At 27.9% G+C, this 202,734-nt stretch carries 209 protein-coding genes, 8 tRNA genes, 2 pseudogenes, 1 riboswitch and 4 other annotated features (1 of these 224 cut by a window edge); of the genes and pseudogenes, 30 read left to right on the forward strand and 189 right to left on the reverse strand.

The window, feature by feature from the left end:
- From NGI68_RS07835 to NGI68_RS07865, 7 genes are all read right to left on the reverse strand, one after another.
- On the reverse strand, positions 1 to 862 hold the start of the coding sequence (locus tag NGI68_RS07835; protein ID WP_251860926.1) for a polysaccharide biosynthesis protein. Its footprint begins 995 nt before the window's first position; the window shows 862 of its 1,857 coding nt (coding positions 1–862); its start codon is at positions 860 to 862; its stop codon lies off the left edge, out of view.
- Between the two features lie 194 nt (positions 863 to 1,056).
- Entirely contained in the window at positions 1,057 to 4,062 is a 3,006-nt protein-coding gene (locus tag NGI68_RS07840) for an N-acetylmuramoyl-L-alanine amidase (RefSeq protein WP_251860927.1), read from the reverse strand.
- Between the two features lie 194 nt (positions 4,063 to 4,256).
- Complete coding sequence (galU, locus tag NGI68_RS07845; RefSeq protein WP_251860928.1) at positions 4,257 to 5,153, reverse strand: UTP--glucose-1-phosphate uridylyltransferase GalU; 897 nt, start codon at positions 5,151 to 5,153, stop codon at positions 4,257 to 4,259.
- A 39-nt stretch (positions 5,154 to 5,192) separates the two neighbouring features.
- Positions 5,193 to 6,269 carry a tetratricopeptide repeat protein gene (locus NGI68_RS07850; protein WP_251860929.1) on the reverse strand — a complete coding sequence of 359 codons (1,077 nt, stop codon included), beginning with the start codon at positions 6,267 to 6,269 and terminating at the stop codon, positions 5,193 to 5,195.
- A 155-nt stretch (positions 6,270 to 6,424) separates the two neighbouring features.
- Positions 6,425 to 8,152 carry a phospho-sugar mutase gene (locus NGI68_RS07855; protein WP_251860930.1) on the reverse strand — a complete coding sequence of 576 codons (1,728 nt, stop codon included), beginning with the start codon at positions 8,150 to 8,152 and terminating at the stop codon, positions 6,425 to 6,427.
- Positions 8,153 to 8,438: 286 nt separating this feature from the next.
- Positions 8,439 to 8,564: a hypothetical protein gene (locus NGI68_RS07860; RefSeq protein ID WP_353505367.1), complete on the reverse strand. Its 126-nt coding sequence runs from the start codon at positions 8,562 to 8,564 to the stop codon at positions 8,439 to 8,441.
- Complete coding sequence (locus NGI68_RS07865) at positions 8,561 to 8,974, reverse strand: 50S ribosomal protein L25 (protein WP_251860931.1); 414 nt, start codon at positions 8,972 to 8,974, stop codon at positions 8,561 to 8,563. Before NGI68_RS07865 ends, NGI68_RS07860 begins: the two co-directional genes overlap by 4 nt.
- A 202-nt stretch (positions 8,975 to 9,176) precedes the next feature.
- Between NGI68_RS07865 and NGI68_RS07870 the strand changes: the two genes are divergently transcribed.
- Positions 9,177 to 10,637 carry an aminotransferase class I/II-fold pyridoxal phosphate-dependent enzyme gene (locus NGI68_RS07870; protein ID WP_251860932.1) on the forward strand — a complete coding sequence of 487 codons (1,461 nt, stop codon included), beginning with the start codon at positions 9,177 to 9,179 and terminating at the stop codon, positions 10,635 to 10,637.
- Positions 10,638 to 10,724: 87 nt separating this feature from the next.
- Here the strand turns inward: NGI68_RS07870 and NGI68_RS07875 are convergent, their stop codons facing one another.
- The 19 genes from NGI68_RS07875 to ytxC all read right to left on the reverse strand — a co-directional run bounded on the left by NGI68_RS07875 (position 10,725) and on the right by ytxC (position 34,036).
- Entirely contained in the window at positions 10,725 to 10,997 is a 273-nt protein-coding gene (locus tag NGI68_RS07875; RefSeq protein ID WP_251860933.1) for a hypothetical protein, read from the reverse strand.
- 218 nt (positions 10,998 to 11,215) lie between these two features.
- Positions 11,216 to 12,118, reverse strand: a complete 903-nt coding sequence (locus NGI68_RS07880) for a phosphate butyryltransferase (RefSeq protein WP_251860934.1) — start codon at positions 12,116 to 12,118, stop codon at positions 11,216 to 11,218.
- Between the two features lie 269 nt (positions 12,119 to 12,387).
- Complete coding sequence (locus NGI68_RS07885; RefSeq protein WP_251860935.1) at positions 12,388 to 13,401, reverse strand: alpha-hydroxy-acid oxidizing protein; 1,014 nt, start codon at positions 13,399 to 13,401, stop codon at positions 12,388 to 12,390.
- Positions 13,402 to 13,743: 342 nt separating this feature from the next.
- Positions 13,744 to 13,980, reverse strand: coding sequence for a hypothetical protein (locus NGI68_RS07890; protein ID WP_251860936.1), 237 nt, complete (start codon positions 13,978 to 13,980; stop codon positions 13,744 to 13,746).
- 2 nt (positions 13,981 to 13,982) lie between these two features.
- On the reverse strand, positions 13,983 to 15,815 hold the full coding sequence (locus NGI68_RS07895; RefSeq protein ID WP_251860937.1) for an LTA synthase family protein: 1,833 nt from the start codon (positions 15,813 to 15,815) through the stop codon (positions 13,983 to 13,985).
- A 425-nt stretch (positions 15,816 to 16,240) separates the two neighbouring features.
- Positions 16,241 to 16,699, reverse strand: coding sequence for a 2-thiouracil desulfurase family protein (locus NGI68_RS07900; RefSeq protein ID WP_251860938.1), 459 nt, complete (start codon positions 16,697 to 16,699; stop codon positions 16,241 to 16,243).
- Positions 16,700 to 16,830: 131 nt separating this feature from the next.
- On the reverse strand, positions 16,831 to 19,197 hold the full coding sequence (locus NGI68_RS07905) for an endonuclease MutS2 (RefSeq protein ID WP_251860939.1): 2,367 nt from the start codon (positions 19,195 to 19,197) through the stop codon (positions 16,831 to 16,833).
- A gap of 101 nt (positions 19,198 to 19,298) precedes the next feature.
- On the reverse strand, positions 19,299 to 21,665 hold the full coding sequence (locus NGI68_RS07910; protein ID WP_251860940.1) for a U32 family peptidase: 2,367 nt from the start codon (positions 21,663 to 21,665) through the stop codon (positions 19,299 to 19,301).
- Positions 21,666 to 21,905: 240 nt separating this feature from the next.
- On the reverse strand, positions 21,906 to 22,499 hold the full coding sequence (locus tag NGI68_RS07915; protein WP_251860941.1) for a cell division protein ZapA: 594 nt from the start codon (positions 22,497 to 22,499) through the stop codon (positions 21,906 to 21,908).
- 205 nt (positions 22,500 to 22,704) lie between these two features.
- Entirely contained in the window at positions 22,705 to 25,089 is a 2,385-nt protein-coding gene (gene pheT / locus NGI68_RS07920) for a phenylalanine--tRNA ligase subunit beta (protein ID WP_251860942.1), read from the reverse strand.
- Positions 25,090 to 25,142: 53 nt separating this feature from the next.
- On the reverse strand, positions 25,143 to 26,162 hold the full coding sequence (gene pheS / locus NGI68_RS07925; protein WP_251861122.1) for a phenylalanine--tRNA ligase subunit alpha: 1,020 nt from the start codon (positions 26,160 to 26,162) through the stop codon (positions 25,143 to 25,145).
- Positions 26,163 to 26,228: 66 nt separating this feature from the next.
- Positions 26,229 to 26,449: a binding site (T-box leader), on the reverse strand.
- 58 nt (positions 26,450 to 26,507) lie between these two features.
- Complete coding sequence (locus NGI68_RS07930; protein WP_251860943.1) at positions 26,508 to 27,287, reverse strand: TrmH family RNA methyltransferase; 780 nt, start codon at positions 27,285 to 27,287, stop codon at positions 26,508 to 26,510.
- Positions 27,288 to 27,336: 49 nt separating this feature from the next.
- The gene (locus NGI68_RS07935; RefSeq protein ID WP_251860944.1) at positions 27,337 to 27,999 is read right to left on the reverse strand and encodes a potassium channel family protein; all 663 of its coding nucleotides are present in this window, start codon (positions 27,997 to 27,999) and stop codon (positions 27,337 to 27,339) included.
- A gap of 10 nt (positions 28,000 to 28,009) precedes the next feature.
- A complete protein-coding gene (locus tag NGI68_RS07940) occupies positions 28,010 to 29,353 on the reverse strand; it encodes a TrkH family potassium uptake protein (protein ID WP_251860945.1) in 1,344 nt (447 codons plus the stop codon).
- A 121-nt stretch (positions 29,354 to 29,474) separates the two neighbouring features.
- Positions 29,475 to 29,834: a 50S ribosomal protein L20 gene (gene rplT, locus NGI68_RS07945; protein ID WP_251860946.1), complete on the reverse strand. Its 360-nt coding sequence runs from the start codon at positions 29,832 to 29,834 to the stop codon at positions 29,475 to 29,477.
- Positions 29,835 to 29,863: 29 nt separating this feature from the next.
- Complete coding sequence (gene rpmI, locus NGI68_RS07950) at positions 29,864 to 30,061, reverse strand: 50S ribosomal protein L35 (RefSeq protein ID WP_003357520.1); 198 nt, start codon at positions 30,059 to 30,061, stop codon at positions 29,864 to 29,866.
- Between the two features lie 18 nt (positions 30,062 to 30,079).
- Positions 30,080 to 30,604, reverse strand: a complete 525-nt coding sequence (gene infC / locus NGI68_RS07955) for a translation initiation factor IF-3 (protein ID WP_251860947.1) — start codon at positions 30,602 to 30,604, stop codon at positions 30,080 to 30,082.
- Positions 30,605 to 30,645: 41 nt separating this feature from the next.
- Positions 30,646 to 30,765 (reverse strand) — a sequence feature (ribosomal protein L20 leader region).
- 118 nt (positions 30,766 to 30,883) lie between these two features.
- Positions 30,884 to 32,791: a threonine--tRNA ligase gene (gene thrS / locus NGI68_RS07960; protein WP_251860948.1), complete on the reverse strand. Its 1,908-nt coding sequence runs from the start codon at positions 32,789 to 32,791 to the stop codon at positions 30,884 to 30,886.
- Positions 32,792 to 32,841: 50 nt separating this feature from the next.
- Positions 32,842 to 33,059: a binding site (T-box leader), on the reverse strand.
- Positions 33,060 to 33,136: 77 nt separating this feature from the next.
- Positions 33,137 to 34,036 (reverse strand): putative sporulation protein YtxC, encoded by a 900-nt coding sequence (gene ytxC / locus NGI68_RS07965; protein WP_251860949.1) that lies wholly within the window; start codon positions 34,034 to 34,036, stop codon positions 33,137 to 33,139.
- A 155-nt stretch (positions 34,037 to 34,191) separates the two neighbouring features.
- Between ytxC and NGI68_RS07970 the strand changes: the two genes are divergently transcribed.
- A complete protein-coding gene (locus NGI68_RS07970; protein ID WP_251860950.1) occupies positions 34,192 to 34,899 on the forward strand; it encodes a DUF6873 family GME fold protein in 708 nt (235 codons plus the stop codon).
- A 276-nt stretch (positions 34,900 to 35,175) separates the two neighbouring features.
- Here the strand turns inward: NGI68_RS07970 and NGI68_RS07975 are convergent, their stop codons facing one another.
- From NGI68_RS07975 to NGI68_RS08045, 15 genes are all read right to left on the reverse strand, one after another.
- The gene (locus NGI68_RS07975; RefSeq protein ID WP_251860951.1) at positions 35,176 to 36,744 is read right to left on the reverse strand and encodes a putative ABC exporter domain-containing protein; all 1,569 of its coding nucleotides are present in this window, start codon (positions 36,742 to 36,744) and stop codon (positions 35,176 to 35,178) included.
- A 1-nt stretch (position 36,745) separates the two neighbouring features.
- Positions 36,746 to 37,441: an ABC transporter ATP-binding protein gene (locus NGI68_RS07980; protein ID WP_251860952.1), complete on the reverse strand. Its 696-nt coding sequence runs from the start codon at positions 37,439 to 37,441 to the stop codon at positions 36,746 to 36,748.
- A 291-nt stretch (positions 37,442 to 37,732) separates the two neighbouring features.
- Positions 37,733 to 37,806 (reverse strand) — tRNA-Cys (locus NGI68_RS07985).
- A gap of 8 nt (positions 37,807 to 37,814) precedes the next feature.
- Positions 37,815 to 37,889 (reverse strand) — tRNA-Gly (locus NGI68_RS07990).
- 4 nt (positions 37,890 to 37,893) lie between these two features.
- Positions 37,894 to 37,969 (reverse strand) — tRNA-Phe (locus tag NGI68_RS07995).
- 3 nt (positions 37,970 to 37,972) lie between these two features.
- Positions 37,973 to 38,049, reverse strand: a tRNA-Asp gene (locus tag NGI68_RS08000).
- Between the two features lie 5 nt (positions 38,050 to 38,054).
- Positions 38,055 to 38,130 (reverse strand) — tRNA-Val (locus tag NGI68_RS08005).
- A gap of 59 nt (positions 38,131 to 38,189) precedes the next feature.
- Complete coding sequence (hslO, locus tag NGI68_RS08010) at positions 38,190 to 39,080, reverse strand: Hsp33 family molecular chaperone HslO (RefSeq protein ID WP_251860953.1); 891 nt, start codon at positions 39,078 to 39,080, stop codon at positions 38,190 to 38,192.
- Between the two features lie 36 nt (positions 39,081 to 39,116).
- A complete protein-coding gene (locus tag NGI68_RS08015; RefSeq protein WP_251860954.1) occupies positions 39,117 to 39,857 on the reverse strand; it encodes a class I SAM-dependent DNA methyltransferase in 741 nt (246 codons plus the stop codon).
- 87 nt (positions 39,858 to 39,944) lie between these two features.
- Positions 39,945 to 40,217 (reverse strand): alpha/beta-type small acid-soluble spore protein, encoded by a 273-nt coding sequence (locus NGI68_RS08020; protein ID WP_251860955.1) that lies wholly within the window; start codon positions 40,215 to 40,217, stop codon positions 39,945 to 39,947.
- A 192-nt stretch (positions 40,218 to 40,409) separates the two neighbouring features.
- Positions 40,410 to 41,369 (reverse strand): ABC transporter ATP-binding protein, encoded by a 960-nt coding sequence (locus tag NGI68_RS08025; protein WP_251860956.1) that lies wholly within the window; start codon positions 41,367 to 41,369, stop codon positions 40,410 to 40,412.
- Positions 41,369 to 42,388 carry an ABC transporter ATP-binding protein gene (locus tag NGI68_RS08030; RefSeq protein WP_251860957.1) on the reverse strand — a complete coding sequence of 340 codons (1,020 nt, stop codon included), beginning with the start codon at positions 42,386 to 42,388 and terminating at the stop codon, positions 41,369 to 41,371. Before NGI68_RS08030 ends, NGI68_RS08025 begins: the two co-directional genes overlap by 1 nt.
- A gap of 13 nt (positions 42,389 to 42,401) precedes the next feature.
- Entirely contained in the window at positions 42,402 to 43,319 is a 918-nt protein-coding gene (locus NGI68_RS08035) for an ABC transporter permease (protein ID WP_251860958.1), read from the reverse strand.
- Between the two features lie 15 nt (positions 43,320 to 43,334).
- On the reverse strand, positions 43,335 to 44,264 hold the full coding sequence (locus tag NGI68_RS08040) for an ABC transporter permease (RefSeq protein WP_251861123.1): 930 nt from the start codon (positions 44,262 to 44,264) through the stop codon (positions 43,335 to 43,337).
- Between the two features lie 79 nt (positions 44,265 to 44,343).
- On the reverse strand, positions 44,344 to 46,026 hold the full coding sequence (locus NGI68_RS08045) for a peptide ABC transporter substrate-binding protein (protein ID WP_251860959.1): 1,683 nt from the start codon (positions 46,024 to 46,026) through the stop codon (positions 44,344 to 44,346).
- Between the two features lie 482 nt (positions 46,027 to 46,508).
- Between NGI68_RS08045 and NGI68_RS08050 the strand changes: the two genes are divergently transcribed.
- The 3 genes from NGI68_RS08050 to dapB all read left to right on the forward strand — a co-directional run bounded on the left by NGI68_RS08050 (position 46,509) and on the right by dapB (position 49,246).
- Positions 46,509 to 47,501, forward strand: a complete 993-nt coding sequence (locus NGI68_RS08050; protein ID WP_251860960.1) for an aspartate-semialdehyde dehydrogenase — start codon at positions 46,509 to 46,511, stop codon at positions 47,499 to 47,501.
- Positions 47,502 to 47,523: 22 nt separating this feature from the next.
- Positions 47,524 to 48,402, forward strand: a complete 879-nt coding sequence (dapA, locus tag NGI68_RS08055; protein ID WP_251860961.1) for a 4-hydroxy-tetrahydrodipicolinate synthase — start codon at positions 47,524 to 47,526, stop codon at positions 48,400 to 48,402.
- 88 nt (positions 48,403 to 48,490) lie between these two features.
- The gene (dapB, locus tag NGI68_RS08060; RefSeq protein ID WP_251860962.1) at positions 48,491 to 49,246 is read left to right on the forward strand and encodes a 4-hydroxy-tetrahydrodipicolinate reductase; all 756 of its coding nucleotides are present in this window, start codon (positions 48,491 to 48,493) and stop codon (positions 49,244 to 49,246) included.
- Positions 49,247 to 49,305: 59 nt separating this feature from the next.
- Here the strand turns inward: dapB and NGI68_RS08065 are convergent, their stop codons facing one another.
- A complete protein-coding gene (locus tag NGI68_RS08065) occupies positions 49,306 to 50,475 on the reverse strand; it encodes a pyridoxal phosphate-dependent aminotransferase (protein ID WP_251860963.1) in 1,170 nt (389 codons plus the stop codon).
- A 123-nt stretch (positions 50,476 to 50,598) separates the two neighbouring features.
- Here NGI68_RS08065 and dapD point away from each other — a divergent pair, with 123 nt between their 5' ends.
- Entirely contained in the window at positions 50,599 to 51,309 is a 711-nt protein-coding gene (gene dapD, locus NGI68_RS08070; RefSeq protein ID WP_251860964.1) for a 2,3,4,5-tetrahydropyridine-2,6-dicarboxylate N-acetyltransferase, read from the forward strand.
- A 57-nt stretch (positions 51,310 to 51,366) separates the two neighbouring features.
- Here dapD and NGI68_RS08075 read toward each other — a convergent pair whose 3' ends face one another.
- The 3 genes from NGI68_RS08075 to pdaB all read right to left on the reverse strand — a co-directional run bounded on the left by NGI68_RS08075 (position 51,367) and on the right by pdaB (position 53,593).
- Positions 51,367 to 52,068, reverse strand: a complete 702-nt coding sequence (locus NGI68_RS08075; RefSeq protein WP_251861124.1) for a single-stranded DNA-binding protein — start codon at positions 52,066 to 52,068, stop codon at positions 51,367 to 51,369.
- Positions 52,069 to 52,145: 77 nt separating this feature from the next.
- The gene (locus NGI68_RS08080; RefSeq protein WP_251860965.1) at positions 52,146 to 52,643 is read right to left on the reverse strand and encodes a hypothetical protein; all 498 of its coding nucleotides are present in this window, start codon (positions 52,641 to 52,643) and stop codon (positions 52,146 to 52,148) included.
- A gap of 197 nt (positions 52,644 to 52,840) precedes the next feature.
- Positions 52,841 to 53,593 (reverse strand): polysaccharide deacetylase family sporulation protein PdaB, encoded by a 753-nt coding sequence (gene pdaB / locus NGI68_RS08085; RefSeq protein ID WP_251860966.1) that lies wholly within the window; start codon positions 53,591 to 53,593, stop codon positions 52,841 to 52,843.
- Between the two features lie 162 nt (positions 53,594 to 53,755).
- Between pdaB and NGI68_RS08090 the strand changes: the two genes are divergently transcribed.
- A complete protein-coding gene (locus NGI68_RS08090) occupies positions 53,756 to 54,280 on the forward strand; it encodes a DUF4364 family protein (protein WP_251860967.1) in 525 nt (174 codons plus the stop codon).
- 2 nt (positions 54,281 to 54,282) lie between these two features.
- Here the strand turns inward: NGI68_RS08090 and NGI68_RS08095 are convergent, their stop codons facing one another.
- A complete protein-coding gene (locus NGI68_RS08095) occupies positions 54,283 to 55,167 on the reverse strand; it encodes a YncE family protein (RefSeq protein ID WP_251860968.1) in 885 nt (294 codons plus the stop codon).
- A gap of 139 nt (positions 55,168 to 55,306) precedes the next feature.
- Here NGI68_RS08095 and NGI68_RS08100 point away from each other — a divergent pair, with 139 nt between their 5' ends.
- On the forward strand, positions 55,307 to 55,552 hold the full coding sequence (locus NGI68_RS08100; RefSeq protein WP_251860969.1) for a TIGR03905 family TSCPD domain-containing protein: 246 nt from the start codon (positions 55,307 to 55,309) through the stop codon (positions 55,550 to 55,552).
- Positions 55,553 to 55,576: 24 nt separating this feature from the next.
- Here the strand turns inward: NGI68_RS08100 and NGI68_RS08105 are convergent, their stop codons facing one another.
- The 12 genes and pseudogenes from NGI68_RS08105 to NGI68_RS08155 all read right to left on the reverse strand — a co-directional run bounded on the left by NGI68_RS08105 (position 55,577) and on the right by NGI68_RS08155 (position 72,634).
- Positions 55,577 to 56,866, reverse strand: coding sequence for a bifunctional folylpolyglutamate synthase/dihydrofolate synthase (locus NGI68_RS08105; RefSeq protein WP_251860970.1), 1,290 nt, complete (start codon positions 56,864 to 56,866; stop codon positions 55,577 to 55,579).
- A 276-nt stretch (positions 56,867 to 57,142) separates the two neighbouring features.
- A complete protein-coding gene (locus NGI68_RS08110) occupies positions 57,143 to 59,788 on the reverse strand; it encodes a valine--tRNA ligase (RefSeq protein ID WP_251860971.1) in 2,646 nt (881 codons plus the stop codon).
- 20 nt (positions 59,789 to 59,808) lie between these two features.
- Positions 59,809 to 59,880: pseudogene (locus NGI68_RS17075) on the reverse strand (GNAT family N-acetyltransferase); the annotation flags it as partial.
- 32 nt (positions 59,881 to 59,912) lie between these two features.
- Positions 59,913 to 60,129 (reverse strand) — a binding site (T-box leader).
- A gap of 335 nt (positions 60,130 to 60,464) precedes the next feature.
- Entirely contained in the window at positions 60,465 to 61,682 is a 1,218-nt protein-coding gene (locus NGI68_RS08115) for an IS701 family transposase (protein WP_251860972.1), read from the reverse strand.
- Between the two features lie 122 nt (positions 61,683 to 61,804).
- The gene (locus NGI68_RS08120; protein WP_251860973.1) at positions 61,805 to 62,560 is read right to left on the reverse strand and encodes an ABC transporter ATP-binding protein; all 756 of its coding nucleotides are present in this window, start codon (positions 62,558 to 62,560) and stop codon (positions 61,805 to 61,807) included.
- 3 nt (positions 62,561 to 62,563) lie between these two features.
- Entirely contained in the window at positions 62,564 to 65,059 is a 2,496-nt protein-coding gene (locus tag NGI68_RS08125) for an ABC transporter permease family protein (RefSeq protein WP_251860974.1), read from the reverse strand.
- Between the two features lie 1,060 nt (positions 65,060 to 66,119).
- On the reverse strand, positions 66,120 to 66,281 hold the full coding sequence (locus NGI68_RS08130; protein WP_251860975.1) for a hypothetical protein: 162 nt from the start codon (positions 66,279 to 66,281) through the stop codon (positions 66,120 to 66,122).
- 105 nt (positions 66,282 to 66,386) lie between these two features.
- The gene (locus NGI68_RS08135; protein ID WP_251860976.1) at positions 66,387 to 66,623 is read right to left on the reverse strand and encodes a peptide maturation system acyl carrier-related protein; all 237 of its coding nucleotides are present in this window, start codon (positions 66,621 to 66,623) and stop codon (positions 66,387 to 66,389) included.
- A gap of 15 nt (positions 66,624 to 66,638) precedes the next feature.
- Positions 66,639 to 67,718: a TIGR04066 family peptide maturation system protein gene (locus NGI68_RS08140; RefSeq protein WP_251860977.1), complete on the reverse strand. Its 1,080-nt coding sequence runs from the start codon at positions 67,716 to 67,718 to the stop codon at positions 66,639 to 66,641.
- Positions 67,711 to 69,159 carry a Cys-rich peptide radical SAM maturase CcpM gene (gene ccpM / locus NGI68_RS08145; RefSeq protein WP_251860978.1) on the reverse strand — a complete coding sequence of 483 codons (1,449 nt, stop codon included), beginning with the start codon at positions 69,157 to 69,159 and terminating at the stop codon, positions 67,711 to 67,713. Before ccpM ends, NGI68_RS08140 begins: the two co-directional genes overlap by 8 nt.
- A gap of 25 nt (positions 69,160 to 69,184) precedes the next feature.
- Entirely contained in the window at positions 69,185 to 70,858 is a 1,674-nt protein-coding gene (locus NGI68_RS08150; protein ID WP_251860979.1) for an ABC transporter ATP-binding protein, read from the reverse strand.
- 1,092 nt (positions 70,859 to 71,950) lie between these two features.
- Positions 71,951 to 72,634, reverse strand: coding sequence for a LytR/AlgR family response regulator transcription factor (locus NGI68_RS08155; protein WP_251860980.1), 684 nt, complete (start codon positions 72,632 to 72,634; stop codon positions 71,951 to 71,953).
- Between the two features lie 221 nt (positions 72,635 to 72,855).
- On the opposite strand from NGI68_RS08155, the gene NGI68_RS08160 reads away from it, so the two are divergent.
- Complete coding sequence (locus NGI68_RS08160) at positions 72,856 to 73,884, forward strand: ABC transporter substrate-binding protein (protein ID WP_251860981.1); 1,029 nt, start codon at positions 72,856 to 72,858, stop codon at positions 73,882 to 73,884.
- Between the two features lie 124 nt (positions 73,885 to 74,008).
- Here the strand turns inward: NGI68_RS08160 and NGI68_RS08165 are convergent, their stop codons facing one another.
- Positions 74,009 to 78,304, reverse strand: a complete 4,296-nt coding sequence (locus tag NGI68_RS08165; RefSeq protein WP_251860982.1) for a 2-hydroxyacyl-CoA dehydratase — start codon at positions 78,302 to 78,304, stop codon at positions 74,009 to 74,011.
- Between the two features lie 432 nt (positions 78,305 to 78,736).
- On the opposite strand from NGI68_RS08165, the gene NGI68_RS08170 reads away from it, so the two are divergent.
- From NGI68_RS08170 to NGI68_RS08180, 3 genes are all read left to right on the forward strand, one after another.
- Positions 78,737 to 79,498, forward strand: a complete 762-nt coding sequence (locus NGI68_RS08170; protein WP_251860983.1) for an ABC transporter ATP-binding protein — start codon at positions 78,737 to 78,739, stop codon at positions 79,496 to 79,498.
- The gene (locus NGI68_RS08175; protein WP_251860984.1) at positions 79,495 to 80,298 is read left to right on the forward strand and encodes an ABC transporter permease; all 804 of its coding nucleotides are present in this window, start codon (positions 79,495 to 79,497) and stop codon (positions 80,296 to 80,298) included. The genes NGI68_RS08170 and NGI68_RS08175 overlap by 4 nt, the downstream gene beginning before the upstream one ends.
- 140 nt (positions 80,299 to 80,438) lie before the next feature.
- Positions 80,439 to 80,786 (forward strand): tetratricopeptide repeat protein, encoded by a 348-nt coding sequence (locus NGI68_RS08180; protein WP_251860985.1) that lies wholly within the window; start codon positions 80,439 to 80,441, stop codon positions 80,784 to 80,786.
- Positions 80,787 to 80,937: 151 nt separating this feature from the next.
- On the opposite strand, the gene NGI68_RS08185 is transcribed toward NGI68_RS08180, so the two are convergent.
- Genes NGI68_RS08185 through NGI68_RS08195 form a run of 3 tightly spaced genes read right to left on the reverse strand, consistent with a single transcriptional unit; the run spans position 80,938 to position 84,359 of the window.
- Entirely contained in the window at positions 80,938 to 82,128 is a 1,191-nt protein-coding gene (locus NGI68_RS08185) for a transglutaminase-like domain-containing protein (RefSeq protein ID WP_251860986.1), read from the reverse strand.
- Positions 82,129 to 82,172: 44 nt separating this feature from the next.
- The gene (recX, locus tag NGI68_RS08190) at positions 82,173 to 83,108 is read right to left on the reverse strand and encodes a recombination regulator RecX (RefSeq protein WP_251860987.1); all 936 of its coding nucleotides are present in this window, start codon (positions 83,106 to 83,108) and stop codon (positions 82,173 to 82,175) included.
- A gap of 21 nt (positions 83,109 to 83,129) precedes the next feature.
- Positions 83,130 to 84,359: a M16 family metallopeptidase gene (locus tag NGI68_RS08195; protein WP_251860988.1), complete on the reverse strand. Its 1,230-nt coding sequence runs from the start codon at positions 84,357 to 84,359 to the stop codon at positions 83,130 to 83,132.
- A 200-nt stretch (positions 84,360 to 84,559) separates the two neighbouring features.
- Here NGI68_RS08195 and NGI68_RS08200 point away from each other — a divergent pair, with 200 nt between their 5' ends.
- Positions 84,560 to 85,063 (forward strand): QueT transporter family protein, encoded by a 504-nt coding sequence (locus tag NGI68_RS08200; protein ID WP_251860989.1) that lies wholly within the window; start codon positions 84,560 to 84,562, stop codon positions 85,061 to 85,063.
- Between the two features lie 30 nt (positions 85,064 to 85,093).
- Positions 85,094 to 85,681 (forward strand): flavin reductase family protein, encoded by a 588-nt coding sequence (locus NGI68_RS08205; RefSeq protein WP_251860990.1) that lies wholly within the window; start codon positions 85,094 to 85,096, stop codon positions 85,679 to 85,681.
- Between the two features lie 400 nt (positions 85,682 to 86,081).
- Here NGI68_RS08205 and NGI68_RS08210 read toward each other — a convergent pair whose 3' ends face one another.
- From NGI68_RS08210 to NGI68_RS08255, 10 genes are all read right to left on the reverse strand, one after another.
- Positions 86,082 to 86,957, reverse strand: a complete 876-nt coding sequence (locus NGI68_RS08210; RefSeq protein ID WP_251860991.1) for a sulfite exporter TauE/SafE family protein — start codon at positions 86,955 to 86,957, stop codon at positions 86,082 to 86,084.
- A gap of 30 nt (positions 86,958 to 86,987) precedes the next feature.
- Positions 86,988 to 87,266, reverse strand: coding sequence for a pyrimidine/purine nucleoside phosphorylase (gene ppnP / locus NGI68_RS08215; protein ID WP_251860992.1), 279 nt, complete (start codon positions 87,264 to 87,266; stop codon positions 86,988 to 86,990).
- Positions 87,267 to 87,393: 127 nt separating this feature from the next.
- Positions 87,394 to 88,200: a pyrroline-5-carboxylate reductase gene (gene proC, locus NGI68_RS08220; RefSeq protein WP_251860993.1), complete on the reverse strand. Its 807-nt coding sequence runs from the start codon at positions 88,198 to 88,200 to the stop codon at positions 87,394 to 87,396.
- A 109-nt stretch (positions 88,201 to 88,309) separates the two neighbouring features.
- Entirely contained in the window at positions 88,310 to 90,673 is a 2,364-nt protein-coding gene (hypD, locus tag NGI68_RS08225) for a trans-4-hydroxy-L-proline dehydratase (protein WP_251860994.1), read from the reverse strand.
- Positions 90,674 to 90,679: 6 nt separating this feature from the next.
- Positions 90,680 to 91,582 carry a trans-4-hydroxy-L-proline dehydratase activase gene (locus NGI68_RS08230; RefSeq protein ID WP_251860995.1) on the reverse strand — a complete coding sequence of 301 codons (903 nt, stop codon included), beginning with the start codon at positions 91,580 to 91,582 and terminating at the stop codon, positions 90,680 to 90,682.
- A 39-nt stretch (positions 91,583 to 91,621) separates the two neighbouring features.
- Complete coding sequence (locus NGI68_RS08235; RefSeq protein WP_251860996.1) at positions 91,622 to 92,200, reverse strand: helix-turn-helix domain-containing protein; 579 nt, start codon at positions 92,198 to 92,200, stop codon at positions 91,622 to 91,624.
- Between the two features lie 577 nt (positions 92,201 to 92,777).
- Entirely contained in the window at positions 92,778 to 93,506 is a 729-nt protein-coding gene (locus tag NGI68_RS08240; RefSeq protein ID WP_251860997.1) for a BRCT domain-containing protein, read from the reverse strand.
- Between the two features lie 34 nt (positions 93,507 to 93,540).
- Positions 93,541 to 93,882: a hypothetical protein gene (locus NGI68_RS08245; RefSeq protein WP_251860998.1), complete on the reverse strand. Its 342-nt coding sequence runs from the start codon at positions 93,880 to 93,882 to the stop codon at positions 93,541 to 93,543.
- Between the two features lie 11 nt (positions 93,883 to 93,893).
- Positions 93,894 to 95,630 carry a vWA domain-containing protein gene (locus NGI68_RS08250; RefSeq protein WP_251860999.1) on the reverse strand — a complete coding sequence of 579 codons (1,737 nt, stop codon included), beginning with the start codon at positions 95,628 to 95,630 and terminating at the stop codon, positions 93,894 to 93,896.
- Positions 95,631 to 95,652: 22 nt separating this feature from the next.
- Positions 95,653 to 96,996: an AAA family ATPase gene (locus NGI68_RS08255; protein WP_251861000.1), complete on the reverse strand. Its 1,344-nt coding sequence runs from the start codon at positions 96,994 to 96,996 to the stop codon at positions 95,653 to 95,655.
- Between the two features lie 592 nt (positions 96,997 to 97,588).
- Between NGI68_RS08255 and NGI68_RS08260 the strand changes: the two genes are divergently transcribed.
- A complete protein-coding gene (locus tag NGI68_RS08260) occupies positions 97,589 to 98,662 on the forward strand; it encodes a putative NPN-dependent ornithine cyclodeaminase (RefSeq protein ID WP_251860315.1) in 1,074 nt (357 codons plus the stop codon).
- A gap of 70 nt (positions 98,663 to 98,732) precedes the next feature.
- On the forward strand, positions 98,733 to 99,818 hold the full coding sequence (locus NGI68_RS08265; RefSeq protein ID WP_251860314.1) for a putative NPN-dependent ornithine cyclodeaminase: 1,086 nt from the start codon (positions 98,733 to 98,735) through the stop codon (positions 99,816 to 99,818).
- A gap of 108 nt (positions 99,819 to 99,926) precedes the next feature.
- Here the strand turns inward: NGI68_RS08265 and NGI68_RS08270 are convergent, their stop codons facing one another.
- Positions 99,927 to 100,115, reverse strand: a complete 189-nt coding sequence (locus NGI68_RS08270; RefSeq protein WP_251861001.1) for a ferredoxin — start codon at positions 100,113 to 100,115, stop codon at positions 99,927 to 99,929.
- 202 nt (positions 100,116 to 100,317) lie between these two features.
- Between NGI68_RS08270 and NGI68_RS08275 the strand changes: the two genes are divergently transcribed.
- Genes NGI68_RS08275 through NGI68_RS08285 form a run of 3 tightly spaced genes read left to right on the forward strand, consistent with a single transcriptional unit; the run spans position 100,318 to position 103,266 of the window.
- A complete protein-coding gene (locus NGI68_RS08275; RefSeq protein ID WP_251861002.1) occupies positions 100,318 to 101,211 on the forward strand; it encodes an acyl-CoA dehydratase activase-related protein in 894 nt (297 codons plus the stop codon).
- 2 nt (positions 101,212 to 101,213) lie between these two features.
- Complete coding sequence (locus tag NGI68_RS08280; protein WP_251861003.1) at positions 101,214 to 102,311, forward strand: 2-hydroxyglutaryl-CoA dehydratase; 1,098 nt, start codon at positions 101,214 to 101,216, stop codon at positions 102,309 to 102,311.
- Positions 102,292 to 103,266, forward strand: coding sequence for an acyl-CoA dehydratase activase (locus NGI68_RS08285; protein ID WP_251861004.1), 975 nt, complete (start codon positions 102,292 to 102,294; stop codon positions 103,264 to 103,266). The genes NGI68_RS08280 and NGI68_RS08285 overlap by 20 nt, the downstream gene beginning before the upstream one ends.
- A 107-nt stretch (positions 103,267 to 103,373) precedes the next feature.
- Here NGI68_RS08285 and NGI68_RS08290 read toward each other — a convergent pair whose 3' ends face one another.
- The 11 genes from NGI68_RS08290 to NGI68_RS08340 all read right to left on the reverse strand — a co-directional run bounded on the left by NGI68_RS08290 (position 103,374) and on the right by NGI68_RS08340 (position 114,870).
- Positions 103,374 to 104,990 (reverse strand): sigma-54 interaction domain-containing protein, encoded by a 1,617-nt coding sequence (locus NGI68_RS08290; RefSeq protein WP_251861005.1) that lies wholly within the window; start codon positions 104,988 to 104,990, stop codon positions 103,374 to 103,376.
- Between the two features lie 244 nt (positions 104,991 to 105,234).
- A complete protein-coding gene (locus tag NGI68_RS08295; protein ID WP_251861006.1) occupies positions 105,235 to 106,236 on the reverse strand; it encodes an electron transfer flavoprotein subunit alpha/FixB family protein in 1,002 nt (333 codons plus the stop codon).
- 15 nt (positions 106,237 to 106,251) lie between these two features.
- Entirely contained in the window at positions 106,252 to 107,031 is a 780-nt protein-coding gene (locus NGI68_RS08300; RefSeq protein ID WP_251861007.1) for an electron transfer flavoprotein subunit beta/FixA family protein, read from the reverse strand.
- Between the two features lie 12 nt (positions 107,032 to 107,043).
- Positions 107,044 to 108,183, reverse strand: a complete 1,140-nt coding sequence (locus NGI68_RS08305) for an acyl-CoA dehydrogenase (protein ID WP_251861008.1) — start codon at positions 108,181 to 108,183, stop codon at positions 107,044 to 107,046.
- A 200-nt stretch (positions 108,184 to 108,383) separates the two neighbouring features.
- Positions 108,384 to 109,562 carry an acetyl-CoA C-acetyltransferase gene (locus NGI68_RS08310; RefSeq protein ID WP_251861009.1) on the reverse strand — a complete coding sequence of 393 codons (1,179 nt, stop codon included), beginning with the start codon at positions 109,560 to 109,562 and terminating at the stop codon, positions 108,384 to 108,386.
- A gap of 21 nt (positions 109,563 to 109,583) precedes the next feature.
- Complete coding sequence (locus NGI68_RS08315; RefSeq protein ID WP_251861010.1) at positions 109,584 to 110,417, reverse strand: 3-hydroxybutyryl-CoA dehydrogenase; 834 nt, start codon at positions 110,415 to 110,417, stop codon at positions 109,584 to 109,586.
- Between the two features lie 34 nt (positions 110,418 to 110,451).
- Positions 110,452 to 111,234: a short-chain-enoyl-CoA hydratase gene (locus NGI68_RS08320; RefSeq protein ID WP_251861011.1), complete on the reverse strand. Its 783-nt coding sequence runs from the start codon at positions 111,232 to 111,234 to the stop codon at positions 110,452 to 110,454.
- Positions 111,235 to 111,647: 413 nt separating this feature from the next.
- The gene (locus NGI68_RS08325; RefSeq protein WP_251861012.1) at positions 111,648 to 111,866 is read right to left on the reverse strand and encodes a hypothetical protein; all 219 of its coding nucleotides are present in this window, start codon (positions 111,864 to 111,866) and stop codon (positions 111,648 to 111,650) included.
- A 44-nt stretch (positions 111,867 to 111,910) separates the two neighbouring features.
- Entirely contained in the window at positions 111,911 to 113,008 is a 1,098-nt protein-coding gene (locus NGI68_RS08330; protein ID WP_251861013.1) for a GIY-YIG nuclease family protein, read from the reverse strand.
- A gap of 194 nt (positions 113,009 to 113,202) precedes the next feature.
- The gene (locus NGI68_RS08335) at positions 113,203 to 114,495 is read right to left on the reverse strand and encodes an NCS2 family permease (RefSeq protein WP_251861014.1); all 1,293 of its coding nucleotides are present in this window, start codon (positions 114,493 to 114,495) and stop codon (positions 113,203 to 113,205) included.
- A gap of 222 nt (positions 114,496 to 114,717) precedes the next feature.
- Positions 114,718 to 114,870, reverse strand: coding sequence for a small, acid-soluble spore protein, alpha/beta type (locus NGI68_RS08340; protein ID WP_078025114.1), 153 nt, complete (start codon positions 114,868 to 114,870; stop codon positions 114,718 to 114,720).
- 249 nt (positions 114,871 to 115,119) lie between these two features.
- On the opposite strand from NGI68_RS08340, the gene NGI68_RS08345 reads away from it, so the two are divergent.
- Complete coding sequence (locus NGI68_RS08345; protein ID WP_251861015.1) at positions 115,120 to 115,305, forward strand: hypothetical protein; 186 nt, start codon at positions 115,120 to 115,122, stop codon at positions 115,303 to 115,305.
- A gap of 169 nt (positions 115,306 to 115,474) precedes the next feature.
- Here NGI68_RS08345 and lgt read toward each other — a convergent pair whose 3' ends face one another.
- The 3 genes from lgt to NGI68_RS08360 form a co-directional block, all read right to left on the reverse strand.
- Positions 115,475 to 116,236, reverse strand: a complete 762-nt coding sequence (lgt, locus tag NGI68_RS08350) for a prolipoprotein diacylglyceryl transferase (protein ID WP_251861016.1) — start codon at positions 116,234 to 116,236, stop codon at positions 115,475 to 115,477.
- 368 nt (positions 116,237 to 116,604) lie between these two features.
- Positions 116,605 to 117,093: a metallophosphoesterase gene (locus NGI68_RS08355; RefSeq protein ID WP_502799377.1), complete on the reverse strand. Its 489-nt coding sequence runs from the start codon at positions 117,091 to 117,093 to the stop codon at positions 116,605 to 116,607.
- A gap of 18 nt (positions 117,094 to 117,111) precedes the next feature.
- Positions 117,112 to 117,477, reverse strand: a complete 366-nt coding sequence (locus NGI68_RS08360) for a hypothetical protein (protein WP_251861018.1) — start codon at positions 117,475 to 117,477, stop codon at positions 117,112 to 117,114.
- 129 nt (positions 117,478 to 117,606) lie between these two features.
- Between NGI68_RS08360 and NGI68_RS08365 the strand changes: the two genes are divergently transcribed.
- Positions 117,607 to 118,362, forward strand: a complete 756-nt coding sequence (locus NGI68_RS08365) for a glycerophosphodiester phosphodiesterase (RefSeq protein ID WP_251861019.1) — start codon at positions 117,607 to 117,609, stop codon at positions 118,360 to 118,362.
- Between the two features lie 49 nt (positions 118,363 to 118,411).
- On the opposite strand, the pseudogene NGI68_RS08370 reads toward NGI68_RS08365, so the two are convergent.
- The 6 genes and pseudogenes from NGI68_RS08370 to NGI68_RS08390 form a co-directional block, all read right to left on the reverse strand.
- Positions 118,412 to 118,474 (reverse strand): annotated as a pseudogene (locus NGI68_RS08370) (NADH peroxidase); the annotation flags it as partial.
- 62 nt (positions 118,475 to 118,536) lie between these two features.
- Complete coding sequence (locus NGI68_RS08375) at positions 118,537 to 118,761, reverse strand: hypothetical protein (protein ID WP_251861020.1); 225 nt, start codon at positions 118,759 to 118,761, stop codon at positions 118,537 to 118,539.
- A gap of 333 nt (positions 118,762 to 119,094) precedes the next feature.
- A complete protein-coding gene (locus tag NGI68_RS08380) occupies positions 119,095 to 119,421 on the reverse strand; it encodes a hypothetical protein (RefSeq protein WP_251861021.1) in 327 nt (108 codons plus the stop codon).
- On the reverse strand, positions 119,408 to 120,280 hold the full coding sequence (locus NGI68_RS08385; RefSeq protein WP_251861022.1) for a ParM/StbA family protein: 873 nt from the start codon (positions 120,278 to 120,280) through the stop codon (positions 119,408 to 119,410). Before NGI68_RS08385 ends, NGI68_RS08380 begins: the two co-directional genes overlap by 14 nt.
- A gap of 12 nt (positions 120,281 to 120,292) precedes the next feature.
- Positions 120,293 to 120,415, reverse strand: coding sequence for a hypothetical protein (locus NGI68_RS16940; RefSeq protein WP_286010097.1), 123 nt, complete (start codon positions 120,413 to 120,415; stop codon positions 120,293 to 120,295).
- A 4-nt stretch (positions 120,416 to 120,419) separates the two neighbouring features.
- Entirely contained in the window at positions 120,420 to 121,145 is a 726-nt protein-coding gene (locus NGI68_RS08390; RefSeq protein ID WP_251861023.1) for a hypothetical protein, read from the reverse strand.
- A 149-nt stretch (positions 121,146 to 121,294) separates the two neighbouring features.
- On the opposite strand from NGI68_RS08390, the gene NGI68_RS08395 reads away from it, so the two are divergent.
- The 5 genes from NGI68_RS08395 to NGI68_RS08415 all read left to right on the forward strand — a co-directional run bounded on the left by NGI68_RS08395 (position 121,295) and on the right by NGI68_RS08415 (position 123,483).
- Positions 121,295 to 121,462: a ribbon-helix-helix domain-containing protein gene (locus NGI68_RS08395; protein WP_251861024.1), complete on the forward strand. Its 168-nt coding sequence runs from the start codon at positions 121,295 to 121,297 to the stop codon at positions 121,460 to 121,462.
- Positions 121,463 to 121,791: 329 nt separating this feature from the next.
- Entirely contained in the window at positions 121,792 to 122,166 is a 375-nt protein-coding gene (locus tag NGI68_RS08400) for a hypothetical protein (protein ID WP_251861025.1), read from the forward strand.
- 132 nt (positions 122,167 to 122,298) lie between these two features.
- A complete protein-coding gene (locus NGI68_RS08405; RefSeq protein WP_251861026.1) occupies positions 122,299 to 122,454 on the forward strand; it encodes a hypothetical protein in 156 nt (51 codons plus the stop codon).
- A gap of 65 nt (positions 122,455 to 122,519) precedes the next feature.
- Positions 122,520 to 122,828: a hypothetical protein gene (locus tag NGI68_RS08410; protein WP_251861027.1), complete on the forward strand. Its 309-nt coding sequence runs from the start codon at positions 122,520 to 122,522 to the stop codon at positions 122,826 to 122,828.
- 220 nt (positions 122,829 to 123,048) lie between these two features.
- Positions 123,049 to 123,483: a hypothetical protein gene (locus NGI68_RS08415; protein ID WP_251861028.1), complete on the forward strand. Its 435-nt coding sequence runs from the start codon at positions 123,049 to 123,051 to the stop codon at positions 123,481 to 123,483.
- A gap of 49 nt (positions 123,484 to 123,532) precedes the next feature.
- On the opposite strand, the gene NGI68_RS08420 is transcribed toward NGI68_RS08415, so the two are convergent.
- The 52 genes from NGI68_RS08420 to NGI68_RS08675 all read right to left on the reverse strand — a co-directional run bounded on the left by NGI68_RS08420 (position 123,533) and on the right by NGI68_RS08675 (position 158,314).
- Positions 123,533 to 124,447, reverse strand: coding sequence for an N-acetylmuramoyl-L-alanine amidase (locus tag NGI68_RS08420; RefSeq protein WP_251861029.1), 915 nt, complete (start codon positions 124,445 to 124,447; stop codon positions 123,533 to 123,535).
- Between the two features lie 19 nt (positions 124,448 to 124,466).
- Positions 124,467 to 125,222, reverse strand: coding sequence for a DNA adenine methylase (locus tag NGI68_RS08425; protein ID WP_251861030.1), 756 nt, complete (start codon positions 125,220 to 125,222; stop codon positions 124,467 to 124,469).
- A 28-nt stretch (positions 125,223 to 125,250) separates the two neighbouring features.
- Positions 125,251 to 125,439 (reverse strand): hypothetical protein, encoded by a 189-nt coding sequence (locus NGI68_RS08430; protein ID WP_251861031.1) that lies wholly within the window; start codon positions 125,437 to 125,439, stop codon positions 125,251 to 125,253.
- Between the two features lie 16 nt (positions 125,440 to 125,455).
- Positions 125,456 to 125,680, reverse strand: a complete 225-nt coding sequence (locus NGI68_RS08435; RefSeq protein ID WP_251861032.1) for a hemolysin XhlA family protein — start codon at positions 125,678 to 125,680, stop codon at positions 125,456 to 125,458.
- A gap of 64 nt (positions 125,681 to 125,744) precedes the next feature.
- Positions 125,745 to 126,041 carry a hypothetical protein gene (locus NGI68_RS08440; RefSeq protein WP_251861033.1) on the reverse strand — a complete coding sequence of 99 codons (297 nt, stop codon included), beginning with the start codon at positions 126,039 to 126,041 and terminating at the stop codon, positions 125,745 to 125,747.
- Between the two features lie 14 nt (positions 126,042 to 126,055).
- Positions 126,056 to 127,621: a hypothetical protein gene (locus NGI68_RS08445; protein ID WP_251861034.1), complete on the reverse strand. Its 1,566-nt coding sequence runs from the start codon at positions 127,619 to 127,621 to the stop codon at positions 126,056 to 126,058.
- A 2-nt stretch (positions 127,622 to 127,623) separates the two neighbouring features.
- Entirely contained in the window at positions 127,624 to 127,824 is a 201-nt protein-coding gene (locus NGI68_RS08450; RefSeq protein WP_251861035.1) for a hypothetical protein, read from the reverse strand.
- The gene (locus tag NGI68_RS08455) at positions 127,825 to 130,344 is read right to left on the reverse strand and encodes a phage tail spike protein (protein WP_251861036.1); all 2,520 of its coding nucleotides are present in this window, start codon (positions 130,342 to 130,344) and stop codon (positions 127,825 to 127,827) included.
- The gene (locus tag NGI68_RS08460) at positions 130,341 to 130,781 is read right to left on the reverse strand and encodes a hypothetical protein (RefSeq protein WP_251861037.1); all 441 of its coding nucleotides are present in this window, start codon (positions 130,779 to 130,781) and stop codon (positions 130,341 to 130,343) included. The genes NGI68_RS08455 and NGI68_RS08460 overlap by 4 nt, the downstream gene beginning before the upstream one ends.
- On the reverse strand, positions 130,781 to 131,572 hold the full coding sequence (locus tag NGI68_RS08465; protein ID WP_251861038.1) for a distal tail protein Dit: 792 nt from the start codon (positions 131,570 to 131,572) through the stop codon (positions 130,781 to 130,783). The genes NGI68_RS08460 and NGI68_RS08465 overlap by 1 nt, the downstream gene beginning before the upstream one ends.
- Complete coding sequence (locus NGI68_RS08470; protein ID WP_251861039.1) at positions 131,572 to 134,400, reverse strand: phage tail tape measure protein; 2,829 nt, start codon at positions 134,398 to 134,400, stop codon at positions 131,572 to 131,574. The genes NGI68_RS08465 and NGI68_RS08470 overlap by 1 nt, the downstream gene beginning before the upstream one ends.
- A gap of 51 nt (positions 134,401 to 134,451) precedes the next feature.
- Positions 134,452 to 134,598, reverse strand: a complete 147-nt coding sequence (locus tag NGI68_RS08475; RefSeq protein ID WP_251861040.1) for a Com family DNA-binding transcriptional regulator — start codon at positions 134,596 to 134,598, stop codon at positions 134,452 to 134,454.
- Between the two features lie 72 nt (positions 134,599 to 134,670).
- Positions 134,671 to 135,300 (reverse strand): hypothetical protein, encoded by a 630-nt coding sequence (locus NGI68_RS08480; RefSeq protein WP_251861041.1) that lies wholly within the window; start codon positions 135,298 to 135,300, stop codon positions 134,671 to 134,673.
- Between the two features lie 56 nt (positions 135,301 to 135,356).
- Positions 135,357 to 135,950 (reverse strand): bacteriophage Gp15 family protein, encoded by a 594-nt coding sequence (locus tag NGI68_RS08485; protein ID WP_251861042.1) that lies wholly within the window; start codon positions 135,948 to 135,950, stop codon positions 135,357 to 135,359.
- The gene (locus NGI68_RS08490; RefSeq protein WP_251861043.1) at positions 135,950 to 136,294 is read right to left on the reverse strand and encodes a DUF6673 family protein; all 345 of its coding nucleotides are present in this window, start codon (positions 136,292 to 136,294) and stop codon (positions 135,950 to 135,952) included. Before NGI68_RS08490 ends, NGI68_RS08485 begins: the two co-directional genes overlap by 1 nt.
- Positions 136,284 to 136,784 (reverse strand): hypothetical protein, encoded by a 501-nt coding sequence (locus NGI68_RS08495; protein WP_251861044.1) that lies wholly within the window; start codon positions 136,782 to 136,784, stop codon positions 136,284 to 136,286. The genes NGI68_RS08490 and NGI68_RS08495 overlap by 11 nt, the downstream gene beginning before the upstream one ends.
- Positions 136,785 to 137,210: a chloramphenicol resistance protein gene (locus NGI68_RS08500; protein ID WP_251861045.1), complete on the reverse strand. Its 426-nt coding sequence runs from the start codon at positions 137,208 to 137,210 to the stop codon at positions 136,785 to 136,787. It lies immediately after the preceding gene.
- Positions 137,207 to 137,551, reverse strand: a complete 345-nt coding sequence (locus tag NGI68_RS08505) for a minor capsid protein (RefSeq protein WP_251861046.1) — start codon at positions 137,549 to 137,551, stop codon at positions 137,207 to 137,209. Before NGI68_RS08505 ends, NGI68_RS08500 begins: the two co-directional genes overlap by 4 nt.
- Positions 137,551 to 137,961 (reverse strand): DUF6751 family protein, encoded by a 411-nt coding sequence (locus tag NGI68_RS08510; RefSeq protein ID WP_251861047.1) that lies wholly within the window; start codon positions 137,959 to 137,961, stop codon positions 137,551 to 137,553. Before NGI68_RS08510 ends, NGI68_RS08505 begins: the two co-directional genes overlap by 1 nt.
- Position 137,962: 1 nt before the next feature.
- Positions 137,963 to 138,223 carry a hypothetical protein gene (locus NGI68_RS08515; RefSeq protein ID WP_251861048.1) on the reverse strand — a complete coding sequence of 87 codons (261 nt, stop codon included), beginning with the start codon at positions 138,221 to 138,223 and terminating at the stop codon, positions 137,963 to 137,965.
- A 9-nt stretch (positions 138,224 to 138,232) separates the two neighbouring features.
- Positions 138,233 to 138,403, reverse strand: coding sequence for a hypothetical protein (locus NGI68_RS08520; RefSeq protein WP_003495399.1), 171 nt, complete (start codon positions 138,401 to 138,403; stop codon positions 138,233 to 138,235).
- A 45-nt stretch (positions 138,404 to 138,448) separates the two neighbouring features.
- Entirely contained in the window at positions 138,449 to 139,339 is an 891-nt protein-coding gene (locus tag NGI68_RS08525; RefSeq protein WP_251861049.1) for a phage major capsid protein, read from the reverse strand.
- A gap of 17 nt (positions 139,340 to 139,356) precedes the next feature.
- Positions 139,357 to 139,950 (reverse strand): DUF4355 domain-containing protein, encoded by a 594-nt coding sequence (locus NGI68_RS08530; protein ID WP_251861050.1) that lies wholly within the window; start codon positions 139,948 to 139,950, stop codon positions 139,357 to 139,359.
- Positions 139,951 to 140,039: 89 nt separating this feature from the next.
- Positions 140,040 to 140,303 (reverse strand): DUF6275 family protein, encoded by a 264-nt coding sequence (locus NGI68_RS08535; RefSeq protein WP_039261243.1) that lies wholly within the window; start codon positions 140,301 to 140,303, stop codon positions 140,040 to 140,042.
- 14 nt (positions 140,304 to 140,317) lie between these two features.
- Positions 140,318 to 140,620 carry a hypothetical protein gene (locus NGI68_RS08540; RefSeq protein ID WP_251861051.1) on the reverse strand — a complete coding sequence of 101 codons (303 nt, stop codon included), beginning with the start codon at positions 140,618 to 140,620 and terminating at the stop codon, positions 140,318 to 140,320.
- A gap of 71 nt (positions 140,621 to 140,691) precedes the next feature.
- Positions 140,692 to 140,874, reverse strand: coding sequence for a hypothetical protein (locus NGI68_RS08545; protein WP_039261245.1), 183 nt, complete (start codon positions 140,872 to 140,874; stop codon positions 140,692 to 140,694).
- A 34-nt stretch (positions 140,875 to 140,908) separates the two neighbouring features.
- Positions 140,909 to 141,640, reverse strand: coding sequence for a minor capsid protein (locus tag NGI68_RS08550; RefSeq protein ID WP_251861052.1), 732 nt, complete (start codon positions 141,638 to 141,640; stop codon positions 140,909 to 140,911).
- Positions 141,630 to 142,907, reverse strand: coding sequence for a phage portal protein (locus tag NGI68_RS08555; RefSeq protein WP_251861053.1), 1,278 nt, complete (start codon positions 142,905 to 142,907; stop codon positions 141,630 to 141,632). Before NGI68_RS08555 ends, NGI68_RS08550 begins: the two co-directional genes overlap by 11 nt.
- Before the next feature lie 3 nt (positions 142,908 to 142,910).
- Positions 142,911 to 144,644 carry a hypothetical protein gene (locus NGI68_RS08560; RefSeq protein ID WP_251861054.1) on the reverse strand — a complete coding sequence of 578 codons (1,734 nt, stop codon included), beginning with the start codon at positions 144,642 to 144,644 and terminating at the stop codon, positions 142,911 to 142,913.
- Between the two features lie 45 nt (positions 144,645 to 144,689).
- The gene (locus NGI68_RS08565; RefSeq protein WP_251861055.1) at positions 144,690 to 145,307 is read right to left on the reverse strand and encodes a recombinase family protein; all 618 of its coding nucleotides are present in this window, start codon (positions 145,305 to 145,307) and stop codon (positions 144,690 to 144,692) included.
- 237 nt (positions 145,308 to 145,544) lie between these two features.
- Positions 145,545 to 145,961, reverse strand: a complete 417-nt coding sequence (locus tag NGI68_RS08570; RefSeq protein ID WP_251861056.1) for a helix-turn-helix domain-containing protein — start codon at positions 145,959 to 145,961, stop codon at positions 145,545 to 145,547.
- A gap of 165 nt (positions 145,962 to 146,126) precedes the next feature.
- On the reverse strand, positions 146,127 to 146,570 hold the full coding sequence (locus NGI68_RS08575) for a DUF722 domain-containing protein (protein WP_251861057.1): 444 nt from the start codon (positions 146,568 to 146,570) through the stop codon (positions 146,127 to 146,129).
- A 12-nt stretch (positions 146,571 to 146,582) separates the two neighbouring features.
- Positions 146,583 to 147,353 carry an antA/AntB antirepressor family protein gene (locus tag NGI68_RS08580; RefSeq protein WP_251861058.1) on the reverse strand — a complete coding sequence of 257 codons (771 nt, stop codon included), beginning with the start codon at positions 147,351 to 147,353 and terminating at the stop codon, positions 146,583 to 146,585.
- A gap of 310 nt (positions 147,354 to 147,663) precedes the next feature.
- Positions 147,664 to 150,255, reverse strand: a complete 2,592-nt coding sequence (locus NGI68_RS08585; RefSeq protein ID WP_251861059.1) for a CHC2 zinc finger domain-containing protein — start codon at positions 150,253 to 150,255, stop codon at positions 147,664 to 147,666.
- Positions 150,256 to 150,284: 29 nt separating this feature from the next.
- Positions 150,285 to 150,869 (reverse strand): ERCC4 domain-containing protein, encoded by a 585-nt coding sequence (locus tag NGI68_RS08590; RefSeq protein ID WP_251861060.1) that lies wholly within the window; start codon positions 150,867 to 150,869, stop codon positions 150,285 to 150,287.
- Between the two features lie 49 nt (positions 150,870 to 150,918).
- Complete coding sequence (locus NGI68_RS08595; protein ID WP_251861061.1) at positions 150,919 to 151,065, reverse strand: hypothetical protein; 147 nt, start codon at positions 151,063 to 151,065, stop codon at positions 150,919 to 150,921.
- Between the two features lie 17 nt (positions 151,066 to 151,082).
- Positions 151,083 to 151,244 carry a hypothetical protein gene (locus NGI68_RS08600; RefSeq protein WP_251861062.1) on the reverse strand — a complete coding sequence of 54 codons (162 nt, stop codon included), beginning with the start codon at positions 151,242 to 151,244 and terminating at the stop codon, positions 151,083 to 151,085.
- An 11-nt stretch (positions 151,245 to 151,255) separates the two neighbouring features.
- Complete coding sequence (locus NGI68_RS08605; protein ID WP_251861063.1) at positions 151,256 to 151,795, reverse strand: hypothetical protein; 540 nt, start codon at positions 151,793 to 151,795, stop codon at positions 151,256 to 151,258.
- Positions 151,796 to 151,834: 39 nt separating this feature from the next.
- Positions 151,835 to 151,987 (reverse strand): hypothetical protein, encoded by a 153-nt coding sequence (locus NGI68_RS08610; RefSeq protein WP_251861064.1) that lies wholly within the window; start codon positions 151,985 to 151,987, stop codon positions 151,835 to 151,837.
- A gap of 35 nt (positions 151,988 to 152,022) precedes the next feature.
- The gene (locus NGI68_RS08615; protein WP_251861065.1) at positions 152,023 to 152,181 is read right to left on the reverse strand and encodes a hypothetical protein; all 159 of its coding nucleotides are present in this window, start codon (positions 152,179 to 152,181) and stop codon (positions 152,023 to 152,025) included.
- Positions 152,182 to 152,223: 42 nt separating this feature from the next.
- Positions 152,224 to 152,385, reverse strand: coding sequence for a hypothetical protein (locus NGI68_RS08620; RefSeq protein WP_251861066.1), 162 nt, complete (start codon positions 152,383 to 152,385; stop codon positions 152,224 to 152,226).
- A complete protein-coding gene (locus NGI68_RS08625; protein WP_251861067.1) occupies positions 152,378 to 152,557 on the reverse strand; it encodes a hypothetical protein in 180 nt (59 codons plus the stop codon). Before NGI68_RS08625 ends, NGI68_RS08620 begins: the two co-directional genes overlap by 8 nt.
- A gap of 26 nt (positions 152,558 to 152,583) precedes the next feature.
- Positions 152,584 to 152,796: a hypothetical protein gene (locus tag NGI68_RS08630; protein ID WP_251861068.1), complete on the reverse strand. Its 213-nt coding sequence runs from the start codon at positions 152,794 to 152,796 to the stop codon at positions 152,584 to 152,586.
- A gap of 44 nt (positions 152,797 to 152,840) precedes the next feature.
- Positions 152,841 to 153,044: a hypothetical protein gene (locus NGI68_RS08635; RefSeq protein WP_251861069.1), complete on the reverse strand. Its 204-nt coding sequence runs from the start codon at positions 153,042 to 153,044 to the stop codon at positions 152,841 to 152,843.
- Positions 153,045 to 153,230: 186 nt separating this feature from the next.
- Positions 153,231 to 153,404, reverse strand: a complete 174-nt coding sequence (locus tag NGI68_RS08640) for a hypothetical protein (RefSeq protein WP_251861070.1) — start codon at positions 153,402 to 153,404, stop codon at positions 153,231 to 153,233.
- Positions 153,405 to 153,464: 60 nt separating this feature from the next.
- The gene (locus tag NGI68_RS08645; protein WP_251861071.1) at positions 153,465 to 153,872 is read right to left on the reverse strand and encodes a single-stranded DNA-binding protein; all 408 of its coding nucleotides are present in this window, start codon (positions 153,870 to 153,872) and stop codon (positions 153,465 to 153,467) included.
- A 3-nt stretch (positions 153,873 to 153,875) separates the two neighbouring features.
- A complete protein-coding gene (locus tag NGI68_RS08650; protein ID WP_251861072.1) occupies positions 153,876 to 154,502 on the reverse strand; it encodes an HD domain-containing protein in 627 nt (208 codons plus the stop codon).
- 13 nt (positions 154,503 to 154,515) lie between these two features.
- Positions 154,516 to 155,229 carry an MBL fold metallo-hydrolase gene (locus NGI68_RS08655; protein ID WP_251861073.1) on the reverse strand — a complete coding sequence of 238 codons (714 nt, stop codon included), beginning with the start codon at positions 155,227 to 155,229 and terminating at the stop codon, positions 154,516 to 154,518.
- Positions 155,229 to 155,975 (reverse strand): phage recombination protein Bet, encoded by a 747-nt coding sequence (gene bet, locus NGI68_RS08660; RefSeq protein ID WP_251861074.1) that lies wholly within the window; start codon positions 155,973 to 155,975, stop codon positions 155,229 to 155,231. The genes NGI68_RS08655 and bet overlap by 1 nt, the downstream gene beginning before the upstream one ends.
- Position 155,976: 1 nt before the next feature.
- Entirely contained in the window at positions 155,977 to 157,911 is a 1,935-nt protein-coding gene (locus NGI68_RS08665; RefSeq protein ID WP_251861075.1) for an AAA family ATPase, read from the reverse strand.
- Between the two features lie 23 nt (positions 157,912 to 157,934).
- Entirely contained in the window at positions 157,935 to 158,150 is a 216-nt protein-coding gene (locus NGI68_RS08670; protein ID WP_251861076.1) for a helix-turn-helix domain-containing protein, read from the reverse strand.
- Positions 158,151 to 158,161: 11 nt separating this feature from the next.
- A complete protein-coding gene (locus NGI68_RS08675) occupies positions 158,162 to 158,314 on the reverse strand; it encodes a helix-turn-helix domain-containing protein (RefSeq protein WP_251861077.1) in 153 nt (50 codons plus the stop codon).
- Between the two features lie 168 nt (positions 158,315 to 158,482).
- Here NGI68_RS08675 and NGI68_RS08680 point away from each other — a divergent pair, with 168 nt between their 5' ends.
- Together NGI68_RS08680 and NGI68_RS08685 are read left to right on the forward strand one after the other, a co-directional pair.
- On the forward strand, positions 158,483 to 159,022 hold the full coding sequence (locus tag NGI68_RS08680; RefSeq protein ID WP_251861078.1) for a helix-turn-helix domain-containing protein: 540 nt from the start codon (positions 158,483 to 158,485) through the stop codon (positions 159,020 to 159,022).
- The gene (locus tag NGI68_RS08685; protein WP_251861079.1) at positions 159,022 to 160,176 is read left to right on the forward strand and encodes a site-specific integrase; all 1,155 of its coding nucleotides are present in this window, start codon (positions 159,022 to 159,024) and stop codon (positions 160,174 to 160,176) included. The genes NGI68_RS08680 and NGI68_RS08685 overlap by 1 nt, the downstream gene beginning before the upstream one ends.
- Before the next feature lie 205 nt (positions 160,177 to 160,381).
- Here the strand turns inward: NGI68_RS08685 and NGI68_RS08690 are convergent, their stop codons facing one another.
- The 6 genes from NGI68_RS08690 to NGI68_RS08715 form a co-directional block, all read right to left on the reverse strand.
- A complete protein-coding gene (locus tag NGI68_RS08690; protein WP_251861080.1) occupies positions 160,382 to 160,927 on the reverse strand; it encodes an NADH peroxidase in 546 nt (181 codons plus the stop codon).
- Positions 160,928 to 161,618: 691 nt separating this feature from the next.
- The gene (gene pflA, locus NGI68_RS08695) at positions 161,619 to 162,314 is read right to left on the reverse strand and encodes a pyruvate formate-lyase-activating protein (RefSeq protein WP_251861081.1); all 696 of its coding nucleotides are present in this window, start codon (positions 162,312 to 162,314) and stop codon (positions 161,619 to 161,621) included.
- Positions 162,315 to 162,492: 178 nt separating this feature from the next.
- Positions 162,493 to 164,721 (reverse strand): formate C-acetyltransferase, encoded by a 2,229-nt coding sequence (gene pflB, locus NGI68_RS08700; protein ID WP_251861082.1) that lies wholly within the window; start codon positions 164,719 to 164,721, stop codon positions 162,493 to 162,495.
- A 283-nt stretch (positions 164,722 to 165,004) separates the two neighbouring features.
- Positions 165,005 to 165,095: riboswitch (ZMP/ZTP riboswitch) on the reverse strand.
- A gap of 103 nt (positions 165,096 to 165,198) precedes the next feature.
- Entirely contained in the window at positions 165,199 to 165,450 is a 252-nt protein-coding gene (locus NGI68_RS08705; RefSeq protein ID WP_251861083.1) for a hypothetical protein, read from the reverse strand.
- Between the two features lie 212 nt (positions 165,451 to 165,662).
- Positions 165,663 to 166,229 carry a 50S ribosomal protein L25 gene (locus NGI68_RS08710; RefSeq protein ID WP_251861084.1) on the reverse strand — a complete coding sequence of 189 codons (567 nt, stop codon included), beginning with the start codon at positions 166,227 to 166,229 and terminating at the stop codon, positions 165,663 to 165,665.
- 165 nt (positions 166,230 to 166,394) lie between these two features.
- Complete coding sequence (locus NGI68_RS08715; RefSeq protein WP_251861085.1) at positions 166,395 to 167,009, reverse strand: hypothetical protein; 615 nt, start codon at positions 167,007 to 167,009, stop codon at positions 166,395 to 166,397.
- A gap of 225 nt (positions 167,010 to 167,234) precedes the next feature.
- Here NGI68_RS08715 and perR point away from each other — a divergent pair, with 225 nt between their 5' ends.
- Positions 167,235 to 167,657, forward strand: coding sequence for a transcriptional regulator PerR (perR, locus tag NGI68_RS08720; RefSeq protein ID WP_251861086.1), 423 nt, complete (start codon positions 167,235 to 167,237; stop codon positions 167,655 to 167,657).
- Positions 167,658 to 167,732: 75 nt separating this feature from the next.
- Here the strand turns inward: perR and NGI68_RS08725 are convergent, their stop codons facing one another.
- Complete coding sequence (locus NGI68_RS08725) at positions 167,733 to 168,974, reverse strand: ABC transporter substrate-binding protein (protein WP_353505365.1); 1,242 nt, start codon at positions 168,972 to 168,974, stop codon at positions 167,733 to 167,735.
- A gap of 100 nt (positions 168,975 to 169,074) precedes the next feature.
- On the opposite strand from NGI68_RS08725, the gene NGI68_RS08730 reads away from it, so the two are divergent.
- The gene (locus NGI68_RS08730; RefSeq protein ID WP_251861088.1) at positions 169,075 to 170,010 is read left to right on the forward strand and encodes a hypothetical protein; all 936 of its coding nucleotides are present in this window, start codon (positions 169,075 to 169,077) and stop codon (positions 170,008 to 170,010) included.
- 288 nt (positions 170,011 to 170,298) lie between these two features.
- Here NGI68_RS08730 and NGI68_RS08735 read toward each other — a convergent pair whose 3' ends face one another.
- The 37 genes from NGI68_RS08735 to NGI68_RS08915 all read right to left on the reverse strand — a co-directional run bounded on the left by NGI68_RS08735 (position 170,299) and on the right by NGI68_RS08915 (position 202,717).
- Positions 170,299 to 171,516 carry an IS701 family transposase gene (locus tag NGI68_RS08735; protein ID WP_251859462.1) on the reverse strand — a complete coding sequence of 406 codons (1,218 nt, stop codon included), beginning with the start codon at positions 171,514 to 171,516 and terminating at the stop codon, positions 170,299 to 170,301.
- A 122-nt stretch (positions 171,517 to 171,638) separates the two neighbouring features.
- Positions 171,639 to 172,595, reverse strand: coding sequence for a helix-turn-helix transcriptional regulator (locus NGI68_RS08740; protein ID WP_251861089.1), 957 nt, complete (start codon positions 172,593 to 172,595; stop codon positions 171,639 to 171,641).
- Positions 172,596 to 172,798: 203 nt separating this feature from the next.
- Positions 172,799 to 173,233 (reverse strand): hypothetical protein, encoded by a 435-nt coding sequence (locus tag NGI68_RS08745; protein ID WP_251861090.1) that lies wholly within the window; start codon positions 173,231 to 173,233, stop codon positions 172,799 to 172,801.
- Positions 173,234 to 173,293: 60 nt separating this feature from the next.
- A complete protein-coding gene (locus NGI68_RS08750) occupies positions 173,294 to 173,536 on the reverse strand; it encodes a hypothetical protein (protein WP_251861091.1) in 243 nt (80 codons plus the stop codon).
- A gap of 41 nt (positions 173,537 to 173,577) precedes the next feature.
- On the reverse strand, positions 173,578 to 174,045 hold the full coding sequence (locus NGI68_RS08755; RefSeq protein WP_251861092.1) for a hypothetical protein: 468 nt from the start codon (positions 174,043 to 174,045) through the stop codon (positions 173,578 to 173,580).
- Positions 174,046 to 174,273: 228 nt separating this feature from the next.
- Complete coding sequence (locus NGI68_RS08760; protein ID WP_251861093.1) at positions 174,274 to 174,996, reverse strand: CPBP family intramembrane glutamic endopeptidase; 723 nt, start codon at positions 174,994 to 174,996, stop codon at positions 174,274 to 174,276.
- Between the two features lie 22 nt (positions 174,997 to 175,018).
- Positions 175,019 to 175,597 (reverse strand): ribosome biogenesis GTP-binding protein YihA/YsxC, encoded by a 579-nt coding sequence (yihA, locus tag NGI68_RS08765; protein WP_251861125.1) that lies wholly within the window; start codon positions 175,595 to 175,597, stop codon positions 175,019 to 175,021.
- A gap of 23 nt (positions 175,598 to 175,620) precedes the next feature.
- Entirely contained in the window at positions 175,621 to 177,939 is a 2,319-nt protein-coding gene (gene lon, locus NGI68_RS08770) for an endopeptidase La (protein ID WP_251861094.1), read from the reverse strand.
- A 126-nt stretch (positions 177,940 to 178,065) separates the two neighbouring features.
- Positions 178,066 to 179,745, reverse strand: a complete 1,680-nt coding sequence (gene lonB, locus NGI68_RS08775; RefSeq protein ID WP_251861095.1) for an ATP-dependent protease LonB — start codon at positions 179,743 to 179,745, stop codon at positions 178,066 to 178,068.
- Between the two features lie 130 nt (positions 179,746 to 179,875).
- Positions 179,876 to 181,165, reverse strand: coding sequence for an ATP-dependent Clp protease ATP-binding subunit ClpX (clpX, locus tag NGI68_RS08780; RefSeq protein WP_251861096.1), 1,290 nt, complete (start codon positions 181,163 to 181,165; stop codon positions 179,876 to 179,878).
- A 19-nt stretch (positions 181,166 to 181,184) separates the two neighbouring features.
- On the reverse strand, positions 181,185 to 181,769 hold the full coding sequence (gene clpP, locus NGI68_RS08785; RefSeq protein ID WP_251861097.1) for an ATP-dependent Clp endopeptidase proteolytic subunit ClpP: 585 nt from the start codon (positions 181,767 to 181,769) through the stop codon (positions 181,185 to 181,187).
- Positions 181,770 to 181,894: 125 nt separating this feature from the next.
- Positions 181,895 to 183,187 carry a trigger factor gene (tig, locus tag NGI68_RS08790; protein WP_251861098.1) on the reverse strand — a complete coding sequence of 431 codons (1,293 nt, stop codon included), beginning with the start codon at positions 183,185 to 183,187 and terminating at the stop codon, positions 181,895 to 181,897.
- 174 nt (positions 183,188 to 183,361) lie between these two features.
- Complete coding sequence (locus tag NGI68_RS08795) at positions 183,362 to 184,150, reverse strand: sugar phosphate isomerase/epimerase family protein (protein WP_251861099.1); 789 nt, start codon at positions 184,148 to 184,150, stop codon at positions 183,362 to 183,364.
- A 102-nt stretch (positions 184,151 to 184,252) separates the two neighbouring features.
- On the reverse strand, positions 184,253 to 185,068 hold the full coding sequence (locus NGI68_RS08800) for a tRNA (guanine-N1)-methyltransferase (protein WP_251861100.1): 816 nt from the start codon (positions 185,066 to 185,068) through the stop codon (positions 184,253 to 184,255).
- A 250-nt stretch (positions 185,069 to 185,318) separates the two neighbouring features.
- Entirely contained in the window at positions 185,319 to 185,894 is a 576-nt protein-coding gene (gene pyrE, locus NGI68_RS08805; RefSeq protein WP_251861101.1) for an orotate phosphoribosyltransferase, read from the reverse strand.
- A gap of 33 nt (positions 185,895 to 185,927) precedes the next feature.
- Positions 185,928 to 186,824, reverse strand: a complete 897-nt coding sequence (locus tag NGI68_RS08810; RefSeq protein WP_251861102.1) for a dihydroorotate dehydrogenase — start codon at positions 186,822 to 186,824, stop codon at positions 185,928 to 185,930.
- Positions 186,824 to 187,579: a dihydroorotate dehydrogenase electron transfer subunit gene (locus tag NGI68_RS08815; protein WP_251861103.1), complete on the reverse strand. Its 756-nt coding sequence runs from the start codon at positions 187,577 to 187,579 to the stop codon at positions 186,824 to 186,826. The genes NGI68_RS08810 and NGI68_RS08815 overlap by 1 nt, the downstream gene beginning before the upstream one ends.
- Before the next feature lie 130 nt (positions 187,580 to 187,709).
- Positions 187,710 to 188,561 carry an orotidine-5'-phosphate decarboxylase gene (gene pyrF, locus NGI68_RS08820; protein ID WP_251861104.1) on the reverse strand — a complete coding sequence of 284 codons (852 nt, stop codon included), beginning with the start codon at positions 188,559 to 188,561 and terminating at the stop codon, positions 187,710 to 187,712.
- Between the two features lie 23 nt (positions 188,562 to 188,584).
- A complete protein-coding gene (locus NGI68_RS08825) occupies positions 188,585 to 189,775 on the reverse strand; it encodes a dihydroorotase (protein ID WP_251861105.1) in 1,191 nt (396 codons plus the stop codon).
- Between the two features lie 21 nt (positions 189,776 to 189,796).
- A complete protein-coding gene (locus NGI68_RS08830; RefSeq protein WP_251861106.1) occupies positions 189,797 to 190,237 on the reverse strand; it encodes an aspartate carbamoyltransferase regulatory subunit in 441 nt (146 codons plus the stop codon).
- A gap of 1 nt (position 190,238) precedes the next feature.
- Positions 190,239 to 191,162 (reverse strand): aspartate carbamoyltransferase, encoded by a 924-nt coding sequence (gene pyrB / locus NGI68_RS08835; RefSeq protein ID WP_251861107.1) that lies wholly within the window; start codon positions 191,160 to 191,162, stop codon positions 190,239 to 190,241.
- A 252-nt stretch (positions 191,163 to 191,414) separates the two neighbouring features.
- On the reverse strand, positions 191,415 to 192,173 hold the full coding sequence (locus NGI68_RS08840) for an acyl-CoA dehydratase activase (protein WP_251861108.1): 759 nt from the start codon (positions 192,171 to 192,173) through the stop codon (positions 191,415 to 191,417).
- Positions 192,174 to 192,195: 22 nt separating this feature from the next.
- Complete coding sequence (locus NGI68_RS08845) at positions 192,196 to 192,447, reverse strand: putative Se/S carrier protein (protein WP_251861109.1); 252 nt, start codon at positions 192,445 to 192,447, stop codon at positions 192,196 to 192,198.
- A gap of 325 nt (positions 192,448 to 192,772) precedes the next feature.
- Entirely contained in the window at positions 192,773 to 194,032 is a 1,260-nt protein-coding gene (locus NGI68_RS08850; RefSeq protein WP_251861110.1) for a double-cubane-cluster-containing anaerobic reductase, read from the reverse strand.
- 158 nt (positions 194,033 to 194,190) lie between these two features.
- Positions 194,191 to 194,523 carry a DsrE-related protein SaoD gene (gene saoD, locus NGI68_RS08855; RefSeq protein WP_251861111.1) on the reverse strand — a complete coding sequence of 111 codons (333 nt, stop codon included), beginning with the start codon at positions 194,521 to 194,523 and terminating at the stop codon, positions 194,191 to 194,193.
- Between the two features lie 36 nt (positions 194,524 to 194,559).
- Positions 194,560 to 195,318, reverse strand: a complete 759-nt coding sequence (gene saoA / locus NGI68_RS08860) for an ABC transporter ATP-binding protein SaoA (protein ID WP_251861112.1) — start codon at positions 195,316 to 195,318, stop codon at positions 194,560 to 194,562.
- Complete coding sequence (gene saoP / locus NGI68_RS08865) at positions 195,318 to 196,136, reverse strand: ABC transporter permease subunit SaoP (RefSeq protein WP_251861113.1); 819 nt, start codon at positions 196,134 to 196,136, stop codon at positions 195,318 to 195,320. Before saoP ends, saoA begins: the two co-directional genes overlap by 1 nt.
- Positions 196,097 to 196,891, reverse strand: coding sequence for an ABC transporter substrate-binding (seleno)protein SaoB (gene saoB / locus NGI68_RS08870; protein ID WP_251861114.1), 795 nt, complete (start codon positions 196,889 to 196,891; stop codon positions 196,097 to 196,099). The genes saoP and saoB overlap by 40 nt, the downstream gene beginning before the upstream one ends.
- Before the next feature lie 13 nt (positions 196,892 to 196,904).
- Positions 196,905 to 197,612 (reverse strand): MerB-like organometallic lyase SaoL, encoded by a 708-nt coding sequence (saoL, locus tag NGI68_RS08875; RefSeq protein ID WP_251861115.1) that lies wholly within the window; start codon positions 197,610 to 197,612, stop codon positions 196,905 to 196,907.
- A 27-nt stretch (positions 197,613 to 197,639) separates the two neighbouring features.
- Entirely contained in the window at positions 197,640 to 198,731 is a 1,092-nt protein-coding gene (saoX, locus tag NGI68_RS08880; protein ID WP_251861116.1) for an ABC transporter substrate-binding subunit SaoX, read from the reverse strand.
- Positions 198,732 to 198,747: 16 nt separating this feature from the next.
- Positions 198,748 to 199,212, reverse strand: a complete 465-nt coding sequence (gene saoC / locus NGI68_RS08885; protein ID WP_251861117.1) for a Cys-Cys-COOH (seleno)protein SaoC — start codon at positions 199,210 to 199,212, stop codon at positions 198,748 to 198,750.
- A 15-nt stretch (positions 199,213 to 199,227) separates the two neighbouring features.
- A complete protein-coding gene (saoE, locus tag NGI68_RS08890; protein ID WP_251861118.1) occupies positions 199,228 to 200,319 on the reverse strand; it encodes an efflux transporter SaoE in 1,092 nt (363 codons plus the stop codon).
- The gene (gene saoT / locus NGI68_RS08895; RefSeq protein WP_251861119.1) at positions 200,319 to 200,579 is read right to left on the reverse strand and encodes a thioredoxin-like (seleno)protein SaoT; all 261 of its coding nucleotides are present in this window, start codon (positions 200,577 to 200,579) and stop codon (positions 200,319 to 200,321) included. The genes saoE and saoT overlap by 1 nt, the downstream gene beginning before the upstream one ends.
- Positions 200,580 to 200,734: 155 nt before the next feature.
- A complete protein-coding gene (locus tag NGI68_RS08900; protein WP_251861120.1) occupies positions 200,735 to 201,997 on the reverse strand; it encodes a dicarboxylate/amino acid:cation symporter in 1,263 nt (420 codons plus the stop codon).
- Between the two features lie 439 nt (positions 201,998 to 202,436).
- Positions 202,437 to 202,513, reverse strand: a tRNA-Arg gene (locus NGI68_RS08905).
- Positions 202,514 to 202,538: 25 nt separating this feature from the next.
- Positions 202,539 to 202,612 (reverse strand) — tRNA-Gly (locus tag NGI68_RS08910).
- A 29-nt stretch (positions 202,613 to 202,641) separates the two neighbouring features.
- A tRNA-Pro gene (locus NGI68_RS08915) sits at positions 202,642 to 202,717 on the reverse strand.
- Positions 202,718 to 202,734 lie beyond the last annotated feature (17 nt).

A 202,734-nucleotide genomic window follows, 5' to 3' on the forward strand; every position in this document is an offset into this window, starting at 1 on the left:
TATATTTATTTATTCCACTATTGTCTAGTTTAACTTCCTCTCTTCCAAGCAAATCCTCAATGCTTACATCTCTTAATTTACTCATATTAAATTTACCTTGTATTATTTTATCCATACTTGGTAAAGTTTTTAATTTGCAACTAGTTTCTTTACAGATAGATACTATATCACTTTTAATTGGAGGTGATGCAGACGGAATAGCTAATATTATTTCATCTATTTTCTTATTATTAACAATACTTATAATACTTTCTCTTCCACCTAAAACGGGTATACCATTTATTCTTTTGCCCATTTTTTCCATATCATCATCTATAAGTCCCATAACATTATAATTTAATTCTTTATTTCTCTTTATTTCTTTTATAATAAGAGCTGCCGCATCTCCTGCCCCTATTATGAGCAGTTTCTTCTCTTTAGAGTCACAATTATACTTACCTTTATTGCCTTCTTTATCCTCTATAACCCTATATATAAATCTTGTGCCACCTAAACATACTATGGATAATATCCAAAATATTATATGTACAGTAAATGGGAATCTATAATAATTACTTTCAAAAATTTTATAATTTACAAAAAAGCTATAAATTACAAATATAATATTAGATATAGAAACTGAATAGACTATAGACATAAGCTCCTCTACAGAAGCATACTTCCATATGCTACTATACAGATTAAATATTTTATTAAAAAATAACGTTATTATTATAACTGGGATTACTGATAATTTAAAAAACACCATATATTTTTTAAATTCTGAAGCCATACCAAAATCAAATCTAAGTAAAATTGCTAAATATAATGATAAAATTATTAATAATATATCATAAAAAATCATCTTTTTATCCTTTTTCACACAATCACTTCCTTACTAAACATAAACTCTACTTATTAATTTTACATCATTGATAAAATTATTCAACAATTTTTTGCAATATCTTTATTTTATCACATATACAATAAATAAAAAATATAGCTTTAATTTTATAAATAATACAGATAAAAACCGTTAATACAATATTATATCAACGGTTTTCATTAATTTTTATATTACATACTAAACAATTTTGTTACTGCATTGTAAAGTTTTTGAGCTATTTGATTTTGATAAGAATCACTATTCAATTTTCTAACCTCTGCATCATTAGATACAAATCCACATTCTACAAGTACAGAAGGCATCTTGGTGTTTTTTGTAACATATAGATTATGATCCTTTATTCCTCTATTTGTTGACCCTAAAGAAGATAATTCATTGACTATAAGTTGTGATAATACTTTACTCTTTAATGCTGCATCACAAGGAGTTCTATCATAATATGTATAGCCATATTCGCTTTGTTCTTCGTATACTCCTGAATTATCTAACCCTGGTCTATAACTACTATAGTGTCCTCCATGACCTTGAGCCGATGGTGACGCTGAATCAGCATGTATACTTAAGAATAAATCTGCATTTATTGAATTAGCTACATTCACCCTATCCTCTAAATTCTGTGCTACTGATGGATAATTATAAAGATCTATTTTATCTCTAGTATATATAACATTATATCCTTGAGCCTTAAGCATATTACCAAGCTTTAAAGTAATCTTTTGAACTATATCTGCTTCATGTATATTTCCAGTTGCTCTAGAAGATACTGCTCCTGAATCTTTACCGCCATGACCTGCATCTAAAACTATAGTTTTTATTAACTCATCCACACATTTAAAATTAATAGTTTTATAATCATCATATTTTCCTAACCCTTGCTGATTAGCTATTTTACCTTCTGTTCCATATCTTTTAACCCAAACAGATACTCTATATTCACCTGGTTTATATTTAAAATTTGGAGTTACATTATGTACTATATCTCCTTTTATGGGTTCGCCATAATTCTGAATCACCTCCCATTTATTGGTACCAACATAGTTAATTAATACCTTATATTGAACTAAAGATCCATCACTTGCAGAAATAAAATAATTTTGCATATTAGAAGTATTTAGTATTGATTTTTGTAGATTCAAGGATGATATCTTCAAAGGCTGATAAACATTAAAACTAATTGTAGCATAATTATCATACTTTCCCAATCCTTCTGCGTTAGTTATCTTACCTTCTGTACCAGCTTTCTTTATCCATACAGATATTCTATAAGTACCTTTTGAATAATTAATATTGGGATTTATTATATATTCTTCATTTCCATTAATAACTTGTCCATAATCTTTTATCACTTTCCATTGTGTTGATCTTGGTTCTTGCATAAGCACCTTGTATTGAACTTTATTGGTTGTATTACTTATAGCCCTTATTTCTTGTTTCTGTGAAGTTTCAATAAAATCATTTTTTTTCTTAATACAAGTTATTTTTAAATCTTTTACATTAACATAAGTAGTTGAATATGCATCATAACTTCCTAAATCTGTTTTTATATTCCCTTCTGTTCCTTTCTTTCTTACCCATACAGATATTCTATATTTACCTTCTGGATACTTTTTATTTAAGATTATTGTTTTTTCACTATCTCCTCTACACACATTTTGTGAATAATCTGCAGCTACTTCCCATATTCCTTTATCTTCTAGATATATATATGCCTTATATTCAACATCTCCATTATAATTACTTTTTACTTTTAAACTTATATTTTCTCCATCTAATATAGTATTATTAACTGGATTTAAGTAAGTTATTTTTATTTTTTCTGTATTTATATCTACATTAACATAAGTAGTCGAATATGCATCATAACTTCCTAAATCTGTTTTTATATTCCCTTCTGTTCCTTTCTTTCTTACCCATACAGATATTCTATATTTACCTTCTGGATACTTTTTATTTAAGATTATTGTTTTCTCACTATCTCCTCTACACACATTTTGTGAATAATCTGCAGCTACTTCCCATATTCCTTTATCTTCTAGATATATATATGCCTTATATTCAACATCTCCATTATAATTACTTTTTACTTTTAAACTTATATTTTCTCCATCTAATATAGTATTATTAACTGGATTTAAGTAAGTTATTTTTATTTTTTCTGTATTTTTTTCTACATTAACATAAGTAGTCGAATATGCATCATAACTTCCTAAATCTGTTTTTATATTCCCTTCTGTTCCTTTCTTTCTTACCCATACAGATATTCTATATTTACCTTCTGGATACTTTTTATTTAAGATTATTGTTTTCTCACTATCTCCTCTACACACATTTTGTGAATAATCTGCAGCTACTTCCCATATTCCTTTATCTTCTAGATATATATATGCCTTATATTCAACATCTCCATTATAATTACTTTTTACTTTTAAACTTATATTTTCTCCATCTAATATAGTATCATTAACTGGATTTAAGTAAGTTATTTTAGGATTTGTAATATCTCCTGACGTTTCTGGATAATCAACTATTTTTTTTGCCACTTCCATCATAGCAATTATACTTTTACCATAGTTTCTATCTGCAGCCCAACCTTTGTCTGGATGTTGAGGATTTTCTCCAATACCTAACCACTCAACATAAGGACTTATGCCTCTTTCAACATATGTAAATCTAGGATCTACGCATGGGTTCTTTAACGCTTCAGTACTACAATATGCTTTTAAATGTTGTATAACCGCTCTTACTCCAGTTCTTACATCGTTAAAATGAGCTCCTTGTACTCCTCCGCCTGTGGCACCAATACCTGCAAAATTATTTTGTTTTTCCTTTACATCTCCTGTAAATTTTAAAAAGTTTGTTTCCTTCATCATTTGTATAAAAGCCACATCTGCCCTTATTCCTTCTGTAGCGGCTTCCTGCCAGACTATAGAAATAAAATCTTTTACAGATTGATCACTTTTTAGGCTATTTTTAGTCTTAAAATAATTAAATGCCTGTTGTTGTGTTAATTTAGCTTGTCCCATTATTTTTGTAGTTCCACTTGCTTGTACTTTAATTGGTAATAAAGTTGCACCAATAAAAAATAACATGATAAAATTTATAATTATTTTTTTTACCCCACTATATGCCATATTATTCCTCCTTTCCTTATAATAGAATTTTTGACTTTTATTCATAAATTCACCTCCTTTGTGAATTATTATATCATAGCTTTCAATATTATAGTCTTTTCAACATAAAAAGTTTATTAATTAGATACAATTATTGATTTATTATATTGTTTAAAACAAATATAACATTAAATTTATTATCGTACTATGTAGAATATATTTTATATAGTAAATAAAGAAGATGGCTTTTAGCCACCTTCTTATATTTCTTTAAATAATTCATTAAATTCCTTATTATTTTTTAATTTCTGTAAATACTCAACAAAATTTGTATTTAGCCCTTCTCTCCTTAGTGCATATTCTACAGTTGCTTCTAAAAATCCCAATTTATCACCAACATCATATCTTCTACCTTGAAAATTATAAGCATACATTGCTTCTTTATTAATTAAGGTTTTTAATGCATCTGTAAGCTGTATTTCTCCACCTTTCCCTGGTTTTGTATTCTCTAATATATTAAATATAGCAGGACTTATAATATATCTTCCTAATATAGCCATATTAGATGGTGCTTCTTCTTTAGGTGGTTTTTCTACTAAATCTTTTATTTTGTATACTCTATCTTCTATAAACATTCCTTTTACAATACCATATTTATCTACATCTTGTTCCGGTACTTCTTGGACACCAACTATTGTTGTTTGATATTCATTATAGCATTTTATAAGTTGTTTTAAACATGGTTCTTTACTATAAACCACATCGTCTCCAAGCATTACTGCAAAGGGTTCATTCCCAACAAAAGTTTTGGCACAACTTATGGCATGCCCTAATCCTTTAGGTTCCTTTTGTCTTATATAATATATTTCAGCCATATTAGATATATCCTTAACCATAGAAAGCATTTCAGATCTATCTTTTTCTTCTAATTCTTTTTCTAATTCTACAGACTTATCAAAATGATCCTCTATAGCTCTTTTATTTCTGCCTGTTATTATTAATATTTGCTCTATACCTGATTTTACAGCTTCCTCTATTATATATTGTATAGTTGGTTTATCAACTATTGGTAGCATTTCTTTTGGTTGAGCTTTAGTTGCAGGTAAAAATCTTGTTCCCAACCCTGCTGCAGGAATTATAGCCTTTTTAACTTTCATATGTATTCCCCTTTCTTTAAATAAATATAGTATTAAAACTTATTCATGTTTTGATAAATATTTTTCGATATCTTTTAGTATTTCATCTTCTGGATCAATCTTCTTAGCAATATCTATATGATTTTGAGCTTGCTTTAGATCTCCTTTATTTAAATAACACATTATAAGATTAGTACATATTTCTATAGATTTTTCCACCTCAAAAGCTTTTCTTAAATATTTTATAGCAACATCATAATTTTCTAAAGCCGCATAATTTATTGCCAATTCATTTACTGCATCAATTAACCCATTATCTATTTCTAATGCCTTATTTAAATAGTATATAGCCTTATCATAATTTTCCATCATCCTATAAGCTACAGCTATATAGTAATATATTGTAGGATTATCCTCTAGCTTATTCATAATTGGTATTAATTTTTTTAAGGCTTCCTTAGGATCTTTACCTACTAATTCTTTTCCTTCTTCAAAATCTAATATATCCTTTAATGAATTTTTATACTCTATAACATCTGTAGTTTGCTCTCCACCCATTGATATATATTTATCTAATGCATTCCATGCTAGTTTAAAATCATTATCTTCTTTTCTTATTATAGACTCATATAAATATGGCTTTTCATAATTTTTTATTTTTTTAGCTTTTTCTATGATATTAAGTTCTTCTTCTTTATACATTTTATCTTTTTGTCTTAAATTTTCTAATATTAATATTAACTTATTATAGATATCTTTACTTTCTTCTAATAATAATAAACCTTTTAATAATATATAAGCATCCTCATAATTTTCTCTCTTTACTTCTTCAAATATTCTCCCCTTAATATATTCCTGACTTTTGGGTATATTATCCAACATATCTTTATATTCACTATTAAATCTGAAGTTTTTATCTGACCCTAATACATAAAACATTCCCTCTACAAAAAATATAATAGGTATATTATCAAGATTATCACCTTGTTTTATTTCTTCTATTAAATTTTTAGATTTCAAAGGTACATATATATTTTGATCCACATGTACTTTAAATACTTCTAATATCTTTTCTTTTTTTATTTCTAAAAACAACATTTTAGATAGCTTTTCAGCAAAATATGATTTTATTTCCATCTATATCACCTACATCACATATATTATATTCATATTAATTCTATAATAATATACATAATTAAACAATGAAAATACGAAAATATTTAAATAATACATAACTAATGCATAGATTAATCTAAAAGATAATCTATGCATTAGTTTAAATAAATTTAATTTTAAAATTTCTTTATTATATTTACTATATTTTCTTGTAGATTTCTTATCTTATTATGGGCTCCTTCACGTGTATCATCCACCGATGATAAATATATTTTTATTTTAGGTTCTGTTCCCGAAGGTCTAACTACAAAACTAGTATTATTATTTAAACAAAATTTCAAAACATTTGATTTAGGAAGTTTAATAGTATATTCTTTATTTTTATCAATATTTATCTTTATACCCTTTTTATAATCTTCTTTTATCAATATTTTTTCGTTAAACATATTCTTATAATGGTATGTTCTTAAATAATCCATTATATTTTCTATCTTATGTTTCCCTTCTTCACCTATGAACTCCATAGATACTAATTTTTCTTTATAATATCCATATTTATCATATAAATCTTTCAAAACCTCAACTAAATTTTTATTTTGTGACTTATAATATAAAGCCATTTCACATATCAGTACAGAACTTATTATTCCATCCTTATCTCTAACAAAATCTCCAAATAAGTATCCATAACTTTCCTCAAATCCAAATATAAATTTATTTTGTCCAGTTTTATTAAATTCTTCTATTTTTTCTCCTATATATTTAAATCCTGTTAGAACTTCTTGTACACTTACATTATAATCTTCACATATATTTTTTACCATATCTGTAGTAACTATAGTTTTTAAAATCACTGAGTTGGCCGGTATTCTTCCTGTTTCTTTTAATGAACTTAATATATAATTCGTAAGAATTATTCCTAATTCGTTTCCATTTAAAGCTATATATTTTCCAATATAATCTCTAACCATTACCCCCACTCTATCACAATCAGGATCTGTAGCTATTATTATATCTGGCTTTAAACTTTTAGCTTGCTTTAAAGCAGAATCAAAGGCTCTCTTATCTTCTGGATTAGGATATTTTACCGTTGGGAAATTTCCATCTGGTTTTTCTTGATCTTTAACTACAAAAACATTATCATATCCAACTTCACATAAAGCTCTTCTAACAGGAACATTACCGGTTCCATGTAATGGCGTATATAATATTTTAAGGTCATCAGCATGTTTTTCTATAATATTACTTCTTAAAGTTAATGTCTTTACATTATAAAAATATTTATTTAATAGATCTATAGGAACATATTTATAAAAATTCTCTCTCTTTGCATCCCCTATATTCATATATTGTATGGTAGACAAATCTTTAACTTCATCTATATATGTGGATATATTTTTTGCTTCCTCATCTGTTATTTGATTCCCACTATGATTATACACTTTATATCCATTATACTCTTTACTATTGTGTGATGCTGTTATAACTATTCCTGCTTTACATTTTAATTCTCTAACTGCATACGATAATATGGGAGTACACATTATGTCACTAAAAATATACACTTTAATTCCATTTGAACATAATACTTCACTAGCTTTTTGGGCAAAGTCTAAAGAACCATTTCTGGAATCATAAGCTATTGCAACAGCTATAGATTGTTCTTTAAACTCATTAACTAAATACTTTGCCAATCCTTCTGTAGCCTTAGCTATAGTATAATTATTTATTCTATTTGTTCCCAATCCAACTATTCCCCTAATACCACCCGTTCCAAAACTTAAACTTTTATAAAACCTATCCTTTATCTCTTCATCATTGTCTATATCTTTTAGTTCTTCTTTCTCTTCTTCTTTTAACACTGAAGAACATAACCATGACTTGTAAATATCCTTATAACTCATTTACTACCTCCAATAAAATTACATACTACATTATATTGAAAAACATCAACAATTGTACTACTTCATAAAAAATCATATTTAAAAATAAAATTTTTATGAGGTGAATTATGTAATTGTAAGCACGCTAACTACATAATATAAATCACAGTGGTATATGCATTAATTGGAAGTAATGATTCTAAAGTAAAATTTTTATTTAAAAAATTATTATAATAAAACTTAATTTTAAAATACTTTTATAATAGTTATTATATAATCTTTATCCCCTAATCTTTTCTTATTTTTATTATCCAAAAAATATTGAGGCTATAGTACTATCCAAGCTATCCATAAATGTTATATCTTCTCCTAGTTCTAAATCTGATATTCTAAGGGTCTTCCCAATATCATGTTTAGATAAATCTATTTTTATATTATTAGGAAGTTTTTTTCTCTACATCTTACTTTGACACTATTCTTTTCTTTTTGTATAATCCCACCTTTTTTCATAATTAATTCATCACCTGAAAAAAGTATAGGCACTTCTACATTAATTAAATTAGAGGTATTTGTAATCTTTTTCAAATCTATATGTATCACATTCTTTTTTACTGGATCTCTTTGAACTTCTTTCATAAGAACTTTATAATCTTGCTCCTCACAATTTACATCTATTACTCCATGTTGACCTACATCTGAAATAATGCTGTTTAATTCTATTTGTCCAACTTGAAACATCACATTATTTAAATTTCTGCCATATATTACACCTGACACCTTACCTTCTTTCCTTATTTTATTAGTATCATTACTTTGTCTTTTTTGTATAAATAATTCTTCCATATTCATCCTTCCACCTCTCATATTATTTAAAACCGCCTATGTATTTATACAATGAAAAAAGCATATAATAAATTTTATATACCTGTTGCATTTGAATAGCATTTAACTTATAATAGTATTGTTTTAAGTAAAGAATCCACGGGAACCATTGAGCTTTCATAGTTTCACGGGAGTATTATTATGAAAGAAGGTGCATATTACAGTGTATAAATTAAATCAAAATGAAACCCCAGTTTTTGACGCTTTAATGGAGTATGTTAATAGAAATACAATTCCTTTTCATGTTCCTGGTCACAAAAAAGGGGAAGGAATGGATAAAGAATTTAAAAATTTTATAGGAGAAAATCCTTTTAAAATTGATGTAACTGTCTTTAAATTAGTTGATAGTTTACATCATCCCACTGGTGCTATTAAAAAAGCACAAGAATTAGCAGCTGATGCTTATGGAGCAGATGCAGCATTCTTTTCAATCCATGGTACTTCAGGTGCCATACAAGCCATGATTTTATCTACAGTTGGTGATGGAGATAAAATTATAATTCCAAGAAACGTTCATAAATCTGTTACTGCAGGTATTATATTAAGTGGGTCAGTACCTGTCTATATGCAACCTGAGCTAGATAAAAAAGTAGGAATAGCTCACAATGTTACACCTGAAACTGTTGAAGAAACTTTAAAAGAAAACCCTGATGCAAAAGCAGTTTTAATCATAAATCCTACTTATTACGGAGTATCTACAGATATAAAAAAAATTGCAGAAATTGTTCACAACTATAATATTCCTTTAATTGTGGATGAAGCTCATGGTCCACACCTTGGTTTTAATGATAGATTACCTATATCCGCTATGAAAGCTGGAGCTGATATGTGTGCTCAAAGTACTCACAAGATAATAGGTGCTTTAACTCAGTGTTCATTACTTCAAGTGAAATCCAAAAGAATAGACATAAATAGAGTTCAGCAAGTACTAAGTTTACTTCAAACTACATCTCCCTCTTATATATTGATGGCTTCTTTAGATTGTTCTAGAAGACAAATAGCCCTAAATGGTAAAGAACTTTTAGATAAAGCTATAGATCTAGCAACATATGCCAGAGATGAAATTAATAAAATTCCTGGTTTTTATTGTTTTGGGAAAGAATTATTAGGAAAGCCTGGAGTATATGCTTTGGATCCTACTAAGATTACTATTAATTGTAGAGATTTGGGTATTACTGGTTATGATTTAGATATGCTATTATGTGAAAAATATCATATTCAAGTTGAATTATCTGACTTATATAATGTACTTGCTGTGGGTTCATTTGGAGATACTAAAGAATCTATAAACTCCCTAATAAATTCATTAAAAGAAATTAGCCAAGAATATTATGGCAAAGGCACAAAACAAAATAGTTTTATAGATGTTCCTGAAATACCAGAGAACACAGCAGCTCCAAGAAAAGCATTTAATGGTATTAAAGAGTGTGTTCTTTTAAAAGACAGTGTTGGGAAAGTAAGTGGTGAATTTTTAATGGCTTACCCTCCAGGAATTCCAGTATTATGTCCAGGAGAAATAATAACTCAAGAAATTGTGGATTATGTAGAGAGATTAAAAGAAACAGGATTGTATGTCCAAGGTACAGAAGATCCTGAAGTTGAATATATAAAAATCGTAAGATAAAATGGACAAAACCTCAGATTAAAATTAATCTGAGGTTTTTATATTGTAAACTTTGCATTATAATTATATTCTATTAATGTCTGTTTTTTAAAATTGTGAATAAACATAAGTATATTCGCTGGAAAAAACAATACTTATTATTAATATAGCAAATAATATTATAAAGTGAAATATAGAATTAAAAATAATACTACTTCTTATAATGATAGGTTTTTTATTTTCTTTTAATTGGTCAAAAAAATAACAAGCTAATGCATCTGATTTCTGCTTTAGCTCTTTATAAGTCAATTTATCATGTCCATAAATTTGAGCAACTCTATCCGTTTCTGCATAACTGTCTATTCTCGACAAAAAATCCATAGTTAAAATCCTCCTTCAGCTTCTATATTAACATTTTACTTTTTACATTATTTATGTCAAATATACAAGCATTATTTCTTATACACATATTATCATATATAACTCTATGTTTAATAATATGTATTATTAAACCATTCAATATATTCTCGCATTATAAGATTATATTTAAATGAAATTCATTAAAGTTATATTTAAACTTAATATTAAAATATTTAGTTTTATTTATTACAGGATAATGCACCTAGGGCTATAGAATATAACTTAGTTTTTGCTGTATCCGCTCTTGACACTAAAACTATAGGACATTTAGCTCCAACAACTATTCCAGCATTTTCCGCTTTAGCTAAATACCCCATAGATTTTGCAAGAAAATTTCCTGATTCCATACTTGGAACTAAAAGTATATCTACATCCCCTGCTACATCACTTTTTATTCCTTTATGTTCCGCCGCTTCTTTAGATATAGCATTATCTAAAGCTAATGGCCCATCTACGACGCACCCTTTTAATTGTCCTCTTTTATTCATCTGAGTTAATGCTGCTGCATCTATGGTAGATTGCATATTAGGGTTTACCACTTCTACCGCACAAATTGGTGCTACTTTAGGGTTTTGTATTTCTAAAGAATTTGTAACTTTTACTGCATTTTTTAAAATAGCTATTTTATCATTTAGTTGAGGGTAAGGTACAATCCCCCCATCTGTTAAGAATAATAATTTATGATAAGTTGGTACATCATATATCATAACATGAGACAATAAATTTTCCCCTCTTAATCCTGCTTCTTTATTTAATATAGCCTTTAATATTTCTCCTGTTCCAATCATTCCTTTCATTATAAAATCTGCTTTTCCAAGAGTTATTAATTTCACTGCACTAGCAGCGGCTTGCTTCTTATTTTTTTCATCTATTATTTTTATATCATTTATATCTAAATTTTCTTCTTTTGATATAGCTTTTATTTTATCTATATCACCTACTAAAATCGCATGGACAATTCCAAGATTTACTGCCTTAACTACAGATATAAGAACCTCTTTGTCTTCCGCCACTGCTACAGATAAAACTTTCTTTTCTTTTTCTTTAGCTAACTTTATAATATCTTTAAGTGATTTTATCATAGCTAAATCCTCCATTTTAATTTATTAGTAAACCATTACAAAATCTATTATTTATATATGCTAACAAATCAATTGACATATTATAAAATAAAGGTTCAAATGAAGTTTTTTATTTAAAAATACTTGTCCTCATCTGAACCTTATAAAGTTCTATAATATTGCATAGATGTTTTTTTAAGATGACCTCACTATAGACATGTAGTTTCATCTTATTGAAAATTAGATAGCTATTAATTATATAAAATATTACTATTAAAATATCTCTTTATCTAGTATATTATCTTTCCATCTATATCTTTTATACTGCCACATCCGGTTAATATCATAGCTGATTTCAATTCACTTTTTAGATTTTCAACGTATGTTTTTACTCCTTCTCTTTCTCCTCCAAAAGAAGCTGTTACAAAAGGTCTTCCTATTAAAACTGCATCTGCTCCTAAAGCTATCATTTTCAATATATCCACTCCAGTTCTTACACCACCATCTGCTAATATTGTCACCTTTCCTTTAACAGCTTCTGCAATTTCAGGTAATACATCTGCTACACCTGGAGTTTGATCTAAAACTCTACCACCATGATTTGATACTACAATAGCATCTACTCCTGCTTCTACAGCTAATTTAGCATCTTCAACTGTCATTATACCTTTTAATATAAATGGTAATTTAGTACTTTCTACTATCTCCTTTATTTCTTCCACAGTTTTAGGTCCTACTGGCTTTCCATGAAGAGCCAACGTTATAAGTCCTGCTGCATCTATATCCATACCAACAGCATAAGCTCCTGCTTGTTCTGCTAATCTTATTTTATTTATTACATTATTGTTTTCCCAAGGCTTTATTATAGCAATTCCTTCTCCATTAAATTTTTTAAGTTGCTCTAAATTTGTAATTAAAAAAGAGTCTATTGCAGTATCTCCTACCATTGGATATATACCTGAATCTCTACATCCACCAATTACCCAAGATATGTACTGTTCCTCTGTAAATTTACCTCCCATATTTAAAGTAGTTCCTGATACTGGTGCCGCAAAAATAGGCATATCCATTTTCTTCCCAAATAGTTCTATACTTGTATCAGAATTTTTTGCATCATGAATCAATCTCATGTTTAACTTATATGAATCTAATGCATCTATATTTATAGTAAAGGCATCTCCTGTCCCTTTACCACCCATACCAGGCACTTCACCACTACAGGCTTTCCCATTACATACTTTGCAAACTCTACAACTTCCATTTAAGTTTTCACGTGCATTTTTTAATACATCCTTATATTTCATTTTTTATCCCCCTTAAAAAATACATAATATCTTTAACACTATCCATTGTATCCTTATCATAATTTAATTATAATTTATATCTATCTTAAAGTACAAATAATTTATTGAAATTTTAGTGAACAATCCTTAAAATATAAATCTATGAAATTATAACCCACTTACTTATAATTTAGTTATTATCTTTTTTATAGCATACATTTCTTCATAATTAATGGTTTATTTTAAATCTCATATTTCAATTTTTATATTTATTATTATAATATTTAAGTCATATAAATATATTTTATAATAAAACCATCTTCTATTCTTTTACTGAACATACAATGTATAAAAGCTAATATTTTATAAAAATTTTGAGATAACTATTTGAGATATATAATTAACTATTAAATTATATATAATTGCAGTAATACAACAGACTACCAAAATCTTTAACGCTTTCTTATTTTTTTCTTCTATATTACTCCTATATAATTTTATAGTCTTATATGCTCCTATACCGCCAATACACCAACATACCAATCCTTCCACCGATAATATTGGTATCATAAGATAAATTAAAAGTAATATCCATACCATGTCTAATACCTCCCTTTAAAATAATTAGCTTTTATCATATTGTTAGAAGTGTTTATTATATCAATAAATTTTTTCTTTTCTTCATCCGGAACATGTTTACCTCTATAAGTTTTATTTGTTAAAACAGTGTAATCTAAATTTGTATTTAAAAGATTTCTTCCTAAAGCCGTATTTATATATTTATCTTCACTTATGCCCATAAGGTAACTTATAGTTGGAAGAAAATCTACCTGACCTCCATTTGTTCTAATTTCTTCTCCTTTTATATTTTTTGAGTAAATTATTAAAGGAACTCTTCTATCGTTGTTTCTCCATTTTTCTGGTATACCCTTAAGAGTACCAGTTTCTTCACTAAAGAACTTATGAAGTCCTTCATGATCACCATAAAGTGCTATAACTGTATCTTCCATCATACCTTTTTTATCAAGTTCTTTTATAAACCTTCCCAACATTTCATCTGTATAATGTGCAGCTTCTATAAAAGCCCCTGTCTTTGTATCTTTTAATTCTTTGGGTATTTTAATCTTCACCTTATCTCTAGGAATATTAAATGGGCTATGACTACTTGCTGTTATCATAAATGTATAATATGGTTTTTTCTGAACTTCTATTTTTTTTACTGCTTGTGATAGAAAACTTTCATCACTTAAACATAATCCTAATATCTCATCTTTATTAAATTTTGATATATCTAAACATGTGTCAAATCCCATATGTCTTTCAGAAGTCATCCAATTCCAATAATTACCTTTTTCTCCATGCATGGAATATGTATTATATTTTTCATTTTTAAAAAGTTTTGGCAATGAATTATAATCATTATAAGGATAAGTGAATGCACTAGTACCTGCTATTGGTGGATACATGGAATTATTTGAAACAAAAACTCCATCAGAAGTTGTACCACTAAAGGTATGTTCATGGTAATTAGAAAAATATATTGAATTACCAAGTAACTTATTTAAATTAGGGGTTATTTCTTCTCCATTTATCTTTTCATTTATAATAAAATTTTCAAAAGACTCTAATTGTATAGTGATTAAATTCTTACCCTTAAAAATACCACTATAATTATTTTTAGAAAGTTTTTTTTCTTTTGAATTAAAATAAGTTTTTATTTCATTTTTCTCTTCTTCTGATAGATTATAAACCTTCTTATCTTCTCTATAGTTATAAAAATCAAATAAATGATAACCTAGTGGTGATAAGTTATACATTACTAAATTTTGAGACCAAGTTTTTTTAAACAGAGTCTGACAAATATATCCTCTACCAAGCTTGTCTATTTTTATGTGTGCATATCCTATATATAACACAGGTAATATAAGTAACAAAGCAAACTTTTGTAGGCTTTTTTTATAACTTTTACATTGTAATTCTTTTATAGATAAAATTATTAATATTATTGGATTTATAAAAAATATTAAGTCTACTATTCTAAACATAGCTAATATACTTGAAGATAAACCATCTAAGTTATTTACCATATCGAACATATAAAAATTTAAAAATGAACTATAGCTTCTGTAATACCATAAATCTAATATTAAAAGCATAGAAATCATTATATTAATTATTATTATAAAAACTTTTTGCCCTATACCATTAAATATAAAAGCAAAAGAATATGGTATTAAAGTAAAAGCTACATATATTAATATGGTAGGTACCCCTAAGAAAGCACTTCTAAAATCTATACTAACTGCATTACCATCTGACAAAAGCAATACAAATAAATAATACTCTATAAAAGTGCCTATTATTGCTGTAAAAAAAAAATTATTTTTTAAAAGTTCTTTTATATTTTTTTCTAAAGAACATAGTATCTTTTCCATACATAAAATCTCCTTAATTATAAATGTATTATTATAATAATTACTAAAGTTCATGTCCTAAAAAGTTTTTTATAATAAAAAACCATTTGAGTTTTTTTATTTATATAAAATACAGCTCCCCCTTTACCAATATTACTTAAATCATAATACCAAATCTATAATCAATTCTAAAGAAAGTCTTAAAAAATACTTAATATGAAATATATTTAAATATTATAAAATTATTCCTTATATTGTTACACGTTATCTATGTTTAATAATTATGTTAAGTTAATCTAGGTCTATTTTTATGGATAATTCATTACTGTATACAATAATTTACATTAATCTTGTTATAATGTAAATGCTCTACTATTATACTTCAAAAGAAATTAAGGATATAAATCTATCATAAAACTAATAGACCCATATCCTTAACCTATTAATTACAATTTATCTATGAAATCATCATCCTCTGTATAAACCTTTATGCCATTTCTATTTAAAAGCTCTGCTGTTACCCCATTTCCAGATTTTTTATTACCTAAAAAAGTACCATCATATATAGTACCAAAACCACAAGACGGACTTCTAGCTTTTAATATAGCTACTTTCGCATCACATTCTTTTGCTATTTTTAAAGTTTCATAAGCTCCCTTCAAAAATTCTTTGGTAGAATCTTCTCCATCCGGTCCTATAACCTTAGCTTTTCCATTTAGTACATCTGCTCCAGTAGCGTTATTTATTTCATGAGCTGGTCTTGGAGTTTGCTGCCCTCCTAATTGTTCTGGACAGACTAAAACGGCTTTTCCCTCTTTAAATAACTTTAATACTTTCTCATTCATATTATTTCCGCCACTATATTTGCAATTAACTCCACAAAGGCAAGCACTTATTAATATCATATAGCTCCTCCTTTTACCCATAAACCTATTTACTACACAAATCTTTAATAAACTATTTATTATTAAATTTCTATGACTATTCTTAAAAGTTCAATGAAATATATTTATAAATTTAATATATATATGAATATCTATTTTAGTTCCACTACTGTAACACCAGTTCCACCTTCACCATATTCACCTAATCTATGCTTTTTAACATGAGGATGGCCTTTTAACATATCCATAATTGTTTTTCTTAAGACTCCAGTCCCTTTTCCATGCACTATAGTGACTTCTCTTAAACCACCTAAATAAGCCTCATCTAAATATTTGTCTACAGTATACATAGCCTCTTCTGAATCCATACCTCTAAGATCTACAGAAGATTCTACTTTTCTTAGGTTTAAATTAAGTTTTTTAGATTTTTTAGTTTTTGAATAATTACTATTAGAATTACTTCCTTTAGCAGCTCTTAAATCTTTCATATTAGCTGTTATTTTCATAATTCCAGCTTGAACTAATACATCACCTTTATTGTCTGGTTTAGATAATACTATTACCTTTTGATTTATTGAAGCTAACAGAACTTCGTCTCCTTCTTTTACATTCTTTAAAGCTTCTCCTTTATGAACAGCTTTTATTTCCTTCTCTTCAATGGAATCTAATTTATCTTTTAATTTTTTTCTTTCCTCTTCTAATTTACGTCTCGCATCTGAAGAGTAACCCATTCTTTCTAATTGTCTAATATCTTTTAATATTTTATCCGCCTCTTCTTTTGCTTCTTTTATTATGTTTTTAGCTTCTCTTCTTGCTTCTATCAATGCATTATCTCTTACTTTTTGAAGTCCTTCTAATTTTTCTTGATATTTTCTCTTCTCTTTATCTCTTTCTAACTTAAGATTTTCTGCCAGTCTAGCATCTTCTTGAGCCTTTATACTTTTTTCTTGTAAATTTTGAATTAATTCTTCAAATCTTATGTTTTCATTTGATATATTTTGTCTTGCAAAATCTATTACATAGTCTGGTAAACCTAGCCTTTTAGATATTTCAAAAGCATTTGATTTACCAGGTACACCTATTAGCAATCTATATGTGGGTCTCAATGTTTCCACATCAAACTCAACGGAAGCATTTTCTACCCCTTCTCTTTTTAATGCATAAGCCTTTAATTCACTATAATGAGTTGTGGCAATTATCTTACATCCTCTTTCTCTCAAGTTTTCTAATATAGAAATAGCTAAGGCTGCCCCTTCTGTTGGATCCGTCCCTGCTCCTAATTCATCAAACAATACCAAAGAATTTTCATCTGCCTTATCCATAATATCTACTATATTTTTCATATGAGATGAAAAAGTAGACAAACTCTGCTCTATACTTTGCTCATCCCCTATATCTGCAAAAACATTATGAAAATAACCTACTACAGAATTTTCTCTAGCTGGAATCATAAGTCCGCTCATAGCCATTAAATGTATTAAACCTACAGTCTTTAAAGTTACAGTTTTACCTCCTGTATTAGGTCCTGTTATTATTAGAGATGTAAAATCTCCCCCTAGCTTAACACTTATAGGTACTACTTTTTTTCTATCTATAAGAGGATGTCTTCCCTCTATAATATCCACAGTACCTTCATCATCAATAATTGGACATGTACAATTATATTCGCTAGCAAATTTAGCCTTTGCAAATATAAAGTCTAATTCCCATACTATACTAGCATCTGTCTTTACCCCTGTTATATTAGAATTTATTCTTTGAGACAAGACGCTTAGTATCCTTTCTATTTCTGCCTTTTCTTTTAACATGAGCTCTTTTATTTCATTATTTAAATTTACCAAGCTCATAGGTTCTATAAAAAGAGTAGCTCCTGTGGAGCTTTGATCATGTACAAGCCCTGGTACTGCACCTTTATGTTCTGATTTTACTGGTAAAACATATCTATCTCCTCTAACTGTATATATATTTTCTTGAAGATAAGAGGAGTAACTTCTAACCAAAGAATTTATTTTATCTCTTACAGAATAATTCTTTTCCTTTAAAGATCTCCTTATATTATAAAGAGTAGAACTAGCTCTATCTGCTATTTCATCTTCTCCTTCTATGGCACTAAATATTTCTTCTTCTATTTTAGGTAAAGAAAAAATGCCTTCACATATATCCTCTAAAACTCTATAGCTTTCTTCTTCTTCCTTATGATTTATATATTCCTTAAATCTTCTTGCACATCTTAAAACCGCTGCTATTTTTAACAACTGACCTGGCAATAATGTGGATCCTTTTTCTGCTAAAGAAATTCCATTTCTTACATCATACACCCCTTCAAATGGTGGTGCTCCCTTTGTAACTAATAATTTAAATGCCTCTTTTGTTTCTTGTAGATGTTCTGTTACTTCATATACACTATCATAAGGTCTTAAATCTTCTATTATATCCTTTGCAGCTTTTGTACAAGTATAATTTTTTAAAAACTCCTGTATCTTATTAAATTCTAAAACCTTAATGGATTTATTTTTCACTTTATTACACCCCTTTAAAAATTCCTACTAAATTCTATATTTAAGCTTAATTACATTTTTATATAGCACCTATAGTTTAAGTTATAAATAATATTATTAAACTATTCTACTCCCCTTTTATAATGTCCCCTAGTATAATTTTTAAAATCTCTATTCCATTTTTCCTCTTTAAGAGATCTTAGTATATATTGGCACTCTTCATAACTTTCATCAGAAAAATCTAATCTAAAACTATCAATACCAAGTGTTTTTATTTCTTCTATATTACCTATTAAATTAATATCTGAATTATTATATATGTAACTTCTACAAAATATATCAGTATTAACTCTAAATTTAGCATCCATTCTGTCCTTTAATATATAACTTCCTCGCTCACAAGCTTTATTACAGGAATGACAACTATCTTTCCCTCCAAATATACTGCCTATAGGACAATATTCACTAACCATATTTTCTATTTTACCATATATAATCATTTGACTCTGTAATTGCATATGTTTCACTATAGATTTAATATCTCTTTTATTAAGCTCTACACTTAAACAGCTTCCTTTTATAAATTTATTATAAAAATCACCTGCAAAACTATTAAATATATTAAGCTTATAGTCCCCTATTATGTCTGTTCTGTCATTAAATTTACTTATTATACCTAAATTTGAAGTCACTATACCCTTTATTTTATGTAAATTATCTTTTATTATCTTTTCTACATAATTAAATTCACTTTTTATAATATTAGGAGCTTTTAGATGTATATTTAAATTTTCATATTGAGCATATATTTTATCTAGGCTTAATGATTGGCTCATAAATAAATCTATTATTATATTGTTAAATCCATTATCCACTATAGCTTGCAATTGTTCATAAGTATATACTGAAAAAATATAATTAGGTAATTTGTTATCTCTTATTTTATTTATATTTCTATATATATTATCCACATTCACTGCATTTATTTTTCTACAGTATGGACATTTTTGTAATATTTTTTCTTCTATGGAATTTATAAGTATTCTACGGCAATTATTTATTTCAGAAACAGGTAAAAATCCTTCTTCATAGGAATTAAACATAATTTTATTTATCTTAAAAGGAGTTTCCCCACTTTTCATTAGATTTTCTTCTATTTTTTCCATAGATAAAGGTTTTTTTAGTGCCTTTTCTATTTCTTTCCCTTCTACGGAATACTCTTCTCCATTATATATACAACTTAATTTTATTTTTTCTCCTACTTTAAAATCTAAATTAGCTTCTAAATAAATTTTTCTATTAAATTTATCTTCATATATTTTACCTAAGGATTGTAAAAGTTCTATATCTGAGGTTTTATATAATTCATCTTTAAATTTATAATTTAAAGGTTTTATTTTTACTAGGTCTCCTCTGTAGGCTTTTTCTACTTCCTTATTGTTTTTAATTATACTAGATACTATAAAGCCTCTATCACCATTTCTTATACCATCTTTTATTTTTAAATTTTCTTCTAATTTTATACTTTTATCCTTATTTACTTTTCCTAAAGATAATCCTGTATTTTTGGGAAAAGAATATGCCATCATATCTTTACCTTTGTTTCCGTAAATGTATGCCTTTGAAAAACCTTCTCTATTAAATAACTGCATTAACTGTTTTTTATTCTCTTCTTGTTTAAAATCTTGCTTATTTATAACTGCATCTATAGCTTTTCTGTAACTTCTAACTACACCAGCCACATATTCTGGTCTTTTCATTCTTCCTTCTATTTTAAAAGATGTGGCACCAGCATTTATTAGATCCTCCATGTTATCTATGTTGCACATATCCTTAGGACTTAATAAGTATCCCTTTTTTTCCTGACCATTTTCCTCATTTATTAATGTATAAGGCAATCTGCATGGTTGAGCACATCTACCTCTGTTTCCACTTCTTCCACCTAATATACTACTCATCAAACATTGTCCTGAATAACAAATACAAAGAGCTCCATGTATAAATATTTCTGTTTCTATGCCTAAGGTTTTTGAAATATGCTCTATCTCTTCTAATGAAAGCTCTCTTGATAAAACTATCCTTTTAAATCCTAGTTCTTTCAAGAACTTAGCTCCTTCTCCATTATGTACTGTCATTTGAGTAGACGCATGAATTTCAAAATCAATAAAATTCTCTTTTATCAATTTTGCTATTCCAGTATCCTGTATTATTAAAGCATCTACTGCTATGGAATATAAAAATCCTATGTATTCTAAGGCTTCTCTTATTTCCGTTTCCTTTATTAATGTATTAACTGTAATATATACTTTAACGCCATATAAATGGCAATAATTTATAGCTTCCTTTAATTGCTGTTCATTAAAATTACTAGCATAGGCTCTAGCAGAAAATTTGCTTCCTCCCATATATACTGCATCTGCTCCTGCTTCTACTGCCGCATATAAACTTTCCATGCTTCCTGCTGGAGCTAACAATTCTATATTATACATACAAAACCTCTTTCCTAAATATTTTACTAAATTATATTATACACTAAATAATGTTTAAAAAGAATTAAACATATATTACATATTCATATACTATATATTAAAAATTCAATATGTTATAATATTCTTATATGTTGTACTTGAAGTATAACTCTATAGATAATAATAAATTAAAAAATTATTTTTATTATTAGAACACAATAAAAAATAGTAAAGGGCTTTTCCAAACGGAAAAGCCTTTTACTATTTTTTTATTTGTAACGGATTATTTTTTTTCTTTTCTTTAACTAAATTTAATTGACTATCCATTAATTTTTTTTCTAAATCCAAAATTTTATATTTAGAAGATTGTAGTTGAAATTTCAACTCTTTATTTTGAATCTTAGACTTATTACTCTCTTCCATGTATTTCTGTGCTGTCTTTTCCATAAGACTCATTTGCTCTTCTAACTTATCTATCTTTTCTTTATTCTCTTTTAATGGATCTTCTATGTCTTTAAATTCTACATTATGCTCTAATTCTTTGTTTTTTTCTTTTTGTTCTTCTAACAGTTTTCTCATTTCTTCTAATTTTAAGTTTTGATGATGTTGAATTTCCTCTAGTTTATCTACTTGTAGTTGTAATTTTTCTATGTCATCATCCTTTTTTAACCCATCATCTACAGCATTTATTGCTGTTAATATAGCAGCTGAAGAAGTACTCAATTTAGGATTATTATCTAATATATGAGATATCTTTTTATCCACATATCTAGCTACTTTATGAAGATAATCCTCTTGTTCTTCTCCCTTTAAATTATACTCAACTCCATTTATTTTAACCGTTATAATATTCATGAATACACCCTCTTAGATATTCCTATTATAAATGTTATTTATACTACTGTTTACTAAAATAGGATTTATTATTTTATCTTTAAATCTTATTATAATTAACTACCTTTTGTAATAATCAAAAGCTATATAAATATATGATAATTTTCATAATCTTCTATAATAATTCTATCATAAAATATACATTTATAAAACAGAATTTTGTGTTTTAATCTCTAAGTTGTGCTCCTAATTTATGTTCTAAAGTTCTTACTATTTTATCATGAACTTTATTTACTTCTGAATCTTTAAGAGTTCTTTCTGCATTTCTATAAACTATAGAATATGCCACACTCTTCTTTCCTTCTGGTATTTGCTTACCCTTATAAACATCAAACAGTTTCATACTTTCAAATATATTTCCGCCACCATTTTTAATTATATTTTCTATTTCTTGTACTAACACTGTATCATCTACAATAACTGCTATATCTCTAGTTACTGCTGGGAATTTTGGTAAATGTCTATATTCCTTTTTAACATTAGCATGTTTATATAAAACATCTAAGTTTAACTCTGCAATATAGCATCTTTCATCCATATCATAATTATCTTGTACATCTGGATGTATTTCTCCTAAAGTACCAACATAATTTTTGTTTATATAAAGTTCTGCTGTTCTTCCAGGATGGAATGCATAGTTTTCCTCTTGTCTTTTTAATTTCCAATTATCTATACCTAATGCATTTAATATATTTTCTGCTATACCTTTTAGATTGAAATAATCCACATTACCGTATAATCCAATAGTAACAATATTTTTTTCTTCTGGAAGTTCTGTAGGATCCTCTGTAGGAATATATATCTTTCCAATTTCAAACAAAGAAGCATAATCATTATTTCTTGAATAGTTTCTACTTAAAGCTTCCATCATAGAAGGTATTGTGGTAGTTCTCATTATACTAAAATCTTCACCTAAAGGATTTTTTATTTTAACTACTTTTCTTAAAACACTATCTTCTTTTAGATTAATTTTATCAAATACTTTTGGGCTAGCAAAAGAATAACTTATGGATTGATTTAATCCGCTTGCCATTAATGCTTCTATAACTTTGTCATCTAAACGTTGCTTTTCATTTTTTCCGGCTTGCATAGTAACACTTTTTATTGTAGTTATTGGAACATTATTGTACCCATATATTCTTGCTATTTCTTCTGCTATATCTTCTTTTATATTCAAATCACTTCTAAACGTTGGAACATGTATTTCTAAAATATCTCCATTTATTTCTGTATTAACATCTAATCTATCTAAGCACTCTTGCATAATTTCTTTTGATATATCTGTACCTAAAAATTTATTTATCCATTTACTATCTACTTCTAATGTATGAGGTTCTACTTTGTTTTCATATACATCTACAGAACCTTCCATTACTTCTCCTGCATCTAATTCTTGAACTAATTTACAAGCTCTATCCATAGCTAATTCTACTAAATTAGGATCTATATCTTTTTCAAATCTAGAAGAAGCTTCTGTTCTTAAACCTAACTTGTTAGCTGATATTCTTATATTAGTTCCATCAAAATTAGCACATTCAAATATTATTTCTTTTGTATCTTCTTTTACTTCTGAGTTTAATCCTCCCATTATACCAGCAAGGCCTACAGTTCTATCTCCATCTCTTATATTAAGTGTATCTACATTTAATTCTCTTTCTATTTCATCTAATGTAGTAAATTTTTCTCCATCCTTAGCTCTCTCTACAACTATAGTATTAGTTCTGATTTCTCTTCTATCAAATGCATGCATTGGCTGACCTAGTTCTAACATTACAAAGTTAGTTATATCTACTATATTATTTATAGGTCTAACACCTGCTTCTAATAATCTCTCCTGCATCCAACCAGGTGATTGCTCTACCTTAACATTTTTAATTCCTCTTGCCATATATCTTCTACAAAGACTATCTCTTACTTCTACTTTTAAAGAATCATTTATATTTTCATTACATTTTGGAGAAAATTCTACTATTGGAATAGTATATTTTTTATCTAATGTAGCAGCAGCTTCTCTAGCTATCCCTATTATACTTAAACAATCTGGTCTATTAGATGTAATTTCAAAATCTATAATAGAACTTTCCATCTTTAATACTTTTTTTATGTCTTCTCCTATAGGTGTATCTTCTGGTAAAATCATAAGTCCATATACAGGTTCATCTCCTGCCATGCCTAACTCTTCTTCGGAACAAAACATTCCATTAGATACTTCTCCTCTTAGTTTTCCCTTCTTAATTTTTAGTCCACCATGTAATGTAGATCCATGAAGTGCTACAGGAATTATATCCATTTCTTTCATATTTTTAGCCGCTGTAACTATTTGAATATTTTCTTTTGTACCTATATCAACTTGGCAAATAGAAAGCTTATCAGCATCAGGATGTTTTGTTATTTCCATTAATTTTCCTGTAACTACATTTTGTATTTCATCCCCTGTAATAATAACTTCTTCTACCTTTGATCCTGATAATGTAAGTCTATCTCCTAATTCCTTTGGAGAAATATCATCTATATCTATATAATCATTTAACCATTTAACTGGAACTTTCATTTATTCTGCCTCCCTATTTATTTTTTATATATTTTAAAAATCATTCTTAAATCTTAGAATTGGTTTAAGAATCTCATATCACTTTCATATAATAGTCTTATATCATCTATACCATATTTCATCATAACCATTCTATCTACTCCAAATCCAAATGCAAAGCCACTATAAACTTCTGGATCTATATTACAATTTCTAAGTACTTCAGGATGAACCATTCCGCAACCTAGAAGTTCAATCCATCCACTTCCTTTACATACTCTACATCCTTCTCCATTACATACAAAGCATGTAGCATCCATTTCAGCTGAAGGTTCTGTAAATGGGAAATGATGTGGTCTGAATTTAGTTTTAACCTTATCCCCAAACATCCTTTTTGCAAATAGTTCCAATGTACCTTTTAAGTCTGAGAAAGTTATTCCCTTATCAACTACTAAACCTTCCATCTGATAAAATATTGGTGAATGAGTAGCATCCACTGAATCTGAACGATAAACTTTTCCTGGAGCTATCATCTTAATAGGCGGTTTTTCATTTTCCATAGTTCTTATTTGTATTGGTGATGTTTGAGTTCTTAAAACTACATTATCATTTATATAAAAAGTGTCTTGTTCTCCCCTTGCCGGATGATTTTTAGGTATATTTAACGCCTCAAAATTATATCTATCAAACTCAACTTCTGGACCTTCTTCAATTGTGAATCCCATAGATATAAATATGTCTTTCATGCTTTCTAATGTTAAATCTAAAGGATGTCTTTTCCCAACTACTTGTTTTTTTCCTGGCATAGTTATATCTATAATTTCATTTTCTAATCTCATAGATTTTTCTTTATTTTTTATTTCAGAGAAGGCTTCTTTTATAGTATCCTCTATATATAATCTTATCTCATTAGCAATTTTACCTATAACAGGTCTTTCCTCCTGAGATAAGGCTCCCATACCTCTTAATATTTGTGTGAGTTCACCTTTTTTTCCTAAGTATTTTACTCTTATATTTTCTAATTCATCTTTGCTTAAAGCTGTTTTCAATTCATTTATTGCACTATTTTTAATATCTTCTAATTTTTGTCGCATAACGGTGCTCCTTTCTATTTTCATGTTTAATGTATAAATTTTTATAATAAAAAAAGCTCATCCCATAGAAGGGACGAACTAAATCCGCGGTGCCACCCTAATTAATATAAATAAAATTTATATTCTCTTAGTCAGTGTTATCGATACTGTATCGCTAAAAACTACTACTATTTCACTTTTAGAACTCAGAAGTGAACTTCAGTATAAAATATTTTAGGGGTTCACAGCCTACCACCCACATTCTCTTAAAAATATTTTAAACTTACTCTCTTCATCATAGTTTAATATTTATTATTTTTATCCTTTTTCATAATTTTACATACTGTTTAGTTTTTTGTCAACTGTCTATTTACCAAATTGTCTTATTCTCTCAAACGTCATTATAGAACATGCCACTGCCACATTTAAAGATTCTGCACCTCCAGGCATAGGAATTTTCACCTTTATATCGCTAAGCTCATTTAAATCTTTACTTATTCCGTTACCTTCGTTTCCTACAGCAATTATAATGTTTTCTTTCATGTCTATATCATAAAAATTACTGTTTGTATCTAGAGAACTAACTAATAATTTAAAGCCTTGGCTTTGAAGTAATTTTACTTTTTCTAAATTTTCATCTTCCATTACAAGCATGTAAAAAATTGATCCCATAGTAGATCTTAATGTTTTTTCATTGTATATATCTACTGTTCCTTTGGTTGTTATAATACCCAAAGCTCCTGCAGCATGAGCAGTCCTTATTATTGTGCCCATATTACCAGGATCTTGAACTTTATCTGCTAAAATATAAAACCCATTTTCATGATTAAAACTATTTTTATTAAAATAGTTTATTACTGCTACTACACCTTGAGGATTTTCTGTATTACTTATACTTTTTAAAACAGAAGAATTAACCGCATAAGTGTCTATATTATCATTTACATTATATGTTTTGTATAACTGTTCTAATTTATTCAAACTGTTTTCTTCTATAAAAACTTTATTTATATTACTGTTAGATTTTAATGCTTCTTCAAAAAATCTAAAACCCTCTACAATAAAACTCTTACTTTTTTCTCTATATTTTTTTTCTTTTAACTTTCTTACTTCCTTTATTAGCTGGTTATCTTTACTAGAAATCATTTTTTCTATAATACACCCCATTTTAGTATAGTAAACTTGAAGTTATTTATTAGTCTACATTCATAATTTCAACCTTAGTAAGATCCTCTTCACTACCTATGGCAACTATTATATCTCCTGACTCTACTGTATCTTCTGCAACTGGTGACACATTAATTTCTTCTCCTCTTTTTAGCGCAACTACATTAATACCATAATTAGCTCTTATATTTAATTCATTTAGAGTTTTACCATGCCATAATTTTGGAGTTAATATTTCCGCTATACTATAGTTAGGAGATAATTCTATATAATCTAATATATTAGTGGAAACTAAATTATGAGCAACTCTAACTCCCATATCTCTCTCTGGGAATACTACTCTATCTGCTCCTATTTTATATAATACTTTAGCATGGATTTCAGTATTAGCTTTAGCTATTATATATTTTACTCCCATTTCTTTTACTAGTAATGTAGCCATAGTACTAGCTTGTATATCTGATCCTATAGTTATAACAGCAACATCAAAATTTCTTATACCCAACGCTCTTAAACTATTCTCATCAGCAGCATCTATTTGTACTGAATGAGTAACACTTTCTGATATACTTTGGACAATATCTTCACTTGAATCAATAGCTAATACCTCATTCCCTAAAGTATACAAAGTTTTTGCTACTGAAGTACCAAATCTTCCAAGTCCTATAACAACAAATTGCTTTTTTCCCATAATAACACCTCTAACCTACTAATATTTTTTCTTCAGGATATTTAATAGAACTATTTCTTAATCTTTTGGCAAAAGCCATAGCTAAAGTCAATGGTCCAACTCTTCCTGCATACATGGTTAATAATATAACTACTTTACCAACAGCTGTTAATTTAGTAGTTAAGCCTAAAGTTAAACCTACTGTAGCAAAAGCCGATGTTGCTTCATACAAATAGTATTCAAAAGGAACCTTAACCTCTGTTATTGATAATATCATAGTGACTGTAATAACCAACGTCAAAGCTATGATAGTTATAGCTAAAGCTCTATATACAATTTCTTTACTTATTCTCTTTTTATTTATTTCCGTATCTTGTTTTCCTCTCACTACAGAAACTACAGTCATTATAAGTACTCCTGCAGTTGTAACCTTTATCCCTCCAGCAGTAGAGCCTGAAGCTCCTCCTATAAACATTAAAATTATAGTCAAAAAGATTCCTGCCATAGTCATATCAGATGTTGATATTGAATTAAATCCTGCAGTTCTTGGAGTAACAGCAGCAAAAAATGATGACAATACTTTATTACCAAAAGTCATGTTAGCCATAGTTGCTGGATTTCTACTTTCAAATATGAACATTAATATAGTTCCTATAATTACCAATAAAGCTGTAGCAGAAAGAACTAATTTAGCATGAGTAGATAACCTTCTATGACCTTTATAATGATATATCTCATACCACACATAGAAGCCTATTCCACCTATTATTATTAAAAATGCTATAACTAAAATTATAACAGGATTATTATAAACACCAGTTAAACTGCTAAAATTACCGAACAAATCAAATCCTGCATTACAAAAAGCGGACACAGAATGAAACACACCATAATATAGCCCTTTTGCTAATCCATATTTAGGGATAAATTGTGTTGATAATAATAGTGCTCCTGCTCCTTGTATAGAAAACGTAAATATTAACACATATCTAGCCATCTTAACTAGACCTTGTATATTAAAGGTATTTAATGCTTCTTGCATAACAAGTCTTTCTTTTAATGTTATTTTTTTACCTAAAACTAATGCAAGTAAAGTTGCAAAGGACATAAATCCTAGTCCTCCTATTTCTATAAGCATCATAATAACCGTTTTGCCAAAATAAGTCCAATATGTTCCTGTATCAACTACAACTAACCCAGTAACACAAACAGCAGATGTAGCTGTAAATAAACAATCTAAAAAAGATGTCCTCTGACCACTTTGTGATGATATAGGTAAACTAAGTAATATTGCTCCTATAACTATTACTGCAGCAAATCCAAGACATAATATTTGAACAGGTGTAAATCTTTTATGAATATGTAGCATCTTCATTTAGCTTTATTCCTCCCCACCTAAAAGATAAATTCATTATAACATTCACTATTATTTTGTCAATTCACAAAAATATTAAAAAATACGGCTATATAAGCCGTATAATTTTCATATTTAAGTATTATGCATTTAATTGTTTTTTAGCTACATCTACTAATTCAGAAAATGCTTTTGGATCATTTATAGCTATTTCTGAAAGCATTTTTCTGTTTATATCGATTCCTGCAGTTTTTATTCCATTCATGAATTTAGAGTATGAAAGTCCATTCATTCTTGTAGCAGCGTTTATTCTTGCTATCCATAACTTTCTATAATCTCTTTTCTTTAATTTTCTTCCCACGTAAGCATTTCTTAATGCTCTTATAACTGATTCATTTGCTGTTTTAAATAACTTGCTCTTTCCACCGTAGTATCCCTTTGCAAGTTTTAATATTTTCTTATGACGTTTACGAGCGTTCATTGCTCTTTTTACTCTTGCCATTTTAAACTACCTCCTTTGTGCTCCTATAATTATAGGTATGGTAATACTTTCTTCATTACTTTTTCTTGACTTTCTGAAACGTATCCAGCTTTTCTTAAGTTTCTTTTAGTCTTTCTACTTTTCTTTGTTAATATATGACTTTTAAAAGCTTTAGCTCTCTTTAATTTACCTGTTCCAGTTACTTTAAATCTTTTTGCTGCAGCCCTTTTTGTTTTCATTTTTGGCATTGCGATTTCCTCCCCTCGTTATTGCGCTTTTCTTGGCGCTAATATCATTATCATATTTCTTCCTTCTAATTTAGGTGATTTTTCTATAACACCATCTTCTTCTATTTTTTCATAAAAGGATTTTAATATTTTATTTCCTTTAAAGGAATAATCAGCTTCTCTACCTCTAAATCTAACAGTTACTTTAACTTTATTTCCTGCATTTAAAAACTTCTTAGCATTGTTAGCTTTAATCTCAACATCATGTGTATCTATTGTTGGACTTAATCTAACTTCTTTTAAGTTTATAACCTTTTGATTCTTTTTAGCTTCCTTTTCTTTTTTAGTTTGTTCATATAAGAATTTACCATAATTCATTATTTTACAAACTGGTGGTTTTGCAGTTGGAGCTATAAGTACTAAATCTAGTTCTTTCTCATCTGCAAGTTTTTGTGCCTCACTTGAAGATACTACTCCTAGTTGTTCTCCTTCGCTGCCTACAAGTCTTACTTCTTTTTCACGGATTTTTTCATTCATAAGATAGTTTTTGTTAATAATCTTCACCTCCAAAATATTAGACCGAAAACACTTAACAATTTTCATGTATAATAAATAAAAGACGGCTTAAAGCCGTCTTTATAAACAATAATAAAAATTAATTTTATATACTCTAACCTTACTAGCAATGCCGTAAGGTGAGAAACGGCCTGTTTCTGCTTACATAAAATATTATTAAGTTATAATTAACCCACTGGTTAATCAACAAATAATATTATACTATGGATGTATTAACAAGTCAATATTTTTTATAGAATTTTTTTATTCTTATATATCAATTTATTATTAGTTAGTCTTCTCACTAATTTCACACTTTATTTTTTCTATAAATTCTTCTAATGATACAGCTCCTAAATCTCCATGTTTTCTACTTCTTACAGCTACTTTTCCTGCTTCTACTTCTTTATCTCCAAGTATTAGCATGTATGGTACCTTTTGAAGTTGTGCTTCTCTTATCTTATATCCTATTTTTTCATTTCTTGTATCAATTTCTACTCTTATATCGTTCTCTTTAAGAGCTTCTTCAACTTTCTTTAAATAATCATATTGAGAATCTGTTATATTCATCAATTTAACTTGTACTGGAGCAAGCCATGCTGGGAATGCACCTGCATATTGTTCTATTAATATACCTATAAATCTTTCAACACTTCCATATATAGTTCTATGAACCATAACAGGTCTATGTTTTTCTCCATCTGCTCCTATATATGATAGATCGAATCTTTCTGGCATTTGGAAATCAAGTTGAATAGTTCCACATTGCCATGTTCTTCCTATGCAATCTTTCAAGTGGAAGTCTATCTTTGGACCATAGAAAGCACCATCACCTTCATTTACTCTATATTCTTTTCCTATAGAATCTAAAGCTTCTCTTAATCCATTAGTTGCTATTTCCCAATCTTCATCACTACCCATAGAGTCTTCTGGTCTTGTTGAAAGCTCTACAAAATATTCAAAACCAAATATTTTATAAAATTTGTCTATTAATTTAATTACTCCTACTATTTCTTCTTTTATTTGGTCTTTTGTCATATATAAATGAGCATCATCTTGAGTAAAACATCTTACTCTCATAAGTCCATGTAGTGCTCCAGATAATTCATGCCTATGAACTATTCCTAGTTCTGAAAGTCTTAATGGAAGATCTCTATAAGAATGCATAGAATTTTTATAAACTAATATTCCACCTGGACAATTCATAGGTTTTATTGCATAATCACCATTATCTATATTAGTAAAATACATATTTTCCTTATAATGATCCCAATGACCTGATTGATGCCATAATGCTTCATTTAATATTAAAGGTGTTCTTATTTCTTGATATCCTGCTTTTGTATGCTCTTCTCTCCAGAAATTTTCAAGAATATTTCTTACAACCATTCCCTTAGGATGGAAGAATGGAAATCCTGGTCCTTCTTCATGTATACTAAATAAATCTAATTCTTTACCTAATTTTCTGTGATCTCTTTTTTTGGCTTCTTCAAGCATATTTAAATATTCATCTAATTGGCTCTTTTTAGTAAAAGCTGTACCGTATATTCTTTGAAGCATTTTATTGTTTTCATCGCCTCTCCAATAGGCTCCAGCTAAAGATAATAATTTTACTGCTTTAACCTTTCCTGTAGAAGGTACGTGAGGACCTGCACATAAATCTGTGAAATCTCCTTGCTTATAAAAAGATATAACCTCATCTTCTGGTAGATCTTCTATAAGCTCAACTTTATAATCTTCATTTTTTTCTTTCATAAGCTTTATGGCTTCTTCTCTTGGCAATTCAAATTTTTGTAATTTATGATCTTCTTTTATTATTTTCTTAATTTCTGACTCTATTTTTTCTAGCATTTCTGGTGTAAAAGTAAAATCTGCTTCAAAATCATAGTAGAATCCATTATCTATAGCAGGTCCTATAGCTAATTTTACATCTGGATATAATCTTTTAACTGCTTGAGCTAACATATGTGATCCAGTATGTCTTAAAGCCCATTTTCCCATTTCATCTTCAAATGTTAAAATTTCCAAACTGCTATCTTTATCTAATTTAGTCATTAAATCTACTGTTTCTCCATCAACTTTAGCGGCTAGAGCCTTTTTATAAAGTGCTGGACTAATTTTCATAGCAATATCAGATATTTTTATTTCTTCTTGAAATTCCATTATTTTACCGTCTTTTAATGTTATTTTTATCATAAAATTGTCCTCCTTCAAATAAAAATTAATATAAAAAAACCCGTCCCAACACATGGGACGAGTGTATTTTCGTGGTTCCACCCAATTTAATAGCAGCGCACTACTATTATCTCTTTACCCTTTAACGCAGGAAACGGTTATACTTACTTAGTTCAGTATACAACTCTAAGGTGGTTTTCAATAGAACTTATACAGAAAATCTTTCAGCCCAAGGATTCTCTTCTCTTTGAATAGTACTCTATTTACTCTTCCTTTTCATAGTTTATAAATTTATTTTAATTTAGGTATATTATATTAGCTATAACTAAAAATGTCAATACTATTATACCTTTTTTATTAATTTCATTAAATTTTATTGTAAGTATGTTTTAATTTTATAGGTTTATCTCCATCATAGATACTTACTCTTTCTTCAAAAACATTTTGTATAGTATTAATCAATTCCTTATTTGTACAATTCTCTATATTATATATATTAATTCTTTTTGGTACATTAGTTATAAGCCAGCTTATAAGCATGTCATCTACAGATATACTTTCTACATGTTTAATATCTGAAACTTCTATATAAATTTCACTGGTTAAATCATTACCTTCAGAATCTTTTAATGTATATTTACCGCTGGGATCTATTAATATATTAACTTTATTCAATTTACTTTCCTCTATCTCCACAAAATATTTTAACAGTTTTATAAATTCATTATATTCTTTATCTACCATATATTTTTCTACTATTTTATCTACTATACCTTTTATATCTGTAAATATTTCTCTACTTCTAAAAGTTAAAAATCCATCTATATTTATTTCATTGTTCTCATCAATACATTTATCTATTTTTTTTATTATTTCATTTTTTTTATTTAAGCAGTATATTGAATCTTCTATATACCGTTTATCCTTATCCTTCAAACCATCTGAAATTTTTTTAAATAAATCTTGTATTTCTTCTTTCTTTAAGAAAAAATAAGAATCTGATATAAATTTATTGAGTTCTGTTTTTGTAAATTTATCTATAGCTATATAATACAATATATTAACTAAACCATCATTAATTAAATTTATAACTTTTTTATCTAAAAATTTTTCTTCACAGTATATCTTTATGAAGTGAGTTCTATCTTCTATATTTTCTGATAATCCAATTACCACATCTTTTGATTGAAAATATTCCTTTAATTCTACTAATTTATCAATCAATTTTTCTCTTTCATTATTATAAACCAATGTAAATAATAACATAATCTCACTCCTTTCCTTAAAAATAGTATGCGTCTAAAATAAATTCATATACTAAACAATTATAAAAAAATATCGACATATTACTTAATATATTGAAATTTTTCTCAAATAAAATTACTATATTCTTTAGTATATATTTTTAAGGAGAATTATTTATGAAAATAGCTTTAGTAGATAGTAGAATTTCTAATGAAGAAAAAGACAATTTAGAAAAGAAGAATATTAGGGTAATTGGCTGCCCTTGTAGCAATGTTTTATATCCCGCTGTATGTGGTCATCCTGATATGTTATTAAACGTAATAGATAATAAAAATATTGTTTTACACAAAGATATGAATAAAAATTTTGTAGAATATTTAGGCACTTTAGGAATAAACATACTAAAATCCGCCAAATCATTACAAGATAAGTATCCTAACGATATAATATTAAATGCATTAAATCTTGAAAATATATTTATGCATAAATTAAACAACACAGATCCTAATCTACTTTCTTTGGTAAAGCATAAAAAATTATTGAATATCAACCAAGGATATTCAAAGTGTTCTACTGCTGTAGTTTCCCAAAATGCCATAATAACTAATGATCTAAAAATAGGAGAGATTCTTAAAGATAATGATATAGATATACTTTTATTACCTCCTGGAGACATACTTTTACCTGGTTTAGACTATGGTTTTATAGGAGGTACTTGTGGACTTATAGATAATAACGCCTTGGCTTTTTATGGTAACCTAACTCTATATAAATATGGGGATAAAGTTTTAAAATTTCTAAAAAAACACAATGTAAAGCCTGTATTTTTGAGCAACGACAAATTAATAGATAGGGGCAGTATTTTTTGTATAGATATTAAGTAATTCGGAAATTTATAATAAACTTATCCATATCATCATTTATTATTACTTATTTAACTATTAAGGTATTGGTAACAATAAATAATAAATACGAACAAACTTATTTTGCCCTTAAATGACATTTATAAAAACAATATTAATATAGTTATCTAATCTTCCAAAATGTATTCTAAATAAATATTATCTTAAATATAAAAAATAAAAATGCACTTTATAAATTGATTTGTAAAGTGCACTTTTTACCTTTATAGTATTTAAATTTAATCAAATTCCATTTGTCTATTTCATTTCTATTTTTTCAAATATTTTTCTAGATAATAATATTCCTATAAAACTAATAAGACAATTATATACTATCATAGAAAAATACATAAGAAATGTTCCTACTGGTGCTTTATAATTTAAAGAAACAACTACAGATATTATTATTCCAGGCAATATAACTATTATTAATAATATAAATTTTATTGTAGATTCAATAACTCTACTAATATTTCCTCCAACGATTCTTCGTAAAACTAAATCAACGTATATAAATATAGCTCCAAAACTTACATAAGTTAGTGTTGCTAACAATATAACTACTGGATTAGTTTTAAATATAATACCACAAATCAAAAATAGAACTAATCCATCTACAAAATTCTTAACATGATTAGCAAGAGTAGCATAGAAAATTTTAACTCCTGAGCTTTCTGGTATTAAGTATATATAAGGTTTAGAAAGTTCTTCTGACCATTTACCCTTAAAGGTAAATATTAATAACATATATATGGCAAAATACATAATTGTATTTATACCAGCATTTTTATTATTAGTAAAAAATCCAAAGGCTAAAGAGCTTGCTCCCATTATTAATGTCATTTTGTCCACAAAGAAAAATCCACTTCTCTTATACTCTAAAACTTGTCTTTCAAATATTATTTTCGCTCCTTGTGATTTTAAACCTCCAATAATATTTCTTCTTTTTATAGGTTTATTTAAATCTATATTCCCCTTACCCTTTTTAGCTTTCTCTAATTTTTTTTCACTAACTTCTGTAACCGATATAGCATCTTCATAGTAATCTGTTTTTAAAATATATACTATATATATTATAAAAATTATAGATAAAATCACACCCAATAAACTTATATAAAACGTAGTATTTATACCGTTTATAGCAGCCTTGAATACATTTATATTCCATCCTATAAATGGAATCTTACTAAAGATATCTGATGCTAAAAATGTTGTAAATGCGAATTTTATAGATTTAACTTTAAATAATGTCTGCATAAACCCTATGCCAACCAATGCCAATAATAAATTTATAATTTTTTTTATTAAAGTTCTATATTTATCTTTTTTAGCAGCTATGGAATAAATAAGCACAGCTATAGCTGAATAAGAAAGCATTAACATAAGTATACCTAGTATAACCGGTATAGCTCCATGCTTCTTTATAGGAAATAAATTATATAGATTAGGTATTTGGAACAAAAGGAATACTATAAGAACTAAACTTTTATATAATTCTTTTAAGAATCCATAAAGCAGTACTCTTTGTGGTGGTATAGGAGCTGTAAATAAAAAATTTACATCGCTTAATCTAAACAGACTCTTTCCTTTTTTAGTAGCGGTATTAGCAGCGCTATACACTGTATATAAAGTTGCTATAGTAACTATAGCATTGAAAAATTCTCTTCCGTTTTTTATCATTCTATTACTACTTGATTTTGGTGACAATAACATCAACACTAAAAGAGCTACAAAAAAAATATATAATATTATTTTACCTGGTTTGTTCTTTAGTTGTCTAAAATAATTCTTTACGCTTTTTCTAACTATGTAACTAAGTGATCCCATATTATCCCTCCGTTACTTCAAAGAATATTTGTTCTAATGATTCATTTTTATCTATTAATTCCTGCTTAGTTCTAGCAAAAACTATATTTCCTTCTTTCATTATTAATGCTTTGTCCCATATTTCTGATACACTATCTATTATATGAGTACTTATAATAACTGCAGCACCTTCTTGTTTTAGTTCTACAAAAACTTTCTTTAATTCCTTTATAGCTTTAGGATCTAACCCAACCATAGGTTCATCAAACAGTATAACCTTAGGATTGGTGATTAAAGCTGCACATATACTAACCTTTTGCTGCATACCTTTTGACAATTCTGCCCCTAGCTTATCTTTCTTATCCCATAGTTCAAATCTTTTTAACATATTTTCTAGTTTCTCTTTATAGTCCTTTATCTTATATGCGTTGGCCATATATTCAATATGCTCATAAACAGTTAGTAATTCATATAAAGCAGGTACTTCTGGTACATAAGCAAACTTAGATTTAGCCTCTAAACTTTTGTTATCTTTACCACAAATACTTATTTCTCCTTGAAATTTCAAAAGGCCTGCAATAGCTTTTATACTTGTACTTTTTCCCGCTCCATTCGGGCCTAAAAGTACTGCTATTTCACCTCCATTAACCTCAAAAGAAACATTATTTACCGCTTTAGATTTATTATAATTTTTGCTTAATCCCTTTACAATAATCATTGCTCTTCCCCCTGAAAATTATTTCTAATCTATACATATTAATTATAATACATTAAATGTATCTACCATGATTTATAATATTGTTATCATAAATCATAATAGTACTTATTGTTAAATATATTATAATTTTATTTAACCTGTCAAGTAACATACATAAATATATAAGTAAAATAATTCTACCTATAAAAACATAATAATATTTAATAATTGGTTAATATATAATACTATCTATTTATTTTTTATTATTTAAGATAAAAAAAGAGATATAATATTAAAAATATTATATCTCTTTGGAGGCGCCACCCAGATTTGAACTGGGGATAAAGGCTTTGCAGGCCTCTGCCTTACCACTTGGCTATAGCGCCAAAAATTATGGAGCGGAAGACGAGATTCGAACTCGCGACGTTCACCTTGGCAAGGTGACGCTCTACCACTGAGCCACTCCCGCATTCTGGTGGCTCGACCAGGAATCGAACCAGGGACACGAGGATTTTCAGTCCTCTGCTCTACCGACTGAGCTATCGAGCCATATGGCGACCCAGAAGGGGCTCGAACCCTCGACCTCCGGCGTGACAGGCCGGCACTCTAACCAACTGAGCCACTGGGCCGTATTTGGTGGGCACAACAGGGCTCGAACCTGTGACCCCCTGCTTGTAAGGCAGATGCTCTCCCAGCTGAGCTATGCGCCCACACCAATTACAACAATAATTATATTATAATTTAAAGCTAATGTCAACTAATATTAATATTATTTTCCATCATAATAATTTTTTAAAATGTTACTAATTTCATCATTGCTAAAAGTATAAGATTTATTGCAAAAATGACATTTTAATTCTTCTTGTTTATTTTCATCATATATTTCTCTTAGATCCTTCTTTCCTATACTTGCTAAAGCTCTTTCTACTTTTTCTCTTGAACAATCACATCTATACTCTGGTACCATACTTTCTAATATCTTTAAATCCATATCTTCAAATATATATTCTAATATTTCTTCTATAGTCATTCCTCTTGAAATCATTTCTGTAATTGAAGGTATTTCCTCTAATCTATAGCTTATTAAATCTGCTAACATTTCATCAGCATCAGGCATCATTTGTATTATAAATCCACCTGCTGACTTTATAGATAGATCCTTATCTACTAGTACTCCTAAACCAACTGCTGAAGGTGTTTGTTCTGATACTGTATAATAGTAAGCTAAATCTTCTCCTATTTCTCCAGTATATATAGGCACCTGCCCTATATATGGTTCTTTTAATCCCATATCTCTTATAACTAATAAATTTCCATTTTTCCCTATAATACCACTTACATCTAATTTCCCTTTGCTATTTTCTTCTATATCTGCCGATGGATTACCTATATAACCTTTAACATGAGCATCTGCATAGGATGTAACAACAACTCCTTTAGCCATTCCACCACCATGTATTTGCAAAGTCAAAGTATCTTTTTCTGATTTTAATGTACTTCCCATTAGCACACCTGCTGTAAGCATTCTTCCCAAAGCAGCAGCTGCTGTTGGAGCACAATCATGTAATTTTACTCCCTCATTAACTAACTCTGTTGTTATAGCTCCTATTATTCTTACCTGTCCGTCCTTAGCAATAGCCTTAACTAATTTATCTTTCATGTAAATTCACCTAACTTTCATAATTGTAACTTAAAACTATTTAGTTAATATATACACTATTCTTTGTGTTTTTTCTTCAATTTTCTTATCTTCGTAACTATCTGAAACTTTTAATATTTTAAATCCATTATTTATTATAACTTCTTCTATTTCCTCTTCTTTATAAGCTCTTTCTTTATGTTCTTCATCAAATCTTATATAATTATTTTCATCTTCTCTTATAAAGAATGTAATATCCATATTTGCAATATTATCTTTTATAGTATTTCTCCATACATATGTAATATCCTCATCATCATAACTAAAAAGATTATTTCCTAGAATATTTTTTAGTTTATAGTAAGAATTTATATCAAATATAAATAATCCATCCTCTTTTAAATGTTTATATACATTTTTAAATAGATTATTTAATGATTTTTTATCCAATATATAGTTTATACCATCTAAACAGCATGTTATTAAATTGAATGTTTTATTTAATTTTAAATCACATATATTTTGACACACTAATTTACCTTTTATATTTTCTTCTCTAAACTTATTTTCCGCTTCTGTTAACATATCATAAGAAATATCTACAGCCCATATATTCTTAAAGTGTGGTGCTATTTGTAATGTTAAGTTTCCAGTACCACAAGCTAGATCTAAATAATCCATCTTACTTACTTTAAATTCATCACATATGCTTGTTATAGCTTTAGCCCACTTTTCATAGTCTATATCCTCATTTATAAGTTCATCATATATATGGGCAAATTCTCTATAACAATCCATAACTAAAACTCTCCTTAACTTCATAAAAATATACTTACCTAATAAATATTATATATTTTTATTAGGTAAGTCAATAGATTACTATGTTTATTGCATGCTATTTTTAATTTCACTCATCATCAATATTTCTTCATTTTTAGGGAGTTTAAGTTCTTTTTTTCTCCTGGTCATTATCCCACCTATTCTTCCCGTTTCTTCTGATGTTAATCCACCCCATCCTAATTCATCTACTTTATCTTGTAATCCCAGTTCAGTGGCTATCTCATATTTCATTTTCTCTCTTAATTTTTCCTCTTTAGTAAGCTCCTTATTAGCTTTAAGTTTAGATTTTATTACCTTTTTTAAAGGAGTTTTTGTCATTATAAATCCCTCCATACAAATATTTTATTATTACTATTATTTGCCTGGCAGGGGGAATTTTATACTATCTTAAATTATAAATCTAAATTTCAACAGATTAGTTTATTAAAACATTTCACAAAAATATATAACCCCCTAATCTAAGAATATTAGGAGGTCTTAAAATTTATTATTACAATCTATGAAGTATTCTTAATAGAACAAATAGCATGCAACAAAATGATCCTTTTCTATTTCCTTAAATTTTGGAATCTCAGTTCTACAGAGGTCCTTAGCATATTTACATCTTTCTGCAAACTTGCAACCGGGTTTAGGGTTTATAGGACTTGGTACCTCTCCTTGAAGCGTGATTATTTCTCTTTGTTTTCCTTTATCAGGATCTGGAATAGGTATGGCAGATAATAAAGCTTTTGTATATGGATGAAGTGGATTTTCATATAGCTCTTGACTTTTGGATAATTCCACCAAATTGCCTAAATACATCACTCCTACTCTATCTGATATGTGGCGCACCATAGATAAATCATGAGCTATAAATAGATAAGTAAGCCCCAGCTTATTTTGAAGATCTATAAGTAAGTTTACAACTTGAGCTTGTATAGATACATCTAGGGCTGATATAGGCTCATCACACACTATAAATTTAGGCTCTATAGCCAAAGCTCTTGCTATTCCAATTCTCTGCCTCTGTCCACCTGAAAATTCATGGGGAAATCTAGAAGCATGCTCCTTATTTAATCCAACTAAACTCAATAACTCGTATATCTTATCTAATCTCTCTTTTCCCGTATAAATATTGTGAATATCTATTCCTTCTCCTACTATATCTGCAACTGTCATTCTTGGATTTAATGAAGCATATGGATCTTGAAAAATTATTTGTGCCTCTTTGGTGAATTCCCTTTTTTCTTTATTGTTTAGTTTATTAATATTTGTCCCTTTAAATTTAACTTCTCCATCTGTAGCTTCATATAATCCTAATATAGTTCTTCCACAAGTAGTTTTTCCACATCCTGATTCTCCAACTAAGCCTAATGTTTCACCTTTTTTTATGTCAAAACTTACCCCATCCACTGCTTTTAAAATAGCATTTTTTCCAACTTTAAAATACTTCTTTAAATTTCTTACTTCTATTAAGTTTTCACTTTCCATTATTTATCACCTCCAGATAAAAAAGAATTATTCATCTTCTGTGCCATAGGATGCTGTAACCAACATAAAACTTCATGAGTTTCTGTTAATTTTGTTAAATCTGGTATCTGTTCTTTACATATTTTCATGCAATACTCACATCTTGATGCAAAGGGACATCCTTTTGGCGGTTTAATTAAATCTGGCGGAGTTCCTTCTAAAGAATATAGTTCTCCTTTATGCTTTGTATCTAATCTTGGCACTGATTTAAGTAATGCTAAAGTGTATGGATGCTTTGGTTCACAAAATATTTCATTTGTAGTTCCTCTTTCCACAATTTTACCTGCATACATAACTTGTATTCTATGAGCCACATTAGCAACTACTCCCAAGTCATGAGTTATCATTATAACTGCTGTATTCATTTTTTGTTGCAGATCTTTTATAAGCTCCATTATCTGTGCTTGAATGGTTACATCCAATGCCGTAGTGGGCTCATCTGCTATAAGTATTTTAGGATCACAAGCCAAAGCTATTGCTATCATAACTCTTTGTCTCATACCACCTGAAAACTCATAGGGATATTGGTTAATCCTTTTTTCAGCATTAGGTATATTAACTAATTTCAATATATTAACAACTTCCTTCAAAGCATCTGATTTACTTATTTTTTTATGGATAATCAAACTTTCCGCTATTTGATTTCCAATTTTCATGGTAGGATTAAGAGAAGTCATGGGATCTTGGAATATCATACTTATATCAGCTCCTCTTAATTCTCTTAACTCTTTTTCTTTCATATCCAATATATTTTTACCATTAAAAATTATTTCTGATCCTTTTTTAATTTCTCCTGGTGGTTCTTGTATTAATCTCATTATGGATTTAGCTGTTACAGTTTTTCCACATCCTGATTCTCCAACTATAGCAAGAGTTTCTCCTTTATTAATATAGAAGTTTACATTTCTAACAGATTGTACTTCTCCTGCATAAGTATGATAAGAAACTCTTAAGTTCTTTACTTCTAAAACTCTTTCCACAATATCCCCTCCCTTATTGACGCATTTTAGGATCAAGAGCATCCCTTAAACCATCACCAAGCAAATTAAATGATAACATAGTCAAACTTATGAATAAAGCAGGAAAAAACAGCTGATAAGCATAAAACATTAAATTGGGCTGTGCAGTTGCTGCCAAAGAACCCCAACTAGTATTTGGTGATTGTATACCTAATCCTATAAAACTTAAAAAAGCTTCTCCAAATATAAATGATGGAACATCTAAAGTAATATTAACAATTAATATTCCCATAATATTAGGTAGTAAATGTTTCTTTATTATTCTTGAAGGCTTAGCACCAAGTGCTTTAGCTGCTAATACATACTCTTGCTCTCTTATTTGCAAAACTTGTCCCCTTACTATTCTAGCCATTCCACACCAGCCAGTTATAGTCATAGCTATTATTAAAGATATAACACCTTTTCCTAATATAAGAGAAATTATAATAACAACTATTAAATATGGAACGCTTAACAATATTTCTACTATTCTCATCATTGCATCATCAACTATTCCACCAAAATAACCAGATATTCCACCATATATGACTCCAATTGTAATTTCTATAATAGTTCCTAAAATTCCTATTATTATAGAAACTCTCCCCCCCTTCCAAACTCTAGAAAATAGATCTCTACCTAAAGAATCTGTTCCAAACCAATGATTAGAGTTTGGAGCCATGTTTACACTATTAGAATCTGTAACCCAATATTTATGTGGCGTTAAATATGGTCCTATTACTGTCATTAAAGTTATTAGTATAAGTAATATTAGCGAAGCCATTGCTACCTTATTTTTCTTTAATCTTCTCCATGAATCCTGCCAATAGGTTATATTAGGTCTATTCATCTGATTAAATTCATCTTTATTTATTCCTATTACTTGAAATTTATCCTTGCTTATTTCAGACATTTTCCTACCTCCCTATTATTTTGAATTTGTAAGTCTAATTCTTGGATCTATAATTCCATATAGTATATCTACAACTAACAATGAGAATATATAGATAGCAGCCATAAATACAGTAAGCCCCATGATCATAGAATAGTCCATATTATTCACAGCTCCTACAAAGGAATTCCCTAATCCTGGTATACCAAATATACTTTCAATAACAAATGAACCTGTTAAGATGGTGGCTATTTGAGGTCCTAATATAGTTATGCTAGGAAGAATAGAATTTCTTATTACATGTTTTCTAACTAAAGAAAATTTTGATACTCCTTTTGCTTTTGCAGTTAATATATAATCTTGTCCTAGAACATCCAAACACTCATTCCTCATATATCTTGCATATATAGCTAAAGGACTGAGACTTAAAGCTATTGTAGGCAATATAGTATACTTTAAGCTACCCCACCCAGTAGTTGGTAATATCATGAATTTTACTGTAAATATATACTGAAGTAGCGCTGCAAAAACAAAGCTTGGTATAGAAACACCAAGTAATGCTAAAAACATTACAATATAATCTGGCCACTTATTCCTTTTAAATGCTGCAACTGTACCCAATATTATTCCTAATAAAAAACCTACAACTACTGCTTGAACACCTATTTGTGACGATGCTGGCAATCCATCTTCTATAACCGTATTTACACTTCTTCCTGCAAAAGCTAAAGAATCCCCTAAATCCCCTTTTAATAAATTTTTCATATATATACTATATTGTGTTGTTAATGGTTTATCCAATCCATATTTAGCATAATAATTAGCTCTTATTTGTGGTGGCAATCTTTTAGCACTAGACGCTAGCGGATCTCCTGGTATGGTATGCATTAATACAAAAGTGATAGTTATTACTATCCATAAAGTAACTAACATATATGCTAATCTCTTTAAGATATATTTAAACATCTTTATTCCTCCTAAACATATTTTCATATAAACTACAACAGCAGAGCCATTAAAAGCATCTGCTGCAATAGTTAGATTATTACTTTCTACCTTCAGTATAGGCATATTTAATATCATATAAGGATCCAAATTGAGAAATCATTATTCCCTTCACATAATTTCTTTCATAAACATTTCTAGCTCTATATACTACTGGTGCTATTACCGTATCTTTATATAACAATATATCTTCAGCTTCTTTGAACAACTTCATTCTTTCTTCATTTTTTTCTTCTGGCAATGATGCTGCTTTCTTTATTAACTCATCATATTTAGGATTTGACCAATTAGTCGGAACTATATTAGCCCCTGTCATCCATAAATCAAAATCTGTCATTGGATCATTATAATCACCTGACCAAGCCATACCAGATATTTCATATTGCCCATTATTCATTCTCTTCATATATACTGGCCATTGAGTATATTCTATTTTGACTTTTATCCCCAAGGCTTTTTGATACATTTCTTGATAAAACTCAGATATTTCTTTTTGTTTATCTCCTGTTGATGCTGCTAAATAGGTTATTGTTACTTTACTTGGATCTGGATCCATTCCTAATTCTTTTAATCCTTCAACTAAAAGTTTCTTTGGATCTTTATTTTCGTCTTTCAATTTTTTCACCGGTTCTTCTCCAGCTTCTTTTCTATACTCTTTATCCCCTATTTGTAGTGAAGGAGGTACAAAGCCATATGCTGGTGTAAAATCATTTTTAAATAAAGTCTTAGAAATCTCTTCTCTATTAACAGCTAAAGAAAATGCTTTTCTAACCTTATTATTACTAAACAATTTTATCTTTTGATTGTAAAACTCATAATTTGTTGATGGATCAACAATTTTTTTAACTTGGAAATTGCCAGTTTTCCCAAGTTTATCTTTCCACTCAGGTTGTTGAACATTAGCAAAATCTACTCCTCCATTTAGAAGCTCTTGCATTGCAGATGCTTGATTATTTATAATTTTCATATGAACATTATTCAATTTAACAGATTTAGCATCCCAATATTTTTCATTTTTAACTAACTCTATCTTATTCCCATGTACCCATTCTTTTATTTTGAAAGGTCCAGAGAATATCATATTAGAAGCCTCAGTTCCAAATTTCTCCCCATGTTTTTCAACTATATCTTTTCTTTGTGGCATCATAACCTTAAAATATGTAGTTTTTAAAAAGTATGCACAAGGACCCTTTAAAGTTATTTCTAAAGTTTTATCATCTAATGCTTTTACTCCAACATCCTCGGCTTTTGCTTTTCCCCCATTATATTCATTAGCATTTTTTATTGGAGATAATAAATATGCATATTGTGATGCAGTTTTAGGATCTAGAGTTCTCTTTATACCATACTCATAATCCTTTGCAGTAACTTTCTTTCCATCAGACCACTCATAATCTCTTAAATGAAAAGTCCATTTAAGTCCATCTTTAGAAACATCCCACTTTTCTGCTCCTGCTGGTTTAACAACATCCTTACCTTTGTCATCCACTTCAATTCTTGTTAACCCCTCATTAATTTCAGAAATTACCTGTGAAGAATATAAGTCTTCTGATTTAGATGGATCTAAATTTTTAGGTTCTTCCTGCAAAACCATATTTAGATATTGTTCCTTATCTGCACCTTTTCCACCTGATGCACTTTTTTTTCCTCCACAGCCTACTAATGCTACTGATGCTAAAAGCATACATGATACTAGCGTTGATACTAATCTTTTGCTTTTCAATTAAAACCCTCCTTTTCATTGATTATATTTTCATTAAAAACATATAAACATTAAAATAATTTGAATATTTATGTGTTTTTATAAAATATATATATAATTTTTTATTAAACACACTTTTAGATATTTTCTTAAAATTCAATAAATTGCATTGAATTATATATTTGAATTATATTATCATGTTTATTTTTTGATGTCAATGTATAATAATTCAAATTATATATGATATTTACACCTATATATCAATCATATACTTATAATTATGCTTATATAGTGTATTTTAAAAATCTTCAGTTAATTGCATGTTTACATTTACATATGTTTAAATTGGTGTAATTTTTATCAAATATTAAAGATAAATTCACTAATAAACTTTTATTGATTTTCATATAGTAAAATACTATATATTTTTTATGTAATCAGTTATATAATATTATTAACTACAATATTAATGATTGTTTAATATTCATTTGGGAGGTTATATTATGAATTACAATGTAGCAGTAGTAGGAGCTACTGGAATGGTAGGAAGGAAATTCATGGAAATTTTAGAGAGTAGAAACTTTCCTATAGAAAATATTTACTTTTTTGCGTCTAAAAAATCCGCAGGAAAGATATTACAATTTAAAAATGCTGAAGTGTCAGTTGAGGAACTAAAAGAAGATAATATAAAAAATAAAAAAATAGACTTTGCTCTATTCTCTGCTGGTGGAGATACTAGTAAAGACTTTGCACCTGTTTTTGTTAAATATGGGGCTACAGTAATTGATAATAGCAGTGCTTGGAGAATGGATCCTGAAGTTCCTTTAGTTGTTCCAGAAGTAAATCCTGAAGATATAAAATGGAATAAAGGTATAATTGCAAATCCAAATTGTTCAACTATACAAGCTTTAGTGGCCTTAAAACCACTTCATGATAAATATAAAATTAAAAGAATAGTATACTCAACTTATCAAGCTGTATCTGGAGCTGGACTTAGTGGTTTTAATGATCTTAAAAATGGTTACTCTGGAGAAACTCCAAAGAAATTTCCTTATGCTATTGCAGGAAATATATTACCACACATAGATGTATTTTTAGAAAATGGATACACAAAAGAAGAAATGAAAATGATTAATGAAACTAAAAAAATGCTTCATGATGATAGTTTAAAAATAACAGCCACTACTGCTAGAGTTCCTGTTTTTCATGGACATAGTGAAAGTATAAATGTAGAGCTTGAAAAACCTTTTGAATTAGATGATATATTTGAAATGTATAAGAATTTTCAAGGTATCGTTCTTACAGATGATGTTGAAAATTTAGTTTATCCTATGCCTGTTGATGTAGCTGGTCACGATGAAGTATATGTAGGAAGAATAAGAAGAGACTTTAGTGTAGACAACGGCTTAAATTTATGGGTAGTAGCAGATAATATTAGAAAAGGTGCTGCTTTAAACGCAATTCAAATAGCTGAGCATATAATAAAAAGTAAGTAAGTAAAATTTAGGAGGTATTTTTATGAGCATTTTTAAAGGTTGTGGAGTGGCTATAATAACTCCTTTCACTGAAACAGGAATAGATTTTGACAAACTTTCTGATCTAATAGAATGGCACATAAAATCTAAAACCGATGCTATAGTAGTTTGTGGAACTACAGGTGAAGCAACCACTATGACAGAAACAGAAAAAAAGGAAACCATAAAATTTGTAGTAGATAAAGTAAATAAGAGAATACCTGTTATAGCTGGTACAGGCAGTAACAATACTTCAGCTGCCATAGCCATGAGCCAATGGGCAGAGAGCATAGGCATAGATGGGTTACTAGTAATAACCCCATATTATAATAAAACAACTCAAAAAGGATTAATTAAGCATTTTAAAGCGGTTTCTAATGCTGTTAATACTCCTATAATCATATACAACGTGCCTGGAAGAACAGGTCTTAATATAACTCCTAGTACGTTGAATAAACTATGTGATGATAAAAACATAGTAGCTGTAAAAGAAGCTAGTGGCAATATAAGCCAAATAGCTAAAATTGAAGCTTTATGTGGTGATAGATTAGATATATATTCTGGTAATGATGATCAAATAATTCCTATATTATCCCTTGGAGGAATAGGTGTCATTTCTGTATTAGCTAATATAATTCCAGAAGATGTTCACAATATGTGTGAATTATATTTAAATGGAAAAGTTAATGAGGCTTTAAAAATTCAATTAGACTCTTTAGCTCTTACTAATTCTTTATTTATAGAAACAAACCCTATACCAGTAAAAACAGCAATGAATCTTATGGACATGAAGGTTGGCAATTTAAGACTTCCTTTATGTGAAATGGATGAAATTAATTTAGAAATATTGAAAAAAGAATTAAAAGATTATAAACTAATTTAATGTAAAGTGTAGAGTTATATCTCTACACTTTATTATTAAAATATCTAATAAAATAAATTTATATTATAATTTCAAAGGAGGACTTTCAATGGTAAGAGTTATATTAAATGGTTGTAATGGTAAAATGGGTAAAGTTATATGCAATCTATCAAAAAATTATTCTAATTTAGAAATTGTAGCAGGAATAGATAAAGGTGAAGCAACCTCTTCTTTCCCTGTTTTTACTGATATAGATAAATGTGATGTAGAAGCTGATGTTATAGTAGATTTTTCAAGACCTGACGCATTAAGTGGTTTACTAAACTTTGCATCCTTAAAAAATATGCCTATTATAATATGCACTACAGGCTTTTCTGATGAACAAATAAAACTTATAGAAGATACTTCTAAAAAAGTACCTATTTTTAGATCTGCTAATATGTCTATAGGTATTAATATAGTAAATAATATACTAAAAAATATAAGTGCTTTTATGTATAAAAACTTTGATATAGAAATAATAGAAAAACATCATAATCAAAAAGTAGACGCCCCAAGCGGAACTGCTATCCTTCTAGGAGACACTATAAGAGATTCTATAAAAGAAGATACCAAATATACTTACGGAAGAGAAGGAAGCTCTAAAAGAATTCACGATGAAATAGGTATGCATGCTATAAGAGGTGGTACTATAGTTGGTGAACATGATGTTATATTCGCTGGTTCTGGGGAAACCATAGAAATTAAACACACAGCTTTATCTAGAGAAGTATTTGCTACAGGTGCATTAAACGCTTGCTTATTTATGAAAGGTAAAGAATCTGGATTATACAACATGGATGATGTAATACAGGCAGCTTTATAGTAATATTTTAATAAAATTAAGACGTAACAAACTTTAAAGTCTGTTACGTCTTAATTTTATTATATAGTGATTTTGTTTAGCCATGCTTCCATTCTGTTTAATCCTTCATTTAACTCTTCCATACTGTAAGCATAAGATATTCTAATATGTCCTTCTCCCATTTCTCCAAATGCTGATCCTGGCACGATAGCAACTTTAGCTTCCTTCAAAAGTCTCTCGCAAAATTCCTCACTTTTCATATTGTATTTTTTTATGCAAGGAAATATATAAAATGCTCCCATTGGAAGATAAGTGTCTATTCCCATATATTTTAATCTATTATATATAAAATCTCTTCTTTTTATAAACTCCTCTTTCATGTGAACCACATCTTCCATACAATGTTTCAGTCCTGCATATGCTCCCCATTGACATATGGATGGTGCACAAGACACATTATATTGATGTACCTTTATTATAGAATTTATAAATTCATCTTTTGCACAAACATAACCTATTCTAAGACCTGTCATAGAAAACATTTTTGAAAATCCACTAACTAGTATGATCTTATCCTTTATATCCTCATATTGAGCTATAGAATAATATTTTTTCTCAAAACATAAGGAACTATATATCTCATCACTTATTACTACAATATTATTTTCTTTTATTATTTTATATAATTCATCCCTTTCTTCTTTAGAAAGTATGGCTCCTGTAGGATTAGAAGGATATGATAATACCATAACCTTAGGATGTTCCTTCTTTATAATATCTTGTAAAACTGAAAAATCTATAGAGAAGTTATCCTTCAATTTATAGTTTAATATTTCTCCACCTAATAATTTTACACAACTTTCATAAGCTGGATAAGCTGGTGATGGTATCAAGACCTTATCCCCTTCATTTAACAATGCAGAAAATACACACATTAATCCCTCACTGCCACCTACAGTTATACATATTTCTTCTGAATCATAATTAATATTCATAGTTTTAAGATATTTTTCTATCTCTAATCTTAATTCTTTTAATCCAGCATTAGAAGTATATGTTGTTTTATCTTCTTCTATAGATTTTATCAATTGGTCTTTTATTTTCCTTGGCACCTTAAAATCTGGCTGGCCTAATGTCAAAGAAATAACATCATCATAATTTGAAACCTTATTAAAAAATCTTCTTATACCTGAGATTTCTATATTCTGAACTTTTTTAGAAATAATTGTTTGATTTTTTATATAATCCATTAAATAATCACCACCTTTATTTTTACTTATTATACTATTATTTTACCTTGTATTAAATCCCCCCTTTATTTAAATATCAATATTTATTATAATAGTGTTATTATAAAATAAGGAGGAACTAAAATGAGTTATAATTTAACAGATCCATATGAAATAGCCAGATACATAAAAGAAGCAAAAAAATCAACTCCTATAAAGGCCTACATAGAAGGAGATCTTTCAAACTGTGATTTCACACACATAGAAAAATTTAATAGCAATGATCTATATATATTATTTGGCGAATCAGAGGAAATATTAACCATAATAGAAGAAAACAAAGATAAAATAAAAACTTGTAGAATAGAACAAGATAGAAGAAAATCTGCAATTCCTTTACTTGATATGCTTAAAGTAAATGCTAGAATAGAACCAGGTGCCATAATCAGAGATAAAGTTGTAATAGGTGAAAATGCTGTTATTATGATGGGTGCTGTTATAAATATAGGTGCTGAAATAGGTGAAGGATCTATGGTTGATATGAACGCTGTAGTTGGTGCTAGAGGCAAGCTTGGTAAAAATGTACACCTTGGAGCTGGTTCTGTAGTAGCTGGCGTTTTAGAACCACCTAGTAGCGATCCTTGCACTATTGAAGATAATGTTCTTATAGGAGCAAACTCTGTTATATTAGAAGGTGTAAAAATTGGTAAAGGTTCTGTAGTAGCAGCTGGTTCTGTAGTTACTATGGATGTACCAGAAAATGTAGTTGTAGCAGGAACTCCAGCTAAAATAATAAAAGAAGTAGATGTAAAAACTAAAGATAAAACTAAACTTTTAGACGATTTAAGAAAATAACTTTATATTTTAGTTTAAAAAAGTATGTACAACTTTTAATGTTGTACATACTTTCTTTTATGCATGTTTTTCTTTTATATTCTCCATAAAATTCTTATCTTCATAACTTTCTTCATAATCATTATCTGTTACTTGTTCATCTCCAACTCTCTCCATTTTTGATATAGAAACTTCATAAGCTACTTTAGTAATAGTCTTTTCTTCTGATATTCTCTTTTGATAATATCTACTTTGCAATCTTCCCCATACTCTTATATTATCTCCAACTTCTAAGCTCTTACAGAATCTAGCATTTCTTCCCCATGCTATATTAGGAATATAATCTGACTTATTATAAGGTCTGTTTACCGCTATCAATAAATCAGCAATTTCCCTCCCAAAAGGAGTTGTCCTATATATAGGTTCTTTACATATATATCCATCTAAGAATATTTCATTAGGATTTTTACTTCTTTCTATACAATAATCTATGTTTCTAGCAAATACTGTTAATATGAGTCGATTACTTCCATCTACAAATTTATTATAAGACCTTAGTTGTCCATCTACTGTAATATCCATACCTACTTTTAGTTCCATATCTGATATTAATCTTTCAGATACAGTTACATTCAATATGTCTGATACATCACTTAGTCTTGCAACTTCCATTTTAAAATTATAAAATCCTTCTCCGTACATTTCGTGGCTGAACTCTAACTCCTCAACCACTGTTCCCTCTAAATAAATTTTATTGTTTAACATTAAATTGTCCATCATAACCCCTCTTTCCCTTAGTTTCAATTCATTCATACAACATATACTTATTATTTATATATCTAAAATATTCCATAAAATTAAAATTTATTTGCTGAATTAATTATTTTTTTCTCTATATTAGAAATATGTTCTCCTTGTATTAGTACAATAGTTATAATAACCATATATGCATAAAGATAGCTCTCATCTCTATAATAAATATTTAATGGTATTTCTTGTGGTTCTATTATATTTTTATTACATGTGTTTATATATCTTTGAACACAGTAAACAATTCCTATACTTTCTTGTTCCAAACTAGACAAAGTTATAGTATTTTTATTTCCTAATCCATAAGTTACAACTATACCTTTTATGTCTATATTTTTATTTTTGAACAAATCCATATTTATAAAACAATATTCACATTCTATTGAATTACATTTAAAATCAATATCTCTATCTATTACTATATATTGACTATTAGTTATAGAATTTTCACTTGATAAATCCAAATTTAAATTTAATATTCTTATCATATTATGAACATGCTCTACGAAATTTTTATTTTCTGAATATATACATATTTTTTTCATTACACACACTCCTGAAGAAAATAACTATTTTTAGTTATTTTCTTCAGTTTACAATATTTTATTCTCATGTAATTTTATTATTTATTTATCATAATTTTATATCTTTTGTATATAAATCACCTTCTTTAGTAAAATATTACACCTATACTACATTTTCTATATTTTTTTAGATATTCCTTCATTTTATAGTTCAAACTTTAATTCTTTTTTTGAACTCCTGCTGAATCTATATAATAATTATCCTTATATATCAAATCTCCTATCTTAACAAATTCAAATCCATCTTCCTTTAGTTCTTTGATTATTCTTGGTAAATTATCTGGAGTATATTTAGCTGTATTATGGAAAAGCAATATGGAACCAGGTTTAGTTTTTTTCATAATTCTTTTATATTCTAAATCAGCTCCTTGTTCTTTCCAATCAATGCTGTCTACATCCCATTGAACACAATATAATCCCATTTCATTTATTGTATCCACTGCTGTGTCATTATAATCTCCTCCTGGGAATCTAAATAATTTGGTACCCTGTCCAGTTATTTTTCTTATATTAGCATCATTTATATTAACATCCTTTATTATTTTTTCCTTAGATATTCTACTCATATTAGGATGACTATGAGAATGATTTCCTATTTCATGACCTTTATCATAAATTTCTTTTACCTTGTCTGGATTTTGTTCTATCCAATCTCCTACTAAAAAAAATGTACTCTTAATACTATTTTTATCTAATATATCTAAAATTTTATCTATATTTTCATCTCCTCTACTTACATCAAAAGTGAGAGATATTTTATTTTCTTTTGTATCAACTCTATATATTGGCACTTTTTTTCTAATATCTAAGGAAACTTTTTCTCCTCTTCCATTGATAAAAACAGATAAACTTATAGCTAGTACCAAAAGTAATAAAGAAAATACAATTCTCTTTTTAAATTTATCCTTCATTTTCTTCCTCCATACTAAATATTTCCTCATGCTTATTTATATAAAATATATATTTTTATATGCATTAAATAATTATTTTTATTTATTAAAGTAATTAATATTTAATTTTTATGATATAATTATATATAAATTATTTTAACTAAACTTTGGGGAGGAAATTTGATGTTTGATGATGCTTTAGAATTAGCTGAAAATAAGTTGCTGATTCTTTATGTATTTAATAGATTAGACCTTTCTATCTCTAATAATAAAATAACCGAAATTATACTACAAAATAATCTAATTAATTATTTTACTTTGCAGCAATATTTATCAGAACTTATGTCTTCTGGTTTTATTAAAAATACAGATCAGCATAAAGTAATAATAACTGAAAAAGGTAAAAAGGTTCTTTCAATGTTTATAGATAGAATTAATGAAGATAAAATAGAATCTATAAATAATTATCTAGATTCTAGATTAAATTCAATAAAAAAAGAAGTTAATATCATGGCTGATTACACTTTAGAAAATAAAGATACATTCCTAGTAAGTTTAAAAGCCTCTGAAAATAACTTCTTACTAATGGATATAAAACTATCTGTGAATTCAAATAAAGAAGCAAAAGAAATCTGCTCTAATTGGAAAGAGAATTCTAATGCAATGTATACAAAAATATTAAATGTTTTAACAACAAATGAGAGTTAACATTATAACACTAAAATACCTGTAGGTTCTCCACCTATAGGTATAGATTCTTTGTTATTAGTTCTCATGTTTATTCTTAAAAATAAATTCTTATAGTTATCTCCTACATAGATATTATTTTTTATTTTACACACTCCTCTTGGCATACCACCAACAATTATATCTTTTATTTTTTCATAATAATTTATATCAATTAAACTAAGGGTGCCATCTCCAAAATTTGAAACTACACAAAACTTCTCATCAATACACATATCAACGGGTGAGTTGCCTACAGGAATCCTATATAAAAGCTTATAGTTCTTTCTAGATATTATACTTATACTCCCTTTATAATCAGATCCTAGATTACTTTCACATACTAATATATATTTGCCATCTACCGTAAAAACAGCTTTTGTTGGGTAAGATCCAACTCTTATATTTTTTACCCTATTTTCTCCCTTACAATCTATTAATGTTATATTATCCGTACCCATATTGGATATCATTAATATTTCGTTTTGTTTATCAATAACTATGCTATGTGGTAAATCTCCACAAGGTATTTGTTTTATAACCTTCTTTTTACTCATGTCGAACACAGTTACGTTATTTAAATCACCACAAATAACATAGGCTTTATCTCTATATGCAACTACATCATTACAATGCATTCCTATAAAATAATTTTCAACTTCTCTCCCTAGCTTTCCATCTACTATAGATAAAGAATTACTATAACTATTAGCTACTAATAATTTATCATTATATGAACATATACCATGAGGCCCTATTCTATCTGACATTTCGTTATTTAGGGTTATCTTGTTTTCTTCCTTAAAATTTTCTATAGAAACTTTAGAAATGCAATCTGTAGATGTATTGCATACATAAACATACCTCATTTTATCACCCCTCGCTTTATAATATAATATGTGAAAAATAACTAATTTGGTGATAAATCTTTTGCATTGAGTAATAAAGTTTTATATTATATAATTATATGTAAGTTATTTAACATTTTGATTAAAAGGAGGACTAAATATGTACACTTATTCACCTAGTGGTGTCTGTTCAAAAAAAATAACTTTTGATATTATAGATAATAAAGTTGTAAAAGTTGACTTTTTAGGCGGATGTGATGGTAATCTTAAGGGATTATCAAATTTAATAGAAGGTATGGATATTGATGATGCTATAGAAAGATTAAAAGGTATCACTTGTGGTTCTAAAAGCACTTCTTGTCCTGATCAACTATCTAAAGCTCTACAGGAAGCAAAACAAAAATAAGGAAAGGCTACTAAAGCACTTTCCCTATCTTATTAATTTTCTCATATCTCCTACCATATATAATGATCCAGAAATTAAAATCATGTCACCATTTTCACTATAATATTTTGCTTTATCATAGCATTCTTTATAACTCTTAAAATATTCACAATTTTTATTATATTTATCCACAATGTGCATTAATTCTTCTGAACTTTCCCCTCTATCATTGTGAGGAGTTACTGTTAATACCCTATGTGCTAATGGTGTTAATATTTTTATCATGTCTTCTACTTGTTTGTCTTTTAGTATGCCTAATATTAAAATAAGTTTGTTGTATGTAAAATACTTATCCACATTATTTTTTAAACTTTCAATACCACCTATATTGTGTGCTCCATCTATTACTGTTAGAGGATTTTTACTTATTATTTCTAGCCTAGCTGGCCATTTTACTTTTTTAAGAGCAACTATTATATGTGATTTTTCTATATTTACTCCTAATCTTATTAATTCTTCCAAAGCCAATATAACTGTAGCACAATTTTTTATTTGATGTTCTCCTAATAAAGATAAACATATATCATAAAAATTTTCTCTAGTTTGTAATTTAAAACTTTGATATTCTCTATTTTTTTCTATGTCATCTATTTTTAAATTTGTTATGTTATTCTCTACTTTTATAAGGTTACATTTTTTTTCTTTACACACTTCTTCTATAATTTTTTCTGCTTCTTTATTTTGGGGATACATTATAACAGGGGCATTTTTTATTATTCCTGCTTTTTCATAAGCTATCTTTCCTAAAGTATCACCTAAAATTTTCATATGATCATAACTTATAGAAGTTATGATACTTAAAATAGGATTTAATACATTAGTAGAATCTAATTTTCCACCCAATCCCACTTCTATTACTGCAAAATCTACTTTTTTTACACAAAAATAATAAAACATTGCAACTGTTATGATTTCAAACTCTGTTGGATTTTCATATCCCATATTTTCTACTTGTTCTACTACACTAGATACTTTAGTTATAATATGACTTAAATCATCCTTACATATATTGTTACCGTTTATTTGTATCCTTTCTTCAAACTCTTCTATATATGGTGAAGTATACATTCCAACAGTGTATCCTGATTCTTTTAATACCTCTACAATCATTGCAGTAGTGGACCCTTTTCCATTTGTACCTGCTATATGTATACATTTTAAAGTCTTATGAGGATTTCCCAAAAGCTCTAAAAGCTTTTCTGTTCTCTCTAACCCTAAATTACTACCAAATTTAGCTTTTGATTGTATATATTCTCTAGCCTCTTTATAATTCATATAATCACTTCCTATGTATATATGTTTCTTTAAAATTTATTTATGATTTATAGCTTTCCCTTTTCATAATAAAAATTATAATTGATTTTATTAATTATTAATAGAGTATTAACAAGGAAATTTATGTATTATTTTTAATATACCTTATATAATAAATACAGGAGAGCTACAAAGTAACTTTCCTGTATTGCTACTATTTTATATTATATTTATAATTTAATATGAAACTTATTAATAAAATTTAAAGATAGTAATATAATTAGCTTAAAATAAATATTATTTTAATGATTGTAAACTTTCAAGTACAGATTTAAGCATTTCCTTATATTTTTCTCCCTTTTCTCTTTCTTCATTAACTACGGCTTCTGGAGCTTTAGAAACAAATTTTTCATTAGATAATTTTTTTTCTACTCTATCTATCTCTTTTTCTAGTTTTTCTTTTTCTTTATTTAATCTTTCTAATTCTTTTTCTATATCAACTAATTCTAATAATGGTATAAATATTTCTGCTCCTCTTGTAACTACACATACTTCTTTATCTGATGAATTTTTATTTTCTAAGAAGCTAACTTCTGAAGCTGAAGCTAGTTTTTGGAAATAACCTTCTCCTTGTTTAAAAGATGTTTCTGCCTGATTTTCTGTTAGATATATCATTAATTTAGCTTTTCTAGAAGGTGGAACATTCATTTCTGTTCTAACATTTCTTATACATTTTATAGCTTCTATAATATATTCCATGTCTTTTTCTGATTTTCCATCATTTAAACTATCTTCATATTCTGGCCATTTTGATATAACTATTGATTCATATTCTGTATATAGGTGACTGTATATTTCTTCTGTTATAAATGGCATTATAGGATGTAATAATTGTAATGAAGTGGCTAATACCTTGTGAAGTACATTAAAAGCTATACCCTTTGATTCTTCATCTTCTCCATATAAAACTGGTTTTACAAGTTCTATATACCAATCACAGAATTCTCCCCATATAAAGTCATAAATCTTTTGTGAAGCAATTCCAAGCTCAAATTTTTCTATATTTTCTGTAACCTCTTTAACTACAGTATTTAATCTTGATAATATCCATTTATCAGCTATAGTATAATTTTTGTTATCTTTATATTTATCCATTAAGTCTTTGTCTAAATTCATAAGAACAAATCTAGATGCATTCCATATCTTATTAGCAAAATTTCTAGCAGCTTCTACTCTTTCAGGATAATATCTTATATCATTTCCTGGAGCATTTCCTGTTACTAATGCAAATCTTAATGCATCTGCACCATAGTCATCAATTACTTCTATTGGATCTACACCATTTCCTAAGGATTTAGACATTTTTCTTCCGTCTGAATCTCTAACTATACCGTGAATTAATACTGTATCAAATGGAATATCATCCATACAATAAAGTCCTGAGAATACCATTCTAGCCACCCAAAAGAATATAATATCATACCCTGTTACTAATGTATTATTTGGATAAAAATATTTTAAATCTGGTGTTTTATCTGGCCAGCCTAAAGTTGAGAAAGGCCATAGAGCTGAACTAAACCAAGTATCTAAAACATCATTATCTTGCTGTAGTTTTTCACTATTACATTTTGGACACTTTGTTGGTTCTTCAGTAGCTACTATAACTTCACCACAATCTTTACAATACCAAACAGGAATTCTATGTCCCCACCACAATTGTCTTGATATGCACCAATCCTGAATATTTTCCATCCAGTTAAAATAAGTTTTATCAAATCTTTCTGGTACAAATTTAACCTTCTTATTTTTTACCACTTCTATAGCTGGTTTTGCAAGTGGTTCCATTTTTACAAACCATTGTTTTGAAATTATAGGCTCTATTACTGTATTACATCTATCATGACAACTTACATTATGAGTATGATCTTTTATTTTTACTAAAAAACCTTCATTTCCTAAATCTTCTACTATAGCTTTTCTAGCTTCATATCTATCCATTTCATGATATCTAGTTTCTTCATAATTAATTCTTCCATCATCAAACATTACATTAATTTCTGGTAAGTTGTGTCTTTTGCCTACTTGATAATCATTAGGATCATGAGCTGGGGTTATTTTAACTGCTCCTGTACCAAATTCCATATCTACATAATCATCTGCCACTATAGGAATTTCTCTATTAACTAATGGTAGCATAAGAGTTTTTCCTACTAAATGAGCATATCTTTCATCATTTGGATTAACAGCTACTGCTGTATCTCCAAGCATTGTTTCCGGTCTTGTAGTAGCTATTTCTAAATATTCATCACTACCTACTACTGGATATTTTATGTGCCAGAAATGTCCTTCCTGTTCACTATATTCTATTTCTGCATCAGACAATGCAGTTTTACATTTTGGACACCAATTTGTTATTCTATTTCCTTGATAAATTAGCCCTTCATTATATAATTTTACAAAGAAATGTTTTACTGCTTTATCTAGTTTATCATCCATAGTAAATCTTTCTCTTGTAAAATCTAAAGAACAACCCAATTTTTTAACTTGGTTTCTTATTTTATTTCTATATTCATCTGTCCATTCCCATACTTTTTCAAGAAATGCTTCTCTTCCTATTTCTTTTTTTACTATGCCATCTTTTAATAATTCATTTTCAACTTTAACTTCTGTGGCAATACTAGCATGATCTTGTCCTGGTAACCATAAAGTACTATATCCTTGCATTCTCTTGATTCTTATTAATATATCTTGTAATGTATCATCTAGCGCATGGCCTAAATGAAGTTTTCCTGTTATATTTGGTGGAGGTAATACTATAGTATATGGTGTTTTATTTTCATCCACCTGTGGTGTAAAATAAGATTTTTCTTCCCAATTTTTATAAATTCTTTCTTCAAACTCTTTAGGATCATAAGTTTTTGCCATTTCTCTTGTTTCTGACATTTAAATTCCTCCTCTTATAGTTATATATGTTTATATCTTGCCATTATATATTCATCGGCATATCTACCATTTTTAATAGCACCATACTTTTTTTCTTAAGAAATAAAAAGAGGCCTTTCATCCATAAAAGGACGAAAAACCTCGCGTTACCACCTTTTTTCCTGCAAAATTACAGGCTCTTGTATATTTAACGAATAAGAAATCCGTCTTTACTTACTAAACTCAGTAAAGAAGCTCCAAAGCTACCTTCAAGATAAACTATGTATAAAAAACCTTTCAGCCGATGAGTTTTCCTCTCTTAATACTTTTTTACCTTTACTCCTCTTTTTCAAAGCTTTATTTTATATTTTAATTTTATTATTAGTCATTTTATTAATTATATAACTGTTATCAATATAATGTCAATAACATAATTTATAAATCTTTTGTTCTTTGTTACAATGTAATATAATATAATTGAAATACCACTGGATAAATCCAATTGATAATAAATAATAGCATAAGAATTCCTTTCTTTTATAAACACACTGTATATCATAAATTATATATTATAACTTTAGTTAGGCAATTTCAAAAGCTAAATTACCTATTGAGACGATATTATACTTATTATGATATATTATCCATATAATATGAAAACACTTGCCCAATTTTATATGATGAATTTTTAAAAACTCTAAGGGATTTTTAGCTCAGATAAAATATCTTTTAGTTCAATATTCTGTTTTGATTTTTCATATATAAAGCACACAAGTGCTTTTGCCGTCAGGCTGTTTAGATATTTCTGAGTTTCACCTATAGTCTTAAAATCTCCGTGGTTGGAACTAACTCTAAATAATTCTAAAAAATTATAGATTAAGAATACTATAAGAAAATATCGTTCTATAGACAAAATGCTACGCATTCTATATTTATCAAAAGCTAAATTGCTTTTTAAATATTTATATGAAGTTTCTATAGTCCATCTGTGAGAATAATATTTAATTATAGTTTCTGCATTTAATAAGATGTCGGTAGACAGCAAATATACTGGGTTCTTGAATCCATCATGGGTGACTTCATAGCAAATAAGTATTTTAGCATAAGGGAATTTAGAAACATTACCTTCATAGGTATATACTCTATAGTCCTTACCTTCAACTGTAACAAGGTCTAAGGTGTTAGGACTAAGGAATTTTTCAAATTTTGATAACTGCATTGAAATTCCTAATGGAGATATTTTTCTGTTAGATTTAATTGCTCCTATTAGGTGGTAGCCCTTTGCTAAAGATGCTTCTATTAAATTATTATTTGTATACCATGAATCCATAAGACAATACATTTTTTCACAATTAGATGGAGTTTTAAAAGAAGTTATAAAATTTTTTGCAATATCAATCTTAGATTTAAAATTTTTATTTAAATCTTTGCAAAATTCCTTTTTATAGTAAGGTTTATATTGTAAAGGAATAGATTTATCATTTACAACAAAATTTGAAGTAACCACACAATGTGACCAAATATTTTTGTCTTCTGTATGAGAGTAATTATAAGATAATCCTTGCATTTTCTTTGCTGATTTCTTGGGATTTACAGTATCATCTATAATCAAAAATCCTACGGATTTAGGTTTAATATTATGCTCAAGGAAAAAGTTTAAATAGCTAATTCTATTGTTGTTCAGAAGACTATGGTCCCATTTAGAATGGCTTAAAAATCTATAAATACAACTTTTATCTTTTGATGACAACACATTTTTAGCAATTTCAGATAAAGTTTTAGTGCCAGGTAAATTAATTAATCCATTGGCAATATTGGTTAAATGATTAAATTGAGGCTTAGACATTCCATAATTTACATCATTTAAGTAATTGTAAAGTTCATTATTAATGGATACAATATTAGTACTTGGCATACTTCTTACCTCCTGTGTTTGTATTTGTATGGTAACTTTTATATAACACAGTGAGAGAAAGTATGCCATATTTATTTTTTGGTAGTTTTACCAATTTAGATTTTTATTTTGCATAACTAAAGTTATAATTGTTTTGTCATTCCAATAATATGATTATAAAACTCTTCCCTTTTATATTTTTTATCAATATTCCCTATAATATTTCCATCTTTTAAAAATATTACTTTTTTGCAATAACTAGCAATTTCAGCATCATGAGTTACTATTATTATTGTCTTCTTCATATCTTTATTAATATTCATAAAACTATCTATTACAATCTGCGCAGATTTAGAATCTAAATTACCCGTTGGCTCATCTGCTAATATTAACTCTGGTTCATTAATCAACGCCCTACATATTGCTACTCGCTGTTTTTCTCCTCCAGATAATTCGTAAGCATTTTTATTTAACAAATCACTAATTTCAAAATGCTTAGCTAGCCCTTCCGTTGCACTTAACATTTTATTAGTTTCTTCTCCATCTAGAATCATTGGGAGCATAATATTTTCTTTCACAGTTAAACTATCCATCAGATAAAAATCTTGAAATACAAAGCCAATTTCTTTTCTTCTAATATCTGCAATTTCATCCTCACCAAACTCTCTTGTACTTTTCCCTTTGAAAATAATATCACCAGATGTAAGATTTTCAATAAAGCCAAGTAGTTTCATTAAGGTTGTTTTTCCACAGCCTGACTTACCCATAATTGCAATAAAATCTCCTTCTTCAACAAGTAAATCTAATCCTTTTATTACCTTTACCTTATTTTGTTCTTTTAGATTGTTCCCATTTATTTCATAATTTCGAACCAAATTTTTAGCTTCTATCACTACCATAATTTATTCCTCCTTATCTCCAAGCCAAATCATTATTCTCCCCATTATAAACGCTACAATTAAATTTATAAAAACATATACTCCTACAATCCATATTTCATATTTCCAAAATTCCTGTTGCTCTATTTTGGTAAAACAACGAACTTTGAAAGTAATAAAAATATATATAATACCGGCTACTATTGCTAATACCAACGGTATAATTATCATAACATTATTTTCAAAATTCAAAATTTTTTTATACAACCTTTTATTCATACCTAAATACTTTAATTTCTTCATTCTGGCTCGTGTGTCTAGTAATTCTGAAACCATCTTTACAATAAAAACATATAATATACTAATCAACAATAATATTATTACAAATATGTATTCCAAGAATTTCAACATATGGGACAATAATGTGTTGTTCTGCAAAACTTTTTTTTCATATACAGGTTGAATAATAGAGTCATATTTACTATATTTCATATGATCTTTTGCATAATCTGAAAATTGTATAGCTGCTTCCTTTTCTTTATCTTTAGTTATATTAAACAATGCCAATGTACTTGGACCATTACCAGTAGAATATACTGATTTAAAATATTCATCAGAAAAAACTACTATATTCTCCTGCATTCCTCCTGCAAGGTTCCCAATGATAATTCTACGTTCTTGTCCTATAACCTTATAATCGGAATTAAAAATTTTATTTCTATCTGCAAAAAAATATGGTTCTGGCATTCCAATCCTCATTCTAGGACTTCCAGTTAATACTGAAAAATCTAACAAATGTGCTTTTTCTGACTTATCCTGTTGGAATGAAATGTAAATTTCTTTATTCGTAAGTCCTAATTCTTTTCCCGTCAACTTATTGTAACTGTTCTCTGAAATCCCTATATTTTGCCCTTGAAAATTTATATCCATTCTATTTCCACTATTTGCTTCACTTGCACTAACCACTGTAATTCGTAGCATAGGAAGTATTATACTTTTCTGAGAAAATTTTTTCTGAAACTCTTGAAAAGTTTTTTCATCCTCTTTTTCTCCTATACAAACATAATCATAAGGAAACAATACTTCTCCCCTGTTAAGTGGAATAATTGCAGATATTCGTACAGAAAAATATGCAATTAATAAAAAATGAAGAATATATATCATACCAAAATTACGTGTTTGTGTCTTAAACCGGCTATAAAATTGTTGCAAAAACAGAAGTCTTTTGTAATATGCATTGTCCTTTTTTCTATAATTTTTTAAAATCCAAGCTCCTCCTGCACTAATAAAAATATAACAGCCAACCAAGAACATAATAATAAGATAAATAGACTCCGTCCACACAGGCTTAGAAAATAAATAACTAGAAAATAACATAAATATTATTCCTACAACACATTTGATTCTTAACCATCTACCTGGTATTTTCTCTTTTGATATAGATATTTGTTCTAAAGACCCCCATTGCATTTCAATATAAATTTCATAATTCACAATAGTTGATACTAAAAATAGTAAAATAACTGAAAAACATACTATGAAATATGTTTTTATACTGGGAAGCTCTATTGAAATAAAAGCTGGATATATAGAATGTAGCACAGTCTCAAATCCAACTGTCATGACACTACCCATAGATATTCCAATTAATAGCCCTATTACTAAGGTTCCTATGTACTCAATTGCAATAAAATAGTTTAACACCTTATTTGAAATTCCTAAAATAATCATTAAATTATAATCTTTGACTCTGCTTTTCACATACATCTTTAAAGAGAAAGCTAATATGAAAATAGATAGAATTCCAATCAAAATAATTGCATCCCACAATAAGATGGATAACTCATCTCCTACCACAGGGACTTGTCCCTTTTGCAAGTCAGAAAATATTATATAAACTGCAATAGTAGTAAACAAAAAGGCACTTGAAATAATTGCTGATGTAAGTAGCAATATAGAACTTCTTATATTACTTTTATAAATTTTCCATAGAATTTTTTTCAGATATGGATTCTTCCTGATATGCTTCATCTGATTCGTATCTTCCATTCGTTTTGCATGTTCTACTTCTCTTTCCTGTTGCTCTTCTATTTTTCGCTGTTTATCGTTTTGCTGAAAATCCTGAAATGAATCATACATCTTGGGCAACCAATGTGCAATGAAAATGAGAGGCATTCGAATCCACGGCCACACGGTAAATGCACTATCTACTCCCAATCCACATAATAGAAGAGAAAAAATTCCTATCACCGTAGTCAGCAAACTTAAGTATACAATGACCCTCTCATACCTGTCAGCATGATTTATTTTAAGCAATATCATATATATTAAATACTGCATTGGTGTAAGAAACAATAAAACTGCTGGAACTTGAATAGGTATTACGGGATCCACCGTTTTAATATTTCCTACAAACAATTGAAATATAGTATAACTTTCTCCCTTATTTACGAGAACAGGGAAGCAAGAAATTAGTATAATAGAAATGGTAATCAACATTTGCATCTTTTGTTTTTTCATAATCTTCCTCCATAAAATCACTTTTTGTTATAAATTACCTAACGATTAATAATTAAAATCTAATAAAATTTTAATACCACATTAATAGTCCTTAGAAATTTTATAAAGATACAATGTCAATACAAAGTATCAATACAAATAATCCATATAACAGTTTACTCTCTTGAGAAAAATAAGCTAAATTGTTTCTTATCATTTATGTATGAAAGTAACACTTATTCATAATAATCGTCAAATTATATTAATTATGCTTATAACAATAATAGTGTAATAATAGTTTTCGTCTACCAAAATCTATAACTATAAAACCTTCAAATAATAATATAGAACAAAATAAGATTTTAAATTTATGGAATTCCTAATATATTGTTTTAGTATCATGAGCCATTTAGTTTATTAATAAAAATTCTAGAAAGAATTATCTCTGTGCTTACTTTTAAAAAACAATAACTTTCATAAATTTCACTAAAAAATTTTGTTGTTATTTTGAAATAAAATTTTATTATCTAATTAGTTTATTCAAGAATACTAAAAACTTTGATCTCCCCTAACTATAATTAAGGAAAAACTTACTTCTTACAATATATTAATAAAATATTAATGTATACTATCACCATAAAAATTCCATCTCTTGGCGATGATATACTAAATGATATTATTTAATTATTCAATAAAATATTTAATATAAAGTTCTAATATATTTTTACTCCTTTAATAATGCAAATTAATTAATATATATTTACATTCTATTATAACTTTGTATGTATACAATACCATCTCCATAGCTTATAACCTTGAAAAGTAGTTATAGCTATTTATTATTATCTAGCTTAAATCACACATTATTGATTTATCTAAATATATTTATTTTTTAAATCACATTATAAACGAGTTTGTTAACCTTTTAAATGTTAATTTCTCATATTTCTATGTAACACACAACATTAATAGTATTGGATTATTGCTTAATTCACTCTTTCATAATTACTTAACACAAGGAAGCTTAATTTATTAAATTAACCCCACACAATAATTTGGGTGGGGTTAATTATTATAAGTTTTATGATGATGGTTCAATTAATGACGCTGCTACCCATGCAGGAGCTGCATTAGATGCATTAGTAAAAATATTAATACCACATCCACACGTGCAACCGCAAAATCCTCTAGTATATATTGCATTTACTTTATGATATTGTCTTTTCCCTAATTCTTTTTTCATATTTATCGCCTCCCTATATAAATATTATTTATAACATATATATCCTTATTAGATATATGCTACACTGGTTTAATAAAATTATACTTTAACTCTGATACATAACATTTATTTACCAACACATTTTAATATATTTTCATACGTATTAAATTTTCCCTTATTAATATAATCATGTGAAATAGATATACCCATTTCTTTTTCAATATCAAAAAGAATCAGCACTAGATCTCGAGGTTTTACTCCAATTTCTTCTCCTAATAAACAAATATTCTTCAAATGTATATTTTCTTCAAAATCAATACCTGTTCTTCGCATAAAAATTCTATTTAGAATACTACTTTTCACGACTATACCTCCATATCATATTACTTGTATCTCTCTATATGTAGAAAGTTTCTTAATAATATTATCTACTAGTCTTGATATTTCTTTATTTTCATTTAGCGCGTATATATTATCGTTTTTTAAGTAATCAACTTTTTCAAAAACTAGTTGATTACTTAATGTCAAAAATTGAATCTTTCTTTTTATTTCTGTATCTTCTACCTCTATCATTCTATTGCATATATTGTAATAATCTATATCTTTACCTAATCTAACACTCGCTTCTTTGCCTATTCTTAGTAATGTTTCATAGTCATATTCTCCATACATAACACTTAATATAACACAATCTGGCAATACCGCTTGAGAAATTTCAAATCCTAACACCCCCATATCACCTGTAAATATTCTACTTAATGGTAAAATATTTTGTGGAATACCTAGAATTATTAAATCCGGGTTTTCTAACATTTCAATTTCCTTTACAAAATAATTAAACTTTAGTATTTTTTCAGTCTCTGTAAATGTTTTATCAAACATAAAATCAGGAATAGAATACATTCTAAATAAGTTACCTATTTTTCTAGATGTGATATTGGATACTCTATAACCTCTCTCAGTAAATTCTCTACCAACTGCAAGCTGAATATCAAATTTATCTGTGTACTCTGTAATGCCTGATACAAAAATAATTGGAACATCTATGTCATATAATTGTTGTGACATAACATAACTACAGTCATAATAATTGTCTTTAAACAAAGAATAATTTGGAACGTTAACTTTAATAACATCTTCTTCTTTATTGATAAACTTCCTTGTATATATTATATTTTTTCTTAAGTTATTCACCTCTTCTATCTTAGGCAATATAAATTTATTAAAATCAATATCATTTTTAGAATCCACAAACCATACTGTTTCACACTCAGCTAGTTTTTCTGAAAAATTATCACTTATTCTTAGGGACTTATTATCATTATTTATCTCCCTTCCTGTTAAGCCCCAGCCTCTAGGACTCACTAAAGAAACAATATTTAAGCCGGTAATTAATTCTTCATATTTTACGATTGGAAGGCTTTCCATATCATATGGATAAAGCATTACTTTATTCAAAATTAATAATCCTCCTTTCTATGGTCCCTAATTCAAAATCATATCCTAGTTCCTTTAAAGTACAATAATCTTTAAATTGTTCCTCAATAGCCTTTCTAATTCTATTACATTTCTTTTTCAAAATCATATTTGATTTCTCTAAACACTCTCCCATTTGCATTACACATAATTCACAATATTCATACGCCCAGCAAGAATGGCATATTTTATTGTTGAAATTTTCAATATTAAGGATTTTTCTCCCTGATTCTATATTTAGTCCATGTTCCACATCACCTATACACGTAAAACTAGCTGATTCACTTACTTTTTCACAAGGAAAGAATTTTCCTTCTATGTTTAAGAATAATCTCTGAACACCCGGAATGCAGGGTCCACCATGATGCCATCTTTCTGGTAATTCTATTCTTGTTGATCCATGTTTTCCAACTCTAGCTCTTAAAGCACTGCTAAACTGTTTTTTGGCTATAATAGAAACATCATTTTCATCCAATTTGCCTAATTTTGCTAGCATAACTTTAAACTGTTCGTATCTATTTTCTTCCACAAATCTTCTTGTAATATTAATTTTTCCTTTATAATAAACATCACTAACAATTGAAGTATTGAATGTAGACTCATTAAATAATTCTTCCCCAGAAAAAAAATTACTTATTTCGTCGAAACCATTTTGGGTAGTAAAAACAATATTAAAATAAATATTATTTTTAAAAAACAAAGGATATTGTTCTCTTATTAATTTTAAATTAGACATTATTATCTCAAAAGATCCTTTATCACTATTTTTAAATTTACGACTTATATCATGTATATATTTAGGTCCATCTAAACTTACAGTAATCATGAATTCATTTTCTACTAAAAATTTAACAATTTCTCCTGTTAAGAGAGTTCCATTTGTAGTGATGACAAATATAGCTTCTTTTCCTTCTGTGCTCTCTTTAATATATCTAACACATTTTTCTATTAACTTAAATTCTAATAAGGGTTCCCCACCATAGAATCCAAAAATAAGTTTATCACTTTCATTAGAATGCGTAATTAAATAATTAATTCCTTTCTTAGCTAATTTAAAATCCATGTGTTTATTAGAATGTGTTCGTGTATTATAATCGCCTGAATAAACACAATATCGACATCTAAGATTGCAGTTCTGAGTAATCTGAATAGTGAGAAAATTAAGCTTATAATCATAATAATACTTTAAAAATTTTGTTGCTGGATGTTCTGTATGCTTAATTTTTTTAGATTTTAAAAAACCATTTTTTCTTAAATAATCTATATGATCTATTGCTTTTTCTTTATCCCATTTTGGCTGCTTTTTATTTTTGATGTAGTTATAAACATAATCTGGGATCTTTAAAATCTTATCAGTGTTAACATCATATAAATATTTACTTTGAGATGTGGAAAACAAGTGAATAAAAGGATTATTATTCATATACTTCCCCTTTCTAAACTATATTCTATTTTATATTTTTACATATTTGATCATAAGTTCCTTGACATTTTAATTTTCCTTTTTTTAACACAAACACAATATCCATATGTTTCAAGAATTCTTCTTGATGTGTTACAAAGATAACTGTTTTATCTTTTAATTCATTATTTAAAATTTTTTTCAGCTTATTTTCTGAATATACATCTATATTAGAAGTCACTTCATCAAAAATAACAATCTCACGGTTTTGAATAATTGCTCTTGCTAACGCCACTTTTTGTTTTTGTCCACCAGAAAGTCTAGCACCATTTTCACCTACTATATAATTCAGTGATTCTTCATTATAATATTCATCTAAACCACAACTTTTAATAGCTTCTAGCAATAATTTGTCATCAATATTTTTATCTAAGCAAATATTTTCTCTTAAAGTAGAATTAAATAAGTATACTTCTTGATTAACAAGGGTAATTTTTCTTCTATATGACACTAAGTCAAAAAGTTCTATATTTATTCCATTAAATATAATTTTGCCATCATCTAAATTGTAAAATCTCAACAAAATATTTAGTATAGTTGACTTTCCTGAACCATTGCATCCCCAAAAAGCAACTTTCTTTCCATGGGGAATACATAAATTTATACCATCTAGAACTTTAATTCCATCAGAATAACTAAATTCTATATCTTTAAATATAATATCTCCAGAATCTAAACATACTTCTCCTCCATACTCTTCTTCCGGTAAATTTATTAACTCCAAAAATCTTTTTGTAGATGGCAAAATGCCCGAAAGTATAGTTTTTATATTTAATAAATTAGATATTGGACTAATTACATACAAACTGTATGTTGAAAAAGAAAATACATCCCCTACTGTTATTTTGTTATTAAGTACTTTTATTGCTCCTAATATATAAATTAATGTAATTAGACTATGAGTCAATATTGAATCAATTTCTGTATTTAAGGTACTTATCCAATCTAACCTCATTATATCCTCTGTTACGTTCATTTGCCATTCCTCAAACTCCCTCTTTTTTGATTTTCCAATACCAAAAATACGTACTTCTTTCATTCCTGCTATTATATTTGCAAACCATTTTATATACTCATTTAAGCGCTCAATATAAATCACCGTATTTCTCTGTGTTTCCTTACTAAAGTGTTTTACAATTACATATTTTATTGGAATAAAGATTAACACAACTATAGCTAATTGAAAATTAATAATACACAATCCCAAGACACCGCCTATTACACTTAATATTTGTGTTATTGAAAAAAAAGCAGCATTATCAGTAATCTTACATATATTATTTATATCTATATCAATATTATTTAAAATTTCTGAATAATTCATATCATTAAGATATTTTATCTTTAATCTCATCAAATGCATAAATGAGTTTTCTCTAAGTTGATACCTTATTTGGGAAGCTATCTTAATTCTTTCTTTTTCCTTTAATAAATCTAATAAAATATTTGTAATATATAAAATGAATATTGAAAATATTGTTAGAAACAAAATATTTTTGTTTTTTCCTATAAAACCTTTATCCATTAGCACCTTAGTCAGCATAGGTATTAATAAATTAATACCTGAAGTAATAACAAGAAAAAACATAATGCCAATTATTTTTTTTCTATAAGGCTTAAGTATTTTTAGTAACTCTTTTATTAAATAATTATTATCCATCAAAATTCCTCAACTATATCATGAAATTTCATATTTGTAAGATTTCTAAAACAAACTTAATACTTTCCATGTATAAAATACTAATAAAAATTCTCTATAATAAGATACAAGTTCTGTTAAGTTATATAAAGATTGATTTCTCTACGCCTATTTAAATATTATAATTTCCCTAGAAGATTATTACCTACCAGCTAGGTGAGATAAGCCAATATGAAAGGATAGTAGAATTTATTTTCCTAAGTACCACAGTAATAATCTTCACAAATTTGGTAAATCTAAAAATGGGAATCAAAATATCAGTGTACAAAGTATAGAAGGTAAATCAGACTTACATGCCAAAACGTTCTCTTATTGTTTATCCTCATTATGCTTTATGTATCAAAGATTGCATCTATACTTCCTTAAATTATATTTTGAAGGTATAATGTTATTTTAATTGCTTTAAACCTTCATTTCTTTAATAAAAACTTTACAAGATGAATATCTTAATATTTTTTAGAATATTTAACATAAATGTATTTCATGTTATTATGCCAAATTAAACTGAAAAGCTTAACCCATACTTTAAATTAAAAGTTCAAATGTTATTATAAATATCATCTTTAATTACCAAATATATGATATGATTGTCACTATCACTAAACTTTATCTTAATCAATTTTATTATTTATTATCATTACTTATTTACTCTATTTTTTCACATCTTCATCTTTTTTACAATAATGATTACATAAACTACGATTTTTTTCATATAAAATACAATTTTTTTATCATAAATACAATGATTTAATATTTTTATTTGATCTTTGAAAATCATTATACCTATCATAAATATCTATATTGAATTAATTTATTACACTAGTTAGATTAACTAATATTATTTACCAATATTTATATTTTTAGAAAAAATTAATAATAAAACTACTTTCTTAATCAGCTAAGGTCTTAATAAAATAGACTTAATTGAAACAGTAAATATTCAGCTATTAAATCACTTAAATACATCAAATTGTCATCACTTCTATTAATGAAAATTCAAATTAAAATATTTTATCAAGACATTTATTTTTGCTGAAAACATTCTTCCAAATATTACACAAGATTTCTTTTAAATATCTTTGCTCTTTTTTGAGCCAATGGCACACATATGTTATTTTCTAAAATAATTTCAAAACCTTTGATATATTTAATTTTTTTTAGATTTACAATAAATCCCTTATGCGAAAAATCAAAACCACAATCTTTTAGCTTTGCATAAATTTCTTTCATACTATACCGAATGATATATTCCTTTCTATTATCACAAACAATTTTTAGTTCATGTTTAATGCTTTCAATATATAATATTTTATCCAAGTTAAATCGCCTAATACCCATTCTAGTTTTTAGACTAATTTTTTCACTAATATTGTTGTGCATATTAAGTTCGTTTAAAATCAAAAATAAATTATTTCTCTTTACAGGTTTTATGATATAAGCAAAAGCATGAACTTGAAAAGCATATGGATAATAATATGAGCAATTTGCAATGTAAATTATTTCAATTTTAAAACTTTTCTTCCTGATTCGTCTCCCCATTTCAATACCATAACAATATTTCATATCAATGTCTAATAAAATCAAATTATATTTTTCACAGTCCTCCAAAAGTTTATCTGGTGAATCAAAACATAAAATTCTATTTTCTATTATTTTTTTTCTATAAAACTCTTCCACATGTTTTTTAATAATATCAATACACTTTTTATCGTCATGGTATATTGCAATATTATACATTATTTTTTATCACCTCTCTATTTGAATTCTTTTATGAGCCAAATGAAAGTTATACGTGTGGTAAACAAAAATTGAAACTTTATAGTTTTACCATATCATCATTTTTGCATCTTCTCAAGTGATTTGACGAAATATTTAGAAAATTACAATACTTTCATAATAACACAATTTATAATATCCTCATATTATAAATTGATATAAAATTTATTTCGGAGGATTGTATGAAAAATAAAAAAATCACTGTAATTTCTCTAATTACAATTTTAATTTTCTCATTAACCATATTAGCTGGATGCAATAATAAAAAACAAGAAAATAATAGCCTTACAAAGGTAAAATTAAATGAAGTAGTTCGTTCTGTTTTTTATGCTCCTATGTATGTAGCTATAAATGAAGGCATGTTTAAAGAAGAAGGATTGGACATAGAACTATCTACAGGTCAAGGCGCAGATAAGACTATGCAACAAGTTTTAAGTAAAAGTGCAGATATAGGTTTCTGCGGTCCAGAGCAAGTAATTTATATTTATAATCAAAAAAGAGAAGATTACCCTGTATTATTTGCTCAATTGACTCAATCTGATGGTTCCTTTTTAGTTGGTAAAAACAAAGAAGAAAACTTTAAATGGGAATCTTTAAAAGGGAAAAAAATAATAGGTGGTAGACCTGGTGGCATGCCTGAAATGTCTCTAGAATATGTACTAAAAAATCATGGAATAAATCCCAAATCAGATGTAGAACTTATCACAAATATAGATTTTACTGCCACTGCTGGTGCTTTCAAATCTGGAACTTCTGATTATGCAGCATTATTCGAACCTACTGCTAGTATGCTTGAAAAAGAGAATTCTGCCCATATAGTGGCATCTATAGGTGAATCTGCTGGTAATATACCTTATACTTGCTATTTTAGTACAAAATCTTATATGGAAAAAAATCCTAAAACAATTCAAAAATTCACAAATGCTATATATAAAGCACAAAAATGGATAGATAAACATACTGAAGAAGAAGTAGCAAAATCAATAATTTCTTTCTTCCCTGGAGCCAATGAAGACATAATTGTAAATGTTATTAAGAACTATAAAAAAATAAATGCCTTTGCCACTACCCCTACTTTGAAGGAAGATAATTTAAATAAATTGATGGATATAATTCAAAGTTACGACAAAGAATTAATTCCTGAAAGACCAAGTTTCAATAAAATAGTTAATACCAAATTTAGTGAAAAATCTGTAGAAACTATAAAATAATCTTAAGATTGAAATAAACTTTTCCCTTAAAATTTATACAATGAAAAATCTATGTATTTAAATTAGCTTTTTAAACAATTAATAAACCGGAAGAGAGTTAACCCTCCTCCGGTTTATTAATTGTTTATATTTTATCTTCTATACTATCTTTATGAGATATAGCTATTTGATCCTTAGCTTTCTCTACTTCTTCTTTGGCTAAGTTTTCAAAAGCCACAGACATCATAAGCTTAATTCTATTTAATTGATTAACTTCGCTAGCACCTGGATCATAATCTATTGCAGCTATATTGGTTCCTTTAAAATTCCTCTTTAGCTCTTTTATCATACCTTTTCCTGTAACGTGATTGGGTAGACATGCAAATGGTTGCATACAAATGATATTCTTTGTTCCGCTTTGTATTAACTCAATCATTTCTGCTGTTAAAAACCAACCTTCTCCTGTTTGATTTCCTATAGAAATTATTGGTTCCGCTAATTTTGCTAGTTCATCTATTTCTCTTGGGGCTGAAAATCTCTTACTATTTCTTAATGCATTTTTCATTTCTTTTCTGTAAACTTCTATACCTTTTATTCCTATATTATTTAATATTGCAGTCTTCTTTTTACCTGCTAAATATCTATGAACAAAATTTTCGTTATAAGCACAGTATAAGAAGAAATCTATTAAATCAGGTACTACAGCCTCTCCACCTTCTTTTTCTATAATTCCTACTACATCATTATTAGCTGTAGGATGAAATTTTACTAATATTTCTCCAACTACTCCAACCTTAGGTTTATTTATATTTTTAATTTCTAAAGTATCAAAATCTCTTATAATATCATTTATATTTTGCTTGAATTCTTTTAAATTACCGTTATAAATGCTATTTTTACACTTTTCTACCCACTTTTCATAAAGTAAATTAGATGAGCCTGGTATTTTTTCATAAGGTCTTACTTTATATAAAACTCTCATTAACAAGTCACCATATACTAAAGCCATCATAGATTTATTTATTAAAGAAGGTGTTATTTTAAATCCTGGATTTTTTTCTAATCCTACCACATTTAAAGATATAACAGGTACATCAGAATACCCTGCTTCCTTTAATGCTTTCCTTAAAAAACCTATATAATTAGTAGCTCTGCAACCTCCACCAGTCTGGCTTATTATAACAGATGTATTATTTATATCATATTTACCTGATTTTAAACCTTCAATAATTTGTCCAACCACTATTATGCTAGGGTAGCAAGCATCATTATTTACATATTTTAATCCTTGATCTATAGCTTTTTTATCTACAGATGGAAGAACTTCAAGATTATAACCAGAAGCTTTAAAAGCTTTTTCTATAAATTGAAAATGTACTGGTGACATTTGTGGACACAATATTGTATGTGTTTCTCTCATCTTTTTAGTAAATACTGGTCTCTTAGAAGTTTCATAAAGCTTGACAGGTTTAAAATTTCTTTTCTTTCTTTCATAGATAGCTGCTTTTAAAGAACGTAGTCTAATCCTTACTGCTCCCAAATTGCTTCCTTCATCTATCTTTATAACAGTGTATATTTTACCTGTCTTATTTAAAATTTCTTGTACTTGATCTGTAGTTACTGCGTCTAAGCCACAACCAAAAGAGTTAAGTTGCACTAATTCTAAATTATCTTCTTTAGCTACAAAACTAGCTGCTGCATATAATCTTGAATGGTAAACCCATTGATCTACTATTCTTAAAGGCCTTTCAACTTTTCCTAAATGAGCTACAGAGTCTTCTGTTAAAACTGCCATTCCTAAAGATGTAATTATATTAGTTATGCCATGATTTATTTCTGGATCTATATGATAAGGTCTACCTGCTAATACTATACCTTTTTTACCAGTTCTGTTTAAGTAATCTAGAACTTCTTCTCCCTTTTTTCTTATATCCAATTTTATATTTTTATCTTCCTCATACGCATCTTCTACAGCTCTTTTTATATCATAAAGACTTATATTAAATTCATCTTTTAATTCTTCGTAAAGCCTTTTAGCTAATCTCTTTTTATTCTCTAAAGATAAAAATGGGTTCATATATTTTATATTTTTTTCTCTAATTATATCCATATTATTTTTTATAACCTCTGAATATGAAGTTACTATAGGACAATTATAATGATTATTAGCTTCCTTTTGTTCCTTTTGCTCAAAAGCTATAGATGGATAAAATATAAAATTTATACCTCTATCTATAAGACTTTTAATATGACCATGAACTATTTTGGCTGGATAACAAGCTGATTCTGAAGAAATAGTATCGATACCCAGATCATATATTTTTTTAGTAGATCTTGGAGATAGTTCAACTCTAAATCCTAATTTTGTAAAGAATGTGAACCAAAATGGATAGTTTTCATACATATTCAGTACCCTTGGTATACCTACTGTTCCCCTTTTAGCCTCTTCTTTCTTTAATGGTATATAATTAAATATTCTTTTATATTTATGCTCATATAAATCTGGAACTTTATTTTCAGTTTTTTCTTTTCCTTCTCCTCTTTCACATCTATTTCCTGACACAAATTGTGTATCATTATAGAATTTATTAATAGTCAACAAACAATTATTTTGACATTTCCCACATCTTCTCATTTCTGTTTCTACAGAAAAGCTTTCTAATTGTTCCATTGTAGCTAACGTAGTTTTATATCCAGTTTCATATCTTTCCTTTGCTATAAGTGCAGCTCCAAATGCTCCCATAAGCCCTGCTATATTAGGTCTTATAGCATCTCTTTGAGATATAAGCTCAAATGCTCTTAAAACTGCCTCATTATAAAAAGTTCCGCCTTGAACTATTATTTTCTTTCCCATTTCTTTAGGATCTCTTATTTTTATTACTTTTAAAAGAGCATTTTTTATTACTGAATATGATAATCCTGCAGATATATCTCCTATAGTTGCCCCTTCCTTTTGAGCTTGCTTAACTTTTGAATTCATAAATACAGTACATCTAGACCCTAAATCCACTGGATTTTTAGATGCCAATGCTTCCTTAGAAAAATCTTGCACACTCATTTTTAAAGAATGTGCAAAAGTTTCTATGAAAGATCCACAACCTGATGAACAAGCTTCGTTAAGCATAATACTTTCTATGATGCCATCCTTTATAATTAGACATTTCATATCCTGTCCACCGATATCTAAAATAAAATCTACTCCTGGGCTAAAAAATTCTGCTGCTTTATAATGAGATATAGTTTCAACTTCGCCAATATCTACATTTAATGCAGCCTTTATCAATTTTTCTCCATAACCTGTAACTACTGAATTTAAAATATGTGCCTCTTTAGGTAATTTAAAATATAATTGCTTAAGTATCTTTATTACCGACTTCAAAGGGTTACCTTCATTGCTCCCATAACTTGAAAATAATAACCTTCCATCTTTATCTATAAGAGTAACTTTTGTAGTAGTTGATCCTGCATCTATTCCTAGATAACAACTTCCCTTAAAATCCTGTAAGTTTCCTTCTACTACCTTGGTTTTTTCATGTCTATTTTTAAACTCAGTATATTCATGGTCATTAGCAAATAATGGTCTTAATGTCCCCACTGATTCTAATTTAAGATTCTTTAACTCTTCTAATTTATCTAATAAATATTTTAATGTAACAATTTTACTATCTTTTGATTTTAACGCAGCTCCCATAGCCACAAACAATTGAGAATTTTCAGGGAAAATCACCTGATCTTCAGTTAATTTTAATGTTTCTATAAATCTATTTCTAAGTTCAGATAAAAAATAAAGAGGACCACCTAAAAAAGCCACATTACCTTTTATAGTTTTTCCACAAGCAAGCCCTCCTATAGTTTGATTAACTACTGCCTGAAAAATAGAAGCAGCTATATCTTCTCTTGTGGCACCTTCATTTATTAATGGTTGTACATCTGTTTTGGCGAAAACCCCACATCTAGCTGCTATAGGATGTATAACTTTATAATTTTTTGCAAGATCGTTTAATCCTTTAGCATCTGTTTTTAAAAGTGACGCCATCTGATCTATAAATGCACCAGTACCACCAGCACAAGTACCATTCATTCTCTGATCTATACCATCATCAAAGAATGTAATTTTGGCATCTTCTCCGCCTAACTCTATGGCTACATCAGTATTTTTAGCAAATTTTTTAATAGTATTTGTACAAGCAACTACTTCCTGTATAAATGGTACATCAAACCATTTTGATACAGAAAGCCCTCCAGAACCTGTAACCATAATACTTACATTATAATCATTAAATTTATTGAAGGCATCTTTTATAAGTTTACCTATTGTATTTTTTATATCTGAAAAGTGCCTTTCATAGACACTGTATAATATATTGTAATTTTTGTCTAATATAACTATCTTTACGGTAGTTGAGCCTACATCTAAGCCCATTTTTAATATTTCTTTCATACATAATCACCTTTTTACACTAAGTATTAAAACAACGAAATGAGTCTATCCATATTTTGACTTAACAAAAAATATATTACTAAATTCATCTTAACTATGCATATTATATACTTTTAATAATGATTATTCAACTAAACATTATGTGATAGAAAATACCATTTCCTAGTTATTTCAAATTGCTTTACTTAATACAATATTTTCTTTGAAATGCAACACATTAATAGTACATACCATATATTTCTTAAACTTATGCTGTTATAATATATAAAATTGTTTTTTAAATATAGCCACAATTTCAAATCATAAAGTCAATTATATTAATCTCTTAATTTAGATTTATGCTCAATAGTATTTATTAATAACATTTATCCTAACTTGGTCATATACTAAATCAATATAAGGCTTATTTTCTAACGATTAGGAGATGATAAAATGGATAAAGTAATAGTTAAAAATATTTTTATGAACTATCACTCTTTAAAAGGAAGTACTACTGCTTTAAATGATATATCTTTCTCTATAAAAGAAGGAGAGTTTGTTAGTATAGTTGGTCCTTCTGGGTGCGGTAAATCAACCCTTCTAAATATAATAGCTGGATTAATTCCTCAATCTAGTGGGGATATATATATAGATAATGAAAAACAAAAATCTATTTCTCCTAAAATAGGTTACATGTTTCAAAAAGATCATTTATTTAACTGGTTAACAGTGTCAGATAATATAACCTTGGGATTAAAGATACAACATAAGCTGAACAAAGAAAGAAAACAAGCTATAGATGAACTTTTAGAATCCTATGGTTTAACAGATTTTAAAAATCATCATCCTGATGAATTATCTGGTGGAATGAGACAAAAGGTTGCTCTAATTAGAACTTTGGCTCTTAATCCGGAAGTACTTCTTTTAGATGAACCATTCTCAGCTTTAGACTATCAGACTAGATTAAACATTAGTGATGAAATATACAATATAATAAAAAAAGAAGGGAAAACAGCTATAATGGTAACCCATGATATATCAGAAGCAGTATCTATGTCAGATAGAATTCTTGTATTGTCTAAAAGACCTGCAAAAATCAAAGGAGATGTATCTATTAAGCTTTCAACAGAATGCAATTCCCCTTTAAAATGTAGAGAAGCTCCAGAGTTTAGAGTTTATTTTAATGATATATGGAAGGAGCTGAATGATATATGATAGATGAAAAAAAAGAACACCAATTATATATAAAAAAAGTAAAAAATAGAAAATATAAAATAATAATAACTAGACTTATAATTTTAATAGCTATTTTTGTGTTATGGGAAGTAGCTGGAAATTTGGGATGGATAGACCCTTTCTTAACTAGTACTCCATCTAGAATGTGGAAAAGCCTAGTAAAAATCTATAGCGAAGGTACATTATTCAATCATATATGGATAACTTGCTACGAAACAATTTTAGGTTTTATTTATGGTACATTACTTGGAACCTTTATAGCCATACTTCTTTGGTGGTCAGATTTTGCTTGCAAAGTTTTAGATCCTTATATTGTGGTATTAAATGCATTACCGAAAGTAGCACTGGCTCCTATTATAATTTTTTGGGTTGGTAATGGTACCAACGCTATAATTATGATAGCTCTATTAATATCTATTGTTGTAACTATAATTTCTGTGCTAAATGGATTTAAAGAAGTTGATAAAGATAAAATACGATTGATGAAAACCTTTGGCGCTAGTAAATGGCAAGTATTAATCCATTTAATAGTCCCTGCTACTATTCCAACTCTAATATCTACATTAAAAATTAATGTAGGTTTGTCTTGGGTAGGAGTTATAATGGGAGAATTTTTAGTAGCAAAAGAGGGATTAGGATTCCTAATAATTTACGGGGGACAAATTTCACAATTGGATATAGTAATGTTTAGCATTATAATATTATCTATTTTGGCATATTTAATGTATGCAGTGGTTGAATTTTTAGAAAAAAGAATATCTGTGAAAATTAAACACTAAAATGATTTATTATTTAATAGATCTATTTGGAAATTTTTCTGAATAGATTTATTTTTTTTTGCATAAAAATAACATAAATGGATATTATAATAATACAACTAAGCTTCAAGCATATATTAGTAAACATAAGGAGGACACATATGAGTTACTTTAATAAAGCCAACAGTTATTATAATACTAAAGATTACGAAAAAGCTATAAATCTATATAAAAAAGCTGCAGAAATCAAGGAAAATGAGTCTTCATCTTTATATAATGCTTCTGTTTGCTTTATAAAATTAAAACAATATGAAAAAGCTATTCCTTTATTAAAAAAAGCTTTAATATTAAAAAAAGATAGTAAATATTTTTTTAATCTAGGTTATTGTTATGCTATGCTAAAAATCAATAAAAAAGCTTTAGTTTACTTTAATACAGCTTGGGCTTTAAATCATGAAGATGAAGATTGTGAAAAAGCTATAAATATTATAGTTAAAAACTTAAAATAATATATAGATCCCCCTTAAATGTGAATATAAATTGTGAACTGAAAGTTCACTAATATTTAATTTTTTTAACTATAATATAAAAATAAATACTCATTTATATAAAATGCTATTAACTTTACATATAAAATAAAAGTTAATAGCATTTTAATTTTTACCATTCTCCTGCAATTTGAGACTTTCTATGATCTAACTGAAATCTCTTAGTATCAAAGTAATTACCACCTTTATAAAAAGTTGTATCTACATTTATCCATCTTCCTTCTTCTGGTATATACACTTGATTCCATGCATGACTTACCCAACTTACTCCGTTAAACCCTTCACCTGTAACTAATCTTACCTTTATATCATTTGCTCTGCACATTGCTATAAATAGACAAGAATAATCAAAACAGATTCCACTTCTACTATTAAAAGTAGGGATAGCTCCAGATTTCACTTGAAAATCATCATTTAAAACTTTATCTGCCTTATCATGATCGTACGCAATATTAGTTCCAATCCAATCATATATTATTCTTGCTTTTCCTTTAGAAGTAGCATCCTCTGCTGCCAAATGTCTTGCAAAATTATTGATTTTTTTATTAGATTTTATACCTTCATCTAAAGTTACCCCATTATAATAAACAATGGTTTTTCTATCTCTAAAATTAGTTTTTTCTGATGAATCTCTACCTACTTCTTCCTTTATAACTATTTTAAAGGAGTTATTTATTATATTCGGTAATTTTTTAGCTATTCCAGAATTAGTTACTGGTATTATTACTTGTTTGCATATATTATTGTAAGTTTTAGATGATTGAAGATATTTATTTAATGTATCATTTTTCACAAACATAGAGAATATATTTAGAACAAACGCTATTAACAATACATAACATACAGCTTTAGGCACACTAAATAGTGCTCCAAATATTCTTTTAAATATACTTCCTCTATATCTTAAAATATCTTCTAATTTATCTAATATAGGATATATTGTTATAGAATTTAAAAGATCTAATATTAAAAATAATATTTTATATATTATAAATATTATTAAAGGTGCTATAACTACATATACTATAAAGAAATTGTTGTTTATATATCTTATTATGTCTTTAGGTATAAGTTCATGTATATCTTTATATATTCCCATATTATGTTCTATAAATATTTTTTTGCTATAATACATACCTAAAAATAAAGAAACCACAAAAGCTACAGTTTTGTTCATATCCTCTATATCTAGTTTTAAATTAGGGGAAGAAAACTTTGAAAGAAATCCCTTTAAAATTGGGAAAAAGAATAGTATACCTAATACTAAAGTAACAGGATTTATTTTTTTATCCAAAATTAGCATAATGGGATTTATATCCATATCAACACCAACCCCTTATTTGTTTATTATGATTCATATAAAATATGATTTACACTTGTTTTTATATCTTCAAAGCTATATCCCCGTCTCAACAAATAATTACTTAATTTTCTATAAATTTTATTTTTATCATTCTCTGATTTTATTATAATATCATATCTTTTTCTAGCAAGTGTATCAATATCATCTTTTTTAGTATTATTTTTACTGTTAAAATATGAATTCTTATGATATTCGTCTAAAATTTTACTTTCATTGTTAACTTCCTCATGTTCATCATATTCTATTTCTTTATCATATAAATGGATATTATTATCTTGTTCATATAAAGCTTCATTGGATTTAAGCTTATTTATTACCCACTCCGCAACATTAGAACTATATCCCTTAGATATAATATATGACCATATTTTTGTATAAATTTTATACTTATCCTTTTCTCTTAATATTATAACTTTATATTTTTTTTCTGATAATTTATAAGCTACTTTTTTTTCTTTTTCATCATCTATAGCATTTATCTTCTCAATTACTATACTTTCTTTTATTCCCTTATTTAAAAGAGAATATTTTATTTTATTTCTTCCATATATATTTAATTTTTCTCTTATATACATATCGCAATATTTATTATCATCCATAAACTCATAGTCTTTTAAAAATTTAATAACTCTATTTACGGTATCATCATCATATTCTTTAGAATATAATTTTTCTTTAACTTGACTTTCTGTTTTTAAAGATTTTTCTAAATACTTTAATCCGTAACTTTTAGCTTTTATATAATTATCTTCTTTAATTATATCCTTAAGATTATTTTCATCTATAATCTTTCCTTTTTTGATATTATGGTAATATATTAATTCTGAACTACAAGCAAAATTAAATTCTTCATTTATATAAACATTTACTCTGTCTTTATTTCTTTTTTGTACTTCTATTTTAGTAATAATATTTGACATATTCCTACACTCCTAAAATAGCTATTGGTTTAAAAGTATGTGTATAGTAGGCTTTTTTAGAACTTTGCTAGCTACTGTATATATATCTTCTTCTTTTATTCCATCTAAATCTTTCATATCTTCATAAAACTGAAATATATTTTCATCATCTATTACTTGATGAAAAGCATAATTACCTATATCTGTTACATCTTCTAACGTAAATGCAATAGCTGTCTTTAATATCTTTTTCATAAGATTTATAGTATTATTATCAAAACCTATTTTACCATTTTTTATATTTTCTATACAATTATTTATAACTTCTAAAGTTTCATCTACATTTTCCCTTCCCACAGAAGTATATATATAAAGAGTTTTTACATAAGGTGATAAGTCTAAATCTGTATATACATCATAGGCAAATCCTCTTTTTTCTCTAAGCTCTCTAAATAATATGGAATTACCACTTTCACCTAATCTATGACTTAATATTGTTAATGCCAGCTCTTCTTTTTTACTTAATCCATGAAGTGTAAATAAATACACAATTGTGCTTTGTTCTACACTATTTTTATAAGAAACTTTTTTCAAAAATCGATTATTTTCTTCTAATACTTTCTCTCTCTTAAATTCTTTCCATATCCAATCTTTGAAATATTTTTCTACAATACTTACTACATAATCATGTGGAAAATCTGAAACTATAGATATGAAACAATTATTAGGTACATAATACCTCTCGTAAAATTTTATAAGTTTATCTCTATTAAAGGATTTAACTATTTTTTCATTTCCTAAAGTATCATACTTTAACGGACTTTTGTCAAAAGCTGTTTCATTTACTTTTTTGAAAGAGTAGTCTTCTAAATCATCCTTACTTCCTCTTATTTCTGCTAAAATTACTTCTCTTTCTTTTTCTATCTCCTCTTTAGGGAATACTGAATTTTGAAACATATCTCCTAAAATTTCTACAGATTTTTCTAATTCTTCCTCCAAAGCAGTTATACTACATACTGTGGAATTAGTATCTGTATATGCGTTATATTCCCCACCTAGATTCTCTAATTCTCTATTTAAAGTTTCATTATCTCTGTGTTTAGTTCCTTTGAACAGCATATGTTCTATAAAATGGCTTATACCTTTTTCTTTTTCATTTTCATATATAGCACCTATTTTTATTCCTGCATGAATAGCAGTTATTTGAGTATCTCTTTTTATAGTAACTAAGGCTATACCATTTTTTAATATAGTTTTTTTTGCATCATACATTTACATCACCTTTTAAATTATATATTTACACTATTATAATTTATAAATATAAGCATGTATATAGTTTAATCAAAGTATTCATACTTAATTGACTATATTAATTAAAAGTATTAAACTAATATAGGTAATATATATATTATATACAATTATAGACAGTTCGTAACCATCCTGTCTTTAATAAAAACTATGGAGGTATTATTATGAATTTACAAAACAAACGAATCTCTAAGTTAGTGTTTTCAGCAGTTATAGCTGCTATTTACACTGTACTTACTTTACTTTTAGCTCCTATAAGTTATGGGCAAATTCAAGTAAGAGTGTCAGAAGCTTTAACCCTGTTACCTTTTCTATCCTCCTATTCTATATGGGGAGTTTTTTTAGGTTGTATTATTGCTAATATAATAGGTGGAAATGGAATTATTGATGTAGTATTTGGTTCAATGGCTACCTTAATAGCTGCTATATTAACTTATTATATAGGTAAAAGCAATTTAAAATTTAAGAAATATTTAGCACCTCTACCACCAATAATTATAAATGCAGTAGTAATAGGCTTTATTTTAAATTATACACTAAAACTTCCACTATTACTTTCAATGATGTGGGTAGGTCTAGGTGAAGCAATATCCTGTTATATACTAGGATTGCTACTTATATCAATAATAGAAAAAAACAAAAAGCTTATGTCTTATTTTAAATACTAAAAATATAAAAATTCCAAGGAGAGAACCTATATGAAGAAAGTAAAATTCAAAGGCAGTGCTATGTTAAATCCCGTACCAGTAGCACTAATAACTACTAAAAGCAAAGAAAAAACTAATGTATTTACTGTAGGTTGGATTGGAACCGCCTGTACCAAACCGCCTATAATAAGCATAGCTATAAGACCTGAACGACTTTCTTTTGAGTATTTAAAAAATAATCCAGAATTAGTAGTTAATTTACCATCTAACAATCTTGTTAGAGCAGTGGATTACTGTGGTGTGCGTTCTGGTAAAACTAATGATAAAATAAAAGAATGCAATTTTACACTTAAGGATTCAGATGAGATAAATGTACCATACATAGAAGAGTGTCCTATAAATTTAGAGTGTAAAGTTATAAACATACTGCCTTTAGGAACTCATCATTTATTCTTATGTGAAATACTTTTCACTAATATAAATAATGAACTACTAGATGAGAAAGGTAAAATCCATTTTGAAAAAGCAAACTTGATTTCATACTCTCACGGGGAGTACTATGCTTTACCTCAAAAATCTTTAGGTAAATTTGGATACTCTGTACAAAAAAAGAATAAAAAGAAGAAGTTTAATAGATAATTTTTATTATGTTCTAAAAATTCCCTGCATACATTAGTATAAAAGGGGGTTTTTTTATGTCCAATTTCAAAAAGCTATTTTATACATTAATTTTTATACTTATAATAGAAATTATTTTAATATTCCTATCACATCATATAAATAAAAAAATAGACACTAATACAATAGAGTCCAATATGATGTGTTCTAAATTATATGAAATAACAAAGTTCTGAAATAACCTATTTTTATAAAAATAGGTTTATTCATTGTATAGTGAAAATATAAATTTAGTAATACAATACATACATTGGGACATGATAATATTTCACTATAAAGTAATTATAAATATCCCTCTTATAAAAATCATGGGTAGAACTTATAAAATAAGCTCCCCCCACATAAATTTGTAAAAATAGTTTTACACAATAACTTGTTTAACTTTGTTTTTTAAAGCTGATTTTATCATTATTGCTGCAGTATAAAGCACTACTAATATAACTATCCAACGCAATATACCCATTGGTAGAGATTTAACTAAAAATGCAGCTATTAAAACTCCAACAGATCCTGCTAAACTCATTGAAACACTAGCTTTTCTATTATAGGCACCTTCCTTAACAAATTTAGCTGATGCTGGAGGCATTAAAAATGCACAAGATCCCATCATTATAGGAAATGCAACCTTTGGTGACATTCCTAACATAAACACTAATGCCATACAAGGTGCGTATAGTCCTATTCCTGCTGTCATTAGAGCTCCTAGTATAAAATTTATTACTACTGCAATTATCAATTTTGTTCCCTGTAATTCTATGGCATCACCACCACCTGGCATCCAATTCATTTGGCTTGCAAGCATAAAATAAGCTGTTACTAATAAAGCACATCCCATTGTAAGCTGTATTATTTTCTCTGGAAGCTTTGATACTATTCCTGCTCCTATGATGGCTCCTACAGCTGCTGCAACTAGCATAGATATTAAAGTTACAGATTCTACTTCTATAATTTTTATAAATATTATAGCTTCTATTAAAACTGGGATTGTATTAGCAGAATTTAAAGTACCTGGTAATATTCTATCTTCTGTTTGCTTTGTTATTTTTAGCAAAGCAGTTTGAGGTGCAAATGCCCCTATACCTAAAACATCAAAGAAGTTAACTATAAACCCTATAAATGCTGTCTTTCCCCAAGACACATCTTCTAAATTATCTTTGTGTTTTATAAAGTCTCTAAGTAGTATAATTCCAAACCACACTGCTAGGATTATTAATGCTAGCCATATAGTTTTTACCATTTGTATCTCTCCTCTTTATCCTTAGTAAGATTATTTATAAAAACATATATAGGCTGTTTGTTCTTCAATTTTTACATTAAATTTTTGGTTTGGTTCTACTGTAAATGTTTCGTTTTTACCGAATTGTTGCCAATTACTCTCTTCAGGTAATTTAACTGTCATCTTTCCACTAATTACTGTCATATATTCTTTTTTTGATGTAGAAAATTTATATTCACCTACATCCATTAACCCTATAGTAGCTTCTCCTTCTTCATTGTTAAAGCTCATAGATTTTACCTTACCATCAAAATACTCATTTATTCTCATTTTTACCCTCCATAAATTTCAGAATACGATTAATATTCTGATTATTTTTTCTTCTGTTTTTAATATATTTTAATTACTTTGTTGTCCTATTGTTTTGAATAGAACAACAAAGTAACTATTGTCTTTATTATTTAGACATTTCTTTAGATTTTTTTACACAATCTTTAATAGCCTCTATAACAGCATTTCTAAGTCCACATTTTTCAAGAGTTGCTACTGCTTCAATTGTAGTTCCTCCTGGTGAACAAACCATATCTTTTAATGCACCTGGATGCATTCCTGTTTCTAAAACCATTTTAGCTGATCCTAATACTGCTTGTGCTGCAAATTTGTATGCTTTATCTCTTGGCATTCCTTCTAATACAGCTGCATCTGCCATAGCTTCTATAAACATATATACATATGCTGGAGCTGATCCACTCACTCCTGTTACTGCATCCATTAATTTTTCTCCTACTATTTCAGCTTTTCCAAAGCTTTCGAATATACTTATAATTTCTTCTATCTCTTCTTTAGAAACTAGATCATTAGGACATATAGCAGCCATTCCTTCTCCAACTAATGCAGGAGTATTTGGCATTACTCTAACTATCTTTATTCTTGTTCCAAACATATTTTCTGTATCTTCCAATGATTTGCCTGCTGCTATAGTAACTACTATAACATCTTTTTTAACATTATCTTTTATCTGTTTTATTACTATCGGATATAAATTTGGTTTTACAGATAAAACTAATATATCCACTTCTTTAGCTAATTCATTACTATCTGTTGTTACTCTAACCCCAAATTTTTCTTTTGCAGATTCTAATGATTTTTCATTTAAGTCTGCCAATACAATATTATGTGGAGTAACTAATTTTGAATTAACTATTCCTCCAACCATTGCCTTCCCCATGTTTCCAGCACCAATAAAACCTATTACTTTATTCATATATACTTCCTCCTAGTGTAAATTTGTTACTAAGAGAAAGAACCAAATTATATATTTAGTTCCTTCTCCTAGTTTTTATTTTTAGTTATATTATATTTTAAACTAATTTCTAGTTAAAATCTTGTTCTGTTCTTTCTATAATTTCATTTTGTAGAACTTTATCTAGGTTATTGAAGTAATCACTATATCCTGCAACACGTACTATCAAATCTTTATATTCATCTGGATTTTCTTGAGCTTTCAATAAAGTTTCCTTATTTACAACATTAAATTGAATATGATGTCCATCCATTGTAAAATAAGCTCTTACTAAATTAGCCATATTATCTATTCCTTCTTCACCTTGAACTACTGAAGGAGTAAATTTTTGATTTAGTAATGTTCCACCTGTTCTTAGATGATCCATTTTTGATGCTGATTTTACAACTGATGTTGGTCCATTTATATCTGCTCCCTTTGATGGAGAAATGCCTTCTGATACTGGCAAATGAGCTTTTCTTCCATCTGGAGTAGCATTTATAACTGACCCAAAGTAAACATGACATGTTGTAGGAAGCATATCTATTCTGTAGCATCCACCTCTACCGTTAGGCCTTCCATTTACTTCATTATAATAAGCATCAAAAGTTTCTTGCATTATTTCATCAGCATAATCATCATCATTACCATATTTAGGAGTTTTATTTCTAACTAAATTATATACATCTTCATGTCCTTCAAAGTTAGTCTTTAATGATTCTATTAGTTCTTCCATTGTTATATTCTTTTCATCAAAAACTTGATATTTAATTGCTGATAAACTATCTGTAATTGTACCTATACCAACACCTTGAATATAACTAGTGTTGTATCTTGCTCCACCTGCATTGTAATCTTTTCCCTTTGATATACAATCATCTATAACAACTGATAAAAATGGTGCAGGCATTAGTGTAGCATATAATCTTTCTATAACTCTATTTCCATTTACTTTTATATCAATAAAATGTTTAAGTTGCTTTTTAAACGCATCAAACAGTTCTTCATAAGTTGTTAATGTAGTTATATCTCCTGTTTTAATACCTATTTGTTTTCCTGTTTGAGAATCAATACCATTAAATAATGTTACTTCTAATATTTTTGGTAAATTCAAATATCCTGTTAATATATAAGCTTCTTTACCAAAAGCACCGGTCTCAACACAACCACTATTTCCGCCACATCTAGCATCCTCTATAGACTTACCTGCCCTTATTAATTCCTGAACAACTGCATCTGCATTGAATATTGATGGTTGCCCCCATCCTTTTCTTATAACTTCGCAAGCTTTCTTTAAGAATCTTTGTGGAGTTTTTTTGCTTATTTGAACATTGGAACTTGGTTGTAATAACCTCATTTCATCTATTACTTCAAGTACTAAATAACTTACATCATTAACTCCATCTGATCCATCTTTCTTCATACCACCGCTATTTATATTTGCAAAATCAGTATAAGTTCCACTTTCTTTTAATGTTATACCAACTTTTGGTGGTGCTGGTTGATTGTTAAACTTAACCCAGAAGCATTGTAATAACTCTCTAGCTTGTTCTCTATCTAAAATTCCTTCTTCTACTTCTTTTTCATAGAATGGATATAAGTGTTGATCTAATCTTCCAGGATTAAATGCATCCCAAGGATTTAATTCGGAAATTACGCACAAATGAACGAACCAATACATTTGAAGTGCTTCTCTAAAAGTTCTTGGAGCATGAGCCGGTACCCAACTACACACTTCAGATATTTCCATAAGTTCTTTCCTTCTTATTGAATCTGTCTCTTTTTCTGCTAATTTAGCTGCATATTCTGAATAACGCTTTCCATAAATAATTATAGCATCACAAGCTATATCCATAGCATCTAATTGTTCTTTTTTATCTAAAGCTTCATCATCATTTAAATAGTCTAATTTACTTATAGCTTCTTTTATTTCTTCTTTTATATCTAAGAAGCCCATTCTATAATATTTATCCCCACCTGCTGTGTGTCCAGGTCCCCTTTGTTCCATAAATTCAGTAAATATTCCTGCTTCGTAACATGCTTTCCATTCTGGAGTCATTTTGTCTAATATTTTATGTCTCATAGATCTTTTTTCCCAAAAAGGAATAATAAGTTCTTCTTGTATTTTTTTATCTTCATCAGTTGTTTTAAAACTTATTTTCTCACGTTTATCCATTATATCAAAGTCTTCTACTGTATGACAGCACAATTCAGGATAAGTTGGCGTAGCAGCTGCAGCTTCTCCTCTTTCACCTACTATAAGTTCTCCATCATATATGCAAAGTTCTTTTCTTTCCATTAATTCTTTTAAAACTAATGCTCTTAATACTGGTATTGAAACAGTTCCTTCATATTTTTTATAAACATCAGTAACTATTTTAGTTCTTTCCATAGAGATACGTGGTATAGCATTTAAGCTTTCTTCCCTTAACTTTTTAACTCTGTCTGTCATCATAATTAATTAACCCCCTATTTTTACTTTAATTCCAGCTTTTTTAAATTTTTCTGCTATGTCATCCATTTTATTATCTGATGGCTTTTCATCACCTGTTAATTTATATTCCATCTTGAGTCTTTTATATTTATCCATACCCATTTTATGATATGGCAATAAATTTACTTGAATTAAATTTAACTTTGATACAAACTTAATTGTTTCATCTATATTTTCATTGTCATCGTTTACCCCGGTTATTATTGGTATTCTTAAATAAATATTATGTCCGTATTTAGACAACATCTCTAAATTATTTAGTATAAGTGTATTTTCTACTCCTGTATATTTTTTATGAATTTCATTATTCATTGATTTTAAGTCGTATAAAAATAAATCTACCTTATATCTTATTTTGTCAAACTTATCCCAGGATGCATATCCACTAGTATCTATAGTAGTATGTATCCCTCTCATTTTACAGGCTTCTAAAATTTCATTTATGAAATCTGCATGGAGCATTGGTTCCCCCCCAGAAAATGTAACTCCACCACCGGATTCTTCATAAAACACTTCATCTTTTATTACTTCTTTTATTATTTCTTTTGCTGTAAGATCTTTTCCTACATACTCTCTTGCGTTACTAGGACAGAAATCTGTACACTTACCACAAAATTTACATTTTTCTTCATCTACCATTGGAATGTTATCTTTTATTTCTATGGCTTTTTGTGGACATCTTTTGGCACAAACACCACAAGATGTGCATCTTTCTTTAAAAAACATTATTTCATGTTCTTTTCTTTGTGTTTCAGGATTATGACACCACCAGCAATTTAATGGACATCCTTTAAAAAATACAGTAGTTCGTATTCCTGGTCCATCATGAACAGAAAATTTTTGAATGTTAACAATAGTACTTTTTTTCAAGTAAATCCACCCCCAAAATATTGCTTTCTAAAAACTACTTTATTGATTTTTAATATTCTCTTCTTTAAACATATTAGGAGTATGCACTGTTAACAATTTTACAGGTTTACTAGTATAGTTTGCCCAATTATGATTTATACTTGAATCATAATGAGCACTGTCTCCAGGATATAACTCCTGTTGATCATCGTTGATAAATAATGTAAGTATGCCTTCCAATACATACACAAATTCTTCTCCTTTATGTTGATAAGAAATAATATTTTCTTTGTTATCTGTAGGAAGTATCTCTATTAATCTTGGTAAAACAGTCTTATTTTCTAAATCATTACTAAGATTATATTTTATGAATCTATTATTCTCTACTTGTAGTATTTCTCTTTCATAGCTTCTAAGAACTATTTTCTTATTCTTCTTAGGAGTTTGAAAAAAATATGTTAAATCTATATCCAACTCTTTAGCTATTTTACTTAATGAATCTATAGCTACAGTTGTTAGCCCTCTTTCTAATTGTGACAGAAATCCTATTGAAAGGTTTGTTCTTTCACTTAATTCTTTCAACGTTAATTTTTTGTTAGTTCTTAATTTTTTTATTTTTTTACCTATATCTTCAATCATTGTTAATCTCCTTAATATTCAATTTTATATAATATATTATTATATCACAGAAAATAATCAACAATTAATTTTATAAATATGAATACTTTTTAGTATAGGTTAAAAATATTATTTCATATAAAATTTATCTAAAGATAATATCTGTTTTTAATTAATATTCCGACTTTTTTTAATATTAGTTGTCATTACTTAAATACTGCTATCATATATTTAATTGTTAAAATATTATTAATCTCTACATTTCAAATTATAATCTATTATATATATAAAGTCTAGCATTTTTTTGATAATTATTAAACAAATTTTCATCATCATGAAAACATAATTTATTACATTATAATAATAACTAATTAATAATTAAATTCCATATTATTTTTTCTCTTGAAATAATTACCAATACTATACTAACAAATAGTCTCTTATTTATACAGCCTGTACTTATCTATATAAATTATCTTTTATGTGCTTAATTATACTTTTAGTATTTGCTAAATGATTGTTTTTCTATAATTTAAAATTATTACCTATACTAAAAAAACTATTGATACTTTATATATCAATAGTTTTAACCATTTATTTAGTATTTAATTTTATTATTTTCCTTAATTTCTTTTAATATATCTATTAATTGACGCTCTGATATTAGTCTAGTGTTATATTTTTTTGCATCCATCATTTTAGTAGCATTAGCTAAATCTCCAAACACTAGATAATCTACATCCTTTGTAACATTGTCTACAACTATACAATTAGCTTCTTTTATTATTTCTTCATAATAATTTGTAGCTTTATTTAATACTCCTGTTATAGAAAATTTATATCTTTTAATATCTGAATTGTGTTCATCTATGGATATTGGATTAATATACACAAATAGATTAACAAGAAAAACTTTATTTCTTTTTATACTGCTTATTATTTCCTCATTTATACCATCTATTCTTTTTAGTCTATGGCAGTCATCATTATTTATGTCTATTACCAAATCTGTAAAATTTAAAAAAGTATTAGCAATAAGCTTTGCTTCCCTTTCTCCAACTTTGGGAATAGAAGATGCGTATATAAATTTTTCTAGGCTACAATTTTTAGCTTTATCAATAGATTTTATAAGCTTATCCACATATTCTGTTTTAAAATCATCTATTTTATATAGTTCTTCCTTTTTCAATAAAAATATATCATAAATACTATTTAAAAACCCTTGTTTAAATAAAATATTTATAGCTTCATTATTTAACGGTTTAATGTTTAATCCTTTTTCATCAACCATATTTTTAATTTTATTTATGAATTGCATATCATCCATGTATATCTCCCCGTCTTGTTATAATATTTACATTTTAAATCTCTTTTTCTAAATTTAAGATTTTTTTTATTAAATCTTCTTTAGGTAAATTATTTAGGTCTGGTCTGTTCTTTGCTAAATAACAATTCACACAAATATCTTCTATTAGGCTATCTTCTGGTACTTCTTCTCCGCAATTTTTACAAATTACTGTTCCAACTAGATCATCATTAGTCAATGGCTTTTTACAATTTAAGCACTGTACTACCTCATAGCCAAATTTATTATCCACTTCTTTTAAAATATTAGGCTCGTTTTCTTTTAAATCTATTATACCTGGTCTTTTTATAAAGGCTTTAAACACAGTCTTTTTGCAATACTTACAATGTTTACTCATACAAAACACCTCTAAACACTTCTAAATATTTTATGTGCTATAACAGAATTTGCATCTTCAAGTTCCGTAAGCTCCCCTATAGTCATTATATCATCAGAAAAAAGTTGTAAACTTTCTATATTCCCAATATTTCCTCCAGCATATATTAATACACTTAAAACTTTAAATTTCTTTTTATCCTTCATTTTATTAAACTTATCTATAAAATCTGGATGAGTATAACTATGTCCATCTGTTATAAAAACTATATCTGCTTTTTTAAACTTGGACTGTTCTATAACATCTAGCGCTTTCTGAAGAGGTGTTTCAAATAAAGTTCCCCCTCCATCAAATCTTTCTGCTATATCTAGTATCTTTTCTGGTTCTCTTTTTCCTTTTTCTATTATTATAGGTTCTGTAGCATCTTCATTAAACAATATAGCTGCAAAATTTCTTTTCTGCTCCTGAGCTATTTCAAGTAATGCTATAGTTACAGCTTTTGACCATTTCTCTTTTATGCCTTTCATGCTACTAGACATATCTATACATACTACCATAGGACCTTTGGATTTTAATTTATCTGATTCTAGTTCATACTCTAATAATTGTTTTTGATTAAATTTCCTATAAAACTCCTTTTTAGTAGTTTCATTGGTTAAAAGCATTTTTTCACTTGGTAGAGTATGTATAATGTTATTCCCTATTCTAACAGATTTAATGGCCACAGCTCCATCTTTATGTTTATTCTTTTGATCTTTAAGGGCACTGTCTTTAAATCTTCCTATTATATCTGACAACTCTTTTAGTTTTTTAGATTTTCTTATTCTCTCTAATGCTTCTACTTTATCTGCAAAAGGAATTTTGGAAGATTTATTGGGTTTATCTCCTAACCCCCAATCCTTTACATAAGATGTAGCCTGTCTAACTTCCTTTTCAGCTTCATTAAAAGCCTCTGCAATTTCTTTTGATAAGTTTTCTATTTCCTCTTCACTTTCTTCTAATTTATCACTTAATTGTTCTTCTATATTATCCCCTTGCTTTTCCATATTTTCTAATTCTTCATCTATTTTTTGCAACTTATTTTTCATATCTTCTTCACTTAAATCACTGATATTATTCTTTAAGTTTTCTATATTCTCTTCTAGTTCTTGTTTTTCTTTTGATAAATCTTTTATTTTATCTTCCGCTTCCTGCATCTCTATTAATAAATCAGACAAGGTTTTTTCATCATTATGATGAGGATTATTTTCTTTGTTTATGCCATCTGATTGTTCTTTTTCATTTTCTTGATTTTGACTCCACTTCTTTGCTATTTTAACAGCCTTTTTACCTATTATTTCACATCCTATGGCTGAGTTTAATTCATGTAAACTACAGTTTTTTCTTAAATTTTGTAGGTCTTCTGTTTTAGCTAAGTTCCTTATTATCCTATTATTAATTATACATGTAGATCTAATTTTATCTTCTCTATATATAAACGGTTCATATTTATATAGAAGCAAAAATATATCTTTATATAATTTATCAAACACAGGTAAATATCTTTTTCCCTCTTGTACTAAACTTTGCATAGTTGAAGAAATATCATATATATCCTTATATATATCCATATCAAACTCATAATGTTTTACTGACTGATCTTTTTTATATTCTCTTTTTTTTATTCCTAATATGGAGTCTATACTCTGAAAAACCTCTTTTTTTTCTACAGAAATTTGTTCTTTTTCCCTATCTTCTTCAAAAACTACATTATAATAATTTAGTTTCATTTAAAGACTCCTTTCAAAATAATCATATATCACTATCAGCCTTAAAATTCAAATCTATACCTAAAACTTCTTTCATTATATTTTCATTATAATCCTCTATATATTTTTTCTTTTTAATCATATTTTCTATGTCCTTGCCATTATTCTCTGCCTGCTGTATTAATCTGTCTAATCTTTTAACAATATTCTCTATACTGACCTTAGCTTCAATAGTAGCTCTAATTTTATCATCCTTATCTTCTATATAGTCTATTTCTTCTTTTATTTCATTAAATTTTCTAACGTAATCTCTAACCTTATCATCATAAGGATTTATTATTTTGTTAATATTATTTTCTATAATAGATATGTCATCTAAATCATTCCATAAAACGTTTTTTAATGCTTCAAAATCCTCTACTACTACATGGTCTCTTCCATATAACAATGCGTTACCTTGGATAACCTTTAAACACTCATTCTTTCTCCTATCTGATACAATTATTCCACTTCTGTCTAAACTATCCATAAGCTTTATAAAATCTAAATATATATCCTCCTTAATATCTATACCTTCTACTTTCTTTTGTATAGCATATATTTCTTCTAATGTTATTTTTGTATGTATATTAATTTCATTTTTATTTTTTTTCATATTTACATAGTTTTTAAACATTTTCAACTTATTATCTGTATCTTTTACATATCCTAGATAATCTCTAAATATTATTCTATCATATAATGCATGCAGGCTTTCATCATCTGGTATTTCATTACTTGCACAAAACATGCTTATTAATGGAACTTGTATAGCCTTTCCATCGTTATAAAATATTTTTTCATTGAGAAGAGGTAATAATATATTTAGAGTAGGTTCATTACTTTTCCATATTTCATCTATGAATGCAATATGAGCTTCTGGTAATTTTCCATTAGTTTTTCTTAAAAATTTATCCTGTTCCATAGCCTTGATACTATATGGTCCTAGTATTTCTGCAGGATCTGAAGTTTTATTTAATAACCACTGAAAATATTTAGCCCTATCTATTCTTTTACATAAATTATATACTAATAAACTCTTACCTGTTCCTGGAGGTCCATATAAAAACATATGTTGTCCAATTATCAAAGCCCTTAAAGCATCTTTTATAATCTCCTCACGTTCCACAAAAAAATCATTAAGTTCTTCTTCTATAATCTTTAATTTCTTTAATCCACTTTCATAAAGATTATTAATTTGATGGTAATCCATATTTATCATAAATTCATTTACATTATTTATGTTTTCTTTTATTATTTCCTGGGAATTATTATTTTTTATATATTTTTCTTCATATTTCAGTTCATCTAAATCTAAACCTTCAAAGAAGTCGTCAAATTGTTGCATTTATTATCCTCCTATTTATAAACATTATTTACATTATAATTCTACATTTATATTTTATACTAACTCCTTGATTTTGTTAAATAAATATTCATATATAAATATTTATTTCATTTCTTGGTAACTTTCACTTGTATATTACAATAAAAGTAATAGCCATTCAACTGAATTTTAGCAAAATTTCTTTTTTTCTGACTTTTTTACCTAGATTTTGATATTTAAATTTGCCTAATTGGATTAAAAGGAATTTTACAAAATTTACAGAACAATATATAATATAATAACGGAAACATTTTGTATATTTGAATCTTTCAAATAATATCCTTTACATAACATTTCCTTTCTATGTGAAGTGATACTTTTTTAGTGTGTCATTGTGTGTGTATTAATTTGTAAAAATATAAATCAACTTTAATTTTTGTTTTTTATTGTCATAAAGAACTATTATTTGTTATTGTTATATTAAAAGTTAAAAATTTAACCTAAAAGTAACAATATTTAATTCTCATAATACAAATTAATAATTTTAATAATATTATATTTATATAACCCCAATACAATTTTTAATATAGTACATTAAGGAGGAATTTTAAAAATGAGTTTTCAATTACCAAAATTTACACCACCAGATTTTAAACAAGATTTTCTTGTTAAAGCACCAGATGTTAAAATAGGTGAAGTTGAAAAAGATGGAGTAGCTCCGGCAGGATTTCATATGACTTCTGTATTACCAGAGTATTTTAAAGTTAAAGGTGAATGGGTTTTACCAAACCAAACTTCTTTAGATTGTGCTGCAGTAGTTAAAGATGATAGCACTATGGAAGTTGTGGAATTTAGAAGTCTTAAAGTTGGAGATAAGGTTATTTTAGGACATGCTATAGATGGCAGCGAAGGGATCTATAGATATGCCCAAGGCTTTAACAATATACCAAGAGTAGGATTTGGAAGATCTGTTGAATCATCCTTTTCAAGAGACTACAAAGAATTATATGAATTATTAAAATATGAAAAAGAAAATAACGGACATATAGTCTGGGTGTTAGGACCTGCTGTTGTATTTGACCATGATACTAGAGTTGCTTTATCAGACCTTGCTGAAAAAGGATTTGTAAGTGCTCTTATGGCTGGTAATGCCATGGCTACTCACGACTTAGAAGGAGGACTTTTAGGTACTGCATTAGGACAAAACATATATACTCAAGAATCAGTTCCTATGGGACATTATAATCACTTAGACCTTATAAATGAAGCTAGAAGAGCTGGATCTATAGAAGCTTTACTTTCTGAAGGTAATGTTAAAAATGGATTTATAAAAGCTTGTGTAGAACATAACATCCCAATAGTTCTTGCAGGATCAATAAGAGATGATGGTCCACTTCCTCCAGTTTATCACAATGTAACCTCTGGACTTGATGCTATGAAAGAACAAGCTGAAAAAGCAACGGTTATAATTTGTCTTGCTACAGTTCTTCACTCAGTAGCTACTGCAAATTTAGCTTCATCTTATAAAGTTGTAGATGGTAAGGTGAGACCAGTATACGTTTACTCTATAGATATTGCTGAATATGCAGTTAACCAAGTAGCAGCAGCTAGAGAACATGTAGGTGTTAAAACTATAGTTACCAATGTTCAAGACTTTGTTGTTAATGTTCAAAAGAACGTTCTTTAATATAGATTTTAAACCCTTAATTTTTGAAAATATTAAGACACATTAATATATTATTAGGAGGAGATTTTAAATGAGTTTCGAATTACCAAAATTTACGCCACCAGATTTTACACAAGATTTTCTTGTTAAAGCACCGGATTGTAAAACTGAAGAAGTAGTTATAGAAGGAGTTGCTCCTAGACACTATCATGCATTATCAATATATCCTGAATATTTTAAAATTAAAGGACAATGGGTAATAGCTAATGAAAGTCGTATGGATACCGTTGCAGTTGTTACTCCAGATGACCATATAGATGTTGTAGAATTTAGAAATCTTAAACTTGGAGATAAGGTTGTAGTAGGAAGAACTGAAGATGCTAGCGAAGGAATATACATGTATGCTGGTGGATTTGTAGCTAAAGACGGAAATTCAGATACATTTGCATTTAGAAGTGGTAGATCAAGAGAAACAGCTTTCTCTAAAGATTATGATGATCTATATGAAATAATGAAATATGAAAGAGAACATAATGGAAAAATCGTTTGGGTTTTAGGACCATCAGTTGCATTAGATGATGAATCAAGAGCGGCTTTTGCATCTCTAGTGGAAAACGGATATGTTAATGCTATTTTATCTGGAAATACTCTTGCAACCTATGACTTAGAAAAAGGAATGTACGGAACAGTTTTAGGACAAGAAACTTTTGAAGCTGATAGAAATGCTCATTATAACTACATGGAAGCTATAAATGAAGCTAGAAAAGCTGGTTCCTTAGAAGAACTTATGGCCTCTGGAAAAGTTAAAGATGGTATATTAAAAGCTTGTGTAGAAAAAGATGTCCCTGTAGTACTTGCTGGTACTATAAGAGATAGATTTACTTTACCTAATGTTTACGACAATGTATATGAAGCTCAAGATGCTATGAGAAAACATACAAGAAAAGCTACTATGCTTATATGTTTATCTACAGTACTTCATACTATAGCTTCAGGAAATATGACACCATCTTATACAGTAAAAGACGGTGTTGTTAGACCTGTATATATCTACTCTATAGATATACAAGAATTCTCTGTTAACAAACTATCAGACAGAGGTACTCTAGAAGTTAAAACTCTAGTTACAAATGCTCAAGATTTTATTATAAATGTGGCTAAATCTTTAGTTAAATAAATAGAAAAATGAACACCTATTAATAGGTGTTCATTTTTCTATTTATATACTTTCTAGCTTTACTTTTCTATATACTAATCTAAATACATAATAAATATAAAATTTTAATTATTCAACTTCAATAGCTACTACTGGACAAGAATCTCTAGCTTCTTCGGCTAAATGTATTACCTCTTCTGGAACACTATCTACTATAACATGAGCTTTTCCATCATCTCTCATTTCAAATACATCACCACATATACTAGGACATAATCCACATCCAACACAAGTATCTTTATCTACATAAGCTTTCATAACTATCGTAGTTTAAGCAAAACTACGTTTTCACCTTCCTTTCAAAATTTATATATTTTTAAATTACTTACATTATTTAATATTTAATACTGTCTTATATCTATTCTCTGCAAATGAAAAAATATTATTACTATATATTTGAATACTTAATGGACATTTGTCAATAATTTATAAAGAATTATAAATTAAAGGAGTAAGATTTATGAAAGTAGGAATACCTCGAGGATTACTTTATTGTAAATATAATGTATTTTTCAATAGTTTTTTTAAGGAATTAGGTGCTGAAATTATAACTTCTTCCAACACCAATAAAAATATATTAGATTATGGAGTAAAGCTTTGTGTAGATGAAGCTTGTTTACCCATAAAAAATTTTCATGGACATGTATACTCCATTAAGAATAAGTGCGATATCATGCTGCTTCCTAGAATAATGCAGATAGAAAAGAATAAATATATATGTCCTAAATTTTGTGGATTGCCAGAAATGATTATAAACAATATACCCAATATGCCAAAAACTATTACCTATCCTATTTATTATCATTCAAAATGTAGCCTTAGAAATTGGGCATTAAAAGCTGGACTAAATATAACTAAAAATATTCCTAAAATACTTAGGTCTTATAATATAGCTTTAAAAGCTCAAGAAAATTTTTATACTGGCATAAATAAATTATGTCCAAATTTAAATATAGCATTATTAGGTCATCCATATAATATTTATGATGATTATGTAAATATGAATATAGTAAATATTTTAGAAAAATCAAATATAGGTGTAGTAACTGAAGAGTTAGTAAGTGAATGTGATAAAAATAGATATGTAAATGAATTATTTAAAAAACCTTTTTGGAGTTTTGCTAAAAATTCTTATGGTGCTGCAGCTTATTTAGGTAGTGAACATAAAGTAGACGGAATAATATACATATCCTCATTTGGATGTGGAATAGATTCTATAATAATAGATCTTATAAAAAATAAACTAAAAGATTTTCCTATATTAGTTCTAAAAATAGATGAACAAACAGGTGAGGCAGGATTTCACACCAGAATTGAAGCCTTTACAGATATGCTAGAAAGGAAGTGCATTTAATTTTGAAAGTTACATTCCCGCATCTAGGTAATAGTTGTTATGCAGCTAAAGCAATATTTGATACTTTAGGAATAGAATACATAATACCTAAGGCTAGTAATAAAAAAGCTTTAGAAATAGGTTCTCTTTACTCGCCTGATGAGATATGCCTTCCATTTAAAATAATGATTGGCAATTATATTGAAAGTATAGAGCAAGGTGCTGATACTATAGTAATAGCAGGTAGTTGTGGTCCGTGTAGATTTGGAGAATACTGTGAACTACAAATGAATACATTAAAAAAATTAGGCTATAATTTAGATTTTATAGTTATAGATTCTCCTAAGGACATAGGCAAAGATGAATTCATAAAAAGAATAAATAAAATAGCAGTCCATAGTAATAAAAGTTCTATGAAAAAATTTTCTTCATTAATATATGGTCTGAAAATAATAAACTTAATGGATTCTTTGGATAAAAAGGCAAAAATAAAAGCTGGTTATGAAGTAAATAAAGGACAATCAAAAAAAATTCTTTGGGATTGTAAAAGTGATATTTTAAATTGCAAAACTGCTAAAGAAATGATTTCTCTAGTAAATAATTATCATAAAAAATTGCAAGAAGTACCTATTGATAAATCTAAAACTCCATTAAAAATAGCTATAATAGGAGAGATTTATACTATAATTGAACCTTTTTCAAATCTTTATATTGAAGATAAATTAATGGATTTGGGTGTTTGTACTTCTAAAATTCTATATCCTAGTTGGTGGGTAAAAAATACTGCCCTATCACCTTTTAATCTTAATTGTCTTTCACTGAGAAAAGCTTCTAAAAAATATTTATCATTAGGTATAGGTGGTTATGGAAGAGAATGTATTGGGGAAGCTGTTCTTGCAAAAAAAAATGGATTTCATGGAGCTATTCAAATATTTCCCTTAGGCTGTATGCCAGAAATTGTTTCTAAATCCATACTTCCTACTATATCTAAAAATGAAGATTTTCCTATTATGTCACTTGTAGTAGATGAGATGACAGGAGAAGCTGGCTATTCAACACGTATAGAAGCTTTTATAGATTTATTAGAAAGGAGACAAGATAATGTACTATATGGGCGTTGATATAGGTTCTGTAAGTACAGATATAGTTATTATTGATGATAATAATTCTGTAATTGATGCTTTGTACTTAAGAACTAAAGGAAATCCTATAAAAACTATTCAAGAAGGATTTAAAATATTAAGCAATAAATATGATAATAAACAGATTTATTCAGTAGGTACCACAGGTAGTGGTAGAATTATAGGTTCTTATTTAATAGGAGCTGATGCTGTAAAAAATGAGATAACAGCTCATGCTATAGCAGCTTTAAACTTAGATAAAGATGTTAAAACTATAATAGAAATTGGCGGACAAGATTCTAAGATAATACTTTTAAGAAATGGGATAGTTACGGACTTTGCTATGAATACTGTTTGTGCCGCTGGAACAGGTTCCTTTTTAGATAGGCAAGCAGAAAGATTAGGAATTCCTATAGAAGATTTAGGTGATTATTCTTTGAATGCATCATCTTCTGTAAGAATTGCTGGAAGATGTGCTGTTTTTGCTGAGTCTGATATGATACATAAGCAACAATTAGGTTGCACTCGTGAAAGCATAATAAGAGGACTTTGTGATGCACTAGTTAGAAATTACTTAAATAATGTTGGTAAAGGTAAAGAAATTCTTCCAAAAATATTTTTCCAAGGCGGCGTAGCTGCCAACAAAGGTATTAAAGATTCTTTTGAAAGAGCCCTTGGTCATGAAATTATTATACCTAAGCATCATAAAATAATGGGATCTATAGGAGCTGCTCTAATAGCAAAAAATAAATTAAATAAATCTCACTCTACTACAAATTTTAGAGGATTTGATATATATGATAGCAAGGTTCTCTCCAATACTTTTGAATGTAACGGATGTGCTAATGCATGTGAAATAGTAAAAATATTAGACAAAAATGTTACATTGGGTTGTTTTGGTGATAGATGTGGTAAATGGAGTAATACATTACAATACGAAAAAACATCTTCTTAAAATTTAATAAAAACAACAGAGTTAACGCTATAATTCTCTGTTGTTTTTTTATTATATAATTGTATTTTACATTTTAACTATATTCTTGATTACACATTATATTCTGACTATATATTATATTCTGATATTTTTTTATATAAACTTGCTCTACTTATTCCTAATATCTTAGATGTCTTATTTTTATTCCCTTTATTTTTTTCCAAACAATTACAGATGACTTCTTTTTCTACTTCTGAAATTATGTCCTTTAAATACTTATCTTGATGCATATAATTTTGTGTTATATTTTTTTTAAATAACTCCTTTGGTAAATGTTGTGATTTTATAATACAATCGGAATCTAATAAGTTAGCAGATCTTTCTATCACATTTTCTAATTCTCTAATGTTTCCTGGCCAGCTATAGTTACATAAATACTCTTTAGTTTCATCAGACATTCCTTTTATATATATTCCTAATTTCCTAGATACTTTTTCTATTAAAGAATCTGCTATTAATAAAATATCCTCTTTTATTTCTCTTAGAGGTGGAACATTAATTCTTATAACATTAAGTCTATAATACAAATCCATTCTAAATTTATTTTCTTTAACTAATTGTTCAAGATTTTTATTTGTAGCTGCAATTATTCTAACATCAATTTTATTTAATACATTTCCCCCTACTCTTTCAACTTCTCTTTCTTGAATTACTCTTAAAAGCTTAACCTGCATGCACATTGGCATATCCCCAATTTCATCTAAAAATATAGTTCCCCCATTTGCGAGCTCAAACTTTCCTTTTTTTCCACCCTTTTTAGCTCCTGTAAAAGCTCCATCTTCATATCCAAATAATTCAGATTCTAATAGTTCTGCTGGTATAGCCCCACAATTAATTTTTATAAAAGGTCCTAATTTTCTATTACTAACATTATGAATTGAATTAGCATATAACTCTTTACCTGTTCCACTTTCCCCCACTATTAAAACATTTGAATTTGTATTACCAGATTTCTTAGCTAAAATTTTAACATTCTTGCTGATAGGAGAATTACCCACAATATCTTTGAAAAAATATTTAGCTCCTCTATTTTTTTCTGATTTATTTTCATGATATTTATTAGAATTTTTTATACTATCTAATTTCCTAGCTAAAAAATAAAAATCATTTATATCCTTAAATATTAATTTTCCTATAGCTCCAATGATTTTTCCCTCTTTCTTTATTGGAATTTTTGTGGTTATTACTTCCCTATCATTAATCTTTTGTACTTCTCCAATTTCTGTATTCCCAGTTTTTAAAATCTTATGTAACATTGTACCTTTTATAACATCTGTTATATACTTTCCTTCTGGATTTTTACAATTAACAAAGTTCTTATAACATTCACTCATCATTATAATTCTTCCACTTTCATTGACAACTACTATGCATTCATTTATTGTATAAAGAATCCTATTAACGGCATCTATAATTGATCTGTAATATTTTATATCTCTTTTCATTTCACTATATAAACTATAATCTACAGGTTCTATATATTGTGACTCATCTTTGTTTTCTATTTTAAAACTTTTGTTAATATTAGAATAGTTCTTATCCTTTATTAATATATCTATATGTCTATTATTTTTTTCATCTTTTAGTAAACCTTTACAGCGGAATGCACTGCTTTTATCCTCAATATCAACTACATGTTTGTTAATGTTTTCACTTATGATTTTAAAATCTTCTTCCATAGACATAGAATATACCCCCTAATTAATTGCCTATAAATTCATTATATACCTGAATACAATTTCTGACAAATTTCCATATACGCTAAATATCCACATATTACTAAGTAATACTTTCATAAATCTTTATATTATATGTTTTTTAAATTAATACAACAGAAAAGAATGCAATACACAAATAATATATTGCATTCTTTTCTCATATTATATAAATATGTTTTATATATTAATTTTATAAATAATTAATTATACTTTATTTCATCTGTTTTATCTCATCTATCATGGATGGTAGTATTTTTTTGTAGTCTCCTACTATAGATAAATCCGCCACCTTCATTATTGGAGCTGATTCATCCTTATTTATAGCTACTATATAGTCACTATCTTGCATTCCTGCTAAATGTTGAATAGCGCCTGATATACCACAAGCTATATATAAATTAGGTCTCACAGTTTTACCTGTTTGTCCAACTTGATAAGCTTTATCTATCCAACCACTATCCACAACTGCACGAGAACCTGACACTGCTCCACCAATTAAATCAGCTAATTCTTTTAACTTTTCGAATCCATCTGGACCTCCAAGCCCTCTTCCACCTGATACAAGTATTTTTGCTTCACTTATATCTTCTATTTTTTTAGCCAATTTAATAACTTCTTTGATTTTTACTTTTATGTCTGATTCTTTTAAATCAATATTTATATTTTCAATATTACCTTTTCTACTACTATTTTTTTCTAATTTTTCAAATACACCTGGTCTTACTGTAGACATTTGTGGTCTATTATTCTCACAAACTATTGTGGCCATTAAATTACCACCAAAAGCAGGTCTTGTCATTAAAAGATTTCTTGTAGCTTCATCTATGTCTAGGCCAGTACAATCTGCTGTAAGTCCAGTACTTAATCTAGATGAAATTCTTGGTGCAAGATCTCTTCCTATATAAGTAGCACCAACTAATAATATTTCAGGTTTTATTTCTTGTATTAAATCATGTATAACTTTTGTATATCCATCTGTAGTATAATTTTTTAGCAGTGGATTATTTACATATAATACTTTATCGGCTCCATACTCTATTAACTGTTGTGCTATATCGTCAACATTGTGCCCCAATAAAACAGCTGTTAATTCTACATCTAATTTTTTAGATAAATCTTTACCTTTACCTAATAACTCTAAGGCTACTTTTTGCAATTTTCCATCTCTTTGTTCTGCAAAAACCCATATGCCTTTAAAATCTGATAAATTCATCATATCTCCCCCAACCTAAATATAATGTTTTTCTTTTAATTTTGATACTGCATACTGTGCGGCTTCTTTAAAAGGCTTATTTACTAAAATGCCATCCCTTTTAGTTTCCTTTGTAATAGATTTTTTGACTTTAGTTGGTGAGCCTGATAGGCCTAAAAGTGATTTATCTGCACCTATATCGTCTGCACTCCATATTTTTATTTCTTTGTTGCAGCATTCAAATATTCTAGCCATGTGCATATACCTTGGAGTGTTCAATTCTTTTATAGCAGTTAAAAGTACTGGCATTTTTACAGATAATACTTCATATCCATCTTCCAATGCTTTTCTTACCTCTAATTTTCCATCACATAAGTCTACCTTTTCCACATAAGTAACTTGAGGTATATTCAAATGCTCAGCCATCTCTGGTCCTACTTGAGCTGTATCTCCATCTATAGCTTGCCTTCCTGCGAATATTATATCGTAATCCAATTTTTTAATAGCAGTAGCTAGGGCATATGAAGTTGCTAGTGTATCTGCTCCTGCAAAGGCTCTATCTGATATAAGTATTGCTTCATCCGCCCCCATTGCTAATGCCTCTCTTAACGCATATTGAGCTTGTGGAGGGCCCATACTTATTACAGTAACTTTAGCATTATTATTTTCTTTAAATATTAAAGCTTCTTCTAAGGCATTCTTATCATCTGGATTTATAATAGATGGAACTCCTTCTCTTATTAAAGTTCCTTTTACAGGATCTATTTTAACTTCGTTTGTATCTGGTACTTGCTTTAAGCAAACAACTATATTCATATAAAATTCCCCCTAGTGTAATAAGTTATTAGCTATAACCATTTTTTGAACTTCTGAAGTTCCTTCATATATTTCAGTTATTTTAGCATCTCTTAACATTCTTTCCAATGGATAATCTTTAGTATATCCATACCCACCTAATACTTGAAGTGATTTATTTGTTACATACATAGCTGTTTCTGCTGCATACAGCTTAGCTTCTGCTGCATCCATTGTATAATTTTCTCCTACAGATTTTTTCCATGCAGCTTTATAAACAAGATATTTAGCAGCATCTACTCTTACTTTCATCTCTGCCATATACCATTGTAATCCTTGAAATTTAGTAAGCTTTTTACCAAATTGTGTTCTTTCCTTCATATATTCAATAGCTTCATTTAACGCACCTTCTGCTATTCCTAAAGCTTGGGCTGCTATACCTATTCTTCCTCCATCTAGAGTCTTCATAGCTATTCCAAATCCCTTTCCTTCTTTTCCTAACATATTTTCTTTTGGAACTTTCACATCTTCAAATATAAGTTCAGTAGTTGATGATGCTCTTATTCCCATCTTTTCCTCTGTCTTTCCCACACTAAATCCAGGCATTCCCTTTTCTAGTATGAATGCAGAAATACCTTTAACACCCTTACTTCTATCTGTCATAGCAAATATTACAAATACATCGGCTACTCCACCATTAGTTATAAATATCTTTGATCCATTTAATATATAATGATCTCCATCTAAAACAGCTACACTTTGTTGAGCTGAAGCATCTGTTCCTGCATTAGGTTCTGTTAAACCAAAAGCTCCTATCTTTTTACCACTTAGAAGATCTGGTAAATATTTTTTCTTTTGCTCTTCTGTTCCAAATGTAAATATTGGCCAACAGCATAAAGACACATGTGATGATAAAATAACAGAAGTAGTTCCACAAGCCTTAGCTAATTCCTCTACTGCAATAATATAACTTAAATAATCAGTGTCTGCTCCACCATATTCCTTTGGATATGGCATACCCATAATACCGTATTTACTCATTTTTTCTACTGTTTCCATGGGATATCTTTCGCTTTTATCTATTTCCCCAGCTATTGGTTCTACTTCATTTTTTACGAATTCCTCTAGCATTTGTTTAACATATTTTTGTTCTTGTGATAAACCAAATTCCATATTTAGTCCCCCTATTATTTTCCAAACTTTATTCTAGCTATAAAGTTATTAAATTAAATAAATAATAAAAAGTCAGAATAAATTTGATTGCATCATCAAAATAAAATATATTCTAATAATGCAATATTAATCATATTGTAAGAGTCATTGAGTTAATCTCACTTATAATTAGAAAATCTCAAATCTCTTATTAAAATGCATTAACATCTTTCAATTATGATAGCAGTTCCCATTCCACCACCTATACATAAAGTAGCTAAACCACGTTTTAAATCCCTCTTTTTCATTTCATATAGTAGTGTAGTTAAAATTCTAGCACCTGAGCATCCGATTGGGTGTCCTAAAGCTATAGCTCCACCATTTACATTTACTTTATTCATGTCAAATCCTAAATCTTTAGCTACAGCTAAACTTTGAGCTGCAAAAGCTTCGTTTGCTTCTATTAAATCTATATCTTCTATGTTTAAATTAGCTTTTTCTAATGTCTTTTTAGTTGCATAGAATGGTCCATATCCCATAATCTTTGGATCTACTCCACTAGAGCCATAACCAACTATTTTAGCTAAAGGTTTAATTCCTAATTCATTTGCTTTTTCTTCACTCATAATTACTAAAGCAGCTGCACCATCATTTATTCCTGAAGCATTACCTGCTGTAACAGTTCCATCCTTTTTAAATGCTGGTTTTAATTTAGAAAGGCTCTCTTTGGTAGTTGCAAATCTAGGGAACTCATCAGTATCAAATACTGTTTCACCCTTTTTACTCTTAATAACTACTGGTACTATTTCTTCTTTGAATTTACCTTCTTTTATAGCTTTTTCTGCTTTTTGTTGTGAGTTAGCTGAAAATTCATCTTGCTCTTCTCGTGTTATTCCCCATTGCTCTGCTATATTTTCAGCTGTAATTCCCATGTGGTAGTCATTAAAAGCTTCCCATAGACCATCTTTTATCATCTCATCTACGATTTTTCCATCTCCCATTCTCTGTCCCCATCTTGCTTTTTGTAAAAGATATGGAGCTGTAGACATACTTTCAGTACCACCTGCTACCACTATGTCATTATCACCTAATTTTATTAATTGAGTTGCTAAACTTACTGTTCTAAGACCTGAACCACAAACTTTATTTATTGTAAAGCTTGGTACTTCCACTGGTATACCTGCCATTACAGCGGATTGTCTTGTTGAGTTTTGACCAAGGCCTGCTTGAAGTACATTTCCCATTATTACTTCATCAACGTCTTCTGGTTTTACATTTGCTCTTTTTAAAGCCTCTTTAATAACTATACTTCCTAATTCTATAGCTGAAACATTTTTTAATGTTCCTCCAAATTTTCCTATAGGTGTTCTTACTGCACTAGCTATAACAACATTTCTCATTTTGCATACCTCCAAATTTAATTATTTTGTATAATCATAAAATCCTTTTCCTGTTTTTCTTCCTAATAAATTTCCTCTAACCATTTTTGTTAATAATGGGTTAGGTCTATATTTTAAATCTCCAAATTCAGAATATAATACATTCATTATTGCCAAACATACATCATTACCAATTAAATCTGCCAAAGCTAATGGTCCAATAGGATGATTAGCTCCTAATTTCATAGCTAAATCAATATCTTCAATAGTAGCAATTCCATCTGCATATATACCTATAGCTTCATTAATCATAGGTATAAGCATTCTATTAACAACAAATCCTGGTGCTTCTTCTACTTCTACTGGTTCTTTGCCAAGATCCTTTGCCATGTTAACAACAGCATCTTTAGTTTCTTCTGAAGTTGCTATTCCTTTTATAACCTCCACTAATTTCATTACAGGTACTGGATTAAAGAAATGCATCCCTATTACTTTATCTGGTCTATTTGTACTACTAGCAATTTCTGTTATTGATAGAGAAGATGTATTAGTTGTTAATATAGCTTCTGGTTTACAAATTTTATCTAACTGAGTAAATATATCTTTCTTTATCTTCATATCTTCCAAGGATGCTTCAACTACAAAATCAGCATCCTTAGCTAAATCCATATCTGTAGTAACTGTTATTCTGCTAATAATTTCATCTTTTTCTTCTTCTGATATTTTTCCTTTTTTAACTTGCTTTTCAAAACTCTTTATTATATTGTCCATTCCCTTACCAACAAATCTTTTTAAAATAACTTCGTGTCCAGCTTTAGCAAAAACTTGAACAATACCTGACCCCATTGTTCCTCCACCTAAAATAAATACTCTCATATTTATACCCCCTTAGAATTTAATGATTAAAAATTTAATACTTATTAATAAAGTTTGGTTTTCTTTTTTCTAAAAAAGCTTTCATTCCTTCTTTTTGATCTTCTGTAGCAAAACATAGACCAAATACATCTTTTTCTATTACCATTCCTGTATCAATATTAGTTTCATATCCTACATTTATAGCTGTTTTAGCATATCTTACAGCAGATTGAGGTTTAGAAACTATTTTTTCTGCAAGTTTTACTGACTCTTCTAATAAGCTTTCTGGTGGTACCATTTTGTTAATAATCCCTATATTTAAGGCATCTTGTGCTTTTACTATATCTGTAGTAAGTATCAATTCTTTTGCCTTACTTAAACCTACTAATCGTGAAAGCCTTTGAGTTCCCCCAAATCCTGGAGTTATTCCTAATCCTACCTCTGGTTGCCCAAATTTAGCCTTTTCTGAAGCTATTCTTATATCACAACTCATTGCTAGTTCACATCCGCCCCCTAAAGCATATCCATTTATAGCTGCTATAGTTGGCTTTTCCATTGTTTCTATTTTTCTACATATGCTTTGTCCTAACTCTCCAAATATTCTTGCTTCCATAGGAGTTTTATCTTTCATCTCTGAAATATCTGCTCCTGCTATAAAAGCTTTACCTTTTCCAGTTATTATAAGTACATATGTTTCTTCATCATTTTTTATATCATCTAAAATCATATTAATTTCTTTTAATACTTCAGTATTTAAGGCATTAAGTACTGATTCTCTGTTTAAAGTTAAAATAGCAATATGATTTTTTTTATCTAATAGAATATTCTGACTTTCCACTTAACCACCCCCTTAACTTTATATTAAGCAAAGCTCATGCCAGTGATAAAAAAATATTGTAATGAAAAAAATTAAAGCTATTATTTTACAATAATAGCTTAGTTTTTCTATAAATCTATGACAAAAATTTATCTATCAAATTTTTATTTTATATATTTAAAATTGTATTTATTATATACATTTATTTATTAACATGAATAATTATGTATATGTATAAGTTTAAAATAGCTGTCAAATTAAGTTCTGTATATTTTTAATACATGTTTACTTTTTTATAAATACTGATTTATACAATAACAAAAAAATAACTAAGTAACTGTTTAAAGCCTAATAATGTAATTATATTATTAGATAATTATCTCCATATAAAAAACACTTTAGAATAATGTATTATTCTAAAGTGCTTTAAATTTTTATATTAAAGATGCATCCAACATCACTTCTTCGTCATAAAAAGTTAAAACTATCTTATCAATTGTTTCCCTATTATTAGGAATACTCCAATGCTTTTTTATAGCATTCCATTTGTGACCATCTATTTTTTTTATTCTCTCTACTCTATCATGGGTATAATTAAAACTTACATAGAGCCTATCATCATCATCTTTTTCTTTACTTATAATTATTGGCATTTTGTTCTCCCCTAATCTTATTTTATTATTTTATTAATAATATTTTATATAAATTTATGTAATTTATCAATCATGTAATTAGACCATTTTAATGATTTTTCTACTAAATCACAAGCACTATCACCCTGTTCTATATTGCTATATATTATATCTTCCTTTTTCATGTTTATATATGAAAAAATTATGTGTCCATAATCTATAAATTCTTTACTTACTATACTTTTGGAGTCTTTATAATTATTCGTCAAATATGCACTTAAATATAAATCTTTAAAATATTCTTTTATATAGTGTTCAGACATATTGTCTATATTTATAGTGTTTATATACTCTATACTATGATTATTTATAAAAATAACCTTAAGTACACTCTTTTTACTTACATCAACCACAATAAGTTTATTATAGTTATTTAATTTAACAATATGTTTATGTTCTTCATATACGCCCATAAATGTATCTATATATCCTTTAAATATTTGAGCTTTTTCAAAATCAAGATTTTCAGAATACTCTCTCATAGATTTTTCTAATAAAATAATTAAATCTTTTTTTCCATGAAAAAAATTTATAATTTTATCTATATATTTTTTATAGTGACTAGAAGTTATTTCTCCAATACAAGGTCCACTACATTTTCCTATAGCATAATTTATACATGCTGATTTATTCTTTTCATAATTTTCACACTTTATTATAGGTAAAATTTCATTTACCCCATTTACCAATTTTAGAGTTCTATTATAACTTATAAAAGGGCCATAATATAGTACATTTTCATCTATCATTTCTGAAACTACTTTAATTATAGGATACTTATCTTTATTATTTATTTGTATATAAACATATTTTTCGTGATTTTTCATAAGTCTATTGTATTGTGGTTTTATATTCTTTATAAATGTACACTCCAATAATAGAGCTTCTAGTTCTGTATCAGTACATATATATTGAAAATCTTTAATATTCTTCACTAGTTTTTCAACCTTAGAACTAGCATTATTTAATTTTATAAAATAACTATATACTCTTTTTCTTAAATTTTTAGATTTTCCTACATATATTATATTCTCTAAGGAATCTTTCATAATATATATTCCTGGTGACTGTGGCAATAATTTTGATTTATCTTTTAAATTCAATATACCAACTCCAAGTTTTAATTAATTAATATTATAATATATAACCACAAATAAATACAATTTTTTTAGTTACAATCTCTACCCGTAAACATACAAAATTTATATACAAGTTAAACTTTATTTTTTTATAATTAAAAACAACAACTAAAAATATTATAAAGCCCTATGCATATGGCATAGGGCTTTACAAAAATTTATATAAAGAATTTAAGCACAAATAATATTCCTATTATAAATGTAGTTAAACTTATATCTTTAACTTTTCCAGTTAAAGCTTTTATTACTATATAAGAAACTACTCCAAAAACTATACCATCTGATATACTATAAGATAATGGCATCATTATTATAGTTAGAAAAGCTGGAATAGCTTCTGTAAAATCTTCTAGATCTATTTCTTTTATAGGTGACATCATAAATAATCCCACTAATATCAATGATGGCGCTGTAGCTGGTGATGGTATCATTATAAATAATGGTGATATGAATAATGCTATCAAGAACATAACTGCTGTGGATACTGCTGTTAATCCTGTTCTCCCACCTTCTGCTACTCCAGAGGCACTCTCTACGAAAGTACTAACAGTACTTGTTCCTAAGCAAGCCCCTAAAGTAGTCCCTATGGCATCACAAAATAAAGCTTGTTTAACTCTTGGTACATTCCCATCCTTATCTAACATTTTAGCTTTGGTGGCTACCCCTACTAATGTTCCTACTGTATCAAACATATCCATAAATAATAGTGTAAACAAAGCAATAAACATATTAGGCGTAAATATATTATGCCATTCAAACTTTAAAAATATTGGACTTAGACTTGGTGGAACACTGAAAAAGCTAGTAGGAACTTTAGTTATCCCCATAGGTATACCAATTAACGTAGTAATAATTATACCTATCAATAAAGCTCCTCTTATATTTTTAGCTAACAAAATTCCTGTTATTAATATACCTATAATAGCTAATAGTGCCTCTCCGCTAGTTATGTTTCCTAAAGCTACTATAGTTCCTCCATCTTTGGGATGAATTATTACATGAGCGTTATCTAATCCTATAAAGGCTATTAATAATCCTATCCCTACAGATATAGATTTTTTTATATTGTTTGGTATTGAATTTACTATAGCTTCACGAACATTAAAAGCAGTTAATAGTATAAATATTATTCCTTCTAAAAATACTGCTGTTAACGCAAATTCCCAAGAATATCCCATTTGCTTAACTATAGTAAAAGCAAAAAATGCATTTAAGCCCATCCCTGGTGCTTGAGCAAAAGGCAATTTTGCATATAGGCCTGTCAACATTGTAGCCATAGCTGCTGATAAAGCAGTAGCTGTAAATACTGCTCCAAAATCCATGCCTGCTTGGGACAATATACCTGGATTTACCACTAAAATATAAGCCATAGTCATAAAGGTAGTTAGTCCTGCTAATATTTCAGTCTTAGGAGTTGTCCCATTTTCTTTTAATTTAAAATAGTTTTCCATATAGTTCACCTTCTATTTTTCTTCTTTTTTTGACACTAATAAATAGTATCAAATACTAGTTTTAAAGTCAATAAAAAGTACGAACATTAATATGCTTTTAATAGTTATTATTTTGATATATTATATTGACTATTCTTAATACAATATGTCAAAACATTAAAAAAGGTTGTTGACAAAACATGTTTATCAACAACCTAAAGGCAATGTATAATTTCTTTTATTCTATTTATCTTTTTTATTCTTTCCTAATTTTTTAGATTCATTAGAAACACCTAATTCATTTGAAGTTTCTATTTTCATTTTGGCTAACTCTTTTTTAGTTTTTTGCCCTACTTTTTTATTATTTTTACTGTTCTTATTATTTTTATGTGCCATATTATTTACCTCCAGTATATTTAAGAATTATCATAGGTTTTTACTAGTCGTTTTATAATATATTAATACAAGTATTATATGTATTTTTTCTTATTTTTATTTGAAAAACATAAGATTTTTAATTTTGTAATTTTTAATTTTGTATTTTATTATTTTTTAATATTATATTTTTCTTATAAAATTTAATTATGAATATTTATTATTATTGTATCATTTAATATAATATATATTATAAAAGGAGTTATTTATATGGATGATCTAGATTGCATAAGTCCTGAGCAATTATCTATTCTTGCTAATTTAATAGCTTTGGAATTATCTAAAGGAAGAAGTATCAATGAATTAAGTGTACTTGGAAATCTTCTTACCGCAGTCGGAGCTATTATATTAACTATTGAAGCCCAAAAGGAAAATCTGGAAAGTAAATTTACATAATCTAACAAATAAAAATATATAACAAAAGAGCCTACAAAATAAATATAGGCTCTTCTTTAAATATAATTTGAAAAGTTATCATAGATTATATATTCTATAAATGTAAAAATACCTTTGAAATTATAATAAAGTTTATCTTATTTAGTATAGTTAAAAATAATAATTTTCACTATCTTGCTGATTTTTTTATTATATTATATATAAAAAACAAAGACAAAAATATGCCTGATATACTTACCAGCTGTGCTACCCTAATAGGTCCTAAATATAAACTATCTGTTCTTAGACCTTCTATAAACAATCTTCCCAAAGAGTATAATCCTACGTAAGACATAAATACTAAACCCTTCTTTTCTGTTTTTTTCAAAATATAAATTAAAAAAATACATATTATAAAATTCCAGATTGATTCATACAAAAATGTAGGATGATAATATGCTCCCTGAATAAACATTCCTTTTTGTATAAGCTGTGGAAATTTGCTTATAAATTCTTTTGTTACTGGGCCTCCATGTGCTTCTGAATTAAAAAAATTTCCCCATCTTCCAATTGCTTGACCTAATATTATAGACGGAGCAGCTACATCTAGATATTTGAAAAAACTTTCTTTTTTATGTTTTATGTATATGTAAACTGTTAAAACACCAAAAATAATTCCACCATGAATAGCCAATCCACCTTGTCTTATGTTAAATATATTAATTAGATTATCTTTATAATCTTCAAATTCAAAAATAACATAATATAATCTAGCTCCTATAATAGCTGATGGAAATGCTACTAAAAATATATTTATTAATTCATCATAACTAGCTTTTCTTATTTTGCAAGTATATATAGCTAATAATAGTCCTAGAGCCACTCCTATAGATATTATTACACCATACCATCTAATTTGTAAGTTTCCTATATGAAATGCTATTGGATTCATGTGTATCACCTTCATTCTATATATTTTATCTTAATATTACTCTTATTATTTACAATCTTTCTATATTCCACTGTGTAAAAAATTGTTTTATACTTCATAAAGTTAATTTTATACACTAATTAAATTTATAATTATTATACTATTGAAACATTACTATTACTTTAATAAGTCATTATAGAAATTTAAAGAATGCTTATTATTTTGAACTATAATAATTATTTAATATGGTAATTATACTATAAATACTATGTAAATAAAAATTTTAATAACAAAATTTAATAAATATTAATTTTAATTATAAAATTAATATTTATTAAACTCTAACCTTATTATCCTTTTTCATATTTTTTATATAATATCTGTAAAAATTACTTATTGTAAAAGCAAATTTTAGTTTCTATTTTATCTTTCTTTAAAGTTAAAACTACATATGAAAACCATCTTTCTCTTATTTTTTTGCTTGGTGATCCTGGATTTATAATAAGAGTTTTATTTTTAGTTTTTATAATAGGTTGATGGCTATGTCCGAACAATATAATATCTACATTATCATCCTTAAAAATATTATAAACTCTTTCCAATGTATTTTTTTCCGTTCCATGTCCATGAAACAATCCTATTTTATATCCATTTAAAGTAACTATTTCTTTTTCTTTCAGTTCCTTTCTTAACATACTACCATCATTATTTCCCCAAACTCCTATTATTTTTTTATTTTTTCTTATTTTCGCTAAAACTTTTGGAGAAGTAAAATCTCCTAAATGAATTATTAAATCCACATCTTTAAAGCATTTGTCCATAAGTTTTTCTATTTTATTAGTATGCTTACTCATATGGGTATCTGATATAACACCAATTTTGATAATATCACCTTCCTACTGTCCTTTACCACAATGATTACAAAAATCAGAATACAAGTAAATCTCCTTACCACAATGCTTGCACAATTTTTTATCACTATATTTTAATTTTTTTTCTTCCATGTTTTTCACTTCTTTTTTTAATTTTTCTATAGATTTGCAATATTTTTTATGGTCTTCCTCTACAATCTTGCCTTTATTATAACTTTTATATACTTTTCTACCTATTTTTCTATAATAATAATCTATTTCTTCTTGTAAAGATTTTATTTTAAATGCTACTTTTGAGGCTTCATAAATATTTTCTGATTTCTCTTTTAAATTATATCCTTCTTTTTGGATATTATCTTTTATCTTTGAAAATTTATTTTTGAAACTCATTGTATACCCCCTTTGTAATTATATAATATGAGTTATCACGCCTTAATGTACAAATAATTAATCATATAAATAATATTAATCATATAATATATTGATAATATTATTGAACTATAAGAAAGAGAGGTAGTAATGAGAATTTTTCCTTTAAATATAGCTCATCGGGGTGCCAGTTCTTTAGCTCCAGAAAATACTTTAGAAAGTTTTAAAAAAGCTATACAATTAAAATGTGATGGCATAGAATTAGATGTTCATATGACAAAAGATAATGAATTAATAGTTATACATGATGAATTTTTAAATAGAACTACAAATGGTACTGGTTCAGTGAAAAATTTAACCCTTAATGAAATAAAAGAACTAGATGCAGGAACTCATTTTAGCAATAAATTTAAAGGTTCTAAAATTCCTACTCTTAAGGAAGTTTTAGATTTAATAGCTCCTTATAATCTTTTATTAGACTTAGAAATTAAGCAATGGGAACCTGAAATAGAAAAAAATGTGATAAATATGATCCAAAGTTATAATTATGAGAAAAAAACTATAATAACATCTTTTAATCCCACATGTATTTTAAAATGTAAACAAATATCGAAAGATGTTAAAACCGGCCTTCTAGCTTTTTTCTTACAAAATGATCCTTTAGAACTGAAAAAAAGTTTAGAAATAGATTATTTATGCTTGGATCTTAATTATGTTAAACTATTTTCTCAAAAAGATATTGACACTTTAAAAAAGAATGATTTGAAAATATTAACTTTCACAGTGGATAAAAAGCAAGATATGTTATACATGATTAAACATAAAGTTGATGGAATTATAACTAATAAACCACAACTATTAAATTTATTGAAATATAATCCTTTCAATTTCATGAGATTTAAATAAATGTAAAATAAAAAAAGTTACTAATTTAATAGTAACTTTTTTTAATATTCTATTTAAAATATCTGTTTAATAATCCTCTAAATGCTGAACCATGTCTAGCTTCATCTTTACACTACAATTATAAATCCTTGTAAAATCAATATATACATAGACTTAAACTTATAAGTATATACCCTAACCCCACCATTTACCCACATAAGAATCTAAGTGGGCAATTTTTTTTAATTCTGAACTTGGTATTAATATTTTGTTTGTTCTTATAGCATTAATTTTGCTATTTATTATCATATTGTATACTTCTAATCTAGTTAGCTTAAATAATTTAGATACTTCATTTACTGTAAATCCATTAAAAGTTATTTTACATTCATTTTTCTTTTGTAATTTTCTAACAGACATTATTACATCTCCTATCACTATTATAATTACTATGTACCATAATTAAATTATATATGAATATATATCCAATTGCAAGAACACTTGTTCGACTTAATGTAGTCCATAAATATAACTACTTTTCAATATGCAGTTATATTTTTCACATCTCTTTTAGGTACATAATAATATATATTAATATCAAGCTTACTAGTTTAATAAAGCATAAAAACTCTAGAGAATCACATCCCAGAGTTTAAATTTGTCTTTTCATTATGTTCAATTTATTCAGTTTTACTAATACATTATTATTTATTTTATTTATATTTACAACGTTAAAAATTAATATCCTTATACCTATAAAAATTTATTCAATTCTTCCAACTCGTTTGATTCCAACTCACTGGTTTCGTGTGACTTTTCTTCACAGTGAGTAACTATTTCATTGAAAGTATCATGACTTTGAGCAACTTTTGCTGACTTATCATTACAGTGAGTAACTTCTGATTTAATCACTTTTGGTAACCCGCTCTCACAGTTACTCACTATATAGTTATAAATTATTTCCTTGATAGTGCTATTAGGATTTAAGCACTCATCAAGGAATTGTATTATCTGTTTTTCTTTTTCTTTAGATTCATTTAGAGTAAACTGTACCCTTCTGCTATTCTTACTTATTGCCATTGCTCCACACCTTCTTTGAAGCTTCTAAAGCTCCATCAGCATTACTTGTTAAAGCACTATTATGTACTTTAAATTTATTTAATGGAAGTTTAGATATATATTCTTTAAGCATCAAGCTTGTACCACCTGTAAATATTGTATTGTATGTTTTTAAATTTACATATGGCTTTACTGCATTTAATATATCACCTAAAAACTCAATATACTGTTTACTATCTACTTTAATTAATCCATTATTTATTAACCTTTGTACATCTTCCTCTGTGTAATCTTCGCCCTTGGCATTCTCCATACTTTTTATTTTAGAATAGAAATCAAAGGATCCTAACTTAATTGTATTAGTTTTTACTATCTTAGCATTTTCTAATACACATATATTAATAGTTCTTGAACCTAAGTCAAGTATACACACATCACCTTTTTTATCTTCTACATCCAAACTATAATATGAAGCATAACCTTCAGGAAGTACCAATAAGTCATTTATTTTTATAGTCCTATCTATTCCATTAAACTTAAAATTAAATGTTTTACCTTTAAGAGTTTCCATTAATTTAGCTTTATTTTTCATCTGTATTATAGGTAATAATAATGTTAGGTTTGTTTCCTTAGTTTCTTCATTATTAGCCTTTCCTATAGCATATAATAATTGAGCCATATAATCTCTATCAGCTTTGTTAAACTCTCTTGAAAGTTCTCCTACGCCTATGTAGGTCTTTATTCCATTGTATTCTACTCTTTGAAATCCTTCTTCATAACTTTGATAATCATTGGTTATTTTACTACTAAACCTCCCTTTATTATCCCCTACATATTTAACATTTATATTCCCTAAATCCACCACTGTTATTTTACTCATTTTTAAATCCTCCTATTTATTATTTAATTGACTTTCTAAAAATTTTATATGTGATTTCCATATTGATCTAGTTCGTGAATCTCTTTGATGTAAAATAAGTCTTTTAATTTCTCTTATTCTTGACCCTAAAGTCATACTATCAACTCCTTAAACATTCTTTATAAGTTCCCACTTTATTTATTAATAAATTTTCTAACTTTTTAAAATCATAATTTCTTTGTTCAAAATTATTAAATCTATCTATTTTATTATTTGATGCAGACGCACTACTTAAGGTTTTATTATTTCTAATGCTCCATTTAGTATAATTAAATACATTCTTTACATTACTTTGACTTAAAGCATATTTATAGCCCTCTAGCACCTTTTTAGCATCATTATTAGTAAGTTGTAAAAGTTCATATGATTCTTTTTTATTAAATCCAGTTTCATTAGCCACCAATTCTACGCTCTTATCTTCTATTTCTTCTTTATTCTCTAAAACCTCATCTATATAAACTTGTCCTTTCACTGGATCATTACCATCACTATCAATGGGATTTTCTTTTACTTGTGTATTTTTTATTTCTTCTTTATTTTGTTTTTTAGATTCAACTTTAAATTTTAAAATATATTCATATACAAACTTTCCTTTTATTCTTTTTTTAGTTTGTATAAGTATTTCTTTGTCTTTTAATTCCTTCCATGCTTTTCTAAAGGCAGTCTCTCCATATCCACTAATGGATTTTATATGGTCTCTGTTTAATCTAAAATCCTTTTTACCTACATGATGTTGTATTTTGGCATAAAGCAAAAACGCATTTCCTGATAGACCTAAATCAAAAATTAATATATTTGATATTTGACTAAATCCTTTAGTTTCCATAATGTTAACCCCCTTGGTCAAACTTAGTTAAGTTATATTTAGATAATACACCCTTAACGAAACTTAGTCAAGTGTATTTCCTAAAAAAATAACTAAACTTAGTTAAGTTATGTTATAATAGATTTATAGATATTATTGGAGGTTTAAATATGGATAAAAAAAATAATGATTTAAAGACACGTCAGAGATATACAGCTTCATACGATAAAGAACTATTAGAAGCCTTAAAACATTTATCCAAAGAAACTAAAATTCCTTTAAGTAAATTATTAGATGAGGCTATAATTTTATTGCAAGAAAAATATGGTAGGAGATAACCAACTTTTATACTGGTTATCTTTTTTTATTTGAATTTATACTTGACAAATCAACCACAAACTATTATTTTATAGTATACCTTTAGGTATATATTATTTAGTTAGTTGTAGTAGTTAGTATATATTAATAATATTATTTATAAAGTATTAATAACTATAGTATTGTTATATCGGTCGTATTACCCATATGTGGAAAATGAACTGCTGATATTGTTGTAAAATTATAAAGCAGGAGATTTTATTCTTGAAAATATTAAAAATAAATGTTTAAATAATATTAATGAAATTTTAACCATTAAATTATAAAAAATACATTGGAGGAAAATTAAATGAATGAACAAAAAACAAAAAAATCTAAAAAACATCCAATAGTTGCACTAATATTAATATTATTTATAATTTTTATTGTTATTGCAGGTAACAAAAAAGATACTAAAGAGGCTAAAACAACAACTAATAACGTTGAAGTTAAACAAGATGAAAAAGTAAAAGTTATGGATAAATTCGTAAAAGCAAATAAGAACTTATTCGGATCCACTGAGATAGAAAAAACTGAAAAAGTTGCAAACTGGGATAAAGGAGAAAGATATAATTTATTCTTAAAAGGTGATAAATCAGACAATTATTTTACATTATATTTTGAAGGTAATAACATAGTGGGAGTTTACCATACTACTTCAGAAGGTAGAAAAAAATTAAAATAAAAAAGAGTGGTTCAATCCACTCTTTTTTTATTCATATTATCACAAAAATATTTCACCATAGTCATAATAAACTGTTGACTATGTCATTCTATTATGATATAATTATATCATAAGGTGAAGGGAGGTGATAATATGAATTTAAAAGTTTTTACTCTTTATGTTAGATTATGCAAGGCTACCAACCAAATAATCTTACATGAAGAACTTAACCAGTTCGAGCAAGAACTTAAAGAAAACCCTAACATGTACGAAGTTTTCCATAAGAAACTTAAACAGTTAGGCTACTAGATGAAAGAGGGCTAACACCCTCTTTTGTTTAATATATTATATCATAAAATTAAGGAGGGTTTAATATGTTCGAGGACTTTTTTAATGAAATAGAATTAAACAAGCAAGAATACAAAAAGGATATAGAAATATCCTTGAATGAAGTAAATAAACAACTAGAAAAAACTAAGTTTACAGTTGAAGAATATGCAGTAACTAGCCCTAATAGTACACCTAGTATAAAATATACTGGTACTGATCTAATAGAAGCATACAGACAATATAACGAATGGGATAAAGACAAAAAAAATATTGTTTATGCTAGAATAGAAAAAGGTATTTTTATGGATGTAGAAATGGTTATTGACTTCAAGGTATTAAAAATAATAAAGTAGTATGGTGTTAACTATGGATAAAGAATAAATGAGAAATTTAAAATTAGTATGATGTATCAATATATGATTATATAATTTTTACAGATAATGAAATAATAGGGGTAACAAATAAGGCAAATCAGAATATAAAAAAGTTGAACCTGAGAACATGAAATTTATTAAATATTCTAAGAATATTATAACATTGAAAAGTAAATAACAGAAAAAGGAGACTTTAAAAATGAAGGCTTTAAAAGAAGGTTGGAAGCCTTTAGTAGATATATATACTCAATATAAAATTGATTCAGGATATGCCAATAGAATGATAAAAAAATTCAATCATGAATATAAAGAACAAATTGGAAGAACATGGGTTGTAAAAGAAGATTTGTTTTTGCAATTTCTAGGCAAAAAAGATAATTCAAAAGATATTAATAATAAATTAATCGATTTTATAAAAGAATTGATTTTAAAAGTAGAAAAAAATAATTTAATTAATTTAGTTGATATATCACTAAAAGAAGATTCTAAAAAGCTAGTAAATGAATTAATTATAATATGTATGGATAACAACATTGACATACCAACTGATTTATTCAATGCTCTTAAAGATGGGATAATAAAAAAATACGAATTTATAGTAAATTTAATTGATAAAGCTTTTAAAGATGAATAAGAGATATAGAAAAAATCTATATCTCTTATTTTATTGCAATATTTAATATTTAATATTTTATATATTTAGCATATACATACCCACCATGTGGAGGATAATAAATGTGTATCCAATCTCCTTCTTTTCTATATAATTGTACTTTTGTTCCATTAGGTAAAGCACCTAATATTCTAGCACTTGTAGATTTGCTCTCTCTAACATTTACACCACTAGGTGTATTTATATAGCCAGTTTTCCCATCTAAATTAATATATCCTGTATTATTATTAATAGTTAGTTTGTTTGTAACAGGTCCATTATTCTTTTTATTATATTCTGATTTTATTTTATTATAAGTTGCTGAATCTATGACACCTGTAACTTTTAAATTACAATCTTTTTGAAAACATGTTACTGCGGTTTGTGTACCACTTCCCCAAACTCCATCAGATCCATATGATCCACAAGGATATCCGATCTTTATAAGCATAGTTTGAACTTCTTTAACATTATAAGAGCTTCCACTACTGGAGCTACTAGAAGAACCACTTATAATTGCGTTCTTTATATCTCCTAAAGGGTATTTAGTTCCAGGACAATCCGTGGAATAGTATTCTCTATGTCCTCCAACCTTAGTAATACCATATTTATCTTTTAAGTATTTGCCAAGTTCTATAATAGCATTTTTCTGAGCCTGAGGCATTGTTTCGCTCATATAAGCCCCTTCTGCACATATTCCTATAGAATGGTCGTTCATGCCAGGACAGTGAGCCCCTATGGCATTATCGGGACGACCTTTATATATAGACCCATCTTTACGCACAAAATAATGATAACCACAACCACTCCAACCATTATTTAAATGCCATGAATGAATATCTTGTATAGTACATTTTGAATCTTCTGCATGATGTAAAACAATAGTATTAGGACTATTTCCATAGTCCATTGATCTAAAATTTAAATTATTATTAATTATATTCATATAATTACCTCCTGAAAATTTAATAATTAGTTATAATAAGTTCTTTATATTTTCCTCGAGCCTTCTTTTCTCTTGATACAGAGTAATTAACCTCTACTTCTTTCATATTAAATCCCTCGTACCATTCCTTTACTTGTGGATGGTCATTTATTGTTAATAAAAACTTCCCTTTTAAATTTTTAAGTTTAGTCCTTAATATTAAATGCTCACTTTCTCCAAATTCGTTACCATATCCATCAGTTTCAAAATATGGTGGATCTGCAAAGAAAAAGCTATATTGTCTATCATATTTTTCTATTATTTTCTCAAAGGACAAATTTTCTACATAAGTATTTCTTAGCCTTTCTTTTAGATCACTTAAAGCATTTGCATAGAATATTTTTGGTGATGGCTTAGTATTAGTCCCATATCCATAATGATTACACTTACTAGCAAAACTTTGAGATATTAAATATAAAAACCTTACAGCTCTATGTATCTCTGTAAGGTGTTCTATAGTATAGTTTTTATATTCTTCAAATATATCTCGTCCTGAAAATTCATATTGTAGTAATCTTTCTATTTCTGGAGAATGGTATTTAATCATTCTAAATAGATTTATTAATTCTTTATCTATATCATTAATAACTTCTACCTTGGATGGCTCTTTACCAAAATACACCCATCCCGCACCAAAGAATAATTCCACGTAGCAAGTGTGTTCTGGTATCATTTTTATAATTGTTTTTCTTAATTTACTCTTCCCGCCCATTCGACTAATTGGTGGTTTTAACATTTGTATAGACCTTCCTTTAATTAATTTTTTACTCTTTATTTTCTTTTACTGCTTGTCTAGCACTGGACTGTCCAAAATAAAATCCTATTATTAATGTAAATACACTTAAGAATTCTGTACTAGATATATTAGTTTTTAGTGCTAAAGTACAGAATACTATAGTGGTTAATAATGCTATTATCTTTTTTATTTGTAGAAACTGTTTTAAAAATTCCATATTATCACTTACCTTTCTAATTAAATTTTATTATTGCACCTAAGATGCCTAAAATAATAGCTCCAGCAATTGTACGCCAGAGCCATTTTTGATTATCTTTCATTTCTGCTATATCTTTTTCATTTTCCATAGCTTTATTATAAGCTACATCTGCCTTTTCTCTTGTGCTGTTATATCCATCTATCTTTGTCTCTATGCGGACAATTCTTTCTAGTATTTCCTGCTGTATGTTTTGCTCCACACTGCACCTCCAGTAATTAAAATTATATAAAATAAAAAAGACCTGTCTGGTCTCTACTTTTCCTTTATAAATTATTTAATTCTATTAATCCCATATCATAGGCTAGTTTAACTTCTTGTATTTTATTTTGTATTTCTTCTTTATTTATTTCCTCTAAAGCCTTATCCTCTATAAATTTATTAAATATTTCTTTATCCTTAGGGCAATCTTTGAAGGCTAAATAAATTCCTAATTCATTAAAGCTTATGGTTGTTAGCTTTTGAGTTTTATCTTCATCTAAAAATACATCTATATATCCTACTATTTGCAACTCCTCTTTGTTATAAATAGAACTTACTTTTTTCTCTACATTATAAAACATTAATATCATCCTCTCTAATCTAATCTTCTTAATTCTATTGAATTCACAATTAATTTTGAATCCCATGTGTTTACATCAAATCGAATGTGTTGAGAATCTAATGGACAGTTTGTTTCTGTAGTTGTAAATACAAACTTATTTATTCCAGTAGTTAATTTTTTACCATTCAAAATACTTAAACCAAATTGGGTTTTACTATTTAATATAAATACCTCACAATTTCCTATAGATTCACAATTTACTTGTAATTCATATCTATTATTAGGCATCAACTGGAAATGTGAAGAAAACACATATTGTTCTTCACTGTTGCTTTGAGAGCTATTGTTTTGTATAAATAATTTATTATCTTTTAACTCTACAGTTGCAGAATTATATCCCCTAACATAAAAATTATCTAATGGTGGACATATATTAGGGTTTTTATATTTCTCTGCTAATTTATTATAATAATTATTGTTTTGATCTATCTCATTTCTACCCTTTAGCATTAGTTCAATTTCCTCATCCTTAAAAGTTTTGTTATTTAAAACTTGAATATCTTCTATAAATGAATCTGAGTATTCTAAGTCCATTGAAGCTCTGCCAAGATATAATTTATAAAGTCCTTTTGTTAATGAAGTTCTTATGGAAGCTTTATAAATATTATTATCTTTATTTTTAGCTATATAACCAGTTATCATATTGTCCTTTTTGATTATAAGTATATTACATACTTGAAATTTATTAGCTTCTGTTGTTATTGTTTCTGCGCTCAATAAACTATTATAACTTTCCCATAATCTAAGTAATTTGTTGGTGCCTTGTCTATAAAATGAAAATCTCCCATATGAATTTGCAATATTAATAATGCTTTGATTAGCTTCAAGGGATTGAGGATAAATTGCTACACCCTTAAGTAAAACACTCCATTCTTCTCCTAGTTCTATATCAATTGGATCTATTTTATCTCGTTGTCTTACTAGTTCTAATTTTATATTTATATAATCTAAGAATACTTTACTTGGAATAGTTCCACTGGCTGGATAACCAGAAGATATTAATATATATATTTTATTATTATTTGTAATTAGATTCCTCACCTCTGAAGAATGTGAATACATATTTTCTATCTTATCTGAATAATTAAAAGCTGTGCCTTTGTCCAACCATGAATCTAAAGTCCAATACCCTCCAGTTGGTACCCACATTCTACTTACACCTTTATAACCAATATTACCGCCATTATCTCCAGAACCCATAGCCCATGTATAAGCCTTTATTTCTTTAATGGAATTTTTTAAAACAGTATTAGATCCACCATATAAACTATTACACAATCCATTAAGGTCTAATTCTATAAGAAATTGTCCTTTTTCTCCAACTCCATATCCTCCATTAGGAGATACAATATTATCTAATTTTTTTAATTTATCATATTCTTCTTGGGTAAATTCAATCCACTTAGTATCATTTGGAAATAATAATTCTGGACTATCAGCATAGTAGCACTTCATAGGACATTCTGTCATACTACCAGCTACTTTCGTAGAAAAATTATAAGGTATTTCTGTTGTATCTCCTCCTATAAAAATGCTCATAATTAGACCTCAATTTTATTTTCTTTTACATAATCTTCTAACGCTTTTACATGTTCCAATAAATCAGTATTTAGTGCTATGAATGATTTTTTTATGTTGTCTTCGATTATCTCTCCAGTGATCTCATTTACATTTGAACATGTGTAGGCTATTCTCTTACCTTCACTTCTATTTACTATTGCTATTCCTGTTAATACTTTCATTTAAAAACCCCCTAATAAATTATCAATTAAAGTATCTTCTTCTAATAAAACATTTTCTAAATTGTCATTTTCTTCAGTTGATTCAAATTCAATATGATCATCTATATTATTAAGTCTAGTATCATTGGCATTATTTTCAGCCCTTACCTGCTCATAGCCTTTTCTTTTAGCTTTAAGTTCCCATGTAAAATGTGTGTTAGGTTCTCCCCTAAATATAAAATAAGTTGGCTTCATTTCAACCAACCTAAATGGAGAACGCTTTTTCACTTCTTTATCTGTTAATTCATACGGAACTATTTCGGTATAAGTCACGTGGTAAGGTATATCAGTATTCATAACCTCAGTTACCATATCTTCTATAGCTACAATAGCAATTCCATCTTCTCCAACTATTCCACTACCTAAGTCACCGAAATAATAACCCATTGTTTCATAGGCATTTATTAACCTGTCCCCATAATGTTGGGTTTTTTGAAGTGAGTTCTTACTACCATCTACTTTTAAAGCACCAGATACCCTTACTTCTTTATCGAAATGAGCATTTTCCCAACTTGCAAAACCTACATGATTTGAAGATGTCCTATGATTTAAAGCACTAAACATTATATCCATACTATCTGTCCATTGCCTACCAAAATTAAGTCTCGAATTATCTCCCATATATCCGATATTCAAACCCGTAGACCATAATTGTAAACTTGCCATAACTGCATTATTAGCCGCCCAATACCAGTACATATTTCGTCTTACATCCATATTTTCAGATATTGTTATCGGTTGTCGAGTTGTATCTCTCTTAAAATATTTATCAAATGTAATATAAGCAAGGTAATTATCCTCACTTGGATTATAATAAGTTAAATTCATAATATAATCTTGAAAATGAGCAAATGACAAGCCCATTTGTTGAGGCTCATCTAATTGGTAAGATGTATAAAACATGCCAACCTTACTATTGGCTTTCTTCCAATCATAAAAACTAAGATTCATATTTTCCATATCTATTGCTGGAAATCCTGTATTGTTATATGTTCTAAAGGCTCCACCGCCCAAGTCTATTTTTAAAGTACCATCTAAAGATTTTAATACACCAGCACTTATTAAGTCCGCTGTAAATCCTTGGCCAGTTCCAAAGGTAGACCACTGCCACTCTCCGTTAGACATTTCTTTAGCTATCTGGAACCCCCTAGTACCAAGACACATTGCTCCATAGGTTGGAGAATTTGTATCCCTATCCTCGAAAAAAACTGCTCTTTCCACTTGCGTTTCTGCACTATCTGCCATAGCTTTTAAAGTTGCCTTTGCAGCATCTATAGGACCCCATATTACTTCACCTTTAACTTTCCCATCTGGTGTTGTTATAGAATCTATTTTATTTAGAGAATTACTTATATCTTTTTTAAAATTACCTAGCTCTACAGTATCGTTAATCCACGTATTTCCTAACTGTCTTTTAGTTGTTTTTATTACTTTAGCTTTTATATCTAAGTTTAATTTATTGTATCTTACTGTTACAGTGTCCCCAACTTCTACTTTCTCCAAAGATATATAATTCTTGTATTCTTCTGTTTTGCTAAGTTCTATAAAATCCACTTTGTAATTAACTTCTGGAATATCTACTTTTTCTACTTCATAAAGTTCCTTAACTCTTAATCTTAATAGCCTTATTACATCATCTTTAGTAATATTGGTTTCTTTATTAACTTTTATATCTCCATAATGCACGTGCCTTACTTTGGGATGTGGATACATATCTATATTTGGACTATCTATATACTTTTCTGGGAGCATAATAACAGTATCATTTTCATCAAGACCTGTGGGCATAATTCTTGTAATTACGTTATCTGTATTTAAATCTTCTTCTATACCTACTAAATTTTTACCACTTTGTATTAAGACACCTCTGTCATTTCCTCGGTTGTCCCATATACCTATACTAAAGTTATCCCTTACAATTTCTCCACCCCAGTTTTTTATAATGCCATCATCACCCATAATAGCATCAACTGGATTTTTTCTTATAAAGTCCCTTGTGTTTGTTCCACCTAAATTACCAGTGGCGGTAAACTTGTGAGGGTATTGAGTTCTTTCTAAAATCCACCTTAATGCATCTAATCTATTCAAATTTGTTGGTCTTACATCTTCTAGGAAATTATCTGCTAAGTCATAGAAAATATGCCTACAATCAATAGTAATCATAGGCATATCACGGTTTATATTAAAAATTCTGAAAGGTTGTCCATTAGCATAAATTATATAACCTTTCTGTAAAAAGTAACTTTTAGGATGCAGATTCACATCTGTCCTAGTTCCTACTATTGTACTCTTATTAGTAATTACATTAACATTAGATTGTATTATACCTTTTACTATCTTGGGCTCTTCTATAGGATATTTAAAAGTAAGTGTATAAGCTCCATTCAACTCCTCCAAAATTTCTGCATCTATAGCGTTAGTTAATATGGTTACCCCATTGGTTGTAAAATCTGTGGCAGTAGGTTCAAATAATTTAATCATTTTTTAATTCCCCAAGCTTGAAAATAAATTTTACGTGGTTGTTGTGGTACATCTCCAGTAAGCAGTCTTATATAAATATTGGTATTGCTCACTGGAGATATTTGAACTGAACCTATCACAACTTTATTCTCCTCACTGCCACCCTCACCGTATTTAATCTGAGGATCTATATCAAATATTTCTTTAAAATAATTTTGCAATGCAATAGCTGCATAACCTCTCCCCACAACTGAATCAACAATACCAGTTATTCTTTGGATTCCATTGGGAAATTCAAGGAATGTAAATCCATCTTTTTTATAAACTTTCCAATCATTTTTTGTATAAATGTTCAATAATGAATTATCTACTTTAGCAATACCAGCTTCAATATTATTTAAATTATCCGAATTTAGTGGTGTAAATCCGTCCACCCAATTCGTTCTTGTATAAGCCATTACAACCACCTCCAGTTTGGTTTTATCTCTAGTCTTTGAATTTTCCCCATCCAAGATATTTTATTTATTCCTAGTTTGAAGGTTGGGAACTCTCCCTTCATATAGTTATTAAATAATTGTCCATCTCTGTAACAATCCATTATTTCACTATCTATTGTTATGTGATTTTGTATATTTGTTAGATTAATTATATTATTATTTATGTTTAGATCTATATTTCCATATCCATAGATAGTTATAAGTGGAGCACTTTCTACAGTGCCAGGATTAATTATCTCCATAGAATTACTTTCATTTATAACTGGTAACTTATTTACTTCTACTAAATTCCCACCACTATAATTAAGTGTAGCTAGTGGATGTATTACTTTGCTATTTCTAGTTACGTTATTTTCTGTTATTTTCATTATTGGACTATCATTTAAAGAGTAGCCAAAAGGCTGACAGTCAAATTGTACTATTCCACTATGAAATTTTTTTAATACTTGATCCAAAGCTATTTTATTAATTATTCTAGCTTTATAATATCTATCAGGCTCATTAGAGAAAATAACTTCTCCTGTCCCAGTTAACCATGTCTTTATATCATCAAAATTATTATTGAAATAATCGAACTCAACAGACTTAACTTCGCCCTCGTAATCATTATCCGTTAAAGTTAAATCTCCACTTCTACCTGGAACAACTACCTTCTCTACCCTTAGTTCTGGGGTTGTCACATCTGGAAGGGATATAATTTTTAAACCTTTTTCGCTTGAATGTATACCCTTCCAAATAAAGCCATCTTCCATTATACCCCTCCTCTTGCTAAGCTATTTTGCTTTCTACAAAATTCTATTTCTTCCATTAAAGCTGGCATATCCTTATCGGTTTTATTCTCAAAGTGTTCTATAGTAATATTTAATCCATTGTCGTTATTGTTTGTAACTGTTGAATTTGTTGTTGTATTCCTACTTGCTACTACTCCTGCGGTTGTGGTTGCTACCTCATGGTCTACTGTCATTTGCATTTTAGAAACTAATGCAGATAGGTCTTTTTCCATAGATTTTTTTATATTTTCAGTTTCATTTTCAAATCCAACTCCAACACCTTGAGCCATATATTTACCCACTTGGTCTCTAAAAACTCTGGAAGGTGAATGTATACCTAGTGCAGATTTAGCACCATCTACAATTCTACTAAAGAATCCATTTACTTTATCTTTAATCCATCCGCCCATTCCAGTAATACCATTCCATACACCTTGAACAATATTTTTACCTATGCTTACAAATTTAGAAGGTAGATTTTTAACTGCTTGAACTATATTATTTACCATATTACTTCCTGCCTCACGTGCTTTAGATGCTAAATTAACTGCAAATTGAGCTACTTTTTGTATTGTATTAGCTAACCACTGCCAAATTCTACTCGGTAGTGTAGTGAACCATTGAATAACTGCGTTTATAGCCCTTGTAGCACCATTAACCATATTTGTATATGTTTGTTGTCCCCAAGCTACTATTTTATTAATTGTATTAACTAACCAAGTCCATATTTTACCTGGTAATGTAGCAAAGAAATTAACAACATTATTTATCCAAATAGGTACATTTGTAACAAGATAATTCCATGTATCTACTCCCCACTTAACTATTGTAGCTAAAGCATAACCTAAGGCATAACCAATTTTATAAGGTAATTGTCCAAACCATTCCCCTATGTTGTTTATCCACTCTGGGATAGTGACTGTAAAGAAATTTACTATAGCATTCCACCCATCTACAAAAGCCTGTTTAATTGTAGCCCATAAATTAGAGAACCACTCGGGTATGTTACTAAAAAAATCTAATAACGATTGCCATGCTGCGGGTATATCTACAGTAAAGAAATTAACTATTCCGCCCCATACTGTTTTACAAGCATCTGCAATAGCATTCCATACCCCTATTATAAAGTTTCTAAAACCTTCATTCGTGTTCCAGAGAATTACCAACGCAGCTATAAATCCAATTACAGCCGCTGTAATTAATATAATTGGGTTAAGTCCTAGTACAGTATTAAAAGCTTGCAAAATAGGAGTTCCTTCCGCTATAGCTGAATAAAGCTTTTTAAAAGTACCAACGGCTTTACCTATTGTACTTGCTATTTTTAAAGTTAATAATGCAGCACCTATACCACCTATACCTGAAGCTATAAAGCTTGCATTATCCATAATCCATGCTAAAGCATTAATAATTTTAGGTAACCAATTTGCGCTCCCTTCGGCTATACTTGCAATCATTTTCCCAAAGCTTGATGCAAGTTTGTCTACACTTTCCCCTAATGCCCCATTACTAAGACTGCTAGATAATTTTTCTAAGGACTTTATTACAGAATCTAACGATTCTCCAAAAGGTTTTTTAAATTTTTCAAACATGGTTATGCCTAAATCTACAATTCGATTTTTTATCATTTTCATTTTACTCTCAGTTGTAGCATACCTTGTTTCAGCCTCTTTTGTTAGCGCAATATTTTCATCCCATGCCTTTGTTCCTAGCTTTAAAGCGTCTGTGAATACATTCCCTGCACCCGCAGCTCTTAAAAGAGCATCTCGCATACGGACTTCAGTAATCCCCATATTATCCAAAACACCAATTGCAGATTGCCCACTTTCTTGGCATTTCCCTAAACCTTGTATAAAAGCTATAATTGCGCCTGCTGCATCCTCTTTAAAAGCCTTTTGAAATTCGCTAGAACTCATCCCAGCTACCTTGGCAAATTGGTTTAATCCTTCTCCGCCTTTTTCTACTGCAAGTTGCATATCAACCATAACTTTAGAAAAAGCACTTCCACCAGCTTCAGCTTCAATTCCTACAGAACTAAGCGCACCAGCAAAACTCATAATTTGTGCTTCGCTCATACCGACTTGGTGGCCTGCGCCCGCAAGTCTTAAACCCATAGCTGTTATTTCACTTTCAGTTGTAGCAAGATTATTTCCCAATGCTACAATAACGCTACCGAGTCGGTTAAATTCAGTCTGTGGCATCTGTGTAATGTTAGCTAATCTCGCAAGAGAAGTTGCTGCTTCTTCACTGCTCATATTCGTACTATCACCAAGCATAACCATGGATTTAGTAAAGCCCTCTATATTCTCTACTTTTATACCCAGTTGCCCAGCTGCTTCAGCAACACCAGCTATTTCACTAGCACTTTCAGGCATAGATTTAGCCATATTCCTAATTGCTTTTTCTAATTGTGCGAATTGAGTTTCGGTGCCATCTACTGTTTTTCTAACGCCAGTAAAGGCGCTTTCAAAATCTACACCGGTTTTAATCGCAAATGTCCCTATAGCCCCCATAGTTGTTCCTACAGTTGCAACCACAGTTGCTATACCTTTCAACCCTTTATTAGCTATAGTGTTCATCTTTTCAGCTGATTGTTGCCAATTATTAGCGGTGTTATTACCTTGTTTAGCAGAATCTCGCTCAATCTCACTCCACGCCTTTTTAAAAGATTCAGACGCGGACATACCTTGTTTTCGATATTCAGCTGCTAATTTAGCAGCTTGAGATTTAGCACTTTTAGTAGCTTCATCCATACCTTTTTTAATTCCGCTATTATCTACTTCCGTATCAATTATGATTTTACCATCTGCCATTTTTTCACCTGCTTTTTATATAAAATAAAAAAGACAGGCTCACTCACTACTCTATGGTGTGGTTTGGCTCTGTTCTTTGCTCAATTCCAATTTAATTATTTTCTTACATCTAACACATTTTATTTCGCCTTTAATATAATCAGCCTTCAAAAGCAACTGATTACAGTCAGGGCATCTTATTTCTTCAATATTAATCACCTCAAAAAAACACCTACTAATGTAAGTGTCTTTATTTTTTATAAATATATTATTTAATTATTCTAATTAATTTTATGAAGTTACTATTTGAAGCATTGATAATATTTTCTCAGCAATTTCGTATGAAGTTCTATAAACAAATGTGTCAATTTTTGTAGGGGTTGTTATTATATTTATATATAAATTAGGATTGTTCATATCCTTTACTACAAGTTTTATTTTTAGCCCGCTTACACTTGTTATACTCTTTTTCTTACCTGTAGCTCCACCTACAATGGCTCCTACTCCTCCAAACAAAACTCCACCTGCAACAGCTCTCCCTAAGCCACCTTTAGTTACAACTGTTTTCCCATTTTCAATTAATTCAAAGTCCAAAACATCTGAATAATTCACTATTTTAGGATTAAATTTCGGTGATATTAGCATCTGTTTTGTATTATCATTAAATTTTATATAGCCATTAACTTCACTAGTTGAAACAAAGTCTTCGACTTCTTTTGGGTGCCCACCTTCAATCGAAGACTTTTTAAAATTTTTAGAAACCATTATCACCACTGTCCCAAACCCTAACACAATTATTCCAACTGGTGGGAAAGCTATAGTTAAAAATATACCTAAAATTGCAAAGATTATTCCTACTACCAAATACACTTTAGAATATAATTTATATTGTTTTTTAGAATATGTTGTTCCCGCCTTCATAGCATGACCTCCCCATATATAATATATTATATATTATATATTATAAGAGGAATACATTACAATACTTTACTAACATCTCCACCATTTAGTAATATGTTATTTATTTCTTCTAATTTATCTTTCTCGTCTTTGGCAATTGGAATCTTGTATAGCTCTTGCATTTTCCTATAATAATTTTTCTCCTCTTTATCTTTTATTTTAGATAAATCCATACTTCTATATCCCATTATTTTAACTATCTCATTATCTTCTTTAAGAGCTTTAAACATAGCTTTAAATTTCCACCAATGTAAATACTCTATATCTTGCAAATCTACACTATACTGATCTAGGAAAGCACTATAAATATAGTCATCATCAAAATTGAAACTATAGATTTGCGTACTTTTCCCTTTTCCAGTACCTTTAGATGCTATTATATCTTTTCCACATCTATAAAACCATAGCATCTGTTCAACTGCCCCATTAATATTACTTGGTATAACAGGATAATAGAGTTGTAACGCTTGTACGATCTTATCTTCTTCACTTAGTTTATTATCTTGCATTAAAAGTTCAAAGAGTATGGACACTCTAAAATTAGAATCAATCTCATACTCCTTATTATCTATTTCAACCGTAGTTGGAACTAAATCTATTAGCATATTCATTATTTTTTCTTTCTTCTCTGTGCTCTATTAGGGGAATATTTATTAGCTATCTTTTCAACTTCTTCATTTGTTGCATTTACTTCTGTTATAAGTTCATCAAAGGCTTTTAAACATGTCAATAGATTAACTTTATTGCCAAAAACCTTTTTATCTGTACCTTCACCAAATAGATCATTAAAAATATTAAATATAGCATTGCATTGAGTTCTAACACTCTCAGTTATTGTCATACCTTTTACTTTTTCAGCAATTCCGTCAATCCCCTTAATTGCTTTTTCATACTTTTCAGCAACCTCTAAATCTAGTATATCTAAATCTTCTAATTCTACATTATTAATTATCACTTACTACCACTCCTTTCGGTGTAAATCCTTCGGTAAATGTTTTAGTCTTTATGTCGAATGTACCTAACATTGGATCACTTATACCTAAGAAAGAACCGCTTATTCCTAAATCTCCGTCATTATCCTCAAAGGAATCTACAGAAACTGCTACTTTTATTTTTCTAGCTCTATAACTTCCTTCTGTAGTTCCAGGCTTATCCAAATCTACAATTAAATAATCTGTTTCTGTATCAGGTCCTGTTTTTTGCATTTCTCCGATTTCTCTTATATATTCAATAGCTTTTTCGCTATTTATTTGATCCGCAGTAAATTCACTTCCCCATTCATAGCCAGTAATACTTTGACTTGCACTAGATTGGTTAATATATCTTTTAGATGTTGTTTGTGCAGATGGGCTCTCATTAAGCTCTGTGAATCCAGCACCTAGTAATTCAAATTCACCTGTTACTTCTAAATAATTAGCTTGTATTTTTCTTTTTCTAACTGCCAATTATATCATTCCTTTCTTAAAATATTTTAATTTAAGCTGTATTTGAAATTGAGCAGTGTCTTCCGTAACTGCAAAAGCATAGCCAGTGCTAGTAACTTTAATTTCTAAAGGTTCTAAGTTATTTTCCAGCACTGGCAATATATTATTATTTTCAATCCAATCAGCAAATTTTTCATAAAATCCGCTATTATCTATATTCTGTAATACATCTGCTCCATAAGGTTCTCTAGATGTAAATATAAAAGCATATTGCCTTACACTATCTCCATTAACATACTTCTTTATAATAGGCTCTATTGGGATTTCTTCTATAGAGTAAGTATCTGTATTAGGTTCTAAATAATTTACATTAACTTTTATAGCATTGTTAAAGGTATCTAAATAGGGACATTTTCTTATATAATTTCTTAAAGAATCTATTATCATTTACTTCTACCTCCAACAAATTCAGCTATAGTTTTTATAATAATATCTCCTTTATCACTCCACATTCTTTTATCCCAATACTTACCCCTTAAAGCTCCTCTATTGCCACCTTTATTGCTGTAATATTGCTTAGCAGCATAAGGAGCATTATAAATTATTTTATCTGTTTTTAACTCAACACTCATATCTTTTAATCTACCAGTAAGAAATGGTACATAGTTATTACATTCTTTGGCCACTTCTTTAGTAAACTTAACCTGTGCTTGACCATTTTTATTTAAATATCTTTTTAATAAAATTTTTTGCGTCTTATCAATTTGTACTCTAACTGTAGTGGACATTATACTCCCTCCACTTCCATGTGGTCAGTTAATATATTTACAGACTTAATATCTATTACATCATCAAAGTTTTTCTCCAAGTCACCTATTCGATACGGTGATACTCCTGATATTTCAAAAGTAACCTCATTCTTAACTATTTTATCTCCTGGAGTTAATGTAAAATAATTAAGTCTTTCTTCATTAGATAGTTTTAAAAATCTCTTAGAGCTGATATATTTATCGAACTTATCTATAAATATAAGTGTACTATCTGCAAGTAACAAACCTTTATCGCTAACAGCACCATTCCTTTTACTTTGCCAATTAACGCCTTTAATGACTGTTCTTTGATATTTATCTATATCATTCATAGAATCATACCACTTATTATATATAGTTATATCTGCATTTTTAAATAAAACTCCCATATTACCACATCCTTACGTAGGGCGTAGGTAATAAAGCTTTAACATCTTCTGTTATGCTCCAAGGGTTACTATCAAAACTTATAGATTGGTTACCCTCAGACATAGATTTAACTCCAGGAGTTTTTATATTTTCTAATTTATCAGCATTATTAATTAACTGCTCTACTGCTAAATCATAATTTTCTAATATATAATCTTCTGTTAAATCCTTATTCAGATAATTTCTAATAACTAAAATAGCTTTTTTTTGCTCAATAGTCATTTAAAACACCTACTTTTCATCATTTTCCTGTTCTTTATCATCAGTAGATTCATTATCTTTAACACTTTCATCATCTTTAGCTTTTTCCTTCACAAGTTTAAAACCTTGGTCCTTATATATTACTTCAAATGCTCTTTCAGTAGCATATATTGTTCTTTTACCTTTACAGTATTTGTTCACTTTCACAGTCCTCCTTTAAACTAAAATAGAGGAGTTTCACTCCTCTTATGCTCCAGCTTTTGGTGTTAATAAAGCAAATGCCTTATCTTTTATAGGTAAGAAACCTAATCTCATACTAGCTTTGATTGCCACCATGTCATTTTCAGCTAAAGATAATGGTTTACCATCACCCATAGTAACAGATTGTAGAGTAGCTTCTTTAAGTATTTCATATTCAATACCTGCTCTCATGCCTACTAAAGAATACATCCAATTACCAGCTATTAATTCAGCCTTAGTTTTATCCCAACCACCATTTCTTACAAATTCTATAGGATTAGAATATAATTCATTTTGTCCTACACCTGGAACAAATAAAGCATTGCCGTTTGCATCTCTTAATTTTCTAAGAGAATTTTTAAGTCCATAGTGTCCCGCAAAACCATTAATATCTAATCCATCATCTTCAACTAAAGCCATAACATCAGATATATCTAAGTCAAGTTTACCAGCTCCGTTTGTTTCTAATTCTATTTTATTTCCTGCAGAATTAGCTACACTATAAATACTTTTAGAAAATGGAGAACTTGTGCCAAACAAACAAGCACTATCAATAGCTTTATAAAAAGCCTCTGCTATTGCTGGTCGCATTTCTCCAAATACATTTATAGTGGTATCATTCATTTTTTCTTTTGTTACTGGAATTATTACAGCTAACTTCTTAGCTTCCATCACTGGGAATATCCATTCTGCCTTAGATGTTTGTATTCTTTCAGTTTCACCCACCCAGTAAGCTCCTGGGCCATCCGTCATAATGCTAAATTTTTTCTTATCTGACTTCATAGGCTCAACTTTACTTAATCTAAGTATAGAGGAACCTCTTGCTACATCTTTCATTATTCCATTTGCCTGTTCAGTAGGTACAAAACCTTGTAATTCATCTTTTAAATATGCCATATTTTACACTCTCCTTTTTAATCTCTTTTTACTTGATTGTCTTTTATTACAGATATAAAATCTAAACCACCTTCTGGATCACTTCCTCCACTTGGTGGTGTATAACTATTGTCTTTTAATCTTTCTTTTACTGTAGTTTCTAACTTATCAGTAAATACTTTTTCTAGTGTTTCTAAATTTTTATCTGTAGTTTCTTCGTCTTGGCCAATAAAATAATCTACCAAATCAGTTGGTAGACCTTTTTCAGTAGCTATTTTAAGAGCTTTATTAGTTAGCTGCTCTTTTATTTTTTCTTTCTTCATATTCTCCATTTCTTGCTTTAATTTTACTAATTCAGTATCCTTTGGATCTTCTTCTGGATATAATTCTTTAATTTTATCATCAATTAAATTCTGCAAATTATTAGCTTTCCAGGTGTCTAATCCTTTATTTAAATGTTGGTCTTTTAAACTATCAATATAAGATTTAAACTCTTTGTCTGTATTCATTTTTTGCTTAAATACGTCTAAACCACCAAACTTGGTTGCCAGTTCAGAAGTAGCTAATATTTCGTCAACTTCTCCATTATCTTCTATACTTTCTATTAATTTTAATAATTCACTTTTTAACATTTTACTTTCCTCCTATTTGTCCCTTTAACCCATTAGGACTAAAGACACATTTTAATTAAAATAAAAAGCCTTAGTTTCCTAAGACTCAATTATTTTTCAACCTTATAATTTTCCCACTTTTTATAAGCATCTACATACATCTCTTTCTTATCTCCATTGTAAGTACACTCGTAATACATCCCATCAAATAAAGTAGTACTTAATAGAGCTTTATTATTTTGAAGAGTTTTACAACTCCATACCATGAATACATCATCTGTTGTGATTTTTTTCTTATCGGTTTTATCCAAATGATTATTGGTATAGTTACATACTTCCCGTTTACACCATTCTAAAAATTCTTTTTCATTCATTTAATTTTCCTCCTCTAATCTTCTATCCTATCAATTCCGTATTGTACTGCAACTTCATGTTCAATTTTGCATCCTCTTGCATCCTCCCAGCCATCACCAAAAAAAGCAACGTCTGCTTCGGCCAGTAAGCTTATAGATTTTCCTAAATAACATACTGGTATATTACCTATAGGTTTAAAATCTCCAAAGAAAGAATCTATTAATTCTATTGGTTCTCCTATAGTTTTTTCTGCTTTAAGTCTAATTTCTTCTCTAGTTTTTAAAATTTCTTCATCTGTAAACCCTCTCATTGGTTGAGATATAAATAATTTTTTCACATCTATCCCTCCTTGATTTTAAATATAATAAAAGCACCTACTATTTTTACTTAGTACGTGCTAAAATATTTTTATCTTTCTAATAAAGGCCCAATCAATGTTATTCCACATTTTTTACAAACCCAATTATACTCACTACCCATAATTTCTAAATTACACTTAGGGCACATTATTATATCATTACCATCATTATTTTTTTTAATTTCAGCTGTTACGATATTCTTTGAATTAGGATGAATAAATTTTCTAAACATAATTCCACCTCCTTACTACAAGAATATTATACCATTACTCTTCAACAGTATTAAACCCTCTACACAAAGGATGTACAACTCCAGGTGCGTCATTTAAATTATATATTTTACCATCCAATGTAGCACACTCTGAGCAGGTTCTACGGTCTAATACCTCATTTCTTCTTACTTTTTTAACTCCAACTTCTTTACAAAATTTCCTAAAAGCTTCATCTTCACAACGATTAACTTCCGTCTCAGTTAACCTTTTAGCTTCATAAGCACTACTATTATAAGTTTTTTCTATATCTTTTTTTATTTGGTTAACATTTATCTTACCATTTAGAAACTGTTTAACTTGTTTATACAAATGTTCTCCTACCGCTTTTTCATTTTCCCAAACTCTAGTTGAAAAATGTTTGCCCTTAAAATTACTTTCTATAATTTTTCTAACATCTTTTAAATTTGCATTATAAGAGTAAAAATCAAAAGTATTTTTAACTGTATTATTTAAAATATTATTTATAACACGTGTTTGTATGCCTTTTTGGCTTTGTGTGGTACTTGTAATTAGCTTAGACAACCTTTTATATTCCTTTGATTTATCTCTGCTCCTAAGGCTCATTAAACCATCTATAATAGTATAAGTAAGCATAATTAATGCTATTTCTCTTAATAACTCATCTCTATTTTCTTTTTGTTCTTTATAAACTTCTTTCAGCTGTTCATTAGCTTCATCATAAAGGCCTTGGATAAACTTTTCTTCTTCATTTTTACTATAACTCATTATTAACATCACCCACAATATCATCCAAATTCATTCCAGGTAATTCGTCTTTGAGTTTTTTTATTTCATTTTTAGGATTTTCAATAAATGATAATAAACTTAATCCAGTTTCAGTAGATAACTTATCACCTAACTGGCTAATTACTTGAGCTGTCATTAAATCATCTTGTGGGATATTAGGGGTAAACTTAATTTTTATATCTCTAAAGTCATATTCAATATTTTTAATAACTTTTAAATATATAAATAAAAATTTAAGTCTAGTTTTAATACAATCTGCAATAGATTTTTGATTGAGTTTACATTTTTCCTCTAATGCTATTAGTCTAGCCCTAAGTGCCAAAGATGATAAATTACTTTGCATTTTTTCATTGTGATTTATATGGCTAGATAATTGATACATTTTATCTTCCATGGTATTAAGGGTATTTTGGATAAAAGTATCATTAATATTTTTTATGAGCCATGCTGCAGTACCATTTTTATCTTTAATCTGCATTACTCCAAGTTTTTTCATCTTCGGAATATCTTTTTCATCTATAGCTACTCCAGTGAGCACCATATAAGCATTTCTAAAATCACTTATTTCATTACTTATATCAGATAAATTAGTTTCGTAGGCATCTTGAAGTCCTTTTAAATCCTTAAATAAAGTATCATCTTTACCTTCTTCACTTAATTTAGCTAATCCAGCTGGCACAGCACCGAAAATATGTTTTGTTTTAGGTTTAATTTCTTCAAACTTATCATTAAAATGTAATATTTCTTTATCTGTATACACGTCAATATAAGTTGTATCATCAAATTTCAGTTTATATGTGTGCATAAAAAAAGATATGTTGCCAAAATCATCTATGGCGGCATATCCTTCTCGTGGACTTATTATTTTACTAGAGAATTGTCCTTCTTTATCTGCATAATATAATTCATAAGCCAAACTATATATAAGCATATTTTTAGCTAAATTTGAATCATGTCCCTCACTCCAGTGGTCCAGGTAATAGTCAATGTCATTGACTATATTTTCATTTCCAGATTTACTTATATAATTTACATCATTTCCAACACTATAAGAAACTTCTTCTTTTATAAATTTCTTAATAAAGTTAGTATTTATTTTATTATTAGATCTTTCAGTAACCATCTGATAATTATTAATAGCGTCAGTATTACCCTTATAATAGGCATACATTTTAGCATAAGTTTGCAAGTTATTTTGATATTCCTCATAAGCTTTTTTAAGTAAATTTATATCTATTTCAATCACCTCCTACAAGCCAAATTTTTTCCTATCGAATAGTACTACATTTTCAACTACCTCTATATTTTCAATTCTAATACTAAACTCAGCAGTTATATCCGGAGCATCATCATGAACTGAATATTTCTGCCCTCTGAAATCTAATATCTGGTTCGTAAACTCACTATCTTCTTCAGCAAATATAATCTGCCCTTTATTAATATAAGGTATTAGGGTAGAAATCTTATCATCTTTATTCTTCTTTTGGTGTTCATTAATTATAGTAATATTTCTATTTCTTAGCACTGGATCATCATTTATTTTATTTTCAATGGCATTTGCATCAGCACCATTAAATGTGTTTTTCTCTATATACAAGTGACTTATATCCTGATAGTCCTTTAATAGTTTAATTGCATGGTCAACATACTTATCAAAATCAGTTCTAGCATTTATTTTAGCTAATTCAGCTTTACGGGCATATTTTAGATTATTATCTCCCATAGATCCTACTAAAAAAGCACTATAGTCGTTTTTCTTACCCCCACCACTAGCGGGGTCTATTAAAAGCATACTTTTATAAAAACTATGTGTCTCTATTTCTTTTCTCGTTTCAGTTCTTACACCTTTAAACCACTTTTGCCCAATGCTATCAACATCACCCTGGACTTCCTGTTTAAAGCTTGAAGGATTTTCATAATATGATAAGGCTATATCTAAACAATCCCAAAACTCACTCCACAGTAATGAAAATTGCATTTCCTCCTTGTGTTGCCAATAAAATTCTTTTGCATCTTCAAGCCTATTTTCATTTTTAAAGTTAAATAAAATAGACTTGAACTTACTCCACAATCCAGTGGTAAAGTACAAGTCTATATCTTCTAACAATACACCTTTTTCTTTCTTAAATTTCCATGTAGGCATTTTTAATAGCCTAGAATAAAAACACTCCTTATGTTGAAGTGTTCCTAATGCAATAAATGTAGTTCCTTTTTTAATTGTTTTACCATTTCTTATGACTGCCTTTTGACTAGCGTATTTAACATCATCTGAATATCGTTTCCACTTGTTCTCACGTGCCTGTTCTGTTCTTACATCATCCTCGGATTGATAATCATCTAAAATAATAAAATCTGGTCTACAATTATCATATTTACGCCCTCTCATGGGGCTGGCAGAGGAAATAGCTTCAATGAAAGTTTTATTGGTAAGTTCCAGTTGAGTACTATTACATTTATATCTTTTATCTTTATCATCTAAAATAATTCCAAAAGCTTTTTTAATATGTTCATTTTCTAATAATGTATTTTTAATATCACTTATAAATTTCTCTGCGGTACTCCCTATATCCGAGCAAATAAGAGTATATTTTTTATGTTTATAACAATGTGCCCATATAGTACCAGCAAAAGTACCAAAGACAGATTTACCAGTTCCCCTTGGAAGTATTCTTCCTATTTGGTCGGCTCCTTCTCCAATAATAGCGTTTTCTATATCATGCCATATCTCTTTATGTACTTTAGCTATAGGAGCCGCTGCATTATTTTCTTTAGGTAAAAAAGTATCTTGTAGAAAGTACATGCAGAAAAACTCCATATTCAATTTTCCTAATTGCCACGCTAATCCATGATATCCAAATAAATTACTACTATTAGATAAAATAAGTTCTTTGGCTTTTTCCTCGGGATTATCCGCTCCAGCAGAAATAAATTGCTCTGTGAGATATTTGAATAATAAATATGTATTTTGTTGTTCTTCTGTCATGTACTCACCTACCTTATGTAAAAATAGAAACTCACCAATAATTTCCTAGTGAGTTTCATATCTTTTAACTAAATTATAAAAACTATTTTTTTTAAGTCCTGTAAGCTCCATAGCTTTAACGGCTGTAATATTTTTATCTTTCCATTCATTATATACTTCATTCCAGTTGGAAGGAAATTCAATCTCTGGTCTACCAAGTTTTTGTCCTTTAGCTTTAGCCGCAGCGATACCTTCGGCTTGACGCTTTTTAATTTTAATTCTTTCTTTCTCAGCCATATATGATAATAATTCAAATACAATATTTGAAATAAGATTTTTTTCTAAATCTGATTTTCCAACAGTATTCAATATTGGATTATCAATTACAATTATATTTATACCTTTTTTCTGTAATTCTCTCCATTCTTCTTTTATCATTATCATATCCCTACCAAGTCTATCAAGTTCTTTAATTATTAAAGTATCTCCAGAACGTAGTAAATTATTTTTTAATGTTTGGTATCCTTCTCTATTAAAATCTTTACCAGATTGCTTATCAGTAATGATATCTCTTTCGGCAATTTCAATATCATTTTCTTTACAATATTGAATAACGCTTTCTAATTGTCTATCTAAATTCTGTTCTTTAGTACTAACTCTTAAATACCCATATACCTTTTCCATTAATAAACACCTCTGACTTTTTAAAATTTTATAGAAACTGTAGAACTGGTCACAGGGGCAATTTGAATTTTTCATTTTAGAAGTACCCCGGGTCTATAAATTTCTATATTTATATTATATAATTAGTGTTTACCAATGTCAATATTATTTTATAAACGTTTATTAATTTATTTTATGTATTTAATAAACATATTTTTATACTGTTTAACTATGTTTATTAAAGTATACCTTTATAAACTATTTAACACACTTAAGTTTCTTAAACTTATTTAGTTCTTCTTCCAACACATTAGTATCTAAAGTATCATTATTATTCTCTTTATTATCCTCCACTACATTAGTAGGATTACCATAGATTCTATTAATAAGATATTGGTTAGCAGCAAGACACACACGCTTATCACTCTTATCATTAGCTAATTCTTTTATGTTACCTATATAAGTAGTAAGGTCTTTAAGAATAAGCTGATTACCTTGGTTACTAAGTTCTCGTTTCCGCCTGTCCAGTTCAGCCTTTACATTATCTTTACTAAGCCAATTATAAACAGTACTCCTAACAACACCTAATCTCTTAGCTATATCCGTTATATTTTCACCTTCTATGAGCATAGTAACCATATCATTTTGTTGTACTGTTAATACTTCATAAGACATATAATCACCTCCTAGACACTTGTACATTAATTACAATAAAAAAGACACCTAGCTATTAACTAAGTGCCTCTTACTTTATTTCCTATGATACTATTATATAACGTTAAAATAACTCAAAACTGTAACCTTTCAATAATATAATACTAAAATAATAATACAATAATACTAAAATAATAATTCAGATATTCTGCTTATTATCCTTCTTCTTACTTTAATGCAATTATCAACTGATTGATTAAGTTCCTGTGCTATACTTGTCCAACTCTTTGTTGGCTTACTAAAATATCTTAACTCAACTAATTTCTTTTCATCATATTCTAATAGCTCCATAACCTTATTAACCAATTCTTTTTCATTTATTCTATTTTCTTTCTCTTGCTGTAATAGTTCTAATTCTTTTTGAATATATTCTTCTCTTCTTATGACTTCATTTTCTACTTCTGAATTAAACTTGTTTGTTTTTCCTGTTCTCTCTCCATACTCTATTCCCTTAACGCTTATATCATTCTTTAATTTTTTTATTTTAATATCTATTAATTCATTTAATATATCTATATCTTTATAGTTATATAAATGATATTCTGTTTTTTTAAATTTATTTTCTTCCATGCCTATCTCCTCCTAATGTAAATTATCAATACAACCTCCTGCATCTTCTAATTTTTTAATATCTATAATTGCAACATGAGTTGGTTTCATTTCATATTTATTATTTAATAAATTTGTTACAAAGTAAGCTCCATAACAAAAATCTTGTTTTTCTAATGCTCTTTCTATTGCAACAGGTTGAGATTTAAACATTTCTACATCCTTATAATTTTCTCTTAATACTTTATATGTTTTTCTTATATCAATTGAAAGAGTTCCTTTTACTTTATCAATTTTATAGTACATTTCATTAAATAATAATCCATCCCCAGATATTTTGTTTATGTAGTTAAATAAATCTATTACATTTATTTCTCTTTTAGCAATTAAAACTGGTTTAGGTAATTTATCTTTAAGAGCTTGTACTTCCATCTCAAGTTGTCCTATTTTTTTATATGCATTATCTTGAATTTTAAATAAATCTTTTCTATAATTCTTTTCTATATTTATAAAATATTCTCTTGCTTGCTTACCTCTTTTATTGTTTTCTACCATAGCCAACTCTTTAGCCATATCTAATGTAATTGCATATTCTGTTCTAGTTGAGCCTAAATTACTTCTCTCACGCTCCACAAATTTATGGAATGTGGTATAATCCTTATTTTCTATAAAACCATACTTTTCAATTCTACTTTTAACCCACGTTGTAAAATCTTGTTTACTCTCTAAAAACTCATGTAATTCCCTAGCACTAACTAACCTATCTTCATTTTCATTTGTTGTTATTTTAATTAATTCATTCATTATATTTACACTCCTTATTTTGGTTATTGCTTATTTTATAGTTTGGGTTACCTTTTTGAAGTCTTAAAAAGGTAACTTTTTTAACATGCCTCAACCTTAGTAATACTAATACTTTAAATATTTTTTATTATGGTTACCTTTTTGTAAAAATAATGTGCCTATCTTTTATATATATAATTCAAAATATATACACGTACGTATATTATTTTTATATTTAGGTAACTTGGTAACTTATATATATATTTATATAAAGAATATAGTAATATCAATACTTTACATAGGTTACCTTTTAAGTTACCTTTGGTTACCTTTATATTTTTTTGGTAACCTGTCTAAATGGGAAAATTTTTGCATCTTCTCCACTAACTTCTTCATAATCTGGTGGAGCTATTGAGTCTACTTTTAAATCCTGTAACATTTTCTTATCATAAATATCAAATTTTATTGATTTTCCATCTACTTTTATAACTTTTCCTGAAGCTTTAACTAGATAACCAGCTTTTTTAGCTTGTTTTTTAAAATCATTATATTTTAATGGAACTAAATCAGCTCCAACTCTAATAACATGCTCATGTATTTGATTAATCATTTCTGATGTTTTAATAAAAAGGCCATCACCTCTACTTTTAACAACATCTTCCCATCCTATAGCTCTGCTATCATTTATCATGTCATTGTATAAAATTAACATTCTTTCAACTAAGCTATGAACATTTTCTGTATCTTCCAAAACTTCAACTTTAATATTTTTTACTATGTGCTCATAAAAACTGTCTAGTTGATGCAATCCATGCTTTTGTAAAAGTTTATTAAATATCATCATTCCACATGAGATATTAATTGCAGTATTTTGAGTCCTGTTTTTTAAATCTTTTATATCCTTTTTAACCATTTCTCTTAATTCCTGATATTTTTCTACTGGCATTTCTAATATAATTTCTATTAAACTTCTTCCTAACTTATTTAATAATTCTTCATTTTTAATAAGCCACTGCATAGCCTCTGTATTCTTTGAAGTTCTTTCCCTTCTGGATAAATAAATAATACAACTTCTTTCAATTAATGCTTTTTCTTGGTTAGGATAACTTTCTTCTCCTGCTAAAATAATGGGCCTATATAAATTAAAATCCGTAGTTTTTAAACTTTTATTTCCTTTGCTTATAGTGGCTCTATCATATAGATTTCTTAATGTTTCTGATATGTTGCCTATTTTATACCTATCCATCATGCTTGGCTTAAATTCATCAAATAAGGCTGGATAGTTCCCATCACTCAAATTTTTCATAAGAGCAAAATTACTTATTAATCCAATAGATTTAATATCTTTCTTAGGATAATTAAGTATTGGAGCAATTACATTTTCAAGTATTGTACTTTTACCTGAGCCACTCTCCCCAACTATTAAAAGATGATGTAATTTTTGCTTAAGTGCCTGGCACTGATGCACCGCCAAATTATTTGTTACAGTTCCAATGATAGAAATTGATTTTTCTGGACCAGCAAACTTAAAAATATGTTTTATAACTTCCTTCAATTCCTCTGTTGTTATTGGTTCATTTTTTAGTACATCTGCATTATTTCGTCCATCACTCTTAATATGCTCATTCATTCCTTTTGAAGATATACATCCGTTATTCTCTATAAAAATTAATTCTCCGTTTCTTTCTATAAATTTAACACCGCCATAAACTTCTTCATTCTCTAAAGCAAAATATTTATTTATCCATCCCTTTAACCTATTTAAATCTTCAACTCTTCCACTAAACACAAGATCCATTGTTCCAAGAAAGTTTTTGAATGATTTAACATCATCAAATACAGTACTTATTCCTGTTCTTTCAATTGTATCTCCAGTAATACTTTTTAGTACTATGCTTACTCCTTCTGTTTCATCATCTATAAATTTAATCCTGGTTGCCTTTAATAATCTAAAGTCTGCAATATATTTTTTAGTTTCAATTACTTCCTCTGCTTTTTCTTTAAACATTATTTTATATATTCCACCTGCATCCTGCTGCAGTTCATATTTATTTTTTACGTCTAAGGATCTGTCAAAAGCATCTAATAAATTTTTTTTATCATGGCCAGCCTCTACCCAATCAGTAACATCTTTGTTATCTCCCAGAGATTTCAATCCTGGAAGGTTTATAAACTTAAATTCTCTAGCATATTTTTTAAATTCATTATAAATATTCCACTTATATTGCTCTCCAGCTTGTCCAGTATCTCCTATTACATATATTCTCATCCTATTATTTTTTAAAATATTTAATTCTTTACATCCTTTTAAACTTGTAGCCACATAACCCTTGTTTTTAAACATAGAATTTATTGTGTTAGCATCCTTTTCACCTTCATCTATAATCAATACATCATCATTCTTTATAGCACTTAAAGCATTGTATAGGTTATATGGAAGTTCATTAGTTCCTCTCTTAGCAATTACTTTTTCACCTTCCAAATGATAATATGAAAGTTGTTTTTTACCTTCTGTGTTCGTAAATTTAGCCTTAAAATATACTATCTCATCTCTTTCGTTCACAAATTTGAATATTCCCAGTAACTTTTGACCTTGTCTAAACTTACTTAATTCCCAAGCTACATAGTCTTTTACTTTTTCCTCCTGAAGTTCTTTTTCTGTTTTCTCAACTTCAATTCCTAAATACTCCCTAGCTTTTATATAATCTAAATTCTTATATTTCATTATAAAATCAATGGCATCTCCACACTCTGCACAACCAAAGCACTTAAAAAAATCTTTATTAGTGTCCGGATTAAATTTAACCCTTAAGGAAGGTGTTTTTTCTGAATGGAAAGGGCACTTTATGTACCCTTGCATATTAAATTTTTCTCCTGTTTCATTTTCTATTAAGTTTATTAAGTCTATATCCTGCAGTTCCACCTTCTCACCTCCTCTTTGCGTTGAAGCTATTACTCATTTTCTACAGCTAGTCCTATATCTGTGCTCAATTCTTTTAAGTAGTTTCTAATGCTATAGTAAAGTTTTCTATATATCTCAAACCCTGTATCTTTATTACTTGTAAAAATAGTGTCATGTAAGTATAAATCCTGTATACTTGATAGTCTTCCTAGGAAAGATTTAGGAGTATATAGACTCCTATAATTTCCTTTCTTTATATTCTCCATACCATTCTTATCCTCTATTATTAGATATATTTTAATTCCTTTATTTTTTGCTCTTTGAAGTTCTCTTATAAGTCTTATATCATCATGTGTATCTGTTTTTTCTGCTAAATTTCCAGCAAGTTCATCAACGCTATTCTTTCTCTCAACTGCTACTGGAAAATATATATCTCTATAAATACCCATATCGGGCCTTTTAGTTATTATTGCGGTGTAATCTCCCTCATCTATCTTTTTCTTTTTATATTTAATTTTCTTTTCATCAAAATAATTTAATACATGTTGATTTTTTTGCTCTCTTGTATCATATAAAATAATAAAGTTTTCTTTAAGAAGTTTTTTAATCTCTGTATCTGTGAATTTATAATACATTTTTATCCTCCAATATTTCTATGGTTACATTTCTATTTATTTTTGTAACCTAATATTCATCAAGCATTAACTCCATTATCTTAAGCCACTTGTCCACTTCTTCCTTAGTTTTAAAATTTGGCCAATGTCCTGGAACTACCTTAAAATTTGCCTTTTTATATTTCTCCATAAAGTATTCATAAATTTCATTACTCATTTTTGTTTTTCTCCTTATTAAATTTGACCTCTTACCCTCTTATTGTGATTTCTGCTTTTCTTTTTACATCTATAGAAACTTTCCGTCATAACTGCTACAAAATCCTGATCTTTTTTACGCTTTTTCTTTATCTGTAATGCTGATATATTCTTTATAAATTCTTCTTTAGATATTTCCATATACCCACCTCTTAATATCTCTTTCTTATTTTTTTAGTTATGAATATAACTATTATTATGAGAATTAATAAAGTTAAGATATCTTTCCATATTCCGCTATAACCATAGTCTATTGTTTGGCTTGTCCCTCCTGCTCTAGTTACAACCACGGTATTATGATTAGTTAAAGCTCTATACATCCAATAATTATCCCAAAAACTACTCCTAAAACTGCCACCATGAGGTGTGTAATAGGTAGTATTATGTCTAGGGGCATTATAGTGATTATGGATTACAGTATTATTTATTTTAGTATTATTATTAATAGTTTTACTAGTAGGTTTACTAGCTGTTTTAGTTCTTACATTAGTGGCTTTTAAACCTTTAGGGGATTTTATGGAACTGCTTTTAATACTGTTTGATCTAAAACTTGATCGACTACTACTTGAATGACTAATACTTGGGCGACTAATACTAGATCGGCTACTAATCCCCTTAGCTTGTACACCAAAACTTAATCCTATTGATATGATTGATATTAATATTAAATATAATATTTTATTTTTTTTCATTAATTCATCTTCCTTTCATTTTAGTTTCATATCCTGCAACTATTCTTCTAATAAAATCAACTGCGGTGATCTAAAAAACTCATCCTTTAATATTTTTTCAACTTTATTTACAGCTTTTTTGTCAGTATCAGCTTCTATTATTTTGGTTACTAAATTATCATCTATATTTTTATAACTTAATTCATATTTCATCTAAAATTCTCCTTAACTAAATCCTTAAATTATTTCTACTCTTCATAAATAATTTTTATTTTCTTTCCATCATTTTTTCTTAATATACCTTCCAAATCTATAACTTGATTGTTTATTAAATCTATTCCACCTTCTGTCAAATTCATAAGCTCATATTCATAAAACTTAACTACTCCTTCAGTTTCTATCATCATCTTATATCCTCCATTTTTTTATAATTTCTTTAAGTCGAGACATTAATCTGATATATCTGATAGGTCAAACGCTCTCTTAAGATGTAGCCTTACTAACTTTCTAAACAATTTTCTTCTTTTGTAAAATGAACCATTTCCTAAGTCAGGGTATAACTTAATATTTTCTGTAACTGCTTTATTTAAAACCTTTTGAAATTTATTCATTTTTACACCTCATTTCAAATTTTGAATTGATTCTATTAATCTCTTGTTTAATTTTTAATCTTTGCTCTGCAAATTCTTCTCCATGCCTAAAGCCCATTCTGTGAGAAAATTCACATGTAATATAATTTGTAATTATCAACAATATAATAAGACTAGCTACTAATAAATTCATAATATCTCCTCCATTATTTGTATTGTTTAATCTTTAATGAAAATCCATTTTCTGATATTTCTCCATAACAACACTACTAATATAACTGCTATAATTGAATCTGATATACTTTCTTGTATTCCTCCATCAAATATTATTTCTAATTGATCCCACATAGATTTTAATATCAAAAATAATCCATCCATAATAAGTACATCCGTAATATATATTTTTAAATAAAATTTACATTTTTCATTCATATCTTGTTCTCCTATTTATCTCTCATTGTTATCTGTTATTTGAATTATTTCCTAAAATAATCTCCAACTCTTTTAATAAGTTCAACTTCCCATATATCATCATATAAATTTTTCGTTTTTATAATATCCCTCTCTTTATTGCAAAGCTTTATCCTTCTTACTTCTTCTATACCTTTTACAATTAATACTCTTTTAGATATATCACTTATAATATTGCTCAATCTATTTACCTCACTTTTTTCTATCATACTTTTGATGCAGTTCCCAATTTTTGTGTTTAGTTTCCTTTATAGCAATGTTTAATGCTTGCTCTTCATTATCTGCTATTACTACAACTTCTTGAACTGGACAACATTTTAAACTTTCAAATCTATATATCCTATTTCCTCCTATCTTTGAATTGTGACACTAACATAATCCTTTTATAATGTGAATTAAATATTTAAACTATCATATAATTCATTTAAATCATTTATTATTTTTACCCTAACTCTACCAGCCATTTCAGATTGTTTTAGTTCATCATTTTCCTCATATGCTAACATTATTTTTCTCTTATCCTCATTAACCAATTGAACTAAATATGGTATGTCATTTCTATCTAACATAAGTTGCTCCTTTCATTCGCAATTATTTCATGTTCTGTCTTAATCTAAATTTTTATTAATCTAGAATGGAATATCTCCATCATCCACAGGTGTTAATTCCTCGTAGTTAGTAGATGATTCGTTAGATTGATTTTCATTAATCTTTGTCCCTTTATCCTGTAAAAACTCAAAATCTTCTACTACTATATCTGTGCTCCATCTGTTATTATTATCTTTATCAACATACTTGTTTATTTGAAGCCTTCCACTAAGACCAAATCTATGTCCCTTTTGAACATAATTTGCTATTGCTTCAGCTCTTTTACCAAAACATACACAAGGAATAAAATCTGCTTCCTGTGGCTTGGACTTGTCAAATTGCGGTCTGTTTACCGCTAATGTAAATTTTGTTACTGCTGTTCCTGTTCCAGGAGCAAAAGTTAACTCTGGATCTTTAGTTAATCTTCCAACAAGTTGTATTTTATTCATCCATTACACCCCTTTAATTTTCATTTGTTTTTTATCTTCACCAGGTTCAAAATGTTCTTCTAATATATAACTTGACTCTAGATCTGCAGTATTAAGAGCAACTGCTGCATTGCATATATTCCAAGCGGCACTAACATTATTTAAGTTTTCTTTCGATTCATATCCTCCCATGTGCCACCTTATCATTAGCACTTCATCTTTCGTTAGGGGTATAAGTTGCTGAAGAATAATAACGCTTTTCTCACCATGACCTATAGGCAATAAATCATTAACTCCATAAGCTGGCATTTTAATCCACTTGGGCTTTTCCCCTGCAGCTGCTATATTTACATTTTTATTATATACAGTGTAAAAATTAATCTTGCATGTATCATGTAACAATGCAACAATTTTCATTGTGTCTTCACTTAATCCAAAATCAAATCTTTTATTTTTCTCCTTAAATAACTCATAAACATTTAGGCTATGCTCTGCTAATCCCCCCTGATAATTGCCATGAAATCTAGTAGAGGCAGGAGCGACAAAGAAGTCACTTTCTTCCAGATATTTAATAACTCTATCTATTCCCTTTCTCTCCACACTACTTAAAAGATTAATTATTCTTTCTTTAACCTCAAAAATATCTTTCATTTTTTCTACTCTCCTAACTTATTTCTAGTCCTGGCACTGCAACGTATGTAGGTATGCCAGTTAAGGCTTCTATCTCTTTTCTAAATTCTTCTGGATTTCCATTATTCTCACTTAAATGAATTAAAGTAATGGTTTTTGTATTGGATAAATCCCAAGTTTTTAATGTTTCCTTTAACGTTTCTAAACTCATATGGGATTTAAAAGTTCTTGTTTGATATGATTCTAAATCCTCCATATATCTCTCTGAATAGTTACATTCAATTAAGATATGGTCCACATTTTTAAATTTATATTTTAAGTAATAAGTATCTGTTGCAAACACTATTTTACCTATCTGAGGGTGTTGTATTAAATAACCTAAACACTCACATTCTGTACCATCTGAATTTGTATGTTCTGCCTTAAATGCCATTACTTTAAATTCTCCTAATCTGACTTTATCTAAATGTTGCATTAAAAAAGTTTTATGGTATTCTTTACAATTGTACTTTTTTAATACTTCTAACGGAGCACATACCTTGGGCAAACTCTCAAATGCTCTTTTAAAGCTTTTACAATGGTCTGAATGTTTATGACTTATCAAACACCCTTTAACTCCTTTAATATTGTAATTTAAACCTTTGAGTATATTTCTCCAATCAATCCCACACTCAAGCAGAAGTTTTTCTTCTCCTGCTTGAATAATGTAACAATTTCCTTTGGATCCACTAGCTAATACTTTAATCATTAGTATGGAGTCTCCTCTTCGCCATCTTTTGGTTCAACTATTTCAGCTTCAACTACTGGAGTTTCTTTTTCTACTAATTCAGTTTCTTCAATATCTATAACCTCTTTATTAGCTTCTTCTTTAATTTCTTCTTTTACTTCATGTTGCACATTTACTATTTTTGATTCATCTACGCCCAATTCTTCATTTGAATACATTGCTCCGATTTCTGCTGGGAAAGCTTCTCTTAAAGCTTGTACTAAAGCTACTTTTCTTATCATAGTGCTTGGCATACTCTTCCATGTGCTTTGTTGCTTGTTATATTCCTCTAAGCTTACTTTAGCTACTATTGGACAATTCTTTCCTTCTACCATTACCTCAGCCCAACCACCAAGAAGAGTATCAGTTTTTAATTTAAAGCAACCTTCTAATTCAACTATTTCCTTTTCTCTCATAACAATAACCCCTGCTCTGTGACCTTTATAATTCGGATTTTCCTCTGCTTTTCTCATAAACGCTTCTTTACCAGTAACAATCTGTGCTTCATCCTTAAATTTAACTAAGTAAGCTTCATTTAAGAAAGGATTTAACTTCCTATACTTGCATAAATTCATAAAAACAACTACTTCTCTATTTGTTATCTGTTTATTTCCTTTAGCTAAATAATTTTTAACTATACTTCCTGTTAGTTTTACCTCTTCCTCACCTACGTTGTATACCATTTCTTTTTCTAATAATGCTACTGCACTATTTTTGTTTTCTGCCATTTTACATTACCTCCACTTTTAATTTTTTATCCTGACTAACAATAAGATTAATTACTTGACTATCCACATCAATTATTTTATTAGTAGATTCCCTGTTATCTATGAATATTGGAGCATTAATATTATAGTGATTACATAAAGTATTTATAATATCTAATCCTGCATTAATTTTGGCAGCAGTATTTAAATTACTGCTATATGGAACTCCATTGATGCAAGGTTCACAGCATTCTTCTAATCCACCATTAATTTGATTTTTAAACATTTTAAATTTTACATACTTAAATTTAGAATTTACCTTCTCTTCTAATAGCTCAACTTTAGTTCTTATAAACTCTTCTGAAAGGATTTCTAAACCTTCAAGCTCTGCAATTTTTTCACTTAATTTTGTTTCTTCCTCTTCAAGTTCCTTGATTCTATTCTTAGCTTTTTCATTCGTTTCATTAAATGCTAATTGCTTGTCCACTTCTCTAAGTTGCTCTTGTAATTCTTCCTTCTTATTGTTTAATTCTGTAGTATCTTCTTTCTTATAAGACTTAATTTGACTTTCAAGACTATAAATTTCTTGTTTTATATACTTAATTTCTTCAGGATCCTCTATTTCTGTTTTAAAACTATTTAATTTGCCTTGAAGCGTCTCCAAAGATTTTTTAGTTGCTGCTAACATACTTTCTTCATCTTCTATTTTTTTAGTTAAATTCTCATTTTCACTTTTTAAATTTTCTATTTTAGCGGCAACTACTTTACCTTCTGCTATATTTACTTTTAATTTCTCAGCCTTATCACTATTAAAATTATTTTCCAAATTTTTTTTATTAGTTTCAATGTCACTTGCTTCAAAAGATCTTTTACAAGTTGGACATACACAAGTTGATTCATCAAATTCAAATTTAGAATTTTTAATCTGGTTATATGCCTTTAGCAAGTTTTTTCTTTTTAAAAGCAAATTATCTAAATATCCCTGATTTCTTTTTACTTCTTCATGGACTTCATTTATAGTCATATTTAAGTGTTTTATATTTATTTCTGTACTTCTTATATTTCCTTCAAGTTCCATCTTGGGTTTATTTGCATTTGCTTTAAATTTATATTCAATCTCTGTTAACTCTTGTTTCTTCTCTATTAGTGCCGCCTTTAGCTTAAATAATCCTTCATTTGCTTTACTTTTATCTTGGAGTTGTGCATCTATATTTTTAATTCCTGCAACTACCCCTCTTCGTTGTATATCTAATCCATTAAAATCAAGCTCTTGGATTGAATTATTAACTTCATCTATTCTTGAAGGTATTTGCATCCTGTCTTTTTTTAACTGATTTATTTTACTTCTATTAGCTTTCATAAAGTCATTCAAAGACTTATCTTCTAAATGCATTCTTAGTGGATCTAAGTCTTTTTTAGAATCAAGTACAACCTTGTTATCTAAATCTCCAACAATCTCAGTTATAATGGCTCTTCTATCCTTCAAAGGTAGGCTTGAAAAATATAAGGGATTAGTTATTAATTTAAATAATTTTTCATCCAATAATTCTGATATAAAACTTTTGTACTCTGTAACTTTTTTAGGTACTTCATTAACATAATACTTACTTTCATAGCCCTTAAATTCTGTTTTGGCTGTTCCCCTTACTTTATTGTATTTTTCTTTATACACTCTCTTTAAGACTACTTCCTTGCCATCTATGTCTAATGTTGCTTCAATAACTGTCTCTAAATTATTAATTGGGCTATTGTTTTCATCTAATGGCTGTACAAAAAACTTAGTTGAATCTTTACTATCTTTATCAAATAACAAAAATGTAAATGCATCCTGAATAGTAGTTTTTCCTGTTCCATTTTCTCCATATATATTAGTAATTTGTCCAAAATCTATTGCTAAATCCTTAATTCCTTTAAAATACTTTATCTTTAAATATTTTAAAAATATATTATTTTTCATTAATCTTTCCTCCCATAAATTAATTATTTTATGTATATCTTTAAATCTGTAACATTCTTTAAGTCTGACATATCTTTCCCTATATATTCTTTTAAGAATCTTTCTATTTCAAATGCTGGAATTTTCTTTCTTCCTAATTTTATTGCCCTTAAATGTCCCATGTTAATCAAATCATAAATCATATTCCTATTTACCTTTAACAACTTAGCCGTTTCATCTACTGTGTATAAATATTCCATTAATATCCCCCTTAATCTATATTAAAATAGTTGATTGGTATCCTTATAATTTTTGAATCAACTTTCTTACAAGGTATAATCCCTTGTTTTATTTTTCTATAAATCGTTCTTTTACTTACTCCTAATATCTGGGCTGCTTTTTTTACTGTAATATATTCTTGCAAGTGTTTCCACCTCCTTGTTTGTGTTTCCATTTGTCTATATTATACTATTCGTGTCTTTAAGCGTCAACACAGTATTTACTATTGTTTACATTCGCAGACAATTACGATATAATATAATACAGTAAAGATACATTACGATATAAAAAATTTTTTTCGTAGGAGGCAATTATGGAATTATCAAATAGAGAATTACTTGCTGACATGCTTATAAGTGCAAGGGAAGATAAAGGATATTCGCAAAGGCACCTAGCTCATATTACGGGTGTCAGTAACTCAGAAATTAGCAAATTAGAAAAAGCACAAAGATTAAATCCAAATCTAAAAATACTAAAAAAACTAGGAGATGCATTAGATATAAAATATGAAGAAATACTGGAAATCCTAGGGTATATTAAATCCAATTATTCATTTAAAGATAATACATCCTTATTAACTAATGATGAGAAAGAATATATTATAAATACTTTAACTAGTACATGGGAAAATGATATTAAAACTAAAATTAATTTTAAGGATAAAGATTCAATCCGTGAGCTATTATTTGGCGATATTGAATCCAGTATGGATAACTTTGATATTGAAAAAGATATGCCTGAAATAGCAAATATTTTAACAAAAAATAAACATTTATTATCCGAAAAAAAATATAAAAAGAAATTATATGAATTGATATCCTGGTATATAGATTTATTAGGTGGTGAAAAATAATGCAAGGGAGTGTCCGTAAGAGAGGAAATTCTTGGTCCTATAGAATTGATATAGGTAAAATAGGCGATAAACGTAAACAAAAAGAAAAAGGTGGATTTAAGACGAAAAAAGAAGCTCAACAAGCTTTAACTAAAGTATTAAACGAATTTAATTCAACTGGTAAAATATTTGAAGAAAAGAAGATAACTTTTGACGAGATTTATAATAACTTCATGGAAAATGAAGCTCCTATAACAAGAAAATTTTCAACCATTAAACGATATAGCTCATTGTATGATAATCATCTTAAAGATACTTTTGGATTTAAATATATTAATAGTATTACAGTCAATGAACTTCAAAATTTCATTGCTCTAAAAGCCAAGAAATTAAGTAATGAATATGTAAAGAGTATTTATAATTTTCTCTCACTGCTTTTTAAATATGCTGAAAGAATGGAATATATACAAAATAATATTATCCATAAAATAGTACCTCCTAAGGTTGTAAAGAGTGATGATATAAGAATCTACACCCATGAAGAATTAAAATTAATAAATGAGCGTTTAAGTACAACTAATTTACAGCCTGCTTTTCAACTAGGAATTAATTTAGGTCTAAGAGCTGGGGAATGTTATGCTTTAAGATGGGGTGATTTTGATTTTAATAAAAATATCGTAACTATTAATAAACAATTACAATATTATAATAAAAAATGGTGCTTTACATCTTTAAAAACTAAAAATAGCTATAGAAAAATTATGTTCAGTAATAAATTCAAGGATTATCTTTTATCGTTAATACAAAAACAAAAGTTATCAATTGACTTCTATAAAGATACTTATAAAAAGAATATAATAATTGATACTAATCATGATAATAAAGTAATTTATGTAACTGATTTTGTTAATGTAAAACCTAATGGCGAAATGCTTAATACCTATAGTCATAAAATCATTTCTCGTATCACTAAACAAGATTATGGAATAGATTTTAAATTCCATAATCTAAGACATACTCATGCTACATTTTTGTTAGAGAAGGGAGTAAATCCCAAATATATACAACAAAGATTAGGTCATAGTAAATTGGATTTCACTTTACGTCTATATACCCATATTACTCAAAATATGAATTTGCAAGTTATAAATGAATTAGAGAATATATTGAAATAAAAATAGAACGCTTAACATAAGCGTTCTATTTCGTGGGCAAATCATTTGGTGGACATAGATAATTATTAATTTTTTATTATTTGCCCACTCTCTCCCCACTCCACAACAAAATATACTCTGATATATTTAATATACAATACGATATATAAAATTAATGGAGTGTAAAAAATTCTCTAATTAATTATGGATAGCAACATATCTATTCTTATTTAAAATATCTGTTTAATAATCCTCTGAATGCTGAACCATGTCTAGCTTCATCTTTACACATTTCATGTACTGTATCATGAATAGCATCGTAGTTTAATTTTTTAGCTAATGTTGCTAAATCTTTTTTACCTTGACAAGCACCATGTTCTGCTTCTACTCTCATTTCTAAGTTTTTCTTAGTGCTATCTGTAACAACTTCACCTAATAATTCAGCAAATTTAGCAGCATGTTCTGCTTCTTCAAAAGCTATTCTTTTATATGCTTCTGCAACTTCTGGGAATCCTTCTCTATCTGCTTGACGGCTCATAGCTAAGTACATTCCTACTTCTGAACATTCTCCTGTAAAGTTAGCTCTTAATCCTTCTAAAACTTCTGGATCTACATCTTTTGCTATACCAACTCTATGTTCATCAGCCCAAGCCATTTCACCTTCTACTTTTTCTACAAATTTATCTTTTCCTGCACCACATTGAGGGCATTTTTCTGGTGCTTCTGCACCTTCAAAAACATAACCACATACTGAACACACAAATTTTTTCATATTAACATCCTCCTACTATACTCTATTTATTTAAATTCAATTTAATTTAATTTTACATGTCCCCTCCGGACAATTATTATTATATAATAATAATGATAAATAATCAAGGGTTTTTAAGAAATTAATTTGAAATATAAAAATAAAATACTCTTAAAGTAAAATTAATAAGTTCATTCAAATATATTTTTCTTACTTCTATAATTAATTCTTATATAGAATTCATTAATAAACAGATATTCTTTCATATTATGTAACAAACTTTAAGTATTAGAATATATTAATGTATTAATATTATTTAGGGGGAACAAATTATGACGAGAGAAGAACAATTTGAAATTACAGAAGATGTTATTGAAGAATGTCTACAAGAATCTATTGATTAATATTTAAGATTTAGGTATGGTTAAAATATATATGAATGCTTTAATTTTGTATAATATATGGTTGAAATTAATAAGAGTTTCTAATTTATTTTTTATATAATGTATATTAAATAAAACTAAGTACTTCTTAGTAAAATTTTATATGCAATATATTTAAACAAATCAGAAACTCTAAATTTTCTATATCTCCAAATACTAATTATGCTTTAGTTATTAAAATATTATTTTTGTTCTACTCTAACATTCTAAATAAATAGTTTATATGATCTTTACTCATAGGTACTATAAATAAAAAATATAAGCTTTTATTATAAAAGTAACTTTCTTAATTCCTCAATTTTGTCATTACTCAATGGCTTTACATTTTTAAGTTTATAATTTATGCCCATACTTTCATATTTATTTACACCTAATGTATGATAGGGTAACAATTCAATCTTTTCTACATTATTAAAGGTATTTGTATAATCTTTAAATTTATATATGTGTTCTATGGTATCATTTATTCCTGGAACGACTACATGTCTTAGCCATAGTTTTTTATTAAGTTTATTTACTATAGATCTAAACTTATTAAATTCTTCCATGTTCTTACCACATATATCAAAATATTTTTTCTCATCTATATGCTTAATATCTAATATAACTAAATCCACATACTTAAGTATCTCTTCATAATTTCCTATTCCTACTCCTGATGTATCTAGTGCTATGTGAATACCTTCACTTTTAGATTTTTTTAAAACTTCCAAAAGAAAATCTGGCTGCATTAAAGGCTCTCCACCTGAGCATGTTATTCCTCCTGTTTGCTTAAAATATGGCTTATATCTAGATACTTTTTTTATAACTTCATCACTACTGATCTCTATTCCACCATTAAGTCTCCATGTATCTGGATTATGACAATAAACACATCTTAACTGACATCCTTGAAAAAATATTATTACTCTAATACCTGGACCATCTACAAGCCCCATAGTTTCTATTGAATGAATTTTACCCATATATATAATCTCCTTATTAAGTAATTCTAACACTCAAATAGAAAACATATATTCCCATGTGAGTATTAGAAAAACTTATACAATTATCTAAAAATTTTTATATCTAATATAAAAATTCTATATAACTTAAGCTAGCACTTCATAATATATAACCTAAAACTTGTTATATAAAAATGACTTACATATCTTTATGGAAAGTTCTACTTATAACCTCTAATTGTTGTGCTTTTGTTAATCTATTAAAATGAACTGCATAACCTGATACTCTTATAGTAAGTGACGGATATTTTTCTGGATTCTCCATTGCATCCATCAATAACTCTCTATTTAATACATTAACATTTAAATGATGAGCATCTTGTACAAAATATCCATCTAATATAGACACTAAATTATTTGTTCTTTCTTCTTCACTCTTACCTAATGCATCTGGAACTATAGAAAATGTATTTGATACTCCATCTTCACAAACATTTTTATAAGGTATTTTAGCTACAGAGTTTAATGATGCTAAAGCTCCATTTTTGTCTCTTCCATGCATAGGATTAGCTCCTGGAGCAAATGCTTCTCCAGCTTTTCTTCCATCAGGTGTAGAACCTGTCTTCTTACCATATACCACATTAGAAGTTATTGTTAAAACTGAAAGAGTATGTTTTGCATCTCTATAAGTTTTATTCTTCTTTAATTCATTAATAAATTTATCTACTATCTCTATTGCTATTTCATCAACCCTATCATCATCATTACCGTACTTAGGGAATTCGCCTTCTATTTCAAAATCCACAGTAATGCCATTTTCTTTTACTGGCTTAACTTTTGCATATTTTATAGCACTTAAAGAATCAGCTGCAACAGATAATCCAGCTACACCAAAAGCCATAAGTCTTTCTACTTCTGTATCATGAAGTGCCATAAGTCCAGCTTCATATGCATATTTATCGTGCATATAATGTATTATATTCATGGTATTTACATATAATTCTGCTATATATTCTAACACTTTGAAATAGCTTTTCTTAACTTTTTCATAATCCAATATATCATCTTCTATAGGATCTATGTTATCTATTACTCTAATATTTTTCTTTTCATCCACGCCACCATTTATAGAGTATAATAAAGCCTTTGCTAAGTTGCATCTAGCACCAAAGAATTGCATTTGTTTTCCTAACGCCATAGCAGATACACAACAAGCTATACCATAGTCATCTCCGTATATATCTCTCATTACATCATCATTCTCATATTGGATAGCATCTGTTTTTATAGACATTTCTGCGCAGAACTTTTTAAAATTATCAGGTAAATTTTGTGACCATAATACAGTCATATTAGGTTCTGGAGCTGGTCCTAAATTATTTAAAGTATTTAAAAATCTATAAGATGTTTTAGTAACTAAAGTTTCACCATTTAATCCCATGCCTCCTATGGATTCTGTAACCCAGTTAGGATCACCTGCAAAAAGATCATTATATTCTGGAGTTCTCAGATGTCTTACCAGTCTTAGTTTTATAACAAACTGATCTATAATTTCTTGTGCTTTTTCTTCTGTTAATATTCCAGCCTTTAAATCTTTCTCTATATATACATCTATAAATGTACTTACTCTACCTAGTGACATAGCAGCACCATTGTTTTCTTTAACTCCTGCTAAATATCCAAAATATAAAAATTGTACCGCTTCTTCTGCATTTTTAGCTGGATTACTTATATCTATTCCATATTTCAATGCCATTTCTTTTATAGATTTTAAGGCTTTTATTTGTTCATTTATTTCTTCTCTTTTTCTTATAGTTGTTTCATTCATTTCTCCCTTAACGGATTTTAAATCTTCTTGTTTATGTTCTATTAAATAATCTACTCCATATAGTGATATTCTTCTATAATCACCTATTATTCTTCCTCTTCCATACGCATCTGGAAGACCTGTTAATAACCCTGCACTTCTAGCTTTTCTCGTTTCTTCAGTGTATGCATCAAATACTCCATCATTATGGGTTTTTCTATATTTAGTAAATATATTTTCTATGTCTGGTTTTAAGTTATAACCATAAGCTTCTAGAGATTGTTTTACCATTCTTATTCCACCAAATGGATTTATAATTCTCTTTAATGGTTTATCTGTTTGAAGACCCACTATACTTTCATTTTCTCTATCTATATATCCTGCCTCAAAAGCATTTATAGATGAGATGTTATCTAGATCTACATCTAATATGCCCTTCTTTATCTCCTCCGCTATAAGTACCTCACATTGCTCCCAAAGAGTTTTAGTTTTTTTAGTAGGACCTTTTAAAAAACTCTTATCTCCATAATAAGAACTATAATTTTTTTGTATAAAATCTCTTATGTCTATATTATCTTGCCATGAACCTTTATTAAAATCTTGCCATGAATCGAAAACCATAATAATCCTCCTAAAATTTAATATATTTAAAGATCTCTTAAAGCTTGTACTAATAAGAGTTCTAAATCTCAAGTTTACAAATCAACCTACTGTAGTTAGTGCACTTACATCAGTTTTATGATTTTTATTAGTTTTGTTTTTATTTTATATTATATGAAAATCTTTGTCAATTGCAAATCTTTATCTGTTATCTTTAAAATAGCATTTATTCTTCACCTAGTCCTTAATAAAAAATTTTTCTATGAATTATACTTGTATACAAATACAAAAAACCACCTGGACTTTTTGTTGCCCAGGCGGTCGACATTCTAACTTATATCTGCAAATCATACTCCCTGTGGTTAACTCCACCTCCGCCAGTCATATGATCTTTTATTAAATTTGATTTTATTTTATACCACCACGAACATTATGTCAATATAAAATGATTTAATTCATATTATACCATTTTATAAAATTTATTACATATCATATATTCTATTTATACATTTCATCTAATATTTTTTTTGCTAATTCATCATTATTTAAAACTTCATCAACTTCTATCTGTATATTTTGACTTAGTCCTTTAGCATTACCTGTGGTATATACAATCTCACCTGTAGTATCGTCTATTTTTCTTACAACCATGGCCTTATCTCCAGGAACTATTTTAGCTTTGCCTCCTTTAGATAATTCTATAAAAAAACTATTTGTAAATTCTATCTCTTGCCCTATTTTATATTTCATAAACATTCCTTCCTTCTAAACTCTTAAAATTTTATAGTTCAAACTTATGTATTGAATAAAATATTAATAAATGTAACAAACACTATAAATTCAATATATACTAAAAATAAAATTAGGTTCTCTAATTTTATTTACGAAAATTAAAAGAAAATCTATATAAATCTCATAAAATAAATTAGAAAACCTAATATTTAATATAATTATGTTTTTAATTATTCTTCTTCCTCAACTGTATTTTTTCCATTATAGGATACAGTCGCTAATAATTCTTCTGGATCTGTATATAATTTTATATCTCCATCCAAATTTAAATCTGATACTTTTATGTTATCTCCTGGCTTATTCTTTCCCACATTTACTACTATTATTTCTGGAAGTATACCTACTTTTCCAGACACCTCTATATATGGTGTAAATTCTTCTAATAAAAATCCTTTATGTTCTAATTGATCTTTTCCTTCAAATTTTACAGGTATACTATTTTTTATTACTTCATCATGTGAAACAGCTTGCATATCTATATTAAGTATTTCACCTGTTGTTGGTTCCTTTTGTATTTCTTTGATTAGTACATATTCTTTTTTATCTCCAATATTAAGCCACAATCGTGAATTAATACCAGCTTTATTTAAATATCTTAAAAGGCTAGGAACTTCAAATTTAACCTTTATGGGTTCTTTAATTTCTGCTCCGTAAATTATTCCTGGTGCAAACCCTTCTTTTCTACATTTTTTACCGGTTTCACTTCTTATTATAGCAGTCATTGAAGCACTACTCATACAAAATTCCTCCTATCCCATTACAAAATAATAGTAATTATCTTTTTGTTAGATTATTATTCATTATATATAAGTATAATTTACATTTAAATTACTTCAATAGAATCTTCCAAACATTTACTTTTTATTAATATATTAGTAACAATCTATTTATAATGTGCACAATTAATCTATAATATCATTCAATTTCACTAGTACATCTCTATAACCTTTTTTTATTATATCGTTATCTATTAATTGATCATAATTACATTCTTCTACATCTATCTCCAATATTCTTTTATACTTGCTTCCATATATTTTTTTTAATAATATTTCATAATCCATTATTATGTTAATCCAACTGTTCTTATTGCTATAATCTATTCTTTTTACATCATAATTTATTTTGTCTATTATTCCATATAATTGATTTATATAACTTATTTCTTTTAAAGTAAATTTCTTAGTTAAAATTGATATGTCTTTATAGTAATTTTTATTTATAGATATACATACAGGGTAATATTCTTCCTTATTATATTGGATTTTGGTTATAGCTCTTATACCTTCAAAAATTGCCGTACATATATCTAATCTTACAATTTTTCCACTTTCCTTAAATTTATCTTCATAATAGATTTCATCTATTTTTTTATGTTCTTCTAATATATGCCTTTGTATTTCTTCATTTTTAATAATCGTCTTTTTATTAATACGCGAACTCCATATTCCACCTATTATAGCTCCCACTATTATTGCTGCAGCTGAAATAGCAGTTCCTATTAAAGCTTTTGGCATAACAATACATCCTTTCTGTTAAGTTCTAAATTTTTCAAATACTAATTTAATAATATATTTTCACAAAAAATATTAATATTATGTTAATAATTATGTTAAAATGTTGTTATGTCATTATTATATAGAAAACCATTTCTTTATAATATTTATTTACGAATAATAACTTTTGACAAATAACCTTTTTTATTATATAATTAAATATATTTATAGTAAAGGATGGTGGCTATGGATACAATCGCAAGTATTTTCAGAGAAAAAAATCTAAAATTAACACCTCAGCGTATAGCTGTATATAAGTATCTTAAATCTACTAAAGAACATCCTTCAGCTGAAATTATATATAAAGCTTTGCAACCAGATTATCCTACTATGAGTTTAGCTACAGTTTATAAAGCTTTAAAAACTCTAGTAGAAGTAAATTTAGTTAAAGAGTTAAATGTAGGTGAGGGTAATTTTAGATATGATGCAAATACTCATTCACATCCACATATACAATGTATAAACTGTGGTAAAGTGGATGATATAGAAGAGGTGTCTTTTTCCAACTTAAATGATGAGGTAAAAAATCATACAAAATACAATGTTTTGTATAATAGGGTTTACTTTTATGGCATATGTGAATCTTGCAACAAAGAGTCAAATTCGTAAAATTATTAATTAATAAGCACTTAAATATATATAATTTAAGTGCTTATTATATTTGTCGTTAAGCTTAATAATATGTTATTTAAAATTATCTTCCACAACCTTATTCCATTCTTTCCCTGTATACTCATTATTTAATATCCTATCAATAGAAGTTGATATAGTAGACTTAAGAGTATCTGGTAAATTGTATAGTACTAATATACTATTTTCATTTAAGTTACTTAATTTTTCCACAGTATTCTTATTTAGACTTGTAAGTTCTCCTGACTTTTCTTTATTGATCTTTTTATTACCTGTTACAAAACCTTTTTTTAATAATTCTTTTTGAGTTTTTTCATTAAAAGTAAAGTTCACAAAATTAGTTGCTTCCTCAGCATTTTTAGATTTTAATGGTAAACAAATTATAGAATTTACAATTACAGGTTCTGTATTATTAGCTTTACCCACATTATACAATTGTTTAATGGATTTTATATTAGGACTTTTTATTTTATTATTATAATAACTAGTACTTATTATTATAGGAATATCTCCATTTTCAAATTTTTCTAATGTAACTTCTTTACCTTCCTCAAAGGAATTTTTATCTAAAATATTATCTTTAACCATATCATTTATAATATCAAAAGGCTCTTGCATATTTTTCAAATTTTCATATTCTTTTTTTCCTTTATCATAAATATTTTCTAATTCCATAGAATTACTTATATTATTGGCTATAACGGAAAACATGACTAAATTTATATCTAAATCATTTGTTAACATAACAGGGATCTTAAAAGATGAACTCTTTAATTTTTTCATAATATTTTTCACATCATTTATATCCTTAGGTTCATATATCTTTAATCTGCTTAGAGCTTCAGTATTGTACAAAACTTCTATGGTATAAGGCATAATAGGTAATCCATAATATTTATCCTTAAATCTACCGTAGCTATTAAAAACATTATAATAATCCTTAGTAATATTATTTTTTTCATAACTTGTTTGCATATTATCTAAAAGTCCCTTTTGAGATAACTTTATCATTTCATTTCTAGATACAAGGATTAAATCTGGTGACTTATCCTTTTTTAATTCTTCTTCCACACTACTACCCAATGCATTATTTATATTTATTTTCACATCTTCATTAGATTTTTTATATTCATCCATAATAATTTTTAATATATCTAAAGAACCTTTGTCTTTAACATCTACATACATATTTAACTCTTTATTATTATTGTTATTTTTATTTTCTTTTTTACAAGAAACAAAATTTATTGGGAATATTAATATAAGAATTAAGCATATTATTTTTTTAAATTTCAATAACACTTCACCTCCATCGGAAGTATATTCTTTTATTTTTATTTTGTACAAATTAATTAAATATATAATAGATTCATATAATTAATTAGAGGTGAATTATATGAAAATGAGGGTATTTTTCCTAAAAAGAAAATCTATTTATTATTTTTTACTTTTAAGTTTAATTCTAATAACTTTATTAACTACTATTAAGTACAAAAATACTTCTGCTTTTAATTTATTAACTCCTAATAAAACTATAAGAAAAGATTTAACTGGCGATGGAAACGAAGATAGCTTAAACATTACCAGTATAGACAACAAATATTCTATAAACATAAAATCTCAAGATAAAAATTATATATTAAAAAACAATGAAAACAAAGAATTTTTGGGAGATCATAATAAATTTTGGCCTATTAATATTAATTTTAAAGATATCTCTAGAGATAAAATTCCTGAAATATTTGTTCAATGTTCTCAATATAAAATGCCCGCTCAGTATGTTTTTGGATGGCAAAATAATAAATTTAAACTGCTATATTCTTCTAATAACAATATTATTGGATTCATGGATCATAATAATAACAAGACTCCAAAAATTATATCTGGAAATTTTAAAGATAATAATATGGTTTTTGATTCCTTTATATTTATGGAAGATACTCTTCAAAGATTTGATTACAACTTTAGCAAGGATTTTATGGGCAGTAATACCATTACAGAATTTATAAATTATATCCAAGGTCTTCCCATTTCAGAAGAAAATAAACCTGAAAATATACTTATAAATAATATAAGTGGCAAAGACATATCTGTTATAGGTAATCTTGTAAAAGAAAATAACATATATTCCTTTCAAGATGCTAAATTTAATGACATAAAAAGTGATAATGATGGACAAATTAGTGAAATAAAATGGTCTTTGAATTTTAAAGGTATTTCAAAACAAGATAATAATTCAATAAAAAATTATAATATTGACGTGCTACTAAAATTAGTAGATAATCCCGATGATAATTATAAATTTAAAATCTATGCAATTACTCTAAATTAAAAACAAAAAGGGACCGTTTTCCGGTCCCAAGGGGGATGGGGGGTTGTTGCACTAAATATATAAATATATATTTAGTGCATTAGGGAGATTATCTCGCCTAACTACATTATATATAATTGCCAATTTAAATAAAATTATTCAAATTTATTAAAACTTTAATTAATTACTTTAGTTAGGCAATTTCAAAAGCTAAATTACCTATTGAGACTATATTATACTTATTATGATATATTATCCATATAATATGAAAACACTTGCCCAATTTTATATGATGAATTTTTAAAAACTCTAAGGGATTTTTAGCTCACATAAAATATCTTTTAGTTCAATATTCTGTTTTGATTTTTCATATATAAAGCACACAAGTGCTTTTGCCGTCAGGCTGTTTAGATGTTTCTGAGTTTCACCTATAGTCTTAAAATCTCCGTGGTTGGAACTAACTCTAAATAATTCTAAAAAATTATAGATTAAGAATACTATAAGAAAATATCGTTCTATAGACAAAATGCTACGCATTCTATATTTATCAAAAGCTAAATTGCTTTTTAAATATTTATATGAAGTTTCTATAGTCCATCTGTGAGAATAATATTTAATTATAGTTTCTGCATTTAATAAGATGTCGGTAGACAGCAAATATACTGGGTTCTTGAATCCATCATGGGTGACTTCATAGCAAATAAGTATTTTAGCATAAGGGAATTTAGAAACATTACCTTCATAGGTATATACTCTATAGTCCTTACCTTCAACTGTAACAAGGTCTAAGGTGTTAGGACTAAGGAATTTTTCAAATTTTGATAACTGCATTGAAATTCCTAATGGAGATATTTTTCTGTTAGATTTAATTGCTCCTATTAGGTGGTAGCCCTTTGCTAAAGATGCTTCTATTAAATTATTATTTGTATACCATGAATCCATAAGACAATACATTTTTTCACAATTAGATGGAGTTTTAAAAGAAGTTATAAAATTTTTTGCAATATCAATCTTAGATTTAAAATTTTTATTTAAATCTTTGCAAAATTCCTTTTTATAGTAAGGTTTATATTGTAAAGGAATAGATTTATCATTTACAACAAAATTTGAAGTAACCACACAATGTGACCAAATATTTTTGTCTTCTGTATGAGAGTAATTATAAGATAATCCTTGCATTTTCTTTGCTGATTTCTTGGGATTTACAGTATCATCTATAATCAAAAACCCTACGGATTTAGGTTTAATATTATGCTCAAGGAAAAAGTTTAAATAGCTAATTCTATTGTTGTTCAGAAGACTATGGTCCCATTTAGAATGGCTTAAAAATCTATAAATACAACTTTTGTCTTTTGAATGCAACACATTTTTAGCAATTTCAGATAAAGTTTTAGTGCCAGGTAAATTAATTAATCCATTGGCAATATTGGTTAAATGATTAAATTGAGGCTTAGACATTCCATAATTTACATCATTTAAGTAATTGTAAAGTTCATTATTAATGGATACAATATTAGTACTTGGCATACTTTTTACCTCCTGTGTTTATATTTGTATGGTAACTTTTATATAACACAGTGAGAGAAAGTATGCCATATTTATTTTTTGGTAGTTTTACCAATTTAGATTTTTATTTTGCATAACTAAAGTTAATTATATATATTATTTAATTTTGATACTTCATCCCTTAACTGATTTTTTAGTTCTTTTGGACTAAGAACTTGTACATCTTCTCCAAATCCCAAAATCCATCTTTTTATTTCCTTAAAATTTTCTACATATACTTCAAATAAGATATTTCCATCTTTAAGCTCGTTTATTTCTTCATTTACATACCATCTATTATTTTTTATAAAATCAGCTCTATTTTTATTAAATTTCAATTGAACCTTCATTTTATCCTTTATAAATATAGTTTTATATTTTTCTAAAAAATTGTTTATTAAAAAATCTTTAGAAATAATAAACGTATCCTTTGTATCTTTTATATCTTTAATTCTATTTATATCGAATATTTCTATATATTTATTGAAATGACAATAACCCACAATATACCATTTACCATATTTAAATATAATATCATATGGATCTACTTTCCTAAATGTAATTTCATTTCTATTTATATTAAAATAACTTATATCTATAGATTTATTATTCATTATCCCACTACATATTTTTGATATTTTATCTTGGGAAATTTTATTATTTCCTATACTATTTATATTAAAATCATTATAATTATATATGTTATTTAAATCTATATTTTTACCACTTAGGTTATTCTTTATCTTGCCTAGAGCAGATTTATATTCTTTTTCATAAATAAAACCATTTTCTTCTGTTAAAATCTCGCCTGCCATAAGTAATGCCCTTATTTCATTCTCATCCAATTTAGGACTTTTCATATAAAAATTTTTATCTATATAAAAGCCACCATATCTTCCCTTTTTAGCATGTATTGGTATATTAGCCGAATTTAAGCTATTTATGTATCTGTAAATAGTTTTTTTATCCACCATTAAGAAATCTGAGAGCTCTCCAGCTGTTACAAATTCTTTATATTGAAGTATTATTAATAGTTGTAGTATATGAGAAATCTTTGACATATTATCGCCTCTTTTCTACTCTTTAGTTATATCGTCATATTTATAATATTTTTTAGTTTTACTAAGCACTATCTTGAAATTAGTTGAAAATTTTTTAACTAATAAATAAATTTAAAGTTAATAATTATTAATCTTATTTACATTAAAATATTTATTATACAAAAAAAATAGAAAGAGCTTTAAGTCTTTCTATAAAAATTTGTCTATTTTTTCATCAATCTACTAACATAATATATCTGGATTAATTTCTCTAAAAGATCTTTTTTATCTGGGCTAATCATAGGTCTTAGCATATTTAAAAACTGTAATGTATAATCATTTTGAAATTGTTTATTATTCATATTGTTAAATAAATTATTATTCATCATATTATTCATCATGTTATTCATGTTGTTGTTCATGTTATTATTCATGTTGTTGTTAAACGAATTATTATTGTCATATGTTTCGTCATCATCATACTCATCATCGTAATTATTATTATTATTATTGTTATTTCCTTTACTTAGCGATGACATTATATTAGATAATTGATTCATATCTATATTATTTAACATATTCTGTATATTATCCATGTTAAGGTTATTTCCATTCCTATTATCATATCTTTCCTTGTGCTTTTTTTTATGCTTAGACATCAAATACCTCCATTTTAATTAATGGTAAGGAGGGCTTGCAAACCCTCCTAAATTAAGTTATTAGTAGTTGTTGCAGCATAATGAGAAGTTTCCACAGCATGCTAAATAGTATAGTGCTATTATAAATAATATACTATTATCTACTTGGCATCCTCCTCTTCTACCATCTCTGTGATGGTCGTCGCACCCTCTTCCACAGCAACCGAATTGTAGTAATATTAATATTAATATTATTAGCCCATTACCTGAGCTTCTTCTTCGTGTGCATCTGCTTTTGCATTTGCATTTACATTTTTTTGACATGCTAAACCCCCCTTTCATGGGCTATGGCTTTTTGTATTCTATTATTCTTCCTTAGCATCAACATTGATTATATTACCAGATGATGATCTAGATGATGATCTACATTCTCTTTCTGATGAACAACCTGTTGATTGCTTACAGAAACAGCATAGTATCAATACTAGAATTACTATGAATGACCAATCGCAACCACAGCCATTGCCAAAACCAAAGCCATTGCCATAGCCATCGCAATCGTCATCATAATCATCATCACAGCAACAACAATGTTTTCTCTTTTTGCGGCGTTTTTTCTTGCATACACATTCGCAATCACAGCAACAATTATTGCCGCCGCCCCAGTTACCAAAACCATTACCGTTGCAGCAGAATAATAAGAATAGTACGATTATCCATATGAACCAACTACTCCCGAATCCAAAGGAACCGCATCCTGATCCGCAACCTATTGGAGAATTGTTGTCATTTGTTCCCCCATTTAGTAAGCTTGCAATATTATTAAGATCCACTTTACATCCCCCTTTCGAAGGTTAGTTTATTATTTTTTAAACCTAGTTTTCTATTATCTTTTGTTCTTAATATATAGTATTCTACTAATGTGTTTTTGACACAAAACTATAACTCAAAAAATCCAAAAAATAAAAGCAATAAGATATCTATAAAAAATATCTTATTGCTTTTATATAAAAAAATGAATTCATTACTAAATTTGAAATAATTATATATTAATTTTAATATTATAACTTATCTAGAAATATCATAATTGTATTAACTAAATTAAATGTAAAATGATTAAATACCGCATACCAAAATCCTTCTTTATGTATTAAATAGCAATTAAATAAAGCTATAAATACTAAAGCAGGAAATACCTTCATATTATAATGAACTATTCCAAAAAGTACACTACTCATAATGGCTGACATTACTATTCCTAATCTTTTACTTAACAACTTCTCAAATATAAACCATCTGAAAACAAATTCTTCCGCTACTGGAGCAAATATAACGGTCACAGGAATTACTATTAGAAATTTATTTAAAGGCATATTATTTAGCCATGTAACTACATCTTGTTCCTTTAAATTTAACTTTAATAAATCAAATATGATCTTAGATATATTCATTATTAGAATGCAACCTAAATAAGATGTGAAAGCATATTGTATTGCTTTTATAAATGAAAAACTAGATATATTAAATTTAAATCTATTATAGTCATCATTATATGTTAAATCCTTCAGTTCTTCAGTTTTATATCTATTTCTTAATTGATGTATATCTATCAATGTAATCAAAAATGGAAATAAATTTTGTGTAAATAAAGAACCTATTATATAAAACACAAAAATAATAACAGTTATAAATATGTTCATCTTTTTAGGCTTTATCTTAAAAAATAATATTATAGGGGGTATCCATAATATTATAAAAGTAAGTACATTCTTTATAAAATCCATTGTCTCCCCCCTTAACTATAATCTAATAAACTAATATTTCTTCTAGAACTTCTTCTTTTCCTTCTTTATTTAACGAAGATATTAATAAAATTTTCTCGTCTTTGTCCATTTTCAATGTATCTCGTATAATTTTCTTATTTTTATTTATATCATTTCTTTTTAATTTATCAAGTTTAGTTCCAACTACCAAAACTTCATAGTTATAATGTTTTATCCAGTTATACATATTTATGTCATCACCAGTTGGTTTATGCCTACTATCAACTAATAAAACTATTTTTTTTAGTTGATTTCTTTCTACTAGGTATTGCTCCATTATATATCCCCAGTTTTCTTTTTCCTTCTTTGAAACTTTAGCATAACCATAACCAGGTAAATCCACAAAATACATAGTATTATTTATTAAGAAGAAATTTATTAATCTAGTTTTTCCTGGGGTAGAACTAACTTTCACAAGCTTTCTTCTATTAGTCAAAGTATTTATAAGAGTAGATTTACCTACATTAGATCTTCCTACAAAAGCTATTTCTGGTCTACCATCCTCAGGATATTGAGATCTTTTAACTGCTGATATTATAAATTCTGCTTTTTTTATTTCCATTTCCATATCTTATCTCTCCAGTATTATTGTTTTATTAAAGCATTTTCAAGAACTTTTTCTATTTTATCAGCTACAACAAAATCAATTTTATTTTTAACAGTTTTAGGGATATCTCTCAAATCTTTTTCATTAGCTTTTGGAATAATTATTGTATCTATTCCAGCTCTATATGCTGCTAAAGATTTTTCTTTTAATCCCCCAATAGGTAAAACCCTTCCTGTTAGGGTGATTTCTCCAGTCATAGCCACATTATGCTTAACTTTTTTATTACCTAAAGCTGAAACTAACGCAGTTATCATAGTTACTCCTGCTGAAGGACCATCTTTAGGTACTGCACCTTCAGGTACATGTATGTGAATATCCTTATTTTTATAAAAACTAGCGTCTATACTATATTTACTAGCGTTTGATCTCACATAACTATATCCTGCCTTAGCAGACTCTACCATAACATCACCTAGTTTACCTGTAAGCTGTAACTTCCCACTACCTTCCATAACTGTGACTTCTATAGGTAGAGTATCTCCACCATAATCAGTCCAAGCTAATCCTGTTACAACCCCTACTTTATCTTCTTTGTCTGCTTTATCATAAGAAAATATTTCTGGTCCTAAATATTTTTTAATATGATTTACTGTAACATTAGTTGTATCTTTATCTTTTTCAATCATTTCTGTTATGGACTTTCTAATAACAGAAGCTATTTTCCTTTCTAGACTTCTAACTCCTGATTCACGAGTATAATTATCTATAATATAATATAGAGATGAATTAGAAAATGTAATTTTCCCATCTTCCATATTATGTTCTTTTAGTTTCTTAGGAACTAGATGATTTTTAGCAATATTAAATTTTTCTTCTGAAGTATAACCTGATACTTGTATAATTTCCATTCTGTCTAATAGAGGTGCAGGTATTGTATTTAAATTATTTGCAGTAGTTATAAATAAAACTTTAGATAAGTCAAAATCCAATTCTAAATAATGATCTCTGAAAGTAGAATTTTGTTCTGCATCTAGTACTTCCAATAAAGCATCTGCTGGATCTCCTCTAAAATCATTGCTCATTTTATCTATTTCATCAAGCAAAAATAATGGATTTTTAGATTTTGCTTGCTTCATACCATAAATTATTCTTCCTGGTATTGCTCCCACATAAGTTTTTCTATGACCTCTTATTTCTGCTTCATCTCTTACTCCACCTAAAGACATTCTTACAAAATTTCTATTTAAAGAATGAGCTATGGATTTAGCTATAGATGTTTTACCTACCCCTGGTGGTCCTACTAAACATAATATAGGCCCCTTTAAAGTTTTACTAACTTTTCTTACTGCTAAATACTCTATTATTCTATCTTTTACATCTTTTAACCCATAATGTTCTTTATCTAATATTTCTCTAGCTTTTTTTATATCTAAATTATCTTTAGTATCTTTATTCCATGGTAATGACAATATCCAGTCTAAGTATGCTCTAATAACTCCTCCTTCTGCAGAAAAATTACCAGAATTTTTTAGCCTATCTAGTTCATACATAGCCTTTTCTTTTACTTCTTTAGGAAGCTTTGCTTTATTTATTTTCTCTTTATATAGATTTATTTCTTTTTTGTCTTCCTCTTCTTCACCTAATTCTTCTTGTATAGTTTTTAATTGTTCTTTTAAATAATATTCTTTTTGTGCTTTGTCTATTTTGTCCTTTACTTTAATTCCTATTTTTCTCTCGATTTTTAGTATTTCTATTTCTTCATTTATAATTATTAATATTTTTTCTAGTCTCTCTTTAGAGTCTACAATACCTATGATTTCTTGCTTTTCTTCTTGAGTTATATTTATATATGAACCTATAACATCTGCTATCCTACCTGGTTCTTGTAAATCATCTACTCCTATAATTAGATCTGAGGATGAATCTCCTGAAAGCTTCATATACTCATCAAAATTAGTCTTTACAAATCTTATAAGAGCATCTACTTCTTTATCACCTTCATATTCATCATCTTCTATTTCTTCTATTTCTACTTTCATAAATGGTTCTTTTTCTAAATAATCAACTATTCTACCTCTAGTTTTTCCTTCCACTAAAACTCTAACTGTATCTCCTGGCAACTTTAATATTTGCTTTATTTCACATATAGTTCCTATGTCATATATGTCTTCTACAATTGGTTCCTCTGTTTCAGCTTCTTTTTGAGCAGATAAAAATATTTTTTGTCCATTTCCCATAGCTTCTTCTAAAGCTAAAATGGATTTTTCTCTACCTACATCAAAATGTAAAATCATATATGGAAATATAATTATTCCCCTCAATGGAATTAAAGGAAGAACTTCTAAGTTTTCTTTCATATATCTCCCTCGCTTTGATAAATTTAGCTTTATATATAGCTAGACTAATATATTATACCTATAAAAATGTTTTTTTTCAAATAGTTATTACAATATTATTTATTAAATTTTCAAAGTTATGCTTAACTATTTAGTCATAGATTCTGCTGACAAAAAATCTACATTCTTATCCATATTTAAGAACATGCTATCTTCTCCTTCTGTACAGATAGCTTCCTTTATTACTGATTTTATATTGGAAACGGGTATAACTTTTACTTTATCAAATCTTCCAAATTTATCTTGCCAGTTTTCTTTAGGTATTATAATTTTCTTTGCTCCAGCTTTAATAGCAGCATCTACTTTAGAACTTACCCCCCCTACAGGTTTTACTTCTCCATGAATAGATATTTCTCCAGTCATAGCTACATGATTATCTACAGCTTTTCCTTTAATAGCACTATATAGCGCTGTAGTTATGCTTATACCAGCTGATGGTCCATCTACAGGTATACCTCCTGGAAAATTTATATGTATATCATATTCATCACATTCTAAATCAAATATTTGCTTCATTATAGTAATAACATTTTGAACAGAACACAGTGCAGTACTTTTTCTAATTGCTTTCTTATTAGAATTATCAATCTCCTCTTCTTCAACTAATCCAGTTATTGATAACTTTCCTTTTCTTAAATTTATTTTTTTAGCCGTTGCCTCTATTTCCATTACCATTCCCATATTAGCTCCATATACTGCTAATCCATTTACATATCCAACTTTAGGTTCTAATGGTATCTTCTTTTGTATTCTTGGAGTGTATTGGCCATTTTCTATAACCCATTCTACATCTTGTGTTAATATCTTATTTCTATTATTATTTATTGATAAACCTGCAGATAATTGCACCAAGTTTATAGTATCCCTACCATTATTACAATATTGGGATATTAATTCACAAGCCTCATCTTCTATAGTAAAATTTAATTTTTCAATAGCATTCATAGCTATCTTTTTTATTTCTTCCGGTAATATCCCTCTAAAAAATACTTCTACACATCTCGATCTTAATGCAGGCGTTATTTCTTCTGGACTTCTTGTGGTAGCCCCTATTAGCCTGAAGTCAGCTGGCAAACCATTTTCAAATATATCTTTTATATAACTTGGTATATTATTATCTGAAGAATTATAGTAAGCACTGTCTAAAAAAACCTTTCTATCCTCTAAAACTTTTAATAATTTATTCATTTCACTAGGATGAAGTTCTCCTATTTCATCTATAAATAATATTCCTCCATGTGCCTTAGTAACTGCCCCAGGTTTGGGTTGAGGTACTCCTGCTAAACCTAAAGCCCCTGCTCCCTGGTAAATAGGATCATGCACTGAACCTATTAAAGGATCAGCTATTCCTCTTTCATCAGATCTTACTGTAGTAGCATCTATCTCTATAAATTTAGATTCTTCATTAAATGGAGAAAAATCTTTTTTCTTTGCATCTTCTAGAATCAATCTAGCAGCTGCTGTTTTCCCTGTTCCTGGTGGCCCATATATTATTACATGTTGTGGATTAGGACTACATATTGCTGCTTTTAACGCTTTTACTCCATTCTCCTGGCCTATTATTTGGTCAAAAGATGAAGGTCTACTTTTTTCTGTTAAAGGTTCAGTCAATTTTATACTTCTTAGTTTTTTCAATGTGTCTATTTCTTTTTTATTTTCTTTTTCTATTACTACTTTATTAGATTTTTGATTTTTTAAAGCATTCATAAAATATACACCCATAATAATTGTAAAAAATATTTCTATTAATATTAATGTTTGTGTCATATACAAAACCCCTTTAATACTTTTTTTATTATTATGTTCTTTTTCCCCCTTATATATTCAAAAAAAGGTATGTTATTCATCTAATGTATTAAATAAAAAATAACACCAAGATTTTATCTTGGTGTTATTTCTATGCTGTTTCGGAATCTTTTCTCTTTTTACCTTTTTTAGGTTTAATAGGTAATCTTTTGCCATCCTCGGTCTCTATAAGCTCCGGTTTTCTAGTCTTTATACAATCTTCATTCACTATTACCTTGCTTATATTTTCTTGAGATGGTATATCAAACATGATTTCTCTCATCATATCTTCTATTATAGCTCTAAGGCCTCTAGCTCCAGTATTTCTATTTATGGCCTCGTCAGCAATACCTTTTAATGCATCTTGTTTAAATTCTAATTCTACATCATCTAATTCAAACAATTTCTTATATTGTTTGACAAGAGCATTTTTCGGCTCAGTTAATATCTTTATTAGAGCTTCTCTATCTAATTTATCTAAAGTAACAACTATAGGTAATCTTCCAATAAATTCAGGTATTAAACCAAATTTTAATAAATCACCTGGCATAATATTCTTTAAAAGTTTACCTAGGTCTTTTTCTTTCTTAGATTGTATTTCAGCTCCAAATCCTAAAGAACTGGTTCTTGTTCTTCTTTCTATTATCTTATCTACTCCATCAAAAGCTCCGCCACAAATAAATAATATATTTGTAGTATTTATTTGTATAAACTCTTGATGTGGATGTTTTCTTCCACCTTGTGGAGGAACAGCAGCTACAGTACCTTCAAGAATCTTCAATAAAGCTTGTTGTACTCCTTCTCCTGATACATCTCTAGTAATAGAAGGATTTTCTGATTTTCTTGCTATTTTATCTATTTCATCTATATATACTATTCCTTTTTCTGCTTTTTCTATATCATAATCAGCATTTTGAATAAGTTTTAGAAGAATATTTTCTACATCTTCTCCTACATAACCGGCCTCTGTAAGCGTTGTAGCATCTGCTATAGCAAAAGGTACATTTAAAAACTTAGCTAATGTTTGTGCTAACAATGTCTTTCCTGAACCTGTAGGTCCTAAAAGAAGAATATTACTCTTTTGAAGTTCTACATCATCATTATTTACATTTGAATTTATTCTTTTATAATGATTATACACAGATACAGATAATGATTTTTTAGCATCTTCCTGACCTATAACATATTGATCAAGATAGTTTTTTATCTCTGCTGGTTTAGGTAATGATGTTAGATCTACTTGTATATCATCCTCAAATTCATCACTTATTATTTCAGAACAAAGTTCTATGCATTCATCGCATATATATACTCCTGGGCCTGCTATCAGTCGTCTTACTTGATCCTGTGTTTTGCCACAGAACGAACATTTCAACTGTTTCTTTTCATCTAATTTAGACATTTCTACACCTCACTAAAGGTTATTTCTTTTTATCAATAACTTCATCAATTAAACCATATTCTTTAGCTTCTTCTGCACTTAAGAAATGATCTCTTTCTGTGTCAAGCTCTAATGTTTCTAATGGTTTTCCTGTTCTCTCACTTAATATAGTGTTTAATTTTTTCTTCATTTTTAAAATTCTTTCAGCATGTATTCCTATATCTGTTGCTTGACCTTTGAATCCACCTAGTGGTTGATGTATCATAACTTCACTATTAGGTAATGCATATCTTTTTCCTTTTGCACCAGCTGCAAGTAAAAATGCTCCCATAGACGCTGCCATTCCTACACATATAGTAGAAACATCCGGTTTTATATATTGCATTGTATCATATATTGCCATTCCGGAAGTTATAGAACCTCCTGGACTATTAATATATAGATATATATCCTTATCTGGATCTTCTGCTTCCAAAAATAATAACTGTGCTACTATTAGACTGGCGGTTGTGTCATTAACCTCTTCACTTAACATTATTATTCTGTCTTTCAATAATCTAGAATAAATATCGTAAGATCTTTCCCCTCTATTAGTTTGTTCTACAACTACAGGTACTAAACTCATATATATCTCCTCCTTTTATAAAAATAAGATACTAATGATGCCTATGTGATATTTATAATTATTAAAACTTAGTTGCCAGAAACTATATTCTGGCAACTATATTATTATCTATTATTATAAATGAACTAAGCTATCTCTTTACTGTTATTTACTAATAAATCTAAAACTTTTCCATTAACTATGTCAATTTCTAAGTAAGCTTTTTGGGCATTCATTATTAGCTCAGCAGTTTTTTCCACATCTTTTTGACCATATTGTTTAGCTACTTCTACAGCTTTTTCTTTTAATTCTTCTTCTGTAGCTTTTATATCTTCTACTTTAGCAATCTGTTGCATGATTAAATCTGTTTTAACTCTTTTTTCAGCTGTTTCTCTCATATATTCTTTTACTTTTTCTTCTGAGCTATTTGTAAATTCATAATATGATTTAAGATCTAATCCTTGATATTTTAATCTCATTTCTAAATCTCTTACCATGTTATCTACTTCTTTTTCAATCATAATTTTTGGTATGTCTATTTCAGTATTTGCTGAAACTGCTTTAACTACTGCTTCTTCATATTCTGACTTAGCTTTTTCAGATAGTTCTTTTTTCATTCTTTCCTTTATATCAGATTTTAATTCTTCTAATGTATCAAATTCTGAAACTTCTTTTGCAAATTCATCATCTAATGCTGGAAGCTCTTTAACTTTTATATCTTTAACTGTTACTTCAAAAGCAGCTGGCTTTCCGTTTAAGTCTTCTCTGCCATATTCTTCTGGGAAACTTACATTTACTTTTTTAGATTCACCTTTTTTAAGGCCCACTAATTGATCTTCAAAATCTCCAATGAAAGTACCTGAACCTATTTCTAATTCATAGTCCTTGCCTTCTCCACCTTCAAAAGCTTTTTCATCTACATATCCTTTAAAATCTATTATTGCTATATTTCCTTTTTCAATTTCTCCATTTTCTTTTATGGATACTCTTGCATTTTTTTCTTGCATAGATTTTAATTCATTTTCTACAGCTTCATCTTCTACTTCATATGAAACTTTTTTTACTTCTACTCCCTTATATTCTCCTAATTTAACTTCAGGAACAGTTGTAACTTCTGCTGTATATATGAATTCTTTTCCTTCTCCTATTTGAACTACATCTATTTGAGGATAATCTACTGTTTTTATGTTATTTTCTTCTATAGCTTTAGGATATGTATCTTCACAACAGAAATTTATGGCATCTTCAAATAGAACACCTTCACCATAGTATTTTTTTATTATATTTAAAGGTGCTTTACCTTTTCTAAATCCTGGCACATTAAATCTCTTAGCATTCTTTTTGAATGATTTTTTAACAGCTTCATTAAATTTTTCACTATCAACTGTTATTTCTAATTTTACAACATTCTTTTCTATATTTTCCACTTTAACGTTCATTATACTTCTTCCTCCCAATTCCTTGTTATATGCTCATTTTAACTATATCATTATATCATATATTTAGAACTATTAACATAGATTACACTAACATAAAATGAAATAGCTTATAGTCATCTAAATTACACTTTATTAATTATTATATATCATACTATATAGTGTTTACAATATTTTTCATGATAATAAAATATTTTCAAGGAAATCTTTTGAATCAGTTATTTCTGATAATGATGAATAATTATCGTTGTAAACTTCTATAGTATAAACATTATTATACCCTATTCCCTTTAATTTACAACATATTTTTTTTAGGTTTACATTACCTTTCCCAGGAAGAAGGCAAATATTTCTCTCATTCTTATCATTTATATGAACATTAACTATTTTGTTGCCCATTGTATTTATATATTCCATAGGATCTTTGCCTATTTTAAAAGCTTGTTTAATATCAAGAGTATAATTTAGCTGTCTATTACACTTCTCATTTAGCATATTCAAAAAATCTAAACTTGAAGACATACACCATGCTACATTTTCTTGAGCTAGCTTTATTTGTTCTTCACTAGCAATGTAATTTAATTCATCATAAACATCTACAATATAATTCATATTTAAATCTAATATATTACTTCTTCTCATACCATGAAATGTATAATATTTAGCGTTTAATAATCGACCTGCCCTACATACTTTTCTAAATATTTTAAGCATATCTCTTTGTCTTCTTCGATATGTATCAAATAAATAAGGTTCAAACATAGATGAATATGCATGTATTGAATTTATTATGAACTGATTTTTCTCCTTTTGTTCCTGTAGCTTTTTTATAAAATCTTCATCATATTCACTATAAGTATTTAAAAAGATTTCTCCAATATTAAATTTTAATTTTTTCATAACCTGTATGCTTTCTTCTATTGGTACTTTTGGATATAGACAAGCAGAAGACATTCCTATTTCCATATTTACCTCCTTAAGTAAATAAAGAGTGTATGCATTTCATACACTCTTATAAATTCATATTTTAATCCACTTTTATTAACTTTTAATATAATTTAACTTAAGTTATTGAGCTATACTTCCATCAGCTTTTAAAAATGAAGTTTTTCCATCTGCATTTATTGTAAGGCCTTTGGCTGTAAGTTTATCAATTTTAACATCTTCTCCCGATACATTTTCAGTATATATATGTTGTTTATTCTTTATATTATAAATCCATATGTATTTAGTAGTTTTATTAAACCAAGGTAATTGAGAAATATAAGCTATATTATCATTATCTATAAATTTAGGAGACACTCCCCATAAATAATCCTGAGTTGAAGCTAGTACAGTATCCTTTTGAAAAACTGTGCCTGAAGTTGATGTATATTGCTTATTTGTTATATCTTCTTTATTACCATTTGAATTTACTAAATATATATTTTGAGTTTTAGGGTTAGTTATCACTATCAAATTTTTTGAAGGATTTATATCATATAATAAACTATTTTTATTTAAATCTATAGATTTAATAGTCTTATTTTTATCATCTTCATATATGAGCTTTATCTTTATATTATTTTCTAATTGAATTTCAATATTTTTATCCTTAGAAACGTTATTTTCTTTTTTCACTGTGGCTCTATTTTTTTCTACATCTTTCTTTATATCTTTTTGTTTATTATTTTGAACTATTTGTTTATTTTTTTGTTCTTCTTCAGCCTTAGTTTCTTCTTTTATTTGTTTTAAATTATTTTTTATTTTTTGGCCGATGCCATTATTAGTAAATATTACAACTAAAGCAATTGCTATTATGACTATAATGGAAAAAAATGTTCTTCTTTTTCTTCTTTTCATTCTTTTTTCATAATCCTTGCTAAATATACTTGGTTTTGCCACAATTATTCCTCCTATATGTATTCACTATCTATACTAAAATAAAATGTATTATTTATTATTTATTATTATATGCACACATTGTTATTATAACTCAAAATACTAAAAATTAATAACAAATTTGATAAATGTTAAAGTAAAATTAAGTTTTTATTTAAATTTTATTTAAACAAAAACTTAGCTAGACATTATTTTTATCAATTAAGGTTCAAATAATGTCTAGCCTTATATATATTTATAAATATACTAATTTTTATTTTTGTTCTCTGCTACCTGGTTTTACAAAAGGTATATTTTTTTTACATAACTCACAGTTATCTTTTTCATAAGTTTCTATTTCTAATTGGCACGCATTATATATTGGGTACTTCATTTTTACATTTTCAGCTCTTCTATCAACTATACATGCTATTCCAACAACTTCTCCGCCCATTTCTTCTATTACTTTAGCAACTTCTAAAGAAGATTTTCCTGTAGTAACTACGTCCTCTGATATTATAACTTTATCTCCTTTCTTTATCTCAAAGCCTCTTCTTATACACATACTTCCATCTTTTCTTTCTGCAAATATACCAGGTCTATTAGTTTGTCTTGCTAATTCATAGGATACTATTACACCTCCCATAGCAGGTCCTACTATTATATTAAAATCTACCTCTTCAAGTTTTTCTGCAATTACGCTAATAACTTTTTCTGCTTTTTGTGGATACTGTAATAGTTTTGCACACTGACAATATCTATTGCTATGTCTTCCAGATGACAATAAAAAATGTCCTTCTAATAATGCATCTACTTTCTTTAATATATCTATAACATTTATATTACTCATTTATATCCGCTCCTTATATTTATAAAATTTATTTTATATAATCCCTCTTATTTCCTCTAAAGTCTGTATACCTTCTTCTTTCATGTACTTTTCCAAGTCATTTATTATATTTATAGCAGCATATGGTTTCATAAAATTAGCATTTCCTATTTGTACTGCAGTCGCTCCTGCCATAATAAATTCTATTACATCCTTATGATTACATATTCCGCCTATACCTATCACTGGTATTTGTACATTTTTGCATACTTCATACACCATTCTTAATGCTATTGGCTTAATACATGGTCCTGATAAACCTGCTGTTATATTTTCAAATATAGGAGTTCTGTTTTTTATATCTATAGCCATAGCTTTAAATGTATTTACTAATGATATTGAGTCTGCACCTGCCTTTTCACATTTTATAGCCATATCTACTATATCCTCTGCATTAGGAGATAACTTTACTATAAGTGGTTTTTCACATACTTCTTTAACTTTTTTTACTACTTCATAAGCTACTTCTGACTTTATGCCAAAAGCCATACCCCCGTGCTTTACATTAGGACAAGATATGTTCAGTTCTATCATATCTACCTCTGCTTTATTAAGCTTTTTTATAACTTCAGTATAGTCCTCTATGGATCCTCCACCTATATTTGCAATAGTTGTTGTATTTATTTTCTTCATTCTAGGTAATTCTTCTTTTATAAATTTATCTACTCCGGGATTTTGAAGTCCAACACTGTTCATTATTCCAGAACTGGTTTCATAAATTCTCATACCATTATTCCCTTCTTTAGGATTTAAAGTCAATCCCTTAGTGGAAATCCCCCCTAACCTAGAAACATTATAAAAATCTCCATATTCTTCTCCAAACCCAAAGGTTCCTGATGCAGCTATAATAGGATTTTTTAAAATCTTACCACATAACTTAACTTGAATCATTATATATCTCCTTTCAAAAGAATGTCTTCTCCTTTAAACACTGGACCATCCTTGCAAGCTCTTTTATTTCCAAATTTAGTTTTACAAGTACATACAAGACATGCTCCTATACCACAAGCCATCCTTTTTTCCATAGATACGTACACTGGAATTTTATTTTCTCTACACGTTAATATTATCTTGTCCATCATTATTTCTGGACCACAACATAAAACTAAATCATATTCTTTGGGGATAAAATAATCTGTTATATATCCTTTTTCTCCAGCACTTCCATCCTCTGTAACTACAACTGATTTATCTAAAAAGCAATTAATCTCTTCTAAACAATAAGTTTCATCTCTAAAGCCCGCATATAAATCTATATGTGAATTCTTTATATTTTTTATTAAATAGTTTATAGGAGCTATTCCTATTCCCCCAGTAACTACAGCTATTTTCCCTGTTATATTTTCTAAATGAAATCCATTTCCTAATGGTCCCATTATTTCAACTTTTTCATTTTCCCTTATATTAGATAAAATTTTAGTCCCTTTTCCTTCTAATTTATATAAAAATTCTATAGAATTATCATTTACATCATGTATACTTATAGGTCTCCATAAAATAGGTTCATTTTGCCAAGCTCTTATCATATAAAACTGTCCTGGAATTCCATTAAAATTACCTTCCAAAATCATCTTAAATATGCCTGTTGATATGTTTTTATTTTCTATTACTTTTGCTTTAAAAGTTTTAGATTCTATTTTCCACACCACTCTTTCTAGTACTATCCTGTATCAAAATCATGCTTATTCACAAAATAAGCTCATATAATATTAGGGATATATGGCTTTTTTGTAATATCAAAAGTCTATATAATTCCTAAAATCAATTAATCTAAATCTATATAATCTGTAAAGTTTTTTTCATATTTATAACTTCTTCTCTAGCATATTCTTCAAAGTTTGTTCCTTCTTTGTCATACTTTTCATATGCTAGTAATATTCCTCTTGATGAATTTACTATTCCTCCATTGCCATCTTTTAAATAAGATTTAGCAACTTCGACTTTACCGCCTTGAGCACCATAACCAGGTATCAAGAAAAATGTATGTTTTAATTCTTTCCTAATATTATTTTCTTCTGCTGTACACCCAACTACTGCTCCTATAGAGCTATAGCCACAATGGCCCAAAAATTCTTTGCCTATACTTTCTATTTTTTCGCCTACCTTATTGTATACTTTTTTATTATCTTTTAAATCTAAATATTGAATGTCTTTTGATCCCTCATTAGAAGTTCTTAACAATAAGAAAACTCCTTTTTCTTTATTTTTAAAGTAATCTTTATATGGTTCTAAAGTGTCCATACCCATATATGGATTTAGTGTTATAAAATCACTTTCAAAATCTCCTTGGAAATGAGCTTTTGCATACATTTGTGCTGTAGCAGATATATCCCCTCTTTTTATATCCGCTATAACTATACCGCCTTTTTTTCTTATATATTCTAAAGTTTTCTTATATAAAATCATACCTTTAATTCCCATAGCTTCATAATAAGCTATTTGAACTTTATAGCAAGCTGACAAGTCAAAAGTTGAATCAATTATCTTTTGGTTAAATGAAAATATAGCATCCTCTACATTAGTAAATTTATTCAAAAATTTTTTAGGTATATAACTTATATCTGTGTCTAGCCCTACACATACGCACCCTTTTTTTTCTACACTTTCATACAATTTATCTATAATCAAATTATTCACCCTTTCTTATTCCATTAAAACTCACTATATACTATACATCCAGCTTTAAATGTAACTTTAACTTTTCCTTTGAGACTCATACCGTCCATAGGTGTATTTTTCCCTTTTGAATGAAATTCTTCAGATTTAACCTGATACTCTTCTTTTGTATCTACTAAAACTAAATCTGCTTCTTTTCCTATTTTTATTTCTCCCTTATTTACGCCTAATATGTCTGCCGGATTTTTAGACATTATTTTGGAAAGTTTATTTAAACTAATATGATTTTCATTAACTAATGTGGTATAACATGTAGAAAAAGATGTTTCTATTCCTGATATGCCTGGACTTCCTTTTAATTTATCTTTTTTACTATGAGGTGCATGATCCGTCCCTATGCAATCTACTACATCTTCTTTTATTGCCTGAATTAGAGATTTAACATCATCATCTTCCCTTAAAGGTGGATTCACTCTATAAAAAGTTTTATTTGTAAGTGCTATATGATGTGGTGCTACTTCACAGGTTACTTTTAAACCTTTTTCTTTAGCATCTCTTACATAATCCATAGATTCTTTAGTACTTACATGAGCTATATGAACCTTACATCCCGTAAACTGGGAAAGGGTTATATTTCTCCATGTCATTAAATTTTCTGAAAGCCTAGTATCTAACTCTGTAACATCATGTTCTTCTGAGTGACACATTACTATAATATCTTTTTCTTTAGCTTTAACCATGGCATCTATTAACACCCTAGTATTCATTACATCTTTTCCGTCTTCTGATATTATTTTTACTTCCCTATCTATATGATCTAAGTGACTTATATCTTCTCCTGAGAAATTTTTTGTAATAGACATACATTGATGAACATCTATCAGACCTACTTCTTTTGCTCTCCCTAATATATAATTAATTTCTTTATTAGAACTACATATGGGTTTAGTATTAGCCATCAAATTAACCATAGTATATCCACCTTTTACCGCAGCTTTACTTCCAGTTAATATGTCTTCCTTATATGTAAGACCTGGATCTCTAAAATGAGCATGCATATCTATAAAAGATGGAAGAAGAGTTAATCCTCTTCCATTAAATATTTCACAATTTTTATTTAAATTTTTACCTAGCTCTTCTATAATTCCGTCCTTTATATAAATATCTCCATGGAAGTTTTCACACCAATCTACTATATCAACATTTTTAATTAATATCTCATTCATTTGTGCACACCCCCATAAATTTTATAGTTTGTTTATGTCTCCACCTGAATATATTTCATCACAATATTTACATCTATATTCTCCATTCTCTTCATCTACCAAATAAAATTCATTAGGTATATAATTTTCTATAGATGTTATACAACGTGGATTTTTGCATTTTATGACATTTTCTATAGACCTAGGTAATTCTAATTTTATTTTTTCTTTTATTTTTTCATTTTCAATAACATCTATTGTTATTTTAGGATCTATAAATCCTAAAACTTTATAATCTATCTCCATAATATTTTCTATCTTTATGATATCTTTTTTCCCCAGTTTTGAACTTTCCGCATTCATTATAAGAGCCACTCTATACTCTGCTTCTTCTAAACCTAGGTATTTGAATATCTTTATACCACAACCTGCTTGTATATGATCTATTACTATACCATTTTTTATACTATTTATTGTTAACATATTATCTTACCCCCAATAACTTTGCTATTAAAGCCATTCTTACATACATTCCATATTTAGCTTGTTTAAAATAACATCCTCTTGGGTCTTTATCTATCTCATAGGCTATTTCATTGACTCTTGGTAATGGATGAAGAACCATCATATCTTCCTTAGCATATTTCATCTTTTCACCATCTAATATATAACTATCCTTCAATCTTACATAATCATCTTCATTAAAGAATCTTTCTCTTTGAACTCTAGTCATATAAAGTATGTCTAGTTCGTCCATAGCATCTTCCATTTTGGAAACTTCTTTATATTCTATATTATTTTTTTCTAATATTTCTTTTCTTATATAATCAGGAATTTTTAATTCTTTTGGTGACATAAAAATAAATTTATTATTTTCATACCTTGATAGGGCTTTTACTAATGAGTGCACTGTTCTTCCAAATTTTAAATCTCCGCAGCACCCTATAGTTAAATTTGATAAATTTCCTTTTAAGGATCTTATAGTTAATAGATCTGTTAATGTTTGAGTTGGATGTTGGTGACTACCATCTCCAGCATTTATAACTGGTATTTCTGAATACATTGAAGCTATTCTTGGAGCTCCTTCTTTTGGATGTCTCATAGCTACTATATCTGCATAGCAACCTACAGTTCTTATAGTATCTGCAACGCTTTCTCCTTTAGATACTGAACTTGAACCTGGTTCTGAAAATCCTATTACCTGTCCACCTAATCTAAGCATTGCTGCTTCAAAACTAAATCTTGTTCTTGTACTTGGTTCATAAAATAATGTAGCTAATATTTTCCCATCGCATACATGTAAAAACTTTTCTGGATCTGCAATTATTTCATCTGCTAATTTAAATACCTCTTCTAATTCCTCTAACGAAAAATCCATTGGGTCTAATAAATTTCTTCCTTTTAACATGTAAAATTCCTCCTTTTTAATCTCTCTGGATTAAATTTAAAGGTATAAAAAATGCCTTCCTTTTTCAAAGGAAGGCACAATTATACTCTAGATTAAAATATTATATGCAGATATAATATTTACCAATTTGCTTTTTATAAAGTATGCTTTTATCTTCCTTTTTAGTCTCACAGGACTAATTTTAAAGGTCTCATGAAAATTTTATCAATCTTTACTTGGTAATATAGCATATATTTCAAATTAAGTCAACCACTATTTTAATCTATTTGCCATTAACGCCGCTCCTATAGCCCCTGCATATCTCCCAAGTTCATGAGTTTTTACTTGTGAACATAATTTTTCTGATAATCTATCTAATATATATTTATTTTCACTTAAACCTCCAGTTAAAAAATACTGTCCATTATCAGAGTGTTTTTGACATAAAGATTTTACTTTTCCGGTTATAGAATCTAATACACCATAAGCTATATCTTCTCTTTTCTTACCGCTGCCTATTAAGCTTATAACTTCTGACTCTGCAAATACTGTACACATAGAACTTATAGTTATGTTTTCTCCACTTTTTGCCCTTTCACACATTTCTTCTATATCAAAACCTAATGTATTTGCCATAAGCTCTAGAAATCTTCCTGTACCTGCTGCACACTTATCATTCATTGTAAAATCGGTAACATTACCATTTTCCACTGTTATTACTTTAGTGTCTTGACCACCTATATCTATAACTGTGCAATCATTCTTAAATAAATAATAAGCTCCCTTTCCGTGACAAGTTATCTCTGTGATAGTCTTATCTGCATAAGGAACAGAAACCCTTCCATATCCTGTAGCAACTATCTTAGAATTTTCTTTGTTTACTCCTATTTTTTTAAATTTATTTTTGATGTCTTCTGCGGTCTTAACACTGCTCCAACCAGTTGGTAACACAAATACATCTTTTATATTGTCATTTTGAAAAATACAAACTTTAGATGCAGTAGACCCTATATCTATTCCTATATAAAACATGTAATCCCACCTTTTCTATAAATTAAGCATAAAAATTTTTTATTGTCTTAGTTAAGGAATGTAGCCCTAGAATATTTATAGAATTATTTTCTATTAATCCTTTTATAAAATTTTCATCATTTATATTATACATTATACATATCCCACAAGATTTAGATAATTCTCTTGGTGTAGGAACAATAGTGTGCTTTATCTTATTTTTACTAAGTAAACTATCCATTTTCATTCCCTCTGTATGGGAAGGGAAAAGAATATAATAATTTGTTTGCTCCATTTTATGCACTTCCTTTAATAATATTAAACCTAATAGCTACATTACAGCAAATCTTATTTTAGTATACACAATATAAAAATATATTTAATAAAAATACAAATAGTATTTTTCAATTATTAATACTCAAAATTTAAAACTCCCCCCATTATTTTACCATAACATGAGAAACCAGGAGTGAAGTCACAAACGACATCTCTCCTGGATATAAACTTTTCAATGAATTTAACTTTATGACTTTCCATTAAATAAATTAATATATGAATTATATTTTCATATGTTAATAAGTAAGATGAAATTTATCTTACTTTTATGCTCACTCTTTGTTCTATAGCATTTCAAGGAATGCTTCTACTCTTGTTTTTATTTGACCTGAATCTTCTGTAGAGTAATCTGTTTCTATATGCATTATTGGAATATTTTCTTCTTTTAATTTTCTTTCCACATCTTTATGTTCTACAGCATAAGTATGACAGAAAGATAAATTAGCATCTATAACTCCATCTGCTTCATATTCTTTAGTATATTTTATTATATCATCTATTCTGCCTGTATTAGGCGTAAAACAGGCACAATTTATATTTAGATATCTATGTGCTAAATTTTTCATTAGCTCTTCTAAAGTTTGGCCATGTTCTGATACTTCTCCTTCAAAATATCTAGTTCCTGTGCAAGTTTCCTCTGCTACAACTTCTGCATCTAAACTTTCTATTATTGAATGGAGCTTCCAGTTTGGTAACGCCATTGGAGTTCCTGTTATTAATATTCTCTTTTTATTGCTTTCTTTAGAATGTTTAATTCTTTCTTCTAATTCATCACACAATTCATGAACTTTTTCTGTAAATCTTTTAGGGTCATCATAAAAAGCTATTTGAGTTATTAACAAACAGTCTAATCCACTTATTGGAGATGGTCTATATTTTCTTAAATCATATAATCTTTTTAAAGCTTTTCTTTTTTCATTAGTTACTCTTATGCCTTCTTTTAATGCCTCCACTGTTATTTTATTTCCCGTAATTTCTTCAATCTTACTTATTAAATCTTTAATTTCTTCTCCCCATTTTTTAAAATCCTTATCTCTTTTCATTTGAGGAAGATCCATTATATGTACTGGCACGTATTCATCTAATATTTCCCATGCTTTCTTCTTTCCATCACAAGTAGTTTCACCTATAACCATATCGCAAGACTGAAAATAAGGGCATGTACCACTTATTTTAGCACCCATAAATGCCTTTATAAGTGGGCAAAGATTTCTCGGTAAAACTTTTTCACCATCTTCAACCCAAAATTGTGATCCTGCACATAAGCCTACACTTATAGCCTTTGCAGCTATAATTATTTCTTCTGGCACAAACACACAAAAAGTTCCTACTACCTTTCCACCTTTTTTTCTATGTTCATCTAACTCCTGAATTCTAAGTCCATGAACTTCTGACACAACAAAATTAAAATAATTCATTCCTTCTGGTCTATTTTCCTGTGTTAAATATGTAGACCCATATAATTCTGGCAAAACAGCACATAATTGATCATGTTTCTCTAGATTTACCCCTAAATCCGTCCATAATTTTCTATAATTCCCCATTTATTTCCCTCCAAACAAAATACTTTATATTAATCTTAACATAGTTGTCATATTAGAAGTTATTTTAATATATAATGGTTCTTTCAATACTTATAACATATTTTTATATAATTATATAAAAAGGCCTTCTAAATACATAGAAAACCTTTCTTAATTTTTTATATTGTTATTATATGGTCTACTCCAGCAGAATCTAATGCTGCATAGCATACTGGAAAACAACCTATGGCTGCTTCTTTAATTAGTTTGTCCTCAATTTTTCTTTCCTTTGCACATTTATCACAAGCTAATAAAACAAGTCCTGTTTTTTCACTTAATTTTTTTAACCTATCTGCTGTGTCTGTACCTTCCATTAAAAAGTATGTATTATCCATTATAAAAAACATTCCAGCTACATCAGCACCATGTATTTCCTTTTCCATTTGTGGAATTATCATATTTATTAAAATATTTTGAGCATGTGGTGATTCTAATACGTAAGCTACTTTCATTTTATACCTCTCCTTATTATTTCCAATTATATATATTTATACAGTATGTTTTAAAGATTCTTTTAATATATTAGTCAGTTTTGTTTTAAATTCTAAATATTTATGATTATCTCTATTTCGAGGTCTTGGTAAATCAATTTTCATATCCTCTATAATTGTTCCTCCCTTGGCCGAAAAAACAATTATTCTATCACTTAAATATACAGCTTCATCAACATCATGAGTTACCATAACAACTGTAGTTTTATCCTTTAACCATAGATTTTCTAACTCTTCTTGCATAATTTGTCTCATTTGAAAATCTATAGCTCCCAAGGGTTCATCCATAAGTAAAACCTCTGGTTTACTAGCAAGGGCACGTACCACTGCAGTTCTTTGTTTCATACCACCAGATAACTGATTAGGATGCAAATTTTCCTTTCCTTTAAGTTGAGACATCTCTAATAGATAATTTAATCTATCTAGTGATTCCTTCTTAGAAATTTTTTGTTGTTTCATAGGATACATTATATTGTCTTTTACAGTCATCCATGGAAACAATGCATAATTTTGAAAAACAAATCCCCTATCTGGCCCTGGTTTTATTACTGTTCTACCATTTAAAATTATTTCACCAGAATCTGAATTGTGAAACCCTGCAATCATTGTCAATAATGTTGTTTTTCCACAACCTGACGGACCTAACAATGTTACAAACTGACCATCTTCCACATCAAAATTTACATTATCTAGCACTTTATTTTTCTTCTTATTGTTCATATAAGACTTACTAATACCCTTTATTTCTAATCTCATTATTGAACATACCTCCACTTAGTAAGGAATTTATTTAACTGAAGTAGTCCTCTATCTATAAAAAATCCAATTAAAGCTGCTAGTATCATCAATGCAACTAGCATATCTGTCTGCATTTTTGTTTGAGCCTCTACCATTGAGAAACCGAGACCGGCACTCGTTGCTATAAACTCCGCTCAGATTACAGACATCCAACCTCCACTTATGGCTATTCTAGCTCCTGTTAATATATCAGGTACTGATGCTGGTAATATTATATTCATAAATATACTAAAAGGCCCTGCTCCCATACTTCTGGCTGCATTATAATAATCTTTTGAAATATTTTTTACTCCTGCTATAGTATTTAATATTACAGGAAATATTCCTGAAAAAGCAATTAAAAATATAGTAGGTCCGTCTCCTATGCCAAACCACACAATTGTTAAAGGAACCCAAGCCATAATAGGAACTTGTCTTATGGAATCTATAAGTCCCCCTATAAGATTGTTAGCCATTTTAAAAGCTCCCATAAAAAGGCCTAGCGGTACCCCTATTATCATGGCATACATAAATCCCTTTAAAACTCTATTTAATGTAATAAATAAGTTAGTCATAATCTCACTGCTAGTCAAACATTTTATGAAAGCTTTTGCTGTTCTTTTAGGTGTTGGCAATATTAATTCATTATCATAATGTCTTGCTAATAAATACCAGACAGCTATTATAATAATCATCATTATCAATTTGTATATTGATTCTTTAATCTTATTTTTATTTCTTCTTTTTAATATCCCTGTTACGGTATTAGAAAGAACTTTACTCTCAGTTTCAGCCATTGTTCCACCTCATCCTTAGACAATTTAATCTTCTTATAATCTTCTATAGACGTTTTAATTTTATCTTCGTTTTTTAATTCCATAACAGATTTATTATAATTTTTAGTAAATATTTTATATCTCTTATTCTTTTTAAATCCTTTCTTAACAACTAACACATAGCTTGTATAATTTGTCCTTACACTTATGCCTTTTTTATATCCATGTAATTTTAACGCTTTTATTGAATCTATTATAATCCCGTCCACGTTTTTCTTTTCTAATGCATAAGGTAGTGCTGAATATATCATTGAATATATTTGTACACCTTTTCCATATTGATCTTTAATTATTTTTTCTTGATAAAATCTATTTTGTGTCATAGCTATGTTTCTTACATTATTTAAATCTTTTAAAACAAACATATCTGAATTGTTAACTAATGGACATACTATTTCAAATCTAGTATCATTCTTCATCAAATTTTTAGCTGCCTCGGGACACATTATTGCCATATCTAAAACATCTGAGCTTAAAGCCCATTGGGACGTGTTCCCTCAGCAATCTTTTATAAAGTACGGTTCAAAATTCTTATCTAATTCTACATTTTTTAATCTATCATTATTAATCATATAATTTATAATGAGTCCAGATGAATCATCTGAAACTCCAATTTTTATTTTAGAATTTAGTGATTCATCTGGTAATTTATTAAGTATAATAAAAAATATCAACAATATAATTAAGGTCATAATAACTTTTTTAAAATATTTCATATTCATCCCTATTTTAATCAGTAACACTGAATAACATTTTTGCTACACACATAGCCTCATAAATATCTAAACAAAATATATTGTCTTCATCAGTTTTTGTTTCTTTTATCCAATTTCTATAATGATCTTCACTACAGAAGAAATACATTATATTTCAACAACTAGAAGCCCAACTATTATTCTTATTTAAATCTACATGTAAAACTCTTAAATTTTCAGGCATACATTCCTTTATTTCACCGTTTTCTATAATAATTTTTATAGATTCATTACATGTTATACAATTAGATTCTATTTTTATATTTTGTTTAAATGTAAACGCTGTTCCTATAGAATCAATTGCACACATAGCATTTATTTTTCTTCCATCTTCCAATTCAACTCTATAATTGGTATTTATAGCGCTAACTGGATAAATAAAATTTATGTTCTCTTTTTCATCCATGACTAATGCCTTTTTATGCATTAATGACAACACTATATCTTCTAATTGATTTTTTGTTATTCCTGTACCTATAATAAAATCATTATTTGGGTTTTTTAAATTATATGGTTTATTTTTTGATATAATATAGTCCATTATATATGTTCTTACTTTTTTTTCCAATAAAGATAATTTAGAATCTATACTTTCTATAATTAATCTTTGTTTTTCCCAATGCTTAATATGACTAAAATCTATATTTTCATACAATAAATTATTCTTTTCAACTGTTAACATATACTGCTTCCTTTTCTTAACATATTACTATTTGTCTATTTTCATAGACTTGGCTTTCCACTGTTCATATTTCATTCCAACTGGGAAAACTGAATCAACTTTTTCTTTTATAAATTTATCAAAATCCTCTACTTTAGCTTCTTCATATATTTTTTTAGATATTAATTTATCATAATCAGGTTTCTCTTCTATTAATTTGTATTTCATTAAAGTATCTATCTCTGTCTTAAAATAAGCATCATCCATTTTCCAAGTTAGAGTTCTTCCTTCCCCTACAGTTTTTTTATAGATTGTCATTAGTCCAACTTCTTCTGGAACTTTATAATTTTTAGCAAATATTTTTGCTGCTTTTATTGGATGCTCATAACAATATTTCATAGCTTCTACATGAGCTTGTATCATTTTTTTAGCTAACTCTGGATGTTCTTTTTCAAATTTTGTATTCATGGAATAAACACAACAATTTCCCCATTTATCTTTTCCTACAGTCTTGTCCGCAGTAGCTATTATATTACCTGTTTTTTCATATTCAGCCATTGACCCCCATGGATCACAACAGACAAATCCATCTATTTTCCCTGCTTTTAATGCTAAATATGCATCTTTGTCTGATCCAAATTCAACACAATTATAATTTTTTCCTTCAACAGGTATACCTAATTTTGTAGCACACATTAACCAAGTCTCATTCTCTTGAGGTTTCGTTCCTATTCCTAGTTTTTTACCTATTAAATCTTTAGGTTTCTTTATTTTATTAGAAACCACCAAATACATTGATCCCCCCAAATGATTATTAGCTGCAACAGTTATGGGAGATCCTTTTTCTAACCCCCTTATTAATCCTGGATATCCTATATATCCTACATCCATTTTTCCTGCTGCCATAGCTTGAGGAACTTTTCCATTCCCTGATACACTAACTTTTAATCCCAATTTGTCAAATATACCTGCATCTTTAGCAACACAAGCAGATGTCATATGGTCGCAATTATAATAACCTAATTTAACTGTATAATCTTTATCCTTTTCCGCTGAAGTTTTTTTAGAACAACCTGTAGCTATTAATGTTGTTCCTAAGAATAAAGTGCATAATAAACTCAATATTTTTCTTTTTTCCATTTTAACCCTCCACAAATTAACAACAATCTTTCATATCTTCTCCAAATAAATCTACAATTTTCCCTTTTTCTATTCTATAAATAGCATATCCCAAATTTCCATTCTTTGATCCAGATATAATAAACTCCAGTGGAGCTTTTTTATCTATATCTTTAAACTCTATTTTTTGATTTTCTATAGGTGCTGAAACTTCATTTGTAATTTTATATCTTTCTTTATCACTTAATACCACTACCATGGAATTTTTATCACTATTTTTTTTATAAATAACAATTAAATCTAATTTATTATCATTATTTAAATCTTTCTCTCCACATTTTAATACTTGTTTTTTATTATATTTTTCTTTAAAAAATAATAATTTTTCATTATTATTTTTAACTCCTATAGTTTTTTTTTCATTGTATCCGTTAACATTACTAAAACAACCTGATAGGAAAAATCCTATTACAATCACAAAGAATATTTTAATATTTCTCATTTACATTCACCTTTTTTAAGCTGATATTACTTTACTTATTTTTTTTATTTTTGGTAACATAGCCTTTAAAAATAACAGAAATATAATTAATGAACAAACATATTTCATTGCCTCTGGAGCTGAAAATATAAATTTATTAGCAGTTCTTATAGTATTTTGAGTTCTATCAAAACTAATAACTGGTTGAAAATTAGGTAATAAAACATTAGTTAAATATCCTACAATAAATGATAATCCTACTAATGTGGTAGCATATATAGCCACAGTTCTTTTCCCTATTAATTTACCAATGCTTATGAGCTCAGGTAAATTTGATGCAGTTCCAGCCATTAAAAATGTTATAGCTACTCCAGGGGCAGCTCCGCTAGCTACTAATGCAGCAATAAAAGGTATGTGCCCTACTGCACACACATACATAACACATCCTATTACTGCTATTCCAAAAATAGATACAGCATTAGGTGATCCTAAATATTGTTGTATAAATTCCTGCGGTACAAGAACTAAAAGTATTCCAGCAAGTAACATTCCAGGAATTACATATTTTGATACAGATATAGCTACATCATTAAAAGACCACAAAATCCCCATTCTTATTTTTTCAAATATAGATGATTTATCTTCTTGTAACTCTATTTCTTCTATTCTTTTCTGAATTTGTTCTTCTACTCCAGGCGCTTTAAGCTCTGATCCACCTGATTTGTTTCCTATAATTCCAATTATAAGTGGTACTGTAAATCCAACTATTAAATATATAGTAGCTATCTTAGGTCCCAAAAGACCATAAGATAAAAAAACAGCAATAGGATTTATTATAGGTGTAGAGGCTATAAAAGCTAGTGTAGGTCCTAAATAAGCTCCAGAATAATAAAGACTTAATCCTAATGGTATAACTCCACAACTACATATGGGAAGTAGCATACCTGATAAAGTTGCTTTCATTAAAGATGAAATCTTTTTGTTACCTAACATTTTTTGAAATTTATCTGGTGCTAAAATATTATGTAATAGTCCAGCCAATATAAAGCTAAATATAAGCCAAGTAGATGCCCCATTTAATAAATTTATTGAAGTTAATAATATTTTCTTTATGTAATACATAAACATTATTTATCATCACAAATAGCTTTTTCTATTTCATTTTTTATTATTTCTTTAGATAACTTGTCTACTTTTTTCTTTTCATCCATTATTAGAGTTCCCTTTAATATCATTCCATATTTCTTAATGTAATCTACATCTTTTCCTGCATAATAAATCTTACATTCTAGTTTATCAGAATACTTTGAACAAATTTCCTTTACAAATTCTGAGTACTCATCACAACATGGGCAAGTATTTACAAATTCTACTAATTTTCTTTTCATAAAATATCCCTCCTAAAATTTAATTCATTTTTATAATAACATATTTCCACTTATACAGTTATTTGTAATAAAAATATATATAAGGTAATCTATAAATAAACTTTATAGATCAGCTGTTTAACAATAAAAAAAAGAGATGATTTAAAACCATCTCCTTAAACTGCAATCTCTTCATATATATCTTTTTTTAATTCTTTTTCTGAATTAGCTACAATGAGAGTTCCTACTGCATCTCCTGTTATATTAACTGTAGTTCTAACCATATCTACTATTCTATCTACACTTAATACTAATCCAATACCTTCTAAAGGTAATCCTACTTGTTGAAGTACCATAGACAGCATAACTACTCCAGCACTTGGCACACCAGACGTTCCTATAGAAGCTAATGTAGCTACCAATATTATTGTTATCTGTTGATTTAAAGTTACATTAATTCCATACATTTGTGCTATAAATAAAGCTGCAACCCCTTGCATTATAGCTGTACCATCCATATTAATAGTTGCACCTAATGGTATAGTAAAGCTAGCTACAGATCTGTCTACTCCGAATTTTTTCTCACAAGCTTCTAAATTCATAGGTATAGTAGCATTACTACTTGATGTACTAAGTGCAAATATCATAACAGGCCAAAACTTTTTAAAGAAATTTATAGGGCTTAATTTTCCTATAATTTTAAGCATACCGCCATAAACAATCAATACATGTAATATCATAACTAATACTGCAACTAACACATATTTCATAAGTGGTATTAATACCTTTAATCCTTGAGTCATTATAACATTACTTATAAGAGCAAAAACTCCCAATGGGGCAACTATCATTATTACATTTATCATTTTTAATAAAACATTATTAATCTCTTCAAATACATTTAATAATTTTTTTGCCTTATCTCCAACCAAAGTTATTGAAATACCAAATATTAAGGCAAAAACTATTATCTGTAACATATCTCCTTTTACCATAGCTTCTATTGGATTAGAAGGTATCATGTTAACAAGCATGTCCATAATAAATGGAGGCGCTGAAGTTTTTACAACTTCTTTTCCTGCTTTCAATGTTACCCCTATACCTGGCTTAAATATATTAGCCATAAAAAGAGCTATAGTTGTAGCAAAAGCTGTTGTAATTATATAATATGTAAATATTTTCCCACCAACTCTTCCTAACTTCTTAATGTCACCTACACTAGCAGCTCCACATATTATTGAAAACAACACTAAAGGAACTACCAACATTTTTATGCCACGTAAAAATACATTTCCCATAGGTACTAAAAACCATTTACTTAAAGTATTATTCACGTATTGTGGTAAAAATAAATTAGATATTAGTCCAAAAGCTATTCCAAAAAACAATGCAAATAATATTTTAAAGGTTAATGACTTTTTCTTCTTAATTTTTTCCAATATTAACTCCTCCATGATGAATTTTATTTTTATCCTAAATTTCATAAACTATGACTATAGTAACAAAGCTCATGATAAAATGCAATAATTAATTTTATTTCTAATTAAAAGTTGCAATATTCTAAATTTTCTCATGATATTTTCATAGAAATTATGACTAATTTAATTCAAAAAATTAAATTTTATTACTAATTTTATTTAGTACAACATTATTTTATAGTGTACTTATATTAGACTAAATATTATAATATAGAAAAATTTTTAAATTAGGCATAAGTATAAACTTATTCAATCAATTAATTTAAATAAGTTTATACTTATAAGATTGTATAGTATTAAAAATAAAATTCAACATAAAAAATAACACTTATTAAGACTTATACAAATCTATAACAGTGTTCATTCAATAACTTCATATTATATTTTTAAATTAATAATATGGTGCGCCCAGCAGGAGTCGAACCTGCGGCCTCCGGATTCGAAGTCCGTCACTCTATCCAGCTGAGCTATGGGCGCTCTAGATATAAAAAAAACAAAAAAATGGAGCGGGTGAAGGGAATCGAACCCTCGTAACTAGCTTGGAAGGCTAGCACTCTACCATTGAGTTACACCCGCACACTACATATTTCTTGTCAATTTAAAAATGGTCGGGGTGACAGGGCTCGAACCTGCGACCTCATGGTCCCAAACCACGCGCGCTCCCATCTGCGCCACACCCCGATATTCAATTATAAACC

It is taken from the genome of Clostridium sp. Marseille-Q2269, from assembly GCF_943736985.1.
Classification (GTDB): Bacteria; Bacillota; Clostridia; order Clostridiales; family Clostridiaceae; genus Clostridium_F.

Excerpts from the sequence above, each read along its gene's own strand:
- NGI68_RS07840 (WP_251860927.1), bottom strand. The coding sequence starts at position 4,062 with ATGAATAAAAGTCAAAAATTCTATTATAAGGAAAGGAGGAATAATATG.
- galU (WP_251860928.1), bottom strand. The coding sequence starts at position 5,153 with ATGAAAGTTAAAAAGGCTATAATTCCTGCAGCAGGGTTGGGAACAAGA.
- NGI68_RS07850 (WP_251860929.1), bottom strand. The coding sequence starts at position 6,269 with ATGGAAATAAAATCATATTTTGCTGAAAAGCTATCTAAAATGTTGTTT.
- NGI68_RS07855 (WP_251860930.1), bottom strand. The coding sequence starts at position 8,152 with ATGAGTTATAAGGATATTTACAAGTCATGGTTATGTTCTTCAGTGTTA.
- NGI68_RS07865 (WP_251860931.1), bottom strand. The coding sequence starts at position 8,974 with ATGGAAGAATTATTTATACAAAAAAGACAAAGTAATGATACTAATAAA.
- NGI68_RS07875 (WP_251860933.1), bottom strand. The coding sequence starts at position 10,997 with ATGGATTTTTTGTCGAGAATAGACAGTTATGCAGAAACGGATAGAGTT.
- NGI68_RS07880 (WP_251860934.1), bottom strand. The coding sequence starts at position 12,118 with ATGATAAAATCACTTAAAGATATTATAAAGTTAGCTAAAGAAAAAGAA.
- NGI68_RS07885 (WP_251860935.1), bottom strand. The coding sequence starts at position 13,401 with ATGAAATATAAGGATGTATTAAAAAATGCACGTGAAAACTTAAATGGA.
- NGI68_RS07890 (WP_251860936.1), bottom strand. The coding sequence starts at position 13,980 with ATGGTATGGATATTACTTTTAATTTATCTTATGATACCAATATTATCG.
- NGI68_RS07895 (WP_251860937.1), bottom strand. The coding sequence starts at position 15,815 with ATGGAAAAGATACTATGTTCTTTAGAAAAAAATATAAAAGAACTTTTA.
- NGI68_RS07900 (WP_251860938.1), bottom strand. The coding sequence starts at position 16,699 with ATGATATTAATAAGTGCTTGCCTTTGTGGAGTTAATTGCAAATATAGT.
- NGI68_RS07910 (WP_251860940.1), bottom strand. The coding sequence starts at position 21,665 with ATGTATAATATAGAATTGTTAGCTCCAGCAGGAAGCATGGAAAGTTTA.
- NGI68_RS07915 (WP_251860941.1), bottom strand. The coding sequence starts at position 22,499 with ATGAATATTATAACGGTTAAAATAAATGGAGTTGAGTATAATTTAAAG.
- pheT (WP_251860942.1), bottom strand. The coding sequence starts at position 25,089 with ATGAAAGTTCCAGTTAAATGGTTAAATGATTATATAGATATAGATGAT.
- pheS (WP_251861122.1), bottom strand. The coding sequence starts at position 26,162 with ATGCGACAAAAATTAGAAGATATTAAAAATAGTGCAATAAATGAATTG.
- NGI68_RS07930 (WP_251860943.1), bottom strand. The coding sequence starts at position 27,287 with ATGATTTCTAGTAAAGATAACCAGCTAATAAAGGAAGTAAGAAAGTTA.
- NGI68_RS07935 (WP_251860944.1), bottom strand. The coding sequence starts at position 27,999 with ATGGGAAAAAAGCAATTTGTTGTTATAGGACTTGGAAGATTTGGTACT.
- NGI68_RS07940 (WP_251860945.1), bottom strand. The coding sequence starts at position 29,353 with ATGAAGATGCTACATATTCATAAAAGATTTACACCTGTTCAAATATTA.
- rplT (WP_251860946.1), bottom strand. The coding sequence starts at position 29,834 with ATGGCAAGAGTAAAAAGAGCAATGAACGCTCGTAAACGTCATAAGAAA.
- rpmI (WP_003357520.1), bottom strand. The coding sequence starts at position 30,061 with ATGCCAAAAATGAAAACAAAAAGGGCTGCAGCAAAAAGATTTAAAGTA.
- thrS (WP_251860948.1), bottom strand. The coding sequence starts at position 32,791 with ATGATAAAAATAACATTAAAAGACGGTAAAATAATGGAATTTCAAGAA.
- ytxC (WP_251860949.1), bottom strand. The coding sequence starts at position 34,036 with ATGTTATTATTTACATTGGTTTATAATAATGAAAGAGAAAAATTGATT.
- NGI68_RS07970 (WP_251860950.1), top strand. The coding sequence starts at position 34,192 with ATGAAAATAGCTTTAGTAGATAGTAGAATTTCTAATGAAGAAAAAGAC.
- NGI68_RS07975 (WP_251860951.1), bottom strand. The coding sequence starts at position 36,744 with ATGGGATCACTTAGTTACATAGTTAGAAAAAGCGTAAAGAATTATTTT.
- NGI68_RS07980 (WP_251860952.1), bottom strand. The coding sequence starts at position 37,441 with ATGATTATTGTAAAGGGATTAAGCAAAAATTATAATAAATCTAAAGCG.
- hslO (WP_251860953.1), bottom strand. The coding sequence starts at position 39,080 with ATGAAAGATAAATTAGTTAAGGCTATTGCTAAGGACGGACAGGTAAGA.
- NGI68_RS08015 (WP_251860954.1), bottom strand. The coding sequence starts at position 39,857 with ATGGATTGTTATAGAGAATTTGCCCATATATATGATGAACTTATAAAT.
- NGI68_RS08020 (WP_251860955.1), bottom strand. The coding sequence starts at position 40,217 with ATGACAAAAACTCCTTTAAAAAAGGTAATAAAATCTAAACTTAAAGCT.
- NGI68_RS08025 (WP_251860956.1), bottom strand. The coding sequence starts at position 41,369 with ATGGAAAGTGAAAACTTAATAGAAGTAAGAAATTTAAAGAAGTATTTT.
- NGI68_RS08035 (WP_251860958.1), bottom strand. The coding sequence starts at position 43,319 with ATGTCTGAAATAAGCAAGGATAAATTTCAAGTAATAGGAATAAATAAA.
- NGI68_RS08040 (WP_251861123.1), bottom strand. The coding sequence starts at position 44,264 with ATGTTTAAATATATCTTAAAGAGATTAGCATATATGTTAGTTACTTTA.
- NGI68_RS08050 (WP_251860960.1), top strand. The coding sequence starts at position 46,509 with ATGAATTACAATGTAGCAGTAGTAGGAGCTACTGGAATGGTAGGAAGG.
- dapA (WP_251860961.1), top strand. The coding sequence starts at position 47,524 with ATGAGCATTTTTAAAGGTTGTGGAGTGGCTATAATAACTCCTTTCACT.
- dapB (WP_251860962.1), top strand. The coding sequence starts at position 48,491 with ATGGTAAGAGTTATATTAAATGGTTGTAATGGTAAAATGGGTAAAGTT.
- NGI68_RS08065 (WP_251860963.1), bottom strand. The coding sequence starts at position 50,475 with ATGGATTATATAAAAAATCAAACAATTATTTCTAAAAAAGTTCAGAAT.
- dapD (WP_251860964.1), top strand. The coding sequence starts at position 50,599 with ATGAGTTATAATTTAACAGATCCATATGAAATAGCCAGATACATAAAA.
- NGI68_RS08075 (WP_251861124.1), bottom strand. The coding sequence starts at position 52,068 with ATGATGGACAATTTAATGTTAAACAATAAAATTTATTTAGAGGGAACA.
- NGI68_RS08080 (WP_251860965.1), bottom strand. The coding sequence starts at position 52,643 with ATGAAAAAAATATGTATATATTCAGAAAATAAAAATTTCGTAGAGCAT.
- pdaB (WP_251860966.1), bottom strand. The coding sequence starts at position 53,593 with ATGAAGGATAAATTTAAAAAGAGAATTGTATTTTCTTTATTACTTTTG.
- NGI68_RS08090 (WP_251860967.1), top strand. The coding sequence starts at position 53,756 with ATGTTTGATGATGCTTTAGAATTAGCTGAAAATAAGTTGCTGATTCTT.
- NGI68_RS08095 (WP_251860968.1), bottom strand. The coding sequence starts at position 55,167 with ATGAGGTATGTTTATGTATGCAATACATCTACAGATTGCATTTCTAAA.
- NGI68_RS08100 (WP_251860969.1), top strand. The coding sequence starts at position 55,307 with ATGTACACTTATTCACCTAGTGGTGTCTGTTCAAAAAAAATAACTTTT.
- NGI68_RS08105 (WP_251860970.1), bottom strand. The coding sequence starts at position 56,866 with ATGAATTATAAAGAGGCTAGAGAATATATACAATCAAAAGCTAAATTT.
- NGI68_RS08110 (WP_251860971.1), bottom strand. The coding sequence starts at position 59,788 with ATGTCAGAAACAAGAGAAATGGCAAAAACTTATGATCCTAAAGAGTTT.
- NGI68_RS08115 (WP_251860972.1), bottom strand. The coding sequence starts at position 61,682 with ATGCCAAGTACTAATATTGTATCCATTAATAATGAACTTTACAATTAC.
- NGI68_RS08120 (WP_251860973.1), bottom strand. The coding sequence starts at position 62,560 with ATGGTAGTGATAGAAGCTAAAAATTTGGTTCGAAATTATGAAATAAAT.
- NGI68_RS08125 (WP_251860974.1), bottom strand. The coding sequence starts at position 65,059 with ATGAAAAAACAAAAGATGCAAATGTTGATTACCATTTCTATTATACTA.
- NGI68_RS08130 (WP_251860975.1), bottom strand. The coding sequence starts at position 66,281 with ATGAAAAAAGAATTAGGGAAAAGACAATATCATAAAGTAAATGCAATA.
- ccpM (WP_251860978.1), bottom strand. The coding sequence starts at position 69,159 with ATGAATAATAATCCTTTTATTCACTTGTTTTCCACATCTCAAAGTAAA.
- NGI68_RS08150 (WP_251860979.1), bottom strand. The coding sequence starts at position 70,858 with ATGGATAATAATTATTTAATAAAAGAGTTACTAAAAATACTTAAGCCT.
- NGI68_RS08155 (WP_251860980.1), bottom strand. The coding sequence starts at position 72,634 with ATGTATAATATTGCAATATACCATGACGATAAAAAGTGTATTGATATT.
- NGI68_RS08160 (WP_251860981.1), top strand. The coding sequence starts at position 72,856 with ATGAAAAATAAAAAAATCACTGTAATTTCTCTAATTACAATTTTAATT.
- NGI68_RS08165 (WP_251860982.1), bottom strand. The coding sequence starts at position 78,304 with ATGAAAGAAATATTAAAAATGGGCTTAGATGTAGGCTCAACTACCGTA.
- NGI68_RS08170 (WP_251860983.1), top strand. The coding sequence starts at position 78,737 with ATGGATAAAGTAATAGTTAAAAATATTTTTATGAACTATCACTCTTTA.
- NGI68_RS08175 (WP_251860984.1), top strand. The coding sequence starts at position 79,495 with ATGATAGATGAAAAAAAAGAACACCAATTATATATAAAAAAAGTAAAA.
- NGI68_RS08180 (WP_251860985.1), top strand. The coding sequence starts at position 80,439 with ATGAGTTACTTTAATAAAGCCAACAGTTATTATAATACTAAAGATTAC.
- NGI68_RS08185 (WP_251860986.1), bottom strand. The coding sequence starts at position 82,128 with ATGCTAATTTTGGATAAAAAAATAAATCCTGTTACTTTAGTATTAGGT.
- recX (WP_251860987.1), bottom strand. The coding sequence starts at position 83,108 with ATGTCAAATATTATTACTAAAATAGAAGTACAAAAAAGAAATAAAGAC.
- NGI68_RS08195 (WP_251860988.1), bottom strand. The coding sequence starts at position 84,359 with ATGTATGATGCAAAAAAAACTATATTAAAAAATGGTATAGCCTTAGTT.
- NGI68_RS08200 (WP_251860989.1), top strand. The coding sequence starts at position 84,560 with ATGAATTTACAAAACAAACGAATCTCTAAGTTAGTGTTTTCAGCAGTT.
- NGI68_RS08205 (WP_251860990.1), top strand. The coding sequence starts at position 85,094 with ATGAAGAAAGTAAAATTCAAAGGCAGTGCTATGTTAAATCCCGTACCA.
- NGI68_RS08210 (WP_251860991.1), bottom strand. The coding sequence starts at position 86,957 with ATGGTAAAAACTATATGGCTAGCATTAATAATCCTAGCAGTGTGGTTT.
- ppnP (WP_251860992.1), bottom strand. The coding sequence starts at position 87,266 with ATGAGAATAAATGAGTATTTTGATGGTAAGGTAAAATCTATGAGCTTT.
- proC (WP_251860993.1), bottom strand. The coding sequence starts at position 88,200 with ATGAATAAAGTAATAGGTTTTATTGGTGCTGGAAACATGGGGAAGGCA.
- hypD (WP_251860994.1), bottom strand. The coding sequence starts at position 90,673 with ATGATGACAGACAGAGTTAAAAAGTTAAGGGAAGAAAGCTTAAATGCT.
- NGI68_RS08235 (WP_251860996.1), bottom strand. The coding sequence starts at position 92,200 with ATGATTGAAGATATAGGTAAAAAAATAAAAAAATTAAGAACTAACAAA.
- NGI68_RS08240 (WP_251860997.1), bottom strand. The coding sequence starts at position 93,506 with ATGGATGATATGCAATTCATAAATAAAATTAAAAATATGGTTGATGAA.
- NGI68_RS08245 (WP_251860998.1), bottom strand. The coding sequence starts at position 93,882 with ATGAGTAAACATTGTAAGTATTGCAAAAAGACTGTGTTTAAAGCCTTT.
- NGI68_RS08250 (WP_251860999.1), bottom strand. The coding sequence starts at position 95,630 with ATGAAACTAAATTATTATAATGTAGTTTTTGAAGAAGATAGGGAAAAA.
- NGI68_RS08255 (WP_251861000.1), bottom strand. The coding sequence starts at position 96,996 with ATGCAACAATTTGACGACTTCTTTGAAGGTTTAGATTTAGATGAACTG.
- NGI68_RS08260 (WP_251860315.1), top strand. The coding sequence starts at position 97,589 with ATGAGTTTTCAATTACCAAAATTTACACCACCAGATTTTAAACAAGAT.
- NGI68_RS08265 (WP_251860314.1), top strand. The coding sequence starts at position 98,733 with ATGAGTTTCGAATTACCAAAATTTACGCCACCAGATTTTACACAAGAT.
- NGI68_RS08270 (WP_251861001.1), bottom strand. The coding sequence starts at position 100,115 with ATGAAAGCTTATGTAGATAAAGATACTTGTGTTGGATGTGGATTATGT.
- NGI68_RS08275 (WP_251861002.1), top strand. The coding sequence starts at position 100,318 with ATGAAAGTAGGAATACCTCGAGGATTACTTTATTGTAAATATAATGTA.
- NGI68_RS08285 (WP_251861004.1), top strand. The coding sequence starts at position 102,292 with ATGTACTATATGGGCGTTGATATAGGTTCTGTAAGTACAGATATAGTT.
- NGI68_RS08290 (WP_251861005.1), bottom strand. The coding sequence starts at position 104,990 with ATGTCTATGGAAGAAGATTTTAAAATCATAAGTGAAAACATTAACAAA.
- NGI68_RS08295 (WP_251861006.1), bottom strand. The coding sequence starts at position 106,236 with ATGAATTTATCAGATTTTAAAGGCATATGGGTTTTTGCAGAACAAAGA.
- NGI68_RS08300 (WP_251861007.1), bottom strand. The coding sequence starts at position 107,031 with ATGAATATAGTTGTTTGCTTAAAGCAAGTACCAGATACAAACGAAGTT.
- NGI68_RS08305 (WP_251861008.1), bottom strand. The coding sequence starts at position 108,183 with ATGGAATTTGGTTTATCACAAGAACAAAAATATGTTAAACAAATGCTA.
- NGI68_RS08310 (WP_251861009.1), bottom strand. The coding sequence starts at position 109,562 with ATGAGAAATGTTGTTATAGCTAGTGCAGTAAGAACACCTATAGGAAAA.
- NGI68_RS08315 (WP_251861010.1), bottom strand. The coding sequence starts at position 110,417 with ATGAGAGTATTTATTTTAGGTGGAGGAACAATGGGGTCAGGTATTGTT.
- NGI68_RS08325 (WP_251861012.1), bottom strand. The coding sequence starts at position 111,866 with ATGCCAATAATTATAAGTAAAGAAAAAGATGATGATGATAGGCTCTAT.
- NGI68_RS08335 (WP_251861014.1), bottom strand. The coding sequence starts at position 114,495 with ATGGAAAACTATTTTAAATTAAAAGAAAATGGGACAACTCCTAAGACT.
- NGI68_RS08340 (WP_078025114.1), bottom strand. The coding sequence starts at position 114,870 with ATGGCACATAAAAATAATAAGAACAGTAAAAATAATAAAAAAGTAGGG.
- NGI68_RS08345 (WP_251861015.1), top strand. The coding sequence starts at position 115,120 with ATGGATGATCTAGATTGCATAAGTCCTGAGCAATTATCTATTCTTGCT.
- lgt (WP_251861016.1), bottom strand. The coding sequence starts at position 116,236 with ATGAATCCAATAGCATTTCATATAGGAAACTTACAAATTAGATGGTAT.
- NGI68_RS08360 (WP_251861018.1), bottom strand. The coding sequence starts at position 117,477 with ATGAGTTTCAAAAATAAATTTTCAAAGATAAAAGATAATATCCAAAAA.
- NGI68_RS08365 (WP_251861019.1), top strand. The coding sequence starts at position 117,607 with ATGAGAATTTTTCCTTTAAATATAGCTCATCGGGGTGCCAGTTCTTTA.
- NGI68_RS08375 (WP_251861020.1), bottom strand. The coding sequence starts at position 118,761 with ATGTCTGTTAGAAAATTACAAAAGAAAAATGAATGTAAAATAACTTTT.
- NGI68_RS08380 (WP_251861021.1), bottom strand. The coding sequence starts at position 119,421 with ATGGCAATAAGTAAGAATAGCAGAAGGGTACAGTTTACTCTAAATGAA.
- NGI68_RS08385 (WP_251861022.1), bottom strand. The coding sequence starts at position 120,280 with ATGAGTAAAATAACAGTGGTGGATTTAGGGAATATAAATGTTAAATAT.
- NGI68_RS16940 (WP_286010097.1), bottom strand. The coding sequence starts at position 120,415 with ATGACTTTAGGGTCAAGAATAAGAGAAATTAAAAGACTTATTTTACAT.
- NGI68_RS08390 (WP_251861023.1), bottom strand. The coding sequence starts at position 121,145 with ATGGAAACTAAAGGATTTAGTCAAATATCAAATATATTAATTTTTGAT.
- NGI68_RS08395 (WP_251861024.1), top strand. The coding sequence starts at position 121,295 with ATGGATAAAAAAAATAATGATTTAAAGACACGTCAGAGATATACAGCT.
- NGI68_RS08400 (WP_251861025.1), top strand. The coding sequence starts at position 121,792 with ATGAATGAACAAAAAACAAAAAAATCTAAAAAACATCCAATAGTTGCA.
- NGI68_RS08405 (WP_251861026.1), top strand. The coding sequence starts at position 122,299 with ATGAATTTAAAAGTTTTTACTCTTTATGTTAGATTATGCAAGGCTACC.
- NGI68_RS08410 (WP_251861027.1), top strand. The coding sequence starts at position 122,520 with ATGTTCGAGGACTTTTTTAATGAAATAGAATTAAACAAGCAAGAATAC.
- NGI68_RS08415 (WP_251861028.1), top strand. The coding sequence starts at position 123,049 with ATGAAGGCTTTAAAAGAAGGTTGGAAGCCTTTAGTAGATATATATACT.
- NGI68_RS08420 (WP_251861029.1), bottom strand. The coding sequence starts at position 124,447 with ATGAATATAATTAATAATAATTTAAATTTTAGATCAATGGACTATGGA.
- NGI68_RS08425 (WP_251861030.1), bottom strand. The coding sequence starts at position 125,222 with ATGTTAAAACCACCAATTAGTCGAATGGGCGGGAAGAGTAAATTAAGA.
- NGI68_RS08430 (WP_251861031.1), bottom strand. The coding sequence starts at position 125,439 with ATGGAATTTTTAAAACAGTTTCTACAAATAAAAAAGATAATAGCATTA.
- NGI68_RS08440 (WP_251861033.1), bottom strand. The coding sequence starts at position 126,041 with ATGTTTTATAATGTAGAGAAAAAAGTAAGTTCTATTTATAACAAAGAG.
- NGI68_RS08445 (WP_251861034.1), bottom strand. The coding sequence starts at position 127,621 with ATGAGCATTTTTATAGGAGGAGATACAACAGAAATACCTTATAATTTT.
- NGI68_RS08450 (WP_251861035.1), bottom strand. The coding sequence starts at position 127,824 with ATGAAAGTATTAACAGGAATAGCAATAGTAAATAGAAGTGAAGGTAAG.
- NGI68_RS08455 (WP_251861036.1), bottom strand. The coding sequence starts at position 130,344 with ATGATTAAATTATTTGAACCTACTGCCACAGATTTTACAACCAATGGG.
- NGI68_RS08460 (WP_251861037.1), bottom strand. The coding sequence starts at position 130,781 with ATGGCTTATACAAGAACGAATTGGGTGGACGGATTTACACCACTAAAT.
- NGI68_RS08465 (WP_251861038.1), bottom strand. The coding sequence starts at position 131,572 with ATGGAAGATGGCTTTATTTGGAAGGGTATACATTCAAGCGAAAAAGGT.
- NGI68_RS08470 (WP_251861039.1), bottom strand. The coding sequence starts at position 134,400 with ATGGCAGATGGTAAAATCATAATTGATACGGAAGTAGATAATAGCGGA.
- NGI68_RS08480 (WP_251861041.1), bottom strand. The coding sequence starts at position 135,300 with ATGAAGGCGGGAACAACATATTCTAAAAAACAATATAAATTATATTCT.
- NGI68_RS08485 (WP_251861042.1), bottom strand. The coding sequence starts at position 135,950 with ATGAATATGCTAATAGATTTAGTTCCAACTACGGTTGAAATAGATAAT.
- NGI68_RS08500 (WP_251861045.1), bottom strand. The coding sequence starts at position 137,210 with ATGATAATAGATTCTTTAAGAAATTATATAAGAAAATGTCCCTATTTA.
- NGI68_RS08505 (WP_251861046.1), bottom strand. The coding sequence starts at position 137,551 with ATGTCCACTACAGTTAGAGTACAAATTGATAAGACGCAAAAAATTTTA.
- NGI68_RS08510 (WP_251861047.1), bottom strand. The coding sequence starts at position 137,961 with ATGGGAGTTTTATTTAAAAATGCAGATATAACTATATATAATAAGTGG.
- NGI68_RS08515 (WP_251861048.1), bottom strand. The coding sequence starts at position 138,223 with ATGACTATTGAGCAAAAAAAAGCTATTTTAGTTATTAGAAATTATCTG.
- NGI68_RS08525 (WP_251861049.1), bottom strand. The coding sequence starts at position 139,339 with ATGGCATATTTAAAAGATGAATTACAAGGTTTTGTACCTACTGAACAG.
- NGI68_RS08530 (WP_251861050.1), bottom strand. The coding sequence starts at position 139,950 with ATGTTAAAAAGTGAATTATTAAAATTAATAGAAAGTATAGAAGATAAT.
- NGI68_RS08535 (WP_039261243.1), bottom strand. The coding sequence starts at position 140,303 with ATGAATGAAAAAGAATTTTTAGAATGGTGTAAACGGGAAGTATGTAAC.
- NGI68_RS08545 (WP_039261245.1), bottom strand. The coding sequence starts at position 140,874 with ATGTTTAGAAAATTTATTCATCCTAATTCAAAGAATATCGTAACAGCT.
- NGI68_RS08550 (WP_251861052.1), bottom strand. The coding sequence starts at position 141,640 with ATGAGTTATAGTAAAAATGAAGAAGAAAAGTTTATCCAAGGCCTTTAT.
- NGI68_RS08560 (WP_251861054.1), bottom strand. The coding sequence starts at position 144,644 with ATGACAGAAGAACAACAAAATACATATTTATTATTCAAATATCTCACA.
- NGI68_RS08565 (WP_251861055.1), bottom strand. The coding sequence starts at position 145,307 with ATGGAAAAGGTATATGGGTATTTAAGAGTTAGTACTAAAGAACAGAAT.
- NGI68_RS08570 (WP_251861056.1), bottom strand. The coding sequence starts at position 145,961 with ATGTCTTATGAAGTATTAACAGTACAACAAAATGATATGGTTACTATG.
- NGI68_RS08575 (WP_251861057.1), bottom strand. The coding sequence starts at position 146,570 with ATGGAAGAAAATAAATTTAAAAAAACAGAATATCATTTATATAACTAT.
- NGI68_RS08580 (WP_251861058.1), bottom strand. The coding sequence starts at position 147,353 with ATGAATGAATTAATTAAAATAACAACAAATGAAAATGAAGATAGGTTA.
- NGI68_RS08590 (WP_251861060.1), bottom strand. The coding sequence starts at position 150,869 with ATGTATTATAAATTCACAGATACAGAGATTAAAAAACTTCTTAAAGAA.
- NGI68_RS08595 (WP_251861061.1), bottom strand. The coding sequence starts at position 151,065 with ATGAGTAATGAAATTTATGAATACTTTATGGAGAAATATAAAAAGGCA.
- NGI68_RS08600 (WP_251861062.1), bottom strand. The coding sequence starts at position 151,244 with ATGGAAATATCTAAAGAAGAATTTATAAAGAATATATCAGCATTACAG.
- NGI68_RS08605 (WP_251861063.1), bottom strand. The coding sequence starts at position 151,795 with ATGAAAAAAAATAAAATATTATATTTAATATTAATATCAATCATATCA.
- NGI68_RS08610 (WP_251861064.1), bottom strand. The coding sequence starts at position 151,987 with ATGAAATATGAATTAAGTTATAAAAATATAGATGATAATTTAGTAACC.
- NGI68_RS08615 (WP_251861065.1), bottom strand. The coding sequence starts at position 152,181 with ATGATGATAGAAACTGAAGGAGTAGTTAAGTTTTATGAATATGAGCTT.
- NGI68_RS08620 (WP_251861066.1), bottom strand. The coding sequence starts at position 152,385 with ATGAATAAATTTCAAAAGGTTTTAAATAAAGCAGTTACAGAAAATATT.
- NGI68_RS08625 (WP_251861067.1), bottom strand. The coding sequence starts at position 152,557 with ATGAATTTATTAGTAGCTAGTCTTATTATATTGTTGATAATTACAAAT.
- NGI68_RS08630 (WP_251861068.1), bottom strand. The coding sequence starts at position 152,796 with ATGAATGAAAAATGTAAATTTTATTTAAAAATATATATTACGGATGTA.
- NGI68_RS08635 (WP_251861069.1), bottom strand. The coding sequence starts at position 153,044 with ATGATAGAAAAAAGTGAGGTAAATAGATTGAGCAATATTATAAGTGAT.
- NGI68_RS08640 (WP_251861070.1), bottom strand. The coding sequence starts at position 153,404 with ATGTTAGATAGAAATGACATACCATATTTAGTTCAATTGGTTAATGAG.
- NGI68_RS08645 (WP_251861071.1), bottom strand. The coding sequence starts at position 153,872 with ATGAATAAAATACAACTTGTTGGAAGATTAACTAAAGATCCAGAGTTA.
- NGI68_RS08650 (WP_251861072.1), bottom strand. The coding sequence starts at position 154,502 with ATGAAAGATATTTTTGAGGTTAAAGAAAGAATAATTAATCTTTTAAGT.
- NGI68_RS08655 (WP_251861073.1), bottom strand. The coding sequence starts at position 155,229 with ATGATTAAAGTATTAGCTAGTGGATCCAAAGGAAATTGTTACATTATT.
- bet (WP_251861074.1), bottom strand. The coding sequence starts at position 155,975 with ATGGCAGAAAACAAAAATAGTGCAGTAGCATTATTAGAAAAAGAAATG.
- NGI68_RS08665 (WP_251861075.1), bottom strand. The coding sequence starts at position 157,911 with ATGAAAAATAATATATTTTTAAAATATTTAAAGATAAAGTATTTTAAA.
- NGI68_RS08670 (WP_251861076.1), bottom strand. The coding sequence starts at position 158,150 with ATGGAATATTTATACACAGTAGATGAAACGGCTAAGTTGTTAAAGGTA.
- NGI68_RS08680 (WP_251861078.1), top strand. The coding sequence starts at position 158,483 with ATGGAATTATCAAATAGAGAATTACTTGCTGACATGCTTATAAGTGCA.
- NGI68_RS08685 (WP_251861079.1), top strand. The coding sequence starts at position 159,022 with ATGCAAGGGAGTGTCCGTAAGAGAGGAAATTCTTGGTCCTATAGAATT.
- NGI68_RS08690 (WP_251861080.1), bottom strand. The coding sequence starts at position 160,927 with ATGAAAAAATTTGTGTGTTCAGTATGTGGTTATGTTTTTGAAGGTGCA.
- pflA (WP_251861081.1), bottom strand. The coding sequence starts at position 162,314 with ATGGGTAAAATTCATTCAATAGAAACTATGGGGCTTGTAGATGGTCCA.
- pflB (WP_251861082.1), bottom strand. The coding sequence starts at position 164,721 with ATGGTTTTCGATTCATGGCAAGATTTTAATAAAGGTTCATGGCAAGAT.
- NGI68_RS08705 (WP_251861083.1), bottom strand. The coding sequence starts at position 165,450 with ATGAAATATAAAATAGGGCAAGAGATAGAATTTACAAATAGTTTTTTT.
- NGI68_RS08710 (WP_251861084.1), bottom strand. The coding sequence starts at position 166,229 with ATGAGTAGTGCTTCAATGACTGCTATAATAAGAAGTGAAACCGGTAAA.
- NGI68_RS08715 (WP_251861085.1), bottom strand. The coding sequence starts at position 167,009 with ATGCCAAAAGCTTTAATAGGAACTGCTATTTCAGCTGCAGCAATAATA.
- perR (WP_251861086.1), top strand. The coding sequence starts at position 167,235 with ATGGATACAATCGCAAGTATTTTCAGAGAAAAAAATCTAAAATTAACA.
- NGI68_RS08730 (WP_251861088.1), top strand. The coding sequence starts at position 169,075 with ATGAAAATGAGGGTATTTTTCCTAAAAAGAAAATCTATTTATTATTTT.
- NGI68_RS08735 (WP_251859462.1), bottom strand. The coding sequence starts at position 171,516 with ATGCCAAGTACTAATATTGTATCCATTAATAATGAACTTTACAATTAC.
- NGI68_RS08740 (WP_251861089.1), bottom strand. The coding sequence starts at position 172,595 with ATGTCAAAGATTTCTCATATACTACAACTATTAATAATACTTCAATAT.
- NGI68_RS08745 (WP_251861090.1), bottom strand. The coding sequence starts at position 173,233 with ATGTCTAAGCATAAAAAAAAGCACAAGGAAAGATATGATAATAGGAAT.
- NGI68_RS08750 (WP_251861091.1), bottom strand. The coding sequence starts at position 173,536 with ATGTCAAAAAAATGTAAATGCAAATGCAAAAGCAGATGCACACGAAGA.
- NGI68_RS08760 (WP_251861093.1), bottom strand. The coding sequence starts at position 174,996 with ATGGATTTTATAAAGAATGTACTTACTTTTATAATATTATGGATACCC.
- yihA (WP_251861125.1), bottom strand. The coding sequence starts at position 175,597 with ATGGAAATAAAAAAAGCAGAATTTATAATATCAGCAGTTAAAAGATCT.
- lon (WP_251861094.1), bottom strand. The coding sequence starts at position 177,939 with ATGAAAGAAAACTTAGAAGTTCTTCCTTTAATTCCATTGAGGGGAATA.
- lonB (WP_251861095.1), bottom strand. The coding sequence starts at position 179,745 with ATGACACAAACATTAATATTAATAGAAATATTTTTTACAATTATTATG.
- clpX (WP_251861096.1), bottom strand. The coding sequence starts at position 181,165 with ATGTCTAAATTAGATGAAAAGAAACAGTTGAAATGTTCGTTCTGTGGC.
- clpP (WP_251861097.1), bottom strand. The coding sequence starts at position 181,769 with ATGAGTTTAGTACCTGTAGTTGTAGAACAAACTAATAGAGGGGAAAGA.
- tig (WP_251861098.1), bottom strand. The coding sequence starts at position 183,187 with ATGAACGTTAAAGTGGAAAATATAGAAAAGAATGTTGTAAAATTAGAA.
- NGI68_RS08795 (WP_251861099.1), bottom strand. The coding sequence starts at position 184,150 with ATGGAAATAGGAATGTCTTCTGCTTGTCTATATCCAAAAGTACCAATA.
- pyrE (WP_251861101.1), bottom strand. The coding sequence starts at position 185,894 with ATGAGTAATATAAATGTTATAGATATATTAAAGAAAGTAGATGCATTA.
- NGI68_RS08810 (WP_251861102.1), bottom strand. The coding sequence starts at position 186,824 with ATGATTCAAGTTAAGTTATGTGGTAAGATTTTAAAAAATCCTATTATA.
- NGI68_RS08825 (WP_251861105.1), bottom strand. The coding sequence starts at position 189,775 with ATGAATGAGATATTAATTAAAAATGTTGATATAGTAGATTGGTGTGAA.
- NGI68_RS08830 (WP_251861106.1), bottom strand. The coding sequence starts at position 190,237 with ATGTTAACAATAAATAGTATAAAAAATGGTATAGTAATAGATCATATA.
- pyrB (WP_251861107.1), bottom strand. The coding sequence starts at position 191,162 with ATGTTAAAAGGAAGAAATTTATTAGACCCAATGGATTTTTCGTTAGAG.
- NGI68_RS08840 (WP_251861108.1), bottom strand. The coding sequence starts at position 192,173 with ATGTTTTATATAGGAATAGATATAGGGTCTACTGCATCTAAAGTTTGT.
- NGI68_RS08845 (WP_251861109.1), bottom strand. The coding sequence starts at position 192,447 with ATGGAGCAAACAAATTATTATATTCTTTTCCCTTCCCATACAGAGGGA.
- NGI68_RS08850 (WP_251861110.1), bottom strand. The coding sequence starts at position 194,032 with ATGGGGAATTATAGAAAATTATGGACGGATTTAGGGGTAAATCTAGAG.
- saoD (WP_251861111.1), bottom strand. The coding sequence starts at position 194,523 with ATGAAAGTAGCTTACGTATTAGAATCACCACATGCTCAAAATATTTTA.
- saoA (WP_251861112.1), bottom strand. The coding sequence starts at position 195,318 with ATGAGATTAGAAATAAAGGGTATTAGTAAGTCTTATATGAACAATAAG.
- saoX (WP_251861116.1), bottom strand. The coding sequence starts at position 198,731 with ATGGAAAAAAGAAAAATATTGAGTTTATTATGCACTTTATTCTTAGGA.
- saoC (WP_251861117.1), bottom strand. The coding sequence starts at position 199,212 with ATGAGAAATATTAAAATATTCTTTGTGATTGTAATAGGATTTTTCCTA.
- saoE (WP_251861118.1), bottom strand. The coding sequence starts at position 200,319 with ATGTTTATGTATTACATAAAGAAAATATTATTAACTTCAATAAATTTA.
- saoT (WP_251861119.1), bottom strand. The coding sequence starts at position 200,579 with ATGAAAAGAAAATTAGTAGAATTTGTAAATACTTGCCCATGTTGTGAT.